Origin of the sequence: Sphingobium jiangsuense, assembly GCF_014196495.1 — a bacterium.
Lineage (GTDB): Bacteria > Pseudomonadota > Alphaproteobacteria > Sphingomonadales > Sphingomonadaceae > Sphingobium > Sphingobium jiangsuense.
This window is the reverse complement of the sequence record NZ_JACIDT010000004.1, coordinates 56,385-284,207: the sequence shown is the minus strand read 5'-3', so window position 1 is coordinate 284,207 and position 227,823 is coordinate 56,385. Positions and strand designations below refer to the sequence as shown.

Here is a 227,823-nt window from a genome sequence, read left to right as displayed (position 1 = left end):
TGTTGACGAGGACGTCGATGCGCGCGCCTTCCGCGATCAGCCGGTCGATGGCCGCCTGCACCGCGCCCAGATCGCCCAGGTCGAAGGCGATGGTGCGCGCCTCCCGCCCCATGGCGCGGATTTCCTCCGCCGTCTGTTCCAGCTTGGCCGCATCGCGCGCCGCGAGGATGAGGGAGGCGCCCGCCTCGGCAAGGCCGAGCGCGATCGCATGGCCCAGCCCGCGCGACGCGCCGGTGACCATCGCGGTCCGCCCCTCAAGAGAGAAAAGCCTTCCCATATCCTGTCCTCGCACCTGTTTTCCATTTTATGGTTCCCCGACATAACGCGAGCGGCCATCGCTTTTCGACCGTCTTGTTGCAGCCATCATAAGAGTGATGATCGGCGCGGCGGGCGAAAAAGCCGTTGTCCTCGCCCCGGACCGGGCAACAAAAGGGCAGGGATCGAAAGAGAGGATGTGAGATGAACCAGAGCCTGCAATCCGGTGCCGCATCGGCCGAGGAGGCCGATTATGTGATCGTGGGCGCGGGCTCCGCCGGATGCGTGCTGGCCAATCGGCTGAGCGCGGGCGGACGGCACAGGGTCGTGTTGCTGGAAGCGGGCGAGGACGACCGGCCCAGCCGCCACCTCCTCAACCCGGCCCGGATGTTGAGCGCGCTCAACATCCATGTGCCGGCGGGCTTCACCAAGATGCTGAAGGACCCCAGGGTCAACTGGAACTACGTGACCGAGCCCGATCCGGGCAGCGACGGGCGGCAGCATTTCTTCCCGCGCGGCAAGGTGCTGGGCGGTTCCTCCTCGATCAACGGCATGCTGTGGGTGCGCGGCCTGCCGGAAGATTATGAAGGCTGGCGGCAACGCGGCCTGACCGGCTGGGGCTGGGACGAGGCGGAGCGCTATTTCCGCCGGATCGAGCGGCAGCATGGCGAGGATATCGCCTCCGGCGACAGCGACGCGCTGCTGTACATCAGCGACATTCCGATGCGCCATCCGATGCTGGACGTGATGACCCGCGCCTTCGAGGAAGCCGGGGCGCCGGTCGCCACCGACCTCAACGGCACCACGCGGGAAGGGGTGGCGCGCGTGCGGCTCAATGCCTATCGCGGCCTGCGGGTGTCGGCCTCCGTCGCCTATCTGCACCCGGCCATGTCCCGCCCCAATCTGCGGGTGGTGACGGGCGCGCACGCCGCGCGCATCGTCTTCGACGGCACAAGGGCGGTCGGCGTCGACTATTATCGCGGCGGCACGCGGCGGCGCATCCTCGCGCGGGGCGAGGTCATCCTCGCGGGCGGGGCGATCAACTCGCCGCAGCTGCTCGAACTGTCGGGCATCGGCGATGCCGAGAGGCTGCGCGCGCTGGGGCTGGAGGTGGTCGCCGATTCGCCGCGCGTGGGCGAAAACCTCCAGGATCATTATGCCGCGATGGTGCGGGCGCGCATGAAGCCCGGCTCGCCCGGCTTCAACGAAATGTCGCGCGGCCTGCGCCTTGTCGGCCAGATGCTGCGCTTCGCCTTCACCCGCTCCGGCCTGCTCGCGCTCGGCGGGTCCAACCTCACCGCGTTTCTGAAATCCGACCCGGCGCTCGACCTGCCGGATATCCAGTTCTTTGCCAGCCCGGCCACGGTCGATTTCGAGGCGCTGGCGAAAAATGGCGCGATGACGATGGAAAGCGAGCCCGGCATCACCGTGGGCGGCTATGTGATGCGGCCGCAATCCAGGGGCTCCATCCACATCCGCTCGGCCGATTTCCGCCAGCCGCCCGCCATCCGGCCCAATTTCCTCTCGGCCGAGGCGGACCAGCGGGCGCAGGTGGCGAGCCTGCGCTGGGCGCGGCGGGTGCTGCAAAGCCCGGCCCTCGCGCCCTATTACGACCATGAGCTGACGCCCGGCGCGGCGCTGGAAAGCGACGAGGCGCTGCTCGCCTTCGCGCGCGCGGCCGGATCGACCGGCTATCACCAGACCAGCACCTGCGCGATGGGCACGGCGCCGGACGCGGTGCTCTCCGCCGAGCTGAAGGTGAACGGCGTAACCGGCCTGCGCGTCATCGACGCCTCGGTCATGCCCGATGTCGTTTCCGGCAACACCAATGCGGCGACGATGATGATCGCGGAAAAAGGCGCTGACATGGTGCTGGCCGACGCGCGCTGAAAGGTACGGCGCGGCCGGGATCAGCCAGCCGGGATCAGCCGCCGCCGGGCTGCTCGACCTGAACCTGCTCGCCGAACAGCAGCAGCGATTGCCGGGCGGGCAGCGCGGCCCAGATCTGCCGCGCGGCGCTGTCCGCGTCCATCGCCTGTCCGCCTGCCACCAGCTGCGCGCGCAGCGTGGAGGCGACCGGATAGTCGCGGTCCGCCATCGCGGCGACATGGCGGGTCAGCCCGGTGTCGACGAAGCCGGGCCGCACCGCCGTCACCCAGATATGGGACCGGCCGCGCCGCTCATTCTCCCGCCGCACGACGCGCACCCACATTTCGAGCGCCGCCTTGCCCGCGCAATAGATGGACTGGCCCTCATAGGGCGAACGGGCCGCCGCCGACGACATCATCACCAGCCCGGCCTCGCCCCTGTAGCCGCTTTCCACGACCGCGCGCAGGAAAGCGTCGCCCAGCAGGAGCGGCGCGGCGACATTGGCGGCGATGTCGCGGGCGACGTCCTCCGCACCGGTTTCGGCGGCGAAGCCGGTCATCCCGCGCAAATGCGCATTCTGGATGAAGATCGCCCGCTGCCCGCGAAAGGCGGCCAGCTCGCGCAGGAAATGCTCCGCCACGGCCGTCAGGCTGCGGTGGTCGGCCAGATCGAGATAATGGCTTTCCAGCTCCGGGTGTCGCCGCCGGGACAGGTTGACGATCCGCGCCCGATCATAGGGCACGGTGCGCGACAGGCCGAGGCCGATGCCCTCGGTCGCGCCGGAAATCCAGATGAGGCTGTCGGCGGCTTGCGGCTGGGGAGACATGGACCGAGGGCTATCATCCCTGCCACTCTTGTCAAAAGGCGTGGGCAAGCCATCGCATTGATGATGGAATGGGGCGATCTTCTTGCGCCGCTTCCTTCCGGGAGTCATGGGGGGAGCTGTCCCCCTGCGCAAAGCAGGCATAACAACCGGAGCGGATCCGATGGAATTGCGTCTCGACCCCGAACTGGAGAATTTCCGGCAGGAAATCCGGGGCTTCATCAACGACGTGCTGCCCCCCGACATGCGGGAGCGGCAACGCCGGAAGGTGGCGAACAACGCCGATGTGACCGACCAGCTGCGCTGGATGCGCATCCTCAACGAACATGGACGCGCCGTTCCCCACTGGCCGGTGGAGTTCGGCGGGTGCGGCTGGACGCCGATGCAGTTGTTCATCTTCAATGAGGAGCTCTACGCCGCCGACGCGCCGGAATTCGACTGGGGCGGCACCCATATGCTGGGGCCGGTGATCTACAGCTATGGCTCGCCCTATCTGCGCGAGCGCTTCCTGCCGATGATCCGCGAGGGGCAGACGATGTGGGCGCAGGGCTTTTCCGAGCCGGGCTCCGGGTCGGACCTCGCCTCGCTGCGCACCTCGGCCGAGCTGGTGGGCGACAAATATGTCGTCAACGGCCAGAAGATCTGGACCAGCGGCGCGGCGCATGCCGACTGGGGTTTCTTCCTCGTCCGCACCGACAAGACGGTGAAGCCGCAGCGCGGCATCTCCTTCCTGATCATCAGGATGGACACGCCCGGCGTCACCGTGCGCCAGATTCCGCAGATCAACGGCGAGGCCCATTTGTGCGAGGTGTTCCTCGACAATGTCGAGGTGCCCGCCGACCAGCTGATCGGCGAGCCGGGCATGGGCTGGACCTACGCCAAGTTCCTGCTGGAGCATGAGCGCACGACGTCGAGCTTCATCTACTGGAGCAAGCGGGAGCTGGCGCGCGCCAAGGATATCGCGCGGGGCGAGCGGCGCAACGGCCGCCCGCTGAGCGCCGATCCGGCGATCCGCGCGCGCTTCGCCCGGCTGGAGGCGGACCTGCTGGCGCTCGAATGGTCGGTGCTGCGCGTGCTCGCGCATGAGGAGTTGGAAACGCCGGAGGCCGCCGCCGCATCGGTGCTGAAGATCAGGGGATCGGAATTGCAGCAGGAGGTGACGATGTTGCAGGTCGACCTGCTTGGCCTCAAGGGCGCGCGCTATTTCGACGTCGCCCCGACGCCGCCGCCCGCGCCGGACGAGGCGTGGCCCGATTATGTCCCCGGCCGCACCACCGTCGCGCTGATCACGCGCGCGGCGACCATCTACGGCGGCACCAAGCAGGTGCAGAAGAATATTCTCGCCAGGCTCGCCTTCGGGCTTTGAAACGGAGCTGAACTTTCATGGATTTCGCAAAATCCGATATTCAGACGATGCTGCTCGACAGCGCGGAACGCTTGCTGTCGGATATGTCCGGCGTCGAATATTGGCGGGAGCAGCGGCACCGGCCCTTCGGCTTCGATGAAGCGCGCTGGGCGCAATTCGCCGAGCTGGGCTGGCTGGCGTTGCCCGTTCCGGAGGAAGTGGGCGGCCTGGGCGGCACGATCGAGGATGTGGCGCTGCTCAACATCGTGCTGGGCAAGGCGCTGGCGACCGAGCCCTATGCCAGCAGCGTGGTGCTGGCCGCCCATATATTGGGGCAGGCCGACGACCGGGCGGCGGCGGACGAGGCGCTGGGCGGGATCGCGGACGGATCGCTGCGGATCGCGCTGGCGCATCAGGAAGACGGCGCCGATCCGCTGGCGCTGGAGGTCGGCGCGACGCATGCGCGCCCGGCGGGCGACGGCTTCATCCTCGACGGGGCGAAGCTGCTCGCGCTCGATGCGCCGGGCGCGGCGCGGCTGATCGTCTCCGCCCGGATCGAGGGCGAGGAGGGGCTGGGCCTGTTCCTCGTTCCGGTCGAGGCGGAAGGCGTGGCGCTGGAAGCCTATCCGCTGATCGACGGCACCCGCGCCGCCGATATCCGGCTGAAGCATGTCCGCCTGCCCGCCTCGGCGCTGCTGGCGCGGGGGCCTCGCGGCGCGCAACTGCTGGGCGAGGCGATCGACCGGGCGTCGATCGCGCTGATGGCGCAGGCGGTGGGCGCGATGGAGGCGGCGAACCGGATCTGCGGCACCTATGTGCAGGAGCGCAAGCAGTTCGGCGCGGCGATCGGTTCCTTCCAGGCGATCCAGCATATATTGGCGGATATGTTCGTCGCCGCCCATCAAGCGCGCTCGATGCTCTATCATGCGCTGGCCAATGCCGACCGGCCGGAGGCCGAGCGCGCCGCCGCTCTTTCCGCCGCGCGTCTGGTGATCGGCGAGGCGGGGCAGCTGGTGTCGCGCAACGGCATTCAGGTGCATGGCGGCTACGGCCTGACCGACGAATATGCGATCAGCCATTATTTCCGCCGCCTGCTGACGCTGGAAAAGCAATATGGCGACCTGACCCTGCATGTCGGGCGGCTGGGCGACCATATCTTTGCCTGAAACCGGGGCGGAACGGGCCTCAATGATCGTCTATATGATATGAAACCGCCAGAATTGATGCGAAATTGACGCGGGGGTGCCCGCCCATATGACTTGGAGGACAAAGCATATGGGAGAGGGTTCATGCGCAGCCGATCCGCCGGAATAGCGTTCGACCAAGACAGGCCCCCGGCCGTCAGCGCCGAGGCGCTGATGAACAGCGCGCAGATGATCGCCGGTCATTTCGATCCGGTCGAAAGCGGGCTTGCAGGGCGGGTGCGCCGCTTCGTCGGCTGGCTGAACGAGCAGCCGCCGATGGAGGAGGCGCGGCGGCACGCGATCGAGCTGCAACTGCGCAAGCTGCTGGCGACGCGCCTGCGCCTCGCCGCCGACCGCAAGCGCCTGCCCGCCATCGTGGAGGAGAGGATCGAGCGGCCGATCTTCGTCGTCGGTTTCGCCCGCACCGGCACCACGCTCATCCACTCGCTGCTGGCCGAGGACCCGGCGGCCCGCGCGCCGCTCTGGTGGCACAGCCACTCCCCCAGCCCGCCGCCGGGCGAGGTGCCGGTGACCGCCGAGCGGATCGAGCAGACGGGCAGGGATCTGGACGAGATGCTGCGCATCGCACCCGGCCTGCTGACGCTGCATCCCTATTGGGACAAGCGCGGCCTTTGCCCGATCGAGGATGAGGAGATATTCACCCTCGATTTCCACAACGCCTATCCCTCGCTGCTCTATCATGTGCCCGCGCTGGCGATGCTGCTGGATGCCGACAACATCGCGGAGGCCTATGCCTTTCACCGCCAGTTCCTGCAACATCTGCAATGGAACCAGCCCGCCGCGCACTGGGTGGTGAAGGGCACCTACAGCCAGTTCGCGCTCGACGCGCTGTTCGAAGCCTATCCCGACGCGCTGTGCATCTGGCCGCATCGCGACCCGGTGGAGGTGCACCCGTCGACGCTGGCGATCACCGCGGTGCTCTATGGCGGCATCACCAACTGGCAGATGGATTTCCGCGCGCTCGGCCCGGCCTTCGTGCGCAGCATCGCCGATTCGGTGGCGCAGGCGATGGCCAATCCGCTGGTCGACGATCCCCGCATCGTGCATGTCGATTTCCGCGACCTGACCCGCGATCCCGTCGCCGTCATCCGCCGTGCCTACGGCCATTGGGGCATGGAGGTTTCCCCGGCGTTCGAGGAGCGGATGCGCGGCTGGCTCGCCGACCCGGCCAACGCCTCCAACCGCTACGGCCGCTACGATTATGCGATGGAGCCGTTCGGCCTGACGCGCGAGATGATCGAGACGGCGTTCGAAGGCTATAGCCGCCGGTTCCGGCTCGGCCGTTTCGCCTGACAGCTGCGCAAGAAGGAGGCGGATCATGACCAATCCCATCGCCAACGACGACCAGTTCCGGGCCGAGGAGGAGGTCCGCGCGATGTGGGACACCGCCGAGGCGCGCGCCGCCCGCGCCCATTGCGCGCAGCTCTGGCGCGTCGGCCATGGCGTCGACGTGCCCCCGCAGATGGAGCCGCATTTCGATGCGGCGATGGACGGGTGGATCGCCAATTATCTGTTCAAGGCGGCGGTTGCGGACCCCTTCCGCCCCCGCTTCGTGCGCAACTTCATGCCCGCCTATCGCTGGCGCGGGGCGGACGTGCCCGACGCGCGCATGGGGGCGGACAATCCCGACAATTGCTATCGCCTCGCAGGCATCCGCCATGGCAGCCGCTATCGCGTGACCGGGCGGCTGCCGGAGGCCGCGCCCGCGCATGTCTCGTTCACGCTGGTCGAGAATTGGGGCACGTCGATGACGGCGCAGACGCTGGAGCTGCCCGGCATCGCGGTGGACGAGGAAGGCGGCTTCGTCATCACCATCGACGACACGCCCGCCGACGACCGCCCCAATCACATGACCACCAATCCGCGCGTGAAGTTCCTCTTCGTGCGCGACAGCATGATGGACTGGGCGCGGGAAACGCCGCTCTTCCTGTCGATCGAGCGGCTGGACGGCGACGGCGCGGCGGCGCTGGATCTTGAGCAGCGGCTGGCCGAGGCGATGCGCCGCGCGCGGGAGGAGGTGCCGCTCTATTACTGGTTCTTCCGCCTGTCCATGGGCCATGCCGTCAACAGCATGGCGCCGCCGATGAAGGTCGGCGGCGTCGGCGGGCTGGTGACGCAGGCGAGCGGCATCGGGCGGCTTCATCTGGAGGACGACCAGGCGGCGGTCTTTCGCTTCGCGCGGGCGGGTGCGGCCTATTGCAGCCTGCAACTGGCGATGTGGTGGTACCGCTCCATCGACGCGCACGAGATCCAGTCCGGCCTCAGCTTCGCGCAGGCGGCGGTGGAGCAAGGCGACCGCGTGACGATGGTGGTTTCCGCGCAGGACCCCGGCGTCGCCAACTGGGTGCAGACCGGCGGCTTTCGCGACCTGCTGCCGATGATCCGCTGGCAGGGGCTGCCGGAGAACGGGCCGGGCCCCGCCCATGAAATGACGATCGTGCCGCTTGCCGATATCGACCGCATCCTGCCCGCCACGGTCCCGCGCCTGACCCCGGACGAGCGCGCGGCCCAGATCGAGGCGCGCCGCGCGGCCTGGCGGCGGCGGGTGACGGAATGAGCGAGGCTCTTCCGCTGCCGTTGACGCCGGAGGAGATCACCGCGCCCTGGCTGACGCATGCCTTGCAACAGACCCTGCCCGGCGTGTCGGTGACGCGCGCCGAGATTACCGACGTGATGCTCGGCACCTCGACGAAAATCCGGGTGCGGCTCTCGGCCGAGGGGCCGGGCGCGGAGCGGCTGGGCGGGACGGTGATCGTCAAGGGCGGCTTCGAGGAGCACAGCCCGTCCATGGCCGCCATGTATGCGAACGAGGCGCGGTTCTATGCCGATATCCAGCCGCTCATTCCCATGCCCTCGCCGCGCTGCCATTTCGCGGCGGCCGATCCTTCCTCCCATCAGGCGATCGTCATCATGGAGGACCTGCGGCGGCCCGGCGTCATTTTCTGCGACGCGCTGAAGCCGCAAAGCTATGCGCAGATCGCCCGTCGCGTGGAGGTGATGGCGGCCTATCATGCGGCGACGTGGGAATCCCCGCATTTCGCGCCGGGCGGACGCTGGGCCGACATAGCGAGCCGCTTCGACGGCTGGGGGCTGGACTATATGCGCCGCTATCTGGTGGCGGACGTGTGGGATCACTACATGGCGCAGCCGCGCGGGGCGGCGGTTTCGGTCCGCCTGCACGACCGCGAATGGATGGAGCGCGCGCTGATGCGGATCGGCGACATCCAGAGCCGCCAGCCCAAATGCCTGATCCATGGCGACACCCATCTGGGCAATCTCTACATAGCGGAGGACGGCACGCCGGGCTTCTTCGACGCGCAGGTCGCCCGCACCGCTTGGCATCACGAACTGTCCTATCATATCGTCGGCGCCGCCGATCTGGCCGACCGGGCGGGGTGGGAGCGCGATCTGCTCGCCCTCTATCTCAAGGCGCTGGAGCGCGAGGGCGGGCCGCGCCTCGACCCGGAGGCGGCGTGGCTCGACTATCGCCGCTCGATCCTCTGGGGACTGTTCATCTTCCTGACCAACGAGGTGCGGTTCCAGACCGAGGCGGTCAACACCGCCTATGCCGCGCGCTTTTCGCAGGCGGCGCTGGACCATGACCTGCGCGGGCTGCTGCCCTGATCGTCAGGTTAGGACGCCGACCGGCCCGCGTCGATCAGATAGCTGCCGCCGGTGATATGCGGCGCCTCGTCGGAGGCGAGGAAGGCGACCAGCGCGGCGACCTCCTCCGGCTCGACCAGCGCGCCCTGCGGCGCGCGGGCCACCAGCATGTCGATGACCTCCTGCGAGCTGCCCGCGAGTATATCGGTATTGGTCGTGCCGGGGCAGACCGCGTTCACCCGGATATTGTCCTTCGCATAATCGACCGCCGCCGCGCGCGTCATCATTAGCGCCGCGCCCTTGGAGGTGATATAGGGGCTGGAAAGTGCGGTCGCCCGATAGCTGCCGATCGACGCCATGTTGACGATCGACCCGCCGCCCTGCCGCAGCATGTGCGGAATGACCGCGCGCTGCATCAGGAACAGGCCGCGCACGTTTACCGCCATCACCCGGTCCCAGTCCTCCGGCGTCTGCTCGTGCAGGCGCACGCGCTGGCGGTTGCCGATCCCCGCATTGTTGACCAGCACATGGATCGCCCCGAACCGGGCGACCGCCTCGTCCACCATCTGCCCGACCGCCTCGGCATCGGCGACGTCGCAGGGCAGGGCGACCATCGCGCCTTCGCCCTCCGCGACTGCCCGCGCCAGCCTGTCGGCATCGCGGTCCACGCCGAGGACGGTCGCGCCTTCCGCCGCCAGCCGGTGCATGCACGCCTTGCCGATCCCCGCCGCAGCGCCGGTGACGATCGCGATCCTGTCTTTGAAGCGGGGTGTCATATCAGCGTTTCCTTGCCGTTTTCGGCCAGGAAGCGGTCGATCCCGGCATTCAGCCGCCCGACCAGCGCGCGGTCCGACAGTTCCACGAAATAGCCGAGCGCATCCACCGTATCGAGGTGGATGACGGCGGCGTCGCCATTGGGCAGCGTCGCGCCCCAGCTTTCGAACACGCAGTCGGCGCCCTCCGGCCGCCAGGACAGATCATCCACCGCGTAGCCGAGGTGGAAAATCCCCTCGCCGCGCGTTTCCAGCCATTCCTTCGCATTGCCTTCGCCCACGACCGGTTCGATCATCTCCAGATAGACCGGCCCCCATTTGGTGAAGGCGTTGCGGTTGGCGAAGCGCCCGCGCCAGTCGCGATAGCGGCCCTCATAATCGGTATCGAGCCGCCAGAACGGGCCGAGGCCCAGCAGGCGGCGATAATTTTCCATGCCCTCGTCGATATCGCGCACGACGATGCCGATCTGGTAGAAATCGCCCGGAATCCGCATGGCCTCTTCCTCGTCCCTCCCGGTCCTCAGCCCGCCGCCCGATCCTTCACTCGTTCGCGCAGCAGGAATTTCTGCACCTTGCCCAACGGCGTGCGGGGAAAGTCGTCGACGAGGAACAAATGCCTCGGCACCTTGTAGTTCGCCATCCGATCGCGGCACCAGCCCGTCAGCTCGGCGAGGGTCAGGGCGGCGCCGGGCTTCAGGATCGCGCAGGCCGCGCAAACCTCGCCCATCCGCTCGTCCGGCCAACCGATGATGCAGATATCGGCGATCGCGGGATGCTGGCGCAGGATCGTCTCGACTTCGGCGGGATAGGCGTTGAAGCCGCCGACGATCACCACATCCTTCAGCCGGTCGAGGATGCGCAGCGTGCCGTCCTCGCCGATGCAGCCGACATCGCCGGTGTGCAGCCAGCCGTCGGCATCGATGGTCGCGGCGGTCTGTTCGGGGTCCTCGAAATAGCCCTGCATCACATTGGGGCCGCGCACCAGCAGCTCGCCGCTTTCGCCCTGCGGCACGGCGCGGCCTTCGGCATCGACGATCTTCAGCTCCACCCCCGGCAGCGGCATGCCGACGGTGCGGGCGATGGTTTCGAAGCTGGCGTCGGGATAGTTGACCGTGACCAGCGCGGTGCTCTCGGTCTGGCCGAAGCTGGTGAGGAAGATGTCGAAGCCGAATATCTCCCGCCCCGCGCGGATCACCTCGATCGGCACATTGGCCGCGCCGGTGTGGCCGACGCGCAGCGAGGACAGGTCGAAATCGCCGAAGCGGGGATGCTCCATCAGCGAGAGGAAAAGGGTGGGCGGCCCCATCAGCACGCTGATCTTCTCGCGCTCGATCAGCGTCAGCACCGCCTCGGCGTCGAAGGTGGCGAGGGGGTAGACGGTGATCCCCGCGATCAGCGCCGACACCCAGCCCGACCGGTAGCCGAAGCTGTGGAAGAAGGGGTTGATGATGACCATGCGGTCCCCGGCGCGCAGGTCGTTGGAACGGTTCCACAGCGCGGGCATCCACATCGCCTGCCCGTGGTTGTGCATCGCCCCCTTGGGCTGGCCGGTGGTGCCGCTGGTGAAGAGGATGTCGGCGATGGTGTCCGGCCGGACGGCGGCGATGCGCGCGGCGAGCGTGGCCTCGTCGGCCAGCTCCGTCTCGAACGCGGCCAGACCGGGCCCGTCGAGGCGGACGATGCGGCGCAGCGCGGGCAGGCCGGCGACCGGGCGGCCATTCTCGCCCGCACCGCCATTGGCGTCGCGCAGCATCGCGGCATAATCATTGCCGAGGAACGCGCCGACGGTGAAGAGCAGGCAGGCCCGCGTCTTGCCGAGCACATAGCCCGCCTCGCCGCCCTTGAAGCGGGTGTTGATCGGCACCATGATCGCGCCGATGCCCTCGATCGCGCTGGCGGCGACGATCCATTCCGGGCTGTTGGGCGCCCAGATGGCGACGCGGTCGCCATGCTCCACCCCCTGCGCGATGAGCGCGCGGCCGAGGCGCGCGACCCGATCGCGAAAACCCGCGAAGCTGGTGATGCCGCCGTCCTCGCCGACGATGAACGGCGTCTCCCCATAGCGATCGGCGACATGGGCGATCAGCTGCGGGAGCGTATGGTCCAGCGTGATGTCCAGGCCGGAAAAATGCGGGCTGCCCCGATCGTCCATCGTCGTCATCCGATCAGAGCAGGCCGCGCTCTTCCGAGGTTTCGAGGCCATCGGGCGAAATGCCCGCCTCGCGCATCGCCTCGATCACAGCGGTCTGCGCCGATGCGATGCAGGGGAAGCCGACATAGGGCGTCAGCTGCACCAATATGCCTTCCAGCTCCTTCACCGTCAGCCCGTTGGCGATGCCGATCTTCACATGGTTCTTCAACTCCAGCGCCTGGCGCGAGGCGATCAGCGCGGAGATGATGGCGATGCTCTTTTCCTTGCGGCCGATGCCCGGATGCTGCCACGCGTCGTGAAAGGCCCAGCCCGCCGCCATGCGGGTGATGTCGGACGAAAAGCCGTCCGCCTGTGCGGAGGCGCGGAAGGCGTCGCCGAATTTCTCTCCCATGACGCCGGTGATGAAGGCAATGCCGGATTCCTGCTTGTCGTCCAGTTCGGCCATGTTCGCTGTCCTCCTGCTTGCGGTTTCAGCCGGGGTAGGTGGGATGGCGAGCGAGCGTCAACCGCCGAGTGCGGCGCGGCCCATCCATCGGCCATCTGATGGGATCTCATCGCCCATATGATGGCGGCCGGGTGGGCCGCCGCCGCGTCATTCCAGCCCGGCGGAGGCGTTGCGCCCGGCATCGACCACCGAGGCCAGCAGGCGTTCATAATTGGCCCGCATCCGGTCGAGCGGCGCGGCCAGCATCATCGCGCCCAGAATATATCCGTCGGATTGCAGCACCGGCACGGCCAGCGCGGCGGTGTCGCTCAGCATCTCGCCGAAGCTGGCGCAATAGCCCGCCTGGCGTATCTCCTCCAGATGGGCCCGGATCGAGCCGAGATCGGTGCGGGTCTTGCTGGTCAGCTGCTTCAGATTGGCGCGGTCGAGATAGCTCTCCAGCCGCTCGGGCGGCGCATAGGCGAGCAGCACGCGTCCGGCGGCACTGGCATAGAGCGGCGCGCGGATGCCGGCGCGCATCGCATAATGCACCGGCTGGGTGCTGTTGACGGCCTCGGTGTAGATCGCCTGCCCGATTTCCCAGTCGGCGATGGCGAAGCCGACCGACTCGCGGGTTTCGCGCGCCAGCGCCTTCACCTGCAACCGCACCATGTCCGGCGCGGACCAGTTGGCGACGATCTTGCTGGCGAAATGATAGGATTTGGAGCCGAGCCGGTATCTGCCGTCCTCATGGATCAGGAAATGCCGCTCGCACAGGCCGCGCAACGTGCTGAGAAAGGTGCTCTTGGGCACCGATAGCGCGTTGCTCAGTTCCGCGAGGGTGAGGCCCTCCGGCTTGCCCGCCAGCAGCAGCAGCAGATCGAGAACCCGCGTGACCGCCCTTGGGCCGCTGACCCGTGGTTCGTCCTTGCCGTTCGCGTTCATCCTGCCCCCATTTTCGCTTTATCGGTGGCACCATCATAATCGTTCGGAATTTCGAACGCAATTCGAAAAACCGTTGCCCATTGCCGATGGGGCGTATATGATGGCTGCAAAGAAGGGCCGAAGTGAGTCCGAGAGAGGAAGAGGAGATCCCATGGTAACCAGCGCTTCCCGAACCATTAAGTCCGCGCACCGCGTGCTGGAGATACTGGAATATTTCGACCAGGACCGCCGCCATGCCACCGTCATGGACATGTCCCGCACCCTCAAATATCCGCAGTCGAGCACGTCCGAGCTGCTGCGCTGCCTGACCCGCCTCGGCTATCTGCATTATAACCGCTTTCGCCGCACCTACAGCCCGACCGCGCGCGTCGCGCTGCTGGGCGCCTGGGTGAAGCCGTCGCTGTTCCGGGGCGGCCCCGTGCTGTCGGCCATCGACGAGATCGCGGAGGAAACCAACGAGACCGTCCTGCTGTCCACCAACGCCAATTATGTGGTCCAGCACCTGCATGTGCTGCACGGCAATGCGGAAGGCGCGATCGACGCGCATGGCGGCGACACCCGCCCGGTGCTGCACAGCCCGCAGGGGCGGCTGCTGCTGTCGAGCTATCGCAACGAGCATATCCGCTCCGCCGTCCATCGCCTGAACGCGGACGAGCCCGATCCGGCGCGCCATGTGAAGATTTCCGACGTGGTCAGCGAGTTGAGCGCGCTGCGCGAAAAGGGCTGGATCATCGCGCAGGAAGAGGACGGCACCGGCTGCGTCGCGGTTCTCCTGCCGCATCGCCGCCATATGGACCGGCTCGCGATCAGCATTCAGGCCCGGTCGGAGGTGATAGAAGAGCGGGGCGAGGAAATGCTGGCCCTGCTGCTGCGCCAGCGCGACCGGCTGGGGTCGCTGTGCCTGGAGGAAGACGGCACGGAGGAGATGAACAATGTCGTCCGCCTGCCCGACCCGCCGAAGATCGTCAGCTATCGCCGCCATTTCGCCTGATTGATGGGCGGGGTTCGCGGCCTCCTCCCCGCAGCGGGAGGGGTGCGGCTGGCGGCGCTGCCGGACCCCGGCGTGCCGATTGGCGCGCAGGTCCGGGTGCGGATGCTGCGCGCGCCGGTCAATCCTGCCGACCTGTTGTCGCTTGAAGGGCGCTATGCCTTTCCCGTCGACGCTTGCGCGCCGCTGGGCGCGGAAGGGGTAGGCGCGGTCGAGGCGGTCGGGCCGCGCGTCCGCGACCTGAAGCCGGGCGCCCTCGTCCTGCCGCTCGATCGCGGCAACTGGTGCACCCATCGTCTCGTCGAGCGGTCCGCGCTGATCGCCGTGCCGCCGGGAATGGAACCCGCCACGGCGGCGATGATGCGCATCAACCCCGCCACGGCGCAACTGCTGCTCAATGCGTCCGGTGCGAGCCGGGGCGAGGTGTTGCTCCAGAACGCCGCCGGTTCGGCCGTCGCCCGCTGGGTGCGGCTGCTCGCGGAGCGGCGCGGCGTCGAGCTGATCGACATCGTCCGCCGTCCCGACCCCGCCCTGCCGCGGGCGCTGGTGGATGGGCCGGAGCTGCCCTCCGCCGTTGCGGCGCTGGCCAGGGATCGTCCCGTCCGCGCCGCGCTCGATTGCGTGGCGGGCGGCGCGACCGCCCGACTCGCCGCCTGCCTCGCCGCCGAAGGGCGCGTCATCGTCTTCGGCCATCTTTCCGGCGAGCCGATCGCCATCGCTTCTCAGGCGCTGACCGGCAGGCAGATCACCCTCCGGGGCTTCAGCCTGCGCCCGGCCGAAGCGGCGTTGGGGCAGGAGGGCGTCCATCGCCTGTTCGACGGGATATGGCGGCTTGCGGAAGAGGGCCTGCCGCCGTTGCCGGTCGGCCCGGTGCTGCCCATGACGGAGGCCGCCCACGCCCTCGCGCTTGCCCGGCAAGGAGCGGGCGGCCGCGTGCAGTTCGATCTTTCGGCCGAGTGATATCGGGCATGTGAAGCCTGCGCGCGCCCTCGTTGACAGACGGGGGCAAATCGATGCTGGAAGGACGCGGTCCGAAGAGGCCCAAAGAGGAATTGTGACGATGAAACTGGATTTTACGCCTGAGGAAACGGCCTTTCGCGACGAGGTGCGGGCCTTTCTGAAGGAGGCGCTGCCCGGCGACCTGCGCCGCAAGATGATCGACCGCGAGCATCTGGGCAAGGAGGATATCGTCCGCTGGCAGCGCATATTGAACGCGCGCGGCTGGGCGGTGACGCACTGGCCGGTGGAATATGGCGGCCAGGCATGGACGCCCGCGCAGCGCTATATCTTTCAGGAGGAGATGGCGCTGGCCCATGCGCCGGAAGGCTCGCCGTTCAACGTCAACATGATCGGCCCGGTGCTGTGCAAATTCGGCACGCCCGCGCAGAAGGAGAAATTCCTCGCCGCCACCGCCAATATCGACATCTGGTGGTGCCAGGGCTTTTCGGAGCCGGGCGCCGGGTCCGACCTCGCGAGCCTCAAGACCACCGCCGTGCGCGTCAAGGATTCCGGGGGCGACCATTATGTCCTCAACGGCCAGAAGATATGGACGACGCAGGCCCAGCATGCGGACTGGATGTTCGGCCTGTTCCGCACCGACAGTTCGGGCCGGAAGCAGCAGGGCATCACCTTCCTGCTGCTCGACATGAAGACGCCGGGCATCACCGTGCGCCCGATCGAGACGATCGACGGCGGGCATGACGCCAATGAGGTGTTTTTCGACGATGTGCGGGTGCCGGTCGACAATGTCGTTGGTGAAGAGGGCAAGGGCTGGGACGTCGCCAAGCATCTGCTGGGCAGCGAGCGCAGCGGCATCGCCCGCATCGGCCTGTCGAAGGAGCGGCTGTCGCAATTGCGCGCGCTGGAACGGCGGCTGACCGATGACGGCACGCTGACGCCGGCGGAGCAGGCGCGGCTTGCCCACAAGCTGGCCGAGGTGGAGGTCGAGCTGCGCGCGCTGGAGCTGACGCAGCTGCGCGTCGTGGCGGCCGATGCCCATGGCGGGGGCGCCAATGCGGCGGCCTCCATCCTTAAGGTCAAGGGCACGGAGATGCAGCAGCGCATGACCGAGCTGGTGCTGGAGCTGGCGGGGCCAGCGGGCCTCGCCACGGCTCCGCACGATCCTGCGGGTGGCGACGATGCCGAGGACGGCTGGGTGGCGGCGGCCGCGCCTTTCTATTTCACGATGCGCAAGGTGTCGATCTTCGGCGGATCCAACGAGATCCAGAAGAACATCATTGCCAAAACGCTGCTGGGATTGTGACGGGGATTTGACGCGCCATGGATTTTGAACTGAACGACGAACAGAAGATGCTTCAGGAAATGGCGACGCGTTTCGTGAGCGAAACCTACGGCTTTTCCCAGCGCGAGCATGCGCTGAAAAGTGATGCGGGCTGGAGCCGGGAAGCCTGGGCGGGCCTTGCCGAAATGGGCCTGCTCGGCCTGCCCTTTGCCGAGGAGGACGGCGGCTTCGGCGGGGGTGGCGTCGAGATGATGATCGTGATGGAGGCGATAGGCCGTGGCCTGATGGTGGAGCCCTATTTCGCGACGGTGGTGCTGGCGGGCGCGGTGCTGCGCCATGGCGCTTCGGCGGACCAGCGCGCGGCGATCGTGCCGGGCATCGTCGCGGGCGAGACGATCGTGACGCTCGCCCATCATGAGGCGGGGATGCCGCGCCATGCGACGGCGGCGCGGACCCGCGCCATGCGTGATGGCGAGGGCTGGATTCTCGACGGCGGCAAGATCGGCGTCCTCCACGGCGCGGGTGCGGACAGGCTGATCGTCAGCGCGCAGGGCGAGGAGGGGCTGTCGCTGTTCCTGGTGGACGCGGACGCGCCGGGCCTGCGCGTGGAGGGCGCGCGCGGCTATGACGGCGTTCCGGTGGCGTCGGTGCATCTTTCCGGCGTGCGGGTCGGCGCCGATGCGCTGATCGGCGCGGCGGGGCAGGGCGAGGCGATATTGACGCGGGCGTTCGAGGAGGCGACGGCGGGCCTCGTCGCCGAGGCGGTCGGCGCCATGTCCGAAACCTTCGATCTGACCGTGGACTATCTCAAGACGCGGCAGCAATTCGGCGTGACGATCGGCAGCTTTCAGGCGTTGCAGCATCGCGCGGTCGACATGCTGATGGAGCTGGAGCTGTCGCGCAGCATGGCGATCCTCGCCGCGCTGTCGCTGGACAGCGACGCGGACCAGCGCAGCCGCAACATCGCGGCGGCCAAGGCGCAGATCGGCAAATCGGGCCGGCTGATCGGGCAGGCGGCGGTGCAGCTGCACGGCGCCATCGGCATCACCGCCGAATATAAGGTCGGCCACGCCTTCAAGCGCCTGACCGCCATCGACGCACTGCTCGGCGACCGCGACCATCATCTCGCGGCGCTGGCGGAAAAGGGCGGGGTCTATCGGGCGGCGGCGTGATGGTGTTTCGGTCAGAGGCCAGACAAAACAACAAGCGTTTGCCCTGAGCCTGTCTTAAGAAGTACAGGGCTTCGACAGGCTCAGCCCGAACAGTTGGGAGAGTTTCCGCTTTTCCTCCAACGCCCCCCTTTCTCCGTCATGCCAGCGCAGGCTGGCATCTCAGGCGACGGCGCGCAACGGGGCCACAGACCCCAGCCTGCGCTGGGGTGACGAAATTGGCAGGGATGTTCGCTCCCCACCATGGCTGCTGCGCCGCTGGCCAAACCAGCAGCGCAGCCCCTTTTCCGTCCGCGGCCTGTCAGCCCTCGGCCGCCTTGCGCAGCATCACCGCGCGGTCGCCGTCGCGCACCACCACCAGGCGCATGCCGGGTGTGGTATAGTCGGCGAAATCCTCGAACTTTTCCCGCACGCCGGGGTGCAGCACGCGGATGAAGGTGTCGGCGTCGACCGTGAAGGTGCGCTCGCCCAGCCCCTCGGCATCGACCGTCACCGAATGGGGCGTCACCGCCTTCACCGTCGCCGCGATGGCGCTGGGGTTGGCCGCCGACTGGACGCGGGAATCGAAGGTGATGCGCAGCCGGTCGGACGTGTTGGGCATGCCGCAATGCGGCGTATAGGGGTGCACGATCAGCACGTCGCCGGGATGATAATCGGTCGTCGCCCATGCGTCGTCCGGCACCGCGTCGCGCGGGAAGGGGTAGGGCGAGGGCTTGCCGACATTGTGGAAATAGCCGCGCTTGTTCTGCCCCACCGCCAGCGCCAGCCCGCCCATGTCGCGGGTGCACGGGGTCAGCGGCACCCAGACCGGCTTGTAGTCCTGAATGCCGGGGCTGTAGAAGCCGTCCTGGTGCACGACCGTGATCGGGCCATTGGGCGGATAGGTGCGATATTGCACGATGGGCACGGCGCGGGCGGGCTCGCCCAGCACCTTTTCCAACACCGCGAGATTGGCCGGATGCTCCAGCAGCTTGCGGGCGATGCCCGCATAAAGCTCGCTTTCTTCCATATTGCCGGGCAGCGGCGTGCCCGTCCACTTGCCGTCGCGGTCGCCCGGCTCGGTCATGCCGAGCCTGGCGGCGACCGCCAGCATCTCGTCCCGCGCCCGCTCCACCGAGCCGGGGTCGAACACGGCGCGCAGCAGGATATAGCCGTTTTCATGATAGAAGCGTTCCAGCGCATCATGATCGTCGAGCAGGTGGTTGCAGCTCTGCAATTCGCGCGACGCGGTGATGTCGCTGACGCTGAGATCCTCCGCATCGGGGCGGTTGATTACGTCGGTGGTCATCCTCGTTCCTCTCTTCAGATCTTATGGGTGCATCACACACCAAAAGGGGGGAACAGGCAGGGATGATTTTCATCAACAAACGGATGAAATCAATCATCCCGTTCCGGGCCGAGCAGCTTCAGCATCGCCAGCAGCCTGTCGTCCTGCCGGGCGGCGATGTCCTGCACGCTGCGCCCTTGCGCGGCCTCCTCCATCTGGCGGACGAGCAGCGCCTGCAATGCCTCGTCCTCCAGCGGGGGATCGGCCATGGTCGCCCAGCGCTGGATGATGCCGGGCGCGAATTTGGGCAGGAATTCGGCCAGCCCGCCCGCGCCGCCGGAGGTGTGGAAGGTGGTGAACTGCCCCTGTATCGCCCATTTGAGCGCGGGGCCGTGGCGGATAGCCTTGTCGATGTCGCCCACGCTCGCATAGCCTTCCGCGACGAGGCGCACCGCCTCGCGGAACATCGCGCTGGTCAGGCGGTTGGCGATATGGCCGAAGATCTCGCGGTTGAGGAGGATCGTCTCCTTGTGGAGCGAGGCGTAGAAGGCGCGCGCCGTTTCGATCGCGGCGGGGTCGGTCGCGTCGCCGCCGCCCACCTCCACCAGCGGGATCAGGTGCACCGGGTTGAACGGATGGCCGAGCACGAAGCGCCCGGCGGTGGCGAGCCCGGCTTGCAGCTCGCTGACCGGCAGGCTGGATGTGCTGCTGGCGACCAGCACGTCCGGTGGCGCGAGCCGGTCGAGATCGGCGAACAGCGCGCGCTTGAGGTCGGGCCGTTCGGGCGTGCTTTCCTGCACGAAATCCGCGCCCGCCACGGCCGCCGCCAGATCGCCGTGCACGGAAAGGCGCGGCGTCCAGTCGTCGTCCCGCCGCGCCAGCCCCAGTTCCGCCATCTGACCCCACGCGCCCGCGACATGGGCGCGGGTGCGTTCGCCCGCGTCGGGCAGGGGATCGTACAGGCGGACGGAGCGGCCGCTGCCCAGAAAGGCGGCGACCCAGCCCGCGCCGATCACCCCCGCGCCGATGGCGACGACGGTGGCGATGCGGCCTGCGTCCCGAAAGCCCGCCATGCCGGTCAATAGCCCTTGAAGACGGGCTTTTCCTTGTTCGCGAAGGCCGTGGTCGCGGCCTTGTAGTCATGCGTCATCATGGTCAGCGCCTCATAGGCGATCGACAGCTCGCCGGTCAGGTTGACCTGATCGCGAAGGCACTTGTTGACCGCGGCCTTGGACCAGCGCACCGCCCAGACCGGCTGACCGGCGATTTCGCGCGCGATCTTCATCGCCTCGTCCAGCACCTGCTCCCTGGGGAAGGCATAGTTGACGAGGCCGATCTCCTCGGCCTTCTTCCCGTCGAGCAGTTTGCCGCGCATCAGATATTCCTTGGCCTTCTGCGGGCCGACCAGCAGCGGCCACATCACCGAGCCGCCGTCGCCGGTGACGAGGCCGACGCGGACATGGGTGTCGCCCAGCCGCGCGTCCTCCGCGACGACGCTTATGTCGCAGAAGGCGGAGAGCGAGGTGCCGAGGCCGATCGCGTCGCCATTGACCGCCGCGATGATCGGCTGCGGCGTCATCAATATCTGGTCCCAGATGCGCAGTGTATTGAGCGGCACGCGCAGCGCGTATTTCAGGCCATATTCGGTCTGCGCGCGCTCGGCCATCATCTTGATGTCGCCGCCGGCCGAGAACGCCTTGCCCGCGCCGGTCAGCACGATCACCTTGATGCGCTCGTCCCGCGCGAGCTTGAGCCAGATATCCTCCAGCTGCCAGTGATTGTGCGGCCCCACCGCGTTCATCCTGTCGGGATCGTTCATCGTGACGAGGGCAACGCCGTCCTCGCCGATATCGACCGTCAGGAAATCGAATTCGCTATAGTCGATTTCGCGCTGGAACTGGTTTTCGGTGTCGCTCATATATTTCTCCGAACTGAAATTCTGTAGTGCGGCGCCGCGCCGTCAGGCTCCGGCGCGGTCCTTTTGCCATTGCGCGAAAGTCTGACCCTTTTCGGCAAGTTCGACAAGCAGGGCGGCGGGCTGGAGCGAGGGGTCGCCCGGCGTTTCCGCCGCGAAGTCGCGCAGCCGCGCGACGATGTGGGCGAGGCCCGTTTCGTCGGCGTAGAACATCGGCCCGCCCAGATGGCGGGGCCAGCCATAGCCGTTGATCCACGTCAGATCGACGTCGGACGCGCGCAGGGCGATGCCTTCCTCCAATATCCGCGCGCCCTCGTTGATGAGGGGGAAGAGCAGCCGCTCGACCATTTCCGCCTCGCTTATCTCGCGCCGCGCAATGCCCAGCTTTTCCGACGTGGCGACGATCAGCGCCTCGGTTTCCGGGTCGCGGTGCGGGGTGCGGTCGCCCGGTTCGTAGCGATAATAGCCCGCGCCGGTCTTCTGGCCCAGCCGTCCGCTTTCGACGATGGCGTCGGCGATCGGGAAGGGCGTGCCGCGCCGCTTGCGGATCGAATAGCCGATGTCGAGGCCGGACATGTCGTTGGTCGTCAGCGGCCCCATCGGAAAGCCCATATTGGTCAGCGCGGCGTCCACCTGATGGGGCAGCGCGCCCTGCTGGAGCAGCCGTTCCGCCTGGGCGGAGCGCTTGGCCACCATGCGGTTGCCGATGAAGCCGTCGCAATTGCCGGACAGCACCGAAACCTTGCCGATCGCCTTGCCGACGGCCATCGCGGTGAGGATGGCGTCCGGGCCGGTGCGGGCGGCCTTCACCACCTCCAGCAGCTTCATCACATTGGCGGGGGAAAAGAAGTGCATGCCGACGAAGTCGCCCGGCCGTTCCAGCACTGACGCGATCTCGTCCACGTCGAGCGCGGAGGTGTTGGAGGCGAGCACGGTGCCCGGCTTCACCCGCTTTTCGAGGTCGGCGAAGATTTCCTTCTTCACCGCCATGTCCTCGAACACGGCCTCGATGACGATATCGGCATCGGCCGCCGCCGCGCGGTCGAGCGCGGGGGTGATCAGCGCGAGGCGCGCGTCCATCTGCTCCTGAGAGAGGGAGCCGCGCTTCACCGAGGTCGCATAATTGCCCCGGACCCGGTCCAGCCCGCGATCGAGCGCCTCCTGCGTCGCGTCGATCAGGGTGACGGGGATGCCCGCACCCGCAAAGCACATGGCGATCCCGCCGCCCATGGTGCCCGCGCCGACGATCGCGGCCCTGGCCACCGGGCGGGCTTTGGCGGTTTCGGGCAGGCCGGGAATCTTCGCGGCCTCCCGCTCGGCGAAGAAGAGGTGGCGCAGCGCGCGCGACTGGCTGCCTGCCATCAGTTCCCGATTGGCGACGGCATCGATGGCCAGCGCCTCGTCCAGCGGCAGAGTGAAGGAACGGCGCACCGACTCGACATTGGCGGCGGGGGCGAGCTGGCCCCTGGCGCGCGCGGTCAGCTTCTGCGCCAGCGCCTCGAACGCGGCCGGATCGGCGCGGGTGGCGGCGATCTTCTCCTCCCGGTCGCGCACCGGGACCACGGGCAGCTTCTCGTCGATGACCCGGCGGGCGAAGGCGGCGCCGGCCGCCGCCGCATCTCCTTCGCCGATGGCATCGATCATGCCCAGCTCCAGCGCCCTGGCCGCATCGACGGGCTTGCCCGACAACACGAATTCCAGCGCCTTTTCCGGCCCGATCAGGCGCGGCAGGCGCTGCGTGCCGCCGCCGCCCGCGAACAGGCCGAGATTGATTTCCGGCAGTCCCAGCTTCGCGGACGGCACCGCGACCCGGAAGGCGCAGCCGAGCGCGGTTTCCAGCCCGCCGCCAAGGGCCGTGCCGTGGATGGCGGCGATGACGGGCCTGGCCGATCCTTCCAGCGCGGCGATCACGTCCTGCAAGGTGGGGGACTGGCGCGGCTTGCCGAATTCGGTGATGTCCGCGCCCGCGAAGAAGGTGCGGCCCGCGCAGCAGAGCACGATCGCCTTGACCGCGGGGTCGGCGTTCAGCGCGGCCAGCGCCTCGACCAGCCCGGACCGCACGCCGATTCCCAGCGCGTTGACGGGCGGATTGTCGCTGATGATGAAGCCGATATCGCCCTGCGTGCGGGTCGAGATGCTGTCGTTAATCTGGGTCATGGCAAATATGGTTCAGCCCCGTTGGCATGCGTGACGCATGGAAATGAAATCTCCGGCCAAAAGCTATCCATGCGGCCTGTCTGTCAAGAAACGGGCGGGGATGCCCCCAGAGGTATCGCAGATGTGAAGGGTTGCAGCCTTCCCCTTCGCATCGGGGCGATCGCCGATTACCCCGGTATCACGATTATATGCGCGGCCGGGGGCCGCATAAGAGGAAATGCCAATGCAGTTCGACTTGAACGAAGAACAGGCGATGTTTCGTGATTCGGTGGCCGCCTTCGCCCAGCGCCATCTGGCGGCAGGCGCGCTGGAGCGGGCGCACAGCGACGATTATCCGTGGGATGTCGCCAAGCTGATGGCCGATCAGGGGCTGATCGGCATCACCGTGCCGGAGGAGAAGGGGGGCCTCGGCGGGTCGCTGATGGATGCGGTGATCGCGATCGAGACGGTGGCGTCGGTCTGCCCGCGCTCGGCGGATGTGGTGCAGGCCGGGAATTTCGGCGCGATCCGCACCTTCGCCCAGTTCGCCAGCGACGCGCAGAAGGAGCAGTATCTCGCCCCGTTGCTGCGCGGCGAAGGGCTGATCTCGGTGGCGATGACCGAACCCAATGCCGGGTCGGCGGTGACCGAGCTGACCACCACCGCCGTCGAGGACGGAGACGGCTATCGCGTCACCGGGCAGAAGATCTTCACCACCCACGGCACTCATGCGACGGTGTTCCTCGTCTATGTGCGCTACGGGCCGGGCACCGGCAATATCGGATCGGTGCTGATCGAGCGCGGGCAGGAGGGCTTCACCTTCGGCAAGCCGGTGCGCTTCCTGTCGGGCGAGGAATGGAACCCGCTGTTCTTCGACAATGTCTATGTGCCGAAGGACAAGGTGCTGCTCGGCCCCGGCGGGTTCAAGAAGCAGATGTCCGGCTTCAACGTGGAGCGCATCGGCAACACCGCGCGCAGCCTCGCGCTCGGCCGCTATGCGTTCGACGCGGCGGTGGAGCATGCGAAGACGCGCAAGCAGTTCGGCCGCCATCTGTGCGATTTTCAGGGCCTGCAATGGAAGTTCGCGGAGATGAAGCTGAAGCTCGACGCGGCGCAGCTGCTGCTCTATCGCGCGGCGACCAATGCCGATGCGGGCCTGCCTTCGCCGGAGGAAACCGCCATTGCCAAGGTGGCCTGCAACCGGGCGGGCTTCGACTGCGCCAATGAGGCGATGCAGATCATGGGCGGCGCGGGCTATAGCCAGGACAGCCTGGTGGAATATTGCCTGCGCCGCACGCGCGGCTGGATGATCGCGGGCGGGGCGATAGAAGTGTTGCTCAACCGCATCGCGGAGGGCGTGTTCGACATGCGCTTCCCGCAGGGCCCCGCCAGAAACGGATAAGACGGAACGGACCAGAGACTTGGTAGAGGACAGATTGGGAGAGGACAGGGCGATGAACGACATGAGCGATGTCAGGGCGGGACCGGGCGCCATCACGGCCGATCGCATACCCGTCGAATCCTATATTTCCCCCCATTATGTGCAGCTGGAGAAGGAACGTCTCTGGCCGCGCGTCTGGCAGATCGCCTGCCGGGAGGAGGAAATTCCCCAGCCCGGCGATTTCTACACCTATGATATCGCCGACGAGTCCATCTCGGTCGTGCGCAAGCAGGACGGTTCGGTCGCGGCCTATCACAATGTCTGCCCCCATCGCGGCCGCCGCCTGACCTCCGGGTGCGGGCGCATGGGCAAGTTCCATTGCAAATATCATGGCTGGCAATGGACTCTGGACGGCCGCCCGACCGAGATCGTCGACCGCCACGACTGGGGCGACTGCCTCACCGATGAGGCGGTGACGCTCCAGCCCGTCAAGGTCGGCCTGTGGGGCGGCTGGGTATTCATCAACATGGACCCCGGCAGCGAAAGCCTGGAGGAGTATCTGGGCGAGGCCAGGACGCTGCTCGATCCGTTCGAGATCGAGAAGATGCGCTATGTGTGGCGCAAGCGGATCATCATGCCCTGCAACTGGAAGACGGCGCAGGAAGCCTTCATGGAAGGCTATCATGTGCAGACGACCCACCGCCAGCTGCTCGCCTATCATGACGACGTGACCTACAGCCAGGCGTTCGGCAAGCATGCGATGTTCGGCTATGCGCCGACCGCGCTGTTCGGCCTGCCCAGCCCGCGCATCAGCGACCAGAGCGGCGATATCCGCAAGGGCCTCTACGAATTCAACCGCGAGATCTGGGATACGCTGAAGGCGACGGCGACGCAAGAAATGCTCGCCGCCGGGCGCAGGCTGATGGAATTGCCGGAAAGCGCGACCCCGTTCGAGGTGTTCGTCGCCTTCGCCCAGTTCCATCGCGAGGAAGCGGCGAAGAGCGGCCGCCCCTTCCCCGACATCACCGCCGAACAGCAGATGGCGGCGGGGACGGACTGGAACATCTTCCCCAATCTCGTCTTCCTGCACCAGCCGACCAATGTGCTGTTCTACCGCTCGCGCCCCTATGGCGACGATCCCGACAAGTGCATCTTCGAGGTGAACGTGCTGGAACGGTTCGCGCCGGGCGAGGAGCCGCAGGTGGAGGTCGAGGACGGCGGTGACGGCAGCAACGGCAAGTGGCGCGATCTCGACTGGGGCCTGATATTGGAGCAGGACTTCCAGAATATGGAGGAAGTGCAGAAGGGCATGAAGTCGCGCGCCTTCACCGTCGCCCGTCCGAACCCGGTGCAGGAGGTGGAGATCAGCAACTTCCATCGCGTCTATCACCATTTTGTCGGGGGGAATGCGTGAATGGATGAGGCGAAGTTTGACGAGGTCGCGGATTTCGTGATCGTCGGGTCGGGCGGCGGGTCCATGGCCGCCGCCCTCTATCTCGATTCCATCGGCAGGAAGCCGCTGATCCTTGAGAAGACCGACAAGTTCGGTGGATCGACCGCGATGTCCGGCGGCATCCTATGGGTGCCCAACAACCACCTGCTCGCCCGCGACGGCATAGCGGACAGCCATGAGGCGGGGCGCACCTATATGGATGCGACCATCGGCGACGACGCCGGCCCCGGCGCCACGCCGGAGCGCAAGGAAGCCTATCTGCGCAACGGCCCGGTGATGGTCAAATGGCTGGAAGAGCGGGGCATGAAATGGCTACGCACCGAAGGCTGGGCCGATTATTACGACGACCGCCCCGGCGGCTGCACGCGCAGCCGGTCGGTGGGCGCGCCCATGCTCGACGCGCGGGAAATGGGGCCGCTGTTCGACAAGCTGCGCCTCGGCCCGATGGTCATGCCGCTGCCGACCGACAAGGCCCGCGACATCACGCTCGCCACCCGCACGCCCAGGGGCATGTGGGAAGGGATCAAGCTGCTCTGGCGCATGCGGCAGGTGAAGAAACGGGGCAAGCCGATGCTGAGTTTCGGCGGGTCCCTGCAGGGGCGGATGCTGATGCTGGCCGACAAGGCGGGCATCGACATGCGGACCAATCATGGCATCGTCGACCTGATCGAGGAAGACGGCCGCATAGTCGGCGTCGTGTGCGAGCATGAAGGGCGGCAGTTGCGCATCGGCGCGCGCGACGGCGTGCTGATCAACGCGGGCGGCTTTTCCCGCAATGCGGAGATGCGGAAGAAATACGGGCCGCAGCCGAGCAATGTCGAATGGACCAACGCCAACCCCGGCGACACCGGGGAGATGATCCAGATCGCGGAGAAGCACGGCGCGGCGCTCGACCTCATGGACCAGGCATGGTGGGTGCCGGGCACCATCCCGCCGGAATTGAAGGGCGTTTATCCGTTCATGCACAATACGGATATTTCCAAGCCGCATTGCATCATCGTCAACCGGCAGGGGCGGCGCATCCTCAACGAGAGCGGCTCCTATATGGAAAACGGCCAGCGGCTCTATCAGAACGACGTGCCCGCCTATGTCATCCTCGATAGCCGCCACCGCAAGCGCTATGCCTGGGGCGTGCAGCCGCCGGGCAAGACGCCGAGGGAATGGTTCGACAGCGGCTTCCTGAAAACCGCCGGCACGATCGAGGAACTGGCGGTGAAGGCGGGGATCGACCCGGCGGGGCTGAAGGCCGAGGTGGAGAAGTTCAACGGCTATTGCGAGACGGGCAAGGACCTCGATTTCAACCGGGGCGGCCGGGGCTATGACAACTGGTTCGGGGATCCCACGCACAAGCCCAACCCCAATCTGGGCAAGATCGAGAAGCCGCCTTTCTATGCGATGGAGCTGATTCCGGGCGATGTCGGCACATCGGGCGGCATCGTCACCGACGAATATGCCCGCGCGCTGCGGCCGGACGGTTCGGTCATTCCCGGCCTCTACGCCACCGGCAACTCGACGGCGTCGGTGATGGGGCGCTGCTATCCGGCGGCGGGCGCGAGCATCGGCGCGTCGTTCATCTTCGCGTGGATCGCCGCGCATCACGCGACCGGCGGCGAAAGCTGACCTCAGGGCGAGGGCGCGGCGCCTTTCGACCGGGCGGCCTCGCGCCACTGGCTCGCGGTCATGCCGGTCTGCTGGCGGAACATCGCGCGGAACAGGCGGCTGTCCGAATAGCCGACCAGCTGCGCGATCCGGTCCACCGAACGGGCCGACTTTTCGAGCATGCGGATCGCCGCCTGCAGGCGCAGATGCTGGACATAGGCGCGCGGGGACATACCGAGCGCCTTCTGGAAGCGGCGGTTCAGCGTCGCCGGGCTGGTGGAGAACAGCGCCGCGAGCTGCGCGATATTCGCCTGCCGGGCGAAATTCTGCTCCAGCCACAATTGCGCCTGCGCCACCAGCGGGTCGTTCGCGACCAGTTCCTCGTCCACGCTGTCCAGCCCCATGATCGAGGCGAGCCAGCGCGCGATATCGGGGGAAAGCGTGCGTTCGATCACCCGCACGATCAGCGCGAGGTCGGAGCCGAGGCCGCTCGACAGCAGCAGGTCGCCGCGATCCACCAGCGCCAGCCGCTCCTCCAGCGCCTGCCGGGGGAACAGCGCGCGCATCAGCGGCCGGAGCGCCCTTGCGACCGGGATGGCGCAATGGGCGGTCAGCCCGGCGGCCGCGAGCAGCATCGCGCTGCCGCCGCTGGCGCCGATGATAGCGCCTTGCTCCGCCTGTACGCGCAGCCATGCCAGCAGCGGGCGGCTGGCTTCGATCCGCTGCTTCAGCGCCTCCGGCCCGCCGCCGAGGCGGAAGGCGGGCAGCCAGACGAACGCGTGCGGGACATGGGGATCCAGCGCCCCGTCGACATCGAGGCGGATGCCGTTGCTCATCGCCACCGGGCCGCCGTCCTGCGACAGGATGCGCAGGCCCGTTTCCATGCGGACGGGATCGATATCGGCGAAGATATGCTCGACCCGGTCGCGGGCGAGCAGGAAGCTGTCGGCCAGCGCGCCGACGCTGCTGTGATAGGCGCCGGGCAGCGCGACGAGGGCGAAATCGGACATGGGAAAATCTGCTTGAAATGGTCCGATAAATGACGAAAATCATCCTGTCAACCGGCCGCGCCGATGGCCGATAGTCGGCCCCTTCCTTCCCATCGCCGGACGTCAGGAGACATGCCCATGCCCGAACCTTCCCGCTATCTCGGCCGCCTTTCCGGCAAGGTTGCGATCGTGACCGGCGCGGGGGCGGACGGGGAGGAGATCGGCATCGGCCGCGCGATCGCCCTGCTGATGGCGCGGGAGGGGGCAAAGCTGGTCTGCGCCGATCTGGAGGCGGCCCGCGCGCAGGCGACCGCCGCCCGCATCGCCGCCGACGGGGGCGAGGCCATCGCCTGTGCGGGCGACGTCGCCCAGGCGGAGGATTGCGCCGCGCTGGTGACGGCGGCGGTAGGGCGGTTCGGGCGGCTCGACATATTGGTCAACAATGTCGGCATTTCCAACCCGGTCAGCCTGGAGGCGGTGACGCCGGAGACATGGAACCGCATCCTCGCGACCAACCTCACCAGCGCGATGCTGATGAGCAAATATGCGGTGCCGGAAATGGCCCGCACCGGCGGCGGCGCGATCGTCAACATATCCTCGCTCGCCGGGATGCGGGCGATGGGCGCGCTGGCCTATGGCCCGTCCAAGGCGGCGATGGCGCAGCTCGCGCGCGAGATCGGCGTGCTCCACGGGCGACAGGGCATCCGCGCCAACACCGTAGCGCCCGGCCATGTGATGACGCCCCATGCGATGGGCAAGATCCCCGCCGACATGCGCGAGGCGCGGCGCAAGGTCGGCCCGCTGGGGATAGAGGGCGACGCGTGGGACGTCGCGCAGGCGGTGCTGTTCCTCGCGAGCGACGAGGCGCGCTTCATCAACGGCGTGGAGCTGGCGGTGGACGGCGGCGTCACCGGCATCGGGCCGCTGGCCGGTCATGCCTTCGTCATGGGCGACTGACCGGCCTTTGCGGGCGGGGACGGGCATGGCGGCGGGCCGACCGGGCCGGGACCTGTTGCGGTTTGGCCGCGCGGGCAGTATCGCCCCCGGATGAACAGCGACGAACAGGGACGCAAGCCCGACAATGCGCGCGGCGCGCTGTGGATGCTGGCGTCCGGCCTTACCTACAGCCTCGCCATGGCGCTGGTGAAGCTGCTGGGCGACGATTATTCCTCCGCGACGCAGAACATGGTGCGGCAGGGGCTGGGCTTCGTCATCCTGCTGCCCTTCATCCTGCGCCGCCCGCGCATGGCCTTCACCATGCGCCGCCCCGCGATCATGCTGGCGCGCTGCGCCGCCACCAGCGTTTCGATCATCCTCGCCTTCAACAGCTTCCACGCGCTGGGCCTTGCCGAGGCGAACGCGCTGTCCTTCACCCGCGCGCTGTTCCTTGTGCCGCTGGCCGCGCTGCTGCTGGGCGAAAGCATGGACCGGCACAAGGCGCTGGCGACGGCCGCGGGCTTCGGCGGGGTGCTGATCATCCTCGCGCCCGGATCGCCGCATTCGCTGATCGGCTGGCCGGCGGCGCAGGGCCTGCTCGCGGCGCTGCTGGTGTCCTGGTCGATCATCAGCGTCAAGTCGATGACGCGCGACCATAGCGACCTCGCGCTGCTCACCTGGTCCACCCTGCTGGGCGGGCTCTTCACCGCGCCCTTCGCGATGATGAGCTGGCGCACGCCGACGCTGGAGGATACCGCGCTGCTCGGCCTGATGGGCCTGCTGGGGGTGGTGACGCAGGCCTGCTATATCCGGGGCATGGCGCTGGGCGAGGCCGGGCTGATGGCGCCGCTCGACTATGTCCGCATCCTGTTCACGACCCTGCTGGGCTATGTGATGTTCAGCGAGCTGCCGACCGGCAACAGCTATGCGGGCATCGCGGTCATCATCGCGACGGCGCTCTATGTGACGATGCACGGCCGCCGCCGCGACCTTGCCAGAGCGATGGAGCCGGAATAGCATGGGGGCAGCGCCGTTCCGCGAAGAGGACGGCCGACAGCGACCGGAGGAGGATCGCATGCCCACTCGTGAGAAGGATATCAGCCCGGATATCAGCAAGGACGAAAGCCGCACGATATTGGCCGTCGCCACCGACGTCCGGCCCGATGAGAATGTGCATCACGACCCCGCGCTCGGCACCCCGATGGTGAGCGAGGGCCGCCCCGTCACCGCCGAGGAAAGCCGCCGGATCATGGCGCTGGCGACGGACATGCGCCCGTTCGAGAATGTCCACCCCGGCGAGGATGACGGGGAAGCGGACGGCTGACCGTTCCGCGCCCGCGCGCCGGTCAGGAGGACGCCTTGGCGATTTCCGGCAGGATCTCCGCGCCGGACGCGAAGGAGCTGTTCCATTCCGGCTGCGCTTCGAGGCCGCGCATCACCGCATCGACCGGCCCTTCGGAGAGATGGTGCACTGCGCCCTCGACGATCTGCACCCGGCGGATATGGCCCGCGCCGCTGTGATAGATGCCGCCCGACGTGTCGCAGCCGGGGCTGCACAGCCAGCCGACGACCGGCGCGACATGATCGGGCGAGGCGTAGTCCGCCCATTTGGGATCGAAGCTGCCTGCCGACAGTGGTGTATAGGCGGCGGGGCAGAGGACGTTGATCCTGATGTCCTTGCCCGGCGGCACGTCCAGGGCGAGGCTGCGCGCCAGCCCGACCATCGCCCCCTTGGAGGCGCCGTAATCGGCCGACTGCATCTGGCCCCAGAGCCCTGCGCTCGATCCGGTCAGCACGATGCGGCCATAGCCGCGCGCCAGCATCGCCGGCCACACCGCCTTCAGCCCCAGCATCACGCCCCACAGGTTGATTTCCAGCAGGCTGCGCATCTCCTCCAGCGTGACCGTGGCGAAGTCGCGCCAGTGCTGGACGCCCGCATTGCTGATGAAGATATCCGGCGGGCCGAAATGTCGCTCGGCCAGGGCGACCATCTCCATCGCCGACGCCGCCGTTTCGACCGGGCCGTCATGGGCCACGGCCCGCCCGCCCGCCGCGACGATCGCGTCCACCACCGCCTGCGCCGGGGAACCGCCGTCCGCCGCCCGGCGATTGCCGACGACCACCGCGCATCCCCGTGCGGCCAGATAGCGGGCATAGGCGCTGCCCAGCCCCTTGCCCGCGCCGGTGATGATGGCGGTGCGGCCGGAGAAATCGGGGCCGGGCGGATCGAGGGCGGGCGGGGCGGCGCTCACAGCATCACCAGACCGCCATCGACATTGATCGTCTGGCCGGTCACATATTGGCTGTCGTCGCTGGCGAGGAACAGCACCGCGCGGGCGACATCGGCCTCGCAATCGCCGAAATAGCCGAGGGCAATGTCCTTGCGGTACATTTCGGCTTCCTCCGGGTGGCTGTCCAGATAATCGATGGCGATCGGGCTGAGCGCGGAGGGGCAGATGACGTTGACGCGCACCTTGTACTTGCCCAGTTCCCGCGCGGCGGTGCGCGACAGGCCGCGAATGGCCTCTTTCGTCGCCGCATAGGCGGCAAAGCCCACGCCGCCGAAAATGCCTTCGCGCGATCCTATGTTGACGATCGATCCGCCCTTGCCCTTCATGTGCGGCAGCGCCGCCTGCATATGCTGGAAAGTGCCGTACAGCCCCGATTGCAGCGTCAGGTCGAACAGGGCGTCGTCATGATCCTCGAACGCGGTGCCGGGGCGCGAGGTCTGGGCGTTGTTGACGAGGATATCGACCCCGCCGAACAGCTCGACAGCCTTGGCGACGGCGGCCTGCGCGTCGGCGCGGACGCCCGCCGTGCCGGTGATCCACGCCGCTTCTCCGCCGCCCGCGACGATGCCGTCGACCACCGCCGCCAGCTTGTCCGCGGTGCGGCCGGTGATCAGCACCCTCGCGCCCTCTTGCGCGAAAACGCGGGCGATGCCCTCGCCTATGCCCTGACCGCCGCCGGTGACGATCGCGGTCTTTCCTTCCAGCCTGCCTGCCATGCCGTTCTTCCCTCGCCTGTTGTCCTGCCTCTCGCCGCCCGACCATCCCGAACCTGCCGGATGCAAGTCAATGCGGCGCGGGCGGACGGGTCAACTCATCGCCAATCTGATGGGGTTCAGTCCGATGGGGCATGGGCGGCGATCGACGCCATGATCTCCTCCGTCGTCGGGTTGCGGCGCAGCCTGAGGCCGCCGGTCACATGGAAGGTTTCGCCCGTCATGAAGCATTCGTCGCTCGCCATGAACAGCGCGGCGTTGGCGATATCCTCGACCGTGCCGATGCGGCCGAGCGGATATTCGCGGGCATAGGCCTCGACCATGCCGGGCGCCATATAATCGCCCAGCATCGGCGTGACGGTGAGGCCGGGGGAGAGGATGTTGGCGCGGATGCCGTGCTTGCCATATTCATAGGCGACATAGCGGGTCATGTGGTTCAGCCCCGCCTTGGCGCCCATATAGCTGCAATGATTTTCCGACATGATGTCGGCCACGGCGGAGGAAATGGTGATGATGGATCCGCCCTTCCCATTGCCCTGCCGTTTCATCGCGCCGACCATCGCCTGCAGGAAGAACAGGCCGCCCTTGAAGATGATCGAGAGCATGGAGTCGATCTGTTCCTCGCTTTCCTCCTCGAACGGGGCGAGGAAGCCGATGGCGGCGGCGTTGACCGCGATGTCGATGCCGCCGTGCAGCGCCGTCGTCGCCTCCGCCAGCGCCTCTATCTCGGCCCGCCGGGTGATGTCGCAGGCGATGGCGTGCGCGCCGTTTTCGCGGGCGAAGGCGTCCAGCCCCTCGCGGTTCCGGCCCGATACCACGACCCGCGCGCCTTCCTCCAGAAAGCGCCGGGCGATGGCCTGCCCCATATTGCCCTGACGCGTGGCGCCCATGACGACGGCGACCTTGCCTTCCAGCCGGCGCTTGTCTCTTTGGCCCATATTTCTCTCCTCCTGCTGCCGGTTCCCGATCGGCCGCCAGCGTTCCAGAGACGGAAGCAGGGGGCAATATCCGCCGGACGCCTTCGTCCGGGCGGGGCGCAGGTAGCATGTTTGTGATCTTTGCGGGCGGAGGCTGGCGTCACCGGCCCGGCTTTGGAAACAGATATGCCCCTGAGCGGGCGAGCAGGAAGCGATAGGGGCTTTCGCCGTCCGCGCCGCCATATCCGCCGGGAGAGTAGATGAAGACCGTCCTATTGGTGCACAGTCCCGATGCCGCTTTCCTCGCGGGGTTGCCCGCGCTGCTGCGCGACCGGCCGTGGGCGGAGCATGCCTCGCGCATCGCGGTGCAACTGCCCGTCGCGCCGCCCGCAGTGTCCGCCGCGGCGCCGCCCTGCGATGCCGTCATCGAAATCTGGTCGGAGGAACCCGTCGCCGCTCTCGTCGCCGCGGATGCGGCGCTGGCCGGGGCGTGGCTCGATATCCGCATTTCCGACGAGGTGGTGGGCAAGCACGGGTCGGGTGCGCCGCCGCCGGGGGTGACGCCCGGCCTCTCCCAGCTTTCCTTCATAGAGGCGATCGCCAGCCTGCCCCGCGCCGAGGCGGAGCGCCACTGGTCGGAGCATATCCCGCTCGCCAATGCGGTTCATGTCGGCATGGAGCGCTATGTCCAGGACCGCCTCTCGCCCGCGTGGGAGGGGAGCGCGCCGTGGTTCGGCATCGCGCATCTGCATTTCCCGGATGAGGCGGCGCTGCGGGACGGGCTGTTCCGTTCCCAGGAGGATATCGACCTGATCGTCGCGGACGTCGCGGAATTCGTGGCCAGCCATGCGACGATCACGGCGATCGAGCATGTGGTGAAAGGATAGGGCGATGGATCTGAAGCTTGCGGGCAAAAGGGCGCTGGTGACGGGGAGCAGTTCGGGCATCGGCGAAGGCATCGCCCGGATGCTCGCCGCCGAAGGCTGCGCGGTGATCGTGCACGGGCGCGACCGCGCGCGCAGCGAGGCCGTCGCGCGGGAAATCGGCGCGACGGGCGTGGCCATCGGCGATCTGGCGACCGATGCCGGCGCGGACGCGGTGGCGCAAGCGGCGGGCGCGGTCGACATATTGGTCAACAATGCGGGCGGGGCCGCCGGCACATCGGCGATGGGCTGGACCGAGGTGGACGAGGCGGGCTGGATCGGCACCTACCAGCTGAACGTCATCGCCGCCGCGCGGATGATCCGCCGCCTGCTGCCCGCGATGAAGCAGGCGGGCTGGGGCCGCATCATCAACATCGCCAGCGCCGCCGCGACGCAGCCGATCGCGCTCGGCCCCGATTACGGCGCGGCCAAGGCGGCGATGCTCAACATGACGGTCAGCCTGGCGAAGGCGCTCGGCCCCTGCGGCGTCACCGCCAACAGCATCAGCCCCGGCATGGTGCTGACGCCTGCGGTCGCGGCATGGCTCACGGGCGCTCGCCACACGCTGGGCTGGGGCGACATATCGCTGGAGGAGGCGGAGCGGCGCATGGCGCGGGAGATCACGCCCGTCGCCGTCGGCCGGGCGGGACGGGTGGAGGAGATCGCCCATATCGCCTGCATGATCGCCAGCCCCGCCTCCGGTTACATGACCGGGGCGAATGTCAGGGTCGATGGCGGGCAGGTGCAGAGCATCAATTAGGGCCTCAGGGGCTTTTCGCAGGGATTTGGGTTTTCAGGGAGGACAGGCATATGACGGATATCGGTTTCGACGGGCGGGTCGCCATCGTCACCGGCGCGGGCAACGGGCTGGGCAGGGACTATGCGCTCGAACTGGCGCGGCGGGGGGCACGGGTGGTGGTCAACGATCTGGGCGGCAGCGGATCGGGGCAGGGCGCCTCGCACAGCGCCGCCGATCTGGTGGTGCAGCAGATACGCGACGAAGGCGGCGAGGCGGTCGCCAGCCATGACAGCGTCTCGACCCGCGCGGGCGGGGAAAGCATCGTGCAGACCGCGCTCGATGCGTTCGGCAAGGTGGATATCTGCATCAACAATGCCGGTTTCCTGCGCAACAACCGGTTCGAGGACCTGTCGGACGGAGAGATCGACGCGATCATCGACGTGCATCTGAAAGGGGCTTTCTACGTTGCCCAGCCCGCCTATCGGGCGATGCGGAGGAATGGCTATGGCCGCTTCCTCTTCACCGGCTCCGCCTCCGCCATGTTCGGCCATGCGTGGCAGGCCAATTATGCGGCGGCCAAGGGCGGGCTGATGGGGCTGAGCCATGTGGTCGCGATCGAGGGATCGGCCTATGGCATCACCTCCAACCTGCTGATGCCCACCGCCCAGTCCCGGCTGGCCGACGAGATGAACGACGGCTTCATGGAGATACCGGCCTTTGCGCAGGCGGTGGCGGGCGCGGATTATGCCGCCAGCGCGGACCGGGTCACCGTGCCCTTCAACACGCCGCTGGCCGTCTATCTGGTGAGCGAGCGGTGCACGGCCACGCACGGCATCTACAGCGCCAACAGCGGCCGCTATGCGCGGGTGCGCATCTGCGCCGCCGATGGCTGGGTCGCGCCGATGGGACCGACGCCGCCTTCGGTCGAGGACATCGCCGCCCATTTCGACCGGATCGGCGACATGAGCCATTATCATGAGCCGATGACCGTCTATGACGAGTTCACCGCCGTCGCGCAGGCCGCGCGGCGTCAGCAGGTAATCTGACCGGCTGGGCAGGATTAGGCGCCGGGCGGCCAGTTCACATGATCGGCAAGATAATGCGCCACGGCCATTACCGCATGGCGTCTGGCCCGGTCCTCCGGTACGAACAACTGCACCTTGACCGGATTGTCGTTCCAGTCTTCCAGCAGCGGCACCAGCTGGCCGGCCGCGATTTCGGGCGCCACCAGCATTTCCAGCGTCTGCGCGATGCCGACGCCGGAAACGGCGGCGGCGGTGATCGCGTCGCCATGGTTGAACGCCGCGACCGCCGCCGGGCGGAGCCAATGCGTCGTCCCGTCTTTCCAGAAGCGCCATTTCTGCCCCAAAGGCCGCTCCGCCGTCGCATGGACGATCATCTCGTGATCCGGCAGTTCCTCAGGGGTGCGGGGCGTGCCTTTCCGCGCCAGATAGGCGGGCGAGGCGACCTGCACGAAGCGCGTGGTGCCCAGCGGCAGGATGCGGCCCCGTCCTTCCGGCGGATCGCCCACCCGGATCATGATGTCGAACCCTTCGGGCCGGAACACCATGCTGCGCTCGCTGAAGCTCAGGTCGATCGCCACATCGGGATAGCGCTGGCGCAGCCCCGGTATCGCGGGCAGCAGGAAGCGCAGGCCGATGGCGCCGGGCGTGTCGATCATCACCAGCCCGCGCGGCCCCGCGGAGCCGCCGCGAATGGCCCCTTCCGCTTCCGCCACCGCATCGAGGATCGAGCGGGCGTCCTGAAGGAAGCGATGCCCCTCCAGCGTCAGGGCGAAACGGCGCGTGGTGCGATCGATGAGCCGGGCGCCCAGCCGGTCCTCCAGCCGCGCGAGATGGGTGGAGATCATCGCCGGGGACATGCCCAGCCGTTCCGCCGCGCGGCTGAACCCGCCGCTGTCGACGATGGCGACGAACACCTCGAATCCGGTCAATCGATCCATGATTATTCGGCAATAAAGAAGAATATTTTATATTCTAGGATAATTATTCGCCGTTGGAAAAAGGCTATGATCCCTGAAAGAGAAAGCAGAGGATGACCATGGCCTATCCCCATTTGTTTCAGCCCATTCAGATCGGCCCGTTGCGCCTTCGGAACCGTCTGGTCATGGCGCCGATGGAAAGTCATCTCGGCCATGCGGACGGATCGGTCAGCCCGGAACAGATCGCCTATTATCGCGAACGGGCGCTGGGCGGTACGGGCCTCGTCGTCGTCGAATTCACCTGCGTCGACGGCACGGACGGCTTCAGCTCGATGGCGCCGCAGCTGCGGCTGGACAATGAACGCTACCGTTCGGGCCATGGCAAGCTGGTGGACGCGATCAAGGGCGCGGGGGCTAAGGCCTGCATCCAGCTTTCCCATGCGGGCCGCCAGTCGCGGGAAAGCGTGATCGGGCGCACGCCCGTCGCGCCGAGCGCGGTGCCGCTGCGCAGCCCCTATCTCGATACCGTGCCGCGCGCGCTGGAGGAGGAGGAAATCCATCGCATCATCGCCAGCTATGCCCATGCGGCCGGGCTGGCGGTGGCGTCGGGCTATGACGCGGTGATGCTGCACGGCGCGCATGGCTATCTGTTGCAGCAATTCCTCTCTCCGCTGGTCAACCGGCGCGGGGACGCATGGGGCGGGGATTTCGAGCGGCGTCTGCGCTTTCCGCTGGAGGTGGTGAAGGCGGTCAAGGCCCGGCTGGGTGGCCGCGCGCTGCTGTACCGCATGTCGGTCGCGGATTTCCTCGACGGCGGCCTGACGGTCGAGGATGCGGAGCGGATCGCGCCGCGCCTGTGCGAGGCCGGGGTCGATGCGATCGATATCTCCTGCGGCTCGCTCGACCGGGTGGACGTGATCGTGGAGCCGATGTCGGTGCCCGAAGGCTGGCGCCTGCCGATGGCGCGCCGCATCCGCGCCGCCACCGGCAAGCCGGTCATCTGCGCGGGCGTGATGCGCTGGCCCGACAAGGCCGAGCAGGCGATCGCCGATGGCGACACCGATTGCGTGTCGCTCGGTCGCGCGCTGCTGGCCGATCCGATGTGGCCGATCAAGGCGCAGCGGGGCGATGCCGCCGATATCCGGCCCTGCACCTCCTGCAACTGGTGCATCAGGGAGACGGGCGCGAACCGGGGCGTCGGCTGCGCCGAAAATCCTCGCTGCGGCCATGAGACCGATCCGCCGATCGGGGCGTTCGGCAAAGGGCGCCGCGCGGTGGTGGTCGGTGCCGGGCCCGGAGGCATGGCCGCCGCGCTGATGCTCGATCAGGCGGGTTTTTCCGTCTCCCTTTATGAGCGGCGGGCGACATTGGGCGGCAATCTCCTTACTTCCGCCACGCCGCCCAACAAGGAAAAGCTGTTCTGGTACAATGACTTCCTCCAGCGCCGTATCGAGAAGAGCGGGGTGGAGATCCACACCGGCGTCCATGTCGACGCGGCGCTGGTGCGCTCGCTCGCGCCCGATGCGCTGGTGCTGGCCAATGGTTCCCGCATGGCGCCGCTGGAACTGGAACGCAGCGGCAATCTGCCGGTGGCCCCCGCCTATCAGGCGTTGCTCGGCGATATCGACCTGCCTGCGTCAAGCGAGGCTTGTCCCATCCTTATCTATGGCGGCGGGGAGACAGGCACGGAAACCGCCGAATTCCTCGCAAAACAGGGGCATAAGGTGGTGATCGCCACCCGGTCCGATGCCTGTTTCCTCGCCCGCAATGCGGAGCCGCTTTACCGGATGCAATTGCTGCAACGCATCGGCGCGAATGAGGCGATCCGCATCAAGGACAAAAGGGTGCTGATGGCGATCGACGGCGATCATGTGCTGCTTTCGCATGACGGGACGAGCGAGGTGCAGCCTGCCGCCGCCGTGCTGCTGGCCCATGGGCTGGTCGCCGACACGACATTGGCGGACGAACTGCGCGGCAGCGATTTTGCGACGATCAGCATCGGCGATGCGGTCGAGGTCGCGCGGATCGGCGAGGCGGTACGCGATGCCTATCGCGCGGTGCATCATCTGCGGCGCCTGCTGCTTTGCCCGGAGCCGCTGGCGTGCTGACGCCAGCTCGTGGGAAGGAAGAAGGGGAGGAAGGGATGCAGGCGATTCTTATCGAGGACTATGGCGATCCGTCCATCCTCAAGCCGACAGCCGTGCCGATGCCGGACATCAGGCCGGGGGAGGTGCTGGTCCGCGTCCATGCCGCCGCCGTCAATCCGGCGGACGTCAAATGGCGGGCGGGCCTGTTCGCGTCCTTCGCGCCGATATCCTTCCCCCATATATTGGGTTACGACATCGCCGGGGAGGTGATCGGCGGCGCGGGATTTGCGCCGGGCACCCGCGTTTTTGGCATGCTCGATCCGATCCGCAAGGGCGGCTATGCCGACTATGCCGTCCTTCCCGCCGATCAGGCCGCGCCCATTCCCGATGGCCTCGATTATCCGACCGCGGCGGCGATCCCGACGGCGGGACTGACCGGCCTGCAACTGGTGGAGGCGCTGGCGCCCGCGCCGGGACAGCTTGTGCTGCTGACCGGGACGCTCGGCTCGGTCGGGCGCTTCGCCCTGCATGAGTTGAAGCGGGCCGGCGCGCGAGTGGTGGCCGCCGTGCGCGCGGCGCAGTGCGGGGAGGCGCTGCAGCTGGGCGCCGACGAGGCGCTGATAGTGGGGGAGCAGGACTGGCCCGGTCCGGCCTTCGACCATGTTATCGACACGGTGGGAGGGGAGGAGGTCGGGCGATTGTGCCGCCGCCTTCATCCCGGCGGAAGGCTGCTGACGGTCGCGACCACTCCCATCCCGCCGCAGGGGCTTCCCGCCGCGCCGGAATTCTTCTCGGTGCGGCCCGATGGCGGGCAGTGCGCGCATCTGGCGGCGATCGTCGCGGCGGGCGCGATAGAGGTGCCGGTCGCGCGGCAGCTGCCGCTGAGGGACGCCGCGCAGGCGCATCATCTGGTCGAGCAAGGCGGCCTTGGCGGCAAGGTCGTGCTGATCCCCTGATCGCGTTCTCGCCCCGGCTTCGGTGCTGCGGCGCGAATTAGGTCAGCCCTTAATCTGTTGCTTCTTGGCACCCTGTAGCCCCTCCGATTATCTCAGGGAAAAGCAGTTTCTGGAGGATATGTCATGGGCCTGGTCGTCCGTTTCCCGAAGTTCGATTTTTCGGATTTCGAATTCTACTGGTCGCACAATATGGCGTTCAGCCAGGATCGGAACGCCACCGCGATCATCCCTTCGCCGGTCGAGCCGTGGCTGATCAAGCTGTTGCAGAAGGCCATGCCGCTGCTGCCGGAAGACTATGACTGGCTGCGCAAGGACGCCAAGGATTTCATCGCGCAGGAATCCCAGCATTTCCGGCAGCACCGCATCTTCAACCGGATGATGGTGGACGCGGGCTTTCCCGAACTTGCCGACATGGAAGCGGGCCTTGCCGCCGATCTGGAGGAATTCGCGCGGACCAAGTCGCTGAAATGGTGCCTTGCCTATGCCGACGGCTTCGAATCGCTGGGCGCTGTTTCGGGCGAGCTATGGTTCGAGAAGAGCGACGAGATGATCGGCGGCCTCGACAATGCGGCGATCCGGCTCTGGAAATGGCACATGGCCGAGGAATTCGAGCATCGCGAGATCTGCTTCCAATTCTACAAGGCCATTTATTGCCGGGGTTTCTGGCGGCGGATCTTCAACGGATATTTCTTCCGCATCTATGGGCTGCTGTTCGCGATCGTCCATCTGCGCGGCTTTTCCGCCAGGGCGGTCAAATATATGCGCGAAATCGAGATGCAGCGGATGAGCCCGGCGGAAAAGGCGCGGCTCGCCAAGGACATAAAGGCGTTCAACCGCTTCAACCGCCGCGCCTTTCTGGGGCCGCTGCTGGCCAACCTCCTGCCCTGGTACGATCCGGGCAAGAAGCGCATTCCGCGCGGCCTGTTCGAATATCTGCGCAATTTCGAGAAGGACGGGCAATGGTCGGCGAAGACGGCGCAATTGTCCGCCTGAGCGGCTTTACACCCATCCGCCATGAGCGCCAGACCTTGGCGAGCCGATGCCGAGGTTGACATAATATCCGTCGCGCAGTTGCTGTGCGGCGCGGGCGGCCATCTGGTCGCGGGTCCAGCTCATGGCTGCGTCTCCCTGGGCCGGGTGGTCAGCTTCTCGATCCGCTTCTCGTTGATGGTCGAAAGCACGATGCGGTCGACATAGATGCCGGGCGTGTGGATGCAGTCGGGGTCGAACGCGCCTGCGGGCACGATCTCCTCGACCTCGGCCACCGTCACCTTGCCTGCCGTCGCCATGACCGGGTTGAAGTTGCGCGCGGTCTTGCGGAACATCAGATTCCCCGCCGGGTCCGCCCGCCACGCCTTGATGATGGAGAGGTCGGCGCGCAGCCAGGTCTCGCGCACATACTCCTCCCCCTCGAAGCGCTCCACCGGCTTGCCCTCCGCGACCAGGGTGCCGACGCCGGTCCTGGTGTAGAAGGCCGGGATGCCCGCGCCGCCTGCGCGGATGCGCTCGGCCAGCGTGCCCTGCGGGTTCAGTTCCAGCTCCAGCTCGCCGGAAAGATACTGGCTCTCGAACAGCCTGTTCTCGCCCACATAGGAGGCGATCATCTTCCTGACCTGCCTGCTTTCCAGCAGCATCCACAGGCCGAAGCCGTCCGCCCCCGCATTGTTGGAGATGACGGTGAGACCCGTCACCCCCGACGCGCGGATTTCGGGGATCAGGCTTTCCGGATTGCCCGAAAGACCGAAGCCGCCCGACATGATCGTCATCCCGTCGAACAGCAAACCATCCAGCGCGGCAAAGGGGGTGGGGTAGATTTTGGAGCGCATCGCATCCCCATTGAACGGCGGTCGAACAATCAGGCTTTTCCCGACCCTATAGGATGCGCACGGGCGGCACAAGAATGTGCGATAAATTTATATATGAGCGATAATAGACCTATATAGCATCCATATCGGCTGATTTCCGTTTCCTGCTCCGATAATATTTACATAATACGATATATGTAATATGTCTTATCCCGATCTACGGAAACGATAGGAGCGAGTCATGCCGGAAGCGGCGGAACTGGCCGGTGCGCGACCCCTGACGGAAGGGCAATTGCGGCAATTGGCGGGGGTAGAGGATTCCGATCCTTCGACGGTGTTCAAGGAAATCGATCATCTTCCGACCAGCATCTATGCATCGCAGGCGCGCTATGAGCTGGAGCAGGAGAAATTGTTCCGGGGCCGCCCGATTCCGGTTGCGGTGTCGGCGCTGCTGCCCGCGCTCCGATCGCATATCGCGATCGACGATCATGGCGTGCCGCTGCTGCTGACCCGCGACGGCGACGGCAAGGCGCACGCCTTCTACAATGTCTGCACCCATCGCGCGATCAAGCTGTGTCAGGCCAAGGAGACGCAGAAGGGCGGACTGATCGTGTGCCCCTATCATGCATGGAGCTTCGACATGAAGGGGCAGTTGAAGGCGCTGCCGAGGCCGGAAATCTTTCCCGGCCTCGACAAGCGGAAAATGGGGCTGGTTGAGCTGGAATGCGTGGAGGCGGGCGGGGTCATCTGGGTGAATCTGGATGCCGGGCGCAAGGCGGATTTCTCCATCGTCACCGGCGAGCTGGGCGCGGATCTCGACGCCATCGGCCTTGGCAGACAGAAGATCTGCCATCATCTGCGCGTCGACGTGCGGGCGAACTGGAAGCTGATCGTCGACAGCTTTTCCGAAAATTATCATGTGACGCGCCTGCACTCGCAATCGCTGGGCAGCATGTTCGTGGACCGCAAGACGTCCTGCGAGATGCTGGGCGAGCATCTGCGGGTGATGTCGGGCCGCGCGGATTTCCGCCAGGGCGAGCCGATCACCACCTATGAGGAATTCCGCAGGTCGGCGGTCGCGCATTACACGATCGTGCCGGGCGCGCTGATCATCACCAGCCCAGCCTATGTCAGCGTGATCTTGCTGGCGCCGCAGGCGGTCGACCATACAGTGGTGAACTATTATATGATGGTCGACCGGCTGCCGGAAACCGAGCGGGAGGTCGCGCGCTATGAAAAGTCGCTGGCGCTGATGACGCAGATCACCACCAGGGAGGATTTCTGGGTCGCCGAGCTGGGCACGATCGGCGCGAAGAGCGGCGTCGTCCCCCATATGACCTGCGGCGGCATGGAACGCGAGATGGTCGCGTTCCACCGGAGCGTGGAGGCCATTCTAACAGCTTAACCGGCCGCCTGCGCCGGTTTCAGCAGCGGGACGACCGTGAAGCGGGCGATGATGCGGCGGAGCTGGCCTTCGTCGATCTGGCCGTCGGCCAGCCGGAATTGCAGCACCGATTGCATCATCAGCAGCCAAGCGACGATCTCGTCCAGCGATATGTCGGTCGCCAGATCGCCCTGATCGAGCGCGCGGCGCATCAGCTCGTGCCAATAGCGGACGTTGAGCCGGTAGAGGCGGCTGCCGGGGCTGGTCGCGCGCGACTGGAAGCCGGGGGTGGCGGCCACCTGGCTGAGATAGGGGCTGCGGTTGCCCTCGGTGATGATGATGAACAGCGCTTCGGTGACGATGCCCGCAAAGTCCATGTCGCGCCGGATGCGCGCCCGCACCGCCGCGTTGATCCGCACCGCCTCGCGGCAGCACAGCGTGTCGACGATATCGTCCTTGCCCGAAAAATAGCGATAAACCGACTGGCGCGAGATGCGGGCGCCGCGCGCGATATCCTCCATCGTCGTCTTGGCGATGCCGAACCGCTCGAAGCACAGGCAGGCGGCGTCGATGATGCGCTCCTCAAGCTCGCCGCCGGCGGCGGCATCCTTCGCCTTTTCAGCCATGGCCTGCCGGACCCTCCCTGCTTTCCGCCCCCGTCTGCGCCGCGAGATAGGAGAGGATCAGCGCGCCGATCCCCTCCACCACGTCGTCGGCGTCGAGGAATTCCGGCTCCTCGCGCGCATAGCGGCGCAGCAGCGCGTGGACGATCGTTTCCAGAAAGAAGACGTGGCGCTCGGTCCGCGTGGCGTCGAATTCCGGGTGCTGGCTGAGATAGAGCCGGATAGTGCCCCGGTTCAGCACCTCCAGCGAGGTGTGCCGGATCACCTGCCCGATCTGCGGCACCTGATGCGGCATGTCGATCAGCGCGAGCCGGTGCTGGCGGTAGATGTCGAGCAGGCCGCGAATGGCGAAGCGCACGGCGTCGGCGGGCGTGCGGTCCATCGCCTCGATGGTGGAGAGCCGCACCTGCTGCGCCGCCATGGTCGAGACGCGCTCATACCAGGCGAGCAGGATCGCCTCATAGGTCGGGAAATATTGGTAGAGCGAACCGATGCCGACACCCGCGCGCTCCGCGATCATGCGCGTGTTGACGGCGTCGAAGCCATGGGTCGCGGCCAGTTGCTCGGTGGCCTCGAAAATCGCCTCCACCGTGTGCCGCGCGCGCTGCTGGCGCGGCATTCGCCGCCGTTGCAGCGCCTTCTGGCGCGGTTCCGTCTCGCTCGCCTGCCGCATGGCCATGCGATGCCATAAAGCGAATGGAATGTGAATATCATTCTGATTATAGTCGGCGGCATCCGCTTCACCGGGCGAGGCCCGGCAGGAGGAAGGCAATGGACAAGGCGGTTGCGGACTGGACCGTGCCCGAAGGCATAGGCGACGATCTGGTCGTCGACTGGGATATCTACACGGCCGAAAAGCTGCGCGAGGACATCCATCTCGGCTGGCACTGGCTGCACGACCATGCGCCCGACATATTCTGGACGCCCCGCAATGGCGGCCATTGGGTGGTGATGCGCCATGACGATCAGGTCGCGGTGCTGAAAGACGCGGAGCATTTCTCCAGCCGCGAGCTGCACATTCCGCCGATGTTCAACGCCAATGTGATGATCCCGCTCAATCTCGATCCGCCGGAGCATACACGCTATCGGGCGGTGCTGATGCGCACTTTCGGCCCGGCGCCGATCGCCCGGATGGAGCCGAAGCTGGTCGCCTGGGCCAATCGCCTGATCGACCGGGTGATCGACAGCGGGCAATGCGATTTCACCGAGAGTCTGGGCGCGGGCTTTCCCGTCTCGGTGTTCATGGAACTGATGGGCCTGCCGCTCGACCGGTTCGAGGAATTCCGCGCCATCGTGCTCGACTATTTCAGCAACATCACGCCGGAGCGGCGGGGCCGGTTGCAGGACCGCATCTTCGCGATCATGCGCGAGCTGTTCGAGGAAAAGCGCCGCCATCCGGCCGACGACCTCGCCAGCGCGCTGCTGGGCGAGGAGGTGCGCGGGCGCAGGCTGACGCAGGAGGAACTCGAATCCATGGGCTTCCTGCTGTTCCTCGGCGGACTCGACACCGTCGCCAATGCGCTGACCTTCTCCTTCCGCAACCTGGCGCAGCGGCCCGACCTGCAACGGCGGCTGGCGGCCGAGCCGGAGAGGCTGCCCGATTATGTCGAGGAGTCGCTGCGCCGCTTCGCGGTCGTCAACCAGACGCGCATCGTCAAGAAGGATACCGTCATCAAGGGCGCCCCTTTCCGCGCGGGGCAGATGCTGATCTGCCCGCTGACCGCGGCGGGGTTGGACGATCGCCGCAATCCCGACCCGGAACGCTTCGATATCGATCGCCCCGACCGCGCGCACATCACCTTCTCGATCGGCCCGCATACCTGCATCGGCAACACGCTGGCGCGGCTGGAAATGCGTGTGTTCACCCGCGTCTGGCTGGAGCGCATCCCGCACTTCGCGCTCGCCTCCGCCGAGAAGCCGCCATGGCGGCCGGGGATGGTGATGGCGCTGGAGCATCTCCCGCTCAAATGGGACGTTTAGCAGGGAAAGGACGGCTCGTGCCCGCAATCGACCCCACATCCTATGAATGGATAAGGATCGCCAGGGACGGCGAGGGCGTCGCCACGCTCACCCTCGTCAATCCGCGCCGCAAGAATGCGGTGACGCGGCCGATGCATCGCGAGCTGGAGCGGGTGTGGGAGGATGTGGACGCGGATGACGATATCCGCGTGGCGATCCTGACCGGCGAGGGCGACGCCTTTTGCGCCGGGACCGACCTGTCGGCGCAGGATGCGGAGAACCGCTCGGGCCGCAAGGGCCGCCCGCCCACGCGCGGCGCGCGGCGCCTGTTCTGGAACATGCTGGATGCGGAAAAGCCGATCATCGCCAAGGTGCGCGGCCCGGCCTATGGCGTGGGGGTGAATATCGCGCTGGCCTGCGACATGGTGATCGCGGCGGAAAGCGCGCGCTTCTGCGATTCGCATGTGCGCATGGGCATCGCGCCGGGCGACGGCGGCGCGGCGCTGTTCCCGCTGCTGCTCGGCTTTCACCGGGCGAAGGAATATCTGATGCTGGGCGAGCCGATCGACGGCCGCAAGGCGGCGGACATCGGCCTCATCAACCATTGCGTGGCCGAAGAGGAGCTGGACGGCTTCGTCGACGGCTATGCCCGCAGGCTGGCCGCGGGCGCGCCGCTCGCCATTTCCTACGCCAAGATGTCGGTCAACCTGCTGCTCAAGCAGATGACGGCGGGCGCGTTCGAGACGTCGCTGGCCTATGACCAGCTGACCCTGTTCACCGACGATCATCAGGAAGGGGTGGCGGCGTTCCTCGAAAAGCGCCCGCCCGGCTTCAAGGGCAGTTGAGGGGTGGCCCGACGCCGGGCTTTCAGGGCAGGATTTCGGCCAGCTGGCGCTGCATGTCCAGCATCGCCGTCAATATCTCGCCCTTGATCCGCTCCGGCGATCCGCGCGAGACATGCAGCCCCACGGTGACGGCGGCGACGGTGTCGCCCGAAAAATTGCGGATGGGCACGGCGATCGAGCGGGAGTTCATCTCCAGCTCCTGATCGACATAGGCATAGCCCTGCTCGCGCACCTTCTTCAGTTCGCTGGTCAGCGCCTTGATCGTGGTCAGCGTGTTGCTGGTGAAGCGGACGCGCTCGCTCGCCTGCAATACCTCCTTCGCCTGATCTTCCGGCAGGTTCGCCAGCAGCACGCGGCCGAGCGAGGTGGCATAGGCGGGCAGGCGGCTGCCGGGGTGGAGGCCCGCCGCGACGATGCGATGATGCGACGCGCGGGCGATATACACCACCTCCGTTCCGTCCAGCACCGCCGCCGAGCAGGATTCGCGGATCTCGTCGGCCAGCCGGTCCAGCGAGGGGCGGATGAGGCGGGGAAGCGAGGCGGCGAGATAGGAATGGCCCAGTTGCAGGATGCGCGGGGTCAGCTCGAAATAGCGGTCCTCGTTCGTCGCATAGCCCTTCTCCACCAGCGTGAGCAGGCAGCGCCGGGCCGACGCGCGATCGAGGTCCGCCAGCCGCGCGACCTCCGCGATGGTGAGGCGGTTCTGGCCGCGCCCGAACGCCTCGATGACGGCCAGCCCCTTGGCGAAGCCGCCCATGCGGTCGACATCCCGCAGGGGCTTCCCGCCCTTCGCCGCGCGCCCATCCCCATTCTCGCCGCGATCGCTATCTTCCAGAGACACTCAGACACTCCAGCATCGAATTTCCGTGCGATATTGCATCATCGTAGCTCTAGCGGCCTTGCGTGTTCCCGTCCATATCCCTTGCGGCGAGGATGAGGTCCGCCGCGCGCCATGCGATCGCCATGACCGGGCCGTTGGTGTTGCCCGCCGGCATGAACGGGAAGATCGACGTATCGACCACGCGCAGCCCGTCGACACCGCGCACCCGGCAACGGGGATCGACGACGGAGACGGCGTCGCTGCCCATCCGGCAGGTGCCGCCGGCATGATAATTGGCATAGCCGAAGCGGAGATGGGCGTCGGCCATGCCGCCCTCGCCCTGAAAGGCGGGGCCGGGGCGCGTCTCCTCCTCGACCAGATCGGCGAGCGGGGATTGCCGCACCAGCCGCCGCGCATAGTCGATCATCACCGGCACCATCGATCGGTCCCACGGGTCGGAGCCGTAGGCGGGAACGATGCGGGGCAGGGCGGCGGGATCCCGCGTCTCGATCGCCAGCGATCCGCGGGAGCGCGGGCAGATCGGATAGACGCAGATGTTGAAGCCGCCTTGATTCTCCACCCGCAGCGGCACCGCGTTGAAATCGAACGAATAGGGGGAGATCAGCAATTGCAGGTCGGGCCTATCGAGCGCGGGGTCGGACTTGACGTAGGCCGCCATGTCATAGGCGCCTCCGGCCATCGCGCCGCGCCGGGTGAGATAATAGCGCAGCACGCTCGCCGCCAGACGCAGGCCCCGGAAGGCGCGGTTCTGCGAGCAGGCGTCGGGCACGCGCCACTGCAACACCATGCCCCGATGCTCGAACAGATTTTCGCCCACGCCGGGCAGGTCGGCCACCAGCGGAATCCCCAGCGCGGCGAGATGGCGGGCTGCGCCGATGCCGGAGCGCTGGAGGATCGCCGGGCTGGCCAGCGCGCCGGTGCTCAGGATCACCTCGCGCCGGGCGTGGAGGCGGGTGGCGGCCCCGTCGATTTCGGCCAGCACGCCTGTGGCGCGGCCGTTTTCGGTCAGCACGCGGTCGATCAGCGCGCCCGTCCTGACGGTGAGGTTCGGCCGCTGGAGCGCCGGGCGGAGGAAGGCGGTGGCCGCGCTCTGCCGCCGCCCCCTGAAGATGGTGCGCGGCGCATAGCCGATGCGCTCGCGGTCTTCGGGATCGTTGATGTCCTCGACCGGCTGAAGACCGAGGCGCTGCCCGGCGGCGATCACCGCCTCGGTCAGGACCGAGCGGGTTTCGGGCAGGGTGATGCGCAACGGCCCTGTCGCGCCGCGCGTCGCGGCCTCGCCCAGTTCATGCGTCTCCATCGCGCGATAGGCCGCGCCGATGCGGTCCCAGCTCCAGTCGTTGCTGGACAGCGCGGCGAGAGCGTCGAAATCGGCCTTTGTCCCGCGCACATAGACCATGCCGTTGACCGAGCTGGACCCGCCCAGCGTCCGCCCGCGCGCCCATATCTCCGCGACATGGTTCGATCCCGCCTCCGGCCGGGTGGCATAGGGCCAGATATAGCGCGGATCGGACATGACCCTGGCCAGCCCGCGCGGCATCGGGATGAGCGGATGGGCGTCCCTGCCGCCCGCCTCCAGCAGCAGCACCCGGTTCGACGGATCCTCGCTCAGCCGGTTGGCGAGCACGCATCCGGCCGAGCCCGCGCCGACGATGATATAATCATGGTCGGCCATCAGCGCAGGCGCTCCAGAAAGGCGGGCGCGTCCCTGTATTTCTCGCGCAGCGCCGCCCTGGATATCTTGCCCGAAGGCAGGCGGGGCAGCGGCCCGCCCTCCAGCGCGACATAGCGCGGCAGCTTGTAGGCGGCCAGCTCGCGCCGGCAATGGGCAAGGATCGCGCGCGGGTCGAGGCGGCCGAGATCGCCATGGACCACCGCCAGCGGCGTTTCGCCGAACTCGGCGTCGGGGGCGGCCAGCACGACGACCTCGGCGACGCCGTCCATCTGGGCGATCGTGTTTTCCACCTCCATCGCGGAGATGTTCAGTCCGCCTGAAATGATGATGTCCTTGATCCGGTCGATGAAGGTCAGGTTGCCGCGCGCGTCCAGCACGCCGCGATCGCCGGTGCGCAGCCAGCCGTCGCGGAAGGTCGTGGCGGTCTGTTCCGGGTCGTTCCAGTAGCCTGCGGCGAGCGCGGCGCTGCGGACGAGGATTTCCCCCGGCTCGCCGGGCGCGGCGAGGGAGCCGTCGGGCCGCGCGATCGCATAGTCGGAGAACAGCCCGCCCGGCCCGCATTTTTCCGGCTCGGCCAGCGCGGTTTCGTCGCGCGCCGCCCAGGCGCCGCCCGCCTCGGTGCAGCCATAGGCTTGCCGCAAGGTCACGCCCTTGGCCTGAAACCGCGCGATCAGTGCGGGGTTGACCCGCGCGCCGCCGACCTGCGCGAATTTCAGCGAGGACAGGTCCGCATCCGCGAATTCCGGCAGCGCGGCGAGGCGTTCGAAGAAGATGGTCGAGGCGAGGAAGGTGGTGATCCGTTTCCCGCTCAGCAGCGCGAGCGCGCGTTCGGGGGTGAACCTGTTCTCCGCGAAGATGGTCGCGCCCACAGACAGGAACTGGAACAGCAGCAGCGTGCCGGAGGAGGAGGAATAGGGGCCCGCGGCCAGCAGGCTGCCGCTATTGCCGGTCGCCGGTTCCATGATCGCGAACTCGGCGGCATAGGCCATGGTCGAACCCTGGGTGTAGACGACGCCCTTGGGCGCGCCGGTCGATCCGCTGGTGCCGATGATGAACAGCGGGTCTTCGGGCCGGGCCTCATACGCGGGCGGCGGGGCGGGGTCGTCGCGCAGCGCGCGGACGATCTCCATCGGCTCCACCGGGCCGCCCCCGTTCCCGCCTTCGCTCAGCGCGGCGCGGGCGGTTTGCGCGCGCGCGGCGTCGGTCATCAGCAGGCAGGGCGTCAGCAGGTCCAGCGCCCGGCGCAGCTCGCGCGCGCTGGACCGGAAGGTCACCGGCGCGGCGATGGCGCCGGCGAGCGCGGTGCCGATGATCAGCATCGCATAGTCGAGCGAATTTTCGCCGACCATCATCACCCGGTCGCCCGGCCGCACCCCCTTGCGCCGCAGCCAATCCGCGACCCGCAGGGCCCAGGCATAGAGGTCGGCATAGCCGACCGCCTCGCCTTCATAATCGAGCGCGATCCGGTCGGGCTTGTCCCAGGCCCACCATTTGAGCGCGCGGCTGACGGTAAATCCAATCATCGGTCCTGTTCCGGTTTAAAGCGTGTCGGCGCTCCCCAGCAACGCGGTGCTGCTCATCAGGTCGCCCGGCCCGCCGGTAACGAGCGACAGGCGGGCGCCGGGGACCTGATTGACCGAGGTGCCGCGTATCTGCCGCACGGCCTCCGGGATCAGGCCCATGCCGTGAATGAACCCTTCGGCCAGGTCGCCGCCCGACGTGTTGATGGGCAGCCTGCCCGACGGGGCGATCAGATTGTCGAGGGTGCAGAAGGCCCCGGCCTCCTCCATCGCGAAGAAGCCGTGGTCGATCATCGAGCCGATGCCCATCGCGTCCATGTTCATGTAGATTTGCGCCACGTCGACATCCTTCGGGCCATAGCCCGATTCGCGCCAGAGGCGGTCGGCCAGCTCCTTCTGCCCGGCGGTGGCGTAATAGGGCCGCCAATTCTCCTCCAGCGCGCCGCCGCCGCCCATCGTGCCCATCGGCGCGGAGAGGACATAGGCGGGCGTCTGCCTGAGGTCGCGGGCGCGCTCGGCGGAGACGACCAGCACGCAGGCCGCGCCGTCATTCTCGCGCGAGCAGTCGAACAGGCGATAGGGCTCGGAGATCATCCGTGCCTCGTCGTATATCTCCCGCGTCATTTCGGTGGCTCGGCCCAGCGCGCGCGAATTGTTCCGGGCGTGATAATAGGACGCCTGCACCGTCGCGAACAGCGCGGAGCGCGGCACGCCATGATGCTCCATCAGCCGCTGCGCGCGCAGCGCGAGAATCTGCGCGGGCGAATCCAGCCCGTTGACCAGATATTGCGACGAGGTGTCGTTCTGCGCCACGGCCACGCGCAGGCGCTGGCTGTTGCCCTCGGCCATGGAGCGATAGATGGCGACGATGTCCGCCTGCCCCGAAAGGATCGCCCCCGCCGCGACATTGAGCGTGCCCGCCAGCGCCCCGCCATGGATCCAGACCAGCGAGGCGAAGCGGCATTCGCGGGTGCCGAGCGCGGGCATCAGCTTGGCCGGGTCGCTGCGTTCCGACGCATAGGAGATGAACCCGTCGATGTCGCGCACGTCGATGCCCGCATCGTCGGCGGCCTGGGTGATCGCGCGCAGCGCCAGCTTCAGCTCCGGCTCCGGCGCGGTGCCGCGTTTGTAATAAGGGGTCTGGCCGATGCCGACGATCGCGGTGGCGCCTCGCATGCTGCTCACATTCCTCTCCGTCATCATCCGGCTCAGCGTTCGAGTTCCCAGCGCAGGGCGGGATAGAATTTGCTTTTGGCGCTCGGCGGATCGATGGTGCCGCGCACCGGCGCGCCGATGGCAAGGTCCGCCTCGTCGCCCTTCAGCACGCCGATCAGGCGGAGGTTGCCGGCATCGGGCAGTTCCGCCACCACCGTCACATAGGGCACGTCCTCCCGGCGTTCGAGCACGCGGTCGAACGCATAATGGGTGCGGGTATAGGTGAAGATGCGGCCCCTGGGCTCCACCGCCACCCAGTCGAAGTCCCACGACCCGCATTGCCCGCAGCGGAAATGGGCGGGCCATGTCCAGCCCCGGCACGAGGCGCAGCGGGGCAGGCGGAGGACGCCGTCTTCGAGGCCGCGCCAATAGTCGTCGTCCGCCTCGATCGCGCCGACGATCTTATGCTGTTCGAAGCTGTAGCTCATATGCCTTCCTCTGCCCGCCCCAAAGGTGATTTGCGTCGTATTGTACGACTATGTAACAAATGTTCGATTTATGCCAATGCCGATCGATTGACAATCCCGTATCGCATATTTCGCCGGTCGCTTGACAGCGGCATGTCCTGCGTTCATGGTCGATAAAAGATTATATGAGCGATAAACGCACGGATTTGATATCGGAATGAGCACCATATTGGCCGAATTGCAGGCGCTGGACCCGTTTCGCGCCGAGGTGCGCGACTGGCTGGCGCGCAATCTGCCCGCCGACTGGCGCGCGCGGATGACCGGCGCGGCCGAGGAGGATCACGTCGCCTTCCAGAAATTCTGGTTCCGCAAGCTGATGGAGCCGGGCTATGCCGCGCCCCATTGGCCGCGCGAATGGGGCGGCGGCGGACTTTCCTTCGCCGAGCAGATCGTGCTCTATGAGGAAATCGCCCGCGCGGGCGCGCCCCGGCTGATCCTCTATTTCATCGCGCTGCATCATGTGCCGGGCACCCTGCTGCACTGGGGCACGGAGGAGCAGCGCCGCCGCCACCTGCCCGCGATCCTCGCCGGGGACGAGATATGGTGCCAGGGCTTTTCCGAACCGGGCGCCGGGTCCGACCTCGCCAGCCTGCGCACGCGGGCGGAGCGGCGGGGCGATCATTTCGTGGTCAACGGGCAGAAGACATGGTCGTCCAACGCGCATCTTGCGCGCTATTGCCTGCTGCTGGCGCGCACCGACCCGGCGGCGGCGAAGACGAAGGGCATTTCCTATTTCATCCTCGACCTGCGCACGCCGGGCGTTTCGCTGCGGCCGATCCGGCAGATGACCGGCGCGTCGCATTTCAACGAAATCTTCCTCGACGATGTGGTCATTCCGGCCGAGAATCTGATCGGCCCGGAACATGGCGGCTGGGCCGTCGCGCAATCGACGCTCTCGTCGGAGCGGGGCCTGTCGGTGCTGGAACTGGCGGAGCGGATGCGCGAGGGGTTCAAGCTGCTCACCGCCGCCGCCCGCGCGCCCTCGCCAGCGGGGCGCATGCCGATCGAGGATGACGAGATCCGCCGCCGCATGGTGGACGTGCGCCTGCGCATCGAGGCGCTGCGCCTGCTGGTCAACAACCAGCTTTCCGGCGTGCTGCGTGGCGAGGCCGCAGGGGTCGAGCCGTCGATCATCAAGCTCTATTACAGCGAGCTGCTGCGCGATTTCACCGAGCTGGGCGTCGCCATCGGCGGCATCGAGGCGCAGTATCTGGAGGCGGTGCTGATGGGCGGAGCCAATGAGACCGGCTACTGGATGCAGGATTATCTCTATTCCTGGGCATGGACCATTTCGGGCGGCAGCTCCGAGATCCAGCGCACCATCATCGCCGAGCGCGGACTGAAGCTGCCCCGCGAGCCGCGGGCGGCCTGAGCGGGAGCGGGGAGCAGCCATGGAATTCGCCTGGACCGACGACCAGATCGACTTTCGCCGCCGCGTGCGGCAGGCGCTGGACGAGCTGCTGCCCGGTGATTGGGACGAGGCCTATGTGTCCGAAAGCTATGCGTCGGACAAACAGGTAGACTTTTCGCGCCATTTCTGCGCCGCGCTGGCCGAGCGCGGGCTGCTGACGCCGCATTGGCCGAAGGAATATGGCGGCGCCGACTGCCCGGACTGGTATCATTTCATCCTCGGCGAGGAGATGAAGGCGGCGGGCGAGCCGCGCGGCTCGCAATATATGAACGTGAACTGGATCGGCCCGACGCTGCTGAAATATGGCACGGAGGAGCAGAAGGCGCGTCACGTCGCCGGCATCGCCGGCGGCACGGTGATCTGGTGCCAGGGCTTTTCGGAGCCCGATGCGGGCACCGATCTGGCGGCGCTGCGCACGCGGGCGGAACGCGACGGCGACCATTATGTGGTGAACGGGTCGAAGATCTGGACCAGCTATGCGCGCAGGGCCGACTGGTGCTTCCTGCTGGTGCGCACCGGGCCGGGACGCAAGGACGTCTCCATCCTGCTGGTGCCGATGGACACGCCGGGCATTTCCGTCACCAGCTTTCCCGGCCTGATCAAGGACGGCCATCTCAACGAGGTGTTCTTCACCGATGTCCGCGTGCCGGTGGCGAACCGGCTGGGCGAGGAGGGGCAGGCATGGGGCATCGTCACCCATGCGCTGGCGTTCGAGCGCGTCGGCGTGCCGCGCTATCACACCGGACTCGATGCGCTCGACCGGGCGGTGGAGCAGCTGCGGGCGGAGGGGCGCTGGGACGGCGACCCGATCGTGCGCCACCGTGCGGGCCTGCTCGTCGCCAGATTCGAGGCGGCGCGGATGCTGACCTATCTGGTGGTCGACCAGCGCGTGCGGGGCGAGCCGCCTAACAGCGACGCCAATCTGTCGCGCATCGTGGCGCTGGAGGCGGTGGGCGACATGATGAATTTCCTCGCCGACTATCTGCCCGATTGCCTCGCCGGCGGCGACAGGCTGCTGGAGGATTATTACCGGATCAACATCCCGGCCGGGATCACCGGCGGCACCAATGAAATTCAGCTCGATCTGGTCGCCCGCGGCGGCCTCGGCTTGCCAAGGGGCTGACGATGGATTTTCACCTGAGCGAGGATCAGCAGGCGCTGGTCGATGCGGTGCAGGCTATTTTGCGGGACCATGCCGACCTGCCGCAGGCCGAGCGCCTGTCCTATGCCTGGCACGATCCGGCGTTGCAGGCGCTGCTGGCGGAGAACGGCTTTCTCGACGCCGCGCGCAGCATGGGGCCGCTCGAAGCCGCGCTGGTGGCGTTCGAAACCGCCCGCAGCCTGCGGTCGATAGAGGCGATGGGAAGCGGTCTGGTCGCGCCGATGGCGCTGCCCGACAGGATGGTGGAGGGGCCGGTCGCCCTCGCCGCCGAGCGCGATCTGGGGCGGGCGATCCGCAACCTGACCGTCGCCCGCACGCTGTTGGTCGATTGCGGCGAGGACAGTATCGTGCTGCCGGTCGATCCCGGCGCGGTGGAGCAGGTGGCGTCGATCCTCGGCTATCCCTATGGCCGCTTCGCGCGGGCGCCTGATCCTGCTTCAGGCCAGCGGATCGCGGGCGGCGGGGCGTTGCTGCGCCAATGGTGGCGGACCGGCATCGCCACGGAGATAGCGGGCGCCGCGCGCGCGGCGATCGATTTCACCATCGACCATGTGACGCAGCGGCAGGTGTTCGGCCGGGCGGTCGGCTCGTTTCAGGCGGTGCAGCACCGGCTCGTCCAGCGCCATGGTCATGCGCGATCGACCTGTTATCTGGCGATGCGCGCGGCGTGGAGCGCGCGCGCGGGCGATGCCGACATCGCCGTCTGCCATGCGCTGCTGGGCATCCAGCCGCTGCTGTTCGACCTCCATCAGTTCAACGGCGGCATGGGCGTGACCACCGAGCATTCGCTGCATTTCTGGACCTATCGCATCCGCGCGCTTCAGGCGGAAGCGGGTGGACTGGCGGGCGCCGCCCTCGATATCGCCGACCGGCGCTGGCCCGCCGTGGAGGGAGCGAACGGATGAGCGGGACGATCGATATCGAAGAATTGCGCGAAGCCATCCGGGGCGTGCTGTCCGACCGGTCGGGCGGCGCGATCGACATACCCGGCGACGAGGGGCGCGGCCTCGACCGGGCGCTGTGGGGCGAGATGGCCGGGCTCGGCTGGCTGGGCATGATCGTGCCGCAGGCGCATGGCGGGCTGGGCCTGGGGCTGGAGCATCTGGCGGTGTTGTATGAGGAGCTGGGCCGCGAGCTTGCCTCCGTGCCGGTGCTGCCGACGATGCTGGCCGCCGCCGCGATCGCCCGCCATGCCGGGCCGGAGACGCAGGCGCGCTGGCTGCCCGCGCTGGCGGCGGGCGGGTGCCTCGCCGCTTTCGCGCTGCCGCGAGACGCGCCGCTGCCGCTGCTCGACGCGCGGGGGGCGCTGGCGGGGGAGGTCGACCATCTGCTGTTCGCCGATTGCGCCGGGCTGCTGGCGCTGCCGGTGCGGGCGGGCGAGGGGCAGATGGCGCTCGTGCTGCTCCCCACCGATGCCGCAGGCGTCACGGTCGCGCGGCGGCCGCTGGTGGACCTGACGCGCAGCGCCGGGCGGGTGACGCTGGACGGCGCGCGGGTGGAGGACGGGCATCTGCTTGGCCTTGCCGAGGCGGACTGGGCCGCGCTGCTCGACCATGCGGCGATGGCGCTGGCCTGCGATGCGGCGGGCGGGGCGGAAGCGCTGCTGGAGCGCACCGTCGATTATCTGTGCATGCGCGAGCAATTCGGCCGCCCCATCGGTTCCTTTCAGGCGCTCAAGCATCGCGTGGCCGACTGGAAGGTGCGGATCGAGGCGGTGAAGGTGCTTGCCCGCCATGCCGCCGCGCTGGTGGAGGCGGGGGCGGCAGATGCGTCGGCCATGGCGTCGGGCGCCAAGGCCCATGGCTGCGACGTCTACGCCGCCTTCGCCGGGGATGCGGTGCAATTGCATGGCGGCATCGGCTTCACCTGGGAGCATCCCTGCCATCTGTTCCTGAAGCGGGCGAAGCTGAGCCAGCAGCTGTTCGGCGGCCCGGCGATGCACCGGGACCGGGTGGCGCGGCTGGCGATCGGCTGAAACCGTTCAGGCAATAGCGTTCAGGCAATCACCATGCCGCCATCGACCGGCATCGATATGCCGGTGACGAAGCTGGCTTCGTCCGAAACCAGCCAGAGCGCGGCGCGGGCGACCTCCGCCGGGTCGGCCATGCGCTCCATCGGCTGAAGGCGCATCTTGCCGAGCGCCGGGTTGGCGTTGGACGAACTGGCGGCGAGCGGGGTGAGCGTGGGGCCGGGCAGCAGCGCGTTGATGCGGATGCCCCGCTCGGCGCAATCCATCGCCGCGCCCCGGACCATGCCGTCGATCCCGGCCTTCGACCCGCAATAGTCCGAGCTCCACGGCAGGCCCTTCAGCGCCGCCGCCGACGATACCGCGACGATGCTGCCCGCGCGGTGCTCCCACATCGCGGCGACCTGATGCTTGAGGCACAGGAACATGCCGCGCAGGTTGATCGCGTGCACGCGGTCCCACGCGTCCGTCTCGATCTCGTGGATCGGGCGGGAGCTGCCGACGATGCCCGCGCAGTTGATCGCGCCGTGGAGCCGCCCATGGGCGTCGACCGCGCCGGCGACCAGCGCGCGCACGCTGTCCTCGCTGGTCACGTCCGTTTCGACGAACCGCACCTTGCCCCCTTCGGCGCGCAGGCGGGCGGCGACGGCCTCGCCCCCGCCGTCGCGATCGGCCAGCGTCACCGCCCAGCCCCGCGCGGCCGCAAGCTCCGCGCAGGATCGGCCGATGCCGCTGGCGCCGCCGGTCACGATGATCGAGCGCCTGTCCGTCATTCGCGCCTCCTGTGCCGGCGGCCGGGCAGCGCTCAGTAGCGGAAGGCCGCCGACACGCCGATCACGCGCGGCGGGTTCCAGGAGACGCCGGTGCCGAACCCGTTGGGCAGCACCTGCGCCTTGTATGCCTTGTCCGTCACATTGTTGACATAGGCGGACAGGGTGAAGTGATCGCTGGGGTCGGTCCAGGCCGCGCGCAGGTTGGCGACCGTATAGGCCTTCTGGACATTGTTGTTGGCCGCGTCGAAATAGAATTTCGACGAGTAATAGACATTGGCGTTCAGGTTGAGCGTGCCACCGCCCATGTCGAAATTGCCGTCGATGCCCAGATTGCCGGTCCAGTCGGGAGAGCGGATCATGCGGTTGCCGGAGGCATCGACCGGCGTGTTGTCGGACGAGCCGTCGGTCGCGCCGCCATTGGGCACGCCCAGCACGCTCCTGCCGTCGACCACATAGTCGAAGACATTGCCCGGCGCGCCGGGATAGCTCTTGTACCGGCCATGGGTCCATGCGATGCCGCCGGTGATGCTGATGGTGTCGGACAGCGCCTGATAGAGCGACAGTTCGCCGCCATAGACTTCGGAGCTGGCCGCGTTGGTGGTGATGCTGCTCGTGCCGACATAGATCGACACCTGCAAATCCTTGTAATCATAGTAGAAGCCGGATAGCTCCAGCCGGGTGCCGCCGCTCGACAATTTATAGCCGCCCTCGAAGGCGGTGATCTTCTCCGGCTTGATGAAGCCGGTGTTCTTGAAGCCGTTCACGTCGAGCAGGCCCGCCTTATAGCCCTTGGTGACCGACGCATAGACGTTGGACTGCGGCGTCAGCTGATAGCGGATGACCGCGCGCGGGGTGAAGGATTTGAACGTGTGGTCCGGCGGGCCGTCGCTCGCCGGGCAGAAGCCAGCGGCGAGCCCGGCGGGGTAGCAGGTCCAGTAGCCGCTGTCCTTTTCCACGCTGTAGCGCGCGCCGACCGTCAGGAACAGCTTGTCGGTCGCCTCCAGCGTGGCGTCGGCGAAGCCGGAGATCGACTTGATGTGGATATTGGTGTCATAGGCGGGATAGATCACCGGCGTCATCGCGCCGAACGGGTTCTGCCCGGCCTTCTGGTCCATGAAGAAGGCGCCGACGACCCAGCTCAGCCGTCCGCCGGGATTGGAGTTGAGCAGCAGTTCCTGCGTGAACAGCTTGTCGAAATTGTTGAAGGCGACGCGGAACAGCGGAATGCTGCTGTTGTCGACCTCCAGATCCTGCCGCGACTTTTCCTTGCGATACTGGGTGTAGGAGGTGAGCGTCGCGAAATCGAGGTCGAACTTCGCCGTCAGCTGTCCGGCGTCGAGTTCCGACCGGAACAGCGGCGTGAAGCCGGGATCGGTCGCGATATGCCGGTTGTCCGTGCCGATCAGGGCGCCCGGTATGCCGAAGGCATAGGCCGCGCTCTGATAGCTGCCGTCCGGGTCCTGATAGACGCTCCAGAGCATGGGCGTCGGGTCTTTCAGCTTGGTGTGGATGTAGCGGGCGAGGATGTAGCTGCGGCCCGATTCGTCGAATTCATATTTCAGCCCCGCGCGCAGCGAAAAATTATAGCCGCGCCCGACATGATCGTTGCCGTCGGTCAGGTTGGTGAACCAGCCGTTGGTATATTTGTAGAGCACGCCGAGATCGGCGGAAAGCCCGCCGCCCAGGCCCGTGGTGCCGTAGAAGGAGCCGCGTATCGTGTCGAAGCTGGAATAGTCGATCTTCGCCTGCACCGCGGTTTCCCGCTGCGGCTCGGAAGTGGTGACGATCACCGCGCCCGCCGTGGTGTTGCGGCCGAACAGCGTGCCCTGCGGCCCTTTCAGCACCTGCACGTTGCTGACGTTGAGGAATTCGAAATCCTGCGTCAGCGGGCTGGCGTTGTAGAAGCCGTCGGTATAGACGCCCACCGCCGAGCCGCCGCCGACATTGGCGACCGCGGTGCTGACGCCGCGAATCGTCGGCTGGGCGAAGGCGCCGTTATAGTCGAGGCGGAAGGCGGGCACGACCTGCGCCAGCGCGTTGCTGGCGGTGACGCCGGCATTCTGCAACGTCTCGCTGTTGACGGAGGTGACGGTGATCGGCACGTCGACCAGCCGCTCCGCGCGGCGCTGCGCGGTGACGACGATGTCGCTCGCCAGCACGGCGGCGCGGTCGGTTTGCGGCGGAGCCTGATCCTGCGGCAATTGGGCTAGGGCGGTGGCGAAGCCGCTGCCGCACAGGCAGCTGGCGGTGAGCAGGCGCGTGGCGACACGGGAAGGATGCTTCCAGGCCATCTTATTCTCCCATTGATTAATTAATTTTTATGCAGTCGGATAAGGCCGCGTCCGATTCAAAAGGTCAAGCGGCTTTTATGCCGCCCGGTAAAATTACGGATGACCGTTGTGCAAAATCCACAGCACATATCGGCAAAAATGGATATTCCCATCAAGGAAGTGCAGTCAAAGCCATATAATAGGGGGAACATAGCAAATAATTACCCCGTATATTTACATGGAATAATACCCGGCCTCCAAGTCGATGGCCTGAAAATCCGGGTGAACGATCCCATCAGTCTTTCGGCGTTTGCCGCAGTCCGGTGAACCCTTCCCAGCCGCGCACCGGGCCGCCCATCGTCTGTGCGGTCCGGCGCGGACGGAAGAAATCATAAGGCGTGACCAGCGGCAGGCGGGAGGCCAGGTGCAGCCGGTCGCGCTCCGCCTCGGGCAGCTCGAAATCGAGCGCGGCGAGATTGGCGCGCAACTGGTCGATCCGTGTCGCGCCGATGATGACCGAGGCGGAGCGATATTGGGTCGCGGCCCAGTTGAGCGCGACCGCCGCCGGGCTCTGCCCGGTTTCCCGCGCGGCGGCGAGCAGCGCGTCGATCACCACCCAGCTCTGCTCCTTGCCCAGCACCCCGCGCGACGGCCCGGCGATGGTGGTGAGCCGCCCCTCTACGCCGGCATCGCCGCGCTTGTATTTCCCGCTGAGCGCGCCGCCCGCGAGCGGGCTCCACGAACAGAGGCCGAGGCCGAAATGCGACGCGGCGGGCAGGTGCTCGCGCTCGATGCTGCGTTCGAGCAGCGAATATTCGAGCTGGAGCGCGATCGGCGCGGCAAGGCCGTTCTGCGCGGCATAGAGGACGGCGTGCACCGCATACCAGGCGGGCACGTCGGACAGGCCGTAATAGCGGATCTTGCCCGCGCGGATCAGCGCGTCGAACCCCTGCACCACCTCCTCGACCGGGGTGACGGTATCCCACGCATGCATCCAGTAGAGGTCGACATAGTCGGTATCCAGCCGCCGCAGCGAATCGTCGATCGCCCGCATCATGTTCTTGCGGCCGTTGCCGAAGGCATTGACGCCCTTCGCGCCCGAATCGAAGGTGAATTTGGTGGCGATCACCATTTCCTCGCGAATGCCCGCCGCGTTCAGTGCCCGCCCGATGATGCGCTCGCTCTCGCCCGCCGCATAGACATCCGCCGTGTCGATGAAATTGCCGCCCGCCTCGGCATAGGCGTGGAGCATTTCGGCCGAGGCGGCCTCGTCGCAGCCCCAGCCGGAGCTCTGGCCGAAGGTCATCGTGCCCAGACACAGCGGGCTGACGCGCAGGCCCGAGCGGCCGAGGGTGAAATAGCTGTCGAGCGCCATGCGGTTCTGCTCCTCCATGATGGCCACGCCGGGCGCGGCAAATAATCTAATCTGATTTGGAAAAATCATTGCCTGAAAGCCGTCGCGCGGGCAAGGTTCATTCAACGATTAATTGTATTTGAGGGAGCGAGGCATGGGTGCTGTGGATCTGACCGGCAAGGTGGCGCTGGTGACGGGGGCGAGCGCGGGCCTCGGCCGCCAGTTCGCGCAGACGCTGGCGCGCACGGGCGCGGCGGTGGTGCTGACCGCGCGCCGCACCGAAAGGCTGGACGAACTGGTCGCCGCGATCGCGGCGGAGGGCGGCAAGGCGGTGGCGCAGCCGCTCGACCTGCGCGATCCGGCGGCGATCGTCGCGGCCTTCGATGCGGCGGAGAAGGCGTTCGGCACGGTCGACATCCTCATCAACAATGCAGGCATCGCCGACGCCAATTTCGCGGCAAGGCTGTCGCTGGAAACGATCGACGCGGTGATCGACACCAATTTCCGCGCGCCGTTCCTGACCGCGACGGAGATGGCGCGGCGGCTGATCGCGGCGGAGCGGCCGGGGCGGATCGTCAACCTCTCCTCGGTGGGCGCGTTCACCTATGCGCCGACCTCCTCGGCGGCACTCTATTCGGCGACCAAGGCGGGGATCAAGCGGCTGACCGAGACGCTGGCGATCGAATGGGCGAAGTTCCACATCAACGTGAATGCGATCGCCCCCGGCATGTTCCTCTCCGAAATGACCGAGGGCTATCTGGATCGCGTCGGCGACGGGGTGAAGAAATTCTGGCCGCGCGGGCGCTTCGGCCAGCCGGACTATCTGGACAGCACGCTGCTCTATCTGGTCGATCCGGCGTCGCATTTCGTGACCGGCACCTGCATCATCGTCGACGATGGGCAGATGAATCGATAGGGCATATTGAAGTCGGCCCGCAGAATGCGAAAAACAGGGATATCGGGAGAGGCGGTTTAGCGCCGCCTCTCTCCGCCGCTCATTCCCCCCTCCAGCGGGGCGGGCGCTTCTGCGCGAAGGCGAGCGGGCCTTCGCGGGAATCGGCGGAGCGGAACAGCGCCCTGGTCGCGGGATAGCGCAGCTGTGCCTGATAGGCCGCCTCCAGGCTCTCCTCCTCCATCCCCCGCCGCACGATCTGCTTCGACGCGCGGATCGACATGGGCGAGCAGGCGAGGATATCCCGCGCATAGGCCTGCGCCGCCTCCATCACCTCCCCGGCGGGCACGACGCGGTTGACGAAGCCCAGCTCCAGCCCTTCGCGCGCGGTCAGGCGGCGGCCGGTCAGGATCATGTCCATCGCGCGCTTCATGCCGATCTCGCGCGGCAGGCGGAGCAGCCCGCCCGCCAGCGCCGCGAGGCCGACCCTGGGTTCGGGCAGCGCGAACACCGCGTCTTCCGAGGCGATGATGACGTCGCAGGCCAGCGCGATCTCGAACCCGCCGCCCATGGCGAGGCCGTTCACCGCCGCGATCACCGGCTTGTCGAGGTCGAAGCGCGCAGTTAGGCCCGCAAAGCCGGTGGTCGGCGGGGCGATGCTGTGCCCCCTGGCCATCGCCCAGGCGGTATATTTTAGGTCGTTTCCGGCGCAAAAGGCCCGGTCGCCCGCTCCGGTCAGGATCGCCACCCATTGCGCGGGGTCGGCGGCGAAATCGTTGAATGCCTCGGCCAGCTCCGCATTGGCGGCGGGGTGGAGCGCGTTCATCTGGTCGGACCGGTCGATCGTCACCACCGTCAGCGGCCCGTCGCGCTCCACCCTGCTGAAGCGGCGGGGCAGCGCGCGGCGGGCGCGCTTCCCGCCCGCCTCGAAACTCGGCTTGCCGAACGTGTCGATGCGGACATGGCCCGCGACGCCTACCGCCGAGCGTTCGGTCGACTGGAGCAGCGCGATGCCTTCCTCGTCGTCCGCCGCCACCCGCGCCATGACGCGGCCTCCTTCCGGCGTCCGCGCGATCACCGCGCCCTCGATCGGCGCGCCGTCGCGGTCGTAGCGGACGGTATAGGTCTCGATCGTCGCCGGGCCTTCATAGCCGTCGAGCAATGGCGGCACCGGACCGCGCGCGGCCTCCGCCTCGGCCTGCACCGAATAGCGGTCGGGCAGCGGATCGGCGGCGGGGGTCGTACTGACGACGATCGCATGATGCTTGTTCACATAGCCGCCCTGCCCATAGACCAGCCCCAGCGAGCCGGGCGCGGCGCGCATTTCGCGCACCATCGCGCAGACGGCGTGGCTCATATAATTGTTGAGCGGCCCGCCGAAGAAGGTGAGGCCGCCCGCGACCGTCGGCGCTACATCGCTCGCGCCGTTCAGCCCCAACGTGCGCAGCGCCATTTTCGGCACCACCGGGAAGCAGCTGTAAAGCTCCATCTTGTCGAAGCGGCGCGCGTCGCCGCCAGCGATCTGCGTCGCCTTTTCCAGCACGGCGGCCTGCGCGGTGCTGTGGGCATAGCTGTCGCGCTGGAGATAATCCTCCGGTTCGACCGCCGCCGCTCCGCCCCAGAGGAACACCATCCTGTCCTCCGGCACGCCCGCCGCCCGCGCCTCACCGACGCTGGTGACGATGATCGCGGCGGCCTGATTGACATTGGGGTTGGCGACCATCAGCTTGGGGTAGGGCCAGCTGATCAGCCGGTTGTCGGCGGACGGCGTGCCGATGGCTTCCGCGTCCGGCGCATGGCGGATCCAGGCCGAGGGATTGGCGGCGGCGACCTGCGCATAGCGCGCCCAAAGCTCGGCCGATTCCTTCTGCGCCTGCGCCGGGGTCTGGCCCCATGCCGCCTGCGCCGCCACCTCGTAAAGCGGGTAGATCTGCGCCGGATCGCTGATCCTGAGGCTCTTGGCGACCTTGCTCATCGCGAAGTCGGCGCCGGGGAATTTCACCTCTTCCTCGCGCGAGGCGAGCGGGGTCCAGGGCAGCGCGACCTTCTCCTTGCGGGCGCGCAGCCGGGCGTGCAGCGCCTCGCCGCCGACGATCGCCGCCGCCTTCTGCTCGCCGCGCTGGATGCGCAGCGCCGCGTCGTGGATCAGGCGGACCGGGGTTTCGCCGCCGAAGGTGGAGTTGGTCTGCCGCGCCGGGGCGATGCCCGCCATCTCGCAGACCAGCGCCGCCGGGTCCTTGTATCGCCAGCTTATCAGCGCGACGAGATCGACCGAATCGATCCGTTGCAGCATCGCGCCGCCGGAATCGGCCCCGGCGGCCTCCAGCGCCCGCGCGATCAGCGCCGCCGGTTCCAGCGCGGCGGCGGGATCGTCGGGGCGGTCGACATATTCGCCGATGCCGACGATGACGGGGGTGGTGTCGGAAATGGCCATGTCACTTGTCCCAGTTGGTGAGGCCGTCCAGCGCCTCGACGCGGCTGCCTTCGACGAGCAGGGGGTTGACCTCCAGCGAGAGCAGGTCGTGGCCGAGCGCCAGCGCCGCTTCGCCGATCGCGACGATCGCCTTGGCCACCGCCGTGCGGTCGACCGGCGGCGCGCCGCGGAAGCCGTCGAGCATCGGGGCGCCGCGCAGCTCGCCCAGCATCTCCAGCACGTCGGCCTCGCTGACGGGGAGCAGGCGCTGGCTGACATCCTTCAGCACCTCGACGAAGATGCCGCCGAAGCCGATCGCCAGCACCGGCCCCCATTGCGGGTCGCGCATCGTGCCCGCGAACAGCTCGACGCCGCCCCTGCGCATCGGCGAGACGATGACGCCGTCGATCGCGGCATCGGGCTTATAGGCGCGGACCGAGGCGAAGATCGCGTCATGGGCGGCGGCGACGGCCTCGGCATCCTGAAGGTTGAGGCGGACGCCGCCTGCCTCGGTCTTGTGCGCGATGTCGGGCGAGGCGATCTTGAGCACGACGGGATAGCCCATTTCCCCGGCGGCCTGCACCGCCTCGGCGGCCGAGCCGACGACCGGGCCGGGCACCACCGGCACGCCATGGCGCGCCAGATGGTCGAGCACCGCTCGTTCGGTCGTTGGGCGTTCGGCAGGGGCCGGGCTGGCACCTTGCCGTGCCGCCGGGCGGGGCAGGGCGGCGGGGCGCGTCAGATGGCCGAGCGCGCGCAGGCAGCCGTCGACGCCGCCGCCCGAATAGACCATGCCCAGCTCGTCGGCGAGTTCGCGCGCATAGCCGTTCACCGGCATGAAGGTGTGGCTCATCATCAGGCAGGGCTTGCCGGCGGCGGAGAAGCCCTGGCCGACATGTTCGACGAAGCGGCGGGCGAAGCCGCGCCCGTCATCCTTGAGCGGCGCGTCGAAGACGAAGCCGATCACGTCGATCGCCGGGTCTTTCGCCACCTCCGCGATCGAACTGGCAATCAGTTCGGGCGCCAGCATCGCCCCGCCGGTGAGGTCGAGCGGGTTGGACGGCGTGGCGAAGGCGGGCAGCGTCTCGCGCAGCGCCGCGAGGGTCGGTGGCGCCAGCCGGGGGATGGTCACGCCTTCCTTCTCCGCCTGATCCAGCGCGATTTCGCACATGCCGCCCGACATGGCGATGAGCGACATGCCGCGCCCGCCGATCCGGCCCAGCCGGGCGAACAGGTCGGAGGTGACGATCAGGTCCTCCAGCGAATGGACCCGTGCAATGCCGAGATCGCGGCAGAGCGCGTCGAACACGCTGTCGTCGCCGACCAGCGACCCGGTGTGCGTCTGCGCGGCGGCGGCGGCGGCCTCGCTGGAGCCGACTTTCAGCACGGTGACGGGCTTGCCCGCGGCGTTGGCGGCTTCGACGGCGGCGCGGAAACCGGCGGGATCGCGGATGGTTTCGAGGAACAGCGCGATCGATCGCGGTTCGGGCTGTTGCGCCAGATAGCCGATGGCGTCGGCGATGGTCACGTCCGCTTCATTGCCGGTGGAGATGAGGTGGGTGACGGCGATGCGCTGTTGATAGGCGAATTGTTCGAGCTGGCTGGCGACCGCGCCGCTCTGCGACACGATGGCGAGCGTCGGGCCGGGCATGGGCCTGCGCAGCGGGGTCGTCCAGAGCGGGCTTTTCGCGACATAATTGGCGAAACCGAGGCAATTGGGGCCGATCAGGCGAATGCCCGCCTCGCGCGCGAGGGCGGCCACGCGGCGCTGGCGTTCGGCCCCTTCCTCACCGGTTTCGGCGAACCCGGCCGAGAGGATGACGGCGCCGCCGACATTGGCGGCGCGCAGGTCCTCCATCGCTTCGGGCAGCGCGGCTTCCGGCACCATCAGCAGCGCGGCGTCGATCGGCTCGCCCACGGCGGCGCAACTCGTCGCGGCTTGCTGGCCATGCACCGTGCCGCCCTTGGGGTTGATGAGATGGACCGGCCCTTCGAAGCCGAAGCGCTTCAGATTGTCGAACGAGGCGACCGACCAGATGGACCGGTCCTTCGCGCCCACCAGCGCGATCGACCGGGGGGCGAAGAGGCGGTTCAGCGAATGGGTGTCCGGCATGGCGGGCATAGTCTCCTTGGGCATGGAATCGACCCCTAGGCAGGGCCGGCGAGGCGGTCAAGCCATCATTTAATCGGCTAGTTATATTGCATCCGGGCAGCGTGCTTGATAGGCAGGCGCCATCGATTGCGAAAGGATTGGCCCCATGGATTTCACCGCCGATTATACAATGACCATCGACGGCGCGCCGGTGGCGGGGGCCGGGACCATGGCGGTGATCAATCCGGCGAGCGGAGAGCCCTTCGCCACCGCGCCCGCCGCCGACGCGGCGCAGCTCGACGCGGCGGTGAATGCGGCGCGCCGCGCCTTTCCGGGCTGGAAGGCGACGCCCTGGGCGGAGCGGGCGGCGATGCTGACGGCGGCGGCGAAGCTGATCTTCGAACATACAGACGAGCTTGCGCGCCTGTTCGTGCGGGAGCAAGGGCGGCCGCTGCATCTGGCGAAGGGAGAGATACAGGGCGCGTCCTTCTGGCTGCGTCAGGTGGCGAAGCAGCAGATCCCGGTCGAGGTGACCGAGGACACGCCGGAACGGCGGATCGAGGTGCATCATGAGCCGCTCGGCGTGGTCTGCGCGATCGTGCCGTGGAATTTCCCGGTGCTGCTCGCCGCGTGGAAGATCGCCCCGGCGCTGCTCGCTGGCAATACGATGGTGCTGAAGCCTTCGCCCTTCACGCCGCTCTGCTCGCTGAAGATCGGCGAGCTGCTGCGGCAGGTACTGCCGCCCGGCGTGCTCAACATCGTCTCCGGCGGGGACGAACTGGGCCCCATGATGACGGCCCATCCGGGCTTTGCGAAGATCAGCTTCACCGGCTCCACCGCGACCGGCAAGCGGGTGATGGAGGCCGCCTCGCGCGATCTCAAGCGCATCACGCTGGAACTGGGCGGCAATGACGCGGCGATCATCCTGCCCGATGTGGATGTGGACGCGGTGGCCGAACAGATTTTCTTCGGCGCCTTCTACAACAGCGCGCAGGTGTGCGTGGCGACCAAGCGGCTCTACGCCCATGAGGCGATCTACGACCGGCTGCGCGACCGGCTGCACGCGCTCGCCCGGCAGGCGAAGGTGGGCGACGGGCTGGAGCAGGGCAGCGAGTTCGGGCCGATCCAGAACGCCGCGCAGTTCGCGCGCGTCACCGAGCTGCTGGAAAGCGCGCGGGCCGAGGGCCTTGCGGTGCTGGACGGCGGCGCGGTGCCGGACAAGGGCTATTTCGTGCCGCTCACCATCGTCGACAACCCGCCGGAAAGCGCGCGCGTGGTGCAGGAGGAGGCGTTCGGGCCGATCCTGCCGATGATGCGCTGGAGCGACCTCGACGAGGTGATCGCGCGGGCGAACGACAGCCTTTACGGCCTTGCGGGCGCGGTCTGGTCGGCCGATGTCGGGCAGGCGGTCGGCATCGCCCACCGGCTGGAGACGGGAACGGTCTGGATCAACCAGAATTTGCAGAACACGCCGTTCACGCCGCTTGCCGGGCACAAGCAATCCGGCTTCGGCGTGGAAAACGGCATGGACGGGCTGAAGGAATTCACCCAGCCCAAGGCGATCTTCATCCCCAAGGGCGGGTGACGCGGCGCCTGATGAAGCGCCGCCGCGCCGGTTCCGCGTGTTTTTTCTATCGCTGCGCGATCGGCACCGTCAGTTCGATGCCGTCCATCTCCTCGGTGACGACGATCTGGCAGGACAGGCGCGCGCGCGGATGCGGATCGGGCACGCAGTCCAGAATCATCGCCTCCATATCGTCGGGCGGGGCGAGGCGTTCCAGCCATTCGGGGCTGACATGGACATGGCAGGTTCCGCACACCATCGATCCGCCGCAGTCGGCGTCGATTCCCTCGACGCTGGCGGCTTTCGCCGATTCCATCAGCGAGACGCCGCAGCGCGCGTCTATTTCGCGGCGCTCGCCGGACGGTGTGTGAAAAATCGCTCGAACCACTGGTTGCTCCCTGACGTCCTGCCATTGTTTAGTCGCTTCATTAACAGGCTTGGATGAGCCTGTCGAGGCCGCCGCGCGCGCGTCGTTTTCAGCACTTCTTTTGCCTGCTGGCCAAGTTTTTTTGCGGACTGTCCAGCAGCTGGGCTTTGCGGTTGATGATCCGCGCGGGGCGGGTTCTAACTCCTTGGGCAACAGGCGGCGCATGGCCGCATTTCATCGATCCGGGACCCCAGACCGTCGTGCGCGAACGGATGCCGGGTCATGGCATGAACGCAAGGAAACCCTATGGCGACGACCCCGCTGGCAGAGCAGACCGACATCCCGTCCATGGCGCAGGCGCTGTGTGACGATCCGGCCGAATTTTTCCACCACAGCTTCACGCAGATGCAGTCGATCGACCGCGAGCTGTTGTCCGCGCTCCAGCTCGAAGGGCTGCGCCAGCGCTTCGCGCAGCTGAAGGACCGGGTGCCGATGCTGAAGAAGCTGGCCGACGCGCAGGGCATCGACCGGATCGACGCGATCGAGGATGCCGTGCCGCTGCTGTTCGAGCATACGATGTACAAGAGCTATCCGCCCGCCTTTCTGGAAAAGGGGCGCTTCGCGGAGATCAACAAGTTCCTCTCCCGCCTGTCGACCTTCGACCTGACCGGCATCGACGTGTCGGGCTGCAAGACCATCGACGACTGGATGGAGTTGATGGACCGGGAAAGCCCGCTCACCATCATGCATTCGTCGGGCACGTCGGGAACGATGACCTTCCTGCCGATTTCCAAGCAGGAATGGGACAAGTTCGGCAAGACCGCGCGGGTAATCGCGTTGCAGGACTTCGGCGACGACCCGTCGGTGATGGACGAGGGCGGCGATTTCTACGTCATCTACCCCTATTTCCGCCATGGCGGATCGGGGCATGTGCGCACCTGCGACCTGTTCGTCAAATATATCAGCAAGTCGGAGGACCGGCTGCTGGTCGCCTTTCCCGGCCGGATGAGCTCCGACCTGCTCTACCTCGCCGCGCGCATCCAGGCGGCGGCGGCCAAGGGCGAGCTGGAAAAGCTCGACATCTCGCCCGTCATGCTGGCGCGCAAGGCGGAATATGAAAAGTTGCAGGAGGAGATGCCGGCGCGGCTCGACGCCTTCTTCACCGACATTGCGGAAAATTATCAGGGCAAGCGCATCTTCTTCTGGGGCGCGCAGAACCTGCTCTTCAACCTGGTGCGGATCGGGCAGGAAAAGGGCCTGTCGCATGTCTTCGCGCCCAATTCGGTGATCGGCACCGGCGGCGATTCCAAGAACGGCGTTAAGATGCCGGACGACTGGCGGCAGCAGGTGTGCGACTTCGTCGGCATCGAGAACACCCGCATGTGCTACGGCATGACAGAGGTGAAGGGCTGGCACAAGAAATGCGCGCACGGCCATTATCATTTCTGCCCCTGGGTGATCCCCTATCTGCTCGACCCGGACACCAGCGAGCTGCTGCCGCGCACCGGCCGCGTCACGGGGCGCGCCGCCTTTTTCGATCTCGGGTCCGAAACGCGCTGGGGCGGGTTCATCACCGGGGACGAGGTGACGATTGAATGGGACGAGCCCTGCGCCTGCGGCCAGTCCACCGTCTACGCGATGGACGGCATCGAGCGGCTGAGCGCCAAGCGCGGCGGCGACGACAAGATAAGCTGCGCGGCCACCGAAGGCGCGCACAAGGAAGCGATGAGCTTCCTCACCAGCTTCCAGTGACGCAGGAGGGACTTATGGGCATGGAAGAAAAGCTGGACGTGAGCGTTGCCGACCGCCAGTTGCCGGTCGCCAGCCTCGTCATTCGCGGCGAGGTGATCACCGACAATCTTGTCGAGGTCGGCGGGCGGGGCGGGGACCTCACTTTCCTGACACCCGACGCGCATAAATATCTCGACCGGCTGCCGCTCAGGAATCCGGCGCTGATGGCCGATCTCTACACGCTGTCCTTCGACGATATCCTCGATTATCTGGAGGAACTGGGCACCCGGCTCGACATCGCCGACAACCCCCATCTCGCCCGCGCGCGGGAGCTTTCCTACCTCACCGCACCGACCACGCGGCCGCTGGTCGACGCCTCCTATGCCGATCTCAAGGCCAAGTTCGACCGCGCGGTGATGCGGGAAATGGCCGACAGGATGATCGGCATCCCCTATCTGGAAGGCTGGGTGGAGGAGGAACGGCTGAACGGCCTGCGCCTTGGTATACGCTGCTTCGGCGCGCGCACGCTGCACGTGATCGCGGGCAACAGCCCGACCATCTCCGCCGCGACGATCATCCGCAACGCGCTGTTGCGCAGCGACGCGATCATCAAGGCGCCGTCCAACGACCCGTTCACCGCGATCGCGATCGCCCGGACGATGATCGACATGGCACCCGACCATCCGCTGACGAAGCATCTGACGGTCGGCTATTGGCGTGGCGGCGACACCGCCTTCGAGGAGAAGCTCTACCAGCCGCATCATGTCGAGAAGATCGTCGCCTGGGGCGGCTTCGCGTCGGTCAAGCATGTGACGCAATATATCCAGCCGGGGCTGGAGCTGATCTCGCTCGATCCCAAGCGCAGCGCCAGCATCATCGGCCGCGAGGCGTTCGAGAGCGAGGCGGCGATGGCGGAAGCCGCGATCCGCCTCGCCAGCGACATCGGCGCGATGAACCAGGTCGGCTGCGTCAATGCGCGGGTGATCTACGCCCTTTCCGGCACGGACGAGGAGGGGCTGGCAAAGCTCAACCGCTTCGGCGAGATGGTCTATGACGGCATCCTCTCGCTGCCCGAACGGACCAGCACGCCGGCCAAGCGCTACGACCGCGAGCTGAAGGCCCATGTCGATGCGCTGCGGCTGCAGGACGACTGGTACAGGGTGATCGGCGGCCATGGCGACGAAGGCGCGATCATCGTGTCGCAAATGTCCGATCCGGTCGATTTTTCGACCAAGCTGATCGACCGTACCGCCAATCTCGTGCCGGTCGACGGCCTCGACGAGGTGATGGGCGCGGTCAACGCCTATACCCAGACGGTCGGCGTCTATCCCGAAAGCCTGAAGGCGGAACTGCTCGACGTGCTGCCGCTCCATGGCGCGCAGCGCTTCGTGTCGCTGGGCTTTGCGGTGCAGGCGTCCAATGCGCAGCCGCAGGACGGGCTCGAACTGATGCGCCGCATGGGCAAGTGGATCATCAACGAGATCCGCACGCCCGAAAGCTGCCAGGCGCCCTGGCTGCCCTGAGGCGGCCGGCCACCGGAGAAAAAAGGGGCGAGCCGGGCCGTTTCCGGTGCGGCGACGCCCTTGCCCGAACCGAGAAACGAGAAACATGGAGGGGGAAATGGTCCTGTCGACCCGCAATCGTCATTTCATGGGCGCCGCGAGCATGCTGGCGCTGATGCTTCTCGCGCTGGAAAGCGAGGCCGCCGCGCAGACCGGCGCCGGCGCTTCGGCATCGCCGCCGGAGGATCAGGCCGGATCGGCGGATATCGTGGTGACCGGCCGCCTGCGCGCGGAGCGGTTGCAGGATGTGCCGATCGCCGTGACGGCGCTGAGCGGCGCGACCATTGCCGAACAGGCGGTGGTCGATGTGCAGGGCATCTCCAAGCTGGTGCCGATGATGGTGGTCGGCCGACAGGTCAGCGGCTCGGCGGCGAGCATCTTCCTGCGCGGCGTCGGTTCCTCCTCGCTCAGTTCCGGCTTCGATCAGTCGGTCGCGCTCAATCTCGACGGCATCGCGATGACCCGCGGGCGGGAGATCGTGAACGCCCAATATGACATCAGGCAGGTCGAGGTGATGAAGGGGCCGCAGGCGCTGTTCTTCGGCAAGAACAGCACCGGGGGCGTCGTCGCCATCACCACCGCCGATCCCGGCGCGCGCTTCGAGGCGATGGCGAAGCTCGGCTATGAATTCGTCGCCGACGAGCGCTATGCCGAGGGCTTCGTTTCGGGCCCGCTGACGGACAGCCTGGGCGTGCGCTTCGCCGGGCGGGTGTCGAAGATGGACGGCTTCTTCGTCAACACGGCGCAGCCCAATGCGCTGAGCGGGCTGGACCGCACCGTCTCGTCGCGGCGGGTGCCCTATGGCGAAAGCCTGTCGGGCCGCCTTACCGTGGTTTATGATCCGGGCGACGGCTTCGACGCGACGCTCAAGCTTTCCGCCACGCATATGGAGGATTCGGGCGTCGCCTATGAGCGGTTGTGCGGCGGCGGGCGGACGACGCCGCTGGCGATCGCGGGGATCGTCGATCCCTATGCAGACTGCAAGCTGGACGGACGGCTTTCCACCGCCAATGTGCCGCAGGAGATCGCCGCGACGATGGATTATGCGCGCCGGGACGGCAAGCTCTACACCGAGCATAATTCGCGCGTGGCCATGCTGCGGCTGAACAAGACCATGGGGCCGATCACGCTGACCTCGATCACCGGCTATTACCGGTTCAGGCAGGGCGACCAGAATAATTTCGGCGGGGCGGCGGCGGGCACCTATAATGCGCAGCAATCCTATTACCGGCAGATCAGCCAGGAACTGCGCGCGCTGACCGATTTCGACGGTCCGGTGAACCTGACGGCGGGCCTGTTCTTCGCCGACGGGAAGATGCGTTACGATTTCGGCACGCTGAACCTCGCGCTGGCGCCCGCGCCCGGTTCCGGCCGGCTCGACAGCTTCACCAAGCGCAGCGGCTTTTCCGGCAAGACCTATTCGGCCTTCGGCGAGCTTAAATGGAACATCATGCCGACGCTGGAGCTGGCGGGCGGCGCGCGTTGGACGAAGGAGAAGAAGGACAGCTATGTCCAGACGCCCTATGTCCATCCGCTGGCGCCCGCCTCCACGGTGGTGGCGCGCAATATCGAGGACCATTTCCGCGACGACAATGTCTCGCCCCAGGCGACGCTGACATGGAAGCCGACCCCGGACCTGACGCTCTATGCCGCCTATAAGCAGGGCTTCAAATCGGGCGGCTACAACACCAGCCTGACCTTCAACGCGACCACCGACAAGAGCTTCGGCGAGTTCGGCAGTGAAAAGGCGGAAGGGCAGGAGGTCGGGCTGCGCGCCGCCTTCTTCCGGCGCGCGCTGCATCTCAACGTCACGGCCTATGACTATGATTACAAGGGCTTGCAGGTGCAGGTCTACAACGCGATCACGCAGGTGCAGCGGGTCCAGAATGCGGGCAATCTGCGCACGCGCGGCATAGAGGCGGAGGCCGTGCTGGCGGTGCCGGGCGTGCCGGGGTTCGAACTGCGCGGGGCGGCGGCCTATAACAAGGCGACCTATTCCGACTATCTGGCCGCCTGCTATACCGGCCAGACGATCGCGGGGGGATGCAACCTCCAGCCCGGCCCCTCCGGCGCGTTCACCAGCCAGGATGTCGAGGGGCGTCAGGCCCCCAAGGCGCCCAAATATGCGGCGCAACTGGGCGCGAGCTACGACTTCGCGCTGTCCGGGCCGCTGCGCCTCGCCCTGTCGGGGGGCATGCAGTACACGTCCCGCTATAATTATTCCGACGCGCTGCGGCCCGACGCGATCCAGAAGGGCTTCACCCGCTGGGACGCGGCGGTGCGGCTGCGCCAGGAAAATGCGGGGTGGGAGGTCGCGCTGATCGGGCGCAACCTGACCAACGAATATGTGATCACCTCGGCCAGCGATGTCGGGCGGACCGGCGGCGGCACCGGCACGGCCGCCGGCGTCGTCGGCGATATCAATGCGATCGTCGAGCGGCCGCGCGAGGTGCATCTGCAATTCTCGATCCGTTTCTGACCCGGTGGGACGCGGCGATGATTTTGCAGAAAGATCGGAAAATTTTGCCGATCGGCCAGCGCGCGGGGCCATCCTTGCGGCGGCGGGGCCATCGGCATAGCCTTTGACCCGCCGGTCGAGCGATCCCACGGGAACGGCCGGACAAGAGAGAGAACGACCCTCCGGGAAGAGAGGATCATGCACGAGGATGTTTCTGAAGGCGCGATGGCCCGCCATCCCGACGCGAGGCGGCGATGGGGGCGGTCATGACGGCGTGCGGGCCGGGCGGTCCTGAGCGGGCGCGGCGGTGCGGTGCGCGGGCCCAGCTCTCCCTTTCCAAGCTCGTCCTGTCGATACCGGCGGAGCGCGCGGGCTTCGCGATCAGCCGCCTCGCGCCCGGCTCCGCCCTTTATTTCCCGAAAATGGACCGGATCGGCCTTCATTATATATTGGAAGGCGAGGTCGACGTGGAGCAGCCGGGCGGCGCGGCGGAGCGGCTGCAAGCCGGCGATTTCGTCTGCTTCGCCAGGGGCGCGCCCCATGTCGTCGCCGGACCGGCGGGCCGGGGCCATGCGCTGCGCAGCGACTGGCTGGCGTCGCTGGAGCCCGACGACGTGCCGCTTTCCCTGCGCTTCGGCCGGGAGACGGCGCCGGGCCCGGTCATCCTGAGCGGCTCGATCGCGGCGCGGCACACGGCGGGGGATTATACCATCCCGGTGCTGCCCGAATGCCTCGTGCTGCGGGCGGGCGCGGACCGCACCGCCTCCTTCGCGCCGCCCGCGCCGTGGCAGGCGGCGCTGGAAGGTCCGGGCGCCAGCGCCTTCGCCTCGGCGATCATGCAGGCGTTGCTGGTGCAGGCGATCCGCCGCGCGATACTGGAGGAAGGGTCCGCGTCCGCCGACCTCCATGTCTTTCGCTTCCCCAAGATCGCGGCGGCGCATCGCCTGATCGAGCGCAATTATCAGGAGCCGTGGACGGTGTCGAAGCTCGCCTCGGCGGTCGGCATGTCGCGCTCCTCCTTCGTGGCGGCGTTCGCCAATGTGCTGGGCGAATCCCCGGCCGCGCGGCTGACCCGCATCCGCCTGATCGAGGCGCGGCGGCTGCTGGGCGGGGAGCGGGCGCTGCGCGATGTCGCGGCCAATGTCGGCTACCGCTCGCAGGCCGCGTTCAACCGCGCCTTCCGCCGCCATTATGGCGAGACGCCGACCGCCGTGCGCCGCGCCATTCGCGGGGCGGCGAACCCGCGCGGGAGAAGCTGACCCCGCCCCGATACCCACAACAGCCGGAGAGGATGGACATGGAGAACAGCCAGCACAGCGAAGCACGGGAGTTCCGCGATCATTGGCCGGTGCTGCTCGGCGCTAGCGCGGCGGTCGCGAGCGGCGCTTCCCTGTTCGTCTACGCCGCCAGCTATTTCGTGAAGCCGCTCGCCGCCGCCTTCGGCTGGACGCGCGGCGAGATCGCTTTTGGCGCGACGATCGCGTCGCTGACCGTGGCGGTCGCGATGCCGGTCATGGGGATGCTCACCGACCGCTTCGGGCCGAGGCGCATCGGCACCGCCGGGCTGCTGAGCTATGCGACGATGTGCTTCCTGCTGGCGTCGGTGACGAACAGCCTCGCCGTCTTCTACGGCCTGCTGTTCCTGACGGCGGTGGCCTATGCGGCGGTGACCCCGGCGGTGATCGCGCCGCTGGTGGCGGCGACCTTCCACAAGCAGCGGGGGCTGGCGCTCGGCATCATGATGAGCGGGCCGGCAATGCTGCTGGCGCTGTTCGCGCCGCTGCTGGTCGCGTTGATCGGCGCCGCGAGCTGGCGCGCGGGCTATGCGGCGCTGGGCTGCCTCGCGCTGTTCCTCGGCCTGCCGGGGCTGCTCTTCGCCAGCCGCGCCGTGGGCAAGCGGTTGCAGCGGGAGCAAAAGGACAAGAGCGCCGACGGGCTGACGCTGGGGCAGGCGGTGCGCACCAGCACCTATTGGAAGCTGATCCTCGCCACCATCGCGTCCACCCTGCCGCTGGGCGGCCTCGTCCATCAATATGCGGCGCTGCTGTCGGACAAGGGGCTGGTCGGCGCGCAGGTGGCGCTGATGGGATCGCTGTTCGTGGTCAGCGTGGTGATCGGGCGGACGGGCGTCGGGTTCCTGCTCGACAGCTTCCGCCCGCCGCTGGTGGCGATGGCGGTGCTGATCTGCGCGGCGGCGGCGAGCCTGCTGATGTTCGACCCCAGCCCGACGATGCTGGCCTGCGCGGTGTTCCTGTTCATGACTGGCTGCGCAATGGGGGCGGAGGGGGATTTCCATGCCTTCTTCGCCGCGCGCCAGTTCGGGCTGAAGGGCTTTTCCGCGATCTTCGGCACCTTTTCCATGTGCACATCGGCCGGTTTCGGCTTCGGCGCCTATATGTTCGGCACGGTCTATGACCGCTTCGGCAGCTACGACAAGGCGATCCTGCTGTCGGCCAGCGGCCTGCTGATCGGGGCATTGCTGTTCGGCAGCCTACCGGACGGCCGGGCGGCGCCGCTTCCCTCGCGCCGCCCCCGGCGGATGCCCGCCCGATAGGGCCGGGCATCCGCCGTTCGCCTTACTCGCCGCCCCGGCGCATCGCCTCCCGCGCGGCGGTGGGGGTTTCGCCATAGCGGCGGCGGAAGGCGCGGGCGAAGGCGGCCTGCGAGCAATAGCCGACGGCGGCGGCGACCTCCGCGATCATGCGCTCGCTCTTCAGCAGCTGGCGTGCCTCGGCCAGACGGATCGCGCTCAGCCGGTGCAGCGGCGGCTCGCCGATCGCGGCGGTGAAGGCGGTGATGAACGAGGATTTCGCCATGCCCGCCGCCGCCGCGAGCCGCTCGATCGTCCAGGGCTCGTGATAATGACGCTCCATCAGCCGGTGCGCGGCGGCGATGCGCGGGAAGCGGAAGGCGTAGATATCCGGCCGCTGGGTGATCGCCGATCCGCTGAGCGCGGTGCGCACCGCCTGGGTGAAGAGCAGCTGCGTCAGCGCGGCGGCGAAGGCGGAAGCCCCCGCGCCGTGCAGCGCCGCCTCGCACAGCGCCGACGGCCGGGGCGAGGCGGTGCGGTGGTCGCCCGCGCGGACGATTACGACCTCCGGCAGGGTCGGCACGGTATAGTCCGCCGCCGTGCGCAGCGTCTGCAACGATCCGCTCAGCAGGCAGGCGCCGCCATCGCCGCCGCGCGTGCCGAACTGGAAGGGCGCGGGTTCCTCCGATGGCGGCAGGTCGGGCAGATAGCGGGCGATCTGCGCCTCCTCGCCCGCCTGCGGCCCCAGCAGCGCATGGGCGGCGCCGCGCGGCAGGCAGATGAAGTCGCCCGGCGTCAGGCGGCGGCGCACGCCGTCCGGCCCCTCGAACTCCAGCTCGCCGCGCAGCACATAATGGAAGCCCATGCGGTTCATCGCCGGCAGGCGCAGATGCGCGTCGACGCCCAGCCCGACGAGCGCGAAGCCCGCCCGCTCGATCGGCATCGACAGGACGAGCTTGGACAACGACATGGTGGACCAGGCATTGCCCTCGGCCATTCGCGGCTTCATGCAGCGTTGGGGCTGGGACTGGGGCTGGGGTGGGGGCGCCGCCTCGCGCGGGGGCGCGGCATAGGCCCTGCCGCCACCCGGCGGGGCGGAGCGATCGGAAAGACGGACCATGTTCCTCTCCTTCCTTTTTCCGTTCAATAGCGCAGCGTCGCGGTGACGCCGTAGGTCGCCGGGTCGCCCCATGTCGACTGGATCGAATAGGGGCCGCCCAGCACCTGATTGCGATATTCGGCATCGGTCACATTATCGCCGAATACGCCCAGCGAGAAGCGCTCGTTCGCGCTCGTCCAGCCCGCGCGCAGGCCGAGGATCGCATAAGGATCCTGCCGGAACTGATGGGTCGGGTCGAAATAGACGGTCGAGGTGTAGAAGCCGTTGGCGTTGAGCGTGATCTTCCCGCCGCTCGCCAGCGGGATGTCGTAAGTGACGTTCGCCGTCGCGGTGAATTTGGGCGACCGCTGCATGACGAAGCCGCTGGCGTCGCCGTCCCGGTTGGCGAAGCGGCCGTAGGTCGGGCTGGCCGGGTCGAGATTCTGCTCGAAATAGGGCGCGTTCTCGAAATCCTTGTACTTCGCATTGGTATAGGCGGCGCCCAGCGAGACGTTGAGCTGATCGGTCAGCTGGCCGGAAAATTGCCCCTCCAGCCCATAGATGCGGGAATTGGCGGCATTGCGGACCAGCGCCGACACGCCGTTGAAGGTCGCCACCTGCAAGTCCTTGTAATCATAATAGAAGGCCGAAAGGTCGAAGCGGATGCCGCCGCTCGCCAGCTTGTAGCCGACCTCATAGGCGTTGATCTTCTCCGGCCGCAGCGCGACGGTGGTGAAGCTCGACGGGTTGAGCACGCCCGCCTTGAAGCCGTTGCTCCACGACGCATAGAGGCTCGACCTCTCGTCCGGCTCCCAGCGCAGCACCGCGCGCGGGGTGAAGCGCTTGAACCTGTCGGTATATTCGACCCGACCGCCGGCGGCGAGGCCGTAGAAGGCGTTCGGCTTCTCCTCGCTGTAGCGCGCGCCGGCGGTGAAGAACAGGCCGTCGCTCAACTCGTAGGTGCCGTCGAGGAAGGCTGCCCAGGACTTGGTCTTGACGCCGTAATTGGGCGTATTGACCAGCGGCCCGCCATTGGTCGAGGATTTGAGATAGGGGAAATAATTATTGTCCTTCATGTAGAACAGGCCCGCGACCCAGCTCAGCGGCGCGCCGGGCTTGGACGACAGGTTCACCTCCTGCGTGAAGGTGTTGTACTTGGTCTGGCTGTTGGAATAGAGATAGGGCAGGAACAGGCCGTCGCGGTCCAGATTGTTCTCGCCCGTTTCCCGCCGCACCATGGTGTAGGAGGTGAGGTCGGCGAAGCCCAGGTCGAACTCGCCCGTCAGCTGATAGGCATAGGTCTTGAGCAGGAAATCGACCTTGCCGTTGTAGGAAACGTCGCCACGATCCTGCGCGATGACGGTGCCGGGCACGGTGGTGCCGATCGACAGCCCTTCATAGGCGTTGTAGCCGCGTACCTTGCCGTCGCGATTATGGTTGTGGGTGAAGGCGAGGGTGAAGCGCACCGCGTCCGACGGCTCGACCAGCAGCTTGGCGCGCAGGCCGTAGCGTTCATAATCGCCGTCGCGGCGGCCGGTCACGATGTTGCGCAGCCAGCCGTCGCTGCGCTCGTAGATGCCCGCGAAGTCGACCGCGACCTTGTCGCCCAGCCCGGTCGAGGCGTAGAGCCCGCCGTTGAACGTGTTCCAGCGCGAATAGCTGGCGCGCGCCTGAGCCGTCGGGGTGAAGGAGGGCGCGGCGGTGGTGACCAGTATCGCGCCGCCGGTCGCGTTGCGGCCGAACAGCGTGCCCTGCGGCCCCTTCAGCACGTCGACGCTGCGGATGCTCATGAACTGGAAGTCGAGCGAGGACGGGCTCGGCATGTAGAAGCCGTCCACATAGGTCGAGACGTTGGAATAGAGGCCCGGCCCCGACAGCGCGCTGCCGACGCCGCGAATGGTGGGCTGCGCCGCCGCCCCGGCGAAGTCGAAGCGCAGCGCCGGAACGGCGCGCGCGATCTGGGTGACGGTGGTGATATTGGCCGATTGCAGCGTGTCGCCGCTGATCGAGGTGATTGTGATCGGCACGTCCTCCAGCTTTTCCGCGCGGCGCTGCGCGGTGACGACGATGTCCTGGCCCGTCATGCCCTGAGCCGGCGCGGCGGCCTGCGCGAACGCCGCCGGCGTCAGGGACAACTCCAGCGACAGCGCCAGCAGGCTCGCCCCGCTGACGAATGCAAGGCGCAACAGTTCGTTGGAACGATCGATGGTTCCCATACCCTCTCCCTTGGTTGCTTGCGGGCGGGTCGTGATCGACTGTGGTTATGGAGCCCGCAAAATCTGTTCTGTCATGGTCGATGCTGTTCTTGTCGTTCTCGTTGTTCCTGCCGTTTTCAGGCCGCGTCGCGCAGCGGCTTCCGATAGCCGGAACCGCGCACCAGCCGTCCGGGCAGCGCGCCGGTCGGCACGCCCTCCCTATAAGTGATGACGCCGCTGACGAGCGTTACCTCATATCCGTCCGCGCGTTGCTGCAACCGGCGCCCGTCCGCGGGCAGGTTGTAGACCGGGCGGGGCGCGTGCAGCCGCAGCCTGCCATGGTCGATGACGTTGATGTCCGCCTTCAACCCCGGCTTCAGCAGCCCGCGATCGGCAAGGCCCACCGTCTCGGCCGGGCGGCGGGTCAGCGCGGCGATGATCCATTCGATCGGGAAACGCTCTTCCTCCGGCGCGTCGCGGCCCCAATGGGTGAGCAGGTGCGTGGGATAGCCCGCATCGCAGATCAGGCCATAATGGGCGCCGCCGTCGCCGAGCGCGATCACCGTGTCGGGATGCTCCATCATCTCGCGCACCTCATCCAGCGTGCCGCTGACGAAATTGGCGCCGGGCAGGCAGAGGATGGCGCGGCCGTCCCCTTCCAGCAGCAGGTCGTAGGCGAGGCTGAGCGGCGTCACGCCCAGCGCCCGCGCCCGCGCGCCGATCTGCATCTCGCGCGGCGGGGCATAGTCGGGATCCTCGCCGAGCGCGAACATCCCTTCCACCGCGCCGATCAGGCGGTTGGCCAGCGGCACCGGGTCGGGCTCCGCCTCCTCCGCCAGCAGCTTCCGCTTGAAGGCGGGATCGCGCAGGATGGCGACGCGCTCCTCCAGCGGCAGATGGGCGATCGCCTTGTAGCTGGGCTTGGTCGACAGCGGGTTGAGGCTGAGCTCCAGCCCCAGCAGCACCCCGACCGGGCGCTCGTGGATCTGGCCGCGCACCGTGCATCCGGCGGCGTTGGCGGCCTCCATGCCCGCGATAAGCCCGCGCCAGCTGTCGGGCGCCTCCGGTATCTGCGACAGGGTGAAGGACACGGGACGGCCGGAAACTTCCGCGATCCGGCGGACGATGGCCATTTCCTTCTCCGGCGGCTCGCTCATCTCGGTGATGATCTGGAACACGCCCGCCTGTGCCTGCGCGAGGCCCCTGGCCAGCGCCAGCACCTCCTCCACCGCGGTCTGCACGCTGGGCGCGGGCTTGCCGTCCTTCGCGCGATGGTTGAGCGAGCGGGAGGTCGTAACGCCGATCGCGCCGCTGGCCACCGCCTCGGCCACCAGCCGCGCCATCTCCGCGCGGTCGGCCTCGCTCGACGCCTCATGGTCCACCCCCCGGTCGCCCATCACATAGACGCGCAGCGGCGAGTGGGGAATCTGCACCGCGACGTCGATGTCGAAGCTGCGGGCGGCCAGCGCGTCCATATATTCGGGGAAGGTCTCCCAGTTCCACGGAATGCCCTCGGTCATCACGATTTCGGGAATGTCCTCCACCCCCTCCATCACCTTGACCAGCTTCAGCCGGTCGTCCGGGCGGCAGGGCGCGAAGCCGACGCCGCAATTGCCGGTGACGACGGTGGTGGTGCCGTGGTTGCTGGACGGCATCAGCCGCTGCTCCCAGGTGACCTGTCCGTCATAATGGGTGTGGATGTCGACGAAGCCGGGCGTCACCAGCCTGCCGCGCGCGTCGATCTCCTCGCGGCCCCGGCCCTCGACCGCGCCGATCGCCGCGATCAGCCCGTCCCGCACCGCTATATCGCCTTCGAAGGGCTTGCCGCCGCCGCCGTCCACGATCGTCCCGCCGCGAATGACAACATCATATTCGATCATCTGCCTCTCCTTGACGGGAGCATCATGAAAAGGCGGAAAAAGCCGCGCAACAGGATCGGCGGAGGATGGTCGATCGGCATAACAATGTGGTCGAGCGGCATAATGGACGGGAAAGGCCATGAAAAAGGCGCCGGTCCACGCCCCTTGCCCGATCGGGAAAGGGGGGACCGGCGCCGGGCGACGCGACAGGGAAGGCCGGTTCAGCCTGCGGGCATCTGCGCGGCCTGCGCCGCCTGCGCGGCGAGGAAGGCGGGCCGTTCCTTGAGTCGCGCCCAATAGTCGTTGAACGGCTCCGGCCATTGCTTGTGCGTACCGGTAAAGCGGCTCAGCAGCAGCGCATAGCCGACCGAGATGTCGGCGGCGGTGAACCGGTCCGCGCAGAGATAGGGCGCGCTCTTCAGCCGCTCGGCCGCACGGGCGGCGCGTTCGATGAACAGGCCCGCCTGGTCGGCGGCGACGGCGGGCTGGCGCTTGTGCTCCGGCAGGAAGGTGCCGTAGCGCAGCATCGTCGCCAGCGGCATGGTGAGGTCGGCCTCGCCATAGATGATCCAGCTCAGCCAGTCGCCATAGCCGTGCTCGCCGGGCTTCAGCGCGAGGCTGCCGTCGCCGCGCGGGGCGAGGTAGATCAGCATCGCGGCGGAATCGAACAGCGTCTCCTCGCCCTCGGTCATCAGCGGCACGGTGCCGAGCGGGTTGAGCCTGAGATAGTCCGGCGCATGGACGCGCGGCGGAAAGGCCATGGTTTCCAGCCGATAGTCGAGCTTCAGCTCCTCCAGCATCCACAAGACGCGGAAGGAGCGGGCGCCGGGGCAGTGGTAAAGGGTGATCATGGAAACTCCAGATAGCGCAAGGGTTCAGGACGGGCTGCCGTTCAGGATCAGGTCGATCGACCCCAGGTCGACCACGGCGGCGGAGAAGCGTTCGGCCATGGCGCAGCAGGTTTCCTCGTCCTGCATCTCGACCAGGCACATCATCCAGCCGATGCCGTGAAAGGCATAGGCGCGGAAGGCTTCCCACGCGGCATCGGCATCGGGCGCGTCGGCGACGCCGAATTCGCGCAGCGCGGCGACATAACCGGCGATGAGATCGCGCGCGGCGGCGCGGCGGTCGGCGACCGACAGGCCGCTCACCATGAAATAGGAAACGTCGTGCGCCCAGTGCGCGACCTGCACGCATTGCCAGTCCAGCAGGCGCACTTCGCCATCGGGCAGTGCATAGACCTGCCCGAAATGCGCGTCGCCATGGCAGAGCGCCCAGGGCGCGCGCGGCCAGAATTCGTCCTGCAACTTCGAATGGACGCGGAACAGCAGATCGCGGTCGCGGATCGAGGGATCGACGAGGGCGAAGCGGGGGCGGCTGGAATAGTCCCGCCAATGCTCCACGTTCCACACCCAGTCGAGCACGTCGGCGGCGCGGTAGGAGCCGCCGTTGCGCAGCCAGCCTATCTCCCCCAGCTCCGGCGCCATCCACGACGCGGCCTGATAGCGGGCGATGGCGCGCAACCCGCTCGCCACCATGTCGATGCTGCCGCCCCGTATCGGATCGGCGAAGCGGGCGCCCAGCTTGCACAGATCGTCCAGCACCAGCGCGCTGTTGCCCTGCGCGTCGGTGTCGGCGAACAGGCAGGCGGGGGTGCGCGTCTCATATTTGCCGCCGAGCGTGCGATAGAAGAAGGTTTCGCCGGCATAGACCTGGTCATTGCCGATCGAATGGCTGTGCGGTTCGAGGCCCGTCTTCACCCAGACCACCTGCGGCGGGGTGCCGTCGCCATAGGTGAGTTCCGCCTGCACCTTCGTCGCGGTGCCGTGGATGACGTTGAGGATGCGGGCGTTGGCGACCGGCCGGTCCAGCACCGAATCGAACCAGCCGGTGTCGATCTGGTCGATGGCGGTGGGAATCCTCGCTATGGCGGTCATGCAGCCTCTCCCCGGAAATGATGTCGCTAATTTCCTTAATCGAACAATTATTGACTTGGTCCGGCCATGGCAAGCGCATTTGGCGATTGCCTGCCGGGATTGCCTGCGCTAGGGGCCGGGACGTTCATGTCGACATATCGCTTTCCTTCACGCGCGGTCCTCCGATGACAGACATCGTGCCGACGCTTTCGCTCCGGGGGGAGCCGTTGCCGCTCTATCCGGCGGCGCCCCGCACGCCCGCCGGCCCGTCGCCCGTGCGGCGGCCCGGATCGGTGCGGCGCACCTCCACCATCTATGTGGACTGGCCGGACGGGCGCGGTGGCCTTGCCCGGCTGCGCGGGCGGGCGCGCGATCTGCTGACGCCGGTGGACGGCGGCGCTCCGCTGGTGCTGGCCGAGGATGCGATGGAGGCGCGGGCGGAACATCGCCTGATCCGCGCCATCGCCGCCGATCCGCCGCGCGCCGGGCTGGAGGCGCTGGTCGGCGCACGCGCGGGCGGGCATCTGCGCGAGGCGATCGACCACGCGCTGCATGGCGAGCGGGTGGCGGGCACGCCGCTCTATCTGCTGCTCGACGACATGGCGGGAACGACCCTGATCGCCAACTGGGCGTGGACGCAATGGCGCGACGCGGCGGCGATCGCGGCGCAGCGCGCCGACCGCGCCGAGCGGGTGCCGCAGATGGAAGGGGTGTGCATCGGCTTCCGGCCGGGGTCGGGCGCGCTCGACCTTACGCGCGAGGACGATGTCGGCCCCACGCTGGTGCCGCCGATCGAACGGGCCGACGATCCGGCGGGCTGGCATGACTTTCCGCCGCTGGACGGCCCCAATCTGCGGCGCGCGCGGCGCATCGACGTATGGCGCGAGGACGGGCTGGTGCGGATCGACGCGACCTTTCAGGATAGCGGCGAGACACCCGAAGGTCCGCGCAGCGGCCTGCACGAATATCGCCTTGTCGCGACCGCCGACGCGGCGGGGCTGCGGCTGCTCTCGCTGGAGGCGATCCCGCAGATCCTGCCCTATGCCGAATGCCCGGCGGCGATGGTGAACCTGCATATATTGCTGGACCAGCCGCTGGCCGATATGCGCGCGACGGTGCTGCGGCTGTTGCGCAAGACGGCGGGTTGCACCCATCTCAACGATGCGTTGCGCGCGCTGGCGGAGGTGCCGCGGCTGGTCGCGATGCTGCCCGGTTGATCAGGCCGGGTCCGGCCGCATCCTCAACAGGATGCGCCCCGCCACCTGCCCGCTGAACGCCGCGCGCAGCGCCTCGACATAATCGGCGAGCGGATAGACCCGCGCGATCGGCGGGCGCAGCCTGCCCTCGGCATGCAGCGCGAACAGCGCGCGCATATTGGCGGCCTGCACATCGGGCTCATGCTCGCCGAACTGGCGAACATCGACGCCGACCAGCGATGCCCCTTTCAGCAGCGCGAGATTGACCGGCAGCCGCGCGATGCCGCCCCCGGCAAAGCCGATGACGAGCAGCCGCCCGTTCCAGCCGAGTGAGCGGAAGGCGGGCTCTGTGGCGCCGCCGCCGACGGGATCGACCACCACATCGACCGGACGCCCGCCATTGGCCGCTTTCACCGCTTCGCGCCATTCCGGCGCGAGGGCGTCGATCGCCGCGTCCGCCCCGGTGGAAAGCGCCAGCGCGCGCTTTTCCACGCTGGAGGCGGAGGCGATGACATGGGCGCCCAGCGCCTTGCCGATCTGAATCGCCGCCACCCCGATCGCGCCGCCCGCGCCCAGCACCAGCAGCGTCTCGCCCGGCTGCAACCGCCCGCGCTGGACCAGCGCATGATAAGCGGTGCCGTAGCTGACGCGAAACACCGACGCTTCCTCGAACGACATGGACGGCGGCAGCTCGGTCACCGCCCGCGCGGGGAAATTCACTGCCTGTCCGAAGGCGCCGATGAAGCCCGCGCCGCACACCCGCTTGCCGATGAGCGCCGGATCGACGCCTTCGCCGACCGCCTCCACCCGGCCCGCGCACTCGCTGCCGAGGACGAAGGGCAGGTCGGGTTTCAGCTGATAGTCGCCCTTGCCCACCAGCACGTCGACATAGCCGATGCCGGCGATCTCGACGGCGATGCGGACTTCTCCCGCTTTCGGCGGGCCGGGATCGTGCGGGCGCAGTTCCAGCTGGTCGGGCGCGCCGAAGGCGGTGACGGTGATGGCGAGCGGGGCGTCTGTCATGGGCTTTCTCCATCGGCCGTTGCAGCGGCGGGCCATTTGGGCTTTACGAATTTAATCGATAGATTAATAACCTTCGGACAGCAATGAAGGAGCGCGGCATGGCGGACAGTCCCGATATCATGGTGGAGCGGCGGGGCGCGATCGAGATCGTGACATTGAACCGGCCCGATGCGCTCAACACCCTGTCCGAATCGATGACCGTCACGCTGGTCGATTATTTCACCGGCCTCGCCAATCGCGCCGATGTGCGCGTGGTCATCCTGCGCGGCGCGGGGCGCGCCTTTTGCGCCGGGCTGGACCTCAAGGGCTGGGAGAGACCGGAAGAGGCGACGCCGGTGCTGCACGGCCTGCATGTGCAGACGCTGATCGGTACCATCTACCGCCGGATGCGCGCCTGCCCGCAGCCGATCATCGCGCTGGCGCAGGGGCCCGCCTGCGGCGGCGGCTTTTCGCTGCTGCTGTCGTCCGACGTGCGCCTGGGCGCGCCGAGCCTGCGGATGAACGCGGCCTATATCAAGATCGGCCTCGGCGGCTGCGACATGGCGTCGAGCTATTTGCTGCCGCGCCTGGTCGGCGCCTCGCTCGCCTCGGAACTGCTGCTGACCGGCCGCTTCATCCCTGCCGATCGGGCGCTGCGGCTGGGCCTGCTGAGCGACGTGGTCGCGGAGGAGGCGCTGCTCGACGCCGGGCTGGCGCTGGCGGAGGAGATGCTGCTGACCTCGCCCTGGGGCCTGCGGCTCACCAAGCAGGCGCTCAACCTCAACCTCGACGCGCCGAGCATGGAGGCGGCGATGGCGCTGGAGGACCGGCAGCAGGTGCTGCTGGGCGGAACGTTGGATTATCGCGAGGCGACGCAGGCGTTTCTGGAAAAGCGTCCGCCCGCCTGGCGCGACGCATAGACAGTCATGCCCGCGCGCGCAGCGCTGCCGCCCAGCCGCGCATTTCCCGCACGAAGCTCTCCGGCTGTTCCCAGGCGGCGAAATGGCCGCCTGCGGCAGGCTCGTTCCAGTAGACCAGATCGGGGTAGAGCCGCTCGACCCAGCGCCTGAGCGGGCGGATCGATTCGTGCGGGAACAGGCTGACCCCGACCGGCAGGTCCAGCGCGGGATAGCGGACCTGATGGAAGCTTTCCCAATAGAGCCGCGCGGAAGAGGTGCCGCTGTTGGTGAGCCAATAGAGCGTGGTGTTGTCGAGCAGGTCGTCGAGCGGCATCGCCTTCACCGGGTCGCCGTCGCAATCCATCCAGAAGCGATATTTGTCGTAGATCCACATCGCCTGCCCGACCGGGGAGTCGGCGAGGCCATAGCCCAGCGTTTGCGGCCGGGTCGATTGCTGGGTCGAATAGCCGGTGTTCCAGCGGCGATGCCGGGCGAGGGCGTCGAAGATCGCCTGTTCTTCCTCGGTCGGCTCGGCGATGTCGTGCGGAACGGCGGCGACGAGGTTGAGGTGGATGGACCGGATCCGCGCCGGGTGACGCTCAGCCAGCTGGACGGTGACCGGCGAACCCCAGTCGCCGCCCTGCGCGAGGAAATGATTATAGCCCAGCCGCGCCATCAGCGCGGCCCAGGCATCGGCGATCCGCTCCACCGTCCAGCCGGGACCGTCGGGCTTGTCGGAAAAGCCGTAGCCGGGCAGCGCCGGGATGACGACATGGAAGGCATCCTCCGCCGCGCCGCCATGCGCCTGCGGGTCGGTGAGCGGGCCGATGGTCTTCAGGAACTCCAGCACCGACCCCGGCCAGCCATGGGTGAGCAGCAGCGGCACCGCATCGGCATGGACGGAGCGGACATGGAAGAAGTGGATGCCGAGGCCGTCGATCCGGGTGCGGAACTGCGGCCAGCGGTTGAGCGCGGCCTCGCAGCGGCGCCAGTCATAGACGGTGCGCCAATGGTCGACCACCTGCCGAGCGGTTTCCAGCGGCACGCCCTGCGACCAGTCGCTTACCGTCTCCCGCTCCGGCCAGCGCGTGCGGGCGAGCCGTTCGTGCAGGTCGGCAAGGTCGGCGTCGGGAATGGCGATGGTGAAGGGGGTGACGGCGGCGTCGGCCATGGGCTGTCCTTTGCGAAGGGGGCATGCGGCAACAACCCCTCCCGCGCGGGGAGGGCGCGCTCTCAGGTCGGGCCGGGGTTCAGGCCGGGACCGCCTGCTTCGCTTCGCCGCCTTCGCCCGCTGCTGCCGGGGCCGGAGCGCCGAGCACGGCCTTCACCTCCAGAAACGCCTCGAAGCCATGGTCGCCCCATTCGCGGCCGTTGCCCGACTGCTTGTAGCCGCCGAACGGCGCCATCGGATCGGGACGCGGCTGGTTGATGAGCACCTGGCCGACCCGCAGCCGCCGGGCGACCCGCGCGATCGTCTCCGCATCCTCGCCCTGGATATAGCCCGCCAATCCATAAGGGGAATCATTGGCGATCGCGATCGCCTCATCGATATCCTTATAGGGGATGATCGAGACGACCGGGCCGAAAATCTCCTCGCGCGCGATCGTCATGTCGTTGCGGACATTGGCGAAGACGGTGGGCTGGACGAAATAGCCCTTGTCGATCCCCTCCGGCCGGCCCGGCCCGCCGGCGACGAGGGTCGCGCCCTCGGCCACGCCCTTTTCGATGAGGCCCTGTATCTTGTCGAACTGCGCCTTCGACGCGACGGGGCCGATATCGGGATCCTGCGTCGGGTCGCCGACCGTGATCTGGCTGGCGATGTCGCGGGCAACGGCGATCGCCTCGTCCATCCTGTCGGCGGGGACGAGCATCCGCGTGGGCGCGTTGCACGACTGGCCGGAATTGGCCATCACCCCGCGAATGCCGCCACTCACCGCCTTTTCCAGATCGGCGTCGGGCAGCACGATATTGGCCGACTTGCCGCCCAGCTCGGTGTGGACGCGCTTGATCGTCGGCGCGGCGTTGCGCGCGACCTCGATCCCCGCGCCGGTCGAGCCGGTGAAGGACACCATGTCCACATCGGGATGGCTGGAAAGCGCGGCGCCGACGACGGGCCCCAGCCCGTGCACCATGTTGAACACCCCGGCGGGCACGCCCGCGGCATCCATCACCTCGGCCCAGATGGTGGCGGAGAAGGGCGAGACCTCGGAGGGCTTGAGCACCATGGTGCAGCCGCAGGCGATGGCGGGCGACACCTTGGCCGCGATCTGGTTGATCGGCCAGTTCCACGGCGTGATGAGCGCGCAGACGCCGATCGGCTCCAGCTCGACCTTGTGGCCGCCGCGCTCATGCTCGAACGAATAGGTCTTGAGCACCTGCAACGCGGTCTTGAGGTGCAGCTGGCCGATCATCGCGTGGAGATTGGCGGCGAGGTGGCTGGGCGCGCCCATTTCCTCGGTAATCACCTTGGCGAGATCGTTGCGGCGGACCTTATAGGCTTCGATCAGCCGCTCCAGCAGGTCGATGCGCTCTTCGCGGCTGGTCTGGGAAAAGCTGTCGAACGCCTTCTTCGCCGCCCTGACGGCGATGTCGACATCCTGCGCATTGCCGAGGTTGATCTCTCCGATCGGGGCTTCGGTCGCCGGATTGATGACCTGATGGCGCTGGGGGCTGACCGGGTCGACCCACTGGCCGTCGATATAGAAGTTAAGCGATTGATGCATGGTCATCCTCCTTGGGCGCCGGATCGGAATTTTTCTCCCGGCGCAGAGCTGTCGATTGTCGGATTCTGTTTGCCTAACATAAATAGGTTATCGGGCCGCGTAAAGAGCGCCTGTCGCCCCGCCGCGCATTCCACGTGCATCTGCCGCCGCTATCTTCTATCAGGGGGCATCCGGGTGGCACGAAAGGGAGCAGCAATGGCGCGGCCGTCAAAGCCGTTGATATCGAGGGAGACCGCGGTCGCGGCCGCGCTGGCGGTGATCGACGAGCATGGCGTGGCGGGCTTCGGCCTCAACGCCGTGGCGCAGCGGCTGGGGGTGAAGGCGCCGTCCCTCTATCATCATTTCGCCAGCAAGGAGGATCTGCTGTCGGAGGTCGCGCGCTCGCTGCTGATCGAGGGCGAACTGCCGCCGTTCGAGCGCGACCCCGACTGGGTGGAGCAGATCGTCGGCATCAGCCTGTCGACCTGGCGATCGGTGCTGCGCCATCCGCAGGCCGCCGTGCTGCTGCTGCAATTCATGCCGATGTCGATGATGATGGGCGCCTATGAGCATTGGGCGCATTATCTGGCGGTGAACGGCGTGCCGTCCCGCCTGCACCTCGTCATCCTCGACGGCACGGACAAGCTGACCTTCGGCTCGATCCTGTTCACCGCGCAGCGGCGCATCAACGGGCAGGCGAGCATCACCGACCTGCACAATGACAGCCTGCCCTATCTGTCGCAGGCGAGCGCGGCGCTGGGCGCGTCGGACGAGGAGATGTTCGCGGCATCGATTCGCAACTATGTGCGCGGCGTGCTGGCCTCCGACGCTGAAGCGGGGGACGAGGAACCACGGGCGGAACTACAGGCGCCGGGAGAGGCGCAGCAGGACACGCCTGCCGGGGTTGACCAGCGCAAGCGTGTCCGACGGGCGCGCTGAGGCGGCGCCGGTGCCGGACCCGGTGAAAACCTGGTCCAGCGAGCGGTAGAAGCTGTACCGGTCGGTGACGTTGCGCGCGATCAGCTGGAGCGAGAAGCCCGTCTGCTCGTCGCTGTAGAGCAGGCCGAGGTCCAGCAGCGCATAGGCGGGCTGCCAGCTGTCGGGCTTGCTGGTGCTCTGCGCATAATAGCCGCTGGTGACGCTGAGGTCGGCGGAGAGGGACAGGCTGCGCTGCGGCGCAACCGGCAGCGCCAGCACCGCGCCGCCCTGCACGTTCCAGCGCGGCGCGCGGGACAGAGGACGGCCCGACAGGTCCTGCGCGCTGAACGCGCCCGATGCGCGCGGCAGCAGCGCGCAGCCCTGCGCGATCGACTGGCCAGCATAGCAGGGCGCGACGAAGCGGGCATAATGGGCGTCGTTATAGGCGATAGCGGCGTGGAGCCGCAGCGGTCCGCCATCGGCATAATGCGCCTCCACCTCCGCCCCGGCGATGCGGGCGCGGCCGGCATTGACGACGCTCTGGTCGGAGCCGGTGCCGTCGGCGCGCGGAATGGTGGCGGTGACCTGCAATCCGTTCGACACATAGCGATAGGCGGCTGCCATCAGCTTCAGCCGCCCGCCGCGCAGCGCCGCCTTGATTCCGCCCTCGACCCCGCGCACCACCTGTTGGTCGTAGGACCGGTCCGTCGCCGGATCGCCGGTGCCCGCGTTGAACCCGCCCGACAGGAAGCCCCGGCGATAGCCGCCATAGAGCGTCAGCCGCTCATCGGGTCGCCAGCTCAGCGTGGCTTCGGGCGACAGGTCGGTCCAGCCGCGCGCGGGGCGCACGGTGGGGATCAGCACGCCCGCCGCATTGTAGTTGTCGATCCGCTTGCGCTCATGCGAGAGGCGGACGCCGCCGGACAGCTCCAGGCCGGAGCGCAGCTCCCAGTCGATCTGCGCGAAGCCCGACCAGGCGTTGCCGGTCTGCACATGGGCTTCGCGGGGACCGAGCACCATCGGGGACAGGCCGTTGTAGAGCGTGCTCGCCACATGATCGAGCGCGGCGTGCTGGTAGAAGCCGCCGACCATCAGGTTGACCGGCCCGGCGAAATCGGTGCTGAGCCGCGCCTCCTGCGTGAACTCGCGGGTCTTGAGGCGCTGATAGCCGGCGGTGATGGAGCGGGCGAAGGCGGGCTCCGCGAGCACGAAGGACGCCGAATGCTCCGAGCGCAGCACATAATAGCCGCTGGTCAGGGTGAGGGACAGCGCATCGCCGATGCGGTGATGGACATCCAGGCTGAGGAGCGTCTGGTCCTGATCGGCATAGGGTTCGGGCGCGGTGAGCGGTTCGGCCGCCTCGAACAGCGGCCCCGAATCCGGGCGGGTCAGCCGTCCGTTGGCGGTGCAGTCGTCCGTCGCGGGCGCAAGCTGGGAGCGGCCATAGGGGCAGGCGACCGCCTGCATCGTCGCCTCGCCCCCCGCCATGCGCACGCCGTTGCGGCCGAGCTTGAGCCGTGCGGTCAGCGGCCCGCCATCGTCATATTTGAGCGTCAGCCGCCCGCCCCACATGCGGTTATAGGGCAGCCGCCGCCGGGTGGGGGAGAATAGGCTGCCTTCGGGATAATCGTTGCGGAAATAGCCGGCGAGACGCGAGCCGAACAGCGCGAGGCGGGCGCCCAGCGCCGGGGTCAGCGGGCCGGAGACGGCGGCTTCCAGCCTGCTCTCGTCGCCCGCGAATTCATGGGTGGCGGAAACCCGCGCCTCGAAGCCGGGGCCGGGATCGCGGGTCTGGACGACGATGATCCCGGCCGGGCTGTTCTTGCCGAAATAGAGCGCCTGCGGCCCTTTCAGCACCTCGACCTGCGCGATGTCGAACTCGGTGACGCGGCGGATATTGGCGCGCGACACCTGCACGCCGTCGATGTTGAACGACACCGCCTGGTCGGCGAGCGGATTGGCCTCGCCCACGCCCAGCCCCCGGATCAGGATGATGCCGCCCTGCGGGCTGGCCCCGGCTTCCGAGATGACGAGTTGCGGCACCATCTGGACGAGATCGTCCATCCGCGTGGCGCCGCGCCGCTGCAACTCGCTGTAGCCGATGGTCGTCGCGGTGACGGGCGCGCGGAGCAGATGCTCCTCCCGCCTGCGGGCGATGACGATCAGCTCCTCCTCCGGCGGCGCGATGGTCGGCGGCCGGGCTGGCGTTGTTGGAGCGGCCGGGGCGGGCCGGGGCCGGGCGGCGGGGCGCGGCGCGGCGGCAGAGCGGGCGCGGATGACGATCGCGCCCGACCGCTCGACGCTGATGCCGAGCGGCGCGCCGCGAATCATGATCCGCGCCGCCTCGGCCGCGCTGCGCGCGCCGGTCACCGGGCGCGCCTGCAATCCGGCGACGGCGGCAGGCGGAAAGAGGATGTCGGCGCCGCTCTTGCGCGCCAGTTCCTGCAAGGCGCGCTCCATCGGCTGGGCGGCGATGGAGATGGGCGCGCGCTGCTGCGCCTCGGCGATCCCCACGACGCAGGCGAGGGGCGCCAGCAGCGAAGCCTTGCAGCCGTTGCGCCATTTGCTCGTCACGCTCTCTCGCCTCTGCCCCAGATATTGCGACGATTGCGCGGTCCGGCCGGTCCTTCCCCGGAATGCGGCGGCAGCGCGATTCGTCCGCCGCAACAGGTTCATTGGAAACGGGATTGGACGCGCAAGCCTCGCAAAGCCTCTCTCTTATGCTTGTCGCGCGATGCTAGGCGCTCGCGCGGCGGGCGCAAGGATCGAATACCTGTTCGCACATTATTTTTAATCGATTGATGAGGAGAATTGCCTGCCCGCCGTCTGATGGATACAGCATGTGCACAATTTCGCTTTTGGGATTCTTCGGTCACTCATGAACAACCGTTCCGTCAGAGCAGAAGCGGCCGCCTGGCTCGCCCGGCTGCGGTATGAAGGGCGGACGGCGGCCGACGAGGCGGCGTTCCGGGCCTGGCTGGCGGAGGACGCGGCCCATGGGGCGGCGTTCGAGGAGCTGTCGGCCGCCTGGGATGCGGCGGGCGCCTATGTGCGCGATCCCGCGCCCGAACCGCTGCGCAGCCCGCCGACGTCCCGCCCATTGACCCGCCCATTGACCCGCCCATTGACCCGCAGAGTGGCGATCGGCGCGGGGGCGGGGGTGGTCGCGGCGGTGGCCGGGGTGCTGGGCTGGATGCAGACGGACGCGGCGGTACGCTACGAAACCGGGCCGGGCGAGCGGCGGCAGCTGACGCTGGCCGACCGGTCGCGGGTGACGCTGGACGGCGACAGCGCGCTGGCCGTGCGGTTTTCCGGCGGCGCGCGGCAGCTGACGCTGGAGCGCGGCCGCGCCTATTTCGAGGTGGCGCACGATCGCTCGCGCCCGTTCATGGCGCGCGCCGGCGATTATGAGGTGATCGCGCTCGGCACCGCGTTCGAGATCGACCATGCGCCCGCCGCACTCTCCGTGTTGCTGGTCGAGGGCAAGGTCGCGGTGCGGTCCGACCGCGACGAGGCCTTTCTGCGCGCGGGCGACCGCATCGTCCTCAAGGATCGCGCCGCGCCGCTGCGCGACCGGCCAGACATGGCGCGGCTGACCGCGTGGCAGCGGGGCCAGCTGATCTTCGACAACGACCGGCTGGGCGACGCCGTCGCGCAGATGGCGCGCTATTCCAGCGATCCGATGACGATCGACCCGGCGCTGGCCGGGCGGCGGATCAGCGGCGCCTTTTCGATCGCCGACCCGGCCGCCTTCGCGCGGTCGGTCGGCCTGTTGCTGGATGCGCCGGTGACGGTCTCGGCCAGCGGGATCGCCATCGGGCGGAGCGAGGAGCAGGCAGCGCCGGTGCGATAAGGCCGGGCCGCCGATGGAGGGCCGCGCCTGTCGGCCCCGGATGATGTGGAGCAGGAATGAGGATGAGGGAACAGGCGGGCATGGCTGTGGGCAAGGCGTTGCGGGCCGCGATCGTGACGATGGCGACGGCGCTGCTCGTCGCCTGTTCGGGCGGCGCGCGCGACGACGGGGGAAGGGCCTCGGCAACCGCGACCACGACGGCGGCCGACACAATGCTGGCCGACGAGGCGGACGGGACCAACTGGCCGCTCTACGGCCGCACCTTCAGCGCCGATCATTTCAGCCCGCTCAGGCAGATCGACACCGGCACTGTGGGCCAGCTCGGGCTGGTCTGGCATCTCGACCTGCCCGATACCGGCAGCCTCTACACCTCGCCGGTCGTGGTCGACGGCGTGATCTATTTCGCGCAGGGCTACAGCGTCCTTCACGCGGTCGACGCGCGCACCGGCAAGCTGCTGTGGAAATACGACCCGGAGGTGTGGAAGGTCGCGGGCGTCAAGCAGCGCGCGGCTTGGGGCAGCCGCGGCATCGCCTGGTATGACGGGCGCATCTATGCCGGGACGATCGACGGCAGGCTGATCGCGGTGGACGCGAGGACCGGCAAGCTCGCCTGGGAGACGCAGACGACCGAGGGGCCGGACGATGGCCGCTACATCACCGGCGCGCCCTGGGTGTTCCGGGGCAAGGTGATGATCGGCCATGGCGGCGCGGACTTCAATCCGGTGCGCGGCTATGTGTCGGCCTATGACGCCAAGAGCGGCAAGCAGGTCTGGCGCTTCCACATCGTGCCCGGCGACCCGAAAAAGGGGTTCGAGAACAAGGCGATGGAGATGGCCGCCAGGACCTGGACCGGGGAATGGTGGAAATATGGCGGCGGCGGCACTGCGTGGAACGCCATGGCCTATGATCCCAAATATAACCGCGTCTATATCGGCACCGGCAACGGCGCGCCGTGGAACGCCAAGGTGCGCAGCCCCGGCGGCGGCGACAATCTCTTCCTCGCCTCGATCGTCGCGCTCGACGCCGATACCGGCGACTATATCTGGCATTATCAGACCAATCCGGGCGAGACCTGGGACTATAACTCAGCGATGGATATCGAGCTGGCGACGCTCGCCATCGACGGCAAGCCGCGCGACGTGATCCTGCATGCGCCCAAGAACGGCTTCTTCTACGTCATCGACCGGGCGAGCGGGAAACTGGTCTCGGCCGAGAAGTTCGTGAAGGTGAACTGGGCCTCGCACATCGACCTCAAGACCGGCCGCCCGGTGGAAAATCCGGCGGCGCGCTATCCGGGGCCGGAAGGCGCGGTGGTGATGCCGGGGCCGATGGGCGGCCACAATGTCCAGCCCATGTCGTTCAGCCCGGTGACCGGCCTCACCTACATCCCGGCGCAGGATACCGCCAATTTCTATACCGATGCGGGCGTCGACCGGAAGAACTGGAAGCCGGTGCCGGGCCGCATGGGCTATAATGTCGCGATCAGCTTCGCCAAGCCGCCCAAGCCGCTGCCGAAGCGGGAAACCTTCCTGCTCGCCTGGGACGCGGTGAAGCAGAAACCGGCCTGGCGCGTGCCGCTTCCGGTCAATTCGGGCGGTGGCGTCATCAGCACGGGCGGCAATTTGCTGTTCATGGGCGGCTCCGACGGACGGTTCGTCGCCTATGACGCGCGCGACGGCAAGACCCTGTGGTCGTTCGACGCGCAGACCGGCATGTCGTCCGAGCCGGTGACCTACAGCGTCGACGGTCGGCAATATGTGACCATCCTCGCCGGCTATCGCGGCATCGTCGACGGCTCGCCCTGGGATTACCGCACGCAGCCGCGCCGGGTGCTGACCTTCGCGATCGGCGGCAAGGCGGCTCTGCCGCCCGCGCCGCCGCCCGCGAAGAAGCAATTCATGACCCATCCGGGCTTCGTCCTCGACAATGCCAAGGCCGATCAGGGCGAAAAGCTCTACAGCGCCTCGCGCTGCACCAGCTGCCACGGCGTCGCGCTGCAAGCGGGCGGCATGGCGCCGGACCTGCGCGAATCCGCCGTGCCGCAATCGGCCGAAGTGTTCGCGCAGGTACTGCACGACGGCATTTTGAGCCAGCAGGGCATGCCCGGCTTCGCGGAACTGAGCCCGGCCGAGCTGGAGGCGCTGCGCCACTATATCGTCCGCACCTCCCGCAAGGCGGCGTCGGGCGTCAAGGAGGGGCCGCATGACGAGGAACTGCGGCATTGAGGGAGAGCGGAGCATGACGGATCTCAATGGCAAGGTGGCGCTGGTGACGGGCGGCGCATCGGGCATCGGCCGCGCCTCGGCCCTCGCCTTCGCGCAGGCGGGCGCGGCGGTCGCCATCGCCGATCTCGACCCCGCCAATGGCGATGCCGTCGTGCGGGAGATAGAGGCGGCGGGCGGCCGGGCGATCTTCATCGCGACGGACGCGACCGAAGAGGCGCAGGTCTCGCGCATGGTGGAGCGGACGGTCGCCGAGCTGGGCGGGCTGGACATCGCGTTCAACAATGTCGGGCGCGGCGAGGTGGGAGCGACGATCGTTTCCACCACGGTGGAGAAATGGGACTGGATATTGGCGACCAGCCTCAAGGCCACCTGGCTTTCGATGAAATATGAGATCCCGGTGATGCAGGCGGCGGGCGGCGGTTGCATCGTCAACATGGCCTCGACCGCGGGCATCAGCCCGCAGATCAGCGGATCGCCCGCCTATTCGGCAGCCAAGGCGGGCGTGGTGCAGCTGACCCGCTTCGCCGCCAAGGCGCATGCGCCGGACAATATCCGCGTCAACAGCGTCGCGCCCGGCCTCACCTCCACGCCGACGGTCGAGGCCTGGTTCACCGAGGAGATGAAGCATGCGGTGACCAGCAGGGACCAGTTCACCGACCGGCTGACCCGGCCGGAGGAAGTGGCGGCGGCGGTGCTGTTCCTGGCCTCGCCGGGCGCGTCGATGGTTACCGGGGTGACCGTCCCCGTCTGCGGTGGCCTGCCCTAGGGTGGCGATACCCGCGACCGCCAGAAGAAGAAACAGAGGAGAGGAGGGACTATGTCCGAGGTCGATCCCGAATTGCTGCCGCTGATGGAAAAGATGCCGACGCGCCCCTTTGCCGCCGCGACATTGGCGGAGGACCGCGAGACGATGCGCGCGCTCTGGGCCGCCTATGTCCGCCCGACCGATGACGGCGTGCGGCGGACGGAACGCTCCGCGCCCGGCCTCAATGGCGCGCCGGACGTGCGGCTGGTCGTCTACGAGCCGGAAGCACGTGCGGGCGCCGTGCCCGCGCTGCTGTTCATCCATGGCGGCGGCTTCGTCGGCGGCACGGCGGACAATGGCGAGCCCTTCAACCGCCGCATCGTCGCCGAGCTGGGGATCGTCATCGTCTCGGTCGACTACCGGCTGGCGCCCGAAACCCGCTATCCCGGCCCGGTCGAGGATTGCTACGCCGCGCTGCTCTGGATGCACCGCGAGGCGGCGGCGCTCGGCATCGATCCCGCGCGCATCGCGGTGGAGGGCGTCAGCGCGGGCGGCGCGCTGGCGGCGGCGCTGGCGCTGATGGCGCGCGACAGGGGGGAGGTTGCGCTGGCCTTCCAGTCGCTGATCTATCCGATGCTGGACGATCGCCGCGCGAAGGCCGCGCCCGATGGCGTCACCGGCAAGGTCGCCTGGTTCCGCGAAAGCAACGCCTTCGGATGGGCGTCGCTGCTCGGCGAGGAGGCGGTGGGCGGGCCGGACGTTCCCGCCTATGCCTCGCCCGCCCGCGCGGAGGATCTTTCCGGCCTGCCGCCCACCTATATCGGCGCGGCGGCGCTCGACATGCTGGTCTATGAGAATGTCGATTATGCCACGCGCCTGATCGCCGCGGGCGTGCCGACGCAGTTGCAGGTCTATCCGCGCGCCTTCCACGGCTTCGACGTCGGGACGAGCGCGGTCGCCGAGGATTTCAAGAGGAGCCGCCTTGCCGCGCTGGGACGCGGGCTGGGTCTCAATGAGGGAAGACAGTCATGATCGACGAGAGGAAGCCGCTGGCCGGAAAGGTCGCGATCGTCACCGGGGCGGGGCAACCGGTGTCGATCGGCCGGTCCCACGCGCTGGCCTTCGCCCGCGCGGGCGCGAAGGTGGTGGTGAACGACAACGGGTCGCCGCTCGACGGCGAAGGGTCGGACGCGACGCTGGCCGAAATCGTGGCGCGGGAAATCCGCGAGGAAGGCGGCGAGGCGATCGCGAGCGTCGAGAGCGTCGCCACCTCGGAAGGCGCGAACGCGATCGTCGCGGCCGCGCTCGACGCATTCGGCCGGGTCGACATATTGGTCAACAATGCGGGCAACCAACGCTTCGCCCGCATCTATGAGGCGACCGACGAGGATTTCGACAGCCTCGTCGCCGTGCACCTCAAGGGCACGTTCAACATGACGCGCGCGGTGTCGCGGCCGATGATGGAGCAGCGCTCCGGCGCGATTCTGAATACGGCGTCCACCGGCGGCCTCGGCTTCTACGGCAATTCCATCTATGCCGCGGTCAAGGAAGGCACGGTCGGCTTCACCCGCTCGGTGGCGCGCGATCTCGGCCCCTATGGCATCCGCGTCAACGCGATCCGCCCCGGCGCGGTGTCGCGCATGCGCGCGGACCCGAAGGCGTCGGCGATGGCGAACGAGGCGGAGCTGGTGCATGGCTTTCCCACCGCGTGGAACCAGTTCATCGTCCGCGACATGGTGACGAGCCTCAACGAAGCGCCCGAAACCGATCTCAACCCCGATCATATCGCCAATTTCGTGCTCTGGCTCTGCTCGGATGCGGCGGCGAACGTCAACGGCCTGACCTTCCGCGTGGCGGGGGGAGAAATCGGCCTGATGACCGACCCGGAGGTGAGCCGGTCGGTGTTCCGGCCGGGCGGCTGGGACTTCCGGTCGCTCAACCAGCCGCAGGTGCGCGACTATCTGATCGGCGGGCTGGTGAACCGCTTCGCCGGCAAGGGCGGTTGAGCATGGGGTCGCTTGCCGCAGCGCCGGGCCGCATGTCGATCGGACAGGAATTCCGCCGGTCGTGGAAATCGATGATCGGCGTCGTGCTCGGCATCTGCTTCGGCAGCGTGCCGGCCTATTCGCTGGGCGCCTTCATCCAGCCGCTGAGCGAAGAGTTCGGATGGTCGGTCACGCAGGTGACCGGGTGGATGCTGTGCTGGAGCCTCGGCGCCATCCTGTCGGCGCCGCTTGCCGGATATCTGGCCGACCGGGTGGGCGCGAAGGGGGTGGCGCTCGTCTCGCTTTCCCTGCTCGCCATCGTGCTGGCCGCGACGGGTCTGGCGGTGGAGACGCTCGCCCATTATTATATGAGCGGCTTCGCCATCGGCGCGATCGTTTCGGGCACCAGCGCCATCACCTATGGGCGGATCGTCAGCAGCCTGTTTTCGGCGGGCCTCGGCACTGCGCTGGGGCTGATGTCGACCGGCATCGGCGCCAGCGCGATCATCGGCCCGCGCCTGATGCAGGCGATCATCGACGCCTATGACTGGCGCACCGCCTATTTCGTGCAGGCGGCGTTCCCGATCCTCATCCTGCCGCTGCTCGCGCTGTGGCTGCGCGAGGGGCATCATGAGCACAAGACCCCGCGCCTTGCCGCGAAGGGCGAGGGCCATGCGCTCGCCGCGGCGATGCGCATGCCGGTATTCTGGGTCATGTCGCTGGGCTCGCTGATCTACGGCATCTGCGTGGGCGGCGTGTCGGTGAACCTGATGCCCTTCCTCGCGACCGAGGGGCTGAGCCGCGCCGAGGCGGCCTCCGCGCTCGGCCTGTTCGGTTTCGCGACCGTTACCGGGCGATTCCTCACCGGCATCATCATCGACCGGGTGCGCATCCATGCCTCGGTGCTGATGGCGATCGTGCTGACGGCCGAGGCCGGGGCCTTCCTGCTGCTCACCTACGGCGGCACCGGCGCCGCGCTGCTGATCGCGCTGCCGATCTTCGGCTTCGCGGTGGGGGCGGAGGCCGACTGCCTCGCCTATTGCACCGTGCGCATCTTCGGGCGGCGCTATTATGGTAGCATCTTCGGCATCCTCGGCATCGTCATGCTCTATGTCGGCACCGGCATCGGACCGGTGCTCTTCAGCCTCGCTCAGCAGATGTCCGGTAGCTACGCCTTCGCCTTCAACATCTGGACGGGGCTGGCGCTGTCGGCGGTGCCGCTGTTCCTGTGGGTATCCCGCGTTCCCTTTTTCGACCCTGCCGACCCCGCGCACTGACGCGGCGCACCGAGAGGGCGACCGGGGGCGATATTTATCTTGTGGTGAACTATGTAGTTGATTACTTAAATGCTTGGAGAGGCGAGAATCAAAGCATGGCTTACGCACCCCAAGATCAGTCCGCCTGGAGGCATCTGTCGCGCCGGGTGGAGCGCTGGACACGCCGGTCCGGCAAGGCGGAGGACCTGTTGCAGGCGGCCTTCGCCCGCATGCTGGCCTATGGCCGGCCGGTAATCAATCCCGACAGCTTCCTGTTGCGCGTCGCCGGCAACATCGCGATCGACGAGGACCGGCGCGAGCGGGGCAGGGTGGCCGAGCCGCTGTCGCCCGACCTGCAGGACATACTGCGCTGCGACGATCCGCTACCCGACGAGGTGCTGGATTCGCAGGCGCGGCTGGCGGCGGTGACGGAGGCGCTGGACAGCCTGCCGGAACGCACCCGGCGCATCTTCCTGATGCACCGGCTCGACGGCTTCAAATATCGCGAGATCGCCGAGATCGAGGAGATCAGCGTCAGCGCGGTGGAAAAGCATATCGCCAAGGCCGCGCTGTTCATCAGCGACTGGCGCGAGCCCTAGACGGGCGGATCGGGCGCGGGCAGGATCGGGCCGCCGCCCGCAGGGAATATCGCGGACATCGCCGGCCGCTCGGTCGGCGCAAAGGGGAATAGAATGATTAAATTCGACTTTTCCGGCAAGATTATTCTGGTGACCGGGGGCACGCAGGGCATCGGCCTAAGCATCGCGCAGAAATTTCTGGACGCGGGCGCGATCGTGCACATCACCGGCACCCGAGCGGCCGCGGGCGATTATGAGGACGATCTGTCATCCTTCACCTATCACCGGCTGCGAATGGACGACCCGGAAGAGCGCGCGGCCTTCGTCGAGGGCTTCGGGCCGCTCGACATATTGATCAGCAATGCCGGCCAATCGCGCGACGACGAATATGATATGCCGGGGTTCCGCAACACGCTGGAGGTGAACCTGACAGGCCCGGCGGAACTCTGCTATCTCTTCCACCCGGTGCTGAAGGAACGGAAGGGCTCCATCGTCATCGTCGGGTCGAGCGCCTGCTTCATCGCGCTGAGGGCTTTTCCTTCCTATACCGCGAGCAAGGCGGGCATATTGGGCTTTACCCGCGCGGTCGCCGACCAGTGGTCGCGCGACGGCATCCGCGTCAACCTCGTCGCGCCCGGCTTCATCAAGACCCGCATCATCGACTGGGCGGAACAGAGCGCGAGCCGCGATGCGATCCTCCAGACCATTCCCGCGCGGCGCTGGGGCGACCCCGCCGAAGTCGCGGTCGCGGTGCTGTTCCTGGCGAGCGAGGAAGCGTCCTACATCACCGGCCAGAGCATCGTCGTCGACGGCGGGCTGATGCTGCGCTGATTGGGGCTGGACAGATATTTAATTCATCGATTAATACGGGGGGTGACTCCGGCGCACCGGCCGGACGTCGGCGCCGAGGAGCGAGCAGCTTGAGTGATTTTCGTGCAGAGGTGCGGGAGTGGATCGCGGCGAACCTGCCGGACTCGATCCGTACCCCGATGCCGGAGGAAGAAATACCCTGGGGCGGGCGCAACGCCAGCTTCCCCAATCCGCAGAGCAGGCAGTGGCTGGAGGCGATGATCGCCAAGGGCTGGACCGCGCCGACCTGGCCTGCCGCCTATGGCGGCGGCGGGCTGGATGCGGCGCAGGCGATGATTTTGCAGGAGGAACTGGAACGGGCCAATGCGCGTCCCGCGCTCTTTTCCTTCGGCCTCTGGATGCTGGGCCCGGTGCTGCTGGAATATGGCACGGAGGAGCAGAAGCAACGCTTCCTCCCGCCCATCGTGCGCGGGGAGATCCGCTGGTGCCAGGGCTATTCGGAGCCGGGCGCCGGGTCCGACCTCGCCTCGCTGCGCACCCGCGCGGAGGACAAGGGCGGTCATTGGCTGGTCAACGGGCAGAAGGTGTGGACCACCTATGCGGACAAAGCCGACTGGATTTTCGCGCTGGTGCGCACGGATCCCGCCGCGCCCAAGCATCAGGGCATATCCTTCCTGCTGATCGACCTGCGCACGCCCGGCGTCTCGGTGCGGCCGATCGAGCTGATTTCCGGCTCCTCGCCCTTTTGCGAGACTTTCTTCGACGATGTGAAGGTGCCGAAGGAGAATATGGTGGGGCCGCTGAACGGCGGCTGGACCATCGCCAAGAAGCTGCTGCAATATGAGCGGCAGAACGTGTCGGCGGTCGGCTTCGGCGGCGACCGCAGCGTGCGGATCGAGGATCTGGCCAAGCAGGCCGTGGGCGAGGTCGACGGGCGGATCGCCGACGGCGCGCTGCGCAACCGGATCGCGCGGCACAATCTCTACGACCGGGCGGTGGACCTCACCACGCGGCGCTCGCAGATCGACACGGATTCGGGCAGCGTCGGCGCGCTGACCTCGGTGGTCAAATATGCGTCCGCCAAGGCCAATCAGGCGCGCGGCGAACTGGCGGTCGAGCTGCTGGGCCTCGACGGGCTGGGCTGGTCGGGCGGCAATTTCGACCCCCGCGACCTTGCCGAGACGCGCAAATGGCTGCGGTCCAAGGGCAATTCGATCGAAGGCGGGACGTCGGAGATCAACCTCAACGTAATTTCCAAGCGCGTGCTTGGCTTGCCCGACTGAAGGTCCTGACATGACTGTTTCCGCCGACGATCTGCAAATGCTCGAAGATACCGCCCGCCTATGGGTGAGGGAGAATGCGCCCGCGCGCGCCGGGCTGGGCCGGGACCCGGCGCTGGGTCCGGCCCAGTGGCGCGCGGCCGCCGAAATGGGCTGGGCCGCCGCCGCCGTGCCGGAGGAAGCGGGCGGCGCCGGTTTCGGTTTCACCGGCCTCGGCGCGCTGCTGGGCGAGATCGGCCGCGAGATCGCCGACATGCCGCTGCTGGCGAACGGCATCGCGGCGGCGCTGGTGGCGCGGCACGGCTCCGACAAGGCGCGCGCCGATATATTGCCCGGCCTGCTCGGCGGGCAGCTGCGGGCGGCGCTGGCCATCGGCGAGGGTGCGCATCACGGATCGGCGCTTGCGACCACCGCCCGCCAGCAGGACGGCGGCTGGGTGCTGGAGGGCCGCAAGAGCTGGGTCGCGGGCGGCGCGGATGCCGATGTGCTGCTGGTCGCCGCGCGGGGCGACAGGCCGATGCTGTTCCTGGCGGACGGCAAGGCGGTGAAGGTCGAGGCGATCGACAGCGTCGACGGCCGCGCCTTCGCCCATGTGCTGCTGGACGGCGTCGCGGTGGCGGAGGATGCTCTGCTCGTCGGCAATGGCGATCTGGTCGCCCATGCGACCGGCCTCGCGCGCATCGGCCTTGCCGCCGAGATGGTCGGCGCGGGCGAGCGGGCGCTGGAGATCATCGTCGACTATCTCAAGACCCGCGAGCAGTTCGGCCGCAAGATCGGCTCCTTCCAGGCGTTGCAGCACCGCGCCGCGCTGATGCTGGTCGATCTGGAGCTGGCGCGATCCTGCGTGCAGGCGGCGCTCGCCGCGGCGGACGAGGAGCGGGAGGATCTTGAGGAGCTTGCGATCCTCGCCAAATATATGGCGGGCGAGGCGATCCACCTCATCAGCACGGAAATGGTGCAGATGCATGGGGGCATCGGCATGACCGCCGAGCATGTCGCGGGCAACTACATCAAATGGGCGCGCGTGAGCGAGGCGCTGCTGGGCGGCAATGCGCTGCTGGCGGAGCGCTATGCGACGATCAGGGGCTATTGAGCTAGCAGGCTTGAGGGAAGGGAAGGCCGATGACGGGGACGATCGATCAGACGCTGCGCTGGTGGGCCGACAAGATACCCGGCAACCGGGCGATCGTGGTCGGGCCGGACGTCACCACCTATGGCGAGTTCGAGCAATGGACCGCGCGCATCGCGCTGGACCTGCGCGCGCGGGGCCTCAAGCCCGGCGACCGGGTGCCTATCTTCGCGCCCAATTCGATGAACTGGTGCGCCGCCGCGCTCGGCATCATCCGCGCGGGCGGGACGCTGGTGCCGCTGAACTATCGCTATACCCAGACGGAGGCGGAATCGGTCGCCGCCGACTGTCAGCCCGTGATGCTCTATGTCGGCGGCGACAAGGCGGACATGCTGGAGGGCCTCGGCCACAGGCTGCTGCGGCTCGACGAGGTGGCCGCGCTGCGCCGGGGCGATCCGGTTTCCTTCACCGGCGATCATGATCCCGACGCGATCACCGTCATCGGCTATACCAGCGGATCGACGGCGCGGCCCAAGGGCGTGATGCTGAGCCACCGCACCATGTTGGGCTATGCGCTGGAAGCGGTCATCAACTATCCTGAGCATCAGATGGGGGCGACCGCGATCAACGTCGCGCCGCTCTACACCAGCGCGGGCACCATCCAGCTGGTCGAATTCCTGAACCTCGGCATGACCGATTTCGTCGAGGCGGATTTCAACGCCGAGCGCGCGCTGCACCTGCTGGTCGAGGAAAAGGTGCAGATATTCGGCGGCGTGCCCACCTTCTGGGAGAGGATCGCCGCCTGCCCCGGCTTTGCCGAGGCGGACCTGTCGCACATCAAATGGGCCGCGGCGGGCGGCGCGCGCGTGCCGTTGGCGCTGCTCGAAACCTGGCGCAAAAAGGGCGTGATCCTGCGCCAGCTCTACGGCCTCACGGAAGCGGGCGGCAATTCCTCGGTCATGCCCGCCGCCGAAGCGATCGACCATCCAGAGCAATGCGGGCGCGGCGGCATCTTCACCAAGCATCGCATCGTCGACGAAAAGGGCGAGGACGTGCCCGTCGGCACGCCGGGCGAGATCGTGGTGCGCGGGCCGGGCGTGATGGTCGGCTACTGGAACAATCCCGAAGCCACCAGAGAAGCCTTTTTCGGCGACTGGCTGCGGTCGGGCGATATCGGCATCATGGACGAGAAGGGCAATATGCAGCTCGTCGACCGGTTGAAGGACATCATCATCTCCGGCGGCCTCAACATCTGGCCGCTCGATATCGAGGCGGTGATCAACGAGATCGACGGGATCGAGGAGGTCGCGGTGATCGGCGCGCCCGACGAGAAATTCGGAGAGACGCCGATGGCGATCGTCCACGCCAGCCGGTCGATCCGCGCGGAGGAGATCGTCGCCCATTGCAACGCCCGCCTCGCCAATTACAAGGTGCCTCGCTATGTCGTGCTGAGCGAGGCTCCCCTGCCGCGCCTCGCGACCGGCAAGATTTCCAAGCGCGACCTCAAGCTGATCTACAGGGATGCGCACCAGACGCTGGAACGGGTACGTTGACGCGGCTGGCACAAGGCGACCCGGCGGCGGCGCTCCGGCTGATGCAGGAGCGCCGCCTTGCCATTACAGCCCCAGCGCCGCCTTCGCCAAGATATTGCGCTGGATTTCGTTCGACCCGGCATAGATGGACCCTGCCCGGTCATTGAGATAATAGAGCGGGGCGATCGCCGCGTCGCGCGGCCCCACGAAGCCGTCCTGCCCATGGGGCAGGTGGACGGGGCCGCCGGGGCAGGTCGCTTGCGGCTGATAGGCACGGCCGTAATGGCCCGCCGCCTCCAGCCCCAGTTCGGTGAGATGCTGGCTCAGCTCCGTGCCCATGATCTTCATCACCGACCCCGACGCGCCGGGCGTCTCGGCCTCCGCCATTGCCCGGAACTCATAGACCTCCAGCGCCTCGATGCGGATGCGCGCGGCCGCGACCTTGCGGGCGAAGGCCGGGTCGTCCCACAGCACGCCGCCGCCATCGGCGGGCATCTCCCGCGCCAGCGCGACGATGCGGTCGAGCCGCACCTGCAATTCGGGCGCATAGGCGACGCCGCCGCGTTCGAATTCCAGCAGATATTTGGCGACCGTCCACCCTTCGCCGATCCTGCCGACGACATTGGCCTTGGGGACGCGCACATCCTCGAAGAAAATCTGGTTCTGGATATGGTCGCCCGACGGTGCGACGATCGGGCGCACGGTGATGTCGGGCGTGTCCATCGGGATCAGCAGGAAGGTGATGCCCTTTTGCGGCCGGTCCGCCTTTTCGGTGCGCACCAGGCAGAAGGCCCAGTTGGCGACATCGGCATGGGTGTTCCATATCTTCGACCCGTTGCAGACGAGATCGTCGCCATCCTCCACCGCGCTCATCTGCAACGAGGCGAGGTCGGAGCCGGCGCCCGGCTCGGAATAGCCCTGGCACCAGAAATGCTCGCCGGAAAGCATCCGGGGCAGGAAAAAGGCCTTCTGCTCCGGCGTGCCGTGGCCGATGAGGGCGGGCCCGCACATCTGGATGCCCATCGGCGAGACGGGCGGCGCGCCCGCCGCGACGCGCTCGCGCCACCAGATGTAGCGCTGCGTCACCGTCCAGCCCGCGCCGCCATATTCCTTCGGCCAGGCGGGGGCGGCCCAGCCCTTGGCGTGCAATATCTTCTGCCATTTCATCGATGCGTCATGATCGGCATAGACGCTGGTCATGCGCCGCCCGGCATTGCGCAGGTCGTCGGTCAGGCTGGCGTCGAGAAAAGCGCGCACCTCATCGCGGAACCGCAGGTCCGCCTCGCTCCATTCGAGGTCCATGTCAGGCGTCCACGGCCAGAGCGGCGGGCGCGATCATGCCCGCGAGGCGGCGGGAGATAACGTCCTCCGCTTCGGAAACGATGCGCTCGACCAGTTCGCGCACGGTCGGAATGTCGTGGATCAGCCCTTGCACGATCCCGGCGGTCCACACGCCATGATCGGTGTCGCCGCTGATCAACCCCTCACGCCCGCGCGCGCCCTTCACCAGATGCGCGACCTCCTCGAACGGCTTGCCCAGCGCCTCGATCGCCAGCACCTGCTGGCTGATGGCATTGCGGGCGACGCGGGCGCTGTTGCGATAGGTGCGGAAGATGATGTCGGTGGCGCGCTCGTCGTTCGCGACCATCGCCGCCTTGAAGCTGTCGTGGATCGGCGCCTCCCGTGTCGCGCAGAAGCGCGTGCCCATGTTGATGCCGTCCGCGCCCAGCGCCAGCGCCGCCGCGAGTCCCCGGCCGTCGCCGAAGCCGCCGGATGCCAGCATCGGGATGGTGATCTTGTCCGCCGCCGCCGGGATCAGCACCAGCCCCGGTATGTCGTCCTCGCCCGGATGGCCCGCGCATTCGAAGCCGTCGATGGAGATCGCGTCCACGCCCATGCGCTGCGCCGACACCGCATGGCGGACGGCGGTGCATTTGTGGATGACCTTGATGCCGTTCGCCTTGAAATCGTTGACATGCTCCTGCGGCTTGTAGCCCGCCGTCTCCACCGCCTTGATGCCGCTCTCGATGATCGCGCGGCGATATTCGGCATAGGGCGGCGGGTTGATCGACGGCAGGATGGTGAGGTTCACGCCGAAGGGCTTGTCGGTCATCTCGCGCGTGCGGGCGATTTCCTTCGCCAGCGCTTCCGGCGTGGGCTGGGTCAGCGCGGTCAGGAAACCCAGCGCGCCCGCATCGGCGACGGCCGACACCAGCTCGGCGGTGCCAACCCACTGCATGCCGCCCTGGGCGATCGGGTGCTCCACCCCGAACAATTCGGTGAAACGCGTCTTGAGCATATCCTGTTGTTCCTTCGCTTGCCTTCGAACCGCCGGCCTGAGAGAGGCCCGCCCATTCCTCCCTTATCCGACGCCGCCGATGGCGGCAATCGCTATTTAATCGATCGATTAGATTAATGCGGACTTGCGAGATGCCGCCAGATGATCGTCTTCTGAATCTCGCTCGTCCCGCCGTAGATGGTGCCTGCCCGCTCGGACAGATAGGCCCGTGCCGCCTTGCCCGACACGCCGCTGGCGTCGGCGGCGAAGCTGGCGGCGTGGAGCCGTTGCAGTTCGGTGACCGCCTGCGCGGCCTCGGTGAAACGGATCTTGAGCGCGGAGACCGCCTGCGGCGTCATCTCCCCGGCGAGCGCGCGCAGCACCGACATTTCCAGCATCGCCAGATCGATCTCCGTCGCCGCCAGCCGCGCGGCAAAGGCATCGTCCCCGCTGCCCGCGCGGCGCAATTCGGCGAGGTCGGCCTTCTTGCGGCCGATATGGGCATAGGACAGCCGCTCATTCTGCAACAGCGCATTGGCGTAGAACCAGCCCTTGCCCTCCTCGCCGATGAGGCCGCTTGCGGGCACGCGGGCCTTGTCGAAGGTCACGCGATTGAGATGCGCCTCGCCGCCCATGGTCGGAATCGGCTGCACACTGATGCCCGGCGTGCGCAGATCGCAGCAGATCAGCGACAGCCCATCCTGCTTGCGCGCCTCCCTCGACGTGCGCACCAGGCAGAATATCCAGTCCGCATAATCGGCATAGGAGGTCCACAGCTTGGTGCCGTCCAGCACATAATGATCGCCCTCCCGCACCGCCGTCATGCGCAGGCTGGCGAGGTCCGATCCCGCTTCCGGCTCGGAATAGCCCTGCGCCCAGAAGGTCCGCGATTCGAGGATGGCGGGCAGCCATTCGCGCTGCTGCTCCTCCGTGCCGAAGCGGCAGAGGATCGGGCCGATGTAGAACAGGCTGGTCGGGCTGAGCGGCGCCATGCCCGCCAGTTCGCCTTCCTCTTCGAAGATATGGCGCTGCATCGCCGTCCAGCCCGGCCCGAACGGCGCGGGCCAGGCATAGGCCAGCCAGCCGCGGGCGTGCAGCGCCCGCTGCGCCTGTTCCTGATCGGCGCGGGTGATGGGGTCGCCGCGCCGCATCTTCTCCACCACGGCGGCGGGATAGTCGTTGCGGAAGAAGGCGCGCACTTCCCGGCGGAACGCTTCTTCCGCCGGGGTGAAATCGAGGTTCATGCGGGCCGGTCCTGCTCTTGACCCTGCGCAAGATCCACGACGATCTTGCCGAAATGCGCGCCCGACGCCTGCCAGGCGAAGGCGTCGGCCAGTTGCTCCAGAGGGAAAGCGCGGTCGATCACCGGGCGGATACCGCTGGCCTCCAGCGCGCGGATCATCGCGCGCTGATGGGTCCGGCTGCCGACGGTGATGCCGGTCAGGCGGATATTGCGGCCCATGATCTCGGCGGTCGGCACCTCGCCCCTATAGCCCGCAAGCACGCCGATCAGCGCGATATGGCCGCCCACCCGCGCCGCGCGGATCGACTGCGCCAGCGTGCCCGCACCGCCGATCTCGACCACCGCATCGGCCCCGAAGCCGCCGGTCGCCTCGACCACCGCGCGGCTCCACTCCGGCGTCTCGCGATAATTGACCAGCGCGTCGGCTCCCATCGCCCGCAGCCGCTCCAGCTTAGCGTCGGAGGAAGAGGTGGCGACGACCCGCGCGCCCGCCGCCTTGGCGAATTGCAGCGCGAACAGGGAGACGCCGCCGGTCCCTTGCGTCAGCACCCAGTCGCCGGGCTTGATCCGCGCCTCCACCATCAGCGCGCGCCAGGCGGTGAGCGCGGCGCAGGGCAGGGTAGCCGACTCGGCGGCCGTCCAGCCGGCGGGTGCGGGGGTGAACCAGCTTGCGGGCGCGGTCACATGGTCGCGGGCGAAGCCCTGTCCCCGGTCGCCGGGCACGATCTTCGTGTAAGCAGGGCAGATGTCGCCATCCTGCCAGAGCGGGAAGAACAGGCTGACCACCCGGTCGCCCGGCTTGAAGTCGGTGACGTCCTCGCCGACGGCCTCGACGATGCCGGCGCCGTCGGACATCGGCGTCACGCCGTCGCGCGCGCCGAGCAGTCCGGTGACAACCGCATAATCATGATAGTTGAGCGAGGAGGCCTCGACGCGGATGAGGATCTCGCCCGGTCCCGGCGGCACCGGGGTTTCCCGCGAGAGCGCGAACGGGCCGATGCCCTCGATCGCGCCGAGGCGCAGCACACGGCCGGACGCCCCCATCACTTGCCCCCCAGCGGGGTGAGCGTCAGCACTTCGGTGGGGCCAGAGAGCAGCCGCTTGAACGTGGCGCGCTGCGCCTCGGTCGCGGGATTGTTGATGTGGAAGTCCAGCGCCTCGCGCGATGTGTAGGCTTCGAGCAGGCGATAGACCCCGTCCTGCCGCGCGACGCGGTAGCAGTCGAACCGCAGCGTCTCCGGCTCGGTCTTGCGCAGCAGCGGGATCAGCGCATTCAGCGCCGCCTCGAACTCGTCCGCATCCTCGGCTTTCACCGTCATCGTCACCAGAATCGTCAGCATCATCGCCTCTCCCGCTTGCCTTTTCCTATTTAATCGATCAACTAGGGAGCATAAGAGGGGTTGCGCCGGGTGGCAATATCCGCTTTTGCGCGCCGGCCAGAATATGAATCGGAGTATCCCAATGCTGGATGTAGCGGGCCGCACGGCCTATGATGACGATCTCGACATGTTCCGCGACACCGTGCGCCGCCTGTTCGAGCGGGAATTGCTGCCCAATCTCGACAAGCATGAGCATGAGGGCATCGTCGGCCGCGAATTCTGGCTGACCTGCGGCGAGGCGGGGCTGCTCTGCCCCACCGTCAAGGAGGACTATGGCGGCCTCGGCCTCGACTTCCGCTATAATGCGGTGGTGGCCGAGGAGCTGGCCTATGCCGGGTCGTCGGCGGGGCTGACGCTCCAGAGCGACATCGTCGCCGAATATATCGAGCGCTACGGGTCGGAGGAGCAGAAGCGGAAATATCTGCCCGGCATGGTGAGCGGGGCGGTGATCGGCGCGATCGCGATGACCGAGCCGGGCGCCGGGTCCGATCTTCAGGGCGTGCGCACCAGTGCGGTCAGGGACGGGGACGACTATATCGTCAACGGGTCCAAGACCTACATCACCAACGGCCAGAATTGCGATGTCTGCATCGTCGTCGCCAAGACCGACCCGACGCTGGGCGCCAAGGGCACGACGCTGATCCTGATCGACGCGGACACGCCCGGTTTCGAAAAGGGCCGCAACCTCGACAAGATCGGCCAGCATTCGGCCGATACGTCGGAGCTGTTCTTCCACGATGTGCGCGTGCCCCGCAGCAATGTGCTGGGCAAGGAGGGCGAGGGCTTCGTCTATCTGATGAGCCAGCTGCCGCAGGAGCGGCTGTCGATCGCCATTTCCGCGCAGGCTTGCGCGCAGCGCGCCTTCGACGAGGCGGTGGCCTTCACCCGCGATCGCAAGGCGTTCGGCAAGACCGTGTTCGAGTTCCAGAACACCAAGTTCACGCTGGCGGACCTCAAATCCCAGTTGCAGGTCGGCTGGGCCCATATCGACTGGTGCCTCAAGCGCCATGTGGCGGGCGAGCTGACCACGGCGGAGGCGTCGGCGGCGAAGCTCTGGCACACCGAGATGCAGGGGCGCGTCTGCGACGCCGCGCTGCAGCTGCACGGCGGCGCGGGCTATATGAACGAATATATGGTCGCCCGGCTGTGGCGGGACGCGCGCGTCACCCGGATCTTCGGCGGCACCAACGAGATCATGAAGGAAGTCGTGAGCCGCTCGATCTGACCGGGGCGGCGATCCGCCGCAATCTATTGTTTTTCAGGAGACTACATGACTGACGTGGCTTCGCTGTCGATCGAGAACGGGATCGGCGTCCTCACCATCGATTCGCCCCCGGTGAACGCGCTGGGCATCGCCGTGCGCAGGGGGATCGACCATGGCATCCGCACGCTGGGCGCGGACGATAGCGTCAAGGCGATCGTGCTGATCTGCGGCGGGCGCACCTTCTTCGCGGGCGCCGACATTTCCGAATTCGGCCGACCGCCCGAGGAGCCGACGCTGGGCGCGGTGCTCGACGTCATCGAGAATTGCAGCAAGCCGGTGATCGCCGCCATCCACGGCACCGCGCTGGGCGGCGGGCTGGAGCTCGCGCTGGTCTGCCATTATCGCATCGCCGTGCCGTCGGCGAAGGTCGGCCTGCCGGAGGTGCATCTGGGCCTGCTACCGGGCGCCGGGGGCACCCAGCGCCTGCCGCGCATCGTCGGGCCGGAGACCGCGCTCGACCTTATCGTCTCCGGCCGCCCGATCAAGGCGAAGGAGGCCGAGCGGTTGGGCGTGGTCGATGCGCTGGCCGGGGAAGCCACGCTGCGCGAGGACGCTGTCGCCTTCGCGCGCAAGGTCGTCGAGGAGGGCCGCCCGCTGATGCGCGTGCGCGACCGGCAGAACAAGGTCGATCCCTATCGCGGCAAGCCGGAGCTGTTCGCCGAGTTCCGCAGGAAGAACGCCCGCGCCTTCAAGGGCTTCAAGGCGCCGGAGAATATCGTCAAGGCGATCGAGGCGGCCGTCGAGCTACCCTTCGAAGAGGGCGTCAAACGCGAATGGGAGCTGTTCCAGGAACTGGAGCCGAGCATCGAATCGCAGGCGCAGCGCTACGCCTTTTTCGGCGAACGCGGCACCGCGCGCGTGCCCGACATACCGTCCTCCACCCCGACGCTGCCGATCGCGAAGGTCGGCGTCATCGGCGCGGGAACGATGGGCGGCGGCATCACGATGAACTTCCTCAACGCCGGCATCCCGGTGACGCTGGTGGAGATGAACCAGCAGGCGCTGGACCGCGGCCTCGGCGTCATCCGCAGGAATTACGAGAACACCGCCAAAAAGGGCCGGATGACGCAGGAGCAGGTGGAGCAGCGCATGGCGCTCGTCACCCCGACGCTGGGCCTTGAGGCGCTGGCCGATGTCGATCTGGTGATCGAAGCGGTGTTCGAGGAGATGGGCGTCAAGAAGGATATCTTCGCCCGGCTCGACGGCATCGTCCGGCAGGGCGCGATCCTTGCCTCCAACACCTCGTTCCTCGACCTCAACGAGATCGCCGCCGCGACCGCGCGGCCCGAATGGGTGGTCGGCCTGCATTTCTTCTCGCCCGCCAATGTGATGCGGCTGCTGGAGGTGGTGAGGGGGGACAAGACGTCGAAGGAGGTCGTCGCCACCGCGATGAAGCTCGCCAAGACGATCGGCAAGGTGCCGGTGCTGTCCGGCGTCTGCTTCGGCTTCATCGCCAACCGGATCATGAACCAGCGCGCGGTGCAGGCCGACGCGCTGGTGCTGGAAGGCCCCACCCCGGCGGAGATCGACAAGGCGATCGAGGATTACGGCTTCGCCATGGGGCCATTCCGCATGATCGACCTTGTCGGCCTCGACGTGCTGGGCCGGGGCGAGGGTGAACGCACGGTGATGCGCGACCTCGTCGCCATGGGCCGGCTGGGGCAGAAATCGGGCGGCGGCTATTATGATTATGACGAGGCGCGCAAGGCAACGCCCTCGCCCGTCGCCGCGCAGGCCATCGCCGATTTCGCCGCGCATAAGGGCATCGGGAACAGCGGATCGCAGAGCGACGAGGAGATCATCGCCCGCCTGCTCTACCCGGTGGTGAACGAGGGCGCGAAGCTGCTGGAGGAGGGCATCGCGCTGCGCGCCTCGGACATCGATATGGCGGCGATCCTCGGCTATAACTGGCCCGTCTATACCGGCGGTCCGATGTTCTGGGCCGACACGGTGGGCCTGCCGAAGATCGTGGCGAAGCTGAAGGAATATGAGGTCCGTTATGGCGAGGCGTTCAGGCCCTCGCCGTTGCTGGAGGCGAAGGCCGCGGCGGGCGAAAGCTTCACGCGCGGGTGAGACGGGGCCGGGGTTCTGGCTTTTCGCCGGTTCCGTCTTGCCGGCCGCATGCCGGGCGAACAGCAGGTGGGAGCGGTTCGCCCGGCATTTCCCACGGCCGGAGGCGGATTTTAACCGTTTGCTTGACCGACTCCGGCACATAATCTAATATTAATAGGATAATGCCCCGCAAGAGGGCGTTCATGGCAGAGGACGGCATCGGTGAGCTACGACATTCTCCTGAAGAACGGCACCATCGTCGACGGCACGGGCGCGCCGCCCTTCGTCGGCGACATCGCGATCAAGGACGGGCGGATCGCCGCCGTCGGGCCGAATATCGGCGCGCAGGCGAACGAGGTGATCGACGTTGCGGGCAGCTATGTGACGCCCGGCTTCGTCGATCCGCACACCCATTATGACGGGCAGGTCACCTGGGACCGCGACCTGATGCCGAGCGCGGGCCATGGCGTCACCACGATCGTCATCGGCTCCTGCGGCATCGGCTTCGCGCCGGTGCGCAAGGGGACGGAGGACTGGCTGATCACCCTGACCGAGGGCGTGGAGGATATCCCCGGCACCGCGCTGCATGTCGGCATTCCCTGGGGCTGGGAGAGCTTCACCGACTATCTCGACACGCTGGACCGCCAGAGCTACGCGCTCGACATCGCCGCCCATGTGCCGCACAGCGCGGTGCGGGCCTATGTGCTGGGCAAGCGGGCCGAGACCGACGAGCCGGCGACCGAGGCCGAGCTGGCGCAGATGGCCGACATCGTCTCGGAATCGATCGCGGCGGGCGCGGTGGGCTTCGCCACCTCGCGCGTCACCCTGCATCGCGGGTCGGACGGCGGCATATTGCCGGGCACCGGTGCGGCCGAGGAGGAACTGCTGGTGCTCACCCAGGCGATGCGCGACGCGGGTGGGGGCGTGCTCCAGATGATCCCGTCGGGCATCACCGGCGGCGCCGAAGGGCAGGAAGGAGAGCAGCTCATGGCCGGCATCGGCCATCTGCGCGACAAGCACAGCCTGACGGCCGAGATCGGGATGATGCGCCGGCTGCACCGCGCCACCGGCCAGCCCGTCACCTTCACCTTCGCCGAGGGCATATCGCTCGGCGATGCGGAATATGAAAAGGCGCGCGGCATCATCGCCGAGATCAAGGCGGCGGGCGAGCGCATCCATCCGCAATTTTCGCCCCGGCCGGTCGGCGGGCTGATCTCGCTCGACAGCTATCATCCCTTCACCGCCCGGCCGAGCTATGCGGCGATCGCCGACCTGCCGCTCGCGGAGCGGGCGAAGCGGATGGCGGACCCGGCGGTGAAGGCGGCGATCCTTGGCGAGGCCGATGTCAGTCCGGGGTTCGACGATCCGTTCAAGCATATCTACGCGACGCTGCAACGCTCGATGAGCGCGATCTACAGCCTGGAGGGACTCGATTACGAGCCGGACCTGTCGCAGTCGATGGCGGCGATCGGCGCGGTGGAAGGCCGCGATCCGCTCGATATCTGCTACGACCGGTTGATTGCGCAGGACGGCAAGGGCGTGCTGATTTGGTTTTCCACCGGCTATGTCGACGGCGACCTGCGCAAGAAGGAGCAGTGCCTCACCGATCCGCATTATCTGATGGGGCTGGGCGACGGCGGCGCGCATGTCCAGTTCATCTGCGACGCCAGCTTCCCGACTTTCCTGCTCACCCATTGGGGCCGCGACCGCAAGGCCGGGCCGACCTATCCGATCGAGATGCTGGTCCGCAAGATCAGCAAGGATCCGGCCGACCTCTATGGCCTGACCGATCGCGGGACGCTGGTGCCCGGCAAGCGCGCGGACATCAACGTCATCGATTATGACCGGCTCGCCATCGGCCTGCCGGAGCTGGTGCAGGACCTGCCGGCCGATGCGCGGCGCTTCATCCAGAATGCGAGCGGCTATGTGCTGACGATGGTGAACGGCACGATCACCCGGCGCGACGACCGGCCGACCGGCGCCTATCCCGGCAGGCTGGTGCGGCGGCAACATGGGAAAAACACTACCGGGGATCGCGAAACCGCCTTGGTGGCGTGAGCGGCAAGTTCGTCGCTCCGGGATCGTTTGCCATTGCGTTCAGGTGGAGCCGAGAGACGTGCAATTTGAGCATCGGAGCGCAGCGGACTTAAAGGTCCGTGAGCACCGAAGCGGAAAATAGCGCGGCTCGCAGGCCCGCATGGACGCAATGGCAAACGATCCTACACGTCGAAGCGGCTCATCGGCCACCCATGGCTGACGCCGGTGGCGCGCTGCATCGGCTCGTAGAGATATTCGCGCCGCACCTCGCAGCGGTACAGCATGTTGATGCGACGCTCCAGATCCTTCTCCCAATCCGCCGCGATCAGCGCCTCCAGCTCGCGCAGGCCATGACGCCAGTCGCCGATGCGATGGCCGAGCAGCGCGCCCAGCTCTTCCCGGTTGGCCGTTTCCAGCATCAGTGCCGTCCCGTCGCCCAGCGCCAGCGTCCGCGCGATCGATGCGCTGTAGCGGGCAAAGCTGGCGGCATAAGGATCCTCGCCCGCCTGCTCGCGGAAATGCCCGTCCAGTTGCGCCGCCAGCGCCTGCGCCAGCGGCGACAGGAGGGTGTTGGTCGGTTTCGGCAGCTCCGGCCGGGTCAGGCGGAAGCCGTAATATTCCGCGATCCCCTCCAATATGCAGCGCTTCTGCTGCACTTCATAGGCGAAGAGGAAGGCGAGGTCGATCATCGCCGGGTCGGCCCGCTGGGTGCCCATGACGGTGTAGACGTTCCACAGCGCCGGTCCGGCGATGGTCCAATATTGCAGCGCCTTGAGATCGAGCGGGATACCGGTCAGCCGTTCGTAGCAGGCGCCGTAATGGCGCATATGCTCGGTCATCCGGCCGGTATGATAGGTGACGTCGCGGCCGCGCATCATGCCCATTTCCATCAGCGGGTCGCCGATCACCGCATATTCGAAATCGACGAGCGCATGGAAGCGGTCCTCCACGAACAGGAACTGGTTGGGCCCGACATCGCCCAGCCCCAGGCCCAGCGGCCGCTCGCTGCTGATGTCGTTATGCTTCACCCATTGCAGGCCCAGTTCCAGCACCGGCTCGGCGTCGGGCAGCGCCAGCGAGCGGTAGAAGCCTTCATGCCGCGCGATCAGTTCCTCGCGAAAGGCGCGGGAGGAGGCGGGGCGGGGCATGGCGTCGGGCAGCCTGATCTTGTCCAGCGGATAGGCATGGAGCGTCGCCAGCTCCTCCACATAGCCCTGATAGATGGCGAAGCGGCGGTCCTCGTCGGCGATCTGCGTCAGCTCGGAGTCGCCGTCCAGCCACTCCATCAGCATCCAGCCCAGATCGGGGTTGCTGCCGAGATAACGCGGCGTGGCGACGGGGACGTCCTGCAACGCCTCCAGCGCCTGCGCTTCGAGCGTGAGCATCGCGCGGGCGCCGCTCGTATCCTCGGCGGTATAGCCCGGATTGCGGAAGCCGCGCAGCACTACGCGCTCGATCGCGCCGTCCCGTTCCACCTCCAGAAACCATTGATTGCGCCAGCGGCTCTGCAACCGCCGGGAAAGGATCCTGCCGCCAAGGACTTGTTCGACCCAGGCGAAGGCCGCCTCTTCGCGCGTCTCCATGCGTGACACCCCTCCATTTTGCGGTTCGTCGCCTTTTTCCGCCGGCGATGCTTGCTCCTTAGCGCGTAGCTGGTTAAGTAATCAATGAACTATATGCAGGCGATTTGATGAATCCGCTTGTATCTGGTTTCTAATTGATACATTTGTACGAATGCCGAACGAAATTGGGGCGGATTGGGCGGCACGGCCGTGCCGCGAATCCGGCTGTTCAAAGGCCATATAATATTGGGGAGAGAGAGGAATGAGCCACGCCACCGCCCGTCGACGCCCGGCATTTGCCGCCCGTTTCGGCGCCGTTTCCTTCATCGCGCTGGCCGGCGCGGCCACCGCGCCCGGCCATGCCCAGACCCAGCCGCAGGCGGCGCAGGACGCCGCCGCTCCGCAAGGCATCGCCGATATCGTCGTCACCGCCCAGCGCCGCGCCGAGCGGCTGGTCGACGTGCCGATCGCGGTGACCTCCATCGACGGCGGCAAGCTGGCGGATGCGGGCGTCAATTCCGTCATCGGCCTTGCGCAGACCGCGCCGGGCCTGCGCCTCGACTATTCCGGCCCCTATGTGCAGCCGACCGTGCGCGGCGTCGGCAGCCCGCTGGTCGGCCCCGGCCTCAATTCCAACGTCGCGATCTATGTCGACGGCTTCTACGTCCCCAACCCGCTGGGCTCCGATTTCCAGCTGCTCAGCGTTTCGGGCATCCAGATCCTGAAGGGTCCGCAGGGCACGCTGTTCGGGCGCAACGCGACCGGCGGCGCAATCCTCGTCAACACGCTCGACCCCTCGTTCGAGCCCAAGCTGATCGCGCGGGCCAGCTATGCCAGCTTCGACAAGCTCAACCTCAGCGGCTATGCCTCGACCGGCCTCGGCGACTCGCTGGCGATGGACGTGACCGCCTTCTACGAGCGCGGCGACGGCTATATCCGCAACATCAACACCGGCAAGACGGTGTCGCACTATGATAAATGGACGGTCCGGCCCAAGCTGCTGTTCCGGCCCAGCGAGGACGTCAGCATAACCCTCGCCTATCAACACAGCATGGTGGACGATCCCTCGCCCTTCCTCACCAGCGCCTATGACGGCCTGTCGTCCGCCACCATCGCCGCCCCCGGCGTGGCCGTGCCGACCGGCCGCCGCGAAACGGGCAACGATGCCCCGGCCGTGAGCACGCTCAACAGCGATCTGGTGATGCTGACCGGCAAGTTCGACCTGGGCTTCGGCACCTTCACCTCCTACACCCAGTATCGCGACGACAAGTCGAACCTTGCGGGCGATTACGACAGCACGGCCGCCCCGATCATGGCGCCGGACTGGCGCGTGTGGGACAAGACCTTCACCCAGGAATTCAACCTGTCCTCCGCACCCGGCGGCCCGCTGACCTGGGTGCTCGGCCTCTATTACTACCAGAACAAGAACCAGTATCCGGGCTATAATGTCTCGCTTTTCGGTTCGCCCAAGTTCGAATATTTCCGCTCCACCTCCAGAACCAAATCCTATGCGGCCTTCGCCGACATGACCTGGGAGGCGATGGACGGCCTGTTCCTGACCGGCGGCCTGCGCTACAGCATCGACAAGGTGCGCGGCAGCTTCCTGTGCAGCGCCTGCGGCGGCCTCGCGGGCGAGGGCGAGGAGACGTTCAAGAAGCTGACCCCGCGCGTCAACGTCCGCTATCAGCTCGGCGCGTCGAGCAACGTCTACGCCTCCTACAACAAGGGCTACAAGGCGGGTTTCATCCCGGTGTCGGCATTCGACACGGTGCCGATCAAGCCGGAGCAGATCGACGCCTTCGAGGTCGGCTTCAAGACCGCCGACGGCCCGTTGCGCTTCGACCTCTCGACCTTCTACTATATCTACAAGAACCTCCAGGTTGCGGCCTATGTCAATTCGGCGGCGGTCTATCGCAACGCCGAAAAGTCGGAGATCTACGGCCTCGACGGCCAGCTGAGCTATGATGTGAACGAGGATTTCTCGCTCGGCCTCGGCGCGACCTATACCCATGCCAAGTACAAGCAGTTCGGCAACGCGGTCGATTATGTGCAGAATCCGGCCACCGGCCTGTTCGATCATCCCGACGTGCTGGTCGACGGCAATGTCATGCCGCGCTCGCCCAAGTTCACCGCAAACATCAACGCGGATTACAAGATACGCTTCGCATCCGGCGCCAATATCGCGCTCAATGCGAATTTCTACCACACGACCAAATTCTACTTCGATTCGCCCAAGCGCTTTTCGCAGGGCGCCTATGAGTTGCTGAACCTGCGCGCGACATACAATACGGCCGACGAGCGCTGGGCCTTTTCGATCTTCGGCAATAATGTGACCGACAGCGCCTATCGCATTCAGGTGCTGCCGGGCGACTTCGCGATCCAGCAGGTTTATGGCGAACCGGCGTCGATCGGGGCGTCGATCACGTTCAAATATTGACCATGGATGCATGATGGCGCATCGGCCGATGCGCTGTCCGGCAAGGGCCGTCCCGTTTCCGGGGCGGCCCTTCGGCATGACGGCAGGAGAGACGGCAATGGCGAGGATAGTCACCATCGCGGCGCAGAATTTCCGCGAGATCGGACCCGTCCGGGGCCGGGGCGGAAAGACGCTGAAACCGGGGGTGCTGTTCCGTTCCGGCGACCTCAGTGAGGTGACGGACGCCTGCGTCGCCCGGATACGGGAACTCGGCATCCGCTCGATGGTCGATCTGCGCAGCGCGGCCGAGCGGCGGCGCCATCCCTATGAATGGCTGCCCGCGATCGACGCCGACGCATGGGGCGATCCGGGCGAGAGCGCGGCGGCGGCGGTGAGCGAGTTGCTGCATCGGGCGGAAGCCGGCGTCGACGATGTGGCGGCGGCGATGTGCGATCTCTACCGCGACCTGCCCTTCAGCCACGCGGCTTCCTATGCGACGCTGTTCCGCCGCGTGGCGGAAGGGCGCACGCCGGTCCTCTTCGGCTGCGCGGCGGGCAAGGACCGCACCGGGGTCGGCGCGGCGCTGCTGCTCTGGTCGATCGGCGTCGATTTCGAGGCGATCTTTGAGGATTATCTCCTCACCAACCAGCATTTCGACCGGCTGCGGGAGCTGGCGGCGCGGCGCTATGGCTGGCGCGACCTATCGCCGAAGATCGACATGGGGCTGCGGGCCGAGCGCGTCTTTCTGGAAGCGGCGATCGAGACCGTCACCGACCGCTGCGGCGGCATCGACGGCTATCTGGAAGGCACGCTCGGCCTCTCCGCCGGGCAACGCGCGGCGATCGAGCGGGAACTGCTCGGCTGACGTCCTATCGTCGCGGGTCCACCAGCACCTTGGCCGATCGCGGCGCGGTCAGCAGTTCGTCGAACGTCGCCGGCAGCTCGTCCAGGCCCACGATCCGGCTGATGAGCGGGCTGACGTCCAGCTCGCCCTCGCAGATGCGGTGCATGCTCTGGCGGAACTCGTCGGCGCTGAAGGCCATGGAGAATTTGATCTCCAGCTCCTTGTTGATCGCCAGCGACGGCTCGATGCTGTCGGGCGCCATGCACACGCCCGCGACGATGATCTGCGCGTTGCGCGGCGCGGCGTCGATCAGCCGGTTCAGCATGCCCGGCACGCCCACGCATTCGAACAGCACGGCGCGGCGCGCGCGGCTCTGGGCGCGGGGATAGACGACCGGCCCATAGGGTACGTCCAGCCCTGCCCAATGGTCATGCGGGTCGCCCACCGCCGGATCGACCAGCAGGTCCGCGCCCAGCCTTTCGGCCACCGCGCGCCGTTCCGCGACATAATCCACCGCGACGACCGGCCCCAGCCCGCGCGCCTTCAGCTCCGCGATGATGGCGAGGCCGATCGGGCCGCAGCCCACGACCATATAGGCGCTGTCCTGATGATCCGCCTTGTTGACCGCATGAATGGCGACCGCCATCGGCTCGGCCAGCGCCGCCCGCTCGCTGGGGCAGCCGTTGGTGACCGGAACCAGCATGGATTCGGTCAGCACCATATATTCGGCATAGCCGCCCGGATAATGGTTGGACCAGCCGACCCCTTCCGCGCCTTTCTCATCGAAATTGACCGCGAAGGCGCCGACCATCGCGCCTTCCTTCAGCGCGCGTTCGGTGCCGGGCCCGAACTCCACTATCTCGGCGCAGAATTCATGGCCCAGCACCACGTCCCGCCCCGGATCGATGCGCCCGGTCAGCAGCCCGGCGCGGCGGCCATAGTCGATGAACGATTCGAAATGATGGATCGCGTGGAGGTCCGACCCGCAAATGCCGCAATGATGGGTGCGCACCCGCACCTGTCCTTGCCCCGGCGGCGGGATTTCGCATTCATCGACGACGATGGCCGGGCCGCGACGGATGGCTGCGCGCATGGCTTCTCCTCCTATGCCTCTTGCTTATCCGAACGGTGTCTTTATGAAGATACTTAATCAACCAATGAAGGTGGGCGCAAGGCCCGCCGAACAGGCTCGAAAAGAAAAGCCCCGCCGGTCCGGCGGCGCGGCACGGGAGAAGACAGTCATGACCGCATTCGCCACCGACGCACCGACCCTCGTCCATCCCGACAAGCTCTTCATCGGCGGCCGCTGGGTGGCGCCGGCGGGCGACCGCAAGTTCCGGCTGGTGAATCCGGCCAATGAGGAGCAGTTCTGCGACGTGCCCGAAGCCTCGACCGAGGATATGGAGGCGGCGGTCGCCGCCGCCCGCCGCGCGTTCGACAAGGGCCCCTGGCCGCGCATGGCCCCGGCCGAGCGCGCGGCGAAGATGCGCGCGATCGGCGCCGGGTTGCAGAAGCGCGCCGAGGCGCTCGACAAGGCCTGGACGGCGCAGATCGGCACCCCGGTGCTGCTCTCGCGCGGGTCCAGCAGGGGAGGCCCGGCGATCCTCGATTATTATGCCACGCTGGCCGAAGGCTATGCGTTCGAGGATGTGCGCAAGTCGAACGGCTTCATGTCCAAGGTCGCGGTCGTGGTGAAGGAGCCGGTCGGCGTCGTCGCCGCCGTCGCGCCGTGGAACGGGCCGCTCATGACCATGTTGTCGAAGGTCGCGCCGGCGCTGGCGGCGGGCTGCACCGTGATCTGCAAGCCCTCGCCGGAAACCCCGCTCGAAATGTTCCTCTTTGCCGAGGCGGTGGAGGAAGCGGGCTTGCCCGAAGGCGTCGTCAACATCCTGCCCGCCGACCGGGAAGTGTCCGACCAGCTCATCAGCCATCCCGGTATCGACAAGGTGTCGTTCACCGGATCGACGGCGGCGGGGCTGCACATCGCGTCGGTCTGCGCCTCGCGCATGGCGCGCTTCACCATGGAGCTGGGCGGCAAGTCGGCGGCGATCGTGCTCGACGATTTCGACCCGGCCAAGCTGGGGCCGATGCTGGCGCCGCTGGTCACGATGATGAGCGGACAGGTCTGCATCAACAACAGCCGCGTGCTGGTGCCGCGCGCGAAGCATGACGCCTATGTCGAGAGCCTGTCGGCCTCGATGGCGGCGGTCAAGGTCGGCAATCCGCTGGAGGACGGCATCTATATGGGGCCGCTCGCGATGAAGCGGCAGATGGAGCGGGTGCAATATTATATCGAGAAGGGCAAGGCCGAGGGCGCGCGGATCGCGACCGGCGGCGGGCGCCCCGCCGACCTCAACCAGGGCTATTTCATCGCGCCGACCGTCTTCACCGGGGTCGACAACGGCATGACCATCGCGCAGGAGGAGATATTCGGGCCGGTCACCGCCGTCATCCCCTATGACGATGAGGAGCAGGCGGCGGAGATCGCCAATGCCAGCGAGTTCGGCCTGTCCGGCGCCGTCTTCACCGAGGATACCGACCGCGCCTATGCGATGGCGCGGCGCATCCGCACCGGCCATTATACCCAGAACGGCCGCGAGTTCGACCTCACCAACCCCTTTGGCGGCTTCAAGAAATCGGGCGTCGGCCGCGAGGGCGGGCCGGAGGGGATGGACCCCTATCTGGAGATCAAGACCGTCTTCCTGCCGCAGGCGCCGAGCCATCTGGCATGAGCGGAGCCGTCACGCGCGGCGTGACCCTTTTGTCCGAGACGGGCGCGCGCATCGCGATCGACGCGGCGGTGGCCGAGGCCCGCGCCAATGGCTGGGCCTTCGGCATTGCGGTCGTGGACAGCTTCGCCGAACTGATCGCCTTCCACCGCATGGACGGCGCGAACATCGTCACGATCGAGACGGCGATGACCAAGGCGAAGAGCGCCGCGCGCATGGGGATGCCGAGCGACCGGCTGCGCGCGATGCTCGATGCGGGCACGCTTTCGGTGCTGACCATTCCGGGCGTCGTGCCGCTCGGCGGCGGCGTCCCGATCGTGCGGGACGCCGCGATGGTCGGCGCGATCGGCGTCAGCGGCGGCACGCTGGAGCAGGATCTTCAGGTGGCCGAGGCGGGCAGGAACGCCGTCGACGGCTGAAGGCCGGGCAGGGAAAGGAGACAGGACCATGGTGACGGTGCATCATCTCAGCGTGTCGCAATCGGACCGGATCGTCTGGCTGTGCGAGGAACTGGAGCTGCCCTATGAGCTGAAAATCTATCCGCGCGATCCCGACACCAATCTGGCCCCGGCGGACTATCGCGCGCTCCACCCGTTCGGCACCGCGCCTGTCATCACCGACGGCGATCTGGTGCTGGGCGAATCCGGCGCGATCATCGAATATCTGTGCGCGAAGGCCGGGGGCAGGCTGGCCGTCGGGCCGGGCGCGCCCAACTATCCCGACTATCTCTTCTGGCTCCATTTCGCCAACGGGTCGCTGATGCCCGCGCTGATGGTGGATGTTCTCGCCTCCATGCTGGGCGCGGAGGCGGAAGGCGGCATGGCGGCGATGCTGCGCGAGCGGACCGATCGCGCCTATGCGATGCTGGAGGACCGGCTCGGCAAGGCGCCCTATCTGGCGGGCGAGGAATTCACCGCCGCCGACATCATCACCCTGTTCCCGCTGACGACCATGCGCCAGTTCATGCAGCGGGATCTGGCGCCCTATCCCCATATACGCGCCTATCTGCACCGCATCGGTGAGCGCCCGGCCTATCGCCGCGCGATGGAGAAGGCCGATCCCGGCATGCCGCTGAACCTTTCATGACGGGGCGGATCACATCCCGCTTCGGCGCCCGGTCGACCGCGCTGGAGGTGGTCGAGGGGCTGGACCTTTCCGGCCACACCGCGATCGTCACCGGCGGCGCGTCGGGCCTCGGCGTCGAAACCGCGCGCGCCCTCGCCCATGCCGGTGCGAGCGTCGTGCTGGCGGTGCGCGACCGGCAAGCGGGCGAGCGGGTCGCGGCCGCGATCAACGGGGAGACCGGCGCGGCGCGCGTCTCGGCGGATGCACTCGATCTCGCCAGCCTTGCCTCGGTCCGCGCCTTCGCGGCACGCCGGGGCGAGCGGCCGCTGTCGCTGCTCATCAACAATGCCGGGGTCATGGCCTGCCCGCAGGGCACCACGCAGGACGGGTTCGAAACCCAGTTCGGCGTCAATCATCTCGGCCATTTCCTGCTGGCGCTGCTGCTCGTCCCTGCGCTGGAAAAGGGCGCGGGGCCAGAACGGCAGGCGCGTGTCATCAGCCTGTCCTCCTCCGCCCACGGCATGGCGAATGTCGATTTCGACGATCCCGATTTCCGGCACCGGCCCTATGAGCCTTTCCAGGCCTATGGCCAGTCGAAGACCGCCAACGCGCTGTTCGCGGTGGAGTTCGACCGCCGCTATGCGCCGCGCGGCATTCGCGCCTTCTCGCTGATGCCCGGCGTCATCCACACCCGGCTCGGCCGCCATGTGCCGGGCGAGGACTGGTCGTCGATCGAGCATCTGTCCAAGACCGCCGAGCAGGGCGCATCCACCACCGTCTGGGCGGCGACCTCGCCCGATCTGGAGGGGCGGGGCGGGCTCTATCTGGAAAATTGCGCCGAGGCGGAGATCTTCACGCGCGGCATGCCGCGCGGCACCGGCGTCATGCCCTATGCGATCGATCCGGCGGCGGCACGGCGGCTATGGACGCTGTCCGAGGAGAGGGTGGGGCAGGCAGCGCCCTGATGTTACCCCACCACCTCATGCTCCGAGACATAGAATAGCGCGGACTCCTTCGCCGCGATGAAATTGGCCTCGTCGGTGAGCAGGCGCCGCCCGGCGGCGCGGCCCTCCCTCGTCGCGCCCGCCGCGATGATGTCCTCCACGCTGTCCCACCACAGCTCGGCGACCCCGTCATAGGGCGGCACGCCGCACCCGCGCGCATCGACGGCAGGCGCGATGCGCGGATCGTCTACGCTATGGCTCTGCACATAGCGGCGGATGTTGAGCAGCGGCGCGGCCTCCCGCACCAGCGGGGCGTGGACTTCCCGCCAGTAACGCTGAAATTCCTCCCGCGTCATTTCCGGCAGGCGACGCAAGCAGAAAACCAGCTTTATCATCGGCATATCGTCCTTACCGTACACGAGGCGGCAACGTCTCAGCCGAGGCATATTGCGTCCGCAGCACCGGCTTGGAAATCTTGCCGGTCGCAAGCCGCTGCAACGGCTCGCCATGGACCGCGACATAGCGCGGCACCTTGTAGCTGGAGAGGTTGCTGTTGCAATGCTCGATCAGCGTGGTCACGCAGATCTCCGTCCGGCTGTAGACGATGGCGAGAGGCGTCTCGCCGAATTTCTCGTCGGGCGCGGCGATCACCGCCGCCTCCTCTATGCCGGGATAGTCCATCAGCACCCGCTCGACCTCCGCGGCGGAAATGTTGAGCCCGCCCGAAATGATGATGTCCTTCAGCCGGTCGACGAAGCGCAGCAGGCCGCTTTCGTCGATAACGCCCAGATCGCCGGTGCGAATCCAGCCGTCGACCATGGTTTTCGCCGTCGCCTCCGGGTCGTTCCAATAGCCGAGCATGCTGCCCGGTCCGCGCATCACGATCTGGCCCATCTGGTTGGGGCCGAGGAAATTGCCGTCCTCGTCGATGATCGCGATGTCGCGCAGCGGGCCGCCGAAGCCGCATTTGTCGGGATGGTCGAGCGCGAGGCGCGGCGGCGTGACGGTGCCCCAGCCGCCCATCTCGCTCTGCCCGTACATCTGCCGGACGCGCACGCCCTTGTCCGCCCATGCCTTGAGCAGCCTGGGCGCCACCGCCGCGCCGCCGGTGAAGCTGACCTTGATGCAGGACACGTCGGCCTGCGCGAATTGCGGCAGATCGGCGATGCGCTGGAGGAAGATCGGCGCCGCGCAGAAGATGCTGATGCGGTCGCGCACGATCGTGTCGAGCACCTCGGCGGGCTCGAACCTGTCGTCCAGATAGGCGGTGCCGCCCTGGATCAGGCTGTGCAGCATCTGCATGCCGCCCGCCGTCGTGTTGAGCGGGGCGACGATGTACATTTTGGGGTCGAGATCGGCGACCGGATCCTCGAAGCGGAAGGCGGCGACATGGTCGATCAGCGAATGGTTGGAGAACATCACGCCCTTGGGCCGCGCCGTCGACCCGCTGGTGGTGACGATATAGGCGAGCGCATTGGGATCGACCTCGCGGTCCACATCGCGCGCCTCGCCCTGCCGCAGCGCCGCGATCTCGCCGAAGCCGATGCGCAGCGGCGTCTTCACCGGGTTGCCGTGGCGGTCCTCCAGCGGGCCCATATCCGCCAGCTTCGCCTGCGCCTCGTCGTCGCTCACCAGCAAGACGGGGCTGTAGTCGCCGAGCAGATAGGCGACCTCGGCCATCACCATCTTGTTGCTCAGCCCTGCGAACACGCCGCCGCAGCGCAGCGCCGCGATCGCCGCCACGCACCATTCGATGCAGTTGACGCCATGGATGCAGACGCGATCGCCGGGGGTCAGCCCTTCATCGACGAAGCGCGCGGCGACGCGGCCGACCCAGGCGTCGAAGTCGGCATAGCTCACCTGATCGCCGCCCTGCTTGATGCAGGGCAGTTCCGGCTTTTCCCGCGCCCACCAGCGTATCATGCTATTGATCGTATACGGCACCCGGCATTCTCCTCAGGACCGTGGGAAGATGCAATTCCCATGTCCTTATCTACTCGATTAAATAATTTCCCTCTAAGCGGTTTTCCGGTAGCGGATCAACCGCTAACATCGCATCATCGTCGAAAGCCGGTCAACGGCGCACGGGAGAGGGAGAAACCATGTACCTGACGCAGATGGTGCATCGGAACCTGCAACAGATGGCGGATCGTCCGGCGATCATCGACGGCCCCCGCAGCTGGACGTGGCGCGTCTTCGCCGACCGGGTGGCGCGCTTTGCCGGGGCGGTGCAGGGCATCGGGCTGTGGCCCGGCGACCGGGTCGCGCTGCTGGCGCGCAACGGCCATCGCTTCCTCGAATATATATTCGGCACGCTCTGGGCCGGCGGCGTCATCAATCCGGTCAACATCCGCTGGTCGGCGGCGGAGATGGGCTATTCGCTCGAAAATTGCGACACCCGCATCCTGATCGTGGACGCCGCCTTCGCGCCGCTCGTTCCGGCGATTCGCGAGGCCGCGCCCGGCCTGCGCACGGTCATCACGATCGATGCGGCGCTGGACGGCGCGCTCGATTACGAAGCCTGGCTGGCCGCCGCCGACCCGGTGCCCGACGCGCTGCGGGCGGACGACGACCTTGCGGCGGTGCTCTATACCGGCGGCACCACCGGCTTTCCCAAGGGCGTGATGCTGAGCCATCGCAACCTCATGGCCTCGGCGCTGGGCACGCTGGCCACCGACGAGGCGCGATCGGGCGAGCGCTATCTCCACTGCGCGCCGCTCTTCCATGTAGGCGCGCTGTCGGGCCTGTTCCTCTCGATGCTGTCGGGCAGCGTGCACGTGATGATGCCGGGGTTCGATCCGGGCGGCGCGCTGGAGGTCATCGATCGCGAGCGCGTGACCGATTTCTTCATGGTGCCGACCATGATCCGCATGCTGATCGATCATCCGCGCTTTGCGAAACTGGACATGGGACATGTGCGCAACATCCGCTATGGCGCTTCCTGCATCGATGACGCGCTGCTCGACCGGGCGATGGCGGCTTTTCCCAATGCCCGCTTCTCGCAAGCCTATGGCATGACCGAGCTGTCGCCGATCTGCGCGATGCTGTCGCCCGCCGACCACAGCGCGGAGGCGCGGGCGCGGGGCAGGGGCCGCTCGGCGGGACGGGCGACCCCCTCGACCGAGCTGCGCATCGTCGACCGGGACGACCGGGAGGTGGAGCGCGGCACGATCGGCGAGATCTGCGCGCGCGGCCCCATGGTGATGCTCGGCTATTGGGGCATGGCCGAGGCGACGGCCGACGCGCTGCGCGGCGGCTGGATGCACACCGGCGACATGGGCTGGATGGACGCAGACGGCTATGTGACGGTGGTGGACCGGATCAAGGACGTCATCATCACCGGCGGCGAGAACGTCTACTCCGCCGAGGTCGAGCGCGCGCTCAGCACCCATCCGGCGGTGGGCCAGGTCGCGGTGATCGCGGTGCCCTGCCCACGCTATGGCGAGCAGGTGCATGCGGTGATCGTCCTGCGCGAAGGGGCGGCGGTGGACGAGGAGGAGATGCAGGCCCATGTCCGCGCCCGCATCGCCGGCTACAAGGTGCCGCGCAGCTTCAGCTTCGTCGATGCGCTGCCGCTTTCGGCGGCGGGCAAGGTGCTGAAGACCGTGCTGCGCGAGGAGGCGCGGCGGCTACCGAGAGGCTAGGGAGGGTCGCCATTCAGTTCAGGCGGAGCCGAGAATCGTGATTTTCGAGCACCGGAGCACAGAAAAGCGCGGTTCGCAGGCCCGCATGGGCTGAATGGCGGCCCTCCCTTTACAGCGCCTCCACGATCGTCACATTGGCGATGCCGCCGCCTTCGCACATGGTTTGCAGGCCATATTTCCCGCCCCGCGCGCGCAGGCCGTGCACCAGCGTCGCCATCAGCTTCGCGCCGGTCGCGCCGAGCGGATGGCCGAGCGCGATCGCGCCGCCATGGGCGTTGAGCTTCGCCGGATCGGCGCCGACATGCTTCGCCCAGGCCATCGGCACCGGCGCGAACGCCTCGTTCACCTCATAGAGGTCGATATCCTCTATGCGCAGGCCCGCCTTCTTCAGCGCCTTGTCGGTCGCATAAAGCGGCTCTTCCAGCATGATGACCGGGTCGCCCGCCGTCACCGTCAGGTTGACGATCCGCGCCAGCGGCGTCAGCCCATGGTCCTTCAGCGCCCGTTCCGACACCACCAGCACCGCGGAGGAGCCGTCGGTGATCTGGCTGGCGGTCGCGGCGGTGATGGAGCCGCCCTCCACCAGCAGCTTCACCCCGGCCATGGAGTCCATCGACGCGTCGAAGCGGATGCCCTCGTCGCGGACATGGGTGTCGGCAGCGCCGTCGGGCAGGGTGATCGGCACCGGCACGATTTCCCGGTCGAACGCGCCCGCCTGCGTCGCGGCGATCGCCCGCCGGTGGCTTTCCAGCCCATAGGCGTCGAGCATTTCGCGGGTGAAGCCCCATTTCCGCGCGATCATCTCCGCGCCGGTGAACTGGCTGAAGGTGGGGACATTATAGCGATCCAGCACCGATTGCGCCCAGGGCATCGCGCCCGTGCCCGGCAGGGTCGGCGTCCCCATCGGCACGCGCGACATGCTCTCGACGCCGCCCGCGATCACCATGTCCATGGTGCCGGACATCACCGCCTGCGCGGCGAAATGGATCGCCTGCTGCGACGAGCCGCATTGCCGGTCGATGGTGACGGCGGGCACGCTCTGCGGCAGCTTCGACGCCAGCACGACATTGCGGCCGACATGCATGGACTGCTCGCCGACCTGGCTGACGCAGCCGAAGATCACGTCCTCGACCGCTGCCGGATCGATGCCGGTGCGGTCGACGATCGCGTTCAGCGAAAAAGCGCCGAGGTCGTCCGGGTGGATGCCCGAAAGCCGCCCGTTGCGGCGCCCGCCGGCGGTGCGGACCGCCTCGACGATATAGGCTTCTGCCATGTTCAATTTCTCCTGTGCGAGGCGGCGGTCAGAGCGTCTGGCCGTCGTCAATGGTGAAGGACGATCCGGTGACGGCGCGCGCCGCGTCCGAGCAGAGATAGAGCAGCGGCACGTCGAGGTCGCTTTCCTCCATCAGCCGCCTGCGGGGGAAGCCGCTGATCTGCTTGAGCCCGCCCTCGGTATCGAACCAGTCGCCCGACAATTCGGTGCGGATATAGCCGGGGCAGATGGTGTTTACGTTGATGCCCAGCCGTGCCCAGTCGCGCGCCAGCACCCGGCCCATCTGCTGCACCGCCGCCTTGGACGCGCTGTAGGCGGCGAGGCCCGGCGAAACGTGGTTGGCCGTGATCGACGCGGTGATGACGATGCGGCCATGCTGCTTTTCGCGCGAATTGTCGGCGATCAGGCGGCGCGCGCCTTCCCGTGCGGTCAGGAACACGCCGCGGATGTTGACGGCGGTGACCTGATCGAATTCGTCGATGCCGAGGTCCGTCGCCGGACCTTCGGAGTTCATGCCGGCATTAGCGACGATGGTGTCGACCACGCCGAACGCTTTTTCCGCCGCGTCATAGGCGGCGATGGTCGAGGCTTCGTCGGAAACGTCCATCGCGACCGAGATCGCCTGCCCGCCATCGGCGAGGATCGCTTCGCGCAGCGCCTCCAGCCGGTCGGTGCGGCGGGCGGCGAGCACCACTTTCGCGCCGGCGGCGGCAAGGATGCGGCCCCAGCGCTCGCCGATGCCGGACGAGGCGCCGGTCACCAGCGCGACGCGGCCGCTGAGGTCGAAAATAGGGGCGTTGGCCATGTGCATATCCTGTTGCTGAATTGGATTTAAGCGGGTTCGAGCGAGGCGACGACCGCCTTTGGATCATAGGCGCGCAGATCGTCATAGCGGCCCCCGCGCACCAGGTCGGCCCAGTCGGCATTGGCGATGAGCGCGCGGCCGACCCCGGCCAGATCCACCTCGCCGCTTTCCAGCATCCGCCGCAGCGGTGCGAGATTGGCGACGGCGACCGCGCTGACCGGCGCGCCGGGGGTGAAATTGGCGGGGTCTTCCAGCCCCACCGACCCTACGGTCATCGCGCGCTTGCCCGTCAGCTTCTTCGCCCATCCGGCGAGGTTGAGGGGGCTGCCCTCGAAGGCGGGCTGCCAGAAGCGGCGGGTCGAGGCGTCGAACACGTCGACGCCCGCCTGCGCCAGCGGTTGCAGGATGCTGGCCAGCTCTTCCGGCGTGTCCGCGATCCGGGCGTTGTAATCATGGCCCTTCCATTGGGAAAAGCGGAAGAAGATCGGGAAATCCGGCCCCACCGCCGCCCGCACGGCCGCGACCAGTTCGGCCGCGAAGCGGATGCGGTTCTCGATCGGGCCACCATAGGCGTCCTCCCGCCGGTTGCTCTGCGCCCAGATGAACTGGTCGAGCAGATAGCCGTGCGCACCATGGATGGCGACGCCGTCGAAACCGATCGCCTTTGCGTCCGCGGCGCCCCTGGCGAAAGCTGCGATCACGGCGTCGATATCCTGCTTTTCCATCGCGCGGGTGGCCGGGCGGATTTTCCCGCCGGGCAGCGGCGGCGCGCCGACATCCTCCTCGGTGATGACGGAGGCCGAGATGGAGGGGACGTCCGGGTTATGCGTCTTGTGGCGCAGCCGCGACAGGCCCGTGTGCCAGAGCTGCGGGATGATCTTCCCGCCCTGGGCATGGACCGCATCCACCACCTCGCCCCAGCGCGCCAGCGCCGCTTCGCCGTAGAAATGCGGCACGGTGGTGGAATAATGGGCGACCGGATGGTCCACCACCGTCCCCTCGGTGATGATAAGGCCCGTGCCGCCCCGCGCGCGGCGCGCGTAGTAGGGGACGACGTCCGGCGTCAATATGCCGCCGGGCGCGAAGAAACGGGTCATCGGCGCCATGACGATGCGGTTGGCAAGCTGCATGGTGCCGATGGTGATGGGGTCGAAAAGCGGATCGCCGCTCATGGCCTTATCCTTGCTCAGTCGTGAAAAACGGTGGTGTCTGCAAGCGCGGCTCGATCGGTGCGGGCCTTGTTGGCGGGATGCGCCTCGTCCTCATAGCCGAAGGCGATACCGAAGAGTATACGGTGCCCGTCCGGCACGTCCAGCGCCCCGCGCACCACATCGGCATAATGGCCGAGCGCGCCCTGCGCGCAGGAGCCGATGCCGTGCGCGGTCATCGCCAGCATCAGCGACTGGGCGTACATGCCGCAATCCGCCGCCTCGCGGATCCCGGCCCAGTCGGGCATCAGGATGAAGGCGGCATGGGGCGCGTCGAAGAAGCGGAAGTTGCGCAGGAACGAGTCGGTCCGTGCGGGCAGGTCGTCGCGGGCGACGCCGGTCGCGGCGAACAGCGCCTTGGCCGCCTCCACCTGCCGGGTGCGGTAATGGCCGGGATAGGTGCCGGTCAGCGGATAGTCGGGCGAGAGGGCGGCGCCCGCGCGCGCGCGATCGTGCAGCGCGGTGCGCACCCGCTCGGCCGCCGCGCCCGAAACGACATGCACCACCCAGGGCTGGACGTTGCAGTTGGAAGGAGCCTGCCCCGCCATGGTGAAGATGCGGCGGAGAATGTCGGCCGGCACCGGGTCGGGCCGGAAACCGCGCACCGACCGGCGCGCGCGCAACAATCCGTCGAGGGTTTCGATGCGGTTCTGGTCTTCGCTCATGCCCTTGCCCGTACCGAAGCGGAGGGGTGATGTCGAGAATTTAATGACTTGATGAATTTTCTTCGGCCATCGCTTGAAAGCGGCGGCGGAAAATGTAAATGGTCGATGAAATATCGTTTGCGGGGCGGGTTTCGATGCCTGTCCCATTTCCTCAAGGAGGTTCTTGTTCATGCCCGAAGCGTTGATCATCGATGCCGTCCGCACGCCGCGCGGCGTCGGCAAGGCAGGGAAGGGGGCGCTGGCGCATATGCACCCCCAGCATCTGGGCGCCACCGTGCTCAAGGCGATCGCCGAGCGCAACAATCTGAATACCGCAGATGTCGACGATGTGATCTGGAGCACCAGCATGCAGGTCGACAGGCAGGGCGCCGACCTCGGCCGCATGGCCGCGCTCGACGCCGGTTACGACGTCCGCTCGTCGGGCGTGACGCTCGACCGCTTCTGCGGCGGCGGCATCACGGCGGTGAACCTCGCCGCCGCGTCGATCATGTCGGGCATGGAGGATCTGATCGTCGCGGGCGGGACGGAGATGATGTCCTACACCAATTCGCTGCCCTTCACCGGGCCGCCGATGATGGATCGGGGCAATCTGCGCCTGCGCCGCACCGTGCCGCAATCGCATCAGGGCGTGTGCGCCGACGCGATCGCGGCGATGGAAGGCATCACGCGCGAGGATGTCGACGCGCTCGGCCTCGAAAGTCAGCGCAAGGCGGCCGTCGCGATCGCGGAGGGGCGTTTCGACAGGAGCCTTGTGCCGGTCCATGACGAAAGCGGCGCGCTGGTGCTGGAAAAGGACGAATATCCCCGCCCGCAGACCACCGCCGAGGGCCTTGCCCAGCTGAAGCCCGCCTTTACCGATCTGGCCGACATGGAACTGGACGACGGCGGCAGCTATCGCGCGCTCATCAAGCAGGCCTATCCCGACCTCGACTGGGAGCCGATTCATCATGCGGGCAACAGCTCGGGCGTGGTGGACGGGGCGGCGGCGGTGCTGCTCGCCTCGCCCGCCTATGCGGAGAAGCACGGGCTGAAGCCGCGCGCGCGGGTCGTCGCCTTCGCCAATGTGGGCGACGACCCCACGCTGATGCTGAACGGCCCGGTTCCGGCGGCGAAGAAGGCGCTGGCCAAGGCCGGACTCACCGTCGACGATATCGACCTGTGGGAAATCAACGAGGCTTTCGCTGTCGTCACGGAAAAGTTCATCCGCGACCTGAAGCTCGACCGCGCGAAGGTCAACGTCAATGGCGGCTCGATCGCACTGGGCCATCCGATCGGCGCGACCGGCGCGATCCTGATCGGCACGGTGCTGGACGAACTGGAGCGCCGCAACCTGAAGCGCGGCCTCGTCACCATGTGCGCGGCGGGCGGCATGGCCCCGGCGATCATTATCGAACGTGTCTGAGGACAGGGAAAGGGTCGGGCGGAAAGCGGTTGCGCGCTTCCTGCCCGCTTTTTTGGCGGCTGTCTTCGTTGCGGCATGCTGAAAGCCGGGTTTGAGGTGGTACGCGGGGCCTTTTCCTTACCGTCACCCAGCGCTGGCTAAGGTCTCAAGCCATGTCGCGCGCCGTCTCCTGAGATGCCGGCCTGCGCTGGCATGACGGGAAATATATCGCTGATTTTCGTTGACTAGGTCCTCCCACCGCCGTTCGCCCTCGACTCGAAGGGCGGACAGAGGCCAACGGCTGCTTTCTCTTGGGACAAAGGACAGGGCTTCGACAAGCTCAGCCCGAACGGTTCTTTTAGGCTCGCTTCCGGGCCGCAAGGAGGCATCAGCTGGAACCGCCTGCAAAGAATATAGATTCCTAATATTTGGTCAGCCTTGCCCCGCCGCCCGCAGCGCGGTCGTCGCGAGGCTTTTCACCCAGTCCTGATGCGAATAGAGCATCGGGCTGGGGTTGGCGGCGGCGATTTCGCGGGCCAGCGCGCCCTGCTGGGTTTCCTGCGTCAGGATGCGGACGCCTCCGCCCGGCAGATCCTCGATCATCCAGATATGATAGAGGTCGAGGCCCCGTCCTTCCTCATCTCCGCCCTCGTCGACGCGGCCGTGCCAGGCGAGCAGGCCGGGCTCGCCCGCCGATGGCGGCCGGAACTCCCTGACTTCCGCCTGCACGGGGAAGGTCAGGGTATTGAGGCAGAAACGCGCGCCGAGGCCGAGTTCCGGCCCCGCCCCGTCCTGAAAGACGATATCGGACATATAGCCATAATAGCGTTCCCATTCCGAGGTATCGACAAGGTGCGGCCAGACGGCGGCGGCCGAAAGGCTGGGCACATCCAGTTCCTCGGCGACGAAATTAACGCTCGATTCGGGATCATGGCCTTCCGGCCATGGGAAGTCACGCGGCATGGCGGGCTTCGATCCTTGTTGTCGTCAGCCGCTGGCGCGCGGTCGCCGCGCCGGGGGAAGTGCCTGTCATTCCTGCCTCTCCGTTTCCGCTAGCCGGTCCCTAACATGATTCGGTTTACATGCGGAAGCGGCTATGCTTAGTCGGGACAAGAAATTCATCGTCCGGCTAAATTTTGCCGACGGCGCGTTCAAGGAGAGAAGACCATGGCCCGCATTCCCTATCCCGATCCCGCCAGCCTGGAACCGGAAATCGCCGACCGGCTGGAGCGCATGGGGTCGCTGAACGTCAATCGCATGATGGCCCATGCGCCCACGCTGATGGTCGCCTATTCGAAGCTGGGTGCGGCACTGCTGCGCAAGGGATCGCTGGAACCGACGCTGCGCGAGCTCGTCATCCTGCGTATCGGGGTGCTCTGCGATTCGGACTATGAATGGTATCAGCATGTCAGCGTCGGCCGCGCGGTGGGTCTGCCCGACGAGAAGATCAACGCGATGAAATCGGGTGATTTCTCCTCGCTTTCCGAGCGCGAGAAGCTGGCCGTCGCCTATGCCGAGGACATCAGGCGGCTGGGCCGCGTCAGCGATGCGGTGTTCGACAAGGCGAAGGCCGAGTTCACCCCCGGCGAGCTGGTCGAGCTCAATCTGGTCGCCGGCTTCTACATCATGACCGCCGGGCACCTGCTGACGATGGAGATCGAGCGGGAGGACACGCCGCCGCTGGGCGAGGCGATGAAGGCCTATAACGTCGCCTGACGGCGCGGCGTGCATTTCCGCATTGCGCCAAAGAAATTAATCAGGCAATTGAATATTGGAAGGCCGCTGGCCGCGCGGCCGCCCCTATCGATGGAGAGAGATTTTGGACGACGCAGCCCTTCGCACCGGACCCGCCGACGCGCCCTATTGGCACGCCCTTTCCGAAGGGCGCCTCATCATGCAGAAATGCCAGGGCTGCGGCGAATGGAAATGGCCCGCCGTGTCCCGTTGCGGCGACTGCGGCACCTGGGAGCCGGAATGGCATGAAATCGCGCTGGAGGGCAAGCTCTTCAGCTGGACCCGAACCTGGCATCCCTTCGGCGGGACGGAGGGCATCGGCACGCCCTTCGTGACGGTGCTCGCCTATCTGCCCCATGCGCGCGACCGCCGGTTGCTCGGCCTTTACGAGGGCGACGAGAGCCTGCTGGCGCTCGACCTGCCGCTGGTCGGCCGGATCGCGACGACGCGCTTCGGGGATGAGGACATCCCCGCCATCCGCTGGCTCCCGGCCTGATCGCCCGAACGACAAGAGGATATGAACATGGCCAATGGTTTGATGGGTAAGGTGGCGGCGGCCGGGGTCGGCGTGCTGCAATATAAGCGGGCGGGCGCCCCCTATGGCGAGCGCGGCGTGCTGACCCGCGCGATCGTCGCGGCCTGCGAGGATGCCGGGCTCGATCCCGCCGATGTCGACGGCTTCGTCTCCTATGGCGACGATCACAACCAGCCCGACCGGCTGATGCCGGAGCTGGGCACGAAGGAAATCCGCCTGTCCACCTCGGTCTGGGGCGGCGGCGGCGGCGGGCTGCTCGGCGCGTTCGAGCTGGCGGCGATGGCGATCGCGACCGGCCAGTGCAAGGCAGCGGTAGTGTTCCGCGCGCTGGTGCAGGGCAATAGCGGCCGCCTGTCCTCGGCGGTGATGGCGCATCATGTGAACAATCATTTCGTCGCCGCGGGCATCACCGCCCCCGCGCAGATCTGCGCATTGCGGGCGATGCGCATGGCGTTGCAGCACAATCTGCCGCAGGAGGCGGTCGAGCAGCTGGTGCTGGCCGATTATTATCACGGTTCGCGCAACCCGGAGGCGGTGTCCTACGGCCAGCAGTTCGACATCGAGACCTATCGCAAGTCGCGCTGGATCGCCGAGCCGCTGCGTCTGTTCGACTGCTCGCGCGAGAATGACGGCGCGGGCGCGATCCTGCTGGTGTCGGCCGAGCATGCGCGCGACCTGAAGCAGAAGCCCGTCTATCTGCTCGGCGCCGCGACGGGCGCGGAGAAGGGCTGGGGCGACCTGCTGGAAAATGACGACGACTATACCTCGACCGGTTTCGAGCCGGTCGCGCGCCGCCTCTGGGAGATGACGGGGCTGGGCCCCAGGGATATCGACGTCACCCAGCTTTATGAGAATTTCACCTATCAAGGCATTTCCTCGCTGGTCGGCCATGGCCTCATCAGCTGGGAAAGCGCGGCCGAGGACCTGAAGTTCGACAATCTGATCGCGCCTTCGGGCAAGCTGCCGGTCAACACCTCCGGCGGCAATCTGGCGCAGGGCTTCATCCACGGCATCAACATCGCGGTCGAGGCGGTACGGCAGTTGCGCGGACAGTCGGCCAATCCGGTGCCGGATGCGAGGACCTGCCTCGTCTGCGGCGGCCCCGGATCGCCGATCAACAGCTCGGCCATTTTCGCCAACGAGCTGCCCTGAGCAAGCGATGGACGCGCCGGCGATGGACGTGGGGGCCGATCCGTTCCCGGCACGCATGGCGGTGCTGGTCGCCCGGATCGATCCGGGCGCCAGCCTCGCCAACCTGCGGCGCCTGAGCGGCGGGGCGAGTCAGGAGACATGGGCTTTCGACGCCGTGGGGCCCGCCGGTACGCGGCGGCTGATCCTGCGGCGCGCAGCCCCCGGCGCCGTGCCCCATCCGATGGCGGCGGGGTTCACCGTGGAGGCGGCCGCGATCCGTGCGGCGGCGGCGCAGGGCGTGCCCTGCCCGCATGTCCGGCATGAGCTGGAGCCAGCCGACGGTCTGGGCGAAGGCTTCGTCACCGATCATGTCGAGGGCGAGACGCTGGCCCGCCGCATCCAGCGCGACGAGGCGTTCGCCGCCACGCGCGAGACGATGGTGGCGTCCTTCGGCGCGATCCTCGCCCGCATCCATCGCGTACCGGTCGCGGTGCTGCCGCCGATGCGCCGGTCCGGCGTCGCGGCGGCGCTGGAGGCGATCCGAGAGTCGCTGGACGCCGACCCGACGCCGCGCCCGGTGTTCGAGCTGGCGCTGGGCTGGGCGGCCCGTCACGCGCCGCCGGAGCCGGAGCGGCTGGCTCTGGTTCATGGCGATTTTCGCCTCGGCAATGTCATCACCGGGCCGGAGGGGGTGCGCGCGGTGCTCGACTGGGAGCTGGCGCATCTGGGCGACCCGGCCGAGGATCTGGCGTGGATCAGCCTGCCGCCCTGGCGTTTCGGGCGAATTGAGCGCCCCGTCGCCGGTCTCGGCTCTCGCGCGGACATGTTCGAAGCCTATGCCCGGACCGGCGGCGCGCCCGTCGATGCGGCGCGCGTGCACTGGTGGGAGGTGATGGGGAGCCTGCGCTGGGGCCTGTTCTGCGCGGAAATGCTGGCGCGCTTTCGCGGCGACGATCCGTCGGTGGAGCGCGGCATGATCGTGCGGCGCATCTCCGAGAGCGAGATCGACCTGCTCGCGGCGATCGAGGGAGGCGTCGATGCTGGATGATCCCCGGCCGGAGGAGTTGCTGGCCGCCGTTGCGCGGCTGCTGCGCGAGGAGATCGGGCCGCAGCTGACGGACGCCGCCGCCTTCCACGCCCGCGTCGCGGCCAATGCGCTCGATCTGGTGCGGCGGCAGATCGCGGACGAGGCGGCGATCGACGCCGCGGAAAATGCGCGGCTCGCCGCCCTGCTGGGGACAAGCGGCACGACCGCCGGGCTGAACCGCCTGCTGGCGGCGCGGTTGCGCGCGGGGGCGGGCGAGGCGGAGATGCCCGGCCTGATGGATCATCTGTGGGAAACGACTTTGGCGAAAATCGCCGTCGACCAGCCTCGCTACGCCAGCATCGCCCCGGCGCTGGCGATCCGGGCGGCCCGGCGGCGGGAGAGGAAAAACGCATGAACTTCGATCTGCCTCAGGACCTCGTCGATTATCTGGCCGAGCTCGACCGCTTCATCGAGGCGGAGATCAAGCCGCTGGAGGAGGTGGACGACAATATCCGCTTCTTCGACCATCGTCGCGAGCATAGCCGCACCGACTGGGAAAATGGCGGCCTGCCCCGCAAGGAGTGGGAGGATCTGCTGCACGAGGCGAAGCGGCGCGCCGACAAGGCCGGCCATTTCCGGTTCGCCAACCCGGTGGAATTCGGCGGCAAGGGCGGCTCCAACCTCTGGATGACCGTGATCCGCGAGCATCTGGCGGCCAAGGGCCTCGGCCTGCACAATGATTTGCAGAACGAGCATTCGATCGTCGGCAACCAGCCGCTGGTCGTCATGTTCCGCGATTTCGGCACGCAGGCGCAGAAGGACGAGTTCATCCCCGGTCTGCTTTCCGACGAGATTTTCGTCTGCTTCGGCCTCACCGAGCCCGATCACGGCTCCGACGCCACCTTCATGGAGACGCGGGCGGTGCGCGAAAGCCGCGACGGCGTGCCCGGCTGGCGCATCGACGGGCGCAAGATGTGGATCACCGGCATGCACCGCGCGACCCATTGCGCGGTGTTCGCCCGCACCGGCGGCAAGGATGGAGATGCGCTCGGCATCAGCTGCTTTCTCGTCCCCGTGCCGACGGAAGGGCTGGTGGTCGAGGAATATCTCTGGACCTTCAACATGCCGACCGATCATCCGCGCCTCAGCCTCACCAATGTCTGGGTGCCGGAAACCGCGATGTTCGGCGAGGAAGGCCATGGGCTGCCGCTGGCGCAGGCGTTCGTGCATGAAAACCGCATCCGCCAGGCCGCGAGCTCGCTGGGCGCGGCGACCTATTGCATCAACGAGGCGGTGAAATATGCGGTGGAGCGCAAGCCCTTCGGCAAGCCGCTCGCCGTCAATCAGGCGATCCAGTTCCCGCTGGTGGAACTCGCCACCCAGGCCGAGATGCTGCGCCAGTTGATCTACAAGACCGCATGGGAAATGGACCAGATGCCGCACCCGGAGGTCGCCCGCCGCCTGTCCGACAAGGTGTCCATGTGCAATTACTACGCGAATCGCCTCTGCTGCGAGGCCGCCGATCGGGCGATGCAGGTGCATGGCGGCATCGGCTATTCGCGGCACAAGCCGTTCGAGCATATCTACCGCCATCACCGCCGCTATCGCATCACCGAAGGATCGGAGGAAATCCAGATACGCAAGGTCGCTGCCTTCCTGTTCCGCTTCGCCGGTCCGAACAAGGGCGTGCCATTTTAATCGATTAATTATCTAATTGACTTATGCCCGTCCCGCCCTGTAACGACAAAAGGCAGGCAAGGAAAACAGGGTGATGTCGCAGCGGGTGAAGACGGATATAAGCGGCCATGTCGCGCATGTGCGCATGGTCCGCGCGGACAAGATGAACGCGCTCGACGGCGCCATGTTCGAGGCATTGGTGGAAGCGGGCACGCAACTGGCCGGGAACGATGATGTCCGGGCGGTCGTCCTTTCCGGCGAGGGGCGCGGCTTTTGCGCCGGCATCGATCTTTCCAACCTCGCCGACCCGCAGGGACGCGACCGCGCCCGCAGCGACATTGCCTCCCGCGCCTATGATGGCGTCAACATCGCCCAGCATGCGGTGATGCAATGGCGCCGCCTTCCCGTGCCGGTGATCGCGGCAATACAGGACGTCGCCTTCGGCGGCGGCTTCCAGCTCGCGTTGGGCGCCGACATGCGCTTCGTCGCCCCCGATGCGCGGCTGGCGCTGATGGAAGTGAAATGGGGCCTCATCCCCGACATGGCGGGCATGTTCCTGCTGCGCGGCCTCGTCCGCCCCGATCTCGCCGCCGAACTGCTGGCGAGCGGACGCGTCTTCACCGGCGAGGAGGCGGCGCGCCTTGGCCTTGCCACCCGCGTCTGCGCCGATCCGGTTGCCGAGGCGCTGGCCTTTGCCGGGGAAATCGCGGCCCAAAGCCCCGACGCGATCCGCGCGGGCAAGCGGCTGCTGTCCTTCGCCGACGAGGCGCTGTGCACCCGCATCCTCAATGCCGAGGCGACAGAGCAGCAGGCGCTGTTCGGCACCGCCAATCAGGCCGAGGCGGTGCGCGCAGGGCTGGCGAAGGAACAGGCGCGCTTCGGCCCGCCCGCCGCCGCGCCGGTTTATTCCTGAGGAGTTTGCGTTCATGTCCTTCGAGAAGATCATCGTCGAGCGCCGCAACGATGTCGGCATTATCCGGATGAATGATCCCGCCACGCTCAACGCCGTCACCATCCGGTCCTGCGAGGAACTGAGCGCGGCCTTCACCGATCTGGCCGCCTCGACCCGCGCGATCGTGCTGACCGGCGAGGGGCGGGGCTTCTGCTCCGGCGCCAATCTCGATCCCAGCATCCCGCTGCCGGAGGATTTCGGGCTGTCGCTGGAAACCCATATCAACCCGCTGATGACGACGCTGCGCGACCTGCCGGTGCCGTGGGTTTCGGCGGTGCGGGGCGCAGCGGCCGGTGTCGGCTGCGCGCTGGCGCTGGCCGCCGACCTGATCGTCGCGAGCGAGAGCGCCTATTTCCTCCAAGCCTTCGTCCGCATCGGCCTGCTGCCCGATGGCGGCTCCTCCCACCTGCTGATGCGCGCGATCGGCCGCGCGCGGGCGATGGAGATGATGATGCTGGGCGACAGGATCCCGGCCGCCCAGGCGTTGCAATGGGGCATGATCAACCGCGTGGCGCCGGAGGAAGAGGTGGAGGCGGTCGCGCTCGGTCTCGCCGAAAGGCTTGCCGGCGGGCCGACACGGACGCTGGGCCTGATCCGCAAGCTCGGCTGGACGGCGGCGGACAGCGACTGGGAAACCTCGCTCCAGACCGAGCGCGCGTTGCAGAATATCTGTGGCCGCACCCATGACGCGCGCGAGGCGATCGCCGCCTTTCAGGAAAAGCGGCCCGCCGCCTTCACCGGGGCCTGACAGTCGAGGAATGACCATGAGCTACAACAGCATCCGATATGCGGTCGCGGACGGGATCGCGACCATCACCCTGCATCGCCCCGACAAGCTGAACGCGTTCACCGTGGAAATGATGAACGAGATGATCGACGCATTCGACAAGGTCGATGCAGACGATACGGTGCGGGCGGTGATCGTGACCGGCGAGGGGCGGGGCTTCTGCGCCGGGGCGGACCTCAGCGACGGGCCGTCGGCCTTCATCGCCGCCGAGGACACGCCCGTCCGCCCGGACGGTTCGCTCGACTATTCCAGACAATCCGCGCGCGATGGCGGCGGGCTGGTGACGCTGCGCATCTTCCGCTGCCTGAAGCCGGTGATCGCCTGCATCAACGGCCCGGCGGTCGGCATCGGCGCGACCATGACGCTGCCGATGGACATCCGCCTCGCCAGCGAGGATGCGCGCATCGGCTTCGTGTTCGCGCGGCGCGGCATCGTGCCGGAGGCGGCCTCGTCCTTCTTCCTGCCGCGCATCGTCGGCATCAGCCAGGCGCTGCAATGGTGCTATAGCGGCCGCGTCTTTTCCGCGCGGGAAGCGAAGGAGGGCGGCCTCGTCAGCCAGGTGCTGCCGCCCGACGAACTGCTGCCCGCCGCCATCGCCATCGCGCGGGAGATCGCCGACAATACCGCGCCCGTCTCGGTCGCGCTCATCCGCCAGATGATGTGGCGCGGGTTCGGCATGACGGACCCGATGGACGCGCACAAGGTGGACAGCCGTGGCATTTTGTCGCGCGGGCAGAGCGCCGATGTCGCCGAGGGCGTAGCCTCCTTCTTCGAAAAGCGGCCCGCCGTCTTCCCCGATCGCGTCTCCACCGACATGCCCGACTATTTCCCCTGGTGGGAAGAACCGGCCTATAGCTGAAGGGAGCAAGGCATCATGACGGACCTGTTCATACCCAATGCCTGCGCCGGCAAGACCGTGTTCATCGCGGGCGGTTCGAGCGGCATCAATCTGGGGATCGGCCTGCGCTTCGCCGAGCTGGGCGCCAATGTCTCGATCATCAGCCGCGACGCCGACCGGGTCGCGGGCGCGGTCGGCCAGCTGGAGGAGGCGGGCAGCGGCCGGATGATCGGCCGCTCCACCGACGTGCGCGACTATGCGGCGGTCGAGGAGGCGCTGAAGGCGACGCATGACGCGCTGGGGCCGATCGACGTGCTGGTTTCCGGCGCGGCGGGCAATTTCCTGTCGCCGGTGGTGGGCCTTTCCGCCAACGCCTTCCGTACCGTGGTGGAGATCGACCTGATCGGCACCTTCAACGTGTTTCGCGCGGCGTGGGACTATATCGCCAGGCCCGGCGCCTCGCTGCTGGCGATCACGGCCGCGCAGGGCAAGCGGCCGGTCATGTTTCAGGCCCATGCCTGCGCGGCGAAGGCGGGCATCAACCTGCTGACCCAGACGCTCGCGATGGAATGGGGCCCGGCGGGCGTGCGCGTCAACGCGATCGCACCCGGCCCCATCGCCGACACGGCGGGCATGTCGAAGCTGGCGGCGAGCGAGGCAGCGACCGCCGCGATCAAGGGCCGCATTCCGCTGCGCGATTACGGCCGCAAGCGCGACATCGCCGACATGGCGGTGTTCCTGTCGAGCGACAATGCGCCCTATGTCACCGGTGCGATCATCGATTGCGACGGCGGCATGATATTGGGCGATGCGTCGGCGGATGCGCTGACGGTGCCGGTGCGGGGCTGATGGCCGACCCGTCCGCCCTCTTCAGCGGGTCCGGCCCGGTCCGGGCGGAGCATCGCTTCGACGAGGCGCGGCTGGAGCGGTGGCTGGGCGAGACGATCCCCGATTATAGCGGACCTCTCCGCGTCGAGCAGTTCGCGGGCGGCCAATCCAACCCGACCTTCAGGCTCGTCACCGGCAACCGCGCCTATGTGCTGCGCCGCAAGCCTGCGGGCGTGCTGCTGAAGGGCGCGCATGCGGTGGATCGGGAGGCGCGCGTCATCGGCGCGCTGGGGGAGGCGGGCTTCCCTGTGCCGAAGCTTTACGGCCTGTGCACCGACGATAGCGTCATCGGCAGCTGGTTCTACGTGATGGAGATGGTCGAGGGCCGCATCTTCTGGCAATCGGCCTTTCCCCAATTGCCGCAGGCGGAGCGGGTCGCCTGCTTCGACGCGATGAACGACACCATCGCCCGGCTGCACCGGATCGACCCGATTTCGGCTGGCCTCGCCGACTATGGCCGGCCCGAAGGCTTCCTGTCGCGGCAGGTCGCGCGCTGGATCCGCCAATATCGGGACGATCCGCAGGCAGGCCGCCTCGCCGACATGGACATGCTGTGCGAATGGCTGCCCGCCAATCTGCCGGAGGAGCAGGGGGCGGCGATCTTCCACGGCGATTTCCGCGTGGACAACATGATCTTCCACCCGACCGAGCCGCGTATCGTCGCCGTGCTCGACTGGGAATTGTCCACGCTGGGCGATCCGCTCGCGGATTTCACCTTCCACATGATGATGTACCGCCTGCCCCCGGCGATCGGCGGCGGGCTGGAAGGGTTCGACCTGCCCGCGCTCGGCCTGCCGACGGAGGAGGATTATCTCGCGCGCTATTGCCGACGCACCGGGCGCGAGCGGATCGGGCATCTCGATTTCTATGTCGCCTACAACATGTTCCGCCTCGCCTCGATCATCCACGGGATCAAGGGCCGCCATCTGCGCGGCACCGCATCCTCCGGCAATCCCGGCGAGATCGTCGACGCCCTGCCCCTGCTGGCCGCCCGCGCGCGCCAGCAGGTGGAACGCGCGCAGGCGGTATGAATGTTCAACAACAAACCTTTGAATGATGGGGAAATATCATGAAACTTGATGGTGCGGCAGCGGTGGTGACGGGCGGCGCAAGCGGTCTGGGCGAAGCGACGGCGCGGGCGCTGGCGGCGGCTGGCGTGAAGGTCGCGATCTTCGACCTGAATGCCGAGGCGGGCGAGAAGGTGGCGGGCGAGATCGGCGGCGTCTTCTGCCCCGTCAACGTCACCGACGACGCGTCGGTCGACGCGGGCTTCGAGAAGGCGCGCGCGGCCCATGGGCAGGAGCGCATCCTCGTCAACTGCGCGGGCACGGGCAATGCGTACAAGACCGCCTCGCGCGCGAAGGACGGGACGGTCAAGCATTTCCCGATCGACGAGTTCAACAAGATCATCCAGATCAATCTGGTCGGGACCTTCCGCTGCATCGCCAAGTCGGCGGCGGGCATGCTGTCGCTGGAGCCGATGGAGGATGGCGAGCGCGGCGCGATCGTCAATACCGCCTCGGTCGCGGCGGAGGACGGGCAGATGGGTCAGGCGGCCTATTCGGCGTCCAAGGGCGGGATCGTCGGCCTGACCCTGCCGGTCGCGCGCGACCTGATGGGGGACGGCATCCGCGTCAACACCATCCTGCCCGGCATCTTCAACACGCCGCTGATGAACGGCGCGCCGGACAATGTGAAGGAAGCGCTGGCCGCCAGCGTGCCTTTCCCCAAGCGCTTCGGCGATCCCGCCGAATATGCGTCGCTGGCGGTCGAAATGTGCCGTAACAGCTATTTCAACGGCGAGGATGTCCGCCTCGACGGCGCCATCCGCATGGCGCCGCGCTGACGGAAGCGGGGAGGGCGAGGCGCATGGCCGGTCCGCTGCAAGGCATCCGCATCGTGGAGATGGCGGGGATCGGCCCCACGCCGTTCGCCGGCATGATGCTGGCGGACAACGGCGCGGAGGTCATCCGCATCGAACGGCCGGGAACGCCGCCCGACCCGTGGGACCCGCTGCTGCGCTCGCGCGCCCGGCTGGAAATGGACCTCAAGGACCCGCGGCAGGTTGCGCGGCTGCGCGAGTTGCTGCGCACCGCCGAGGGGGTGATCGAGGGGTATCGGCCGGGCGTCATGGAGCGGCTGGGGCTGGGCCCCGACGTGCTGCTGGCGGACAATCCCCGCCTCGTCTTCGGCCGGATGACCGGCTGGGGGCAGGAGGGCCCGCTCGCCCCGCTGGCCGGTCACGACATCAACTATATCTCCATTTCCGGCGTGCTGGGCGCGCTCGGCCGTGCGGGCGGGCAGCCGACGCCGCCGATCAACCTCGTCGGCGATTTCGGCGGCGGCGGCATGCTGCTCGCCTTCGGCATGGTTTCCGCGCTGCTGGCGGTGAAGGCGGGCGGCAAGGGGCAGGTGGTCGACTGCGCGATGACCGACGGATCGGCGCTGCTGATGGCGATGATCTGGGGCTTCCGGGCCAATGGCGGCTGGCGCGAGGAACGCGGCGTCAACCTGCTCGATACCGGCGCCGCCTATTATGACACGTTTCGGACGAAGGACGGGCAGTTCGTCTCGGTCGGATCGATCGAGCCGCAATTCTACGCGATCCTGCGCGACCGGCTCGGCCTGGCCGGTGATCCCGATCTGGACGAGCAGAATGATCCGGCGCGCTGGTCCGCGCAGAAGGCGAAGATCGCCGCCGCCATCGCCGCGCGCACGCGCGAGGATCTGTGCGGCCTGTTCGACGGCACGGACGCCTGCGTCGCGCCGGTGCTGTCGATGAGCGAGGCGCTGTCCCATCCGCACAATGTCGCGCGCGGGGCCTTTGTCGAGGTCAACGGCGTGGCCCAGCCGGCCCCGGCGCCGCGCTACTCGGCGACGCCGTGCGATCCGCCCCGTGGCGGCTTCCGCCCGGACGCCGCGTCATGGCTGGAGGAACAAGGATCGGACGGGGTCGACCCCGGACAAACAGAACGCCACTCCGATGAATAGTCACAAACAGTAGAATTTTGTTGCCAAGCGGGGACTGTTGATCGATAGCGGGGGATCAATCAACCAATCAATAAGCAATCGGGCAAAGCCAGTATGGCCACAGTAGAAAAAGTGACGGAAAAGACCTCGTCCCGCGCGATCCTCTTGCGCGCGGCGGCCGATCTGATGATCGAGCGGGGCACGATCGAGGTCTCCCTCAACGAAATTGCGCAGCGGTCGCAGTTGAACTCCGCGCTGGTCAAATATTATTTCGGCAGCAAGAACGGATTGATGCTCGCGCTGGTCGAGGACGTGCTGGGGCCGGGGCTGGAACAGCTCAAGGGCCTGGTCGAGATGGACCTGCCGGTGGTGGAGAAGCTGAAGCTCCACATCAAGGGCATCATCAACGTCTATTTCCGCTATCCGTTCGTGAACCGCCTCATCCACGCGATGCTGATGGAGCAGGAACTGGCGATAAAGGTGTCGGAGAAGATCTCCAAGCCGCTCGCCGAAACCCAGCGCCAGCTGTTGCAGCAGGGAATGGACAGCGGCCAGTTCAAGCATATCGACCCGATGATGTTCTATTTCATCGTGCTGGGCGCGTGCGATCAGTTGTTCTTCGGCCAGCATGTGCTGAACCACGCGTTCGGCATCGAGCGGATCGACGAGGATCTGAAGCGGGCCTACACCAATGCCCTGCTCGATATGGTGCTGGGCGGCATATTGACGGAAGAGGGCCAGCGGGCCTGAACGGCGGCGCGGGTGGCGCTGGTCAGGACGCCATGACCGGCATATGCCGGTGCAGAAAATCCACTATGCCACCGTTGAACGCATCGTTGCGATCGCCGGCGACCATATGGCCGGCACCGGGCACCTGAAACACCTCCAGATGGGGCAGGACGGTGCGGAAATGGTCGATGCTCTCGTCGCTCACCACGTCGCTGTGCATGCCGCGCACCACCAGCGCGGGCACCGAGCGCGCCTGCGCCAGTCCCGCCATCGCATCCTCGATCTCCGACCGCTCCAGCGCCTCGGTGCGCTGCACGATCATCGGGTCCCAGTGCCAGCGATAGCGCCCGTCCGCGCCGAGGCGTAGATTACGGTGCAGCCCCTCCGGGCTGCTGGGGCGGGGGCGATCGGGATTATAGGCGGCGATCGCGGCGGCGGCCTCCTCAAGCGAGGCGAAGCCGTCGGGATGGCCGCGCATGAAGGCGATGATGCGCTGGACCCCGGCCTTTTCCGGCCGTGGCACGATGTCCACCAATATCAGCGCGGCCGGGCGATAGCCGTCGCTCACCAGCTTCATCGCCGTCGCGCCGCCCATCGAGGCGCCGACCAGCGCCACCGGGCCGGTTGTCCCGGTGAGAACCGCCCGCAGATCCTGCGCGCGCAGGTCCAGCGTATAGACGCCGTCGGACGACCAGCCGCTGTCGCCATGACCGCGCCCGTCATAGTTGATGACGCGATAGCCTTCCCCCGCCAGCGCCCGCAACGCGCCGTTCCAGCTGTGCCGGGTCTGCCCGCCGCCATGCGCCAGCACGACCGTGGGCCGGTCCGGCGCGCCGACGATATCGGCGACGATCGGGGTGCCATCGGCGGAACGGAAGCGTTGGACGCGGCTGAGCATGGCGATCATTCCTTTCACTGACCCCGGCAGCAGAAACCGGATTGCGGCAAAAATCAACTAGCTAATCGATCAATTACATTGAAATCCATACCGGGGCGGCTATGGTCGGGCCCGAACACAGGAAATGGGCGAACAAGCGCATGGATTTCAGCTTCACCGACGAACAGCGCATGCTGCGCGACAATCTCGCCGCCTGGCTGCGCGAGCACTACAGCTTTGAGGCGCGGCGGCAGGCCAGCCTGTCGGATACGGGCTGGCGCGCCGATATGTGGCGCGCGCTGGCGTCGGAACTCGGCATCCTTGGCGTCGCCCTGCCGGAAAGCGTTGGCGGCCTCGACGGCGGGCCCGTCGACCAGATGGTGATCATGGAAGAACTGGGCCGCGCGCTGGTGATCGAGCCTTATCTGGAATGCGCGGTGGTCGCGGCCTCGCTGCTCGAAGCGGCGGGCGGCGCGGCCGCGCACGCGCTGCTGGGCGAGATCGCTGCCGGCGAAACCATCGCCGTGCTCGCCTGGTCGGAGCCGACCGCGCGCTTCTCCTTCCGCGATGCCGCCACCCGTGCGACCCGCGACGGCGCGGGCTGGCGCCTGTCCGGCGCCAAGGCGGTCGTCGCCGGGGCACCCTGGGCATCGAAGCTGATCGTCACCGCCCGCACCGGCGGCGCGACGGGCGAGGCGGAGGGCCTCTCGCTGTTCCTTGTCGATCGCGCTGCGCCGGGCGTCACGCTCACCGCCTATCCGACGATCGACGGCCGCCGCGCCGCCGACGTGACGCTGAACGATGTGGCCCTCGGCGCCGACGCGCTGATCGGGCCGGAGGGCGGCGCGCTGCCCCTCGTCGAGCAGGCGGGCGACCGCGCGATCGCGGCGCTCAGCGCCGAGGCGGTCGGCATCACCCGCTTCATGCTCGACGCCACCGTCGATTATACCAAGCAGCGCCGCCAGTTCGGCCAGCCGATCGCGTCCTTCCAGGTGCTCCAGCATCGCATGGTCGACATGTTCATGCAGGTCGAAATGGCGACCAGCGCCATGTATCTGGCGACGCTCAAGCTGCCGCTCGACCCGGTCGAGCGCGCGCTGGCGGCGTCCTCGGCCAAGGTCACGGTTGCCAATGCCTGCCGGTTCGTCGGCCAGAACGCGATCCAGCTGCACGGCGGGATGGGAATGACCGAGGAGATGGCCGTCACCCATTATTTCAAGCGCGCGACCGTGCTGGAGCATGATTATGGATCGGTCGACCATCATCTCGCCCGGTTCGACCGGCTGACCCGGCTGCGCGCGGCCTGAACCGGAAGGAAGGGAAGCGATGAGCGAGTTGAGAGAGAAGGTGCTGGGCGCATGGTCGCTGGTCAGCCTGCGGCGCTTCCGCAACGGCGCATTCTACCGCCACCCGATGGGCGAGGACGCGACCGGGCGGCTGATCTATGACGACAGCGGCCTGATGTGCGCCTTCCTGATGAGCCAGGACTGGGTGGAGGGCCGGGCGCCGCAGCAATGGTCGACCTTCCTCGCCTATTCGGGGCGATGGACGGTGGAGGGCGCGACGGTGTCGCATCGGCTGGACGCCTGCTCGATCAGCGACCTGATCGGCCGCACGCTGGTGCGCACCATCAGCTTCACGCCGGAGGGCGACATGATGCTGACGACCGACGGACATGTCACCGCCGATGGGGTCAAATCGCATGACGAACTGATCTGGACGCGCGAGAGGGGCTGAGCGAGGGTCGGGGGTCAACGGCGCGGACGGTCGTCTTATGGCGGGAACGGCTGAAAGCGAATATAAGGATGGTGTAAGAAGCCGTTCAGGCTGAGCTTGTCGAAGCCCTGTCCTTTGATGGAAGTGAAGAAGGAAGGAAGTACAGCCGTTGGGCTTCGCCCGCCCTTCGGGTCGACAAGCTCAGGGCGAACGGGTGTAGGAACATCCGCTCCCCGCTCCAATCTGGTTTCAAGGTCCATATTCTCGCCAAAGGAAAAAGGCCCGCCCGGCAGCTCCGGGCGAGCCCTATCCTCAACCGCCGGTCTTGTCAGGCCATGCTTTTCAGCCTGGTTTCCAGCACATCGTGGAAGTGCTGCATGCCCACTTCCATGCCGCCGATCATCAATTCCTTGACCACGCCGGTCAGCAGCCCCTGATAGGTCGCCGCCGATGCGGCGAAATCTTCGGGGAAGGCGAGGTCGTTGGTCATCATCAGCGACTTTTCCCACTTCTTCCGCAGCTTCTCGCTTTGCGGATTGACGTTGGTCAGCATGAAATTGTGCACGATCGTCTTGCCGACGCCCTTGGGCTGCATGATCAGCAGGTTGCAATAATCCTGGCTGAAGATCAGCGCGGCGTTGGGGAACAGCGTGTAGACATAGGTGACCACGCGCCGCAGATCATCGATCGATTCGACATTCTGCTCCAGCAGATCCTGGGTGAAGCCGACCCGTGCCGAGGTCTGGCGCAGATGCGATCCGAAACGGTCGACGCGGACCACGGTGTCCTCATACATCGGGCCGATGGTGCGCGCGTGCAGGCGGATGACGTGATAGCCTTCCAGGAAGGTGTCCAGGATCAGCTTCCAATTGCCTTCAATCTCATGCTTGCGCAGCGCGAACATGTGCATGTCGCCGAGGCCGAACGCATCCAGATCCAGCGCCAGCTCGTCCGGTATGTCGGAAAAATCGTCATCGGCCATATGGTTCATCTTGACCCAGATGACGCCGCCCTTCTCAATGCAGGGCAGTTCCACCAGCCCGAGCTGCGACTTGTCGAGATCGGCGAACACCTCGCGACGCGGCACGCCCACCAGCTTGCCGCTGAGGTCGTAGCTCCATGCATGATAGGGGCAGACCATCAGGCGGCCATGTTCCGGCTCGTCATTGTCCGTCACGCGGGATCCGCGATGGCGGCAGCTGTTGACCAGCGCGTGGACCTTGCCCTGCTTGTCGCGGGTCAGGATCACCGACTGGCCGAAGCCGTCGCGGCAGACGAAGGAATCCGGCCCCTCCAGATAGGCGGACGGCGCCAGCGGCAGCGGCACGTTCATGAACAGCTTCTGCTGCTCCTCATCGTACCGGGCCTGATCGACATAGAGGCTGGCGGGCAGCTTTTCGGTGAAGGACGGCCACACGGCTTCCTTGTTGTTCGGCAGGCTGCGCGCCGCCGCGAGCTGGCTCGCGCTCGGCTTGCGCGGCGGACGCTCCTCCCGGACGGCAGGTTGGGGCGGTGCGATGGTTGCCATTTTCTCGACTCCTCCTGATTGCGAATATCTTTAATATTCTAATTGAATTAGTTTTTCAAGAGGCAGTTTTCCCGCGGTTCAGGCATGGCGGGTGGAAAGGCCGCCATCGACGGGGATCACCGCTCCGGTGATGTAGGAAGCCGCGGGCAGGGCGAGGCTGAGCGTGATGTGCGCCACCTCCATCGGGTCGCCATAGCGGCGCAGCGCGGTGCGGCGGCGGGCGAAGGTCGTGCGGTCCTCCTCGCTCAGATGGTCGGTCATGCCGGTCAGGATCGGGCCGGGGCACAGGCAGTTGACGGTGATGCCGCGCCGCCCCAGCTCGACCGCGAAGGAGCGGGTGAGGCCGATCACGCCCGCCTTGGCCGCCGAATAGGCGCTGAAGCCCGCGCTTGCCCCCAGCGCCTCGGTCGAGGCGATGTTGACGATGCGCGGCGCATCCGATTCGGTGAGGAAGGGAATGGCGGCGCGGATGACCGCCTGCTGCCCGGTCAGCGTGACGGCGATGTTGCGGTCCCAGTTCGCGTCATAATCGAGGTCGTCGAACGGCACCTTGGCCGAAATGCCGGCATTGTTGACGATGACGTCCAGCCCGCCCAGCGCCCGCGCGATCTTCGGCACGGTCGCGTGGATCGAATCGCGGTCGCCCGCGTCGAGCATCCAGGCGCGCGCGTCGTGGCCTTCGTCGCGAATGCCCCGCGCGACCTCTTCCGCGCCCTCGGCATCGATGTCGGTCAGCGCGACGATCGCGCCTTCGCGCGCGAACAGCCAGGCGGTGGCGCGGCCCATGCCGCTCGCCCCGCCGGTCACCAGCACGCGCCGTCCGCGCACCGACCGGCTGAGGTCCTTCAACGGTGTCTTTCCGAAACCCATGCTCCTTCTCCCATGTTGACGATGGATGTTAATTGATCGAATAAGGAGGAAGGCGGGGCGAGCGCAAGACTCAAAGTCTGGCGGGGAAAACCGGCTTTCGGATAAAGCGGAGTGGATGATGGAAAGTTTCGATTACGTGATCGTGGGGGCGGGCACGTCCGGCTGCGTTCTGGCCAACCGCCTGTCGGCGGACCCGTCGCGCACGGTGCTGCTGATCGAGGCGGGCCCGCGCGACACCCATCCCTTCATCCACATGCCCAAGGGCATCGCCAAGATCATGGCGAACCTGCGCTTCCTCTGGCCTTATATGACGAAGCCCGACCAGTGCACCGCGAGCAATGCCGAGCCGTGGGTGCGGGGCAAGACGCTGGGCGGGTCGAGCGCGATCAACGGCATGATGTATGTGCGCGGGCAGGATGCCGATTATGACGAAATGGCGCGGATCGCCGGCGACGACTGGAGCTGGCGGCATATCGGCCAGGCGTACAGGGAGCTGGAGCATCACGAGCTGGGCGCCGCGCCGACGCGGGGCGACAAGGGCTTTCTGCGCCTTACCGTGCCCAAGCGCGACCGGCTGATCGACGCGGCGATCGCCGCCGGGGAAAGGCTGGGCCTTGCGCGCAAGATCGACGTCAATGACCCGGAGGATGTCGAACGGGTCGGCTACGCGCCGCGCACCGTCTACAAGGGCAAGCGCCAGAGCGCCGCCGTCGCCTTCCTGCGGCCGGTAATGAACCGCCCGAACCTCACCGTCGTCACCGATTTCACCATCGACCGGCTGCTGCTGGAGGGCAGGCGCGCGGTGGGTGTCACCGGCACCAGAGGCGGCGCCAGCCAGAGCTATGGCGCGAAGCGGGAGGTGCTGCTGTGCGCCGGGTCGATGGGTTCGCCCGCGATCCTCCAGCGCAGCGGCATCGGCCCGGCCGAACATCTGTGCCCGCTGGGCATAGAGGTGGTGCACGACAGCCCCAATGTCGGCCGCAACCTGCGCGAGCACCGCGCCATCGTCATGCAGTTCCGCGCCGACGATGCGGCGTCGGAGAACAGGGAATATCGCGGCTGGCGGCTGGTCCGCAACGTGCTGCGCTATTATCTGACCGGCGGTGGCGGGCGCATGGGCAATGCGACCTATGAGGCGGGCGCCTGGTTCAAGACCCGGCCCGACGCGCCCCGGCCCGACGGCCAGTTCCTGCTCGCCGCCTTCACCATGGATTATGGCGGCCCGGCGCTGGCGACGGAGAAGCATGGCGGCTTCCAGATCTGCGCCTATATGCTGCGGCCGCAATCGCTGGGCTCGGTGATGATCCGCTCGGCCGACCCCAACGAACTGCCGGAGATCATCCCCAATTATCATCAGGACCCCTATGACCGGCAGACGATGATCGACGTCGTGCGCTATGCCCGCAACTATGTGAAGCAGCCGCCGCTCAGCGACCTCGTCGGCGAGGAGACGCGGCCCGGCCCCCAATATGAGAGCGATGACGAGATCATCGCCGCCTATGACCAGATGGGCAACGGCGCCTATCACGCCACCGGCACCTGCGCAGCGGGGCGCGACGAGGCGGCGGTGTGCGACACGCGGCTGCGTGTGCGCGGCATCGACGGGCTGCGCGTGGTCGACACCTCGGTGCTGCCCTTCATCGTCGCGGGCAACACCAACGGCCCAGCCTGCGCCGTCGCCTGGCGCGCGGCGGACCTGATCATCGCCGACAACGCCTGAGCGGCGCGCCGGACGCATGCACCCCGCCCATCACGCCCGCGCCACGCCCGATCGCCCCGCCTATGTGATGGCGGAGAGCGGACGGCAGGTCAGCTATGCGGAGCTCGACCGCTGGTCCTGCCGCCTGGCGCATTTCTGGCGCGCGCAGGGGCTGGCGCCGGGCGACACCATCGCCTTCCTGCTGGAAAATCACGTCGCCTATCTGCCCCTGCTGTGGTCGGCGCAGCGGGCGGGGCTGATCTATGTCTCGATCTCGACCGGCCTGTCGGGCGGCGACGTCGCCTATATAGTGCAGGACAGCGGCGCGCGGGTGCTGGTGGCCTCGGCGCGCACGGCGGCGCTGGCCGAGGAGGCCGCAGCAGGGCGGCCCGCGCTGCGCCGCTTCACGGCCGAGGAGCTCGACGCGCTGACCGCCTCGCTGCCCGACACGCCGATCCCGGATGAGATGGCGGGGGAGGACATGCTCTATTCCTCCGGCACCACCGGGCGGCCCAAGGGCATCCGCCGTCCCTGCGTGCCCGGCACGCCGATCGACACCGGCACGCCCTTGGTCGCGCTGGTGGAGAGCCGTTTCGGCTTCGGCCCCGACACCCGCTATCTGTCGCCTGCGCCGCTCTACCATGCCGCGCCGCAGCGCTTTTCCATGGCGGTGCAGCGGCTGGGCGGCACGGTGGTCGTGATGGAAAAGTTCGACGCCGAGCGCGCGCTCGGCCTGATCGAGCGCCATCGCATCACCGCCGCCCAATGGGTGCCGACCCATTTCATCCGCATGCTGCGCCTGCCCGATGCCGTCCGTGCGGGCCATGACCTGTCCTCGCTCCAGGTCGCGATCCACGCCGCCGCGCCGTGCCCGGTGCCGGTCAAGCAGGCGATGCTCGACTGGTGGGGGCCGGTCATCCACGAATATTATGCGGGCACGGAAAATAACGGCCTCACCGCGATCGGGCCGGAGGAATGGCTGGCGCACAAGGGATCGGTCGGCCGGGCGATGGTCGGGGAATTGCGGATCGTCGATGAGCGGGGCGGGGAATTGCCGCCGCGCGCGGAGGGGCTGATCTGCTTCGCCAACGGACCCGAATTCGCCTATCACAACGATCCGGAAAAGACCGCGGCCGCCCGCACGCCGCAGGGCTGGACCACGCTGGGCGATGTCGGCTGGATGGATGAGGACGGCTATCTCTACCTCACCGACCGCAAGAATTTCACGATCATCTCCGGCGGGGTGAACATCTACCCTCAGGAGATCGAGAACTGGCTCGCCACCCATCCGAAGGTGGGAGACGTGGCGGTGATCGGCGCGCCCGACGCGGATCTGGGCGAGCGGGTGCTGGCGGTGGTCGAGCCGGTCGACTGGGTCGAGGCGGGCGACGCGCTGGCGCGCGAGCTGATCGCCTTCGCCCGTGAGGGGCTGGGGCCGATCAAGGCGCCCAGACAGGTCGATTTCCTGCCGTCGCTGCCGCGTCAGGCGACGGGGAAGCTCTACAAGAGGCTGCTGCGCGACCGCTACTGGCCCGTCGCGGGCTGAGGCGCCCTTTCCCCGCTGCCGAGGCTGCCGAAGCTGAGCCCCGCCAGCAGCAGCAGCGCCATCGCGATGAGGATCGCGGCGGTATAGCTGCCCGTGCCGTCATAGAGAACACCGAACAGCAGCGCGCCGAGGCCGAGGCAGGCCGAGGTGCACATCGCCGACGTGCCGAACAGCGCGGCGAAGTTGGTGAGGCCGAAATGCTTGGCGATGAGGAACGCCTGAAGATCGCCCTCGGCCCCCATGGCCGCGCCGAGCAGCACCACCACCAGCGCGCAGAGCGAGGGCGAGGGCGTCTCCATCAGCAGCAGGGCCGATCCCGCCGCCGCGCCCGCCATCACCAGCATGCAGATGAGCGCGGGGCGGAAGGCGTCGAGCAGCGCCCCCACCGCGATCCGCCCGACGACGACCATCAGCACGAACAGCGACATCAGCGAGGCCGCCAGCGGCACCGGAATGCCCCGGCTGACCAGCAGCGGCGACAGCTGGTTGAGGAAACCGCCCAGAGCCATGGTGGAGGCGACGACGCCGAGGATGATCTTCCAATAGGCCGGGTCGCGCATCGCCTCGCGGATCGTCGCGCCGCGCGGTGTGGCGGCGTCCTGCGCGGCGGCGCGCGCGGAGGAGCCGCGCGTCGCGAACAGGGCGCTCGGCAGGCCGAGCAGCAGCGCGAGGCCGCCCAATATCATATAGCCCGCGCGCCAGCCCTGATCGGTGATGGCCGCCGTCAGCACGGGCGCCAGCGGCATCAGCAGCACAGCATTGCCGCTCAGCAGAATGCTGAGCGCCACGCCGCGCCGCCGCCTGAACCGCGCGGCGACGAACGGACCGAAGACCACGCCGCTCGTCGCCGAGCAGAACAGCGCGATCAGCAGCATGACCGTGTAGAAAACCGGCAGATGCGCGGGCAGCAGCGACAGCGCGAGGCAGAGCAGGCCATAGCCCGCCAGCCCCACCGGCGCGACCCGGCCGACGCCGTGCCGGTCGGCCAGCATTCCGGTCAGCGGCATCATCGCCGCCGTCCCCAGCATATAGAGCGTCGCGCCGAAGGCGATGGCGCTGCGGCTCCAGCCCTCGGCGGCCTCCAGCGGCAGCACGAAATAATTGGTGGTGTAGCTGAACAGCGCCGCGCCGGTGCCCACCGCCGTGGTGGCTCCGGCCAGTGCGGGCCAATGCTCCGCAAATTCGCTCTCGCGTGTCGATAGGGTCAAAAAGCGCTCCACCTTCCTTCATGGCCGTGGCCGCGCCCGGATGACGCGGCCATGGCCCAGGTCTTCATTGTGCCGTCATCGCGCGCCGAACCGGAAGCCGAGCGTGAAGCCGTAGCTGCGCGGCATGCTGCTCACTTCCTGGAAGGTCGTGGCGAGCGGCAGGATCAGTTCGGGATGGATGTCGTTGGTGAGGTTGCGGCCCCACACACGCACGAAATAGCGATCGTCCGGCCCGGTCCAGGTCAGCGACGCGGTCAGCGTCTCATAGCTGGGCACCTTGGCGAAAATGCCGCCTGCCGCCGTGTCGAAGCCGTCATTGTAATAAAGCGAGGACGACAGCGTCAGCCGCGAGTCCCCGACCGGCATCTCATAGTCGAACCCCGCATTGGCGGTGAATTTCGGTGCGATGATGAGGTCGGAGCCGGAGGCGTCCAGCCGGTAGGTGCAGTTGCCGCCCAGCTGGGGCAGGGCGGCGATCGCCTTCGCCTGCGCCAGCGTGACCTGCGCCGCCGCGCCGCTCGGGCAGGTGGCGGCGGTGCGGGGCAGGAACAGCGCCGCGCTCTCATATTTCTTGTACTTGGAATCGAGCAGGTTGATGCCGCCCCGGATCGTCAGCCGCGACGTCGGCGCCGCGACCAGATCGATGTCGAGGCCGTAGAGCCGTGCCGCCGCCGCGTTCTCGGTCACGCTGGTCGATCCTGCGGTGACCAGCGAAACCTGTATATCCTTGTAGTCATAATAGAAGGCGGCGATGTTCAGGCGCAGCTTGCGGTCGAACAGTTCCGACTTCAGCCCGACCTCGAACGCGTCGATCACCTCCGGGTTCACGGGCACCTGCGCGTTGCTGATGATCCCGGCGTTCAGCGACCCGCTCTTGAAGCCGCGCGTATAGCTCGCATAGCCCATGATGCCGTCGGCGAAATCATGGTCGAGCGCGAGGCGCCAGGTCAGCTTCTTGAAGGTTTTCGACAGGTCGACCGTCGCGTTCTGCACCGCGCCGAAGGGACCGCCGCTGCCCGCGTCCAGTTCGACGCCGGCGCCCGGCGCGGGCGTGCCGTTGATCGCGAACTGCTCGCCCTCCACCGTCTTCTTCTCGATGCTGTAGCGCAGGCCCGCGGTGAGGCGGGTGCTCGGCGCGATGTCATAGGTGCCCTGACCGAAGATCGATCCGGTATCCGTGGTGACGATCGCGCTGCGCGCCAGCGCCACCGTGCCGGCCACGAGATCGGACGGACGGAATTCGAACGGCAGGTTCTGCTGCAACAGATAGGGCCTGGGGAATTTGTCGTATCCGTCGCGGAAGCGGAGATAATAAAGCCCCGCGATCCAGCGGAACGGCCCGTCATTCTTCTGCAACTGCAATTCCTGAGAGAATTGGCGGCCGAGCTGCCCGGTCGAAAGATGCAGTATATTGGCGGGAGAACTGTCGAGATCGAAGAAGTTATAGGCGTCCATATGGACATAGCCGGTGATCGACACGAGATCGACCGGGCCCAGATCGGCATTGACGTTGAGCGTGGCGCGCGCCGTCTTCACCGTCGAGATCGCGTCCTCCGCGCTGGTCGCCGCCTCGCGCGGGCCGGTCGGCGCCAGGAAACCCAGACCCGCGGCCGTCGAGACGGTGCCGGGCTCGGCATGGGCGGACATGAAGGTCGCGTCGTCCAGATAGCTGTAGCCGCCCGTCAGCGTCGCGGTGAACCTGTCGCTGGGCGTCCATTTCAGCTTCACCATGCCGTTGAGGCTTTCGACCGGCGCCTGATCCTTGTTGCGGTAGACGTCGCGGATATAGCCGTCCGACCATTTGCCGGAGAAGGACACCGACGCGGACAGCGTGTCGCTGATCGCGCCGGACGCATAGGCGCGGGCCGTCTTTTCGTCGAAGCGGCCATAGCCGAATTCCGCGTTGATCTCAGGCGTCGCGGTCGGGTCTTTGGTAATGATGTTGATCGCGCCGCCGGTGGCGTTGCGGCCGAACAGCGTGCCCTGCGGCCCCTTGAGCACCTCGATCCGCTCGATCGCGCCCAGGTCGAGCACATTGCCCGGCTTCGGCCCCTGATAGACGCCGTCGATATAGAGCGCGACCGACGCTTCCGATCCGCTCGCCGTCTGGTTGGTGCCGACGCCGCGGATGAAGGGCGAGAAGTTGTTCGCCGTCTGGAAGGTGACGAGGCCGGGCGAGGCGGCCTGCAATTCGGTCGTGTCGCTGATGCCGCCCGACGTCAGCGTGTCCGCCGTCAGCGCGGTGACGGAGATCGGCACGTCCTGAAGGTTTTCCGCCTTGCGCTGGGCGGTGACGATGATGTCCTGAAGCCCCTGTTCCTGCGCCGACGCCGGCATCGCAATCGCCAGTGCCGCGAGCGACGCGCCCGCATAGGTCCATGAATGTCGCATTATCCCCTCCTCGAAGAGTTATATTTTCGGCCCAGCCCCTGTGTTTCAGGTGGATGGTGGTTGGTGGTGCGACCCTTCGGCCCGGCCCGCGCGCCATCGCGGCCGGTCGGGCTTCCCGTGGCCGCCGGCGCTTCCTCCGCCGGCGTCGCCATTTTCCTTCCTGATCAGTTCAGGCCGTAAAGCCCGGCAACATTGTCATGCAGCAACCAGGTCTTTTCCTGCTGCGAAAGTCCGGCGGTCTGTTCGGCCAGCAGCGATTGCGAATGCGGATAGGTGGAATCGAGATGCGGGAAATCGCTCGCCCACATCATCCGCTGCTTGTTGAAGAAATCCTTGAGTTTCAGGGCGATGAGATCGTCCTGGAAGGTCAGATAGATGTTCTCGCGGAAATAATGGCTGGGGCTGCGCTGCAATGTCGATTTTCCGGCAGTCCACGGGTTGCGTTCCAGCGCATGGTCCATGCGGTACATATAATGCGGCACCCAGCCCGCGTCGGCCTCGGCGCACACGACCTTCAGGGTCGGGTGCCGCTCGAACACGCCGCTGAAGATCATCGTGCCGATAATGTCCTGATTGCCGCGGATGATCGACATGAACGCGTTCACCTTAGGCCCGCGCGCCTTTCCGAGGCCGTCCTTGTAGGTGAGGATGTGGAAGCTGAGCGGCAGGTCCATCTCCGCCGCCGCCGCCCAGAAATCGTCATAGATCGGGCTGTCATAGTCCTCGATCTCGGGATAGCCGGGCATCATTACGCCCTTGAGGCCCATGCGCTTGATCGTCTCCAGGTCGCGAATGCCCTGCTCCGGGCTTTCCATCGCCGTCTGGCCGAGGCCGATCAGCCGGTCGCGCGCCACCGAGCAATATTCGGCCAGCCAGTCATTATAGGCGGCGAACATCGCGGTCTTATATTCCATGTCCGGGTGGTTGCACAGGAACATGCCGAGGCTGGGATAGATCACTTCGCCATGGATGCCGTCATGGTCCTGATCCTTGAGGCGCTGCTTCGGGTCCCAGCCGCCCGCGAAGCATTCCTCCAGCTTCGCATTGGCGCGGTCGGCCAGCGCCTGCCCGCGCAGGCCCGCGCCGGAGGCGAGGGTGATCGGGAAGGGATCCGCCATGCCGTCGATCAGGATCACCTCGCCGCCCGTATCGGTGCGGTGCAGCCGGGGCGCGGTGTCGGCGAACTTCTTCGGCACCCGGCCCTGATACAGGCTGGGCGGCTCGGTAATGTGGGAATCGGCCGATATGATCGGCTTGTCGATGATCGGGGCCACGCAACTCTCCTCTGCATATTTACATGTATATTTGTTTGTATTATGCAGTCGATTAATTAGGGCGTCAAGCCGAGTCGTGCGGCGCGCCGAAAAGGAGAGCGGAAATATGGCGGAGGAGGGGCAGCATCGCCCGGCGCGGCGCCGGGGCAGGCCGCGTGGCGACGACCGGCTGTCGCGCGAGATCATCCTGAAAACCGCCGTCGATCTGGCGCTCGCCACCTCGGTCGACCGGGTCAGCGTGCGCGGCATAGCGGCGCAGCTCGGCGTCTCCGCGATGGCGATCTACAACCATGTCGCGGGCAAGGCGGAGATAGAGCGCCACCTGCTCGCCCATCTGTTCAGAACCGAGGTGCAATGGGTCGATTTCGACCGCCAGATCGAGGGACCGGACATATTGCGCACGGTGTTCCGCAACCTCTTCAACCTGACGCTCAAATATCCCGACATCTTCCTGGTGTTCACCCACCATTCGACCATGGCCGAGGTGCTGCGCTTTCAGGAGGAGATGTATGAGGGTTTCCGCCGCAGCGGCCTGCCCTATCCGCTGCACCGCGTCTGGGCGCGGATCTTCGGCAATTTCGTCAACGGCTCGGTCGCGTTGCACAATGTCGCGATGGATGCGGCATGGGACCGGATGGAAAGCGCCTATCTGCAGCTCGACCGGCGGCTCTATCCCAATCTCGCGATTGCGCGCGCCTCCACGCCCGCGACGCCGCTGGCGCTGTTCGATGCGGAACTGGAAACGATGATCCACTCGTTGCAGCTCTTCATCCGCGAACTCGATGACAAGGGGCAGAACGACAAGGGACAGGGCGCGCCGAACCTGCCGCCGGTGCGGGCGGATATCGCGAAACCATAGGAAAAACAGGAAAAAATACGGGAAACGAGGAAAGGACAGAGAGGATGGATATCGCAGCCAGCAAGGCGCGCGACGCATTCGACGCCGCGTCGGTGCATGCGTCGAGCGCCGCCGGGGATGAGGTGAAGCCGCTCGGCTATCTGCCGATTTCGGCGGATTCGCACATCACCGAGCCGCCGAACACCTATATCGACTATATCGACCCCAAATATCGCGCCATCGCCCCGCGCGTCGAGCGCAACGAGAAGGGCGGGGACGTGTTCGTCGTCGATCGCATGGACATGAAAATCCCGCTCGCGGGCACCGCCGCCGCCGGCATCGATCCCAAGGAGATCACGCTGGACGGCGCGACCTTCGAGGAGCTGCATCGCGGCGGCTGGGACGGCGAGGCGCGCATCGCCGATCAGGAGCGGGACGGCGTCGCGGGGGAAATCATCTACCCCACAGTGGGCATGCTGCTCTGCAATCACCGCGACCCGGACTATAAGGCCGCCTGCTTCACCGCCTATAACCGCTGGTTGCAGGAGTTCCAGTCCGCCGCGCCGGGCCGCCTCTACGGCATCGGCCAGACGGCGGTGCGGTCGGTCGGGGAAACGGTCGAGGACCTGCGCCGCATCCGCGAAATGGGCTTCCACGGCGTGATGATGCCCTGCGAGCCGGCGACCGAGTTCGACTATGACGACCCGCGCTTCGACCCGGTGTGGCAGGCGGCGGTAGAGCTGAAGCTGCCGCTGAGCTTCCACATCCTGACCTCCGGCAGGGATGCGGGCGCGGGCGTCGGCCATGTGGCGGGCCAGCGCGGCAAATCGAAGGCGAACATGTTCCAGGGGCTGATCCGCGCCAATCAGGACGTCATCAGCCTCTTCATCTGGGAACGCATCTTCGAGCGCTTCCCCGACCTCAAGCTCGTCTGCGTCGAGGCGGACGCGGGCTGGGCGCCGCATTTCATGTATCGCATGGACCATTTCTACAACCGCCACCGCTTCTGGGCGAAGATCGGCGAGATGAAGAAGATGCCGAGTCAGTATTTCCGCGACAATGTCTATCTGACCTTTCAGGACGACTTCATTGCCTTCCTGACGGCGGACCTGATGGGCGAGAAGCAGCTGATGTGGGCGAACGACTTCCCGCACAGCGATTCCACCTGGCCGTGGAGCCGGCAGATGCTCGCCCGCCAGACCGGCAACCTGACCGACGCGCAGCGCAAGCGCATCCTGCGCGACAATGTGGTCGAACTCTACAACCTGCCCGTAACGGAAGGAGCCGCATGACATGAGCGCCCATGACTATGACATTCTGATAAAGGGCGGCACGGTGGTCGACGGCCGGGGCGGCGCGCCCTTCGTCGCGGACGTCGGCATCCGGGGGTCGCTGATCGCGGCGGTCGGCGATCTCGACGGCACGGCGGCGGAGGTGATCGACGCCTCCGGCCGCTATGTGACGCCGGGCTTCATCGACGTCCACACCCATTATGACGGGCAGGCGACGTGGGAAAACACGCTCGCCCCGTCCAGCAACCATGGGGTGACGACGATCGTCGGCGGCAATTGCGGCGTCGGCTTCGCCCCGTGCCGGCCGGAGGATCACGACACGCTGATCACCGTGATGGAGGGGGTGGAGGACATTCCCGAAGTGGTGATGGCGAACGGCATTCCCTGGACGTGGGAGACGTTCCCCGAATATCTCGATGTGCTGTCGTCCCGCCATTATGACATCGACATCGCGATGCAGGTGCCGCATTCGCCGCTGCGCGTCTATGTAATGGGCGAGCGCGGCGCGAACCACGAAGCCTCGACCGAGATCGACCGGGCGCGGATGGCGGCGCTGGTGACGGAGGCGGTGCGCGCCGGGGCGATCGGGGTTTCCACCTCCCGCTCGCTCAACCATCGCGCCAAGAACGGCAAGCTGGCGCCCAGCGTCGAAACCGCGAAGGAAGAGGTGCTGGCGCTGGCCAAGGGGCTGGGCGACGCCAGGGCGGGCGTGTTCCAGATCATCACCGAGATGACCGAGGCGCCGGAGGACGAGATGGCGCTGATCGAGCGCATCGCGGAGACCTCGAAGCGCCCGGTTTCCTACTCGCTGGCCGAGACGATGGACCGGCCGGAAAACTGGCGGCGGATGCTGAAGGGCACCGAGGAAGCCAATGCCAGGGGCTACAAGGTGCGCGCGCAGATCTTCCCGCGCCCGATCGGCGTGATGATGGGGCTGGACCTCAGCCTCCACCCGATCATGAACCGGCCGGGCTATATCGAGATCCGCGACCTGCCGCTCGCCGAGCGGGTGGCGCGGCTGCGCGACCCGGAGGTGCGCGCGCGCATCCTGTCCGAGGAGCCGGTTCCCGACAAGCAGCCGATCATCGACATGCTGCTGGGCGCGGTCGGCAGCATGTTCGCGCTGGGCGAGGACCCGGACTATATGCCGCCGCCGCACATGCGGCTGGAGGAGCGGGCGAAGGCCGCGGGCGTCACCACGCTGGAACTGGCCTACGACCTGCTGCTGGAGCAGGACGGTCATGCGATCCTCTATCTGCCCAGCGCCAATTTTTCGTCCGGCACGCTGGATTCGGTCTATACGATGATGATCCACCCCCACACCGTGCTGGGGCTGGGCGACGGCGGCGCGCACTACGGGATGATCTGCGACGCGGGCTTTCCCACCTATGTCCTCGCCTTTTGGGCGCGGGACGTGGACGAGGCGCACCGCTTCCCGATCGAATGGGTGGTGGCGGGCCTCACCCGCCGCCCGGCCGAGACGGTGGGCCTGCTCGATCGCGGCGTGCTGGCGCCCGGCTACAAGGCGGACGTCAACGTCATCGACCTGCCGGGGGTGAAGCTCCACGCGCCGCGCGTGGCGCACGACCTGCCCGCCGGGGGGCGCCGCCTCTATCAACGCGCGGACGGCTATGACGCCACGATCGTCAGCGGCGTCGTCACCTATCGCCATGGCGAGCCGACGGGCGCGCTGCCGGGCCGCCTCGTCCGGGGCGACGGCTATGCGCCGCTCGCCAGGGCGAGCTGAGCCGGCCCTCCTCCTTCGGCCCAGGCGGAGCCGGGACCTGTCCGGACGGGCCCCGGCTTCGTCCTTTTCCGGCCCGAAAGGCACCGAAAACGACGGAAACTACGCCTGTTTTCGAAAAAGTGCATTTTCCTGCTGATGGAAACCGCATCCCCCAACGTCATTGATAGCAGACGATGCAAGCAGAGGAACGACGACGGAACGCGCCCGCGTTTCCGATCGGCCCCGCTTTGCCCGTGAAACCAGATCAGAATGGGGGAGAAAGCCTGATGAAAACCATATCCATAGTGTTCAACGCCGCGCTGCTGGGGTCGCTGCTGGCCTCGACATCCGCCTTCGCGCAGGCGCCGCAGGCGGCCGAGCAGGGGGCGGGGGCGGCGGTGCCGGGCAGCGACATCGTCGTCACCGCGCGGCGGCGAGAGGAGACGCTGATCGGCGCGCCGGTCGCGGTCAGCGTCGTGGGCGCGGCCGACCTGCAACGCCGCGCGATCGTCGGCATGGACAATCTGGTCCAGTCGGTGCCGCAGCTGCTGATTTCCGAAGTGGGCGCCAATCCGCAGGGCGGCATCGTCCTCATCCGCGGCATCGGCGTGGGCGAGGCCAATCCCTTTGCCGATCAGGCGGTGTCGTTCAACGTCGACGGGTTGCAGGTCTCCCGCGCCAATATCCGCCGCGTGGCGGAGGTCGACATGGCGCAGGTCGAGGTGCTGAAGGGCCCGCAGGCGCTCTATTTCGGCAAGAACAGCCCGGCGGGCATCATCGTCATCCGCACCAACGACCCCGGCGACCGTTTCGAGGCGGGGATCAACGCCAGCTATGAGTTCGTCGGCGACGAAGGCAGGCTGGACGGCTTCGTCTCGACCCCGATCACCGACAGCCTGGGCGTGCGCCTCGCGCTGTTCGGATCGCATATGCAGGGCTATTTCCGCAACAGCTACCCGCAGAACAATATCTACGCGCCCGACCGCATCCGCCTGCCGCACAACAAGGATTGGGGCGGGCGGCTGACGCTGAAGTTCGACAATGGCGGGCCGTTCGACGCGAAGCTGAAGATCAGCCGCAGTTCCGTCCGCACCGAGGGCGGCGAGGCGGCGGTGCAGACGATCGCCTGTCCGCTGGGCTTCAGCCAGCTGGCCCCCGCGCTCGACAACTGCCGCGTCGACAAATATGTGTTCCGCCCGGATTCCGGACCCAATTTCGGTGCCTTCGATCCGGTCATCACCGACCGGCCCTATGCCGATCAGGACCAGACGCTCGTCAGCCTGGAAATGAACTATGCGCTGACCGACCAGCTGACGCTGACCTCCGCGACCGGCTATTACGGCATCCGCGCGTCCCACTCCTCGTCCTTCGTGCTGGCCGACCCGGATCATGCCGCGCGGATCACGGGCGGCTATCAGAAGCTGAATACCGACGAATATTCGCAGGAATTGCGGCTCGCCTCCGACTTCGAGGGCGCGTTCAACTTCATGATCGGCGCCTATTATCAGGATACGAAGCTCTATCATGTCGGCTCCACCATGTATAACGGCGCCGCGCCGCTGGTGCTGGGCCAGCATGAGACGCATATCCAGAACGGCAAGGCATGGTCGGTGTTCGGGCAGCTGAGCGTCGAGATCGTGCCCACGCTGGAGCTGTCGGGCGGCGGCCGCTATTCGGACGAGAAGAAGCGCATCGACAATTTCGGGTCCGCAGGCGATTTCATCCCGACCATCCGCCCGCACCGCAAATGGCACGATTTCTCGCCCGAAGCGACGCTGACCTGGCGGCCGACCGACAAGTTCACCCTTTATGGCGGCTACAAGCACGGCTTTCTGTCGGGCGGCTTCAACGCGGGCACCGGCAATCCGCGCAACGACCGCTCCTACGACCAGCAGAAGATCGAGGGCTTCGAGGTCGGCGTGAAGGCGCTGGCGCTCGACAACCGGCTGCGCACCGGCCTCGTCCTCTACGACTATACCTCGACCGGACTGCAAGTGACCGCGACCATCCCGCGCGAGAACGGCACCGGGTCCGATCAGGTCGTCGTCAATGCGGGCAAGGCGCGGATCAGGGGCGCCGAGTTCGAGGCGACCTTCGCCGCGAGCGAGGTGCTGACGCTGCGCACCGGCCTTGCCTACAACCATGCGCGGTACAAGCAGTTCAGCGGCCCCTGCTACCCCGGCCAGTCGATCGCGATGGGCTGCGACCAGCAGCAGCTTGTCGCGGGCGGACCGTTCACGGCGCAGAACCTGTCGGGGCAGCGGCTGTTCCGCGCGCCCGACTGGAGCCTGCAAGGCGGCTTCACCGCCTCCATGCCGTTCGATGCCGACCGGCGGCTGTCGCTGTCGTCCGACCTCAGCTATTCCAGCGGCTATTACGGGCAGGCGACCAACAAGCCGGACAGTTGGCAGAAGGGCTATGCGCTGCTCGACGCCAACCTCACCTATTTCGACGATGCGCGCGGTTTCTCGATCGGCGTGGTGGGGCGGAACCTGACCAACGAATATTATTATTTCCGCTCGCTCGATCAGGTGTTCACCGGCAGCGGCACCGGCACGGCGACGACCACGCCGTCCGATACGATGGCGCTCATCAATCGCGGGCGGCAGGTGATGCTGCGCGTCGGCTACAGGCTGGGCGGCCGGTAACGCATGGCGGAGGCGCGCGGAGAGGACGGGACGGCCTTTGCCGGGCGGCTGGAGGCGCTGCTGGGTGGGACCGTGCGCGATCTTCGCCGCGCCTCCGGCGGCACCTCCCGCCTGTTCTGGACCTTCGATCTGGAGCGCGGCGGCCAGCGCCTGCCGCTCGTCGCGCTTCAGGATGCAGGGCGCGGGCCGTTTTTCGGCACACGCTTCGATCTGATGCGAGAAGCGCGGACGCTGGCGGCGCTGCACCGGGCGGGCGTGCCGGTCCCGGCCGTGCATCATTGCGACGCGGCGGAAAGCTTCACCATCCTCGACCGCCTGCCCGGCCGCGCCGAGTTCGCCTTCGCCGACGACGCGGAGCGCCTGTCGGTCATCGCCGATTTCGGCCGGGCGCTGGCCCGCCTGCACGCGCTCGACGCGCGGACGCTGGATCTGCCGGTCGCCGCGCCGCAAAGCCGGACCGGGGCGACGCTCGCCGACATCGCCGACCATGAGGACGCCTATCTGCGCCTGTGCGTCCGCCACGCGCTGGTGGACGAGGCTTTCGCCTGGGCGAAGGCGCATGTGCCACGCGACGAACTCGCGCCCGCGATGGTGCAGGGCGATGCCGGTCCCACCAATTTCATGCATGCAGGCGGACGCCTTACCGGCTTCATCGACTGGGAACTGGCCCATGCCGGGGACCCGCATGACGACCTCGCCTGGGTCTGGTTCCGCGTGTCGATGCTGGGCTTCGATCGCGATGTCGCCGACTGGTTCGACGCCTATCGCGAGGCGTCCGGCCTCGTCATCGATGCGGCGAAGCTGCGCTATTTCATCGTGCTGGTGACATTGCGCTGCACCGTCGCCAATCTGGTGCGGCAGGCGAACGAGCCGGGCAGCTCCGACGAGCGCGCCGCCCGTACCCGCGCGATGCTGGAGGCCGCGCTGGCGGACGCGCGCGGGGAGGGGCCGCGCCGCCTGCCGCCGCTGGGGTTGAGCGAGGAGGAGCAAGCGCGATGAACGAGGGGGAGATGGCGATCATCCCGGCCGCCGGTTTCGACACGCCGCCGACGCCCGCCGACAACGGCAACCATCCACCAGTCGACGACAAATGGTGGCAGGAAAGCGCTCTCTTCACCTTCGCCAGCGCGCCTGATCGCTTCGGCTGCTGGATCCGCTTCGGCGCGCATGTCAATCAGGGCGTCGCCAATCTCTACAGCTGGACGATGATCGGCGAAGAATTCGCCGACCGGCGCATGGCGGTGGACCAGCCGCTGCCGCCCGGCGACCTGCTGGACGGCGCGATCGCGGGCGCGACCGTCACGACGATCGAACCGCTGATGCGCTATGCGCTGACGCTCGACACCGACGATCTCCAGCTGCGGCTGGAATGGCGCAATTTCCGCCACCCGCTGGCGATGGGCTATAATGTCGGCGGCGCGACGATCGCCAAGGGCCATTACAACGCGATGGGCCGCGCGACCGGCACCGCCGTCTGGCGCGGGCGCGAATATCCTGTCGATGCAGTGGGATTCAGCGACCATAGCTGGGGCGTTCGCCGCGCGCACCTGCCCGCGTCGCGCTCGCTCTTCTGCGTGTTCGACGAGGATTTCACGATCACCGCCATTCCCATCTCCACCGGCCCGGCCCGCTCGATGGTCGGCTATGTCTGGCGCGACGGCGTGCTAGGCAGGCTGCAAAGCGAATCGAAAATGGGCTACAGCTTCCGCGACGACTGGATCACCCCGGCGGGCTGCGAGGCGGAACTGATCGACGACAAGGGCCGCGTCTTCCGCCTTTCCGGCTGGACCTTCGGCCCGTCGAGCACCTGGCCGATGGGCCATGGCAAGCTCGTCACCCATGCCTCGGCGGGGTTCCGCTGCGACGGGCGCGAGGGCAGCGGCATCCTCGAATCCTCGCAATATAAGGGATTGCCGCCATCCGTCGCGGCGCTGGGCCTCGACCCCGCAAGCTGGTGGATCAACGAAGAACAGGATTGAACAGGAGTCTTTCATGCTGACCATGCGCAACACCTATCCCCATGTCGAGGGCGGCCGCTTCGACGAGGAGTATTTCGTCAGCCGCCATGTGCCGCTGGCGCAGGAGATACTCGCGCCCGAAGCGGTCGGCGTGCGGGTGCTCAAGCCCGTGCCGCTGCCCGGTCAGGCACTGGCGGCGCGGATGATCGTGGAGTTCGATTTCCCCTCGCGCGAGGCGATGGGCCGCGCGGTCGCCAGCCCGCGCATGGCCGAGCTGGCCGCCGACGTCGCCAATTACACCGACGCGCGCGGCACGGTGACGCTGCTGGAGGGCGAAGGCTAGCCGCTCTTCTCACGACAGCGTGCCGAGCGCTTCCGGCGTGTAGGGGATCAGCGCGTCGATCTCGCCCCGCTCGATCTTGCGCGCCCATGCCGGATCGACCAGCAGCGCCCGGCCGACCGCCGCCAGATCGAAATCGCCGCGCTCCATCATCCCGGCCAGCTCATCGAGATGGCCCGGCCGCGACGCCTGCGGGCTCAGCATGGTGGAGAGGAAATCCACCTCCAGCCCGATCGAGCCGACGGCGATCGAGGGACGCCCGGTTATCGCCTTCGCCCAACCGGCGAGGTTCATCGGCGATCCTTCGAATTCCGGCTCCCAGAACCGGCGCTGGGAGCAATGGAACAGGTCCACCCCGGCGTCCACGAGCGGCAGCAGCAGCTCCTCCAGCATCGCGGGCGTGGTGGCGAGCCGCGCGCGATAATCATGCTGCTTCCATTGCGATATGCGCAGCACCAGCGGGAAACCGGGTCCGGTCGCCTGCTTGATCGCGCGGATCACCTCCGCCGCGAAGCGGGCGCGGTTCGCGAGCGGGCCGCCATAGCCGTCCTCGCGTCTGTTGGTTTCGTCCCAGAAGAACTGGTCGAAGATATAGCCGTGCGCGCCGTGCAGCTCCACGCCGTCGAAGCCCAGCCGCTGCGCGGCCAGCGCGCTTTCGACGAAGCCCGCCGCCACCGCCTCCATATCGGCCCCGGTCATGGGCCGGCCATCGGGATAGGGCCTGATGCCGAGGCCGCCGGCGAGGCCCGACGGCCCCACCTGATGGGGCGTCAGCGTACCGCGCGCCTCCCCCTCCTTCGGCTGCGCGACGAGGCCGACATGCCAGAGCTGCGGCATGATCGCGCCGCCCGCCTCATGCACGCCGTCGACCACCGCCTTCCACCCGGCGAGCGCCGCCTCGCCGTGGAAATTGGGGATGCGGTCGCTGTCGCCCGCGCCCGGATGGGCCACGAACGTGCCTTCGGTGATGATGAGGCCGACGCCGTTTTCCGCGCGGCGGCGGTAATAGGCCGCGACATCGGGTCCCGGCACATTGTCCGGCGACATCCAGCGCGTCATCGGCGCCATGACCACGCGGTTGGCGAGGTGCAGCGCGCCATGATCGAACGGACGGAACAGCATGCGGCGCAGCGCGTCGAGGTCGGTCATGGAAAGCTCCCGCCCGCGCCCGGTCAGGCGCGGATTTCGTTGATGATCCACTTGCCCATGCGGCGCACCGGCTCGATGCCGTCCTGCGCGGAGGCCAGCGTCGCCTCCACCGCATGGCCCAGCGTGACGAAGCGCTGCGCGCCGTAGAGCGGCAGCACGTCCAGCAGTTCCGCCTTCAGGCTTTCGGGATAGACGCCGACCGTCTGGGTATAGGCATCGACCGCCGCCGTCACCTCGCCGATATCGTCGATCGGCACCAGGTTCGCGGTGCGGTCGCCCAGCCGCGTCGCGAAATCGACCGGGTCGGGCATGTGCGACACGATGATCGCGCCTTCCTCGTCCGTGCCGCCGATCACGCTGTACCAGTCGTCGCTGAGGCGCAGCGCGTCGACCTCGCCCTTCAGTTCCCGGTCGTAGCGCTTGGGGCGGGTGCTGACCGCCTCGGGCAGATCCAGCATCGCGCGATAGGTCGCCTCGCCGAAGCGCTTGAGCCGCTCCACCCCTTCCTCGTCGGTGCCGCTCTGCACATAGACGACGCGCGCGTTGACGCAGCCTACCTGGTTCATCGCGCCGATATCGGTGGCGAGCCGCCGGGCGGCGTCGGCCATCGCCGCCTCGCTCGCGAACGCCGCGCCGCCGATGATGCTGGCGCTGCGCTTGGGGTCGAGCGACACCAGTTCCAGCCCCGGCTGGATATAGCGCGTCACATGCTTGACCGAGGCATAGCCGCCCCAGGCCATGATCTTCTCGACATTATGGGGCTGGTAGAGCCGTTCCTCGAACGCCTCGTCGCCGCCGCGCCAATAGGCGACGGCGAGGTGGCGGGTGATCGGATGGCCGGGATCGAGGTCGATCATCGTCCGCGCGATCGCCGGGGCGGTGAACGGGTCGTTGGACGGCGTCTTGATGATCGCGTCGCTGCGCAGGATCGCGTTGCGGATGATGGTGAGGGCGGAGATCATCGGGCTGTTTCCGGCGATGATGTGCAGCGTGCGCGCGCCGAAGCAGCGCACGCCGAGGCGCAGGCCGTCCAGCTCCTCCTCCACCCAGCCTTCCAGATAGCGGATGCCGACCGTCTTTTCCGCCATTTCCCGCACATGCCCGCGCGCGAACATGGCGGGAAGCGCCGCATAGGAGGCATCGACGATCGGCGGCGTGGTCGGCGCGGTCAGGTAGGACAGGCGGCAGGCTTCGCGCAGATGGGCGTTGGTCGCCATGTCGAGCCGCGCGCCCAGCGCCTCCAGATAGTCGAGTATATCCTCGAAGGAGAGAGAATAGAGATCGGCCAGCCGCCCCGGATCGCCCAGCGGCAGCAGGTCGGCGAAGCGATGCGCGTCGGGCGTGCGAAAGACGAGGTCGCCGCCGCGCCCGCCGACCTCGACCAGATGATCGGTGACGATCCGGCCGCGCAGGATCATCGGGGCGACGGGCATTGTCTCCGTGGGCGTCTCCATGGTCGGCATATCCTTATTCGAAGCTGTTGAGGAAGCTCATCGCATCCTTGTGCGCGCCCTCGGTCGCCGCGCAGCTGATCTTGTCGTCGCCGCCGCGCTTGACGCTGAGGCGCTGGATGCCGTCCTCCGCCCACACCGTCTTCGCGCCGCAGCCGCAGGGCTCGTCCCAGTGGATCGTATATTCGTCGCCGGTGATGAACCCGCCCCAGCGCGTTTCCGCGCCCAGGTCGAAAAAGGCGGCGCGGCCGGTCGTCACGCCCTCGCGGGGAAGGACCTCGCTGGTGTCGGGATCGAGCACGAAGGGCACGACCCACGGCACGAAATGATAATGGCCGTTGGCGCATTTATTGTGCAGGCCCAGCACCTCCGACATGCCGTAGCACATCTTGATCCGGTCGACGCCGACGAAATCGCAGACCTGCTCCTTCCAGTCGTCGGGCATCACCATGCCGTCCTTGACGTCGCCGCCGGTGCCGATGACGGACGCGGGCGAGAAGACATGCTTCAGCCCCTTTTCATGGCCGATCTTCGTGACGTTGTAGAGCAGGTTCTGCGCGCCCCAGAAGAAGATGCGCTTGCCCTTCAGCGTTTCGGCCAGCTCGGTGAAGAAGGCCATCAGATGCTCCGGCATCGCCGCCTGTATCTCCTCCAGCTCCGCCTTGCGGGCGAGCAGCGCGGGCGAGATCTTGAGGCGGTCGAGCTGCCCCTTTGCCTGCGCCGCGCGGATCTTCGCGCCCATATAGAGCAGGTCGGAGCTCATGCGGCCGGGATAGGCGGTGTGCAGCCGCTCTTCCGAGCCGCAGATGTGATTCACATAGATTTCGCACATGCGCACATGGCCCGCGCCGCCATGGCGGAAATAGGGATAGATGGCGTGGAATTCCCCGCCATTTTCCACCGCGGCCGGATCATCGCCGAAATTCTGGAGGAAGGTCACGCGCAACGCGCGGCCGAACTTGTCCCATTCCCGCTTCGACACCGGCAGGAAGGACATGGTGCCGGACGTGCCCGACGAATGCATGATCATCAGCGGGCTTTCCCGGTCCATCGTCTCCATCCAGTCGTCGATGGAGCGGCACTGCGAGACATCTATGCCGGTAAGGTCGATGCTGGTCAGCTTGGACAGGAACAGGTTGATGTCCCTGAACCGCCCGTTTTCCAGCAGGGAAGGGGGGTAGCTCTTGTACATCGTATGTTCGAACAGCAGCGGCACGACGGCATTGAGGTCGCCGATATCGTCCATGCCCTGATTGTCGGCGAGCTTGCCCAGCATCGCCACCTTGCCGCGCAGGGTGGCGAGGCGGTGGCGGATGCCCTCCAGCTGCAAGGCCTCCAGCGGCTCCCGCTCGATCGACATCATCGCGGTATAATCATGGCCGAAGAAGGCGGCGGGGTCGTCGCACAGGGCCATGGCCCTGCTTGCGGGATCGCTCTTCGCCTCGATATCCGGCATGGCTCGTCTCCTTCGGAACAAAGAAAAAGGCGGCGTCTGTCCCGCGCCGCCTTCAGGGAGGATCACAATTTGGTGCTGAGCGTCACGCCCCAGGTCCGCGGCGGGGCCGGAGCGCGGAAGATGCCCGGCGTCGATTCCAGCACCTGCACGAAATAATATCTGTTGGTGATGTTGCGGCCCCACAATTTGACGCCGAACCGCTCGTCGGGCGATTTCCAGCCGATGCTGGCATTGGCGGTGGTGTAGGACGGCAGTACGAACAGGTTGGACGGGCCGACATATTGGTCGTCCACGAACTGCACGAAGCCGTCGAGGGTGAGGTCGCCGGACGCGGTCGGGATGCGATAGCTCATGCCGCCCGATGCCGACAGTTCGGGCGAATAGATGGTGCGGTTGCCGGTCGCGTCCTGATCGCGCACCGCCTCCGCGCCCCCGCCCGGCGCCGGGCGGGGAATATAATATACCGCCGTCTTGTAATCGTCGTAGCGCCCGTCGAGATAGCCCATCGCGCCATAGACGCTGAAGCGGTCCGATACCCGGACGTCGAGGTCGACGTCGATGCCCTTCATCGTCGCCTTCGCCGCATTGGCGACGACATTGCCGCCGTCGGTGATGCGGGTGACCTGAATGTCCTTGAACTTGTAGAGATAGGCCGCCGCGTTGATGCGCACCCGACCGCCCAGGAACTGTGTCTTGAGGCCGACCTCATAGGCGTCGAGCTTTTCCGGGTCGTAGCCCGGCAGGTTCGCCGCCGTCACCAGCGGGAAGCCGCCGCTCTTGAGGCCGCGATTATAGGAGATATAGCCCATGATATCGCGGGTGAAATGATGGTCGAGCGCCACGCGCCATGTCCAGCCGCTCGAATCCTGCGTGTCGGGCCGGAAGGGCAGCACCGTCGGGTTGGGGTCCGGGCCGACGAGGGTGGTCTTGCCCGAAGGCATTTTCTGTTCCTCGTCGGTGTAGCGGATGCCGGCCGTGAAGGTGGTGTCCGGCGTGATCTTGTAGCTCGCCTGACCGAAACCGGCGATCGATTCCGTCTTCTGCTCGCGGAAATAGCGCACCACCCCGGCCGCGCCAGCCGCCGCCCCGGCGATGGTGATCGGGTCGTATTTCGCGGTGCTGCGGAAGTAATAGCCGCCCACCATCCAGGTGAAGGGCCCGTCCGCCGCCGAAATCAGCTGTACTTCCTGCGAGAAGTTGCGGAACGGTATGTCGAGCGTCGCATTGATGACAGTCGCGGGCGTCGCATCCTGATCGAGCCGGTAGAGCGTGTCGACCCGCCGATAGGAGGTGATCGAGACCAGATCGGCGAAATCGCCCAGCTTCTGGTCGATGCGCGCATAGGCGAGATAGGATTTATAATCGAGCGAATCCGGCGTGTTGGCCTTGGTTTCCCGGTCCTCATAATCGGATTCCACGCCGTCGAGGCCGCGATAGCCCGGCATCACCTGATTGTTCTGGCCGCTGGTATGGCCGTCGTCATACCAGAAGAAGCCGGTCAGCTTGGTATTCTCCGACGCCTCGAACGCGATCTTGCCCTGTATCGACAGGTCGTCGCGGAACATCGTCTTTTCGTTCCGGACGCTGTTATGGCCATAGCCCTTGCCCTGATCGCGGAAATCGACCGCCAGGCTGATGCCCAGCCGGTCGCCCAGCTTCGCCGATCCGTAGGCCGAGGCCGCGATCGTCTCATAATTGCCGTAGGTGACGCTGGCCTCCAGCGTCGGCGCGGCCAGCGGATCGCGGGTGACGATCTGGATGACGCCGCCGGTGGTGTTGCGGCCGAACAGTGTGCCCTGCGGGCCTTTCAGCACCTCGACCCGCTCGATGCTGCCCAGCGGCACCTGCGACGACCAGGTCGAATAGACATAGACGCCGTCGACATAGGTGGCGACCGACTGCTCGGAGTTGATCGAGCTGCCGGTCGTGCCGACGCCGCGCAGGAAATATTGCACTGCTCCGTTCTGCGGGATGCTGAGCGAGGGCACCTTGCCCGCCAGCGCCACGCTGTCGCTCGCGCCGGAAGCGGCAAGCGCCTCATTGGTCAGCACGCTGACGGCGATCGGCACGTTCTGCACCGATTCCGCCCGACGCTGCGCCGTCACGATGATGTCGGGCACGCCCGCATCGCTCGCCCCCTGAGCGGCCGTCTGCGCAAGGCCGGTGCCGCCCCAGCAGGATGCGGCGGCGAGCACCGGAAGCGCGTGGTACATGGCCCTACGGGCGCGACGGATTCTGCATGTCGATTGCATACCCCTTCCCTCCTCTCCAATGTCCGGCTGTGCCGGTCCATACGCGCCGTCCCGACAGGGAATCTTTTATGTACGCGTATATTGCGAGGCATGGTACGATCGGAAGGCGCATTAGTCAATTGATGAGTTAATACCCTTCCGGCTTTGCTACTGGCGCATCTCCGGCCCCCGGTTCGGCGCCGCCTTTCCAGCGATCGCGGCGCGGGTGGTCTGGCGGATATAATGCTGCAATTCCTCGATCTGCCGCGCGGTCAGTTCGGAGAATTGCGGCATGCCCCGTTCCACCAGCAGGCCGTCGCGCAACACCTGTGCCAGCGCGTCGGCCGATGTCGTCACTGCCGATTCGCGCAGGTCCGGCGCCATGCCGCCCGCTTGCAGGTCGAGGCCATGGCAGTTGAAGCAGTTGGAGGCGACATATACGCCCAGACCGGCCTTCGCCTTCGCCGGATCGACCGTGAAGCCGGGATCGGCGATGAACTGGCGCGGCGGCTGCGGATCGGGGGCGGGCAGGGGCGGCGCCTTGCCGTCCAAGGCGAAGGTCAGCACCCGCCGCCTCTGCGTGCGGTAATCCCAGGGCGAGGCGGTGACGATGCCCCGATAGCCGGCCAGCACCGTCACATATTGCCGCCCGCCGACGCTGTAGCTGATCGGCTGCGAAGAGATGCCCGCCTGCGCGTCGAAATTCCACAGCCGCTTGCCGTTCCGCGCGTCATAGGCCTCGAATCGGCCTTCGGCGGTGCCGACGAACACGAGGTTGCCTGCCGTGCTGGTGATGCCGCCGCCCCAGAGCGTGGGCATCGGCGCGGACCAGGCGGCCTTCTGTCGCAGCGGATCCCAGGCGAGCAGGAAGCTGCGCGTCGGCGGCGGCGGCACGGGCGAGGGCTCCTGGCTGAGGCCGGTATTGTAGCCGGTGCCGCGCAGCGGCTTCCAGTTCTTGAGGTCGACCCCGGCATCCGAAAACCAGAGGCCGTTTTCCTGCGCCGGAATGTAGACGAGGCCGGTGCGCGGGCTGAACGACATGGGCTGCGCATTATGCGCGCCCGCCGAGCTGGGCGAGAGCATGAAGCCCCGCCCGTCGGGATAGCGCGCGGCGGGGTTTTCGATCGGCCGCCCGGTCTTGATGTCGATGCCGCTGGCCCAGTTCACCGGCACGATGTTCTTCGCCGAGAGCAGCTTGCCGGTTTCCCGGTCGATCAGGTAGAAAAAGCCGTTCTTGGGCGCCTGCATCAGCACCGGCCGGTCCTTGCCGCCGATCTTCAGCGTCACCAGCTCTATGTCCATCGCTGCGTTATAATCCCAGGTTTCGCCCGGATTGACCTGATAATGCCAGACATATTTGCCGGTGTCGGCATCCAGCGCGACGATCGAGCAGAGATAGAGATTGTCGCCGCCGCCGGGGCTACGGATATGCTGGTTCCACGGCGTGCCGTTGCCGGTGCCGATATAGAGGCGGTTGAACTGCGGGTCATAGGCCATGGCGTTCCATACGGTGCCGCCGCCGCCATATTTCCACCACTCCCCGGTCCATGTCTTGGCCGCGCGCGCCAGCGCCGGATCCTCGAAGCCCTTCGCCGGATCGTCGGGCACGGTGTAGAAACGCCAGAGCTGCCGCCCGGACCGCGCGTCATAGGCGGTGACATAGCCGCGCACGAGGTCGAAATCGGCGCCGCCATGGCCGATGACGACCTTGCCGTTGAAGATCCACGGCGCGCCGGTGATATACCGGCCGTCATCCGACCCCTCGGTCGTCTGGACCGACCAGAGCAGCTTGCCGCTGCGCGCATCGACCGCGATCAGCCGACCGTCGAGCGTGCCCGCATAGATCTTGCCGTCCCACCAGGCGATGCCGCGACTGCCCCAGGCGGTGCGCATCTTCTTGCCCGCCACCTTCCAGACCTCCGGGTCGTATTTCCACAGCAGCTTGCCGGTCGCCGCATCGACGGCGTGGATGACGCTGTAGCCCTGCGCGAAATAGAGGATGCCGCCGACCGCGACCGGCGAGGTGTAGAGACTGCCGCCATCGTCCAGATCGAGCGACCAGGCGAGCTTCAGCCGGTCGATATTGCCGCTGTCGATCTCGCTCAGCGGGCTATAGTGATTGGCGCTGAAGGTGCGGCCGTAGAGCGGCCAGTCGGCGCCGTCCTCCTCCCGCGCGGCGGGGCCGTTATCGACCTCGGCGCCGCCGCGCTGGCAAGCGGAGAGGGGGACGAGCAGCAGCCCTGCCAGCAGCATCGTCAGCAGCCTACGCATCATCAGCGCACCCCCAGACCACGGCGGAGCGCGGTGATGCGCGCGGCGCGGAATTCATCGCCGACCGCCGACTGGCCGCCGTCGAACGCATCGAAGCCATGATAGGCGCCCGGATAGACAGCCAGCTGCGTCGGCACCCCCGCCTGCACCAGCCGCATCGCATAATCGACATTCTCCCGCATCAGCGGATCGAGCGCGCCCACGCCGATGAAGGCGGGCGGCAGACCCTCCAATGACGCCGCACGCGCCGGGGCGGCATAGGGCGACACGCCCTCGGTGCCGACCGTCTCGCCCAGCAGCGTTTCCCAGCCGAAGGCATTGCCGTCATAGGTCCAGACATAATCGCCTGCAAAGGGATCGCGCGGCGCGCCGTCGCGGCCCGTCCGGTCGTCCAGCATCGGATAGTCGAGCAGCTGGAACGCGAGCGGCGGCGCGATGCCCTCGTCCCGCGTCCGCAGCGCCAGCGCGGCGGCCAGCGCGCCGCCCGCGCTCACCCCCTCGACCGCGATCCGGGCGGGGTCGATGCCCAGCTGGGCGGCGGAGCGATGCAGCCACAGCAGCGCCGCATGGCAATCGTCCATCGGTGCGGGGTGGGGGGCTTCGGGCGCCTTGCGATAATCGACCGCCGCGACCAGCGCCCCGGTTTCCCGCGCCAGCCGCCGGCACCAGTCCTCATACAGGTCCGCCTTGCCGGAAAAGAAGCCGCCGCCATGGATATAGAGAATGGCCGGCCGCACCGCGCCATCCGTTGCCGCCGCGCCGCTGAACAGCAGCAGGCGGACGTCCGGGCCGCCGTTCAGTCCCGGCACCATATGGTCTTCGCGCGTGATGCCGTCGTCCTGAGGCGGCTGATAGGCGGCGGCGAAGGATTCGACCATCGCGCGCAGTTCCGCCAGCGTGTCGTAGGCGAAGCGCATCGGCGGGAAGCCGTCGACGGCGGGCAGCAGTTCAGGGTCGACCAGATGTCTCGATCGCATGGGATGATCCTTTGCAAGAGGGCGGATGGAGGAGGGACAGGCGTCAGGCCGCCCCGGCGAGCAGGGGACCGAGCACCTCTTTCACATGGGCGGTGTCGTTATATTCGCGGGCGACGGCGATCTTCCCGTCGCGCAGGATGAACAGCCAGTGATAGCGGTTGGCGTAGCGCGCGCCGGTGCGCAGCCGCCCCTCGGATCGCGCCTCCACCGCCACCCGCTCGCCTTCCGCCGTGATGCCCTCGATGGTGAGGGTGATGCCCCTTTCGTCGAAATGCGTCTCGATCAGGCGGGTGAGGCCGTCGAGATGGTTCTGGATCTCGCCGCCGCCCGGCGTCCACCAGATCAGGTCCGCCGTGCCGAAGCGGCTCGCGGCCTCCGCCGGTCCGGCCTCGTTCATGACGGTGAAAAAATGCTGGACTATCTGGCTGTTGTTCATCGATCATCCTCTCGCGGACAGATGCTTGCGCCGCGGCTGATTCAGCCGCCGGCCATGGAACGGTCGCGGCGCAGACTAACCTAAGTGGCGTAGGCTGCAAGTCTGCAACATTATCGTGCGGAAAATTACTTAATCACCTCATTAGAAGCCCGCCAAGCCGATCCGCGCCCTTGCGCCTGAAAATCTAACAGGATAAGGTAGAACGGCAAAATAAAGGGGTCGCGGGGCGATTCCGCTGTGGAGAGGCGCTATTTATGAATGTTGCGACAAAGCTTTCCGTACCCGACCATGTTCCCGCGGAGCTGGTCCACGAATTCGACATTTACGAGGATCCCGGCATACGCCGCGACCTACACCGGCAATATTCGCGCATCCTGAAGGAGGCGCCGGGCATCTTCTGGTCGCCCAACAATGGCGGCCACTGGATGGTCACGCGCTACGACACGATCAACGCGGTCGTCATGGACACCACCCATTTTTCGACCGAGCATTCGCAGATCCCGAAAATATCCAATCCGCCGCGCTTCATCCCGCTGAACTATGATCCGCCGGAAAACATGCCCTATCGCAAGGTGCTGATGCCGTTCTTCTCGCCCAAGGCGGTGAAGGCGATGGACGAACAGATCGAGTTTCACGCCAACCGCATCGTCGATGCGGTCAAGGACAAGGGCCGGTGCGAGTTCGTGCGCGATGTCGCCGCGCCTTTCCCGGTGACGGTCTTCATGATCCTGATGGGCCTGCCGCTGGAGCGTTTCAACGATTTCCGCCAGATGGTGGACGATTTCTTCAACGCGCAGGGCACCGAACGACTGGAAGGCATCACCGCCGCGATGAACGCGGAGATACTGGCGATCATCAACGCCCGCCGCGCCGAGCCGAAGGAGGATCTGGTCAGCTATCTCGTCAATGCCGACATGGACGGGCGCAAGCTCACCGAATATGAGTTGCTCAACATGTGCTTCCTGCTGGTGCTGGGCGGGCTGGATATGGTCACCAACATGCTGACCTTCACCACCCACCGGCTGGCGCAGGAGCCGGAGGTGCAGAAGCGCCTGATCGCCGACCCCTCGCTGATCGACGCCGCGACGGAGGAGGGGCTGCGCCTGTTCGGCGTCGTCAATGTGCCGCGCGTCGTGAAGAAGGACGTCGACCTGCTCGGCGTGCCGTTCCGCGTCGGCGACATGGTGCTGTGCACGCTGCCGATGGCCGGCTGGGACGACACGAAGAACGACAATCCGGCCGTGTTCGATCTGGACCGCAAGGAACGGCACCTGCTGACCTTCTCGACCGGCGCGCATCTGTGCCTCGGCCACTTCCTCGCCCGCACCGAGTTGCGCAAGATGTATCGCGTGTGGATGGAGAAGATCGGCGAGTTCCGCTGCGCGCCCGACGCCGAGTTCCACTATCGCGGCGGCACGGTGATGGCGCTCGACCGGCTGGACCTGGTGTGGGACGTCAAGCGCTGAGACGATCCGGGGCCCGGCCTTTGCGATGGCGGCCGGGCCTTTTCGGTGAGTGAGGTCAGGGGATCGGCTGCAAATTGCCTTCGGTGAAGCCCGCCGTCAGGTCGATGACATTGCCGATCGCCTGCACGCCGTCCTCGACCCGCTCCGGCTGATAGGCGTAGCAGGCGCCGAACAGTTCGGGCATGGCGGTGATCGGCAGGTCCGGCGAGCGGTCGACGATCCACATGCGCGCGCCCGAAACCAGATAGGCGCGTTGCAGCATCAGTGCGGCGTCCAGCGTCTCACCCGACAGCCGGTCGACCGCCCATGCGGTGAAGCCGCGCATGATCGGCACCGGCGGCTCCGGCGCGAATTCCACGACCTTCCTCCTCGACATATGCCAGCGGATCAGCACGCGCCCGTCCAGTGACACTTCGGCCGGAACCGGTTCGTCCGTCTCGTCGGGAATGACGATGTCGTAGGTCCGCCCGCCTTCGTCGCGCAGTGCCTGCTCCATCGCCAGCGCCGCCGCGTCGAACAAATGGGTGCAGTTGCGATAGGGCCGCCCTTCGCCGAACAGCTCCGCGCGCGGCATCGCCAGCGGCAGGCCGACCAGTTCCTCCAGCGCGGCCGCCGCGCCGGGGCAATTGCTGTTGGGCGCGCGCACGGTCCGCCCCTCCACCGCCGTCACGCGCGCGCCGTCATGATGGACGCGCACCCACATCGCATGATTGGTGTCGTCGAGCAGCGCGAGCACCGCGCTCTCCTGCCGCAGCAGCCGGATGCGGCGGCGATAGATGCCCGTGCCATAGGCGGGGTTGCGCGGAAAGGCGGTCGGGACGAGAGGGGCGGCCTGCCGCTTCATGCCCCGCCGCCCCGCGCGGGCCGCAGCTCCGCGCGCAGGATCGCCGTCGAATAAGTTGCGATATCGGCCGCCTCGATCGCCCGGCCGATGCGCGCGACCTGCGCCTCGCTCTCGCACAGCAGGGTCGCGGCGAGGCCGTCCTCCAGCCGGATTTCGATGCCGCGCAGCTTGCGCGCCGAGGGACCGAGCTTCGGCAGCTCGGCGGTCAGCGCCGCCAGCGCCGCCGCGATCGACAGCAGCCGCGCATCCTTCGCGCCGACCAGCAGATCGGCCTCGCCCAGGCGCAGCTTCACCCGCCCGTCGGCAAAGCGCGCGCCGCCCGGCTCCGTCGGCGAGGGTTCCGTCTCGCCGGGAAGCACGTCCTCAAGAGCTTCGAGCCGTTGCTTCAGCCGCTGCGAAAATTGCGCGGCGCGCAGGCCGTCGACCACCCGATGGTCGTAACAGATGCTGAGCATAGTGCGGGGTTGCAGCACGATTTCATGATCGATGCCGACCGCCTTCTCCTCGATCGCGCCGATAAAGACCAGCACCGGCTCGCCGAGGTTCAGCACCGGCGTGCCGAAGGCCACGCCATAGCGGCCGAGATTGGAAAGGGTCAGGCTCGCGCGGCCCATGTCCTGCGCGCCGATCCGGCCCTGTTTGCCCAGATCGATCAGCCGCCGCGTTTCCGCCGCGATCTCGTCGAGCGAGCGGCGGGCGGCGTTGCGGACCACCGGCACGGCGAGGCCCGCTTCGGTCGCGACGGCGAGGCCCACCGCGATATCGGGCAGCGGTTGCAGCGCGTCGTCTTCGAAGCTGGCGTTGAGGTCGGGAAAATCCGCCATCGTCAGCGCGGCGGCGCGGATCAATATGTCGTTGAGCGAGCAGGCAAGCCGCCCGGCGCGGATCGCCGCCTGCGCCGCCACCAGCGCCGAGGCGTCCACCTCGATCATCTGCGTGAAATGCGGCGCCTGCGTCCAGGATTGCGCCAGCCGCCGCGCCGTCGCCCGGCGGAGCGGACTCAGCGGGGTCATAGTACCGGCGGAGGGGGCAGGCGGGGCTGCGCCATGGCGTTCGACATCGGCCGCGACGATCACGCCGTCCGCGCGCGCCGTGGTTACACCCGCCAGATCAACGCCGATCGCCCGCGCCAGCTCTCGCGCCCTGGGGGAGGCCAGCACGCGTCCATCCGCTCGGGCGGGGGCGGGAGTAGCGGCCGGCGCCAGGGCAGGCGCGGCGCTCGCCGCCGGAGTTTCCACCGCCCCGGCCGCTTGTGCCCCGCCGATCACCGCCAGCAGATCGCCGACCGGCACTTCCGCGCCGATGGCGACGCGGTGGCGGATCATCCCGGCAACCGGCGCCTCTATCTCATAGGTCGCCTTGTCGGATTCGATCGACGCGACCGGCTGCCCCGCCGCCACTTCGGCCCCATCCGCCGTCAGCCATTCGACCAGCACGCCGAACTCCATCGCCTGCCCGAACATGGGCATCACGATGTCGGCGGCGGTCATGCCGCCAGTTCCCGGCAGACGTCGCAGATCGCCTCTACCGAGGGCAGCACGCGATCGACCAGCGGCTTGACCGACGCCATCGGCACGTCGGGAATGGCGAGGCGGCGGAACGGCCGGTCGAGATAACCGAACGCCTGCTCCATCAGGATCGCGCCGATCTCCGCGCCGACGCCCAGCCGCCGATAGCCTTCCTCCACCACCAGACAGGCCCCCGTCTTCTTCACGCTTTCGATCAGCGTACCGCTGTCGAACGGAGACAGGGTGCGCGGGTCGAAGATTTCGACCTCTATCCCTTCCTGCTCCAGCAGCTCGGCGGCCTTCAGCGCCCGGCTCAGCATATATTGCCAGGCGACGACGGTGACATGCCTGCCCTCGCGGCGGATCACGCCCTTGCCGAAGGGCAGGGTGACGTCGCCTTCGGGCACCTCGTCACGCTTCTGGTAGAGGCGGCGATGCTCGAAGAACATCACCGGATTATCGAGCCGGATCGCCTCCTTGAGCAGCGCCTTGGCGTCCGCCGCGGTCGAGGGCACGGCGCAGAGCAGGCCCGGCGAGTGCATCACATAGGCTTCCGGGCAGGTCGAATGCTCCGGCCCCGCGCCGGTCGCGCCGGAGGGCAGGCGCACCACCAGCGGCACCTTGAACGCGCCGCCGTGCATGTAGCGCCACATGCCCGCCTTCAGGAAAATCTCGTCGCCCGCGACGAGGATGAAGTCGGCATATTGCAGCTCTACCACCGGGCGCAGGCCCATGATCGCCGCGCCCACGCCCGCGCCCACCATCACGCTTTCCGAAATGGGCGAATCGAACACCCGTTCCGGCCCGAAGCGCTCCAGCAGGCCCTTGGTGATGTTGAAGATGCCGCCCCAGGCCGCGACGTCGAGGCCATAGAGGATGACGTCGCCGTCCCGGTCCATCTCCTCCGCCAGCGCCTCGTTGATCGCCTGTCCGTAGCTGATCGTCCGCATCGTCATCTCACGCATAAAGGTCGGTGAAGGCCTGGTCGGCGTCGAGCGGCGGCGCGGCCTTCACCGCTTCCACCGCAAGGTCGATCTCCGCCTCATGGGCGGCGGTCATCGCCTCGATCTCCGCCTCGTCGAGCAGGCCCAGCTCGATCACCCGCCGCCGCAGCGCCGCGAGCGGATCGCGCTGCGCGACGCTGGCGGCATCGGCGCGATAATCCTGCGGGTCGGCGGCATAATGGCCGAGCAGGCGGGTGGCCTTGATCTCGATGAGCGAGGGACCTTCGCCCGCCCGCGCCCGGCGCGCCGCATTCGCGACCGCCGCCATGACCGCGTCGGGATCGGCACCGTCCACCACCACGCCCGGAATGCCGTAGCCCGCCGCGCGATCGGCGATATTCTCCACCGCCGTGCTGACCGAGGTGGGGACGGAGACGGCCCAGCCGTTATTCTCGCATATATAGATGCAGGGCAGCTTCTGCACCGCCGCCCAATTAAGCGCTTCATGGAAGGTGCCGCGATTCGACGCGCCGTCGCCGAAGAAATGGACGACGACCCGCCCCGGATCGCGGCGCCGGAGCGCCATGCCCATGCCGACCGACACCACCAGCCCGCCGCCCAGCGTGCCGCTCTCGCCATAGATGCCGTTGGGCAGGTCGACGACATGCATGATGCCGCCCTTGCCGTTGTTGGTCCCGCCAGCGCGCCCGGCCATGTCGGCGATCATCGCGGAAAGGCTGGTGCCGCGCGCGATCATATAGGCGACGCCGCGATGCGAATAGAGCACGGGGTCGTCGCGCTTCAATGCGGAAAGCGCCGCGATCTGCGCCACTTCCTGCCCCGCGCCCGGATGCAGCAGCGGCGGCAGGAAGCCTTCCGCCGTCAGCTTGATAAGCCGCGCCTCGAACGATCGCGCCAGCAGCGCCTTGGCGAAAATATCCCTCAGGCGATCATTCTGAATCATGCGCGCCTCTCTCCTCCCGCCCGATGTGCATTACCTAATCCTCTTAGGTCAAGAGCAAAGGTCCGCCGCGATCGGCTCTCTCCCGATTGACTTACCTAGGTGATTAGTTAAATAGATGGTTAGTCGCTTCAAAGCGATCTATCAAGTTCAGGGAGAATATCATGTCAAAGAGGATTGCCGGACGGCGGCGGCTCGCGCTCACCACGGCGCTGACGCTCGCGGTCGAGGGTACAGCCGGCATCATGCTCGTCCACGCCTTCGCAGCCGATGTCGCCTTTGCGCAGGCGGCCGCCCCGGCGGTGGATTCCGACACCATCATCGTTACCGCCCGCCGCCGCGAGGAAAGCCTGCAGAACGCGCCCGTCGCGGTCGCGGCGCTGACCGGCGAGAAGCTCAACCAATATGCGGTCACCGCCGTCACGGACCTCGCCAAGTTCGTGCCGGGCATGGTCGTCGGGCGGCAGGTCACCGGCTCTTCCGCGTCGATCTTCCTGCGCGGCGTCGGTTCCTCCTCGCTCAGCGCCGGTTTCGACCAGTCGGTGTCCTTCAACATCGACGGCATCGCGATGAGCCGCGGCCGCGAGATCGCGCTCGCCCAATATGACCTGCGCTCGGTGCAGGTGATGAAAGGCCCGCAGGCGCTGTTCTTCGGCAAGAACGCGACCGGCGGCGTGATCGTGGTGGACAGCAACAATCCCGGCTCGAAGTTCGAGGGCAGCCTGTCGGGCGGCTATGGCTTCAAGGGCAATGAGGTCTATGTCGACGGCTTCCTGTCCGGCCCGCTCAGCGACACGCTGGGCGCGCGCTTCGCCTTCCACGCCAACAATACGGAGGGCTATTTCAGGAACAGCGCCGTTCCCTCGGTCGATTTCGCGCAAAGGGCGGTGGAACCGGCCAATGCGTTCCTGCGCGACCCCGTTGACAATCGCCGTGGCGCCAGCAAATCGGCCGCCGGCCGCCTGACGCTGCTGTTCGAGCCGGACGACGCGCTGACGATGAACCTCAAGCTTTCCGGCAACTATTATCGCGACAATGGCGCGGCGGACCTTTACGAGCGCAAATGCGCCGAGGGCCGCACCACCCCGGCCCCGACCAGCGGCGCGGCGTCTCCCTACGCCGATTGCGCGATCAACGGGGTCAGCGACCATGCGCGGCTGCCGGTCGAGATCGCGCGGACGATGCGCTACACGCCGGAGAGCGGCAAGCCCTATACCAAGCTGGTTTCCGGGTCGGCGGTGCTCAACACCGTCTACCGGATGGATGCGGTCGACATCAATTCGATTACCGCCTTCTACGGTTTCCGCCAGACCTCCGGCGACGACATGAGCGGCCTGACGCGCGCGATCTGGAACGCGCAGAAATCGACGATGGAGCAGTTCAGCGAGGAACTGCGCGTCAGCACCAAGTTCGACGGGCCGGTGAATTTCACCGTGGGCGGTTATTACGCCAATGTCGATTTCACCTATAATATCGACAGCTACACCAATGTCGCGCCCTATGATCCGGTGACGCAGACCTACACGACCTTCGGCCGCAATTCCGGCTTCAAGGGCGAAACCTGGTCGGCCTTTTTCGAGGCGGTCGCGAACCTCACCCCAACGGTCGAATTTTCGGGCGGCGCGCGCTACAGCCACGAAAGCAAGGACAGCTTCGAGCAGTTTTTGCCCGCCAACAGCGCCTATGCGGGCATCTATTCGCAGAACCTGCTGGTGAACGACAAATATCGCGAGGCCAATCTGTCGCCGCAGGCGACCATCCGGTGGAAGCCGAACGACACGATCACCGCCTATGCGGCCTATAAGGAAGGGTTCAAGGCGGGCGGCTATAATATCAGCCAGATCTTCCTCGCCAGCACCACCGTCGCCTCGGCGCTCGCCAACGGCCGCTTCAACGCGGAAACCGCGCGCGGGTTCGAAGGTGGCATCCGCACGACGCTGTTCGACCGCAGCCTGCATTTCAACGTCACCGCCTACCGGTACAAATATACCGATTTGCAGGTCCAGTTCTTCAACCCGCAGACGCTGTCGCAGGTCGTCGCCAATGCGGGCGCGCTGCGGGTGCAGGGCATCGAGACGGACTTCAACTGGCGGGTGCCGGGCGTGCGCGGCCTCGCTTTCCACGGCTCGCTCGCCTATAATGACGCGGAATATCAAGACTTTGCCGGCCAATGCTATGGCGGCCAGACCTTCGCGCTGGGCTGCAACCAGCAGCCGGTTAACGGCGTCTACAACAACCAGGTCTATAGCGGCCGCACCCCGCCCAAGGCGCCCAAGCTGGGGGCGCAGTTTGGTTCGTCGCTGGAAGTGCCGGTTTCCGGCGATATCGGCATGACCTTCACCGGGGACATGACCTATTCGTCCAAATATAACTATACCGACACGCTGCGGCCCGACGGGGTGCAGGAGCGTTTCGCCCGCATCGACGCCTCGGCATCGATCGGCAACGACACGCAGGGATGGAAATTGTCGCTGATCGGCCGCAACCTCACCGACAAGCTGGTGGTGACCTCGGCCAACGACATGCCCTTCACCGGCGGCACCGGCACGGGGACCATGGGCGTGGGCACGCGGGCCGACCTCAACGCGGTGGTCGAGCGCGGCCGCGAAATCTACCTCGAAGCGCGCTTCAACTTCTGATGGTCGCATGAGCAAGGAAAGGCCACCCGCCCAAGCGGCGGGTGGCCTTTTCCGTGTCCGCACGCCGTCAGGCCGCGCCGCCGTCCACGCGGATCAGCGCGCCGGTGGTGAAGCTGGACGCAGGGCTGGCGAGATAGAGCGCGCTGGTCACGATCTCGCGCGGGTCGCCGTTGCGGCCCAGCGCATTGTCGGCCCGCTCGCGCATATCCTCGGTCCAGGCGCGGGAAATGTCGGTCAGGAAGGGCCCGGCGCAGATCGCGTTCACCCGCACCCTGGGCGCATATTCGCGCGCGAGGCTGACCGTCATCGCGTTGAGCCCCGCCTTCGCGGCGGCATAGGGCACGACGCGCGGCATCGGCACCAGCGAGGCGATGGACGAGATGTTGACGATCGCCCCGCCGTCGCCCTCCGCCATGCGCTTGCCGATCCGCGAGGCCAACCGGAACGGGCCCTTGAGGTTCAGGTTGAGGATGCTGTCGTACAGCGCCTCGTCCACCTCGTCGCTCGGCATTTCCGGGCCCATGCCCGCATTGTTGACGAGAATGTCGATCCGGCCGAACCCGTCATAGGCCTGCTCGATCAGGCGGTCGATCTGGTCCCAGCGGCCGCAATGCGCGCCGATGGCCAGTGCGCGGCGGCCCAGCGCGCGGACCGCCCCGGCCGCTTCCTCGCAGGCGTCGATCTTGCGGCTGGCGATGACGATATCGGCGCCGCGCTCGGCAAAGGCCTGCACCATCTGGCGGCCCAGCCCCCGGCTGCCTCCCGTCACCAGCACGACCTTGCCCGCAAAGTCGAACAGCGGGTCGATCCCCGGCTTGCCCATGGTCGTTCCCCTCCTTCCTTTCTTCAGCGCGGCGGCAAGGCGCCATATTCGGCGATCTTGAGCTTGCCCAGCTGCGACATGTGCACCTCGTCCGGCCCGTCGGCGATGCGCACGAAGCGGTTGGTTGCGAGCGCGAAGGCGATCGGCGTGTCGTCGCTGACGCCCATCGCGCCATGCGCCTGTATCGCCCGGTCGCACACGGTCTGCGCCATTTGCGGCGCCACCACCTTGATCGCGGCGATCAGGTCGAGCGCGCCCTTGTTGCCGAGCCGGTCCATCGCATCGGCTGCCTTCAGGGTCAGCAGCCGCGCCATCTCTATCTCGCAGAAGCTCTTCGCCACGTCCTGCCGGATGCTGCTCTGCTCGGACAGCTTGCGGCCGAAGGCGACGCGGCTCTCCACCCGCCGGGCCATATATTCGAGCGCCCGCTGCGCCTGCCCGATCGAGCGCATGCAATGATGGATGCGCCCCGGCCCCAGCCGCCCCTGCGCGACCTCGAACCCCCGGCCCTCGCCGAGGATCAGGTTCTCTTTCGGCACCCGCACATTGTCGAACAGCAACTCGGCCTCGCCGCCAGGCGAATGATTGCGGCCGAGCACGGTCATCGTCCGCACCACGGACAGGCCCGGCGTGTCGCGCGGCACGAGGAGGATCGAGTGCTGCTGGTGCCGGGGGTTGTCGGGCAGGGTCCTGCCCATCACCAGCAGCAGTTCGCAGCGCGGATGCATGACGCCCGATATCCACCATTTGCGCCCGTTGACGACATAATCGTCGCCATCAGGCAGGATGGTGGTCGAAATATTGGTCGCGTCGGAGGACGCGACATCGGGCTCGGTCATCGCATAGGCGGAGCGGATCGTGCCGTCCATCAGCGGCTTGAGCCAGCGTTCCTGCTGCGCCGCCGTGCCGAAGCGCGCGAGCACCTCCATGTTGCCGGTGTCGGGGGCGGAGCAGTTGAACACCTCCGGCGACCAGGGCACGCGCCCCATGATCTCCGCCAGCGGCGCATATTCGAGGTTGGAAAGGCCGGGGCTCAGCGCGCCATAGTCATGGGGCAGGAACAGGTTCCACAATCCTTCCGCGCGGGCCTTTTCCTTCAGCGCCTCCAGCCCCGGCCATTCCTGCCAGATGTTCGCCGGGTCGGCATGCCAGTCCTGCTCCTCCTTCTCCGCCGGATAGATATGCGCGTCCATGAACGCTTCCAGCCGGGCGACAAGCTCCCGCATCCTTGCCGTGGGTTCGAAATTCATGATCTTTCCTCTTTTCCGATGGGGTTTCAGGCGATGATGCCGCGCGCGCGGTCGAGCAGGCCGATCGCCGCCCTGTGCAGCATCTCCGCCGTATCCCGCCCGGTCATGCCGGCCGAGGCGCGCGCGTTGCTGCCCTCAAGGATGATCGCCAGCTTGTAGCAGGCGAGCACCGTATACCAGTCGATCGCCGACAGATCCCGCCCGCTCCTCGCCCGATAGCGTTCGACCAGCTCGGACGCCTGCGGGAAGCCGATCCACGGCTGCACGTCGAGGCTGGGCGCGGGCGGCATGCCGAGGCCCGGCCATGTCGCCAGCAGCCAGCCGAGATCGAGCAGCGGGTCGCCCACCGTCGTCAGCTCCCAGTCGATCACCGCCGCGATGCGCGGGGAATCGTGGCGATAGAGGATGTTCGCCATATGATAGTCGCCATGGAGGATGCCCGGTTCGAAGCGGTCCGGGCGATGCGCCTCCAGCCAGGCGCCGATCCGCTCGACATGGGGCAGGCCGGAGGGCCCCTCCCAATCGGGAAACCGCGCATAGCCCGCGAGCTGCTTCTGCCAGCGCGCCACCTGCCGGGCGAGGAAATCGTCGGGCTTGCCGAAATCGGCGAGCCCGGCGGCGCGCCAGTCGATCTTGCCCAGCGCGACGATGGGGTCGATCAGCGCCAGCCCCATCGCGTGCTGCACCGCCGGATCGCGATGCGTTTCGGGCAGGCCCTGCGCCGCGTTGAAGCCGTCCACCGCCTCCATCAGATAGAAGGAGACGCCCAGCACCGCAGGATTGTCGCAGGCGAGGATCAGGCGCGGGTGGGGCACGGTGCTGCCGGAAAGGGCGGCGAGCATCCGCGCCTCCCGCTGCATCGTCCCGTTGGCGTCGGGCCGGGGATGCAGCGACGGACGGCGCAGCACCATCACGCGGTCGCCATAGCAGAAGCGCAGCACTATATTCTGCGTGCCCCCGGCCAGCGGCACCGCATCCTCGATCGTCCCCCGGCCGAGCCCTTGCCGCTCCATCCAGTGGGCGAGCGCGGCGCGGTCCAGCTCGTCAAGCCATTCCGTCCCTGCCCCGTTCACGTCTTCGCTCTCCTCTCCTCCCGTTTGGCAGAAGCGGTCGGCGCCCGTCCAATCGGAATCTCTTGCCTATTCCATCATATTAATGAATTAATTGATTATGGATATCAGTGCGAAGCCCTATCGCATATTGGTCGCGGTGGCCGATCTCGGTTCCTTCAGCCGGGCCGCCGATGCGCTCCATATCTCGCAACCGGCGCTGTCGGCGCAGATGCGGGAGCTGGAGCGCCAGCTGGGCTTCGACCTGTTCCACCGGACCACGCGCCGGGTGACGCTGACGCGCGAGGGGCGGGTCTTTCTCGACTATGCGCGGCGGATGGTGATGGAGGCGGAATGGATGCTGCGCGCCGCGCGGAAGATACGCGGCCGCCCGCTGATGATCGGCGTGCCGCATCACAGCTATCTGATGCCGGACCGGGTGGCGCTGACCGACGGCTTCGCGGCGAGCCATGCCGCCGACCGGCCGGTGCGGATCATGACGCGCCACCCGCGCCAGCTCATCGCCGAACTGCGGGAGGATATGCTCGACGCCGCACTGATGCTGGGCGTCAGCGGCCATGACGGGCATCTGGCGTTCGACCAGCGCCCGGCGGACCTCGACATGCTCCATCTGGCGCGCAGGCCGGTCGCCATCGCCGCGCCGGAAGGGGACGAACTGGCCCGGCACGCCAGGCTGACGGCGGCGGAGCTGACCGGACGGACGATCCTCATCTTCACCCGCACCCATGGCGTCGGGGTGTCGGAAGCGGTGACGCGCGGCCTCGCCGCGCTGGGCGCCGAGGTGCGGCACGCGCCGGAGGGCGACGCCATGTCGGTGCGCCGCCATGCCGCCCGCATCGGCGCGCCCTGCGTCGATCTCGGCTGGTTCCAGCAACCTGCCGCCGACGCCGCCATGGCCACGATGCGATCCGTGCCGGTCGACTGGCTGCTCGCCACCGACCTCCTGCTGCTGCACCGGCCCGATCCCGACCCGGACACGGCCCGGTTCGTGGACCATTGCCTCGACTGGCGCGACCATCAGCACCCCGCCGCCTCGCGCACCGATGGCGCTTGCCCGGCGGCGCGGGGCATGCAAACCCAGCCCATCATTTGACGAGAGAAAGAGAGGAAGGCGCATGAGCGAGGACATGCTGCTGGACGTGGTCAATGGCGTCGCGACCCTGACCCTGAACCGGCCCGCCCGCCTCAATGCGCTGACCCCGGCGATGATCGAGGCGATCGAGCAGGCGCTGCGCCGCTGCGAGGCCGACCCGGCGGTCGCGGCGATCATCGTCACCGGGGCGGGCAGGGGCTTCTGCTCCGGGCTGGACCTCGCCGCGCTGGCCGACACGATCGGCAAACCCCTTCCGCCGCCGCCGACGCACCGGCGGCCCGGCCTCTTCACCTGGCTGCCCGACATTTCCAAGCCGATCATCGCCGCGGTCAACGGCGCGGCGGTCGGCGGCGGCTTCATCCTGGCGATGATGGCGGACCTGCGCTTCGCCAGCACCACCGCGACATTCAACACCATGTTCGCGCGCCGGGGCCTCGTCGCCGAACATGGCATCAGCCACATATTGCCGCGCCAGATCGGCCTGTCGCGCGCGCTGGACCTGATCCTTTCCGCCCGCACCATCGACGCGGAGGAAGCGCAGCGCATCGGCTTTGTCGACCGCCTCTGCGCGCCGGACGCCTTGCTGGACGAGGCCCGCGCCTATGCCGCGCTGCTCGCGACCGGGGTGTCTCCTCTGTCGATGGCGGCGATCAAGATGCAGGTCTATGCCGATCTGAACCAGGATCTGGACGCCGCCTGCCGCGCCGCGGACCGGCTGGTGCGCGCCACGCTCGGCCATGCCGATCAGCACGAAAGCCTGATCGCGGGCAGGGAAAAGCGCCCGCCGCGCTTCCGCCCGTGGCAGGGCAGGGGCTTCGAGGGGCAGGGCGAGGTCCCGGAATAGGCGCGCCGCGTCAGGACTCGGCGTTCCTCGCCCCCGCCGCGCGCAACCGGGCGATATCGCGCGCGGGCGGCAGGCCGTAGGCGCGCTTATATTCGCGCGAGAACTGGGTCGGGCTGCCGAAGCCGACCTTGAAGGCGGCGCCGATGGCGTTTTCCTCCTCGGCCAGCATCAACTGGCGCGCGGCGCGCAGGCGGATCTTCTTCTGATACTGGATCGGCGACAGGCTGGTGGCCTGCTTGAAATGGCGGAACAGCGAGGAGAGGCTGAAACCGTTGGTGCGCGCCATCGCCTCCAGATCCAGCTGCTCGCTATAATGGCGGTTGATCGATTCGATGATGCGGCTGATCCGCATTTCCCGGTTCTTGACCAATATCAGCTCAAGGAACGCCGGTCCCACCTCGCTGCGCAGCAGGCGATAGACCATCTCCTGCTCCAGCAGCGGGGCCAGCGCGGGGATGTCGTCGGGCCGGTCGAGCAAGGCCAGCAGGCGCAGCGTCGCATCGACCAGCCCGTCGTCATTGCCGCTGCCGCCGATATAGCGGTCGGTCTGCTCGCGCGGCCGCTCCAGCCCCAGCGAGCGGGCGGTGCGCAGCGCCAGCACCGGGTCGAGCCGGATCGCGACGCCGAGATAAGGATCGGCCTCGGACGCGTCGGGAATCTCGCTCGCCACATCCAGGTCCGCGTTCGACACGATATAGTCGCCGGGGCCCAGCCGCGTCCGGTGCGGGCCGATGGTGACCGTCTTGCCGCCACCCACCACCATGTAGAAAATCAGGTCCTGCGTCTGCCGCACCGGCCGGCCGGGCGAGACGAGGCGCATCAGGCTGACGCCCGGAATGGCGGTTTCCTGACTGTTCAGCGACGGTTGCGCGTGCCGCTCGATCAAGGCGCGGAAGTCAGCGATGCTGCTCATGGTCCGGGTCCATCCCTCCGATCAATTAATCGAACGATGACATAATCTGACACTATTAGGCAAGTTTTTTCCACCAGTCGGCTACCGCCCGATGCGCAAGCGCGGGCATGACTCCCGATGTGCTGGCGTCCGTCGCCGCCATGACAAGATTCTGCAAGGAGAGACCCCGTGAAGAAGAACGACAACGACGTCGGCATCCTGCTGATGTTCCAGAACCGCAACGATGCACTGTCGGACCAGCAGGCCTTCCGCAACGACATGGAATTCGGCGTCGCGGCCGAAGATATGGGCTTCGGCCGGGTGTGGGCGGTTGAGCATCATTTCGACAATTATTCCATGTCCCCCGACAATTTCGTGGAACTGGCGTGGATCGCCGGCAAGACCGAGCGGATCAAGCTGGGCGTGGGCGCCGCGATCCTGCCGTGGAACGACCCGCTGCGCGTCGCGGAGAAAATCCTGCTGCTCGACCATCTTTCCAATGGCCGCGTCGTGCTGGCGCTGGGGCGCGGCCTTGCCAAGATCGAATATGACGGCTTCCGCATCCCGATGAACGAAGCGCGCGAGCGTTTCGACGAGGCGGCGGAGATGGTGGTGCGCGCGATCGAAACCGGCATCTGCGAAGGGCAGGGGACATTCTACAAGCAGCCCGCGCGCAAGCTGCGCCCAGGCCCGATCCGCACCTTCATGGACCGCATCCAGACGGTCGCGGCGACCTCGCCCGAATCGCAGATGACCGCCGCCCGCATCGGCGGCGCGATCATGAGCTACGTGACCGCCGACGACCGCAAGCTCGCCAACGGGCTCGACAATTACCGCAAATATTTCGCGGAGTTCCACCCCGACCGCAAGCCGCCGCTGCCGGTGCTGACCGACGTCACCTATTGCCACAAGGATCCGGACATCGCCGCCGAGCGCGCCTATCAATATGTCGGCAACGCGTTCGACATGGTGGTGAGCCATTATGAGATGGACGGCGACCATTTCAACAGCACCAAGGGCTATCAAAGCTATGCCTCCGGCGCGCAGGCGCTGCGCGAGGGCGGGCGCGAGGCGGCGATCAAGGCCTATGTGCCGACCCAGCTCTGGGGCACGCCGGACCAGATCATCGATCGCTTCCGCAAGCGCATCGCGGTGACCGGCCCCTACACGCCCAATTTCCAGTTCTCCGCCGGCGGCGCGCCGCAGGACGAGGTGCTGGCGGGCGCCGAGCTGTTTGCCGAGAAGGTGCTGCCCACCATCGCCGAGATCGTGGGCGAGGAGAAGGAAAAGCTCGCCGCCTGACGCGCGACGCATTCCGAAGGGCGGCTCCGGTCAGGCCGGGGCCGCCCCTTTATTCGATCGATTAAAATTTTGCCGGAACGCATATGCGCCTTTGACATCCGGGCGACGGCGGCTAGAGACAGGACAAGCATATTAAATGAGGAATTAAGGTCATGAGCGAAAGGGCAACGGCGATCGCCGTCAGGGTGGAGGCATTCGTCCGGGACGTCGTCATCCCCTATGAGAAGGACCCGCGCATCGAAACGCACGGCCACGGCCCCGGCGAGGACCTGGTGCTGGAAATGCGCGAAAAGGCGCGCGCAGCGGGCGTGCTCACCCCGCATATCCTGCCGGACGGCGGCCATCTCAGCCAGCGCGAGACGGCGCTCGTCCTGCGCAAGTCGGGCCTGTCCCCGCTGGGCCCGGTCGCGCTCAACACCATGGCGCCGGACGAAGGCAATATGTACCTGCTCGGCAAGGTGGCGACGGCGGAGCAGAAGGAACGCTACCTCAGGCCCATCATCGCGGGCGAGGCGCGTTCCGCCTTCTTCATGACCGAACCGGCGGCGGACGGGGGCGCGGGCTCCGACCCGTCGATGATGCAGACCACCTGCCGGCAGCACGGCAACCACTGGATCATCGACGGGCGCAAGACCTTCATCACCGGCGCGCAGGGCGCCAGGGTCGGCATCGTGATGGCCAAGGCGCCCGAAGGCGCCAGCATGTTCCTGGTCGACCTGCCCGACCCGGCGATCCGCATCGAACGGGTGCTCGACACCATCGACAGCTCCATGCCCGGCGGCCATTCGGCGATCGCGATCGAGAATCTGCGCGTGCCCGCCGACCAGATGCTGGGCCAGCCCGGCGAGGGCTTCCGGCTGGCGCAGGTGCGGCTCAGCCCCGCGCGCCTTTCGCACTGCATGCGCTGGCTGGGCGCCTGCACCCGCGCGCAGGAGATCGCGACCGCCTATGCCTGCACCCGCCACGCCTTCGGCAAGCCGCTGGTCGACCATGAGGGGGTCGGCTTCATGCTCGCCGAAAACCTCATCGACCTGAAGCAGGCGGAATTGATGATCGACTGGTGCGCGGACGTGCTCGACACCGGCTCGCTCGGCACCGCCGAAAGCTCGATGGCAAAGGTGGCGGTGTCGGAGGCGCTGATGCGCGTCGCCGACAAATGCGTGCAGGTGATGGGCGGCACCGGCGTGTCGGGCGACACGATCGTCGAACGGGTGTTCCGCGAAATCCGTGCCTTCCGCATCTATGACGGCCCGACCGAAGTGCACAAATGGAGCCTCGCCAAGAAGATCAAGCGCGACACGCTGGGAAAGGCGCGCCATGACTGACCCCGCTGCCTCCGCCGATCCGCATCATGTTGATGCCGGGCGCCTCGCCGGCTGGATGCAGGCGCATGTCGAGGGCTTCGCCGGGCCGCTGACGATCGAGAAGTTCGCCGGCGGCCAGTCCAACCCCACCTACAAGCTGACGACGCCGGGCGGCCGTTACGTGCTGCGCCGCAAGCCGCCGGGCCAGCTGCTGAAGGGCGCGCATGCGGTCGATCGCGAGGCGCGGGTGCAGACTGCGCTGTATCGGGCGGGCTTCCCGGTCGCGAAGGTCCATGGGCTCTGCACCGACGACAGCGTGATCGGCACCTGGTTCTACGTGATGGACATGATCGACGGGCGGATCTTCTGGGAATCCGGCTTTCCCGGCGTTTCGCGCGCCGACCGGCCCGCCTATTTCGATGCGATGAACGCCACGCTCGCGGCGCTGCATTCGGTGGATTATCAGGCAATCGGCCTGGGCGACTACGGCCGGCCGGGCAATTATTTCGAGCGGCAGATCGCCCGCTGGACCCGCCAATATCGCGAGGACGAGGCGGGCGGGCGGCTTGACGACATGGACTGGCTGGCCGACTGGCTGCCCGCCCATCTCCCGCCGGGCGAGGAAACCTCCATCGTCCATGGCGATTTCCGGTGCGACAACATGATCTTCCATCCCACCGAGCCGCGCGTCCTCGCGGTGCTCGACTGGGAGCTTTCGACGCTGGGCCATCCGCTGGCCGACTTCACCTATAATCTGATGATGTACCGCTCGCCGCCCGACCTGCCGGGCGGCCTGCTCGGCCTCGATTTCGAGGCGCTGAACATTCCGGGCGAGGAGGAGTATGTCGCCGCCTATTGCCGTCGCACGGGCCGGGCGGGGATCGACCATCTGGATTTCTACATCGCCTACAACCTGTTCCGCTTCGGCGCGATCGTGCACGGGGTCAAGGGGCGCATGGTGCGCGGCAACGCCTCCTCGGCGGACGCCGCCCGGCTGGTCGCGCAGCTGCCGCTGATCGCCCGGCTCGCGCGGGAAAGCGCGGAGCGGGCCGGATAACCGCTGGAGAGGACGTCATGCTGGAGGACAAGGTCGTCATCGTCACCGGCGCGGCGATGCCGGTGGGCGGAGGCTATACCGCCGCATGAAGGTGTGGATAGCGGTTTAATTAATTACATATTGAAATAGCGCCGCAGGTCCGTCTATGAACGGCGAAAGGCCCGCGAGGCCATCGAAGGAGAGTCGAAACATGCGCTGTGCGCCATCGGTGACGCCCCACGATTTCGAGCTGGACGCGCTGCGGGAAAAATACCGGCACGAACGGGACAAGCGGCTGCGCAGGGAAGGCACGGCGCAATATGTGCACGTCACCACCGACATGCCCGATTTCTGGGAGGCCGACCCCTACAGCCCGCCGGTGGTGCGCGATCCCGTCGCCGCCGACATCGACGTGGCGATCATCGGCGGCGGCTTTGCCGGGCTGCTGGCGGGCGCCTATCTCAAGAAGGCCGGGGTCGAGGACGTCCGCATCATCGAGATGGGCGGCGATTTCGGCGGCGCCTGGTACTGGAACCGCTATCCCGGCATCCAGTGCGACAATGAATCCTATTGCTATATCCCGATGCTGGAGGAGCTGGACTATATGCCCTCCCGCCGCTTCGTCGACGGGGTCGAGATTTACGGCCATTGCCGCAACATGGGCGAGCATTTCGGCCTTTATGAAGGCGCGCTGTTCGGCACGATGATCCGCTCGATGATCTGGGAAGAGGGGACCCGGCGCTGGACGATCAGGACCAACCAGGACGATGAGCTGCGCGCGCGCTTCGTCATCATGGCGACCGGGCCGTGGAGCAAGCCGAAGCTGCCGGGCATTCCCGGCCTCGCCAGCTTCAGCGGCCATATGTTCCATTCCGCGCGCTGGGATTATGGCTATACCGGCGGCGGTCCCGGCGACCCGGTGCTGGACAGGCTGGCCGACAAGCGCGTCGCGGTGATAGGCACCGGCGCCACCGCGATCCAGATCGTGCCGATCCTCGGCCAATATGCGAAGCATCTGACGGTATTCCAGCGCACCCCGTCGGCGGTGGACCATCGCCGCAACGACCCCACCGATCCCGAATGGGCGGCGAGCCTGAAGCCGGGCTGGCAGCGCGAGCGGCAGGAAAATTTCTACGTCTTTTCCGGCGAGCCCTTTCCGTCGAAGGCGGCGGAGGAGGACCAGACCTGCGACTTCTTCACCGAGGTCGGGCGCAATGTTTCGGGCCGCGTCGCTGCGGCGGGGCGCGAGCTGTCGATAGAGGAGCTGGTCGCGATCCGCGAGGAGGAGGATTATGCGACGATGGAGCGCATCCGCCGCCGGACCGACGAGATCGTCAAGAACCCGGAAACGGCCGAGGCGCTGAAACCCTATTATCGCTATATGTGCAAGCGCCCCTGTTCCAGCAACGACTATCTGCCCGCGTTCAACCGGCCCAATGTGACTTTGGTGGACGTGTCGGCGAGCAAGGGCGTCGAGCGGGTGACGGAAAAGGGGCTGGTCGCGAACGGCAAGGACTATGAGGTCGACTGCATCATCTTCGCCAGCGGCTTCGAAATCTCGGCGCAGGACCAGAAGGTCGCGTCAGGCATAGAGGCGATCGACGGGCGTGGCGGACTGTCGCTCTACGATCACTGGAGCGAGGGCTATCGCACGCTGCACGGCATGAGTTCCCACGGCTTTCCGGGGCTGTTCTTCACCGGCTTCACCCAGGGCGGGCTGAGCACCAGCGTCACCGCCATGTATGAGCAGCAGGGCGAGCATATCGCCTATATCATCGCCGAGACGATGAAGCGCGGCGCCACGACGGTGGAGGCGACGCAGGAGGCGCAGGACCAATGGGTGAGCACCATCCGCGAACTGGCGCCGCCCGACACCTTCCTTCAGGAATGCACGCCGGGCTATTACAACAATGAAGGCGGCGGCCATGGCGGCATCCGCGCGGCGGTGGGGGAACCCTATGCGCCCGGCTTCTACAAATTCGGCGACCTGATCGCGCAGTGGCGCGACCGGAACGACCTGAACGGCATGACCCTCATCCCCTGACAACGGGGAGGAGCGCGGGCCGCCTGGGTGCAGGGTCGGCGGCCCGCGATTGGCCTTGCCTCGCGCTCGATGCCGGGGGAAGGAAGGGCGCGGCCATCCGGACTCTTTCGGCCCTTCCCTCTCTTGTGACGAACCGGCCGGATCTTCCGACGACCTGAGGGGGCTTGGGCGGACGGCGAGGAACGAGCAGCGCGGCTCGCCGGTTTTCCTGAAAGATATACGCGGCTGCGGCCCGCCATGTGCAAGCTCAAACATGCGCAAGCTCACGCTCGACCGTCGCCGACGCCAATCCGACAGGAGAAGAGCATGGAAGGGCAAGGCAACAAGGGCCGTCATGGCGGCAATCACGGCCCCGCCGCCACGGCGGGAGAGCGGTGATGGCGCGGTCCGACGGCCTCTGCGCGCTGTTCGCCTCCCGGCGTGATGCCGATCTCGCGATCGAGCATCTGGTGCAGGAACATGGGATCGAGCGCGACGTCCTCTTCGTCGAGGCGGCGGGAACAGCCGCCAGCACGGGAACGCGCATCGGCGGCGCGGACGGCGCGGGCGCCTCGCCGGGCACGGCCGCGCGCGACGATGCGCCGCTGGACGGCGAGATCCAGCTCACCGTTCCGGTCACCGACGATGACCGGCCCGTCATCGAAGGCGCGCTTCGCGAGGCGGGCGCGCGGCAGATCAGGAGGATCGCATGACCGATCGGAACAGAGAAGGACCGAAGCCGAAGCGCGACGAGGATCTCGAACGCAACCCCGGCATCGGGCAATCGAAAGGCGCCTATGCGACGGGCGAGGAGCCGGAGGATATCGAAGGCGAGAATACGGTCGAAGGCGATGTCGAGAATGATCCCGAGCCCGACGGCTCGATCGATCCCGAACGGCTGGGACGCACCAACAAATAACTGCGCCCGCGCCCGGCTCGCCTTCCGTTGACCGGTAAGACGCTGACGGCAAGACAAGGAGAGCGACCATGCGTGACAACAGCGGCAAAGGCAAATCCAGCAACAACAACCGCAACCCGACGCTCAAGGAACTGGAGCGGGCAGGCGGCCACCGTCCGCCCGCGCCGGCCTCCGCCGATGACGTGCAAATCGTCGGCAACGCGAAGCTGCGCGGCGAGGACCCATCGCCGGACGACCGCCGCCGGGGCGAGACTTCCATCGCGGACAAGATTCCGGGGGTGGAGCGGTGAGATGCGCAAACAGCCGACAATGGAGGGAAGGATGACCGACAACAGGCAAACAGGCGGGCGCGACGATTCCGATCTTCGCGATCAGGAGCAGACCCCGTCGCAATCGGGAAGCGCGGGCGGCACGCTCGCGACCGACATCGGCAGCCGCGACGAGGAGAAGACCGCGCGCGGCGAGGATCCGGAGCCGACGCGGGCGACGAAGAAGGACAAGGTGCAGCCGGTCATCCCGACCCGCGCCGATCATGACGGCGCGAACCGCTAGAGCGCTTTCAAGTCAGATGGCACATCTGACGGCTCGGAAAACGCGGCAAGCAAGGGATAGCCAGACTCTGTCCGGTTCAATCTGAACAGGACAGAGTCTGGACCCGCGCCTGCACCAAGGCTGACGCCGAAGGTTCGACCAAGCGAAAGGTTGGCCCATGAGGCGGAGCCGGCTCGCGACGGCTCCGCCCTGCCCGCTCCGCGCTGTCGGCTCAGGCGACCTCGCTCACGCCGAGGTCGCGGGACCAGGCGGCGATCTGGTCCTTGACCGCGAGCTTCAGCTTCTTGAGCCGCGCGATCGCGACCTCATCGGGTCGCAAGCCGCGGGAAGCAAGGTCGATCTCGGCCTCGAGACGGGCATGCTCGCGCCTGAGATAATCGAGGTGCTTGTCGGACATCATCATCTCCATCCCAAAAGTTGAGCCAAAAGCTGAGGATGTTCGCGCCCGGTCGGGCGCAGCTCCAAGATGATCCTTCTCCGGGGAATTTCAACCGGTTGGGCATCCGGTCATTTCGTCCAGTGATCCCGCAGCGGCCCCGCCTTCCCGGCGATCGGGTCCTCATCGGGAACGGGAAGGTCGCGCATGCGGCGGCGCACCATGTCGGTCGGCGCCTCGCGGCAAATGTCCCAGTCCTGCCCCGCCGGATAGGCGCCGACGACGAGGAAATCGTCGCTGACGTCGAGCCGGCGATGGCCGGTGCCGACCGGCAGCACGAGCGCGTCGCCGGCGCGGACCTCGATCTCGCGCCCGCCCGGCCCGCCGAGGAGCAGCGTCCCGTATCCGCTCGCCACGCCCAGCGCCTCATGGGCGGTCGAGTGGTAATGATGATAATCGTAGATCGTGTCGCGCCATTGCGGCGGCCAGCCATGGTCGGCGAACAGCCGCTCGAACCGTTCGGCGGCCTTCCTGCCCTCGGCCTCGACCGCGCCGCGATAGAGCAGGACCGGCAACCGCTCGTTGTTCGGCATCCAGCCCTTTTCATGCAGGATGAACTGCTCCGTCTCCATCGTCCTTCTCCGTTGAGTCGGCCTTCCGCCCGTCCGATCCGGTGCGGCGAGGCGACGGCCGATCTCGGCTGCGACCTATAGGGTTGAAACCGCCAACCGACAGCGGGTTCCCTGCAATGACGCACGTGCTTGGGCATGGGCGAATCATGCCCCGAACAGCGAGGGTCCGCCGGACGCCTTCGCCATCGCACAGAAGGCAGCCGTCAGGGCTCGGCCCCGCATTGCGCCAGCGTTGATGCCTTCCCACATCGGGCGATTGACTGTAACAGACGTTTGGTATAGTGCGATGCCAGCTTACAGGGAGAGGCCCCGATGTACAGTTATATTCCCCCCGTCGACGATTATCGCTTCCTGCTGAACGAGGTGCTCGGTTTCGACCGGGCGATGGCGGAGATCGGCAAGGAGGTGGATGCCGACCTCGCGGCGACGGTGCTGGAAGAGGCCGGCAAGATGTGCGCCGAACGGCTGCACCCGCTCAACCGCGAAGGGGACGAGCAGGGCTCCCGCCTGATCGACGGCGAGGTGCACACGCCCGAAGGCTTCGCCGAGGCCTATCGCGAATTCGCGCAGGCGGGCTGGGCCTCGCTCTCCGCCGATCCGGCCCATGGCGGGCAGGGACTGCCCTTCATCCTCCAGCTCTGGCTCGACGAGATGATCTCGGCCACCAACCTTTCCTTCGGCCTGTTCCCCGGCCTGACGCGCGGCGCCTATGAGGCGATCGCCGCCCATGCGAGCGACGACCTCAAGGCCGCCTATCTGCCCCGCATGGTGAGCGGCGAATGGACCGGCGCGATGGCGCTGACCGAAAGCGGCGCGGGCACCGATCTCGCGCTGCTCAAGACCAAGGCGGAGCCGAAGGGCGACGGCAGCTACGCCGTCACGGGCACCAAGATCTTCATCTCGTCGGGCGACCATGATTTCGGCGGCAACATCGTCCATCTCGTGCTCGCCCGGCTGCCCGACGCGCCTCCGGGCGTGAAGGGGATCAGCCTGTTCCTCGTGCCCAAGTTCCTGCCCGATGCCGATGGCGGCTTTACCTTGCGCAACACCCTGTCGGTCGGCGCGCTGGAAAAGAAGATGGGCATCCACGCGCAGCCCACCTGCGTGATGAATTATGACGGCGCGACCGGCTGGCTGGTGGGCGAGCCGCATCGCGGCCTCGCCGCCATGTTCACGATGATGAACGCGGAGCGGCTGATGGTCGGCATCCAGGGCCTCGGCATCGCGGGCGCCGCCTACACCCAGGCGGCGGGCTATGCGAAGGAGCGGCTGCAGGGCCGCAGCGCCGATGGATCGCGCGGGCCGGTGGCGATCGTCGAGCATGCCGATGTGCGGCGCATGCTGCTCTCCATCCGCGCCTTCGTCGAGGCGGGCCGCGCGCTCGCCGGGTGGACGGCGTTGCAGCTCGACCGCGCCCATGCCCACCCGGATGCGGGCGAGCGGGCGAAATCCGATGCGCTGGTGGCGCTGCTGACCCCGGTGGTCAAGGCCGCCTTCACCGATTTCGGATTCGAGAGCGCGGTGCAGGCGCAGCAGGTGTTCGGCGGCCATGGCTATATCCGCGAATGGGGGATGGAGCAGTTCGTCCGCGATGCGCGCATCGCCCAGATTTACGAGGGCACCAACGGCGTGCAGGCGATGGACCTGGTCGGGCGAAAGCTGCCGCTGGCGGGCGGCGCGGTCGTGGAAGGCTTCTTCGCGCAGATCGTGCAGGATCTGCAGGCGGCCGCGTCGATCCCGCAGGCGGCGGACGTCGCCCGGCGCACCGGGCAGGCGCTGGAGCTGCTGCGCGGCGCGACCGCCTCGCTGCGCGGCGCGGGCGTCGATGCGACGGGCGCGGCGGCGGTCGATTATCTGCGGCTGTTCGCGCTGGTGTCGATGGGCTGGATGTGGACGCGCATGGCGGCCGCCGCCGCCGGGGGCGACACGCCGCTGCACGGCGCGAAGCTCGCCGTCGCGGATTTCTTCGCCCGGCGCATGTTGCCGCAGGCGCAGGCGCTCGCGGCGGGCATCGCCGAGGGCGAAGGCCCGGTCATGGCGCTTGCCGCCGACGCCTTCTGAACGAACGGGGGTATGTGATGACTGTTGATGTGACTTCCTCAGGCGCGACGCGGCTGCTGCGCCTGTCCAACGGCGCGGTGAACGCCCTTTCCGTCGGCAACGGCTTTGTCGGAGAAATCGCCGCCGCCCTCAATGAAGCGCTCGCCGATGTGGAATGCAAGGCGATCGTCATGACCGGCGCGGGCAAGATGTTCTGCGGCGGCGCGGACATCACCGATTTCGACGGCGATCCCAGGGCGCTGGAGGCGCTGCGCAACCTGCTGCTCGCCGTCGAGGACGCGTCCAAGCCGGTGATCATGGCGATCCATGGCGTGGCCCTTGGCGGCGGTCTGGAGCTGACGCTGGCGGGGCATTACCGCGTCGCGCAGGCGGGCGCCCGGCTCGGCGTGCCCGAAGTGACGCTGGGCCTGCTGCCCGGCGCGGGCGGCACGCAGCGGCTGCCGCGCCTGATCGGCGCCGGTCCCGCGCTCGACATGATGCTGTCGGGCAAGCCGGTCGCGGCGGACAAGGCGCAGACGCTGGGCCTGGTCGACCGGCTGGTCGAAGGCGATGTGGTCGCCGCTGCGCTGGAATGGGCGGCAGAGGTTCCGCCGACGCGGCGCACCGGCGCGCTGCCCGTGCCCGCCGACCGCGACGAGGCGGTCGCGGCGCACAGGGCGAAGCTGCGCAAGGGGCTGAACCCCGCGCCCGCGAAGATCATCCAATGCGTCGAGGCCCTTTCGGACGATCTCGCCGCCGGTCTCGCGCTCGAAGGCGCGCTGTTCGGCGAACTGATGCAGACCGAGGCGTCGCGCGGCCTGCGCCATGCCTTTTTCGGCGAGCGCACCGTCGCCCGCATCCCCGGCCTTTCCCGCGACGTCACGCCGCGCGATATCCGCAGCGTCGGCGTGATCGGCGGCGGCCTGATGGGCACCGGCATCACCCTCGCGCTGCTGAACGCGGACCTGCCGGTCATCATGGTCGAGCTGCGCGAGGAAGCGCTCGCCAAGGCCGGGGAGACGATCCGCAAGACCATCCAGCGCGACGTCGACAAGGGCCGGATCGATCAGGCGAAAGCCGACGCGCGCATCGCCGCCTTCACCCCGGCGACCTCGCTCGACGCGCTGGCCGACATCGATCTGGTGATCGAGGCGGTGTTCGAGGATATGGGCGTCAAGCAGCAGGTGTTCACCGCGCTGGACGCGATCACCCGCCCGGACGCGATCCTCGCCAGCAACACCTCGACGCTCGACGTGGACGCCATCGCCGCACTCACCAAAGATCCGTCGCGGGTGGTGGGTTTGCACTTCTTCTCGCCCGCCAACATCATGCGCCTGCTGGAAGTGGTGCGCGGCAGGGAAACCGCGCCCGACGTGCTGGCGACGGCGATGGCGTTCGGCAAGCGGGTCGGCAAGGTCGGCGTGGTGTCGGGCGTGTGCGACGGCTTCATCGGCAACCGCATGTTCGAGGAATATCTGCGCCAGACCTGGTTCATGCTGGAGGAAGGCGCGCTGCCGCAGCAGATCGACGGCGCGCTGGAGCGCTGGGGCATGGCGATGGGGCCGTGCCGGACGATGGACCTTGCCGGGCAGGATATCGGCTGGGCGATCCGCAAGCGCCGCGCGGTGGAGCAGCCCGACCGCCCCTATTCGGGCGTGATCGACCGCATTTGCGAGCTGGGCCGCTTCGGGCAAAAGACGGGCAAGGGCATCTACGCCTATCCCGACGGCCGCACCGCCGAGCCGGACCCGGAGATCACGAAGCTGATCGAGGACTATTCGGCCGAAATCGCCCTTGAGCGCCGCGAAATCAGCGACGAGGAAATCGTCGGCCGCTGCCTGCTCGCGCTGATCAACGAAGGCGCGCGGATCGTTGGCGAGGGCATCGCCTATCGCCCGGTCGATGTCGACATGATCTACCTGCACGGCTATGGCTTCGGGCGGGAACGGGGCGGGCCGATGTTCCAGGGGGATGTGATCGGCCTGCCCGCGCTGCTGGAGCGGCTGCGCACCCATGCGCAGGGCCGCAATGGCTGGGCATGGACGCCCGCGCCGCTGGTCGAGGAACTGGCGGCGAAGGGTGGCAATTTTCAGGATCTCAACAGCTGAATTTAGACGGGAGCAGGATATGACGGACGTATTTCTGGTATCGGCGGCACGGACCGCCATCGGCAGCTTCGGCGGTTCGCTCAAGGACCAGCGGCCGGGCGAACTGGGCGCCCATGTGGCGAAGGCGGCGATCGAGCGCGCGGGCGTCGAAGCATCGCAGGTCGGCAATGTGGTGTTCGGCAGCGTGGTGCAGACCGAGCCGCGCGACGCCTATGTCGCGCGCATCGCCGCGATCGTCGCGGGCGTGCCGCAGGAAAGCCCGGCGCTGACCGTGAACCGGCTGTGCGGATCGGGCCTTCAGGCGATCATCAGCGCCGCGCAGTCGATCATGCTGGGCGACAACGACATCGCGCTGGGCGGCGGCGTCGAGGTGATGAGCCGCGCGCCCTATTTCGCGCAGGGCGTGCGCTGGGGCCAGAAGATGGGCGACGCGGCGCTGGTCGACGGCCTGACCGGCGCGCTGACCGATCCGTTCCAGTCCATCCACATGGGCGTGACGGCGGAGAATGTCGCGGCCCGCTACGGCATCTCGCGCGAGGATCAGGACGCGCTGGCGTTCGAAAGCCAGAAGCGCGCGGCCAATGCGATCGCGCAGGGCTATTTCAAGGATCAGATCGTGCCGGTCGAGATATTGGTGCGCCGCAAGCCGGTGGCGTTCGACACCGACGAGTTCGTGCGCACCGATGCCGCCGCCGAGGATTTCGGCAAGCTGAAGCCGGTGTTCCAGAAGGACGGCACGGTGACGGCGGGCAACGCATCAGGCATCAACGACGGCGCGGCGGCCGTGGTGCTGGCCAGCGAGGCGGCGGTGAAGGCGCAGGGGCTGAAGCCGCTGGCGCGGCTCGTCTCCTACGGCCATGCGGGCGTCGACCCGGCCTATATGGGCATCGGCCCGGTGCCCGCCTCGCGCAAGGCGCTGGAGCGGGCGGGCCTGCAAGTGGGCGACCTGGACGTGATCGAATCCAACGAGGCGTTCGCGGCGCAGGCGTGCGCCGTGGCGCGCGAGCTGGGCTTCGACCCGGCAAAGGTCAACCCCAATGGCAGCGGCATCTCGCTGGGCCATCCGGTCGGCGCGACCGGCGCGATCATCACCACCAAGCTCGCCTATGAATTGCAGCGCACCGGCGGCCGCTACGGCTTGGTGACGATGTGCATCGGCGGCGGCCAGGGCATCGCCGCCATCTGGGAACGGGTCTGAGCGATCGGCGGGGGGCGTGACAGCGCTCCCCGCATGGTTTGGCGCGGGCGCTACCTATCTCGTCATGCCAGCGCAGGCCGACATCTCAGGAGGCAGCGCGCGACAGGGGAGGATCCCCCAGCCACTCAGTGCGAAATCAGCACCGGCAGCGTGGGCGCGTGGAGAACCGACCGGGTGACCCCGCCCAGCACGAACTCGCGCATGCGCGAATGGCCGAAGGCGCCCATCACCAGCAGGTCGCGGCCGTCGCGCTCGCAAAACCCTTGCAGCGTCGCGGCGGCGTCCCGCCCCTGCAGCTCGATCTCGACCGGCTCTGCCTCGATATCGTGCAGGCGAAGGTTGCGCACCATATCCGCCAGCGGCGCGGCCTCCGACAGGTCCTTCTCGCCCATGACCTGCACCAGCGCCACAGAAGCGGCGCGGCGGCAGAAGGGCAGCGCGTCGGCCAGCGCCCGCGCCGCGACGCCGCTGCCGTCCCATGCGATGGCGACCCGGTCGAACGCCCTGTCCTTTCCGGCCTTTTCCGGCAGCAACAGCACCGGGCGCCCGGATTCGAACACCAGCCCTTCCGCCACGGAAACGCTGTCCGGGTGGCCATAGACCGGCACGACCGTCAGGTCGCGCGACCGCGCCCGGATCGCAAGCTGCCAATGGGTGACCATCGCGGAGCAATGGACCCTGAAGCTTTCGCCCCGGCAGTCCGCCGGCACCTTCTCCGCAAAGGCGGACAGCAGCGCCTGGACATTGGCGTCGCTCTTGCGGTTCTCGGCGGCGATCAGGCTGCCCGCGTCCAGCAGCCGGTCGGCCAGCCAGTTCGACGCCGGGGGGATATGGACCTGGCACAGCGCGAGCGAAAGCCGCGCGCCGAACGCCGTCGCCAGCCCGGCGGCGCGTTCGATCGCCCAGTCGGGCGTGGGCCGCGGATAGCTGTTCGCCTGAAGCAATATGTCGCGCACGCTCATCCCGTCGCCTCCGCTGAAAGCGCCGGTCCTGCCCGGCGCCGATATGCCTGTCGCATAGTAGCGCAGAGCGGCTGATCCGTAAAATCACGGATCATGGCGATGCATGCGGCGCGCCCTATGTCAGCTCCGCCGCCGTCCGCTGCGCCGCCATCGTTTCATAGCGGTGCTGTTCCTCGCCGCTTTCGGGGATGATCTCGCCCGCGCGGTCCGCCAGCCGGTCCAGCCCCGCCGCCAGATCCCCGGCCATGTCGTCGCTGTCGCCCAGGAATATCCCGCGCGTCATCGTGATGTTGGCCTGCTCGAAACTGCCCGCCCCGGCGAGCAGGATGCGCCGCGTCGGCGCGTCCTCGCCCGCCAGCACCACCACCGCCGGGCTGACGAGGTCCGCCCCCAGCTTTGCGAGCGTCTCGTCGCCGTAAAGGCCGTTGGTCATCGCCGTGGCGGCGCTGGGCGCAAGGCAGTTGACGCGGATATCGTTGCGCGCGCCCTCCAGGCCGAGCGTCTGCATCAGCCCGACCAGCGCCATTTTCGCCGCGCCGTAGTTCGACTGGCCGAAATTGCCGTAAAGGCCGGAGGAGGAGGTCGTGAAGACGATGCGGCCATAGTTGCGCTCGCGCATCTGCGCCCACACCGCCTTGGCGCAGTTGACCGATCCCATCAGGTGCACGTCCAGCACCAGCCGGAAATCGTCGAGGTCCATCTTCGCGAAGCTCTTGTCGCGCAATATGCCCGCATTGTTGACGAGGATATCGACCGCGCCCCATTGCGCGGTGGCGCGCGCGACCATCTCCGTCACCGCCGCCATATCGGTGACGCTGGCGGCGACGGCCATCGCTTCCCCGCCTGCGGCGGCAATCTCTTCCCGCACCTGTTCCGCCTGCGCCGGGTCGAGATCGTTGACCACGACTTTCGCGCCATGGGCGGCGAGGGCGAGCGCATGGGCCCTGCCGAGGCCCGCGCCCGCGCCGGTCACGATGGCGACGCGGCCTGTGAGATTGACGGTCATGGGAAGATCCTTTCAGAACATGTCGGGCGAGGCGTCGGCGGCGATGTCGCTCATCGCGACGACCGGCGCCAGCCAGGCGTCCGCCTTGGGCAATTCGCTTTCGAAGAAGAAACGGCAGGCGCGCAGCTTGCCTTCCACAAAATGCCGCTCCTCCTCGCTGTGCGCGGGGAGGGCGTCGGCGGCGAGCGCCTGATCGAGCCACAGCCACGCCAGCACCGCATGACCGAAGGCCCACAGGAACGGCGTCGCATTGTCGAGCGCCGCCGCGCCCTCCCGCCCGCGCAGCGCCGCGATCGTGTCGGCGATGCGGCTCCATTGGCGTTCGAGCGCCGTGCCTTCCCCGCCCAGCGCAGGATGCGCCGCCGCGCGCGCGGCGGTGGCGGCGATGCGGGCGCGCAATTCGGCCAGCCCCGCGCCGTCGTCGCGCAATATCTTGCGGCCGAGCAGGTCCATCGCCTGAATGCCGGTCGTCCCTTCATGAATCGGGTTCAGCCGGTTGTCGCGGTAGAGCTGCTCGACATCGAAGTCGCGGGTATAGCCGTAGCCGCCATGGATCTGGATCGCGATGTCGTTGGCGGCCAGCCCATATTCGGATGGCCATGTCTTGGCCACCGGCGTCAACAGGCCGAGCAGCGCGGCGCTGGCCGCATCGTCGTGCAGGTCGACCAGCTTCGCGCAATAGAGGCAGAGCGCCAGCGCGCCCTCGGCATAGGCCTTCTGCGCCAGCAGCATGCGCTTCACATCGGCATGCCCGATAATGGCGACGGGATCGCCCCGGCGCCGGCCGGGCGGTCGGCCCTGCACCCGCTCGCGCGCATAGCCGACCGCATGGCGATAGCCGCGATAGCCCAGCGCCGCCGCGCCGATGCCGACGCCGATGCGCGCCTCGTTCATCATCAGGAACATCTGGTGCAGGCCGCGCCCCGGCTGGCCGATCATCCAGCCGGTCGCCCCGCCGCCCTCGCCCAGATTGAGCAGGCAGTTGGCGGTGCCGCGATAGCCCATCTTGTGGTTGAGGCCCGCGACGGCGACATCGTTGCGCGAGCCATCCGGCAGTATCTTGGGCACGATGAACAGCGACAGCCCCTCGGTCCCTTCGGGCAGCGCGCCGTCCGCGCCGGGCACCTTGGCGAGCACCAGATGGACGATATTGGCGGAAACGTCCTGATCGCCGCCGGAAATCCACATCTTGTTGCCGCAGAGGCGATAGCGCGCGCCCAGCGCATCCTCGCCATCGGGCACCGCGCGCGTCCGTACATCGGCGAGGCTCGATCCCGCCTGCGGCTCGGACAGGCACATGGTGCCGAACCAGCGGCCCTCTATCTGCGGCAGGGCGAAGCGCTCGATCTGCCCGGCACTGCCGAAAGTGACGATCAGCCGGGCGTTGGCGACCGTCAGCATCGGATAGGCGGCGGTCGCGATATTGGCGGCGGCGAACCAGGCAAAGGACGCCGCGCAGGCCAGATAGGGCAGGCCGCTGCCGCCGAGATCGGGCGAAAAACCGGCGGCGAACAGCCCCAGCTCCGCATAGCGCGCCAGCGCCTCACCGATGGCGGGCAGGATATGGACGCCATCGGCATCAAGGCGCGGTTCGTGGCAGTCGGCCTCCTTGTAATGCGGCAGGAAGGCATCGACGGCGAGCTGTTCCGACAGGTCGATCAGCGCGTCGATCGTCTCGCGATCGAGATGGGCGAAGCGCGGCCGGGCGAACAGCGCGTCGATGCCCAGCCAGTCATGCAGCAGGAAATCGATGTCGCGGCGGACGAGGAGGGGGTGGGACAAGCGGAATTCCTCAGAGGATGGTCGCGCCGCCATCGACGACGATGACCTGCCCGGTAATGTGTGCGCCCGCCGCCGAGGCCAGCAGCAGCGCGGGGCCCATCAGGTCGGTTTCCCCGCCCAGCTTGCCGAGCGGGGTCAGCTCGATCATCCTGTCGCCGATCCGGTCGAGCGTGCCCGCCGTCATCTTCGACGGGAAGAAGCCGGGGGCGACGGCGTTGACGCGGATGTTCCTCGGCCCCCATTCGGCGGCGAGCGCGCGGGTCATGCTGATGACCGCGCCCTTGGCGGCGTTATAGGCGACGGTGCCCGTCTGCCATGGCGGCGTGCCGACAAGGCCGAGGATCGAGGCGATGTTGACGACGCTCCCCCCGCCCTGCGGCAGGAAGGCGGCGTTGGCGACGGCCTGCGTCAGCAGGAACATGCCGGTGACGTTGAGGTCCATCACCTTGTTCCATGCGTCGAGCGGATAGTCCTCCGCCGCCGCGCCCCAGGTCGTGCCCGCATTGTTGACGAGGATGTCGATCCGCCCGAACCGCTCCATCACCTGCGCCACCAGCGCGGCGGGCGCTTCCGGGCCGGCGAGATTGGCCGCGAAGCCGTGGGCGGCGATGCCCTTTTCGCCGAGTGCGGCGACGGCGGCGTCGAGTTCCTGCTGCTTGCGCGCGACCAGCGCGACGCTCGCGCCATATTCGCCCAGCGCCGATGCGATCTGGAACCCCAGCCCGCGCGATCCGCCGGTGATGATGGCGACCTGACCGCCAAGGTCGAACAGCGCTTTCAGGGAATGGGACATGTGCCGGGAGCCTCTCGATAGCAGATCACGGGAGAGGGATAGATATTTTTCTTTTCTTTGTACAGTTTTTTATGCGTAAAAGGGGCCGTGGCCTCCCGGCGCGGCTTCCCCGCTATCGGAGGCTCGCGGGGAAAGCCGGTCGCGGTGCTTGCGGGAAAGGCCAACCGCATTGCCTCTGCCGCCGTCGCGCTCTATGCTCAGCGTCGGTCCGCTGTCCCCAAGCGGCCCGATATCGGGAATGCGAGGACCGGGCATCTTGAAAAATGCTAGTAAAAATAAGGAGATATCGAGAGGTTCCAAGGCCAGACCTGGCGATATCACGTCGGAGGGGCTGTTTCCGGTGAACGCTCGCGCGCCCAGACAATCGCGCTCCATCGAGACGCGGGGCAGGATTGCGGCGGCGGCGATCAGGGTGCTTGCCGATCATGGGCTCGCCGGTCTGACGCATCGTCTGGTCGCGAAGGAAGCGCAGGTGTCGCCCGCACTGACGACCTATCATCACGCGACGAAATTCGACATTATCGCCGAATCGTCCAATTTCATCCTGCTGACCTATCTCGCCGGGTTGAGGCGCGTGCGGGATCGCTGCCTCACCGAGCCGTCGAGCGCCCAGTCGCTGGGCGAATTCTCGTCCCGGCTGGTCGCTAATGTCGCGCTGCGCCATCGCGCAAGCGCGATCGCATGGGCGGAGATCATGCTGGACGCTGCGCGGCATGAGGAAACCGGCGCGCTGGCACGGGACTGGTTTGCCGAGCTGCTTTCCATCTGGTCGGACATCGCGCGCATCAAGGGGATGGACGATCCGCGGGAAGAAGCGCGTGGCGCGATCGATCTGGTCATCGGCCTCTATTTCATGACGATCGCGCTGGGCCTGAGCGAGGCGGAGGTGAACGCGGTCCTGCGCGACGGCGGCGATCCGATGCTGCACTGGCGGCGCGAGGCGCCCCCGGCGCGGGCCGTCCCCAAAGCCAGGACCGGCAAGTCGGAACGCACGCGCGACCAGATCGTCGCGACGACGATCGCGCTGCTGGTCGCAGAGGGGCCCGCCACCGTCAGCTTCAGGAGCGTCGCGGCGGCGGCGGGGCTGACCACATCGGCGCTGCGCTATTATTTCGAGGATATCGGCGTGCTGCTCGCCGCCGCGCAGGTCCGGCTTTTTGACGACTGCAAGGCCCGCTATCGCGCGATGATGCAGGATATCGGCACGTCCGACGCGACGGAAAAATCGACGGCGCAGCTGACGGCGGCTATCTTCATCCGGGAGGCGACCGAGTTCGGCAAGAGCAACCTCGCCAATTACACGGTGTGGATCGAGGCGTCGCGGCGGCCCGAAATCCGTGCGATGATCTGGAATTCGATCGCGGACATGTGCGCCGGATGGAACAGGCTGCTGACGAAGCTGCTGGGCCGCCCGGCCCCGCGCGCCGCGCTCGCCGCGCAGGCGCTCTTCATCGGCAAGCTGGTGCGGATATTGGCGTCCGGCTCGCGCACGGCCTGCCTCGCGCAGGTGCCCGACGAGTTCGCCCGCGACCTGAGCCTGTCGCGGCTGGCCGCCTTCGACGGGTGAGACGGTCCCGCCCGCCAGCCCGCTCGCGCGATCAGGAAAAGGCGTTGGCCTTCGCGGCCTCGACGATCAGATCGGTGGTCCGCCGCAGGTGCCGGGTCATCGTCTCGATCAGCTTGTCGGTGTCGCGCGCCAGCGCCAGATCGACGATCTGCTGGTGCTCGTCCACCACATTGCGCTCCGTCTTGATATAGGCCGAAAGGACGCGGTAACGCTCCGACTGCTCGTAAAGCTGGGCATGCAGCGCCAGCAGCCGCCTGCTGCCGCAGGCGCTGACCAGCGCGGCGTGATAGTCGGCATGCTTCGCCATCCACTCGGCGGTGTGCGCATCCCGGCCCGGCTGGGGCTGGGGGAGGGCGCGCAGCCGGTGGGCGGCCGATATCAGCCGCACCTCCCAGTCGATATCGCCGTTCGCCACCGACCGGCGCAGCGCGATGGCCTCTATCTCGCAGCGCAGGTCGGTCAGGTCGAGCAGGTCGTCGATCGACAGCGGCGCGACCATGAAGCCCCGCTGGTCGCGGGATATGACGAGCTGTTCCGGGACGAGCCGGGACAGCGCCTCGCGCACGGCGCTGGGCGCGACCTTCAGTTCGTCGGCAAGATCCTGGATCTTCAGCTTCTTGCCCGGCTGGTGAAGGCCCGCGATGATATCCTGACGGATCACCTCATAGGCGAGGCTCGTCTGGCTCCTGGAGCCAGACGGCGACTGCACCGCTTCCACGGCGCCCAGCATCTGCATTTTCTTTTCCACTTAAAGGGTCGTCATTTCCATAAAATAACTTTTCCAGTGAATAATAGAAATTACTAAAGAAGCGGCCGTTAGAAAGCAACCTTGTCCGCGCCCTTGAGCGACAGGATTTCGCGCGCTTCGTCCGGCGTCGCGATTTCCAGCCCCAGCCCTTCGAGGATACCGCGCACCTGCCGCACCTGCGCGGCGTTGCTCTCGGCCAGCTGGCCGCGGCCGAGCCAGAGCGAATCCTCCAGGCCCACGCGCACATGCGCGCCCATCGCCGCCGCCATCGCCGCGACCTTCATCTGCGAGGAGCCCGCGCCGAGCACCGACCAGTTATAGGCGTCGCCGAACAGCCGGTCGGCCGTGCGCTTCATGTGCAGCACCTCGTCCGGGTGGGTGCCGATGCCGCCCATCAGGCCGAACACCGTCTGGATGAACAGCGGCGCCTTCACCAGTCCTTCGCGGTAGAAATAATGGAGATTGTGCAGATGCGCGGTGTCATAGCACTCGAACTCGTACCGCGCGCCGCTCTCGTTCAGGGTTTCGAGGCAATAGCGGATGTCCTTGTAGGTGTTGCGGAACACGAAATCGTCGCTCGCCGCCAGCATCGCCGGTTCCCAGTCGTGCTTGAAATCCTTGAACCGCTTCAGCATCGGGAACAGGCCGAAATTCATCGAGCCCATGTTCATGCTCGCGACTTCCGGCTTCCACATCTCGGCCGGCCTCACCCGCTCCTCGACCGTCATGCCGGGCGCGCCGCCGGTGGTGATGTTGACCACCACGTCGCTGCGCTGCTTGATGCTGCGCAGGAAGGGCTCGAACGCCTCCGGGCTCTGGTCGGGTCGGCCGTCCTCCGGGTTGCGCGCATGCAGGTGGACGATGGCCGCGCCCGCCTCGGCCGCGCCGACCGCCGCATCGGCGATCTCTTCCGGGGTGACGGGCAGATAGGGCGACATGGAGGGGGTATGGATCCCGCCGGTGACCGCGCAGGTGATGATGACCTTGCTCATGGATAGGTACTCCTCATGATTCAAAATTGCTCGCTGGCGCGGCGTTGCCGCTTCAGGCGGTTTCCGCCTGCCATTCCGCCTGTTCCGCCGCGATCAGCGTATCGAGCCGCCGCCGCACTGCGACCGCGCCCTCGTCGATGCGCAGCAGCGCGGGCTTTAGGTCCCAGAAATCGGCGGCGCCGATGCGCTCCTGCTGCGCGGCGATCATCGGCTCGTCCTCGGTGGAGAAGATCTGCGCGCGGATGCGGCGGATCGCTTCGTTCAGCTCCGCATCGTCCAGCGCATAGTCGCGGGTCGAGGCGAAGAAATAATGCGTCGTCCGTTCCGATTCCGGCGTCATGATGTGGACGTTGATCGAATTGCCCGCCCCTTCGCGCGGGGTGCCCGCGGGCACCGCGCCGTTGACCAGCTTCATCACGCCGGGCGCGCTCCATTCCACATGGGTCCAGCTGTCGGCGCGCTCCACGCCCTCCGGCATCTTCGAACGCACCAGCGGCGGCGGGACATCGTCATAGCTGTCCCACATGATCTTGATGATGCCGTCGTCACGCTGCTCCACCTTCGCGCGGGTGCGGGTGATGGAGCCGCCGCCCAGCGTGTCGGGGTGCAGATAGTCGGTGTGCGACAGGTCGAGGATATTGTCGACGAACAGCTGATAATTGCCGCCGCCCAGCACATAGCCCTTGTTGAAGGCGGTGTCGGGCGCATCGGCGAGGAAGCCGAGGTCGCGGATCTGATCCGGGTCGGCGCGCTCCGGGTCGCCCATCCAGATCCAGATCGCGCGATGCCGCTCCGCCACAGGATAGCTGGGCGTCGCCAGCGCGCGCGTCACCGGGCCGTGCGGGTTGTGCACGCAGGCGCCGGTGCCGTCGAACGCCAGCCCGTGATAGCGGCAGGTGACGACGCCCCCGGCGACCTCGCCCATACTGAGCGGCGCGAACCGGTGGGGGCAGCGGTCCAGCAGCGCCTGCGGCGCGCCGTCCGCGTCGCGGAACAGGAATATCGGCTGGTCGAGCAAGGTGCGGGCGAGGCCGGCTTCCCCGACCTCATCGGCCCAGGCCGCCATATACCAGCAATTGCGAAGATAGGTCATGTCTCTCTCCCGACATTGTCATCGAACGGGCCATGGAGCGGGGCGCCGGCGCGGGACCGGCGCCGCCCCCGTTTCAGCCCGCGACCGCATCCTGCCGCCCGGTCGCGCGGGGCAGGGCGGCATCGTCCCATGCATCGCCGCGCCATGCGACATGCTGGTCCGGGCGCACCAGCGCCATGTCCGCTTCGTAAAGCTCCGCCACGGGCACGCCCTGCGGCCGCACCAGCTTGAGCGGCACACCCAGCGCCGCCGCCTGCTTCGTCGCGCGCGCGACCTGCGCTTCGTCCGCGCCGTCGGCGACGACGAGCGAGAAGCCCTGCCCGAACAGGTCGTAGAGCGAGCGGCCGTCGGGAAGCCACGCATGCGGCGCAAGGCTGCCCGGCCGGGCGGTGGGCACATAATTCTGGCTGTCATGCGCCGGACGCTCGCCCGGTTCGTTCGAGATCAGCGGCGATCCTTCATAGCTCAGGCCAAGAACGGTACCCAGCGTGTTGAATTCCCGGCCCTTGCTGGCCTGTATCGCCTCGCCCAGACGCTGGCGCACGGCGGCGCCTTCGGGCGTGTCCTCCTCTATTTCCGGTGGAATGGGGGCGGTATAGATCTGGAAATTGGCGATCGCCTCGTCGATGACGGCGCGGTGCACCGGGCGGCGCTCCGTCTCATAGGTGGCGAGCAGGTCCGGACCGCCCCAGCCCTGAAGCGTGGCGGCGATCTTCCACCCCAGATCGACGCCGTCGCCCACGCCCATGTTCATCCCGTACCCGCCCGCCGGGGGATGCAGGTGGCAGGCGTCACCCGCCAGCAGGATGCGGCCCTGCGCATAGCGGTCGGCGAGGAATTCGCTCGCGACCCAGGTGTCCGCGCTCAATATCTCGATCGGGGTATCGATGCCGGTGCGCTCGCGGATCATCTTCGCGGCGTCCTCGTCGGAAATGCGGTGGCCTTCCGGCACCCCGGAGGGGGCGAAGAACCAGGTGTCGTTGCGGTCCATCGGCCCGACGGCGCTGAAGCCGTCCTTGCTCATCTGCCAGTAGATGGCAGCCGGGCCATGGGCATGCGCCTTCGCCATTCCGGGCGCGCGGAAGATGATGTTATAGGCATGGGTGAGGCCGTAGCGCCCCTCCATCTTCGCGCCGATCAGGTCGCGAATGGCGCTGCGTGCGCCGTCCGCGCCGATGAGATAGCGGGCCTGCACCTCATAGGTGGCGCCGCCATGCTCCAGCACGGCGGTCACCTTCTCCGCGTCCTGATCCGCGCCGATGAAGGTGGTGGTGTAGCGGATCTCCACCGATTCCAGAGCCCTTGCCTTCGCGACGAGGACCTTTTCCAGCGTATATTGCGGAATCCACTGGCCATGTTCGGGATAGAGCGGCGATTTTTCCGGCGACGCGTTGAACGCGTTGGGAAAGCGGGTCAGCTCCGGCCCGCCGAGGCGGGTGACGAACACCATGGTGTTGGGATAGTCGACGCCGAACGGCGCCTCGGCGGCCAGACGGTCGGCAATGCCCCAGCGGCGCAGATGGGTGCGGGTGCGCACATTGGTCGTCTTGGCGCGCGGCGCGGTGCCGCTGCGGTCGTTGCGTTCCACGACGATCGCGCGCACGCCCCGCGTCCCCAGCTCGATCGCGGTCGCGAGTCCGGCGGGGCCCGCGCCGACGATCAGCACATCGGTTTCGATGGTCATGGGATTACAACACCCTGTTCTCGATGGCGCCGATGCCGTCCACCTCGCAGCGCACGACATCGCCCGATTGCAGGAACACCGGGGGATTGCGGGCGACGCCCACGCCTTCGGGCGTGCCGGTGGCGATCAGGTCGCCCGGCTCCAGCGTGAACGCGGTGGAAAGATAGCTGATCTGCTGCCAGATATTGTGGATCAGCTGGCTGGTGTCGCTGTCCTGCCGCACCTCGCCGTTGACGATGCAGCGCAGGCCGAGCGCATGGGGATCCGCGATCTCGTCCGCCGTCACGATCCACGGGCCGACGGGGCCGTGGGTGTCGAACGACTTGCCGATGGTGAAGGTCGGCGAATGCTGCTGCCAGTCGCGGGCAGAAACGTCGTTCATCACGGTGTAGCCGAAGATATGCGCGGCGGCATCGGCCTCGCTCACGCCCTTGGCGGGCTTGCCGATCACCACGCCCAGCTCGACCTCATAATCGACCTTCTCGCTGACGCCGCGATCGATGGGATCGAACGGCCCGGCGAGGCAGCTGGTCTGCTTGTTGAACCAGAACTGCTTTTCCGGCACCGCGACGCCCAGCTTGCGCGCTTCTTCCGCGTGCTTGCGATAGTTCATGCCGATGGCGAGGAACTTGGCGGGCCGTTCGACCGGCGCGAGCAGTTGCACATCGGCAAGCGGGATGCGCTCCGCGCCGGTCGCGACATGATCGCGCACCTTCGTCAGCGCGGCATCGCCGCCGGTGATGATCGAGAGCATGGTCGGATAGGCGTCGGCCAGTCCGTCCAAGGGAACGATCTGGTCGTCGATGACGACGCCCAGATGCGTCTCTTCCTTCTTGCTGTAGCGTGCCAACTTCATATCGCCCCTCCTGTCGAGATTCCGGTAGAAAATAGATATTCCGATTCGCATGCACCTGCCATGCGGATCGCGAGTGCTGCGCCGCGGCTGGCCTTGCGGGCGAAAAACGGCGACTTTGCGGGAAAAACATCGGAAAACCGCGCCGCAAGATGCCCCTGCATCCTTAAGGGAGCCACATCCCGTCTCCCAAGCCGATCGTTTCGCGCCGCTCCTCCGCGCGTCTGTCGAATCCAATAATCTATTTATTACGGATTGAAAATGTTTTTGACGAAAACAAAAATATTTTTTATGCTAATATCACTAGAGCGATTCGTCCGGCCCCGCCGCAATAGCCAATCGCCATCATCCGAAGGGGAGAGTCATGTTCACGAAAAACGCGCTCCGCGCCTCTGCGGCGGCAATTGCCGCGCTTGCCTTCATTCCGGCGCCCGCATGGGCCGACCAGCAGAACGAAGGCGCCGCCTCGGCCGCCGACGACGCCGGCAGCAGCGGCATCGGGGAGATCATCGTCACCGCCAACAAGCGGTCCCAGAACATGCAGCAGGTGCCGATCGCGATCGCCGCGTTCACCTCCGAAACGCTCACCACCCAGGGCGTGAAGAGCGTCGTCGACCTGCCGCAGCTCACCCCCGGTCTCGGCTTCACCCGCACGCTGGTGGGCACCAACGCCTTCCTGCGTGGCGTCGGCACGACCAGCGCCGGCTACAGCACGGAATCGCCGATCGCGACCTATGTCGACGGCCTCTATCTGCCCAACTCGGCCGCCTCTTCCTTCTCGTTCAACAATATCGAGCGGATCGAGGTGCTGAAGGGCCCGCAGAGCACGCTCTACGGCCGCAACACCACGGGTGGCCTGATCCACGTCATCACCAAGGAGCCGGGCGACGTCGCAGCGATCGACATGTCGGCCAGCTACGGCAATTACGACACGGTGCAGGCGAATTTCTACGGCTCGACGCCGATCACCGACACGCTCGCGGTCAATTTCGCCGCGCTCTACATCGATCAGGGCGACGGCTGGGGCAAGAACCTGTTCACCAGCAGCGATGTCTACAAGTTCAGGGACCATGGCTTTCAGGGCAAGATCCGCTGGCATCCCACGCCCGACACGAAGATCACGCTGCGCGGCTTCTACGACAAGGTCCACACCGATCAGGGCAACGCCGTCGCCATGTATCCCGGCTCGGTCGGCACCGACGGTTCGGTCTATCAGGGCGAATATCGCATCAACACGCGCTTCGACCCGCATGCGATGCAGCGCCAGTACAGCGTCTCGCTGAAGGCGGAGCAGGGACTGGGCTTCGCGACGCTGACCAGCACCACCGGCTATATCAACAACAAGTCCTTCGCGGAGCAGACGCAGGGCTCGATCCTCGGCCAGCCTATCCTCAATCAGGGCGCGATCTTCCTCGGCGGGCTCCAGACCGCCAAGACCTTCAGCCAGGAATTGCAGCTCGCCTCGGACAATCCGGCCTCGCCGTTCCAGTGGATCATCGGCGGCTTCTATTATCATGACAAGACGATGATCCTGACCGACGTATACGGCACCTGCGTCGGCGCCGTCTGCGATCCCAACCCCCGGCTGGCGCCGCTGCGCACCACCGGTTTCCAGAAGACCAAGTCCTACTCGGTCTATGGCGAAGGCACCTACGACCTGACCGACACCACCCGCCTGACGCTGGGCCTGCGCTACACCAGCGACCGCAAGGAGCTGGACGGCACCCTCGTCCCGCTACCGGGCCGTCCCAACTCCATCCCGGCGCTGCCGCCGAGCGTGGCGCCTTCGCCGCACGGCGTCATCGACACCGAGGTGACGTTCGACAAGCTGACCTGGCGCGTCGTGCTGGCGCAGGACCTGTCGGACGACGTGCACGCCTACGCCTCCTACAACCGGGGCTTCAAGTCGGGCGGCTACAACCCGATCAGCTTCACCAACCCGCCGTCGCGCCCCGAAGTGCTCGACGCCTATGAAGTCGGCGTGAAGTCCGAACTGTTCGACCGTATGCTGCGCCTCAACGTCTCCGGTTTCTACTATGATTACAAGGATATCCAGCTGCGCACGACCGCGCCGCCGGCGCCCGCTGGCGGCTCGATCCTGCTGAACGCCGCCTCGGCGCATATCAAGGGCGTGGATGTCGATTTCGAGTTCGCCCCGGTGCGCGGCCTGATGATCAACGGCGGCCTCGAATATCTCGACGCCAAATATCACGAGTTCCCGAACGGAACCTGCACCGTTGCCCGGCCGGTCGTCGGCGGCATCGGCGGGACGATCACCCTGCCGCCCGCCCAGTGCACGCTGGATGGCTACCGCCTGCCGCAGGCGACGAAATTCTCCTACTCGATCGGCGTCACCTACAGCGTCGACACCGGGATCGGCACATTCGATTTCAACGCGAACGACGGCTACAAATCCACCTTCGTGTGGGAACCGGACAACCGCCTGAAGCAGAAGGGCTATCACCTCATCAACGCGTCGGTCACCTGGACGCCGGAGGATTCGCCGTTCAGCCTTCAGCTCTATGGCCGCAACCTGGGCGGGGTCTATTATTTCACCAGCGCGGCCAATGCGGGCGGCAATGACGGCCATCTGCCGGGCGCGCCCCGCACCTACGGCGTGAAGGCGAGGTATCAGTTCTGATGGCCCGCCCGGTTCCGGAGATCGACATCGACCTCTTCGGAGATGCCAGTCTCCGGGATCCGTTCGCGAATTACCGGCGGCTCCGGGATGCCGGGCCGCTGGTGAAGCTGCGCACCCCCGATGTCTATGCGATCGGCCGTTTCGCCGAAGTGCAGGCGGCGCTGCGCGCGGCCGACTGCCTCATCAGCGGGCAGGGGGTCGGCTTCAGCGACATGTTCAACGCCCCCAAGGGCATGAACGTGCTGCAATCGGACGGCGACCTGCACCGCCGTCTGCGCGGCGCCGTCACCAGGCCGCTGACGCCCGCCCGCCTCGCCAGGGCGCGGGAGGACCTGAAGGCGCTGGTGACAGAGCGCGTCCGCGCACTGACCGGGCAGGGCTGGTTCGACGCCATGCCCTCGCTGGCCTCGTTCCTGCCGGTCGAGGCGGTGTCGCATCTGGTCGGCCTGCCCGATGTCGGGCGCGAGCGCATGCTGGAATGGGCGGCCGCCTCGTTCAACCTGATCGGCCCGCGCCAGGAGGAATCCGACATTGCGAGCATGCGCGAGGCATTCGCCTTCATCTCGACGCTCAGCCCCGACCAGGTGCGCGACGGCAGCTGGGCGGCGGAGCTGTTCGGCGCCGCCGAGACCGGGCGGCTGACCATGCAGGAGGCGATGGCGGCGATCAGCGCCTATGTCATCCCCAGCCTCGACACCACCATCCTCGCCAAGGGCCATCTGCTCAACAATCTGGCGAACCATCCCGATCAATGGGCGCTGCTGAAAGCCCGGCCGGAGCTGATCCCGGCCGCCGTGCTGGAAGGGGTGCGGCATTCCTCGGTGCTGCGCTGGTTCTCGCGCGTGGCCACCGCCGACTATGCGGTGGACGGCATGATCCTGCCCGAAGGCGCGCGCGTGATGCTGCTCTACGGCTGCGCCAATCGCGACGAGCGCCGCTATGAGGACCCGGACCGGTTCGACATCATCCGCGACGCGCGCGACCATCTGGCCTGGGGCACGGGGCCGCATATGTGCGCGGGGATGAACCTCGCCCGTATCGAGATGGAGGTGCTGCTGGAGGCGCTGATCGAACAGGGCGTCGAGCTGACCGCCGGGGACGGCGTGATGGGCACCAATACCGGCCTCTACGGCTTTGCGAGCCTGCCCTTTCGCCTCGACTGAGCGCGCATGGATGAAGCCCCGCAGCTTTTCCGAAGGCTCTTGCGCTCGTATCGAGAAGATATTAGACTTTTAGTCAATTAGATTTTTCTGGAAGAGGATGGAACGATGATCGCCAAGGCAGTGGATGTGGAATCGGTCCGGTTCGCGGCGCCCGATCTGGACCTGATGCGCAAGTTTCTGGCCGATTTCGGCATGCACGACGCGGAAGATGCGGGCGACGGCATATTGCGCATGCGGGGCGTGGGCACCGCGCCCTTCATCCATGAAACGGTGCAGGGCGAACCGGGATTCGTCGGCCTGAGCCTGCGGGTGCGCGACATGGATGACCTCAAGGCGCTCGCCGGGGCGGAGGGCGCGGCGATCGAACCGGCGGAAGGTCCGGGCGGCGGACAGCGCGTGCTGCTGCACGATCCCGACGGCTACCGGGTCGAGGTGATCGCCGACAAGGAGCGGGTCGCGCCGCTGCCCATCGCCTCGACCGGCGGCTGGAACGTCGCGGAGCGGCATGAGCGGGCGGGCGAGGCCAAGCGCGTCCCCGTCGCCCCGGCGCATGTCGTCCGGCTCGGCCATGTGGTGATGGGCGTTTCCGACATGACGCGCACCTGGGACTGGTGGCAGAGCCGCTTCGGCCTGCTGATCTCCGACGAGGTGCGCGCGCCCGGCGGCGATGTCGCGGCGCTGTTCATCCGTTGCGACCGGGGCAGCGAGGCGGTCGATCATCACACGCTCAACTTCGCGTCGATCCCCGGCGCGCCGCCGAAATTCCACCATGCCGCGTTCGAGGTCGCCGATCTCGACGACCTGATGGCAGGCAACCGCTATCTGGCGGAGCGGGGCTATCGCCACGACTGGGGCGTGGGGCGTCATATCCTCGGCAGCCAGGTGTTCGATTACTGGAAGGATCCGTTCGGCCACCGCGTCGAGCACTGGACCGACGGCGACCTGTTCGACGCCAGCGTGCCGATGAACGTCGCCGACATTCCGACCATGCTGGGCCACCAGTGGGGACCGGCGGCGCCGGCGGATTTCGCGGCCTGACCGAAACGCCTTGTCCATGGCGACGGGCCATGGTTGAACCTGCCGCATGACCGATCCCGCAGCCATCGCCCCGCCGCCCCCGCCCGAAGGGGGGGCATCCCGTCAGGACCCGCGCTGGCTGCGAACGCGGGAGGCGATATTGCGCGCCGGGCAGACGCTGTTTTCCAGCCATCATCTCGAAGGGGTGGCGATAGACGATCTGATCCGCGCGGCGGGCGTTTCGAAACAGTCCTTCTACAATCATTTCCGCGACCGGGACGAGCTGGCGCGGGAGATATTGAAGGCGGTCCGGCAGGATATCGACATGGTGGTCGAGGCCGCCATCGCCCCGGAAACCGACCCCGCCCGGCGGATCGCGATGGCGATCTGCCTCTATGGGCGGCAGGCGCTGCTCAACCCGGCGCAGGGGTGGCTGATCGCCCGCCTGCCGCTGGAGGATATCGCCACCGATTCCGAGACGAACGCCAATATCATCCGCGACATGCGGGCAGGCATCGCGGCGGGGCGGCTGGCTGGCTTCAGCCCGGAAACCGGCCTCGCCTATGTGCTGGCGGTGGCGCAGGGGCTGGTCAACCGCATCCTGTCGGACGGCAAGGCCCGGCCCGACGGGGGCGAGGCGCCCGCCGCCGAGACGAGCAGGCAGTTCCTCGCCATGCTGCTGCGCGCCTTCGGGCTCGGCCCCGATGAAGCCGGGGCGATGGCGGCGGGGATCGTCGATCAGGTAATGGCCGGGAAGGGTCCCGCCTGAAAACAGGAATGATCGCCTCGGCAGGAGGCGGAGGATGGAGGATGTGATGACGGTTCCGGAGTTGCCGATCTCCGCTGCGGCGCAGCCATCGCCCGGCGAGGGCGGGGCGCAGGACGTGCGCGCCCGCCTCGATGCCGCGCCGATGAGCCGGACGCAGATCATCGCCATCGCCATCACCTTCCTGCTGTCCGCGCTGGACGGCTATGACGTGCTGTCCGTCACCTTCGCCGCCCCGGCGCTGACCGTCGCCTGGGGGATAGGCAAGGCGGCGCTGGGCATCGTGCTGGCGGCCGGGCTGGGCGGCATGGCGGTGGGCGCCTTCGCGCTCGCCCCGCTGGCCGATGTGGTGGGGCGCAAGCCGATGATATTGGTCGCGCTGGCGCTGATGGCGCTGGGCATGCTGCTGTGCGCCTTCGCCACCTCGCTGGAGGAACTGGCGCTCTATCGCGTGATCGCCGGGCTGGGCATCGGCGGCTGCGTCGCCATCATCAACCCGATCGCGGCGGAATTCGCCAATGCGCGCTACCGGGCGCTGACCGTCTCCATCATGGCGATCGGCTATCCGGTGGGTGGCATGGTGGGCGGGCTGGGCGCGGCGCTGCTGCTCGCCCGTTATGACTGGCGGGCGGTGTTCCTCGCCGGGTTCGTCGCGGCGCTGCTGCTGGTGCCGGTGGTGATCCTCGCGCTGCCCGAATCCATCGCCTATCTGCTGACGCGGCGGCGCGAGGGCAGCCTCGCGCGGCTCAATGCGGTGCTGGTCAGATGCGGCCAGCCCCCGCTGGCGGCGCTGGCGGAAGGCGGCGCGCCCCGGCGGCGAGGCTATGCCGCCGTATTCGCACGCGACCAGATCGGCGCGACGCTGTGGATCATGTCGGTGAACCTGCTGCTGGTCCAGACCATCTATTTCTTCCTGAGCTGGATGCCGCAGATGATCGCCGACGCGGGCTTCCCTGCGACGCGGGCCAGCCTCGCCTCGGCGGTCGCCAACCTGGCCGGGGCGGCGGGCGGCCTGCTGCTCGGCTGGCTGGCGCGGCGGCACAGCCTGCGCGGGCTGGTGTCGGGCCAGCTGGTGCTGATGGGGGTGATGACCGCCCTGTTCGGGGTGACGCCGCCGGTTTTCCCGCTGATGCTGCTGATCAGCGGCCTGTGCGGCTTCTTCCTCTTCGGCGCGGCGAGCGGCATGTATGCGGCGCTGGCGACGACCTTCGGCGACGAGGCGCGGGCGGCGGGCACCGGCTTCGTCAGCGGGACGGGCCGCGTGTCGAGCGCGATCGCGCCCGCGGCGGCGGGCTGGCTGTTCCATGCGGGTCTGGGCACGGCATCGGTGTCGCTGATCTTCGGCGCCATCTCGCTGCTGGCCGGGGCGCTGCTGTTCTGGGGATGGAAACGGTTCCGGCCCTGCTGACCGGCGATCGGCGCAAGGCGACGGGTGCCCGACGCTGCGGACGCCGGCTTGCGCTGACATGACGTGAGAGAGCAGGGCGGACGTCAACCGCTGAAGCAAACAGGTTCACGCGGAGGCGCGGAGATAATCACTGCGAAGCTCTATCTCATACTGGCAGTTGAGACGAGGAAGCAGGGGCACAAAGAGCCTGCGGCTCGTTCCCTCTCCGCGTCTCCGCGCCTCCGCGTGATTATCGTCTGCCGTGTGGCCACGCCCCTCCGCCCGCAACCCATTCCACAAGCGAGGCATAACCGCCAAAACGAAAAGGCGCGGGGAGTGGGCCCCGCGCCTTTTGCTCTTGGGATGGGTATCGCCCGCCCTCAGTCGGTCACATAATGGGCGGTGGTCTTGGCCGCGACCTCTTCCTTCGTCACGCCCGGCGCCAGTTCGATCAGGCGGAACGGGCTGTCATGGTCGGGCCGCTGGAACACCGCGAGGTCGGTGACGATCATGTCGACCACATTGCGGCCGGTCAGCGGCAGCGTGCAGGCCGGGATGAACTTCGGGTCGCCGTTCTTGCTGGTATGCTCCATCACGACGATGATCTTCTTCACGCCCGCGACGAGGTCCATCGCGCCGCCCATGCCCTTGATCATCTTGCCGGGGATCATCCAGTTGGCGATGTCGCCGGTTTCCGAAACCTCCATCGCGCCCAGCACGGTCAGGTCGATATGCCCGCCGCGGATCATTGCGAAGCTCTGGTCCGAACCGAAATAGACGCTCTGCGGCAATTCGCTGATCGTCTGCTTGCCCGCGTTGATCAGGTCCGCGTCCTCCTCGCCCTCATAGGGGAAGGGGCCGATGCCCAGCATGCCGTTTTCCGATTGCAGCGTCACCTCGACGCCTTCGGGAATATGGTTGGCCACCAGCGTCGGGATGCCGATGCCGAGGTTCACGTAGAAGCCGTCCTGAAGCTCGCGCGCCGCGCGCGCCGCCATCTGGTCGCGGGTCCAGCCCTTTGCCGCCGTTTCCGTGCTCATCATGCGGTCTCCCTCTGCCGAACGGTGCGGAACTCGATCTTCTTCTCATAGGGCGCGCCCACGATCATCCGCTTCACATAGATGCCCGGCAGATGGATGCTGTCGGGGTCGAGGCTGCCCACCGGCACCACTTCCTCGACCTCGGCCACGCAGATCTTCGCGGCGGTCGCCATCGGCTGGTTGAAGTTGCGCGCGGTCTTGCGGAAAATGAGGTTGCCCGCCTCGTCCGCCTTCCAGCCCTTGACGATCGCGAGATCGGCGAAGATGCCGCGTTCGAGGATATAATCCTGCCCGTCGAAAGTCTTCACTTCCTTGCCTTCGGCCACCAGCGTGCCCACGCCGGTCCTGGTGTAGAAGCCGGGGATGCCCGCGCCGCCCGCGCGGCAGCGTTCGGCCAGCGTGCCCTGCGGGCAGAACTCCACCTCCAGTTCGCCCGCCAGATATTGGCGCTCGAATTCCTTGTTCTCGCCCACATAGGAGGAGATCATCTTCTTCACCTGCCGCGTGCGCAACAGCTTGCCGAGGCCCTCG

At 67.3% G+C, this 227,823-nt stretch carries 194 protein-coding genes and 1 pseudogene (2 of these 195 running past the window's edge); 107 read left to right on the top strand and 88 right to left on the bottom strand.

Annotation, left to right across the window (positions count from 1 at the left end):
- A protein-coding gene (locus GGR43_RS08015) for an SDR family NAD(P)-dependent oxidoreductase (protein WP_188071437.1) crosses the window boundary here: on the bottom strand, window positions 1–277 show its start. 512 nt of this gene lie to the left of the window's left edge; 277 of the gene's 789 nt are visible here — the first part of the coding sequence; its start codon is at window positions 275–277; its stop codon lies beyond the left edge, outside the window.
- Between the two features lie 182 nt (window positions 278–459).
- Between GGR43_RS08015 and GGR43_RS08010 the strand changes: the two genes are divergently transcribed.
- The gene (locus tag GGR43_RS08010; RefSeq protein WP_188071436.1) at window positions 460–2,145 is read left to right on the top strand and encodes a GMC family oxidoreductase; all 1,686 of its coding nucleotides are present in this window, start codon (window positions 460–462) and stop codon (window positions 2,143–2,145) included.
- Window positions 2,146–2,179: 34 nt separating this feature from the next.
- On the opposite strand, the gene GGR43_RS08005 is transcribed toward GGR43_RS08010, so the two are convergent.
- Window positions 2,180–2,950: an SDR family NAD(P)-dependent oxidoreductase gene (locus tag GGR43_RS08005; protein WP_188071435.1), complete on the bottom strand. Its 771-nt coding sequence runs from the start codon at window positions 2,948–2,950 to the stop codon at window positions 2,180–2,182.
- 160 nt (window positions 2,951–3,110) lie between these two features.
- On the opposite strand from GGR43_RS08005, the gene GGR43_RS08000 reads away from it, so the two are divergent.
- From GGR43_RS08000 to GGR43_RS07980, 5 genes are all read left to right on the top strand, one after another.
- Window positions 3,111–4,313: an acyl-CoA dehydrogenase family protein gene (locus GGR43_RS08000; RefSeq protein ID WP_188071434.1), complete on the top strand. Its 1,203-nt coding sequence runs from the start codon at window positions 3,111–3,113 to the stop codon at window positions 4,311–4,313.
- A 17-nt stretch (window positions 4,314–4,330) separates the two neighbouring features.
- Complete coding sequence (locus tag GGR43_RS07995) at window positions 4,331–5,458, top strand: acyl-CoA dehydrogenase family protein (protein WP_188071433.1); 1,128 nt, start codon at window positions 4,331–4,333, stop codon at window positions 5,456–5,458.
- Window positions 5,459–5,581: 123 nt separating this feature from the next.
- Window positions 5,582–6,790, top strand: coding sequence for a sulfotransferase family protein (locus tag GGR43_RS07990; protein WP_188071432.1), 1,209 nt, complete (start codon window positions 5,582–5,584; stop codon window positions 6,788–6,790).
- A gap of 25 nt (window positions 6,791–6,815) precedes the next feature.
- Window positions 6,816–8,054: a hypothetical protein gene (locus GGR43_RS07985; protein WP_188071431.1), complete on the top strand. Its 1,239-nt coding sequence runs from the start codon at window positions 6,816–6,818 to the stop codon at window positions 8,052–8,054.
- Window positions 8,051–9,121: a phosphotransferase family protein gene (locus GGR43_RS07980; protein WP_188071430.1), complete on the top strand. Its 1,071-nt coding sequence runs from the start codon at window positions 8,051–8,053 to the stop codon at window positions 9,119–9,121. Before GGR43_RS07985 ends, GGR43_RS07980 begins: the two co-directional genes overlap by 4 nt.
- Window positions 9,122–9,129: 8 nt before the next feature.
- Here the strand turns inward: GGR43_RS07980 and GGR43_RS07975 are convergent, their stop codons facing one another.
- From GGR43_RS07975 to GGR43_RS07955, 5 genes are all read right to left on the bottom strand, one after another.
- A complete protein-coding gene (locus tag GGR43_RS07975) occupies window positions 9,130–9,876 on the bottom strand; it encodes an SDR family NAD(P)-dependent oxidoreductase (RefSeq protein WP_188071429.1) in 747 nt (248 codons plus the stop codon).
- Window positions 9,873–10,367 carry a VOC family protein gene (locus GGR43_RS07970; RefSeq protein ID WP_188071428.1) on the bottom strand — a complete coding sequence of 165 codons (495 nt, stop codon included), beginning with the start codon at window positions 10,365–10,367 and terminating at the stop codon, window positions 9,873–9,875. Before GGR43_RS07970 ends, GGR43_RS07975 begins: the two co-directional genes overlap by 4 nt.
- A gap of 26 nt (window positions 10,368–10,393) precedes the next feature.
- Window positions 10,394–12,025, bottom strand: a complete 1,632-nt coding sequence (locus GGR43_RS07965) for an AMP-binding protein (RefSeq protein ID WP_188071509.1) — start codon at window positions 12,023–12,025, stop codon at window positions 10,394–10,396.
- A 13-nt stretch (window positions 12,026–12,038) separates the two neighbouring features.
- Window positions 12,039–12,470, bottom strand: a complete 432-nt coding sequence (locus tag GGR43_RS07960; protein WP_188071427.1) for a carboxymuconolactone decarboxylase family protein — start codon at window positions 12,468–12,470, stop codon at window positions 12,039–12,041.
- Window positions 12,471–12,617: 147 nt separating this feature from the next.
- Window positions 12,618–13,394, bottom strand: a complete 777-nt coding sequence (locus GGR43_RS07955) for an IclR family transcriptional regulator (protein ID WP_188071426.1) — start codon at window positions 13,392–13,394, stop codon at window positions 12,618–12,620.
- A gap of 151 nt (window positions 13,395–13,545) precedes the next feature.
- Here GGR43_RS07955 and GGR43_RS07950 point away from each other — a divergent pair, with 151 nt between their 5' ends.
- The 4 genes from GGR43_RS07950 (at window position 13,546) to GGR43_RS07935 (ending at window position 17,796) form a co-directional block, all read left to right on the top strand.
- Window positions 13,546–14,385, top strand: coding sequence for an IclR family transcriptional regulator (locus tag GGR43_RS07950; RefSeq protein WP_188071425.1), 840 nt, complete (start codon window positions 13,546–13,548; stop codon window positions 14,383–14,385).
- A 42-nt stretch (window positions 14,386–14,427) separates the two neighbouring features.
- Window positions 14,428–15,342 (top strand): MDR family NADPH-dependent oxidoreductase, encoded by a 915-nt coding sequence (locus GGR43_RS07945; protein WP_284276555.1) that lies wholly within the window; start codon window positions 14,428–14,430, stop codon window positions 15,340–15,342.
- Between the two features lie 100 nt (window positions 15,343–15,442).
- On the top strand, window positions 15,443–16,645 hold the full coding sequence (locus GGR43_RS07940) for an acyl-CoA dehydrogenase family protein (protein ID WP_188071423.1): 1,203 nt from the start codon (window positions 15,443–15,445) through the stop codon (window positions 16,643–16,645).
- Between the two features lie 17 nt (window positions 16,646–16,662).
- Complete coding sequence (locus tag GGR43_RS07935; RefSeq protein ID WP_188071422.1) at window positions 16,663–17,796, top strand: acyl-CoA dehydrogenase family protein; 1,134 nt, start codon at window positions 16,663–16,665, stop codon at window positions 17,794–17,796.
- 298 nt (window positions 17,797–18,094) lie between these two features.
- Here the strand turns inward: GGR43_RS07935 and GGR43_RS07930 are convergent, their stop codons facing one another.
- The 4 genes from GGR43_RS07930 to GGR43_RS07915 form a co-directional block, all read right to left on the bottom strand.
- On the bottom strand, window positions 18,095–19,081 hold the full coding sequence (locus GGR43_RS07930) for a phytanoyl-CoA dioxygenase family protein (RefSeq protein ID WP_188071421.1): 987 nt from the start codon (window positions 19,079–19,081) through the stop codon (window positions 18,095–18,097).
- An 89-nt stretch (window positions 19,082–19,170) separates the two neighbouring features.
- On the bottom strand, window positions 19,171–20,133 hold the full coding sequence (locus GGR43_RS07925) for a 3-hydroxyacyl-CoA dehydrogenase NAD-binding domain-containing protein (protein WP_188071420.1): 963 nt from the start codon (window positions 20,131–20,133) through the stop codon (window positions 19,171–19,173).
- Between the two features lie 5 nt (window positions 20,134–20,138).
- The gene (locus GGR43_RS07920) at window positions 20,139–20,978 is read right to left on the bottom strand and encodes an enoyl-CoA hydratase/isomerase family protein (RefSeq protein ID WP_188071419.1); all 840 of its coding nucleotides are present in this window, start codon (window positions 20,976–20,978) and stop codon (window positions 20,139–20,141) included.
- Window positions 20,979–21,020: 42 nt separating this feature from the next.
- Entirely contained in the window at window positions 21,021–23,132 is a 2,112-nt protein-coding gene (locus GGR43_RS07915) for a 3-hydroxyacyl-CoA dehydrogenase NAD-binding domain-containing protein (RefSeq protein ID WP_188071418.1), read from the bottom strand.
- Between the two features lie 223 nt (window positions 23,133–23,355).
- On the opposite strand from GGR43_RS07915, the gene GGR43_RS07910 reads away from it, so the two are divergent.
- The 3 genes from GGR43_RS07910 to GGR43_RS07900 are packed head-to-tail and all read left to right on the top strand — an operon-like array spanning window position 23,356 to window position 27,565.
- The gene (locus tag GGR43_RS07910) at window positions 23,356–24,513 is read left to right on the top strand and encodes an acyl-CoA dehydrogenase family protein (protein WP_188071417.1); all 1,158 of its coding nucleotides are present in this window, start codon (window positions 23,356–23,358) and stop codon (window positions 24,511–24,513) included.
- A gap of 52 nt (window positions 24,514–24,565) precedes the next feature.
- Complete coding sequence (locus tag GGR43_RS07905) at window positions 24,566–25,906, top strand: aromatic ring-hydroxylating oxygenase subunit alpha (RefSeq protein WP_188071416.1); 1,341 nt, start codon at window positions 24,566–24,568, stop codon at window positions 25,904–25,906.
- The gene (locus GGR43_RS07900) at window positions 25,907–27,565 is read left to right on the top strand and encodes an FAD-binding protein (protein WP_188071415.1); all 1,659 of its coding nucleotides are present in this window, start codon (window positions 25,907–25,909) and stop codon (window positions 27,563–27,565) included. It begins immediately after the preceding gene.
- 2 nt (window positions 27,566–27,567) lie between these two features.
- On the opposite strand, the gene GGR43_RS07895 is transcribed toward GGR43_RS07900, so the two are convergent.
- A complete protein-coding gene (locus tag GGR43_RS07895; protein ID WP_188071414.1) occupies window positions 27,568–28,554 on the bottom strand; it encodes a GlxA family transcriptional regulator in 987 nt (328 codons plus the stop codon).
- A 117-nt stretch (window positions 28,555–28,671) separates the two neighbouring features.
- On the opposite strand from GGR43_RS07895, the gene GGR43_RS07890 reads away from it, so the two are divergent.
- The 3 genes from GGR43_RS07890 to GGR43_RS07880 all read left to right on the top strand — a co-directional run bounded on the left by GGR43_RS07890 (window position 28,672) and on the right by GGR43_RS07880 (window position 30,793).
- A complete protein-coding gene (locus GGR43_RS07890; RefSeq protein WP_188071413.1) occupies window positions 28,672–29,490 on the top strand; it encodes an SDR family NAD(P)-dependent oxidoreductase in 819 nt (272 codons plus the stop codon).
- 90 nt (window positions 29,491–29,580) lie between these two features.
- Window positions 29,581–30,486, top strand: coding sequence for a DMT family transporter (locus tag GGR43_RS07885; protein WP_188071412.1), 906 nt, complete (start codon window positions 29,581–29,583; stop codon window positions 30,484–30,486).
- A gap of 58 nt (window positions 30,487–30,544) precedes the next feature.
- Entirely contained in the window at window positions 30,545–30,793 is a 249-nt protein-coding gene (locus GGR43_RS07880) for a hypothetical protein (protein WP_188071411.1), read from the top strand.
- A gap of 22 nt (window positions 30,794–30,815) precedes the next feature.
- Here the strand turns inward: GGR43_RS07880 and GGR43_RS07875 are convergent, their stop codons facing one another.
- From GGR43_RS07875 to GGR43_RS07865, 3 genes are all read right to left on the bottom strand, one after another.
- A complete protein-coding gene (locus GGR43_RS07875; RefSeq protein ID WP_188071410.1) occupies window positions 30,816–31,721 on the bottom strand; it encodes an SDR family NAD(P)-dependent oxidoreductase in 906 nt (301 codons plus the stop codon).
- A complete protein-coding gene (locus GGR43_RS07870; RefSeq protein ID WP_188071409.1) occupies window positions 31,718–32,476 on the bottom strand; it encodes an SDR family NAD(P)-dependent oxidoreductase in 759 nt (252 codons plus the stop codon). Before GGR43_RS07870 ends, GGR43_RS07875 begins: the two co-directional genes overlap by 4 nt.
- A 116-nt stretch (window positions 32,477–32,592) precedes the next feature.
- Complete coding sequence (locus GGR43_RS07865; RefSeq protein ID WP_188071408.1) at window positions 32,593–33,411, bottom strand: SDR family NAD(P)-dependent oxidoreductase; 819 nt, start codon at window positions 33,409–33,411, stop codon at window positions 32,593–32,595.
- 239 nt (window positions 33,412–33,650) lie between these two features.
- Between GGR43_RS07865 and GGR43_RS07860 the strand changes: the two genes are divergently transcribed.
- From GGR43_RS07860 to GGR43_RS07850, 3 genes are read left to right on the top strand one after another with little or no spacing between them, the layout of a single operon-like run.
- Entirely contained in the window at window positions 33,651–34,277 is a 627-nt protein-coding gene (locus GGR43_RS07860; protein WP_188071407.1) for an EthD family reductase, read from the top strand.
- A 4-nt stretch (window positions 34,278–34,281) separates the two neighbouring features.
- Entirely contained in the window at window positions 34,282–35,073 is a 792-nt protein-coding gene (locus GGR43_RS07855; protein ID WP_188071406.1) for an SDR family NAD(P)-dependent oxidoreductase, read from the top strand.
- A gap of 50 nt (window positions 35,074–35,123) precedes the next feature.
- The gene (locus GGR43_RS07850) at window positions 35,124–36,098 is read left to right on the top strand and encodes an SDR family NAD(P)-dependent oxidoreductase (protein ID WP_188071405.1); all 975 of its coding nucleotides are present in this window, start codon (window positions 35,124–35,126) and stop codon (window positions 36,096–36,098) included.
- A 14-nt stretch (window positions 36,099–36,112) separates the two neighbouring features.
- Here GGR43_RS07850 and GGR43_RS07845 read toward each other — a convergent pair whose 3' ends face one another.
- Window positions 36,113–37,006 carry a LysR family transcriptional regulator gene (locus GGR43_RS07845; protein ID WP_223177351.1) on the bottom strand — a complete coding sequence of 298 codons (894 nt, stop codon included), beginning with the start codon at window positions 37,004–37,006 and terminating at the stop codon, window positions 36,113–36,115.
- A 101-nt stretch (window positions 37,007–37,107) separates the two neighbouring features.
- On the opposite strand from GGR43_RS07845, the gene GGR43_RS07840 reads away from it, so the two are divergent.
- The 3 genes from GGR43_RS07840 (at window position 37,108) to GGR43_RS07830 (ending at window position 41,030) form a co-directional block, all read left to right on the top strand.
- Window positions 37,108–39,102, top strand: a complete 1,995-nt coding sequence (locus tag GGR43_RS07840; protein ID WP_246343419.1) for an oxidoreductase — start codon at window positions 37,108–37,110, stop codon at window positions 39,100–39,102.
- Window positions 39,103–39,137: 35 nt separating this feature from the next.
- A complete protein-coding gene (locus GGR43_RS07835; protein ID WP_188071403.1) occupies window positions 39,138–40,037 on the top strand; it encodes an NADP-dependent oxidoreductase in 900 nt (299 codons plus the stop codon).
- A 123-nt stretch (window positions 40,038–40,160) separates the two neighbouring features.
- The gene (locus GGR43_RS07830; RefSeq protein WP_188071402.1) at window positions 40,161–41,030 is read left to right on the top strand and encodes a metal-dependent hydrolase; all 870 of its coding nucleotides are present in this window, start codon (window positions 40,161–40,163) and stop codon (window positions 41,028–41,030) included.
- 36 nt (window positions 41,031–41,066) lie between these two features.
- On the opposite strand, the pseudogene GGR43_RS07825 reads toward GGR43_RS07830, so the two are convergent.
- Both GGR43_RS07825 and GGR43_RS07820 read right to left on the bottom strand, forming a co-directional pair.
- Window positions 41,067–41,153, bottom strand: a pseudogene (locus GGR43_RS07825) (succinyl-CoA--3-ketoacid-CoA transferase); the annotation flags it as partial.
- Window positions 41,150–41,863 (bottom strand): CoA transferase subunit A, encoded by a 714-nt coding sequence (locus tag GGR43_RS07820; RefSeq protein WP_188071401.1) that lies wholly within the window; start codon window positions 41,861–41,863, stop codon window positions 41,150–41,152. The gene GGR43_RS07820 and the pseudogene GGR43_RS07825, both read right to left, overlap by 4 nt.
- 220 nt (window positions 41,864–42,083) lie before the next feature.
- On the opposite strand from GGR43_RS07820, the gene GGR43_RS07815 reads away from it, so the two are divergent.
- The gene (locus tag GGR43_RS07815) at window positions 42,084–43,247 is read left to right on the top strand and encodes an aromatic ring-hydroxylating oxygenase subunit alpha (RefSeq protein WP_188071400.1); all 1,164 of its coding nucleotides are present in this window, start codon (window positions 42,084–42,086) and stop codon (window positions 43,245–43,247) included.
- Here GGR43_RS07815 and GGR43_RS07810 read toward each other — a convergent pair.
- Together GGR43_RS07810 and GGR43_RS07805 are read right to left on the bottom strand one after the other, a co-directional pair.
- Window positions 43,244–43,852: a TetR/AcrR family transcriptional regulator gene (locus tag GGR43_RS07810; protein WP_188071399.1), complete on the bottom strand. Its 609-nt coding sequence runs from the start codon at window positions 43,850–43,852 to the stop codon at window positions 43,244–43,246. The two genes, GGR43_RS07815 and GGR43_RS07810, sit on opposite strands and share 4 nt — an antisense overlap.
- A complete protein-coding gene (locus GGR43_RS07805) occupies window positions 43,845–44,528 on the bottom strand; it encodes a TetR/AcrR family transcriptional regulator (RefSeq protein WP_188071398.1) in 684 nt (227 codons plus the stop codon). Before GGR43_RS07805 ends, GGR43_RS07810 begins: the two co-directional genes overlap by 8 nt.
- A 92-nt stretch (window positions 44,529–44,620) precedes the next feature.
- Between GGR43_RS07805 and GGR43_RS07800 the strand changes: the two genes are divergently transcribed.
- Window positions 44,621–45,829: a cytochrome P450 gene (locus GGR43_RS07800; protein WP_188071397.1), complete on the top strand. Its 1,209-nt coding sequence runs from the start codon at window positions 44,621–44,623 to the stop codon at window positions 45,827–45,829.
- Between the two features lie 17 nt (window positions 45,830–45,846).
- Window positions 45,847–46,653 (top strand): enoyl-CoA hydratase/isomerase family protein, encoded by an 807-nt coding sequence (locus tag GGR43_RS07795; RefSeq protein WP_223177350.1) that lies wholly within the window; start codon window positions 45,847–45,849, stop codon window positions 46,651–46,653.
- Between the two features lie 22 nt (window positions 46,654–46,675).
- Here the strand turns inward: GGR43_RS07795 and GGR43_RS07790 are convergent, their stop codons facing one another.
- From GGR43_RS07790 to GGR43_RS07770, 5 genes are read right to left on the bottom strand one after another with little or no spacing between them, the layout of a single operon-like run.
- Window positions 46,676–47,494 (bottom strand): IclR family transcriptional regulator domain-containing protein, encoded by an 819-nt coding sequence (locus GGR43_RS07790; protein ID WP_223177349.1) that lies wholly within the window; start codon window positions 47,492–47,494, stop codon window positions 46,676–46,678.
- A gap of 49 nt (window positions 47,495–47,543) precedes the next feature.
- The gene (locus GGR43_RS07785; protein WP_188071395.1) at window positions 47,544–49,169 is read right to left on the bottom strand and encodes a GMC family oxidoreductase; all 1,626 of its coding nucleotides are present in this window, start codon (window positions 49,167–49,169) and stop codon (window positions 47,544–47,546) included.
- On the bottom strand, window positions 49,169–50,692 hold the full coding sequence (locus tag GGR43_RS07780; RefSeq protein WP_188071394.1) for a class I adenylate-forming enzyme family protein: 1,524 nt from the start codon (window positions 50,690–50,692) through the stop codon (window positions 49,169–49,171). Before GGR43_RS07780 ends, GGR43_RS07785 begins: the two co-directional genes overlap by 1 nt.
- A 15-nt stretch (window positions 50,693–50,707) precedes the next feature.
- The gene (locus GGR43_RS07775) at window positions 50,708–51,865 is read right to left on the bottom strand and encodes a thiolase C-terminal domain-containing protein (protein WP_246343431.1); all 1,158 of its coding nucleotides are present in this window, start codon (window positions 51,863–51,865) and stop codon (window positions 50,708–50,710) included.
- Window positions 51,866–51,897: 32 nt separating this feature from the next.
- Window positions 51,898–52,332, bottom strand: coding sequence for a Zn-ribbon domain-containing OB-fold protein (locus GGR43_RS07770; protein WP_188071392.1), 435 nt, complete (start codon window positions 52,330–52,332; stop codon window positions 51,898–51,900).
- Between the two features lie 196 nt (window positions 52,333–52,528).
- Between GGR43_RS07770 and GGR43_RS07765 the strand changes: the two genes are divergently transcribed.
- The 4 genes from GGR43_RS07765 to GGR43_RS07750 are packed head-to-tail and all read left to right on the top strand — an operon-like array spanning window position 52,529 to window position 56,919.
- Window positions 52,529–53,743, top strand: a complete 1,215-nt coding sequence (locus GGR43_RS07765; protein ID WP_188071391.1) for an acyl-CoA dehydrogenase family protein — start codon at window positions 52,529–52,531, stop codon at window positions 53,741–53,743.
- 19 nt (window positions 53,744–53,762) lie between these two features.
- Complete coding sequence (locus tag GGR43_RS07760; RefSeq protein ID WP_188071390.1) at window positions 53,763–54,905, top strand: acyl-CoA dehydrogenase family protein; 1,143 nt, start codon at window positions 53,763–53,765, stop codon at window positions 54,903–54,905.
- Window positions 54,906–54,907: 2 nt separating this feature from the next.
- Complete coding sequence (locus tag GGR43_RS07755) at window positions 54,908–55,849, top strand: acyl-CoA dehydrogenase family protein (protein ID WP_188071389.1); 942 nt, start codon at window positions 54,908–54,910, stop codon at window positions 55,847–55,849.
- Window positions 55,846–56,919 (top strand): acyl-CoA dehydrogenase family protein, encoded by a 1,074-nt coding sequence (locus tag GGR43_RS07750; protein ID WP_188071388.1) that lies wholly within the window; start codon window positions 55,846–55,848, stop codon window positions 56,917–56,919. The genes GGR43_RS07755 and GGR43_RS07750 overlap by 4 nt, the downstream gene beginning before the upstream one ends.
- Window positions 56,920–56,939: 20 nt before the next feature.
- Here the strand turns inward: GGR43_RS07750 and GGR43_RS07745 are convergent, their stop codons facing one another.
- The 3 genes from GGR43_RS07745 to GGR43_RS07735 all read right to left on the bottom strand — a co-directional run bounded on the left by GGR43_RS07745 (window position 56,940) and on the right by GGR43_RS07735 (window position 61,346).
- Entirely contained in the window at window positions 56,940–57,683 is a 744-nt protein-coding gene (locus GGR43_RS07745) for an SDR family NAD(P)-dependent oxidoreductase (RefSeq protein ID WP_188071387.1), read from the bottom strand.
- A gap of 32 nt (window positions 57,684–57,715) precedes the next feature.
- On the bottom strand, window positions 57,716–59,974 hold the full coding sequence (locus tag GGR43_RS07740) for a TonB-dependent receptor (protein WP_188071386.1): 2,259 nt from the start codon (window positions 59,972–59,974) through the stop codon (window positions 57,716–57,718).
- 274 nt (window positions 59,975–60,248) lie between these two features.
- Complete coding sequence (locus GGR43_RS07735) at window positions 60,249–61,346, bottom strand: aldo/keto reductase (protein ID WP_223177348.1); 1,098 nt, start codon at window positions 61,344–61,346, stop codon at window positions 60,249–60,251.
- Window positions 61,347–61,461: 115 nt separating this feature from the next.
- Here GGR43_RS07735 and GGR43_RS07730 point away from each other — a divergent pair, with 115 nt between their 5' ends.
- Window positions 61,462–62,223, top strand: coding sequence for an SDR family NAD(P)-dependent oxidoreductase (locus GGR43_RS07730; protein WP_188071385.1), 762 nt, complete (start codon window positions 61,462–61,464; stop codon window positions 62,221–62,223).
- A 79-nt stretch (window positions 62,224–62,302) separates the two neighbouring features.
- Here GGR43_RS07730 and GGR43_RS07725 read toward each other — a convergent pair whose 3' ends face one another.
- Both GGR43_RS07725 and GGR43_RS07720 read right to left on the bottom strand, forming a co-directional pair.
- Window positions 62,303–64,633, bottom strand: coding sequence for an enoyl-CoA hydratase-related protein (locus tag GGR43_RS07725; protein WP_188071384.1), 2,331 nt, complete (start codon window positions 64,631–64,633; stop codon window positions 62,303–62,305).
- Window position 64,634: 1 nt separating this feature from the next.
- Complete coding sequence (locus tag GGR43_RS07720) at window positions 64,635–66,725, bottom strand: acetate--CoA ligase family protein (protein WP_223177347.1); 2,091 nt, start codon at window positions 66,723–66,725, stop codon at window positions 64,635–64,637.
- A gap of 145 nt (window positions 66,726–66,870) precedes the next feature.
- Here GGR43_RS07720 and GGR43_RS07715 point away from each other — a divergent pair, with 145 nt between their 5' ends.
- Window positions 66,871–68,289, top strand: coding sequence for an aldehyde dehydrogenase family protein (locus GGR43_RS07715; RefSeq protein WP_188071383.1), 1,419 nt, complete (start codon window positions 66,871–66,873; stop codon window positions 68,287–68,289).
- A 46-nt stretch (window positions 68,290–68,335) separates the two neighbouring features.
- Here GGR43_RS07715 and GGR43_RS23865 read toward each other — a convergent pair whose 3' ends face one another.
- Window positions 68,336–68,656 (bottom strand): 2Fe-2S iron-sulfur cluster-binding protein, encoded by a 321-nt coding sequence (locus GGR43_RS23865; protein WP_284278373.1) that lies wholly within the window; start codon window positions 68,654–68,656, stop codon window positions 68,336–68,338.
- Between the two features lie 285 nt (window positions 68,657–68,941).
- Between GGR43_RS23865 and GGR43_RS07705 the strand changes: the two genes are divergently transcribed.
- From GGR43_RS07705 to GGR43_RS07685, 5 genes are all read left to right on the top strand, one after another.
- Window positions 68,942–70,387 (top strand): hypothetical protein, encoded by a 1,446-nt coding sequence (locus GGR43_RS07705; RefSeq protein ID WP_188071381.1) that lies wholly within the window; start codon window positions 68,942–68,944, stop codon window positions 70,385–70,387.
- A 14-nt stretch (window positions 70,388–70,401) separates the two neighbouring features.
- The gene (locus GGR43_RS07700; protein WP_246343418.1) at window positions 70,402–71,889 is read left to right on the top strand and encodes an acyl-CoA reductase; all 1,488 of its coding nucleotides are present in this window, start codon (window positions 70,402–70,404) and stop codon (window positions 71,887–71,889) included.
- Between the two features lie 97 nt (window positions 71,890–71,986).
- Complete coding sequence (locus GGR43_RS07695) at window positions 71,987–74,407, top strand: TonB-dependent receptor (protein ID WP_188071380.1); 2,421 nt, start codon at window positions 71,987–71,989, stop codon at window positions 74,405–74,407.
- A 245-nt stretch (window positions 74,408–74,652) separates the two neighbouring features.
- Complete coding sequence (locus tag GGR43_RS07690; protein ID WP_188071379.1) at window positions 74,653–75,645, top strand: AraC family transcriptional regulator; 993 nt, start codon at window positions 74,653–74,655, stop codon at window positions 75,643–75,645.
- 38 nt (window positions 75,646–75,683) lie between these two features.
- Window positions 75,684–76,940 (top strand): MFS transporter, encoded by a 1,257-nt coding sequence (locus GGR43_RS07685; protein WP_188071378.1) that lies wholly within the window; start codon window positions 75,684–75,686, stop codon window positions 76,938–76,940.
- Window positions 76,941–76,962: 22 nt separating this feature from the next.
- Here the strand turns inward: GGR43_RS07685 and GGR43_RS07680 are convergent, their stop codons facing one another.
- From GGR43_RS07680 to GGR43_RS07660, 5 genes are all read right to left on the bottom strand, one after another.
- The gene (locus GGR43_RS07680; protein WP_188071377.1) at window positions 76,963–78,036 is read right to left on the bottom strand and encodes an AraC family transcriptional regulator; all 1,074 of its coding nucleotides are present in this window, start codon (window positions 78,034–78,036) and stop codon (window positions 76,963–76,965) included.
- A 23-nt stretch (window positions 78,037–78,059) separates the two neighbouring features.
- Entirely contained in the window at window positions 78,060–80,231 is a 2,172-nt protein-coding gene (locus GGR43_RS07675; protein WP_188071376.1) for a TonB-dependent receptor, read from the bottom strand.
- A 116-nt stretch (window positions 80,232–80,347) separates the two neighbouring features.
- On the bottom strand, window positions 80,348–82,090 hold the full coding sequence (locus GGR43_RS07670) for an N-acyl-D-amino-acid deacylase family protein (RefSeq protein WP_188071375.1): 1,743 nt from the start codon (window positions 82,088–82,090) through the stop codon (window positions 80,348–80,350).
- 200 nt (window positions 82,091–82,290) lie between these two features.
- Entirely contained in the window at window positions 82,291–82,920 is a 630-nt protein-coding gene (locus tag GGR43_RS07665) for a glutathione S-transferase family protein (protein WP_188071374.1), read from the bottom strand.
- 24 nt (window positions 82,921–82,944) lie between these two features.
- Window positions 82,945–84,006, bottom strand: coding sequence for a protein kinase family protein (locus GGR43_RS07660; protein WP_188071373.1), 1,062 nt, complete (start codon window positions 84,004–84,006; stop codon window positions 82,945–82,947).
- 176 nt (window positions 84,007–84,182) lie between these two features.
- On the opposite strand from GGR43_RS07660, the gene GGR43_RS23860 reads away from it, so the two are divergent.
- Window positions 84,183–85,202 (top strand): DUF2889 domain-containing protein, encoded by a 1,020-nt coding sequence (locus GGR43_RS23860; protein ID WP_223177346.1) that lies wholly within the window; start codon window positions 84,183–84,185, stop codon window positions 85,200–85,202.
- Here GGR43_RS23860 and GGR43_RS07650 read toward each other — a convergent pair whose 3' ends face one another.
- A complete protein-coding gene (locus GGR43_RS07650; protein ID WP_188071371.1) occupies window positions 85,203–86,204 on the bottom strand; it encodes an NADPH:quinone oxidoreductase family protein in 1,002 nt (333 codons plus the stop codon).
- Between the two features lie 98 nt (window positions 86,205–86,302).
- Here GGR43_RS07650 and GGR43_RS07645 point away from each other — a divergent pair, with 98 nt between their 5' ends.
- Window positions 86,303–87,103 carry an enoyl-CoA hydratase/isomerase family protein gene (locus tag GGR43_RS07645; RefSeq protein ID WP_188071370.1) on the top strand — a complete coding sequence of 267 codons (801 nt, stop codon included), beginning with the start codon at window positions 86,303–86,305 and terminating at the stop codon, window positions 87,101–87,103.
- 4 nt (window positions 87,104–87,107) lie between these two features.
- Here GGR43_RS07645 and GGR43_RS07640 read toward each other — a convergent pair whose 3' ends face one another.
- Window positions 87,108–88,253: an epoxide hydrolase family protein gene (locus GGR43_RS07640; protein ID WP_188071369.1), complete on the bottom strand. Its 1,146-nt coding sequence runs from the start codon at window positions 88,251–88,253 to the stop codon at window positions 87,108–87,110.
- A 79-nt stretch (window positions 88,254–88,332) separates the two neighbouring features.
- Window positions 88,333–89,805, bottom strand: a complete 1,473-nt coding sequence (locus tag GGR43_RS07635) for an aldehyde dehydrogenase family protein (protein WP_188071368.1) — start codon at window positions 89,803–89,805, stop codon at window positions 88,333–88,335.
- A gap of 195 nt (window positions 89,806–90,000) precedes the next feature.
- Here GGR43_RS07635 and GGR43_RS07630 point away from each other — a divergent pair, with 195 nt between their 5' ends.
- On the top strand, window positions 90,001–90,723 hold the full coding sequence (locus GGR43_RS07630) for a TetR/AcrR family transcriptional regulator (protein WP_188071367.1): 723 nt from the start codon (window positions 90,001–90,003) through the stop codon (window positions 90,721–90,723).
- Here GGR43_RS07630 and GGR43_RS07625 read toward each other — a convergent pair.
- The gene (locus tag GGR43_RS07625) at window positions 90,646–93,276 is read right to left on the bottom strand and encodes a TonB-dependent receptor domain-containing protein (RefSeq protein ID WP_188071366.1); all 2,631 of its coding nucleotides are present in this window, start codon (window positions 93,274–93,276) and stop codon (window positions 90,646–90,648) included. The genes GGR43_RS07630 and GGR43_RS07625 overlap by 78 nt on opposite strands.
- A gap of 304 nt (window positions 93,277–93,580) precedes the next feature.
- On the opposite strand from GGR43_RS07625, the gene GGR43_RS07620 reads away from it, so the two are divergent.
- The 11 genes from GGR43_RS07620 to GGR43_RS07570 all read left to right on the top strand — a co-directional run bounded on the left by GGR43_RS07620 (window position 93,581) and on the right by GGR43_RS07570 (window position 106,056).
- Entirely contained in the window at window positions 93,581–94,555 is a 975-nt protein-coding gene (locus GGR43_RS07620; RefSeq protein ID WP_188071365.1) for a FecR family protein, read from the top strand.
- Window positions 94,556–94,617: 62 nt separating this feature from the next.
- Window positions 94,618–96,780 carry a PQQ-dependent dehydrogenase, methanol/ethanol family gene (locus tag GGR43_RS07615; RefSeq protein ID WP_246343417.1) on the top strand — a complete coding sequence of 721 codons (2,163 nt, stop codon included), beginning with the start codon at window positions 94,618–94,620 and terminating at the stop codon, window positions 96,778–96,780.
- Window positions 96,781–96,793: 13 nt separating this feature from the next.
- Window positions 96,794–97,546 (top strand): SDR family NAD(P)-dependent oxidoreductase, encoded by a 753-nt coding sequence (locus tag GGR43_RS07610; protein WP_188071364.1) that lies wholly within the window; start codon window positions 96,794–96,796, stop codon window positions 97,544–97,546.
- A 51-nt stretch (window positions 97,547–97,597) separates the two neighbouring features.
- Window positions 97,598–98,557 carry an alpha/beta hydrolase gene (locus tag GGR43_RS07605; protein WP_188071363.1) on the top strand — a complete coding sequence of 320 codons (960 nt, stop codon included), beginning with the start codon at window positions 97,598–97,600 and terminating at the stop codon, window positions 98,555–98,557.
- Window positions 98,554–99,531, top strand: coding sequence for an SDR family NAD(P)-dependent oxidoreductase (locus tag GGR43_RS07600; RefSeq protein ID WP_188071362.1), 978 nt, complete (start codon window positions 98,554–98,556; stop codon window positions 99,529–99,531). Before GGR43_RS07605 ends, GGR43_RS07600 begins: the two co-directional genes overlap by 4 nt.
- Window positions 99,532–99,533: 2 nt before the next feature.
- Complete coding sequence (locus GGR43_RS07595) at window positions 99,534–100,787, top strand: MFS transporter (RefSeq protein ID WP_188071361.1); 1,254 nt, start codon at window positions 99,534–99,536, stop codon at window positions 100,785–100,787.
- A gap of 95 nt (window positions 100,788–100,882) precedes the next feature.
- Complete coding sequence (locus GGR43_RS07590; RefSeq protein ID WP_188071360.1) at window positions 100,883–101,365, top strand: RNA polymerase sigma factor; 483 nt, start codon at window positions 100,883–100,885, stop codon at window positions 101,363–101,365.
- 93 nt (window positions 101,366–101,458) lie between these two features.
- Window positions 101,459–102,175: an SDR family NAD(P)-dependent oxidoreductase gene (locus GGR43_RS07585; RefSeq protein WP_188071359.1), complete on the top strand. Its 717-nt coding sequence runs from the start codon at window positions 101,459–101,461 to the stop codon at window positions 102,173–102,175.
- 89 nt (window positions 102,176–102,264) lie between these two features.
- A complete protein-coding gene (locus tag GGR43_RS07580; protein WP_223177345.1) occupies window positions 102,265–103,437 on the top strand; it encodes an acyl-CoA dehydrogenase family protein in 1,173 nt (390 codons plus the stop codon).
- 10 nt (window positions 103,438–103,447) lie between these two features.
- Window positions 103,448–104,527 carry an acyl-CoA dehydrogenase family protein gene (locus GGR43_RS07575; RefSeq protein WP_188071358.1) on the top strand — a complete coding sequence of 360 codons (1,080 nt, stop codon included), beginning with the start codon at window positions 103,448–103,450 and terminating at the stop codon, window positions 104,525–104,527.
- Window positions 104,528–104,556: 29 nt separating this feature from the next.
- Complete coding sequence (locus GGR43_RS07570; protein ID WP_188071357.1) at window positions 104,557–106,056, top strand: class I adenylate-forming enzyme family protein; 1,500 nt, start codon at window positions 104,557–104,559, stop codon at window positions 106,054–106,056.
- Between the two features lie 63 nt (window positions 106,057–106,119).
- Here GGR43_RS07570 and GGR43_RS07565 read toward each other — a convergent pair whose 3' ends face one another.
- From GGR43_RS07565 to GGR43_RS07545, 5 genes are all read right to left on the bottom strand, one after another.
- On the bottom strand, window positions 106,120–107,337 hold the full coding sequence (locus tag GGR43_RS07565; protein ID WP_188071356.1) for an acyl-CoA dehydrogenase family protein: 1,218 nt from the start codon (window positions 107,335–107,337) through the stop codon (window positions 106,120–106,122).
- A gap of 1 nt (window position 107,338) precedes the next feature.
- On the bottom strand, window positions 107,339–108,334 hold the full coding sequence (locus tag GGR43_RS07560; RefSeq protein ID WP_188071355.1) for an NAD(P)H-dependent flavin oxidoreductase: 996 nt from the start codon (window positions 108,332–108,334) through the stop codon (window positions 107,339–107,341).
- Between the two features lie 113 nt (window positions 108,335–108,447).
- Complete coding sequence (locus GGR43_RS07555) at window positions 108,448–109,557, bottom strand: acyl-CoA dehydrogenase family protein (RefSeq protein ID WP_188071354.1); 1,110 nt, start codon at window positions 109,555–109,557, stop codon at window positions 108,448–108,450.
- Window positions 109,554–110,600: a zinc-dependent alcohol dehydrogenase family protein gene (locus GGR43_RS07550; RefSeq protein ID WP_188071502.1), complete on the bottom strand. Its 1,047-nt coding sequence runs from the start codon at window positions 110,598–110,600 to the stop codon at window positions 109,554–109,556. Before GGR43_RS07550 ends, GGR43_RS07555 begins: the two co-directional genes overlap by 4 nt.
- Entirely contained in the window at window positions 110,600–110,899 is a 300-nt protein-coding gene (locus GGR43_RS07545) for a putative quinol monooxygenase (RefSeq protein ID WP_188071353.1), read from the bottom strand. Before GGR43_RS07545 ends, GGR43_RS07550 begins: the two co-directional genes overlap by 1 nt.
- Before the next feature lie 118 nt (window positions 110,900–111,017).
- On the opposite strand from GGR43_RS07545, the gene GGR43_RS07540 reads away from it, so the two are divergent.
- The 3 genes from GGR43_RS07540 to GGR43_RS07530 all read left to right on the top strand — a co-directional run bounded on the left by GGR43_RS07540 (window position 111,018) and on the right by GGR43_RS07530 (window position 116,309).
- Window positions 111,018–112,160, top strand: a complete 1,143-nt coding sequence (locus tag GGR43_RS07540) for an acyl-CoA dehydrogenase family protein (RefSeq protein WP_188071352.1) — start codon at window positions 111,018–111,020, stop codon at window positions 112,158–112,160.
- Window positions 112,161–112,205: 45 nt separating this feature from the next.
- Window positions 112,206–114,272, top strand: a complete 2,067-nt coding sequence (locus GGR43_RS07535; protein ID WP_188071351.1) for a 3-hydroxyacyl-CoA dehydrogenase NAD-binding domain-containing protein — start codon at window positions 112,206–112,208, stop codon at window positions 114,270–114,272.
- A gap of 201 nt (window positions 114,273–114,473) precedes the next feature.
- A complete protein-coding gene (locus tag GGR43_RS07530; protein WP_188071350.1) occupies window positions 114,474–116,309 on the top strand; it encodes an N-acyl-D-amino-acid deacylase family protein in 1,836 nt (611 codons plus the stop codon).
- 161 nt (window positions 116,310–116,470) lie between these two features.
- Here GGR43_RS07530 and GGR43_RS07525 read toward each other — a convergent pair whose 3' ends face one another.
- Window positions 116,471–117,871: a phosphotransferase gene (locus GGR43_RS07525; protein WP_188071349.1), complete on the bottom strand. Its 1,401-nt coding sequence runs from the start codon at window positions 117,869–117,871 to the stop codon at window positions 116,471–116,473.
- 241 nt (window positions 117,872–118,112) lie between these two features.
- On the opposite strand from GGR43_RS07525, the gene GGR43_RS07520 reads away from it, so the two are divergent.
- Together GGR43_RS07520 and GGR43_RS07515 are read left to right on the top strand one after the other, a co-directional pair.
- Window positions 118,113–120,287, top strand: coding sequence for a TonB-dependent receptor (locus tag GGR43_RS07520; protein WP_188071348.1), 2,175 nt, complete (start codon window positions 118,113–118,115; stop codon window positions 120,285–120,287).
- A gap of 97 nt (window positions 120,288–120,384) precedes the next feature.
- A complete protein-coding gene (locus GGR43_RS07515; RefSeq protein ID WP_188071347.1) occupies window positions 120,385–121,131 on the top strand; it encodes a tyrosine-protein phosphatase in 747 nt (248 codons plus the stop codon).
- A 4-nt stretch (window positions 121,132–121,135) separates the two neighbouring features.
- Here the strand turns inward: GGR43_RS07515 and GGR43_RS07510 are convergent, their stop codons facing one another.
- Window positions 121,136–122,203, bottom strand: coding sequence for an alcohol dehydrogenase catalytic domain-containing protein (locus GGR43_RS07510; protein ID WP_188071346.1), 1,068 nt, complete (start codon window positions 122,201–122,203; stop codon window positions 121,136–121,138).
- A 148-nt stretch (window positions 122,204–122,351) separates the two neighbouring features.
- Here GGR43_RS07510 and GGR43_RS07505 point away from each other — a divergent pair, with 148 nt between their 5' ends.
- Genes GGR43_RS07505 through GGR43_RS07490 form a run of 4 tightly spaced genes read left to right on the top strand, consistent with a single transcriptional unit; the run spans window position 122,352 to window position 125,869 of the window.
- Entirely contained in the window at window positions 122,352–123,842 is a 1,491-nt protein-coding gene (locus GGR43_RS07505; protein ID WP_188071345.1) for an aldehyde dehydrogenase, read from the top strand.
- Window positions 123,839–124,258 carry a GlcG/HbpS family heme-binding protein gene (locus tag GGR43_RS07500; protein WP_188071344.1) on the top strand — a complete coding sequence of 140 codons (420 nt, stop codon included), beginning with the start codon at window positions 123,839–123,841 and terminating at the stop codon, window positions 124,256–124,258. The genes GGR43_RS07505 and GGR43_RS07500 overlap by 4 nt, the downstream gene beginning before the upstream one ends.
- Before the next feature lie 28 nt (window positions 124,259–124,286).
- Window positions 124,287–124,925: a glutathione S-transferase family protein gene (locus GGR43_RS07495; RefSeq protein ID WP_188071343.1), complete on the top strand. Its 639-nt coding sequence runs from the start codon at window positions 124,287–124,289 to the stop codon at window positions 124,923–124,925.
- The gene (locus tag GGR43_RS07490; protein ID WP_188071342.1) at window positions 124,922–125,869 is read left to right on the top strand and encodes an SDR family NAD(P)-dependent oxidoreductase; all 948 of its coding nucleotides are present in this window, start codon (window positions 124,922–124,924) and stop codon (window positions 125,867–125,869) included. The genes GGR43_RS07495 and GGR43_RS07490 overlap by 4 nt, the downstream gene beginning before the upstream one ends.
- Before the next feature lie 2 nt (window positions 125,870–125,871).
- Here the strand turns inward: GGR43_RS07490 and GGR43_RS07485 are convergent, their stop codons facing one another.
- Both GGR43_RS07485 and GGR43_RS07480 read right to left on the bottom strand, forming a co-directional pair.
- On the bottom strand, window positions 125,872–126,243 hold the full coding sequence (locus tag GGR43_RS07485; protein ID WP_188071341.1) for an EthD domain-containing protein: 372 nt from the start codon (window positions 126,241–126,243) through the stop codon (window positions 125,872–125,874).
- A gap of 13 nt (window positions 126,244–126,256) precedes the next feature.
- A complete protein-coding gene (locus tag GGR43_RS07480; protein WP_223177344.1) occupies window positions 126,257–127,771 on the bottom strand; it encodes a class I adenylate-forming enzyme family protein in 1,515 nt (504 codons plus the stop codon).
- Between the two features lie 179 nt (window positions 127,772–127,950).
- Here GGR43_RS07480 and GGR43_RS07475 point away from each other — a divergent pair, with 179 nt between their 5' ends.
- Complete coding sequence (locus GGR43_RS07475; RefSeq protein WP_188071339.1) at window positions 127,951–129,492, top strand: acyl-CoA synthetase; 1,542 nt, start codon at window positions 127,951–127,953, stop codon at window positions 129,490–129,492.
- A gap of 109 nt (window positions 129,493–129,601) precedes the next feature.
- On the opposite strand, the gene GGR43_RS07470 is transcribed toward GGR43_RS07475, so the two are convergent.
- Genes GGR43_RS07470 through GGR43_RS07455 form a run of 4 tightly spaced genes read right to left on the bottom strand, consistent with a single transcriptional unit; the run spans window position 129,602 to window position 133,443 of the window.
- Window positions 129,602–130,765, bottom strand: a complete 1,164-nt coding sequence (locus GGR43_RS07470; RefSeq protein ID WP_188071338.1) for an acetyl-CoA C-acetyltransferase — start codon at window positions 130,763–130,765, stop codon at window positions 129,602–129,604.
- Between the two features lie 28 nt (window positions 130,766–130,793).
- Complete coding sequence (locus GGR43_RS07465; protein ID WP_188071337.1) at window positions 130,794–131,570, bottom strand: SDR family NAD(P)-dependent oxidoreductase; 777 nt, start codon at window positions 131,568–131,570, stop codon at window positions 130,794–130,796.
- Window positions 131,571–131,596: 26 nt separating this feature from the next.
- A complete protein-coding gene (locus GGR43_RS07460) occupies window positions 131,597–132,742 on the bottom strand; it encodes an NADH:flavin oxidoreductase (RefSeq protein WP_188071336.1) in 1,146 nt (381 codons plus the stop codon).
- 14 nt (window positions 132,743–132,756) lie between these two features.
- The gene (locus tag GGR43_RS07455; RefSeq protein ID WP_188071335.1) at window positions 132,757–133,443 is read right to left on the bottom strand and encodes a nitroreductase; all 687 of its coding nucleotides are present in this window, start codon (window positions 133,441–133,443) and stop codon (window positions 132,757–132,759) included.
- Window positions 133,444–133,612: 169 nt separating this feature from the next.
- Here GGR43_RS07455 and GGR43_RS07450 point away from each other — a divergent pair, with 169 nt between their 5' ends.
- The gene (locus GGR43_RS07450; RefSeq protein ID WP_188071334.1) at window positions 133,613–134,845 is read left to right on the top strand and encodes an acetyl-CoA C-acetyltransferase; all 1,233 of its coding nucleotides are present in this window, start codon (window positions 133,613–133,615) and stop codon (window positions 134,843–134,845) included.
- 411 nt (window positions 134,846–135,256) lie between these two features.
- Here GGR43_RS07450 and GGR43_RS07445 read toward each other — a convergent pair whose 3' ends face one another.
- The gene (locus GGR43_RS07445; RefSeq protein WP_188071333.1) at window positions 135,257–135,787 is read right to left on the bottom strand and encodes an SRPBCC family protein; all 531 of its coding nucleotides are present in this window, start codon (window positions 135,785–135,787) and stop codon (window positions 135,257–135,259) included.
- A 204-nt stretch (window positions 135,788–135,991) separates the two neighbouring features.
- Here GGR43_RS07445 and GGR43_RS07440 point away from each other — a divergent pair, with 204 nt between their 5' ends.
- The 14 genes from GGR43_RS07440 to GGR43_RS07375 all read left to right on the top strand — a co-directional run bounded on the left by GGR43_RS07440 (window position 135,992) and on the right by GGR43_RS07375 (window position 148,113).
- Window positions 135,992–136,540, top strand: coding sequence for a carboxymuconolactone decarboxylase family protein (locus tag GGR43_RS07440; protein WP_188071332.1), 549 nt, complete (start codon window positions 135,992–135,994; stop codon window positions 136,538–136,540).
- A 103-nt stretch (window positions 136,541–136,643) separates the two neighbouring features.
- Window positions 136,644–137,054, top strand: coding sequence for a Zn-ribbon domain-containing OB-fold protein (locus GGR43_RS07435; protein ID WP_188071331.1), 411 nt, complete (start codon window positions 136,644–136,646; stop codon window positions 137,052–137,054).
- Window positions 137,055–137,081: 27 nt separating this feature from the next.
- Window positions 137,082–138,245 (top strand): thiolase C-terminal domain-containing protein, encoded by a 1,164-nt coding sequence (locus tag GGR43_RS07430; protein WP_188071330.1) that lies wholly within the window; start codon window positions 137,082–137,084, stop codon window positions 138,243–138,245.
- A gap of 7 nt (window positions 138,246–138,252) precedes the next feature.
- On the top strand, window positions 138,253–139,272 hold the full coding sequence (locus GGR43_RS07425; protein WP_223177343.1) for a phosphotransferase family protein: 1,020 nt from the start codon (window positions 138,253–138,255) through the stop codon (window positions 139,270–139,272).
- Window positions 139,262–139,666, top strand: coding sequence for a DUF6285 domain-containing protein (locus GGR43_RS07420; RefSeq protein WP_188071329.1), 405 nt, complete (start codon window positions 139,262–139,264; stop codon window positions 139,664–139,666). Before GGR43_RS07425 ends, GGR43_RS07420 begins: the two co-directional genes overlap by 11 nt.
- Window positions 139,663–140,949, top strand: a complete 1,287-nt coding sequence (locus tag GGR43_RS07415; protein ID WP_188071328.1) for an acyl-CoA dehydrogenase family protein — start codon at window positions 139,663–139,665, stop codon at window positions 140,947–140,949. The genes GGR43_RS07420 and GGR43_RS07415 overlap by 4 nt, the downstream gene beginning before the upstream one ends.
- Window positions 140,950–141,022: 73 nt before the next feature.
- Window positions 141,023–141,841, top strand: a complete 819-nt coding sequence (locus tag GGR43_RS07410) for a crotonase/enoyl-CoA hydratase family protein (protein ID WP_188071500.1) — start codon at window positions 141,023–141,025, stop codon at window positions 141,839–141,841.
- Window positions 141,842–141,854: 13 nt separating this feature from the next.
- Window positions 141,855–142,628 carry an enoyl-CoA hydratase-related protein gene (locus tag GGR43_RS07405; protein WP_188071327.1) on the top strand — a complete coding sequence of 258 codons (774 nt, stop codon included), beginning with the start codon at window positions 141,855–141,857 and terminating at the stop codon, window positions 142,626–142,628.
- 16 nt (window positions 142,629–142,644) lie between these two features.
- Window positions 142,645–143,526 carry a crotonase/enoyl-CoA hydratase family protein gene (locus GGR43_RS07400; RefSeq protein WP_188071326.1) on the top strand — a complete coding sequence of 294 codons (882 nt, stop codon included), beginning with the start codon at window positions 142,645–142,647 and terminating at the stop codon, window positions 143,524–143,526.
- A gap of 15 nt (window positions 143,527–143,541) precedes the next feature.
- Window positions 143,542–144,354, top strand: a complete 813-nt coding sequence (locus tag GGR43_RS07395) for an SDR family oxidoreductase (protein WP_188071325.1) — start codon at window positions 143,542–143,544, stop codon at window positions 144,352–144,354.
- Entirely contained in the window at window positions 144,354–145,424 is a 1,071-nt protein-coding gene (locus GGR43_RS07390; RefSeq protein ID WP_188071324.1) for a phosphotransferase family protein, read from the top strand. Before GGR43_RS07395 ends, GGR43_RS07390 begins: the two co-directional genes overlap by 1 nt.
- Window positions 145,425–145,462: 38 nt before the next feature.
- Window positions 145,463–146,239: an SDR family NAD(P)-dependent oxidoreductase gene (locus tag GGR43_RS07385; RefSeq protein ID WP_188071323.1), complete on the top strand. Its 777-nt coding sequence runs from the start codon at window positions 145,463–145,465 to the stop codon at window positions 146,237–146,239.
- A 23-nt stretch (window positions 146,240–146,262) separates the two neighbouring features.
- Window positions 146,263–147,384 (top strand): CaiB/BaiF CoA transferase family protein, encoded by a 1,122-nt coding sequence (locus tag GGR43_RS07380; RefSeq protein WP_188071322.1) that lies wholly within the window; start codon window positions 146,263–146,265, stop codon window positions 147,382–147,384.
- Between the two features lie 93 nt (window positions 147,385–147,477).
- Complete coding sequence (locus GGR43_RS07375) at window positions 147,478–148,113, top strand: TetR family transcriptional regulator (protein WP_223177342.1); 636 nt, start codon at window positions 147,478–147,480, stop codon at window positions 148,111–148,113.
- A gap of 22 nt (window positions 148,114–148,135) precedes the next feature.
- Here GGR43_RS07375 and GGR43_RS07370 read toward each other — a convergent pair whose 3' ends face one another.
- Window positions 148,136–148,990 (bottom strand): alpha/beta fold hydrolase, encoded by an 855-nt coding sequence (locus GGR43_RS07370; protein WP_188071320.1) that lies wholly within the window; start codon window positions 148,988–148,990, stop codon window positions 148,136–148,138.
- 101 nt (window positions 148,991–149,091) lie between these two features.
- On the opposite strand from GGR43_RS07370, the gene GGR43_RS07365 reads away from it, so the two are divergent.
- Window positions 149,092–150,276: an acyl-CoA dehydrogenase family protein gene (locus GGR43_RS07365; RefSeq protein WP_246343416.1), complete on the top strand. Its 1,185-nt coding sequence runs from the start codon at window positions 149,092–149,094 to the stop codon at window positions 150,274–150,276.
- Between the two features lie 19 nt (window positions 150,277–150,295).
- Window positions 150,296–150,706 carry a lipocalin-like domain-containing protein gene (locus tag GGR43_RS07360; RefSeq protein ID WP_188071319.1) on the top strand — a complete coding sequence of 137 codons (411 nt, stop codon included), beginning with the start codon at window positions 150,296–150,298 and terminating at the stop codon, window positions 150,704–150,706.
- Window positions 150,707–151,013: 307 nt separating this feature from the next.
- Here GGR43_RS07360 and GGR43_RS07355 read toward each other — a convergent pair whose 3' ends face one another.
- Window positions 151,014–152,213 (bottom strand): aromatic ring-hydroxylating oxygenase subunit alpha, encoded by a 1,200-nt coding sequence (locus tag GGR43_RS07355; RefSeq protein ID WP_188071318.1) that lies wholly within the window; start codon window positions 152,211–152,213, stop codon window positions 151,014–151,016.
- Window positions 152,214–152,291: 78 nt separating this feature from the next.
- On the bottom strand, window positions 152,292–153,083 hold the full coding sequence (locus GGR43_RS07350) for an SDR family NAD(P)-dependent oxidoreductase (protein ID WP_188071317.1): 792 nt from the start codon (window positions 153,081–153,083) through the stop codon (window positions 152,292–152,294).
- A gap of 115 nt (window positions 153,084–153,198) precedes the next feature.
- Between GGR43_RS07350 and GGR43_RS07345 the strand changes: the two genes are divergently transcribed.
- Both GGR43_RS07345 and GGR43_RS07340 read left to right on the top strand, forming a co-directional pair.
- Entirely contained in the window at window positions 153,199–154,803 is a 1,605-nt protein-coding gene (locus tag GGR43_RS07345) for a GMC family oxidoreductase (protein ID WP_246343415.1), read from the top strand.
- Window positions 154,804–154,819: 16 nt separating this feature from the next.
- On the top strand, window positions 154,820–156,328 hold the full coding sequence (locus GGR43_RS07340; protein ID WP_188071316.1) for an acyl-CoA synthetase: 1,509 nt from the start codon (window positions 154,820–154,822) through the stop codon (window positions 156,326–156,328).
- On the opposite strand, the gene GGR43_RS07335 is transcribed toward GGR43_RS07340, so the two are convergent.
- The 3 genes from GGR43_RS07335 to GGR43_RS07325 form a co-directional block, all read right to left on the bottom strand.
- Complete coding sequence (locus GGR43_RS07335; protein ID WP_188071315.1) at window positions 156,307–157,536, bottom strand: MFS transporter; 1,230 nt, start codon at window positions 157,534–157,536, stop codon at window positions 156,307–156,309. The two genes, GGR43_RS07340 and GGR43_RS07335, sit on opposite strands and share 22 nt — an antisense overlap.
- A 75-nt stretch (window positions 157,537–157,611) precedes the next feature.
- Window positions 157,612–159,927, bottom strand: coding sequence for a TonB-dependent receptor (locus tag GGR43_RS07330; protein WP_188071314.1), 2,316 nt, complete (start codon window positions 159,925–159,927; stop codon window positions 157,612–157,614).
- A 164-nt stretch (window positions 159,928–160,091) separates the two neighbouring features.
- Window positions 160,092–161,201: an amidohydrolase family protein gene (locus GGR43_RS07325; protein ID WP_223177341.1), complete on the bottom strand. Its 1,110-nt coding sequence runs from the start codon at window positions 161,199–161,201 to the stop codon at window positions 160,092–160,094.
- A 106-nt stretch (window positions 161,202–161,307) separates the two neighbouring features.
- Between GGR43_RS07325 and GGR43_RS07320 the strand changes: the two genes are divergently transcribed.
- From GGR43_RS07320 to GGR43_RS07290, 7 genes are all read left to right on the top strand, one after another.
- Window positions 161,308–162,060 (top strand): TetR/AcrR family transcriptional regulator, encoded by a 753-nt coding sequence (locus GGR43_RS07320; RefSeq protein ID WP_188071313.1) that lies wholly within the window; start codon window positions 161,308–161,310, stop codon window positions 162,058–162,060.
- 44 nt (window positions 162,061–162,104) lie between these two features.
- Complete coding sequence (locus GGR43_RS07315; protein WP_188071312.1) at window positions 162,105–163,331, top strand: amidohydrolase family protein; 1,227 nt, start codon at window positions 162,105–162,107, stop codon at window positions 163,329–163,331.
- A 1-nt stretch (window position 163,332) separates the two neighbouring features.
- Complete coding sequence (locus GGR43_RS07310) at window positions 163,333–165,078, top strand: N-acyl-D-amino-acid deacylase family protein (protein WP_188071311.1); 1,746 nt, start codon at window positions 163,333–163,335, stop codon at window positions 165,076–165,078.
- Window positions 165,079–165,344: 266 nt separating this feature from the next.
- Window positions 165,345–167,705 (top strand): TonB-dependent receptor, encoded by a 2,361-nt coding sequence (locus GGR43_RS07305; RefSeq protein ID WP_188071310.1) that lies wholly within the window; start codon window positions 165,345–165,347, stop codon window positions 167,703–167,705.
- 3 nt (window positions 167,706–167,708) lie between these two features.
- Entirely contained in the window at window positions 167,709–168,704 is a 996-nt protein-coding gene (locus GGR43_RS07300) for a phosphotransferase family protein (RefSeq protein ID WP_188071309.1), read from the top strand.
- A complete protein-coding gene (locus tag GGR43_RS07295; RefSeq protein ID WP_188071308.1) occupies window positions 168,701–169,684 on the top strand; it encodes a DUF7064 domain-containing protein in 984 nt (327 codons plus the stop codon). Before GGR43_RS07300 ends, GGR43_RS07295 begins: the two co-directional genes overlap by 4 nt.
- A 13-nt stretch (window positions 169,685–169,697) precedes the next feature.
- Complete coding sequence (locus tag GGR43_RS07290) at window positions 169,698–170,006, top strand: EthD family reductase (RefSeq protein ID WP_188071307.1); 309 nt, start codon at window positions 169,698–169,700, stop codon at window positions 170,004–170,006.
- 9 nt (window positions 170,007–170,015) lie between these two features.
- Here the strand turns inward: GGR43_RS07290 and GGR43_RS07285 are convergent, their stop codons facing one another.
- The 7 genes from GGR43_RS07285 to GGR43_RS07255 form a co-directional block, all read right to left on the bottom strand.
- Entirely contained in the window at window positions 170,016–171,152 is a 1,137-nt protein-coding gene (locus GGR43_RS07285; RefSeq protein WP_188071306.1) for an NADH:flavin oxidoreductase, read from the bottom strand.
- Between the two features lie 23 nt (window positions 171,153–171,175).
- Window positions 171,176–172,606 (bottom strand): acyl-CoA reductase, encoded by a 1,431-nt coding sequence (locus tag GGR43_RS07280; protein WP_188071305.1) that lies wholly within the window; start codon window positions 172,604–172,606, stop codon window positions 171,176–171,178.
- A 13-nt stretch (window positions 172,607–172,619) separates the two neighbouring features.
- The gene (locus tag GGR43_RS07275; protein ID WP_188071304.1) at window positions 172,620–174,059 is read right to left on the bottom strand and encodes a hypothetical protein; all 1,440 of its coding nucleotides are present in this window, start codon (window positions 174,057–174,059) and stop codon (window positions 172,620–172,622) included.
- Window positions 174,060–174,121: 62 nt separating this feature from the next.
- On the bottom strand, window positions 174,122–176,272 hold the full coding sequence (locus GGR43_RS07270; protein ID WP_188071303.1) for a TonB-dependent receptor: 2,151 nt from the start codon (window positions 176,270–176,272) through the stop codon (window positions 174,122–174,124).
- A 186-nt stretch (window positions 176,273–176,458) separates the two neighbouring features.
- Window positions 176,459–178,561, bottom strand: coding sequence for a PQQ-dependent dehydrogenase, methanol/ethanol family (locus tag GGR43_RS07265; protein ID WP_188071496.1), 2,103 nt, complete (start codon window positions 178,559–178,561; stop codon window positions 176,459–176,461).
- A gap of 2 nt (window positions 178,562–178,563) precedes the next feature.
- On the bottom strand, window positions 178,564–179,538 hold the full coding sequence (locus GGR43_RS07260; protein WP_188071302.1) for an alpha/beta hydrolase: 975 nt from the start codon (window positions 179,536–179,538) through the stop codon (window positions 178,564–178,566).
- A gap of 43 nt (window positions 179,539–179,581) precedes the next feature.
- Window positions 179,582–179,974 (bottom strand): nuclear transport factor 2 family protein, encoded by a 393-nt coding sequence (locus GGR43_RS07255; RefSeq protein ID WP_188071301.1) that lies wholly within the window; start codon window positions 179,972–179,974, stop codon window positions 179,582–179,584.
- A 254-nt stretch (window positions 179,975–180,228) separates the two neighbouring features.
- Between GGR43_RS07255 and GGR43_RS07250 the strand changes: the two genes are divergently transcribed.
- Entirely contained in the window at window positions 180,229–181,440 is a 1,212-nt protein-coding gene (locus GGR43_RS07250) for a cytochrome P450 (protein ID WP_188071300.1), read from the top strand.
- Between the two features lie 55 nt (window positions 181,441–181,495).
- Here GGR43_RS07250 and GGR43_RS07245 read toward each other — a convergent pair whose 3' ends face one another.
- From GGR43_RS07245 to GGR43_RS07230, 4 genes are read right to left on the bottom strand one after another with little or no spacing between them, the layout of a single operon-like run.
- Window positions 181,496–182,284 (bottom strand): DUF2889 domain-containing protein, encoded by a 789-nt coding sequence (locus GGR43_RS07245; protein ID WP_188071299.1) that lies wholly within the window; start codon window positions 182,282–182,284, stop codon window positions 181,496–181,498.
- Window positions 182,281–183,774 carry a dihydrolipoamide acetyltransferase family protein gene (locus tag GGR43_RS07240; protein WP_188071298.1) on the bottom strand — a complete coding sequence of 498 codons (1,494 nt, stop codon included), beginning with the start codon at window positions 183,772–183,774 and terminating at the stop codon, window positions 182,281–182,283. Before GGR43_RS07240 ends, GGR43_RS07245 begins: the two co-directional genes overlap by 4 nt.
- Window positions 183,771–184,742: an alpha-ketoacid dehydrogenase subunit beta gene (locus GGR43_RS07235; protein ID WP_188071495.1), complete on the bottom strand. Its 972-nt coding sequence runs from the start codon at window positions 184,740–184,742 to the stop codon at window positions 183,771–183,773. Before GGR43_RS07235 ends, GGR43_RS07240 begins: the two co-directional genes overlap by 4 nt.
- 7 nt (window positions 184,743–184,749) lie before the next feature.
- On the bottom strand, window positions 184,750–185,700 hold the full coding sequence (locus GGR43_RS07230; protein ID WP_188071297.1) for a thiamine pyrophosphate-dependent dehydrogenase E1 component subunit alpha: 951 nt from the start codon (window positions 185,698–185,700) through the stop codon (window positions 184,750–184,752).
- 161 nt (window positions 185,701–185,861) lie between these two features.
- Between GGR43_RS07230 and GGR43_RS07225 the strand changes: the two genes are divergently transcribed.
- Window positions 185,862–188,336, top strand: coding sequence for a TonB-dependent receptor (locus GGR43_RS07225; RefSeq protein ID WP_188071296.1), 2,475 nt, complete (start codon window positions 185,862–185,864; stop codon window positions 188,334–188,336).
- 67 nt (window positions 188,337–188,403) lie between these two features.
- On the opposite strand, the gene GGR43_RS07220 is transcribed toward GGR43_RS07225, so the two are convergent.
- From GGR43_RS07220 to GGR43_RS07210, 3 genes are read right to left on the bottom strand one after another with little or no spacing between them, the layout of a single operon-like run.
- Entirely contained in the window at window positions 188,404–189,159 is a 756-nt protein-coding gene (locus GGR43_RS07220; protein WP_188071295.1) for an SDR family NAD(P)-dependent oxidoreductase, read from the bottom strand.
- Window positions 189,160–189,182: 23 nt separating this feature from the next.
- On the bottom strand, window positions 189,183–190,409 hold the full coding sequence (locus tag GGR43_RS07215) for an acyl-CoA dehydrogenase family protein (protein WP_188071294.1): 1,227 nt from the start codon (window positions 190,407–190,409) through the stop codon (window positions 189,183–189,185).
- 26 nt (window positions 190,410–190,435) lie between these two features.
- Window positions 190,436–191,482 carry a phosphotransferase family protein gene (locus GGR43_RS07210; RefSeq protein WP_284277367.1) on the bottom strand — a complete coding sequence of 349 codons (1,047 nt, stop codon included), beginning with the start codon at window positions 191,480–191,482 and terminating at the stop codon, window positions 190,436–190,438.
- A 97-nt stretch (window positions 191,483–191,579) separates the two neighbouring features.
- Here GGR43_RS07210 and GGR43_RS07205 point away from each other — a divergent pair, with 97 nt between their 5' ends.
- Both GGR43_RS07205 and GGR43_RS07200 read left to right on the top strand, forming a co-directional pair.
- Window positions 191,580–192,572 (top strand): LysR family transcriptional regulator, encoded by a 993-nt coding sequence (locus GGR43_RS07205; RefSeq protein ID WP_188071293.1) that lies wholly within the window; start codon window positions 191,580–191,582, stop codon window positions 192,570–192,572.
- Window positions 192,573–192,594: 22 nt separating this feature from the next.
- A complete protein-coding gene (locus tag GGR43_RS07200; RefSeq protein WP_188071292.1) occupies window positions 192,595–193,416 on the top strand; it encodes an enoyl-CoA hydratase-related protein in 822 nt (273 codons plus the stop codon).
- 10 nt (window positions 193,417–193,426) lie between these two features.
- Here GGR43_RS07200 and GGR43_RS07195 read toward each other — a convergent pair whose 3' ends face one another.
- The gene (locus GGR43_RS07195; RefSeq protein WP_188071291.1) at window positions 193,427–194,329 is read right to left on the bottom strand and encodes an AraC family transcriptional regulator; all 903 of its coding nucleotides are present in this window, start codon (window positions 194,327–194,329) and stop codon (window positions 193,427–193,429) included.
- 168 nt (window positions 194,330–194,497) lie between these two features.
- On the opposite strand from GGR43_RS07195, the gene GGR43_RS07190 reads away from it, so the two are divergent.
- The 8 genes from GGR43_RS07190 (at window position 194,498) to GGR43_RS07155 (ending at window position 201,444) form a co-directional block, all read left to right on the top strand.
- Window positions 194,498–195,610: an LLM class flavin-dependent oxidoreductase gene (locus GGR43_RS07190; protein ID WP_188071290.1), complete on the top strand. Its 1,113-nt coding sequence runs from the start codon at window positions 194,498–194,500 to the stop codon at window positions 195,608–195,610.
- Between the two features lie 152 nt (window positions 195,611–195,762).
- Entirely contained in the window at window positions 195,763–196,935 is a 1,173-nt protein-coding gene (locus GGR43_RS07185; RefSeq protein WP_188071289.1) for an acyl-CoA dehydrogenase family protein, read from the top strand.
- Window positions 196,928–197,971 carry a phosphotransferase gene (locus GGR43_RS07180; protein ID WP_188071288.1) on the top strand — a complete coding sequence of 348 codons (1,044 nt, stop codon included), beginning with the start codon at window positions 196,928–196,930 and terminating at the stop codon, window positions 197,969–197,971. Before GGR43_RS07185 ends, GGR43_RS07180 begins: the two co-directional genes overlap by 8 nt.
- A 190-nt stretch (window positions 197,972–198,161) precedes the next feature.
- Window positions 198,162–199,994, top strand: coding sequence for a flavin-containing monooxygenase (locus GGR43_RS07175; protein ID WP_223177340.1), 1,833 nt, complete (start codon window positions 198,162–198,164; stop codon window positions 199,992–199,994).
- Between the two features lie 377 nt (window positions 199,995–200,371).
- Complete coding sequence (locus GGR43_RS07170; RefSeq protein ID WP_188071286.1) at window positions 200,372–200,686, top strand: hypothetical protein; 315 nt, start codon at window positions 200,372–200,374, stop codon at window positions 200,684–200,686.
- Window positions 200,683–200,892 carry a hypothetical protein gene (locus GGR43_RS07165; RefSeq protein ID WP_188071285.1) on the top strand — a complete coding sequence of 70 codons (210 nt, stop codon included), beginning with the start codon at window positions 200,683–200,685 and terminating at the stop codon, window positions 200,890–200,892. The genes GGR43_RS07170 and GGR43_RS07165 overlap by 4 nt, the downstream gene beginning before the upstream one ends.
- A 68-nt stretch (window positions 200,893–200,960) precedes the next feature.
- Window positions 200,961–201,182 carry a hypothetical protein gene (locus tag GGR43_RS07160; protein WP_188071284.1) on the top strand — a complete coding sequence of 74 codons (222 nt, stop codon included), beginning with the start codon at window positions 200,961–200,963 and terminating at the stop codon, window positions 201,180–201,182.
- A 31-nt stretch (window positions 201,183–201,213) separates the two neighbouring features.
- Window positions 201,214–201,444 carry a hypothetical protein gene (locus GGR43_RS07155; protein WP_188071283.1) on the top strand — a complete coding sequence of 77 codons (231 nt, stop codon included), beginning with the start codon at window positions 201,214–201,216 and terminating at the stop codon, window positions 201,442–201,444.
- 211 nt (window positions 201,445–201,655) lie between these two features.
- Here the strand turns inward: GGR43_RS07155 and GGR43_RS07150 are convergent, their stop codons facing one another.
- Together GGR43_RS07150 and GGR43_RS07145 are read right to left on the bottom strand one after the other, a co-directional pair.
- Window positions 201,656–201,847 carry a YdcH family protein gene (locus GGR43_RS07150; RefSeq protein ID WP_425502165.1) on the bottom strand — a complete coding sequence of 64 codons (192 nt, stop codon included), beginning with the start codon at window positions 201,845–201,847 and terminating at the stop codon, window positions 201,656–201,658.
- Between the two features lie 104 nt (window positions 201,848–201,951).
- Window positions 201,952–202,452, bottom strand: a complete 501-nt coding sequence (locus tag GGR43_RS07145; protein WP_188071282.1) for a cupin — start codon at window positions 202,450–202,452, stop codon at window positions 201,952–201,954.
- Between the two features lie 312 nt (window positions 202,453–202,764).
- On the opposite strand from GGR43_RS07145, the gene GGR43_RS07140 reads away from it, so the two are divergent.
- From GGR43_RS07140 to GGR43_RS07130, 3 genes are read left to right on the top strand one after another with little or no spacing between them, the layout of a single operon-like run.
- A complete protein-coding gene (locus tag GGR43_RS07140; RefSeq protein ID WP_188071281.1) occupies window positions 202,765–204,513 on the top strand; it encodes an acyl-CoA dehydrogenase C-terminal domain-containing protein in 1,749 nt (582 codons plus the stop codon).
- A 17-nt stretch (window positions 204,514–204,530) separates the two neighbouring features.
- Window positions 204,531–206,600 (top strand): 3-hydroxyacyl-CoA dehydrogenase NAD-binding domain-containing protein, encoded by a 2,070-nt coding sequence (locus GGR43_RS07135; RefSeq protein ID WP_188071492.1) that lies wholly within the window; start codon window positions 204,531–204,533, stop codon window positions 206,598–206,600.
- A gap of 19 nt (window positions 206,601–206,619) precedes the next feature.
- Window positions 206,620–207,798, top strand: a complete 1,179-nt coding sequence (locus tag GGR43_RS07130; protein WP_188071280.1) for an acetyl-CoA C-acyltransferase family protein — start codon at window positions 206,620–206,622, stop codon at window positions 207,796–207,798.
- Window positions 207,799–207,923: 125 nt separating this feature from the next.
- On the opposite strand, the gene GGR43_RS07125 is transcribed toward GGR43_RS07130, so the two are convergent.
- The 4 genes from GGR43_RS07125 to GGR43_RS07110 form a co-directional block, all read right to left on the bottom strand.
- The gene (locus GGR43_RS07125; protein WP_188071279.1) at window positions 207,924–208,760 is read right to left on the bottom strand and encodes a universal stress protein; all 837 of its coding nucleotides are present in this window, start codon (window positions 208,758–208,760) and stop codon (window positions 207,924–207,926) included.
- 115 nt (window positions 208,761–208,875) lie between these two features.
- A complete protein-coding gene (locus tag GGR43_RS07120; protein WP_188071278.1) occupies window positions 208,876–209,766 on the bottom strand; it encodes an SDR family NAD(P)-dependent oxidoreductase in 891 nt (296 codons plus the stop codon).
- A gap of 12 nt (window positions 209,767–209,778) precedes the next feature.
- The gene (locus tag GGR43_RS07115) at window positions 209,779–211,548 is read right to left on the bottom strand and encodes an acyl-CoA dehydrogenase (RefSeq protein WP_246343413.1); all 1,770 of its coding nucleotides are present in this window, start codon (window positions 211,546–211,548) and stop codon (window positions 209,779–209,781) included.
- Window positions 211,549–211,558: 10 nt separating this feature from the next.
- Entirely contained in the window at window positions 211,559–212,341 is a 783-nt protein-coding gene (locus GGR43_RS07110) for an SDR family oxidoreductase (protein WP_188071276.1), read from the bottom strand.
- 340 nt (window positions 212,342–212,681) lie between these two features.
- Here GGR43_RS07110 and GGR43_RS07105 point away from each other — a divergent pair, with 340 nt between their 5' ends.
- Window positions 212,682–213,908, top strand: a complete 1,227-nt coding sequence (locus GGR43_RS07105) for a TetR/AcrR family transcriptional regulator (RefSeq protein WP_188071275.1) — start codon at window positions 212,682–212,684, stop codon at window positions 213,906–213,908.
- A gap of 31 nt (window positions 213,909–213,939) precedes the next feature.
- Here the strand turns inward: GGR43_RS07105 and GGR43_RS07100 are convergent, their stop codons facing one another.
- From GGR43_RS07100 to GGR43_RS07080, 5 genes are all read right to left on the bottom strand, one after another.
- Window positions 213,940–214,644, bottom strand: coding sequence for a GntR family transcriptional regulator (locus GGR43_RS07100; RefSeq protein WP_223177339.1), 705 nt, complete (start codon window positions 214,642–214,644; stop codon window positions 213,940–213,942).
- 80 nt (window positions 214,645–214,724) lie between these two features.
- Window positions 214,725–215,648 (bottom strand): 3,5-dioxohexanoate:acetyl-CoA acetone transferase, encoded by a 924-nt coding sequence (kce, locus tag GGR43_RS07095; protein WP_188071273.1) that lies wholly within the window; start codon window positions 215,646–215,648, stop codon window positions 214,725–214,727.
- A gap of 52 nt (window positions 215,649–215,700) precedes the next feature.
- Window positions 215,701–216,741, bottom strand: a complete 1,041-nt coding sequence (locus GGR43_RS07090; RefSeq protein ID WP_188071272.1) for an aromatic ring-hydroxylating oxygenase subunit alpha — start codon at window positions 216,739–216,741, stop codon at window positions 215,701–215,703.
- Between the two features lie 73 nt (window positions 216,742–216,814).
- Window positions 216,815–218,425, bottom strand: a complete 1,611-nt coding sequence (locus GGR43_RS07085) for an FAD-dependent monooxygenase (RefSeq protein WP_188071271.1) — start codon at window positions 218,423–218,425, stop codon at window positions 216,815–216,817.
- A 4-nt stretch (window positions 218,426–218,429) separates the two neighbouring features.
- Window positions 218,430–219,281: a fumarylacetoacetate hydrolase family protein gene (locus GGR43_RS07080; RefSeq protein WP_188071270.1), complete on the bottom strand. Its 852-nt coding sequence runs from the start codon at window positions 219,279–219,281 to the stop codon at window positions 218,430–218,432.
- Window positions 219,282–219,642: 361 nt separating this feature from the next.
- Here GGR43_RS07080 and GGR43_RS07075 point away from each other — a divergent pair, with 361 nt between their 5' ends.
- The 5 genes from GGR43_RS07075 (at window position 219,643) to GGR43_RS07055 (ending at window position 226,273) form a co-directional block, all read left to right on the top strand.
- Complete coding sequence (locus tag GGR43_RS07075) at window positions 219,643–221,919, top strand: TonB-dependent receptor (protein ID WP_188071269.1); 2,277 nt, start codon at window positions 219,643–219,645, stop codon at window positions 221,917–221,919.
- Window positions 221,919–223,082: a cytochrome P450 gene (locus GGR43_RS07070; RefSeq protein ID WP_188071268.1), complete on the top strand. Its 1,164-nt coding sequence runs from the start codon at window positions 221,919–221,921 to the stop codon at window positions 223,080–223,082. The genes GGR43_RS07075 and GGR43_RS07070 overlap by 1 nt, the downstream gene beginning before the upstream one ends.
- A gap of 105 nt (window positions 223,083–223,187) precedes the next feature.
- Entirely contained in the window at window positions 223,188–224,120 is a 933-nt protein-coding gene (locus GGR43_RS07065; protein ID WP_223177338.1) for a VOC family protein, read from the top strand.
- Window positions 224,121–224,166: 46 nt separating this feature from the next.
- Window positions 224,167–224,868 carry a TetR/AcrR family transcriptional regulator gene (locus GGR43_RS07060; protein WP_188071267.1) on the top strand — a complete coding sequence of 234 codons (702 nt, stop codon included), beginning with the start codon at window positions 224,167–224,169 and terminating at the stop codon, window positions 224,866–224,868.
- A gap of 46 nt (window positions 224,869–224,914) precedes the next feature.
- A complete protein-coding gene (locus tag GGR43_RS07055) occupies window positions 224,915–226,273 on the top strand; it encodes an MFS transporter (RefSeq protein ID WP_223177337.1) in 1,359 nt (452 codons plus the stop codon).
- Window positions 226,274–226,632: 359 nt separating this feature from the next.
- Here the strand turns inward: GGR43_RS07055 and GGR43_RS07050 are convergent, their stop codons facing one another.
- Window positions 226,633–227,292, bottom strand: coding sequence for a CoA transferase subunit B (locus GGR43_RS07050; RefSeq protein WP_425502172.1), 660 nt, complete (start codon window positions 227,290–227,292; stop codon window positions 226,633–226,635).
- Window positions 227,292–227,823, bottom strand: partial view of a CoA transferase subunit A gene (locus GGR43_RS07045; RefSeq protein ID WP_188071264.1) — the 3' portion only. The gene runs 179 nt beyond the window's last position; 532 of the gene's 711 nt are visible here — the last part of the coding sequence; its start codon lies off the right edge, out of view; the stop codon is at window positions 227,292–227,294. Before GGR43_RS07045 ends, GGR43_RS07050 begins: the two co-directional genes overlap by 1 nt.

What these genes read in the sequence shown, in the direction of transcription:
- GGR43_RS08010 (WP_188071436.1), top strand. Translation starts at nt 460, where the DNA reads ATGAACCAGAGCCTGCAATCCGGTGCCGCATCGGCCGAGGAGGCCGAT.
- GGR43_RS08005 (WP_188071435.1), bottom strand. Translation starts at nt 2,950, where the DNA reads ATGTCTCCCCAGCCGCAAGCCGCCGACAGCCTCATCTGGATTTCCGGC.
- GGR43_RS08000 (WP_188071434.1), top strand. Translation starts at nt 3,111, where the DNA reads ATGGAATTGCGTCTCGACCCCGAACTGGAGAATTTCCGGCAGGAAATC.
- GGR43_RS07995 (WP_188071433.1), top strand. Translation starts at nt 4,331, where the DNA reads ATGGATTTCGCAAAATCCGATATTCAGACGATGCTGCTCGACAGCGCG.
- GGR43_RS07990 (WP_188071432.1), top strand. Translation starts at nt 5,582, where the DNA reads ATGCGCAGCCGATCCGCCGGAATAGCGTTCGACCAAGACAGGCCCCCG.
- GGR43_RS07985 (WP_188071431.1), top strand. Translation starts at nt 6,816, where the DNA reads ATGACCAATCCCATCGCCAACGACGACCAGTTCCGGGCCGAGGAGGAG.
- GGR43_RS07980 (WP_188071430.1), top strand. Translation starts at nt 8,051, where the DNA reads ATGAGCGAGGCTCTTCCGCTGCCGTTGACGCCGGAGGAGATCACCGCG.
- GGR43_RS07975 (WP_188071429.1), bottom strand. Translation starts at nt 9,876, where the DNA reads ATGACACCCCGCTTCAAAGACAGGATCGCGATCGTCACCGGCGCTGCG.
- GGR43_RS07970 (WP_188071428.1), bottom strand. Translation starts at nt 10,367, where the DNA reads ATGCGGATTCCGGGCGATTTCTACCAGATCGGCATCGTCGTGCGCGAT.
- GGR43_RS07965 (WP_188071509.1), bottom strand. Translation starts at nt 12,025, where the DNA reads ATGGACGATCGGGGCAGCCCGCATTTTTCCGGCCTGGACATCACGCTG.
- GGR43_RS07960 (WP_188071427.1), bottom strand. Translation starts at nt 12,470, where the DNA reads ATGGCCGAACTGGACGACAAGCAGGAATCCGGCATTGCCTTCATCACC.
- GGR43_RS07955 (WP_188071426.1), bottom strand. Translation starts at nt 13,394, where the DNA reads ATGAACGCGAACGGCAAGGACGAACCACGGGTCAGCGGCCCAAGGGCG.
- GGR43_RS07950 (WP_188071425.1), top strand. Translation starts at nt 13,546, where the DNA reads ATGGTAACCAGCGCTTCCCGAACCATTAAGTCCGCGCACCGCGTGCTG.
- GGR43_RS07940 (WP_188071423.1), top strand. Translation starts at nt 15,443, where the DNA reads ATGAAACTGGATTTTACGCCTGAGGAAACGGCCTTTCGCGACGAGGTG.
- GGR43_RS07935 (WP_188071422.1), top strand. Translation starts at nt 16,663, where the DNA reads ATGGATTTTGAACTGAACGACGAACAGAAGATGCTTCAGGAAATGGCG.
- GGR43_RS07930 (WP_188071421.1), bottom strand. Translation starts at nt 19,081, where the DNA reads ATGACCACCGACGTAATCAACCGCCCCGATGCGGAGGATCTCAGCGTC.
- GGR43_RS07925 (WP_188071420.1), bottom strand. Translation starts at nt 20,133, where the DNA reads ATGGCGGGCTTTCGGGACGCAGGCCGCATCGCCACCGTCGTCGCCATC.
- GGR43_RS07920 (WP_188071419.1), bottom strand. Translation starts at nt 20,978, where the DNA reads ATGAGCGACACCGAAAACCAGTTCCAGCGCGAAATCGACTATAGCGAA.
- GGR43_RS07915 (WP_188071418.1), bottom strand. Translation starts at nt 23,132, where the DNA reads ATGACCCAGATTAACGACAGCATCTCGACCCGCACGCAGGGCGATATC.
- GGR43_RS07910 (WP_188071417.1), top strand. Translation starts at nt 23,356, where the DNA reads ATGCAGTTCGACTTGAACGAAGAACAGGCGATGTTTCGTGATTCGGTG.
- GGR43_RS07905 (WP_188071416.1), top strand. Translation starts at nt 24,566, where the DNA reads ATGAACGACATGAGCGATGTCAGGGCGGGACCGGGCGCCATCACGGCC.
- GGR43_RS07900 (WP_188071415.1), top strand. Translation starts at nt 25,907, where the DNA reads ATGGATGAGGCGAAGTTTGACGAGGTCGCGGATTTCGTGATCGTCGGG.
- GGR43_RS07895 (WP_188071414.1), bottom strand. Translation starts at nt 28,554, where the DNA reads ATGTCCGATTTCGCCCTCGTCGCGCTGCCCGGCGCCTATCACAGCAGC.
- GGR43_RS07890 (WP_188071413.1), top strand. Translation starts at nt 28,672, where the DNA reads ATGCCCGAACCTTCCCGCTATCTCGGCCGCCTTTCCGGCAAGGTTGCG.
- GGR43_RS07885 (WP_188071412.1), top strand. Translation starts at nt 29,581, where the DNA reads ATGAACAGCGACGAACAGGGACGCAAGCCCGACAATGCGCGCGGCGCG.
- GGR43_RS07880 (WP_188071411.1), top strand. Translation starts at nt 30,545, where the DNA reads ATGCCCACTCGTGAGAAGGATATCAGCCCGGATATCAGCAAGGACGAA.
- GGR43_RS07870 (WP_188071409.1), bottom strand. Translation starts at nt 32,476, where the DNA reads ATGGCAGGCAGGCTGGAAGGAAAGACCGCGATCGTCACCGGCGGCGGT.
- GGR43_RS07865 (WP_188071408.1), bottom strand. Translation starts at nt 33,411, where the DNA reads ATGGGCCAAAGAGACAAGCGCCGGCTGGAAGGCAAGGTCGCCGTCGTC.
- GGR43_RS07860 (WP_188071407.1), top strand. Translation starts at nt 33,651, where the DNA reads ATGAAGACCGTCCTATTGGTGCACAGTCCCGATGCCGCTTTCCTCGCG.
- GGR43_RS07855 (WP_188071406.1), top strand. Translation starts at nt 34,282, where the DNA reads ATGGATCTGAAGCTTGCGGGCAAAAGGGCGCTGGTGACGGGGAGCAGT.
- GGR43_RS07850 (WP_188071405.1), top strand. Translation starts at nt 35,124, where the DNA reads ATGACGGATATCGGTTTCGACGGGCGGGTCGCCATCGTCACCGGCGCG.
- GGR43_RS07840 (WP_246343419.1), top strand. Translation starts at nt 37,108, where the DNA reads ATGACCATGGCCTATCCCCATTTGTTTCAGCCCATTCAGATCGGCCCG.
- GGR43_RS07835 (WP_188071403.1), top strand. Translation starts at nt 39,138, where the DNA reads ATGCAGGCGATTCTTATCGAGGACTATGGCGATCCGTCCATCCTCAAG.
- GGR43_RS07830 (WP_188071402.1), top strand. Translation starts at nt 40,161, where the DNA reads ATGGGCCTGGTCGTCCGTTTCCCGAAGTTCGATTTTTCGGATTTCGAA.
- GGR43_RS07820 (WP_188071401.1), bottom strand. Translation starts at nt 41,863, where the DNA reads ATGCGCTCCAAAATCTACCCCACCCCCTTTGCCGCGCTGGATGGTTTG.
- GGR43_RS07815 (WP_188071400.1), top strand. Translation starts at nt 42,084, where the DNA reads ATGCCGGAAGCGGCGGAACTGGCCGGTGCGCGACCCCTGACGGAAGGG.
- GGR43_RS07810 (WP_188071399.1), bottom strand. Translation starts at nt 43,852, where the DNA reads ATGGCTGAAAAGGCGAAGGATGCCGCCGCCGGCGGCGAGCTTGAGGAG.
- GGR43_RS07805 (WP_188071398.1), bottom strand. Translation starts at nt 44,528, where the DNA reads ATGGCCATGCGGCAGGCGAGCGAGACGGAACCGCGCCAGAAGGCGCTG.
- GGR43_RS07800 (WP_188071397.1), top strand. Translation starts at nt 44,621, where the DNA reads ATGGACAAGGCGGTTGCGGACTGGACCGTGCCCGAAGGCATAGGCGAC.
- GGR43_RS07785 (WP_188071395.1), bottom strand. Translation starts at nt 49,169, where the DNA reads ATGGCCGACCATGATTATATCATCGTCGGCGCGGGCTCGGCCGGATGC.
- GGR43_RS07780 (WP_188071394.1), bottom strand. Translation starts at nt 50,692, where the DNA reads ATGATTGGATTTACCGTCAGCCGCGCGCTCAAATGGTGGGCCTGGGAC.
- GGR43_RS07775 (WP_246343431.1), bottom strand. Translation starts at nt 51,865, where the DNA reads ATGCGAGGCGCCACCGCGATCGTCGGCATCGGCCAGACCCCTTATTAC.
- GGR43_RS07770 (WP_188071392.1), bottom strand. Translation starts at nt 52,332, where the DNA reads ATGAGCTACAGCTTCGAACAGCATAAGATCGTCGGCGCGATCGAGGCG.
- GGR43_RS07765 (WP_188071391.1), top strand. Translation starts at nt 52,529, where the DNA reads ATGAGCACCATATTGGCCGAATTGCAGGCGCTGGACCCGTTTCGCGCC.
- GGR43_RS07760 (WP_188071390.1), top strand. Translation starts at nt 53,763, where the DNA reads ATGGAATTCGCCTGGACCGACGACCAGATCGACTTTCGCCGCCGCGTG.
- GGR43_RS07755 (WP_188071389.1), top strand. Translation starts at nt 54,908, where the DNA reads ATGGATTTTCACCTGAGCGAGGATCAGCAGGCGCTGGTCGATGCGGTG.
- GGR43_RS07750 (WP_188071388.1), top strand. Translation starts at nt 55,846, where the DNA reads ATGAGCGGGACGATCGATATCGAAGAATTGCGCGAAGCCATCCGGGGC.
- GGR43_RS07745 (WP_188071387.1), bottom strand. Translation starts at nt 57,683, where the DNA reads ATGACGGACAGGCGCTCGATCATCGTGACCGGCGGCGCCAGCGGCATC.
- GGR43_RS07740 (WP_188071386.1), bottom strand. Translation starts at nt 59,974, where the DNA reads ATGGCCTGGAAGCATCCTTCCCGTGTCGCCACGCGCCTGCTCACCGCC.
- GGR43_RS07735 (WP_223177348.1), bottom strand. Translation starts at nt 61,346, where the DNA reads ATGGAGGAGCAGAACCGCATGGCGCTCGACAGCTATTTCACCCTCGGC.
- GGR43_RS07730 (WP_188071385.1), top strand. Translation starts at nt 61,462, where the DNA reads ATGGGTGCTGTGGATCTGACCGGCAAGGTGGCGCTGGTGACGGGGGCG.
- GGR43_RS07725 (WP_188071384.1), bottom strand. Translation starts at nt 64,633, where the DNA reads ATGGCCATTTCCGACACCACCCCCGTCATCGTCGGCATCGGCGAATAT.
- GGR43_RS07720 (WP_223177347.1), bottom strand. Translation starts at nt 66,725, where the DNA reads ATGCCGGACACCCATTCGCTGAACCGCCTCTTCGCCCCCCGGTCGATC.
- GGR43_RS07715 (WP_188071383.1), top strand. Translation starts at nt 66,871, where the DNA reads ATGGATTTCACCGCCGATTATACAATGACCATCGACGGCGCGCCGGTG.
- GGR43_RS07705 (WP_188071381.1), top strand. Translation starts at nt 68,942, where the DNA reads ATGGCGACGACCCCGCTGGCAGAGCAGACCGACATCCCGTCCATGGCG.
- GGR43_RS07700 (WP_246343418.1), top strand. Translation starts at nt 70,402, where the DNA reads ATGGGCATGGAAGAAAAGCTGGACGTGAGCGTTGCCGACCGCCAGTTG.
- GGR43_RS07695 (WP_188071380.1), top strand. Translation starts at nt 71,987, where the DNA reads ATGGTCCTGTCGACCCGCAATCGTCATTTCATGGGCGCCGCGAGCATG.
- GGR43_RS07690 (WP_188071379.1), top strand. Translation starts at nt 74,653, where the DNA reads ATGACGGCGTGCGGGCCGGGCGGTCCTGAGCGGGCGCGGCGGTGCGGT.
- GGR43_RS07685 (WP_188071378.1), top strand. Translation starts at nt 75,684, where the DNA reads ATGGAGAACAGCCAGCACAGCGAAGCACGGGAGTTCCGCGATCATTGG.
- GGR43_RS07680 (WP_188071377.1), bottom strand. Translation starts at nt 78,036, where the DNA reads ATGGTCCGTCTTTCCGATCGCTCCGCCCCGCCGGGTGGCGGCAGGGCC.
- GGR43_RS07675 (WP_188071376.1), bottom strand. Translation starts at nt 80,231, where the DNA reads ATGGGAACCATCGATCGTTCCAACGAACTGTTGCGCCTTGCATTCGTC.
- GGR43_RS07670 (WP_188071375.1), bottom strand. Translation starts at nt 82,090, where the DNA reads ATGATCGAATATGATGTTGTCATTCGCGGCGGGACGATCGTGGACGGC.
- GGR43_RS07665 (WP_188071374.1), bottom strand. Translation starts at nt 82,920, where the DNA reads ATGATCACCCTTTACCACTGCCCCGGCGCCCGCTCCTTCCGCGTCTTG.
- GGR43_RS07660 (WP_188071373.1), bottom strand. Translation starts at nt 84,006, where the DNA reads ATGACCGCCATAGCGAGGATTCCCACCGCCATCGACCAGATCGACACC.
- GGR43_RS07650 (WP_188071371.1), bottom strand. Translation starts at nt 86,204, where the DNA reads ATGACAGACGCCCCGCTCGCCATCACCGTCACCGCCTTCGGCGCGCCC.
- GGR43_RS07645 (WP_188071370.1), top strand. Translation starts at nt 86,303, where the DNA reads ATGGCGGACAGTCCCGATATCATGGTGGAGCGGCGGGGCGCGATCGAG.
- GGR43_RS07640 (WP_188071369.1), bottom strand. Translation starts at nt 88,253, where the DNA reads ATGGCCGACGCCGCCGTCACCCCCTTCACCATCGCCATTCCCGACGCC.
- GGR43_RS07635 (WP_188071368.1), bottom strand. Translation starts at nt 89,805, where the DNA reads ATGCATCAATCGCTTAACTTCTATATCGACGGCCAGTGGGTCGACCCG.
- GGR43_RS07630 (WP_188071367.1), top strand. Translation starts at nt 90,001, where the DNA reads ATGGCGCGGCCGTCAAAGCCGTTGATATCGAGGGAGACCGCGGTCGCG.
- GGR43_RS07620 (WP_188071365.1), top strand. Translation starts at nt 93,581, where the DNA reads ATGAACAACCGTTCCGTCAGAGCAGAAGCGGCCGCCTGGCTCGCCCGG.
- GGR43_RS07615 (WP_246343417.1), top strand. Translation starts at nt 94,618, where the DNA reads ATGAGGGAACAGGCGGGCATGGCTGTGGGCAAGGCGTTGCGGGCCGCG.
- GGR43_RS07610 (WP_188071364.1), top strand. Translation starts at nt 96,794, where the DNA reads ATGACGGATCTCAATGGCAAGGTGGCGCTGGTGACGGGCGGCGCATCG.
- GGR43_RS07605 (WP_188071363.1), top strand. Translation starts at nt 97,598, where the DNA reads ATGTCCGAGGTCGATCCCGAATTGCTGCCGCTGATGGAAAAGATGCCG.
- GGR43_RS07600 (WP_188071362.1), top strand. Translation starts at nt 98,554, where the DNA reads ATGATCGACGAGAGGAAGCCGCTGGCCGGAAAGGTCGCGATCGTCACC.
- GGR43_RS07595 (WP_188071361.1), top strand. Translation starts at nt 99,534, where the DNA reads ATGGGGTCGCTTGCCGCAGCGCCGGGCCGCATGTCGATCGGACAGGAA.
- GGR43_RS07590 (WP_188071360.1), top strand. Translation starts at nt 100,883, where the DNA reads ATGGCTTACGCACCCCAAGATCAGTCCGCCTGGAGGCATCTGTCGCGC.
- GGR43_RS07585 (WP_188071359.1), top strand. Translation starts at nt 101,459, where the DNA reads ATGATTAAATTCGACTTTTCCGGCAAGATTATTCTGGTGACCGGGGGC.
- GGR43_RS07575 (WP_188071358.1), top strand. Translation starts at nt 103,448, where the DNA reads ATGACTGTTTCCGCCGACGATCTGCAAATGCTCGAAGATACCGCCCGC.
- GGR43_RS07570 (WP_188071357.1), top strand. Translation starts at nt 104,557, where the DNA reads ATGACGGGGACGATCGATCAGACGCTGCGCTGGTGGGCCGACAAGATA.
- GGR43_RS07565 (WP_188071356.1), bottom strand. Translation starts at nt 107,337, where the DNA reads ATGGACCTCGAATGGAGCGAGGCGGACCTGCGGTTCCGCGATGAGGTG.
- GGR43_RS07560 (WP_188071355.1), bottom strand. Translation starts at nt 108,334, where the DNA reads ATGCTCAAGACGCGTTTCACCGAATTGTTCGGGGTGGAGCACCCGATC.
- GGR43_RS07555 (WP_188071354.1), bottom strand. Translation starts at nt 109,557, where the DNA reads ATGAACCTCGATTTCACCCCGGCGGAAGAAGCGTTCCGCCGGGAAGTG.
- GGR43_RS07550 (WP_188071502.1), bottom strand. Translation starts at nt 110,600, where the DNA reads ATGGGGGCGTCCGGCCGTGTGCTGCGCCTCGGCGCGATCGAGGGCATC.
- GGR43_RS07545 (WP_188071353.1), bottom strand. Translation starts at nt 110,899, where the DNA reads ATGATGCTGACGATTCTGGTGACGATGACGGTGAAAGCCGAGGATGCG.
- GGR43_RS07540 (WP_188071352.1), top strand. Translation starts at nt 111,018, where the DNA reads ATGCTGGATGTAGCGGGCCGCACGGCCTATGATGACGATCTCGACATG.
- GGR43_RS07535 (WP_188071351.1), top strand. Translation starts at nt 112,206, where the DNA reads ATGACTGACGTGGCTTCGCTGTCGATCGAGAACGGGATCGGCGTCCTC.
- GGR43_RS07525 (WP_188071349.1), bottom strand. Translation starts at nt 117,871, where the DNA reads ATGGAGACGCGCGAAGAGGCGGCCTTCGCCTGGGTCGAACAAGTCCTT.
- GGR43_RS07520 (WP_188071348.1), top strand. Translation starts at nt 118,113, where the DNA reads ATGAGCCACGCCACCGCCCGTCGACGCCCGGCATTTGCCGCCCGTTTC.
- GGR43_RS07515 (WP_188071347.1), top strand. Translation starts at nt 120,385, where the DNA reads ATGGCGAGGATAGTCACCATCGCGGCGCAGAATTTCCGCGAGATCGGA.
- GGR43_RS07510 (WP_188071346.1), bottom strand. Translation starts at nt 122,203, where the DNA reads ATGCGCGCAGCCATCCGTCGCGGCCCGGCCATCGTCGTCGATGAATGC.
- GGR43_RS07505 (WP_188071345.1), top strand. Translation starts at nt 122,352, where the DNA reads ATGACCGCATTCGCCACCGACGCACCGACCCTCGTCCATCCCGACAAG.
- GGR43_RS07500 (WP_188071344.1), top strand. Translation starts at nt 123,839, where the DNA reads ATGAGCGGAGCCGTCACGCGCGGCGTGACCCTTTTGTCCGAGACGGGC.
- GGR43_RS07495 (WP_188071343.1), top strand. Translation starts at nt 124,287, where the DNA reads ATGGTGACGGTGCATCATCTCAGCGTGTCGCAATCGGACCGGATCGTC.
- GGR43_RS07490 (WP_188071342.1), top strand. Translation starts at nt 124,922, where the DNA reads ATGACGGGGCGGATCACATCCCGCTTCGGCGCCCGGTCGACCGCGCTG.
- GGR43_RS07485 (WP_188071341.1), bottom strand. Translation starts at nt 126,243, where the DNA reads ATGATAAAGCTGGTTTTCTGCTTGCGTCGCCTGCCGGAAATGACGCGG.
- GGR43_RS07480 (WP_223177344.1), bottom strand. Translation starts at nt 127,771, where the DNA reads ATGATACGCTGGTGGGCGCGGGAAAAGCCGGAACTGCCCTGCATCAAG.
- GGR43_RS07475 (WP_188071339.1), top strand. Translation starts at nt 127,951, where the DNA reads ATGTACCTGACGCAGATGGTGCATCGGAACCTGCAACAGATGGCGGAT.
- GGR43_RS07470 (WP_188071338.1), bottom strand. Translation starts at nt 130,765, where the DNA reads ATGGCAGAAGCCTATATCGTCGAGGCGGTCCGCACCGCCGGCGGGCGC.
- GGR43_RS07465 (WP_188071337.1), bottom strand. Translation starts at nt 131,570, where the DNA reads ATGGCCAACGCCCCTATTTTCGACCTCAGCGGCCGCGTCGCGCTGGTG.
- GGR43_RS07460 (WP_188071336.1), bottom strand. Translation starts at nt 132,742, where the DNA reads ATGAGCGGCGATCCGCTTTTCGACCCCATCACCATCGGCACCATGCAG.
- GGR43_RS07455 (WP_188071335.1), bottom strand. Translation starts at nt 133,443, where the DNA reads ATGAGCGAAGACCAGAACCGCATCGAAACCCTCGACGGATTGTTGCGC.
- GGR43_RS07450 (WP_188071334.1), top strand. Translation starts at nt 133,613, where the DNA reads ATGCCCGAAGCGTTGATCATCGATGCCGTCCGCACGCCGCGCGGCGTC.
- GGR43_RS07445 (WP_188071333.1), bottom strand. Translation starts at nt 135,787, where the DNA reads ATGCCGCGTGACTTCCCATGGCCGGAAGGCCATGATCCCGAATCGAGC.
- GGR43_RS07440 (WP_188071332.1), top strand. Translation starts at nt 135,992, where the DNA reads ATGGCCCGCATTCCCTATCCCGATCCCGCCAGCCTGGAACCGGAAATC.
- GGR43_RS07430 (WP_188071330.1), top strand. Translation starts at nt 137,082, where the DNA reads ATGGCCAATGGTTTGATGGGTAAGGTGGCGGCGGCCGGGGTCGGCGTG.
- GGR43_RS07425 (WP_223177343.1), top strand. Translation starts at nt 138,253, where the DNA reads ATGGACGCGCCGGCGATGGACGTGGGGGCCGATCCGTTCCCGGCACGC.
- GGR43_RS07420 (WP_188071329.1), top strand. Translation starts at nt 139,262, where the DNA reads ATGCTGGATGATCCCCGGCCGGAGGAGTTGCTGGCCGCCGTTGCGCGG.
- GGR43_RS07415 (WP_188071328.1), top strand. Translation starts at nt 139,663, where the DNA reads ATGAACTTCGATCTGCCTCAGGACCTCGTCGATTATCTGGCCGAGCTC.
- GGR43_RS07410 (WP_188071500.1), top strand. Translation starts at nt 141,023, where the DNA reads ATGTCGCAGCGGGTGAAGACGGATATAAGCGGCCATGTCGCGCATGTG.
- GGR43_RS07405 (WP_188071327.1), top strand. Translation starts at nt 141,855, where the DNA reads ATGTCCTTCGAGAAGATCATCGTCGAGCGCCGCAACGATGTCGGCATT.
- GGR43_RS07400 (WP_188071326.1), top strand. Translation starts at nt 142,645, where the DNA reads ATGAGCTACAACAGCATCCGATATGCGGTCGCGGACGGGATCGCGACC.
- GGR43_RS07395 (WP_188071325.1), top strand. Translation starts at nt 143,542, where the DNA reads ATGACGGACCTGTTCATACCCAATGCCTGCGCCGGCAAGACCGTGTTC.
- GGR43_RS07390 (WP_188071324.1), top strand. Translation starts at nt 144,354, where the DNA reads ATGGCCGACCCGTCCGCCCTCTTCAGCGGGTCCGGCCCGGTCCGGGCG.
- GGR43_RS07385 (WP_188071323.1), top strand. Translation starts at nt 145,463, where the DNA reads ATGAAACTTGATGGTGCGGCAGCGGTGGTGACGGGCGGCGCAAGCGGT.
- GGR43_RS07380 (WP_188071322.1), top strand. Translation starts at nt 146,263, where the DNA reads ATGGCCGGTCCGCTGCAAGGCATCCGCATCGTGGAGATGGCGGGGATC.
- GGR43_RS07375 (WP_223177342.1), top strand. Translation starts at nt 147,478, where the DNA reads ATGGCCACAGTAGAAAAAGTGACGGAAAAGACCTCGTCCCGCGCGATC.
- GGR43_RS07370 (WP_188071320.1), bottom strand. Translation starts at nt 148,990, where the DNA reads ATGCTCAGCCGCGTCCAACGCTTCCGTTCCGCCGATGGCACCCCGATC.
- GGR43_RS07365 (WP_246343416.1), top strand. Translation starts at nt 149,092, where the DNA reads ATGGTCGGGCCCGAACACAGGAAATGGGCGAACAAGCGCATGGATTTC.
- GGR43_RS07360 (WP_188071319.1), top strand. Translation starts at nt 150,296, where the DNA reads ATGAGCGAGTTGAGAGAGAAGGTGCTGGGCGCATGGTCGCTGGTCAGC.
- GGR43_RS07355 (WP_188071318.1), bottom strand. Translation starts at nt 152,213, where the DNA reads ATGGCAACCATCGCACCGCCCCAACCTGCCGTCCGGGAGGAGCGTCCG.
- GGR43_RS07350 (WP_188071317.1), bottom strand. Translation starts at nt 153,083, where the DNA reads ATGGGTTTCGGAAAGACACCGTTGAAGGACCTCAGCCGGTCGGTGCGC.
- GGR43_RS07345 (WP_246343415.1), top strand. Translation starts at nt 153,199, where the DNA reads ATGATGGAAAGTTTCGATTACGTGATCGTGGGGGCGGGCACGTCCGGC.
- GGR43_RS07340 (WP_188071316.1), top strand. Translation starts at nt 154,820, where the DNA reads ATGCACCCCGCCCATCACGCCCGCGCCACGCCCGATCGCCCCGCCTAT.
- GGR43_RS07330 (WP_188071314.1), bottom strand. Translation starts at nt 159,927, where the DNA reads ATGCGACATTCATGGACCTATGCGGGCGCGTCGCTCGCGGCACTGGCG.
- GGR43_RS07320 (WP_188071313.1), top strand. Translation starts at nt 161,308, where the DNA reads ATGGCGGAGGAGGGGCAGCATCGCCCGGCGCGGCGCCGGGGCAGGCCG.
- GGR43_RS07315 (WP_188071312.1), top strand. Translation starts at nt 162,105, where the DNA reads ATGGATATCGCAGCCAGCAAGGCGCGCGACGCATTCGACGCCGCGTCG.
- GGR43_RS07310 (WP_188071311.1), top strand. Translation starts at nt 163,333, where the DNA reads ATGAGCGCCCATGACTATGACATTCTGATAAAGGGCGGCACGGTGGTC.
- GGR43_RS07305 (WP_188071310.1), top strand. Translation starts at nt 165,345, where the DNA reads ATGAAAACCATATCCATAGTGTTCAACGCCGCGCTGCTGGGGTCGCTG.
- GGR43_RS07300 (WP_188071309.1), top strand. Translation starts at nt 167,709, where the DNA reads ATGGCGGAGGCGCGCGGAGAGGACGGGACGGCCTTTGCCGGGCGGCTG.
- GGR43_RS07295 (WP_188071308.1), top strand. Translation starts at nt 168,701, where the DNA reads ATGAACGAGGGGGAGATGGCGATCATCCCGGCCGCCGGTTTCGACACG.
- GGR43_RS07290 (WP_188071307.1), top strand. Translation starts at nt 169,698, where the DNA reads ATGCTGACCATGCGCAACACCTATCCCCATGTCGAGGGCGGCCGCTTC.
- GGR43_RS07285 (WP_188071306.1), bottom strand. Translation starts at nt 171,152, where the DNA reads ATGACCGACCTCGACGCGCTGCGCCGCATGCTGTTCCGTCCGTTCGAT.
- GGR43_RS07280 (WP_188071305.1), bottom strand. Translation starts at nt 172,606, where the DNA reads ATGGAGACGCCCACGGAGACAATGCCCGTCGCCCCGATGATCCTGCGC.
- GGR43_RS07275 (WP_188071304.1), bottom strand. Translation starts at nt 174,059, where the DNA reads ATGCCGGATATCGAGGCGAAGAGCGATCCCGCAAGCAGGGCCATGGCC.
- GGR43_RS07270 (WP_188071303.1), bottom strand. Translation starts at nt 176,272, where the DNA reads ATGTACCACGCGCTTCCGGTGCTCGCCGCCGCATCCTGCTGGGGCGGC.
- GGR43_RS07265 (WP_188071496.1), bottom strand. Translation starts at nt 178,561, where the DNA reads ATGCGTAGGCTGCTGACGATGCTGCTGGCAGGGCTGCTGCTCGTCCCC.
- GGR43_RS07260 (WP_188071302.1), bottom strand. Translation starts at nt 179,538, where the DNA reads ATGCGATCGAGACATCTGGTCGACCCTGAACTGCTGCCCGCCGTCGAC.
- GGR43_RS07255 (WP_188071301.1), bottom strand. Translation starts at nt 179,974, where the DNA reads ATGAACAACAGCCAGATAGTCCAGCATTTTTTCACCGTCATGAACGAG.
- GGR43_RS07250 (WP_188071300.1), top strand. Translation starts at nt 180,229, where the DNA reads ATGAATGTTGCGACAAAGCTTTCCGTACCCGACCATGTTCCCGCGGAG.
- GGR43_RS07245 (WP_188071299.1), bottom strand. Translation starts at nt 182,284, where the DNA reads ATGAAGCGGCAGGCCGCCCCTCTCGTCCCGACCGCCTTTCCGCGCAAC.
- GGR43_RS07240 (WP_188071298.1), bottom strand. Translation starts at nt 183,774, where the DNA reads ATGACCGCCGCCGACATCGTGATGCCCATGTTCGGGCAGGCGATGGAG.
- GGR43_RS07235 (WP_188071495.1), bottom strand. Translation starts at nt 184,742, where the DNA reads ATGCGGACGATCAGCTACGGACAGGCGATCAACGAGGCGCTGGCGGAG.
- GGR43_RS07230 (WP_188071297.1), bottom strand. Translation starts at nt 185,700, where the DNA reads ATGATTCAGAATGATCGCCTGAGGGATATTTTCGCCAAGGCGCTGCTG.
- GGR43_RS07225 (WP_188071296.1), top strand. Translation starts at nt 185,862, where the DNA reads ATGTCAAAGAGGATTGCCGGACGGCGGCGGCTCGCGCTCACCACGGCG.
- GGR43_RS07220 (WP_188071295.1), bottom strand. Translation starts at nt 189,159, where the DNA reads ATGGGCAAGCCGGGGATCGACCCGCTGTTCGACTTTGCGGGCAAGGTC.
- GGR43_RS07215 (WP_188071294.1), bottom strand. Translation starts at nt 190,409, where the DNA reads ATGAATTTCGAACCCACGGCAAGGATGCGGGAGCTTGTCGCCCGGCTG.
- GGR43_RS07205 (WP_188071293.1), top strand. Translation starts at nt 191,580, where the DNA reads ATGGATATCAGTGCGAAGCCCTATCGCATATTGGTCGCGGTGGCCGAT.
- GGR43_RS07200 (WP_188071292.1), top strand. Translation starts at nt 192,595, where the DNA reads ATGAGCGAGGACATGCTGCTGGACGTGGTCAATGGCGTCGCGACCCTG.
- GGR43_RS07195 (WP_188071291.1), bottom strand. Translation starts at nt 194,329, where the DNA reads ATGAGCAGCATCGCTGACTTCCGCGCCTTGATCGAGCGGCACGCGCAA.
- GGR43_RS07185 (WP_188071289.1), top strand. Translation starts at nt 195,763, where the DNA reads ATGAGCGAAAGGGCAACGGCGATCGCCGTCAGGGTGGAGGCATTCGTC.
- GGR43_RS07180 (WP_188071288.1), top strand. Translation starts at nt 196,928, where the DNA reads ATGACTGACCCCGCTGCCTCCGCCGATCCGCATCATGTTGATGCCGGG.
- GGR43_RS07175 (WP_223177340.1), top strand. Translation starts at nt 198,162, where the DNA reads ATGCGCTGTGCGCCATCGGTGACGCCCCACGATTTCGAGCTGGACGCG.
- GGR43_RS07170 (WP_188071286.1), top strand. Translation starts at nt 200,372, where the DNA reads ATGGCGCGGTCCGACGGCCTCTGCGCGCTGTTCGCCTCCCGGCGTGAT.
- GGR43_RS07165 (WP_188071285.1), top strand. Translation starts at nt 200,683, where the DNA reads ATGACCGATCGGAACAGAGAAGGACCGAAGCCGAAGCGCGACGAGGAT.
- GGR43_RS07160 (WP_188071284.1), top strand. Translation starts at nt 200,961, where the DNA reads ATGCGTGACAACAGCGGCAAAGGCAAATCCAGCAACAACAACCGCAAC.
- GGR43_RS07155 (WP_188071283.1), top strand. Translation starts at nt 201,214, where the DNA reads ATGACCGACAACAGGCAAACAGGCGGGCGCGACGATTCCGATCTTCGC.
- GGR43_RS07150 (WP_425502165.1), bottom strand. Translation starts at nt 201,847, where the DNA reads ATGATGATGTCCGACAAGCACCTCGATTATCTCAGGCGCGAGCATGCC.
- GGR43_RS07145 (WP_188071282.1), bottom strand. Translation starts at nt 202,452, where the DNA reads ATGGAGACGGAGCAGTTCATCCTGCATGAAAAGGGCTGGATGCCGAAC.
- GGR43_RS07140 (WP_188071281.1), top strand. Translation starts at nt 202,765, where the DNA reads ATGTACAGTTATATTCCCCCCGTCGACGATTATCGCTTCCTGCTGAAC.
- GGR43_RS07135 (WP_188071492.1), top strand. Translation starts at nt 204,531, where the DNA reads ATGACTGTTGATGTGACTTCCTCAGGCGCGACGCGGCTGCTGCGCCTG.
- GGR43_RS07130 (WP_188071280.1), top strand. Translation starts at nt 206,620, where the DNA reads ATGACGGACGTATTTCTGGTATCGGCGGCACGGACCGCCATCGGCAGC.
- GGR43_RS07125 (WP_188071279.1), bottom strand. Translation starts at nt 208,760, where the DNA reads ATGAGCGTGCGCGACATATTGCTTCAGGCGAACAGCTATCCGCGGCCC.
- GGR43_RS07120 (WP_188071278.1), bottom strand. Translation starts at nt 209,766, where the DNA reads ATGACCGTCAATCTCACAGGCCGCGTCGCCATCGTGACCGGCGCGGGC.
- GGR43_RS07110 (WP_188071276.1), bottom strand. Translation starts at nt 212,341, where the DNA reads ATGTCCCATTCCCTGAAAGCGCTGTTCGACCTTGGCGGTCAGGTCGCC.
- GGR43_RS07100 (WP_223177339.1), bottom strand. Translation starts at nt 214,644, where the DNA reads ATGCAGATGCTGGGCGCCGTGGAAGCGGTGCAGTCGCCGTCTGGCTCC.
- kce (WP_188071273.1), bottom strand. Translation starts at nt 215,648, where the DNA reads ATGAGCAAGGTCATCATCACCTGCGCGGTCACCGGCGGGATCCATACC.
- GGR43_RS07090 (WP_188071272.1), bottom strand. Translation starts at nt 216,741, where the DNA reads ATGACCTATCTTCGCAATTGCTGGTATATGGCGGCCTGGGCCGATGAG.
- GGR43_RS07085 (WP_188071271.1), bottom strand. Translation starts at nt 218,425, where the DNA reads ATGACCATCGAAACCGATGTGCTGATCGTCGGCGCGGGCCCCGCCGGA.
- GGR43_RS07080 (WP_188071270.1), bottom strand. Translation starts at nt 219,281, where the DNA reads ATGAAGTTGGCACGCTACAGCAAGAAGGAAGAGACGCATCTGGGCGTC.
- GGR43_RS07075 (WP_188071269.1), top strand. Translation starts at nt 219,643, where the DNA reads ATGTTCACGAAAAACGCGCTCCGCGCCTCTGCGGCGGCAATTGCCGCG.
- GGR43_RS07070 (WP_188071268.1), top strand. Translation starts at nt 221,919, where the DNA reads ATGGCCCGCCCGGTTCCGGAGATCGACATCGACCTCTTCGGAGATGCC.
- GGR43_RS07065 (WP_223177338.1), top strand. Translation starts at nt 223,188, where the DNA reads ATGATCGCCAAGGCAGTGGATGTGGAATCGGTCCGGTTCGCGGCGCCC.
- GGR43_RS07060 (WP_188071267.1), top strand. Translation starts at nt 224,167, where the DNA reads ATGACCGATCCCGCAGCCATCGCCCCGCCGCCCCCGCCCGAAGGGGGG.
- GGR43_RS07055 (WP_223177337.1), top strand. Translation starts at nt 224,915, where the DNA reads ATGACGGTTCCGGAGTTGCCGATCTCCGCTGCGGCGCAGCCATCGCCC.
- GGR43_RS07050 (WP_425502172.1), bottom strand. Translation starts at nt 227,292, where the DNA reads ATGAGCACGGAAACGGCGGCAAAGGGCTGGACCCGCGACCAGATGGCG.